206 protein-coding genes and 26 pseudogenes (1 of these 232 only partly in view) are annotated in these 225,126 nt (G+C 69.1%); 101 read left to right on the top strand and 131 right to left on the bottom strand.

The window, feature by feature from the left end; all coding sequences use genetic code 11:
• The 5 genes from ACWD3E_RS08125 to ACWD3E_RS08105 all read right to left on the bottom strand — a co-directional run.
• Positions 1 to 2,635, bottom strand: the 5' portion of a protein-coding gene (locus ACWD3E_RS08125; RefSeq protein ID WP_451386706.1) for a glycosyl hydrolase. It extends 38 nt beyond the left edge of the window; only the first 2,635 of its 2,673 coding nucleotides appear in the window; the start codon lies at positions 2,633 to 2,635; the stop codon falls past the left edge of the window.
• Positions 2,636 to 2,748: 113 nt separating this feature from the next.
• The gene (locus tag ACWD3E_RS08120; RefSeq protein ID WP_451386705.1) at positions 2,749 to 4,029 is read right to left on the bottom strand and encodes a sialidase family protein; all 1,281 of its coding nucleotides are present in this window, start codon (positions 4,027 to 4,029) and stop codon (positions 2,749 to 2,751) included.
• 78 nt (positions 4,030 to 4,107) lie between these two features.
• The gene (locus tag ACWD3E_RS08115) at positions 4,108 to 4,875 is read right to left on the bottom strand and encodes a sulfite exporter TauE/SafE family protein (RefSeq protein ID WP_451386704.1); all 768 of its coding nucleotides are present in this window, start codon (positions 4,873 to 4,875) and stop codon (positions 4,108 to 4,110) included.
• 122 nt (positions 4,876 to 4,997) lie between these two features.
• A complete protein-coding gene (locus ACWD3E_RS08110) occupies positions 4,998 to 6,227 on the bottom strand; it encodes an FAD-dependent monooxygenase (RefSeq protein WP_451386703.1) in 1,230 nt (409 codons plus the stop codon).
• A gap of 140 nt (positions 6,228 to 6,367) precedes the next feature.
• Positions 6,368 to 6,889: a hypothetical protein gene (locus ACWD3E_RS08105; RefSeq protein WP_451386702.1), complete on the bottom strand. Its 522-nt coding sequence runs from the start codon at positions 6,887 to 6,889 to the stop codon at positions 6,368 to 6,370.
• A 271-nt stretch (positions 6,890 to 7,160) separates the two neighbouring features.
• Here ACWD3E_RS08105 and ACWD3E_RS08100 point away from each other — a divergent pair, with 271 nt between their 5' ends.
• Entirely contained in the window at positions 7,161 to 7,856 is a 696-nt protein-coding gene (locus ACWD3E_RS08100) for a TetR/AcrR family transcriptional regulator (protein WP_451386701.1), read from the top strand.
• A gap of 112 nt (positions 7,857 to 7,968) precedes the next feature.
• Here the strand turns inward: ACWD3E_RS08100 and ACWD3E_RS08095 are convergent, their stop codons facing one another.
• Positions 7,969 to 8,676, bottom strand: coding sequence for an SDR family oxidoreductase (locus ACWD3E_RS08095; protein ID WP_451386700.1), 708 nt, complete (start codon positions 8,674 to 8,676; stop codon positions 7,969 to 7,971).
• Between the two features lie 132 nt (positions 8,677 to 8,808).
• Between ACWD3E_RS08095 and ACWD3E_RS08090 the strand changes: the two genes are divergently transcribed.
• The 7 genes from ACWD3E_RS08090 (at position 8,809) to hypE (ending at position 15,594) form a co-directional block, all read left to right on the top strand.
• The gene (locus ACWD3E_RS08090) at positions 8,809 to 9,231 is read left to right on the top strand and encodes a LysR substrate-binding domain-containing protein (protein WP_451387115.1); all 423 of its coding nucleotides are present in this window, start codon (positions 8,809 to 8,811) and stop codon (positions 9,229 to 9,231) included.
• 181 nt (positions 9,232 to 9,412) lie between these two features.
• Positions 9,413 to 9,820, top strand: a complete 408-nt coding sequence (locus ACWD3E_RS08085) for a hydrogenase maturation nickel metallochaperone HypA/HybF (protein ID WP_451386699.1) — start codon at positions 9,413 to 9,415, stop codon at positions 9,818 to 9,820.
• 2 nt (positions 9,821 to 9,822) lie between these two features.
• Positions 9,823 to 10,518: a hydrogenase nickel incorporation protein HypB gene (gene hypB / locus ACWD3E_RS08080; protein ID WP_451353809.1), complete on the top strand. Its 696-nt coding sequence runs from the start codon at positions 9,823 to 9,825 to the stop codon at positions 10,516 to 10,518.
• Positions 10,515 to 12,986, top strand: coding sequence for a carbamoyltransferase HypF (hypF, locus tag ACWD3E_RS08075; RefSeq protein ID WP_451386698.1), 2,472 nt, complete (start codon positions 10,515 to 10,517; stop codon positions 12,984 to 12,986). The genes hypB and hypF overlap by 4 nt, the downstream gene beginning before the upstream one ends.
• Positions 12,987 to 12,996: 10 nt before the next feature.
• Entirely contained in the window at positions 12,997 to 13,317 is a 321-nt protein-coding gene (locus tag ACWD3E_RS08070) for a HypC/HybG/HupF family hydrogenase formation chaperone (protein WP_451386697.1), read from the top strand.
• The gene (hypD, locus tag ACWD3E_RS08065) at positions 13,314 to 14,498 is read left to right on the top strand and encodes a hydrogenase formation protein HypD (protein WP_451386696.1); all 1,185 of its coding nucleotides are present in this window, start codon (positions 13,314 to 13,316) and stop codon (positions 14,496 to 14,498) included. Before ACWD3E_RS08070 ends, hypD begins: the two co-directional genes overlap by 4 nt.
• Positions 14,491 to 15,594: a hydrogenase expression/formation protein HypE gene (hypE, locus tag ACWD3E_RS08060; protein WP_451386695.1), complete on the top strand. Its 1,104-nt coding sequence runs from the start codon at positions 14,491 to 14,493 to the stop codon at positions 15,592 to 15,594. Before hypD ends, hypE begins: the two co-directional genes overlap by 8 nt.
• A gap of 2 nt (positions 15,595 to 15,596) precedes the next feature.
• On the opposite strand, the gene ACWD3E_RS08055 is transcribed toward hypE, so the two are convergent.
• The 5 genes and pseudogenes from ACWD3E_RS08055 to ACWD3E_RS08035 form a co-directional block, all read right to left on the bottom strand.
• Positions 15,597 to 15,827 carry a hypothetical protein gene (locus tag ACWD3E_RS08055; RefSeq protein ID WP_451386694.1) on the bottom strand — a complete coding sequence of 77 codons (231 nt, stop codon included), beginning with the start codon at positions 15,825 to 15,827 and terminating at the stop codon, positions 15,597 to 15,599.
• Positions 15,811 to 16,062, bottom strand: a complete 252-nt coding sequence (locus ACWD3E_RS08050) for a DUF6400 family protein (RefSeq protein WP_451386693.1) — start codon at positions 16,060 to 16,062, stop codon at positions 15,811 to 15,813. The genes ACWD3E_RS08055 and ACWD3E_RS08050 overlap by 17 nt, the downstream gene beginning before the upstream one ends.
• Before the next feature lie 239 nt (positions 16,063 to 16,301).
• Positions 16,302 to 16,760, bottom strand: a complete 459-nt coding sequence (locus ACWD3E_RS08045) for an RrF2 family transcriptional regulator (protein ID WP_451386692.1) — start codon at positions 16,758 to 16,760, stop codon at positions 16,302 to 16,304.
• Between the two features lie 38 nt (positions 16,761 to 16,798).
• A pseudogene (locus ACWD3E_RS08040) lies at positions 16,799 to 17,947 on the bottom strand (acyl-CoA dehydrogenase family protein); the annotation flags it as partial.
• Positions 17,948 to 18,049: 102 nt separating this feature from the next.
• A complete protein-coding gene (locus ACWD3E_RS08035; protein ID WP_451386691.1) occupies positions 18,050 to 18,835 on the bottom strand; it encodes an alpha/beta fold hydrolase in 786 nt (261 codons plus the stop codon).
• A gap of 130 nt (positions 18,836 to 18,965) precedes the next feature.
• Between ACWD3E_RS08035 and ACWD3E_RS08030 the strand changes: the two genes are divergently transcribed.
• From ACWD3E_RS08030 to ACWD3E_RS08015, 4 genes are read left to right on the top strand one after another with little or no spacing between them, the layout of a single operon-like run.
• Positions 18,966 to 19,427, top strand: coding sequence for a MarR family winged helix-turn-helix transcriptional regulator (locus ACWD3E_RS08030; protein WP_451386690.1), 462 nt, complete (start codon positions 18,966 to 18,968; stop codon positions 19,425 to 19,427).
• 32 nt (positions 19,428 to 19,459) lie between these two features.
• Positions 19,460 to 19,624: a hypothetical protein gene (locus tag ACWD3E_RS08025; RefSeq protein ID WP_451386689.1), complete on the top strand. Its 165-nt coding sequence runs from the start codon at positions 19,460 to 19,462 to the stop codon at positions 19,622 to 19,624.
• Positions 19,591 to 20,367, top strand: coding sequence for a multicopper oxidase family protein (locus tag ACWD3E_RS08020; protein WP_451386688.1), 777 nt, complete (start codon positions 19,591 to 19,593; stop codon positions 20,365 to 20,367). The genes ACWD3E_RS08025 and ACWD3E_RS08020 overlap by 34 nt, the downstream gene beginning before the upstream one ends.
• Before the next feature lie 53 nt (positions 20,368 to 20,420).
• Positions 20,421 to 20,627, top strand: a complete 207-nt coding sequence (locus tag ACWD3E_RS08015) for a hypothetical protein (protein ID WP_451386687.1) — start codon at positions 20,421 to 20,423, stop codon at positions 20,625 to 20,627.
• Between the two features lie 25 nt (positions 20,628 to 20,652).
• Here the strand turns inward: ACWD3E_RS08015 and ACWD3E_RS08010 are convergent, their stop codons facing one another.
• Together ACWD3E_RS08010 and ACWD3E_RS08005 are read right to left on the bottom strand one after the other, a co-directional pair.
• Positions 20,653 to 22,143 carry a sensor histidine kinase gene (locus ACWD3E_RS08010; protein ID WP_451386686.1) on the bottom strand — a complete coding sequence of 497 codons (1,491 nt, stop codon included), beginning with the start codon at positions 22,141 to 22,143 and terminating at the stop codon, positions 20,653 to 20,655.
• A complete protein-coding gene (locus ACWD3E_RS08005) occupies positions 22,140 to 22,901 on the bottom strand; it encodes a response regulator transcription factor (protein WP_451386685.1) in 762 nt (253 codons plus the stop codon). Before ACWD3E_RS08005 ends, ACWD3E_RS08010 begins: the two co-directional genes overlap by 4 nt.
• Positions 22,902 to 23,317: 416 nt before the next feature.
• Between ACWD3E_RS08005 and ACWD3E_RS08000 the strand changes: the two genes are divergently transcribed.
• From ACWD3E_RS08000 to ACWD3E_RS07985, 4 genes are read left to right on the top strand one after another with little or no spacing between them, the layout of a single operon-like run.
• Positions 23,318 to 24,907, top strand: coding sequence for an IucA/IucC family protein (locus tag ACWD3E_RS08000; protein WP_451386684.1), 1,590 nt, complete (start codon positions 23,318 to 23,320; stop codon positions 24,905 to 24,907).
• A 47-nt stretch (positions 24,908 to 24,954) separates the two neighbouring features.
• The gene (locus ACWD3E_RS07995) at positions 24,955 to 26,667 is read left to right on the top strand and encodes an IucA/IucC family protein (RefSeq protein ID WP_451386683.1); all 1,713 of its coding nucleotides are present in this window, start codon (positions 24,955 to 24,957) and stop codon (positions 26,665 to 26,667) included.
• Positions 26,664 to 27,875, top strand: a complete 1,212-nt coding sequence (locus ACWD3E_RS07990; protein ID WP_451386682.1) for a type III PLP-dependent enzyme — start codon at positions 26,664 to 26,666, stop codon at positions 27,873 to 27,875. The genes ACWD3E_RS07995 and ACWD3E_RS07990 overlap by 4 nt, the downstream gene beginning before the upstream one ends.
• Positions 27,872 to 29,203: an MFS transporter gene (locus tag ACWD3E_RS07985; RefSeq protein WP_451386681.1), complete on the top strand. Its 1,332-nt coding sequence runs from the start codon at positions 27,872 to 27,874 to the stop codon at positions 29,201 to 29,203. Before ACWD3E_RS07990 ends, ACWD3E_RS07985 begins: the two co-directional genes overlap by 4 nt.
• A 174-nt stretch (positions 29,204 to 29,377) precedes the next feature.
• On the opposite strand, the gene ACWD3E_RS07980 is transcribed toward ACWD3E_RS07985, so the two are convergent.
• The 3 genes from ACWD3E_RS07980 to ACWD3E_RS07970 form a co-directional block, all read right to left on the bottom strand.
• Positions 29,378 to 30,895, bottom strand: a complete 1,518-nt coding sequence (locus tag ACWD3E_RS07980; protein ID WP_451386680.1) for a hypothetical protein — start codon at positions 30,893 to 30,895, stop codon at positions 29,378 to 29,380.
• A 92-nt stretch (positions 30,896 to 30,987) separates the two neighbouring features.
• Positions 30,988 to 31,800 carry an SDR family NAD(P)-dependent oxidoreductase gene (locus tag ACWD3E_RS07975; RefSeq protein ID WP_451386679.1) on the bottom strand — a complete coding sequence of 271 codons (813 nt, stop codon included), beginning with the start codon at positions 31,798 to 31,800 and terminating at the stop codon, positions 30,988 to 30,990.
• A 211-nt stretch (positions 31,801 to 32,011) separates the two neighbouring features.
• Positions 32,012 to 33,244: a GNAT family N-acetyltransferase gene (locus ACWD3E_RS07970; RefSeq protein WP_451386678.1), complete on the bottom strand. Its 1,233-nt coding sequence runs from the start codon at positions 33,242 to 33,244 to the stop codon at positions 32,012 to 32,014.
• A 362-nt stretch (positions 33,245 to 33,606) separates the two neighbouring features.
• On the opposite strand from ACWD3E_RS07970, the gene ACWD3E_RS07965 reads away from it, so the two are divergent.
• Both ACWD3E_RS07965 and ACWD3E_RS07960 read left to right on the top strand, forming a co-directional pair.
• Positions 33,607 to 34,320, top strand: coding sequence for a FadR/GntR family transcriptional regulator (locus ACWD3E_RS07965; protein ID WP_451386677.1), 714 nt, complete (start codon positions 33,607 to 33,609; stop codon positions 34,318 to 34,320).
• Between the two features lies 1 nt (position 34,321).
• Positions 34,322 to 35,158: a sterol desaturase family protein gene (locus ACWD3E_RS07960; protein WP_451386676.1), complete on the top strand. Its 837-nt coding sequence runs from the start codon at positions 34,322 to 34,324 to the stop codon at positions 35,156 to 35,158.
• Between the two features lie 202 nt (positions 35,159 to 35,360).
• On the opposite strand, the gene ACWD3E_RS07955 is transcribed toward ACWD3E_RS07960, so the two are convergent.
• A complete protein-coding gene (locus tag ACWD3E_RS07955) occupies positions 35,361 to 36,347 on the bottom strand; it encodes a L,D-transpeptidase (RefSeq protein WP_451386675.1) in 987 nt (328 codons plus the stop codon).
• A 156-nt stretch (positions 36,348 to 36,503) separates the two neighbouring features.
• Here ACWD3E_RS07955 and ACWD3E_RS07950 point away from each other — a divergent pair.
• Positions 36,504 to 36,967, top strand: a pseudogene (locus tag ACWD3E_RS07950) (hypothetical protein); the annotation flags it as partial.
• Between the two features lie 64 nt (positions 36,968 to 37,031).
• Here ACWD3E_RS07950 and ACWD3E_RS07945 read toward each other — a convergent pair.
• Positions 37,032 to 39,098 carry a HelD family protein gene (locus ACWD3E_RS07945; RefSeq protein ID WP_451387114.1) on the bottom strand — a complete coding sequence of 689 codons (2,067 nt, stop codon included), beginning with the start codon at positions 39,096 to 39,098 and terminating at the stop codon, positions 37,032 to 37,034.
• A 701-nt stretch (positions 39,099 to 39,799) separates the two neighbouring features.
• Positions 39,800 to 40,663 carry an LLM class flavin-dependent oxidoreductase gene (locus ACWD3E_RS07940; protein WP_451386674.1) on the bottom strand — a complete coding sequence of 288 codons (864 nt, stop codon included), beginning with the start codon at positions 40,661 to 40,663 and terminating at the stop codon, positions 39,800 to 39,802.
• A gap of 243 nt (positions 40,664 to 40,906) precedes the next feature.
• Here ACWD3E_RS07940 and ACWD3E_RS07935 point away from each other — a divergent pair, with 243 nt between their 5' ends.
• On the top strand, positions 40,907 to 41,236 hold the full coding sequence (locus tag ACWD3E_RS07935) for a hypothetical protein (RefSeq protein WP_451386673.1): 330 nt from the start codon (positions 40,907 to 40,909) through the stop codon (positions 41,234 to 41,236).
• 12 nt (positions 41,237 to 41,248) lie between these two features.
• Here ACWD3E_RS07935 and ACWD3E_RS07930 read toward each other — a convergent pair whose 3' ends face one another.
• The 4 genes from ACWD3E_RS07930 to ACWD3E_RS07915 form a co-directional block, all read right to left on the bottom strand.
• Positions 41,249 to 42,187 carry a helix-turn-helix transcriptional regulator gene (locus ACWD3E_RS07930; RefSeq protein WP_451386672.1) on the bottom strand — a complete coding sequence of 313 codons (939 nt, stop codon included), beginning with the start codon at positions 42,185 to 42,187 and terminating at the stop codon, positions 41,249 to 41,251.
• A gap of 661 nt (positions 42,188 to 42,848) precedes the next feature.
• Positions 42,849 to 43,418, bottom strand: coding sequence for a carbonic anhydrase (locus ACWD3E_RS07925; RefSeq protein WP_451386671.1), 570 nt, complete (start codon positions 43,416 to 43,418; stop codon positions 42,849 to 42,851).
• A gap of 723 nt (positions 43,419 to 44,141) precedes the next feature.
• Positions 44,142 to 44,969 (bottom strand): maleylpyruvate isomerase family mycothiol-dependent enzyme, encoded by an 828-nt coding sequence (locus ACWD3E_RS07920; protein ID WP_451386670.1) that lies wholly within the window; start codon positions 44,967 to 44,969, stop codon positions 44,142 to 44,144.
• A 302-nt stretch (positions 44,970 to 45,271) separates the two neighbouring features.
• Positions 45,272 to 46,183, bottom strand: a complete 912-nt coding sequence (locus ACWD3E_RS07915; RefSeq protein ID WP_451386669.1) for a LysR family transcriptional regulator — start codon at positions 46,181 to 46,183, stop codon at positions 45,272 to 45,274.
• Positions 46,184 to 46,325: 142 nt separating this feature from the next.
• On the opposite strand from ACWD3E_RS07915, the gene ACWD3E_RS07910 reads away from it, so the two are divergent.
• Positions 46,326 to 47,378 carry a YncE family protein gene (locus tag ACWD3E_RS07910; RefSeq protein WP_451386668.1) on the top strand — a complete coding sequence of 351 codons (1,053 nt, stop codon included), beginning with the start codon at positions 46,326 to 46,328 and terminating at the stop codon, positions 47,376 to 47,378.
• A 279-nt stretch (positions 47,379 to 47,657) separates the two neighbouring features.
• Here the strand turns inward: ACWD3E_RS07910 and ACWD3E_RS07905 are convergent, their stop codons facing one another.
• The 5 genes from ACWD3E_RS07905 to ACWD3E_RS07885 all read right to left on the bottom strand — a co-directional run bounded on the left by ACWD3E_RS07905 (position 47,658) and on the right by ACWD3E_RS07885 (position 50,338).
• Entirely contained in the window at positions 47,658 to 47,888 is a 231-nt protein-coding gene (locus ACWD3E_RS07905; protein WP_451386667.1) for a VOC family protein, read from the bottom strand.
• 252 nt (positions 47,889 to 48,140) lie between these two features.
• The gene (locus tag ACWD3E_RS07900) at positions 48,141 to 48,953 is read right to left on the bottom strand and encodes an SDR family NAD(P)-dependent oxidoreductase (RefSeq protein ID WP_451386666.1); all 813 of its coding nucleotides are present in this window, start codon (positions 48,951 to 48,953) and stop codon (positions 48,141 to 48,143) included.
• 103 nt (positions 48,954 to 49,056) lie between these two features.
• A complete protein-coding gene (locus ACWD3E_RS07895) occupies positions 49,057 to 49,374 on the bottom strand; it encodes a hypothetical protein (RefSeq protein WP_451386665.1) in 318 nt (105 codons plus the stop codon).
• A gap of 185 nt (positions 49,375 to 49,559) precedes the next feature.
• Positions 49,560 to 49,892 carry an ArsR/SmtB family transcription factor gene (locus ACWD3E_RS07890; RefSeq protein ID WP_451386664.1) on the bottom strand — a complete coding sequence of 111 codons (333 nt, stop codon included), beginning with the start codon at positions 49,890 to 49,892 and terminating at the stop codon, positions 49,560 to 49,562.
• Positions 49,889 to 50,338, bottom strand: a complete 450-nt coding sequence (locus ACWD3E_RS07885) for an SRPBCC domain-containing protein (RefSeq protein ID WP_451386663.1) — start codon at positions 50,336 to 50,338, stop codon at positions 49,889 to 49,891. Before ACWD3E_RS07885 ends, ACWD3E_RS07890 begins: the two co-directional genes overlap by 4 nt.
• A gap of 558 nt (positions 50,339 to 50,896) precedes the next feature.
• On the opposite strand from ACWD3E_RS07885, the gene ACWD3E_RS07880 reads away from it, so the two are divergent.
• Positions 50,897 to 51,412 (top strand): transglycosylase SLT domain-containing protein, encoded by a 516-nt coding sequence (locus ACWD3E_RS07880; RefSeq protein WP_451386662.1) that lies wholly within the window; start codon positions 50,897 to 50,899, stop codon positions 51,410 to 51,412.
• A 105-nt stretch (positions 51,413 to 51,517) separates the two neighbouring features.
• Here the strand turns inward: ACWD3E_RS07880 and ACWD3E_RS07875 are convergent, their stop codons facing one another.
• The 3 genes from ACWD3E_RS07875 to ACWD3E_RS07865 form a co-directional block, all read right to left on the bottom strand.
• Positions 51,518 to 51,775, bottom strand: a complete 258-nt coding sequence (locus ACWD3E_RS07875; protein WP_451386661.1) for a hypothetical protein — start codon at positions 51,773 to 51,775, stop codon at positions 51,518 to 51,520.
• Positions 51,776 to 52,074: 299 nt separating this feature from the next.
• Positions 52,075 to 52,725 (bottom strand): NAD(P)-dependent oxidoreductase, encoded by a 651-nt coding sequence (locus ACWD3E_RS07870; protein ID WP_451386660.1) that lies wholly within the window; start codon positions 52,723 to 52,725, stop codon positions 52,075 to 52,077.
• Between the two features lie 652 nt (positions 52,726 to 53,377).
• Positions 53,378 to 54,133 (bottom strand): metallophosphoesterase, encoded by a 756-nt coding sequence (locus ACWD3E_RS07865; protein ID WP_451386659.1) that lies wholly within the window; start codon positions 54,131 to 54,133, stop codon positions 53,378 to 53,380.
• A gap of 85 nt (positions 54,134 to 54,218) precedes the next feature.
• Between ACWD3E_RS07865 and pdxR the strand changes: the two genes are divergently transcribed.
• On the top strand, positions 54,219 to 55,628 hold the full coding sequence (pdxR, locus tag ACWD3E_RS07860) for a MocR-like pyridoxine biosynthesis transcription factor PdxR (RefSeq protein WP_451386658.1): 1,410 nt from the start codon (positions 54,219 to 54,221) through the stop codon (positions 55,626 to 55,628).
• A gap of 78 nt (positions 55,629 to 55,706) precedes the next feature.
• Here the strand turns inward: pdxR and ACWD3E_RS07855 are convergent, their stop codons facing one another.
• On the bottom strand, positions 55,707 to 56,411 hold the full coding sequence (locus ACWD3E_RS07855; RefSeq protein ID WP_451386657.1) for a hypothetical protein: 705 nt from the start codon (positions 56,409 to 56,411) through the stop codon (positions 55,707 to 55,709).
• Positions 56,412 to 57,153: 742 nt separating this feature from the next.
• The gene (locus ACWD3E_RS07850; protein ID WP_451386656.1) at positions 57,154 to 57,396 is read right to left on the bottom strand and encodes a hypothetical protein; all 243 of its coding nucleotides are present in this window, start codon (positions 57,394 to 57,396) and stop codon (positions 57,154 to 57,156) included.
• A 1,052-nt stretch (positions 57,397 to 58,448) separates the two neighbouring features.
• Here ACWD3E_RS07850 and ACWD3E_RS07845 point away from each other — a divergent pair.
• Complete coding sequence (locus ACWD3E_RS07845; RefSeq protein WP_451387135.1) at positions 58,449 to 58,820, top strand: DoxX family protein; 372 nt, start codon at positions 58,449 to 58,451, stop codon at positions 58,818 to 58,820.
• A 28-nt stretch (positions 58,821 to 58,848) separates the two neighbouring features.
• Here ACWD3E_RS07845 and ACWD3E_RS07840 read toward each other — a convergent pair.
• The 8 genes and pseudogenes from ACWD3E_RS07840 to ACWD3E_RS07805 form a co-directional block, all read right to left on the bottom strand.
• Positions 58,849 to 58,956, bottom strand: a pseudogene (locus ACWD3E_RS07840) (DEAD/DEAH box helicase family protein); the annotation flags it as partial.
• Between the two features lie 199 nt (positions 58,957 to 59,155).
• Positions 59,156 to 61,327, bottom strand: coding sequence for an FG-GAP repeat domain-containing protein (locus ACWD3E_RS07835; protein ID WP_451386655.1), 2,172 nt, complete (start codon positions 61,325 to 61,327; stop codon positions 59,156 to 59,158).
• Positions 61,328 to 61,868: 541 nt separating this feature from the next.
• On the bottom strand, positions 61,869 to 62,807 hold the full coding sequence (gene tatC, locus ACWD3E_RS07830; RefSeq protein ID WP_451386654.1) for a twin-arginine translocase subunit TatC: 939 nt from the start codon (positions 62,805 to 62,807) through the stop codon (positions 61,869 to 61,871).
• Between the two features lie 190 nt (positions 62,808 to 62,997).
• The gene (tatA, locus tag ACWD3E_RS07825) at positions 62,998 to 63,297 is read right to left on the bottom strand and encodes a Sec-independent protein translocase subunit TatA (protein WP_451386653.1); all 300 of its coding nucleotides are present in this window, start codon (positions 63,295 to 63,297) and stop codon (positions 62,998 to 63,000) included.
• A gap of 930 nt (positions 63,298 to 64,227) precedes the next feature.
• The gene (locus ACWD3E_RS07820; RefSeq protein WP_451386652.1) at positions 64,228 to 64,644 is read right to left on the bottom strand and encodes a hypothetical protein; all 417 of its coding nucleotides are present in this window, start codon (positions 64,642 to 64,644) and stop codon (positions 64,228 to 64,230) included.
• Between the two features lie 284 nt (positions 64,645 to 64,928).
• Positions 64,929 to 65,357 carry an ATP-binding protein gene (locus ACWD3E_RS07815; protein ID WP_451386651.1) on the bottom strand — a complete coding sequence of 143 codons (429 nt, stop codon included), beginning with the start codon at positions 65,355 to 65,357 and terminating at the stop codon, positions 64,929 to 64,931.
• 717 nt (positions 65,358 to 66,074) lie between these two features.
• Entirely contained in the window at positions 66,075 to 66,863 is a 789-nt protein-coding gene (locus ACWD3E_RS07810; RefSeq protein WP_451386650.1) for an anti-sigma factor family protein, read from the bottom strand.
• Positions 66,864 to 66,888: 25 nt separating this feature from the next.
• Complete coding sequence (locus tag ACWD3E_RS07805) at positions 66,889 to 67,491, bottom strand: sigma-70 family RNA polymerase sigma factor (protein ID WP_451386649.1); 603 nt, start codon at positions 67,489 to 67,491, stop codon at positions 66,889 to 66,891.
• Positions 67,492 to 68,281: 790 nt separating this feature from the next.
• Between ACWD3E_RS07805 and ACWD3E_RS07800 the strand changes: the two genes are divergently transcribed.
• The 4 genes from ACWD3E_RS07800 to ACWD3E_RS07785 all read left to right on the top strand — a co-directional run bounded on the left by ACWD3E_RS07800 (position 68,282) and on the right by ACWD3E_RS07785 (position 71,067).
• Complete coding sequence (locus ACWD3E_RS07800) at positions 68,282 to 68,833, top strand: cupredoxin domain-containing protein (RefSeq protein ID WP_451386648.1); 552 nt, start codon at positions 68,282 to 68,284, stop codon at positions 68,831 to 68,833.
• Positions 68,833 to 69,837: a metallophosphoesterase family protein gene (locus ACWD3E_RS07795; protein ID WP_451386647.1), complete on the top strand. Its 1,005-nt coding sequence runs from the start codon at positions 68,833 to 68,835 to the stop codon at positions 69,835 to 69,837. The genes ACWD3E_RS07800 and ACWD3E_RS07795 overlap by 1 nt, the downstream gene beginning before the upstream one ends.
• Before the next feature lie 35 nt (positions 69,838 to 69,872).
• Positions 69,873 to 70,283, top strand: a complete 411-nt coding sequence (locus ACWD3E_RS07790; protein ID WP_451386646.1) for a hypothetical protein — start codon at positions 69,873 to 69,875, stop codon at positions 70,281 to 70,283.
• A gap of 187 nt (positions 70,284 to 70,470) precedes the next feature.
• Positions 70,471 to 71,067: a Type-2Aa cytolytic delta-endotoxin gene (locus ACWD3E_RS07785; protein WP_451387113.1), complete on the top strand. Its 597-nt coding sequence runs from the start codon at positions 70,471 to 70,473 to the stop codon at positions 71,065 to 71,067.
• A gap of 216 nt (positions 71,068 to 71,283) precedes the next feature.
• Here ACWD3E_RS07785 and ACWD3E_RS07780 read toward each other — a convergent pair whose 3' ends face one another.
• On the bottom strand, positions 71,284 to 71,949 hold the full coding sequence (locus ACWD3E_RS07780) for a nitroreductase (protein ID WP_451386645.1): 666 nt from the start codon (positions 71,947 to 71,949) through the stop codon (positions 71,284 to 71,286).
• A 324-nt stretch (positions 71,950 to 72,273) separates the two neighbouring features.
• Here ACWD3E_RS07780 and ACWD3E_RS07775 point away from each other — a divergent pair, with 324 nt between their 5' ends.
• Complete coding sequence (locus ACWD3E_RS07775) at positions 72,274 to 72,753, top strand: MarR family winged helix-turn-helix transcriptional regulator (RefSeq protein WP_451386644.1); 480 nt, start codon at positions 72,274 to 72,276, stop codon at positions 72,751 to 72,753.
• The gene (locus ACWD3E_RS07770) at positions 72,750 to 73,184 is read left to right on the top strand and encodes a hypothetical protein (RefSeq protein WP_451386643.1); all 435 of its coding nucleotides are present in this window, start codon (positions 72,750 to 72,752) and stop codon (positions 73,182 to 73,184) included. Before ACWD3E_RS07775 ends, ACWD3E_RS07770 begins: the two co-directional genes overlap by 4 nt.
• 19 nt (positions 73,185 to 73,203) lie before the next feature.
• On the opposite strand, the gene ACWD3E_RS07765 is transcribed toward ACWD3E_RS07770, so the two are convergent.
• Both ACWD3E_RS07765 and ACWD3E_RS07760 read right to left on the bottom strand, forming a co-directional pair.
• A complete protein-coding gene (locus tag ACWD3E_RS07765; protein WP_451386642.1) occupies positions 73,204 to 73,737 on the bottom strand; it encodes a hypothetical protein in 534 nt (177 codons plus the stop codon).
• A 2,068-nt stretch (positions 73,738 to 75,805) separates the two neighbouring features.
• Positions 75,806 to 76,450, bottom strand: a complete 645-nt coding sequence (locus ACWD3E_RS07760) for a dihydrofolate reductase family protein (RefSeq protein WP_451386641.1) — start codon at positions 76,448 to 76,450, stop codon at positions 75,806 to 75,808.
• Positions 76,451 to 76,971: 521 nt separating this feature from the next.
• Here ACWD3E_RS07760 and ACWD3E_RS07755 point away from each other — a divergent pair.
• The gene (locus tag ACWD3E_RS07755; protein ID WP_451386640.1) at positions 76,972 to 77,643 is read left to right on the top strand and encodes a transposase; all 672 of its coding nucleotides are present in this window, start codon (positions 76,972 to 76,974) and stop codon (positions 77,641 to 77,643) included.
• Positions 77,644 to 77,747: 104 nt separating this feature from the next.
• On the opposite strand, the gene ACWD3E_RS07750 is transcribed toward ACWD3E_RS07755, so the two are convergent.
• From ACWD3E_RS07750 to ACWD3E_RS07740, 3 genes and pseudogenes are all read right to left on the bottom strand, one after another.
• A complete protein-coding gene (locus tag ACWD3E_RS07750) occupies positions 77,748 to 79,151 on the bottom strand; it encodes a M1 family metallopeptidase (protein ID WP_451386639.1) in 1,404 nt (467 codons plus the stop codon).
• Between the two features lie 143 nt (positions 79,152 to 79,294).
• Complete coding sequence (locus ACWD3E_RS07745) at positions 79,295 to 79,702, bottom strand: DUF7919 family protein (protein ID WP_451386638.1); 408 nt, start codon at positions 79,700 to 79,702, stop codon at positions 79,295 to 79,297.
• 353 nt (positions 79,703 to 80,055) lie between these two features.
• A pseudogene (locus ACWD3E_RS07740) lies at positions 80,056 to 80,256 on the bottom strand (IS701 family transposase); the annotation flags it as partial.
• Between the two features lie 94 nt (positions 80,257 to 80,350).
• Here ACWD3E_RS07740 and ACWD3E_RS07735 point away from each other — a divergent pair.
• The 5 genes and pseudogenes from ACWD3E_RS07735 to ACWD3E_RS07715 all read left to right on the top strand — a co-directional run bounded on the left by ACWD3E_RS07735 (position 80,351) and on the right by ACWD3E_RS07715 (position 85,097).
• Positions 80,351 to 80,953 carry a hypothetical protein gene (locus tag ACWD3E_RS07735; RefSeq protein WP_451386637.1) on the top strand — a complete coding sequence of 201 codons (603 nt, stop codon included), beginning with the start codon at positions 80,351 to 80,353 and terminating at the stop codon, positions 80,951 to 80,953.
• Between the two features lie 360 nt (positions 80,954 to 81,313).
• Positions 81,314 to 81,883, top strand: a complete 570-nt coding sequence (locus ACWD3E_RS07730) for a transposase (RefSeq protein ID WP_451386636.1) — start codon at positions 81,314 to 81,316, stop codon at positions 81,881 to 81,883.
• Positions 81,884 to 81,941: 58 nt separating this feature from the next.
• Positions 81,942 to 82,984 (top strand): annotated as a pseudogene (locus tag ACWD3E_RS07725) (IS701 family transposase).
• Positions 82,985 to 83,114: 130 nt separating this feature from the next.
• Positions 83,115 to 83,576, top strand: a complete 462-nt coding sequence (locus tag ACWD3E_RS07720; RefSeq protein ID WP_451386635.1) for a pyridoxamine 5'-phosphate oxidase family protein — start codon at positions 83,115 to 83,117, stop codon at positions 83,574 to 83,576.
• Positions 83,577 to 84,149: 573 nt separating this feature from the next.
• The gene (locus tag ACWD3E_RS07715; protein WP_451386634.1) at positions 84,150 to 85,097 is read left to right on the top strand and encodes a phosphotransferase family protein; all 948 of its coding nucleotides are present in this window, start codon (positions 84,150 to 84,152) and stop codon (positions 85,095 to 85,097) included.
• Between the two features lie 788 nt (positions 85,098 to 85,885).
• On the opposite strand, the gene ACWD3E_RS07710 is transcribed toward ACWD3E_RS07715, so the two are convergent.
• Positions 85,886 to 86,719: a PIG-L family deacetylase gene (locus ACWD3E_RS07710; protein WP_451386633.1), complete on the bottom strand. Its 834-nt coding sequence runs from the start codon at positions 86,717 to 86,719 to the stop codon at positions 85,886 to 85,888.
• Between the two features lie 933 nt (positions 86,720 to 87,652).
• On the opposite strand from ACWD3E_RS07710, the pseudogene ACWD3E_RS07705 reads away from it, so the two are divergent.
• The 3 genes and pseudogenes from ACWD3E_RS07705 to ACWD3E_RS07695 form a co-directional block, all read left to right on the top strand.
• Positions 87,653 to 88,091: pseudogene (locus tag ACWD3E_RS07705) on the top strand (SMI1/KNR4 family protein); the annotation flags it as partial.
• A 228-nt stretch (positions 88,092 to 88,319) separates the two neighbouring features.
• A complete protein-coding gene (locus ACWD3E_RS07700; RefSeq protein ID WP_451386632.1) occupies positions 88,320 to 88,883 on the top strand; it encodes a dihydrofolate reductase family protein in 564 nt (187 codons plus the stop codon).
• Between the two features lie 234 nt (positions 88,884 to 89,117).
• On the top strand, positions 89,118 to 89,603 hold the full coding sequence (locus tag ACWD3E_RS07695; RefSeq protein WP_451386631.1) for a hypothetical protein: 486 nt from the start codon (positions 89,118 to 89,120) through the stop codon (positions 89,601 to 89,603).
• Between the two features lie 563 nt (positions 89,604 to 90,166).
• Here ACWD3E_RS07695 and ACWD3E_RS07690 read toward each other — a convergent pair.
• The 4 genes from ACWD3E_RS07690 to ACWD3E_RS07675 are packed head-to-tail and all read right to left on the bottom strand — an operon-like array spanning position 90,167 to position 93,513.
• Positions 90,167 to 91,009 (bottom strand): ABC transporter permease, encoded by an 843-nt coding sequence (locus tag ACWD3E_RS07690; RefSeq protein ID WP_451386630.1) that lies wholly within the window; start codon positions 91,007 to 91,009, stop codon positions 90,167 to 90,169.
• Positions 91,010 to 91,627: an ABC transporter ATP-binding protein gene (locus ACWD3E_RS07685; RefSeq protein WP_451386629.1), complete on the bottom strand. Its 618-nt coding sequence runs from the start codon at positions 91,625 to 91,627 to the stop codon at positions 91,010 to 91,012.
• Positions 91,612 to 92,601 (bottom strand): polyprenyl synthetase family protein, encoded by a 990-nt coding sequence (locus ACWD3E_RS07680; RefSeq protein WP_451386628.1) that lies wholly within the window; start codon positions 92,599 to 92,601, stop codon positions 91,612 to 91,614. Before ACWD3E_RS07680 ends, ACWD3E_RS07685 begins: the two co-directional genes overlap by 16 nt.
• An 18-nt stretch (positions 92,602 to 92,619) precedes the next feature.
• Positions 92,620 to 93,513, bottom strand: a complete 894-nt coding sequence (locus tag ACWD3E_RS07675) for a phytoene/squalene synthase family protein (RefSeq protein ID WP_451386627.1) — start codon at positions 93,511 to 93,513, stop codon at positions 92,620 to 92,622.
• A gap of 371 nt (positions 93,514 to 93,884) precedes the next feature.
• On the opposite strand from ACWD3E_RS07675, the pseudogene ACWD3E_RS07670 reads away from it, so the two are divergent.
• The 4 genes and pseudogenes from ACWD3E_RS07670 to ACWD3E_RS07655 all read left to right on the top strand — a co-directional run.
• Positions 93,885 to 94,097, top strand: a pseudogene (locus ACWD3E_RS07670) (MFS transporter); the annotation flags it as partial.
• 17 nt (positions 94,098 to 94,114) lie between these two features.
• Positions 94,115 to 94,759, top strand: a complete 645-nt coding sequence (locus ACWD3E_RS07665; protein WP_451386626.1) for an isochorismatase family protein — start codon at positions 94,115 to 94,117, stop codon at positions 94,757 to 94,759.
• A 58-nt stretch (positions 94,760 to 94,817) separates the two neighbouring features.
• Positions 94,818 to 96,257, top strand: a complete 1,440-nt coding sequence (locus ACWD3E_RS07660; protein ID WP_451386625.1) for a hypothetical protein — start codon at positions 94,818 to 94,820, stop codon at positions 96,255 to 96,257.
• Positions 96,254 to 97,405, top strand: coding sequence for an ARPP-2 domain-containing protein (locus tag ACWD3E_RS07655; protein ID WP_451386624.1), 1,152 nt, complete (start codon positions 96,254 to 96,256; stop codon positions 97,403 to 97,405). Before ACWD3E_RS07660 ends, ACWD3E_RS07655 begins: the two co-directional genes overlap by 4 nt.
• 728 nt (positions 97,406 to 98,133) lie before the next feature.
• On the opposite strand, the gene gndA is transcribed toward ACWD3E_RS07655, so the two are convergent.
• The 8 genes from gndA to ACWD3E_RS07615 all read right to left on the bottom strand — a co-directional run bounded on the left by gndA (position 98,134) and on the right by ACWD3E_RS07615 (position 108,769).
• Positions 98,134 to 99,585 carry an NADP-dependent phosphogluconate dehydrogenase gene (gene gndA, locus ACWD3E_RS07650; protein WP_451386623.1) on the bottom strand — a complete coding sequence of 484 codons (1,452 nt, stop codon included), beginning with the start codon at positions 99,583 to 99,585 and terminating at the stop codon, positions 98,134 to 98,136.
• On the bottom strand, positions 99,582 to 100,583 hold the full coding sequence (locus tag ACWD3E_RS07645) for a glycosyltransferase family 25 protein (RefSeq protein ID WP_451387112.1): 1,002 nt from the start codon (positions 100,581 to 100,583) through the stop codon (positions 99,582 to 99,584). The genes gndA and ACWD3E_RS07645 overlap by 4 nt, the downstream gene beginning before the upstream one ends.
• A 334-nt stretch (positions 100,584 to 100,917) precedes the next feature.
• Positions 100,918 to 101,373: a hypothetical protein gene (locus ACWD3E_RS07640; protein ID WP_451386622.1), complete on the bottom strand. Its 456-nt coding sequence runs from the start codon at positions 101,371 to 101,373 to the stop codon at positions 100,918 to 100,920.
• Positions 101,374 to 102,695: 1,322 nt separating this feature from the next.
• Positions 102,696 to 105,182: an FtsX-like permease family protein gene (locus ACWD3E_RS07635; RefSeq protein WP_451386621.1), complete on the bottom strand. Its 2,487-nt coding sequence runs from the start codon at positions 105,180 to 105,182 to the stop codon at positions 102,696 to 102,698.
• Positions 105,179 to 105,994 carry an ABC transporter ATP-binding protein gene (locus ACWD3E_RS07630; RefSeq protein ID WP_451386620.1) on the bottom strand — a complete coding sequence of 272 codons (816 nt, stop codon included), beginning with the start codon at positions 105,992 to 105,994 and terminating at the stop codon, positions 105,179 to 105,181. Before ACWD3E_RS07630 ends, ACWD3E_RS07635 begins: the two co-directional genes overlap by 4 nt.
• A gap of 321 nt (positions 105,995 to 106,315) precedes the next feature.
• Positions 106,316 to 106,519, bottom strand: a complete 204-nt coding sequence (locus tag ACWD3E_RS07625; RefSeq protein WP_451386619.1) for a hypothetical protein — start codon at positions 106,517 to 106,519, stop codon at positions 106,316 to 106,318.
• A gap of 2 nt (positions 106,520 to 106,521) precedes the next feature.
• On the bottom strand, positions 106,522 to 108,372 hold the full coding sequence (dnaK, locus tag ACWD3E_RS07620) for a molecular chaperone DnaK (protein WP_451386618.1): 1,851 nt from the start codon (positions 108,370 to 108,372) through the stop codon (positions 106,522 to 106,524).
• 46 nt (positions 108,373 to 108,418) lie between these two features.
• Entirely contained in the window at positions 108,419 to 108,769 is a 351-nt protein-coding gene (locus ACWD3E_RS07615; protein WP_451386617.1) for a J domain-containing protein, read from the bottom strand.
• A gap of 108 nt (positions 108,770 to 108,877) precedes the next feature.
• Here ACWD3E_RS07615 and ACWD3E_RS07610 point away from each other — a divergent pair.
• The 3 genes and pseudogenes from ACWD3E_RS07610 to ACWD3E_RS07600 all read left to right on the top strand — a co-directional run.
• A pseudogene (locus ACWD3E_RS07610) lies at positions 108,878 to 108,970 on the top strand (NUDIX domain-containing protein); the annotation flags it as partial.
• A gap of 244 nt (positions 108,971 to 109,214) precedes the next feature.
• Positions 109,215 to 112,928, top strand: a complete 3,714-nt coding sequence (locus tag ACWD3E_RS07605) for a HAMP domain-containing protein (protein ID WP_451387111.1) — start codon at positions 109,215 to 109,217, stop codon at positions 112,926 to 112,928.
• A 63-nt stretch (positions 112,929 to 112,991) separates the two neighbouring features.
• A complete protein-coding gene (locus ACWD3E_RS07600) occupies positions 112,992 to 115,397 on the top strand; it encodes a SpoIIE family protein phosphatase (protein ID WP_451386616.1) in 2,406 nt (801 codons plus the stop codon).
• 334 nt (positions 115,398 to 115,731) lie between these two features.
• Here the strand turns inward: ACWD3E_RS07600 and ACWD3E_RS07595 are convergent, their stop codons facing one another.
• From ACWD3E_RS07595 to ACWD3E_RS07585, 3 genes and pseudogenes are all read right to left on the bottom strand, one after another.
• Positions 115,732 to 116,688: an LLM class F420-dependent oxidoreductase gene (locus ACWD3E_RS07595; protein WP_451386615.1), complete on the bottom strand. Its 957-nt coding sequence runs from the start codon at positions 116,686 to 116,688 to the stop codon at positions 115,732 to 115,734.
• Between the two features lie 270 nt (positions 116,689 to 116,958).
• Positions 116,959 to 117,096 carry a gas vesicle protein GvpK gene (gene gvpK, locus ACWD3E_RS07590; RefSeq protein WP_451386614.1) on the bottom strand — a complete coding sequence of 46 codons (138 nt, stop codon included), beginning with the start codon at positions 117,094 to 117,096 and terminating at the stop codon, positions 116,959 to 116,961.
• A gap of 119 nt (positions 117,097 to 117,215) precedes the next feature.
• Positions 117,216 to 117,576, bottom strand: a pseudogene (locus ACWD3E_RS07585) (HAD family hydrolase).
• A 711-nt stretch (positions 117,577 to 118,287) separates the two neighbouring features.
• Here ACWD3E_RS07585 and ACWD3E_RS07580 point away from each other — a divergent pair.
• Complete coding sequence (locus tag ACWD3E_RS07580) at positions 118,288 to 118,764, top strand: SRPBCC family protein (protein WP_451386613.1); 477 nt, start codon at positions 118,288 to 118,290, stop codon at positions 118,762 to 118,764.
• Positions 118,765 to 119,094: 330 nt separating this feature from the next.
• On the opposite strand, the pseudogene ACWD3E_RS07575 reads toward ACWD3E_RS07580, so the two are convergent.
• A pseudogene (locus ACWD3E_RS07575) lies at positions 119,095 to 119,299 on the bottom strand (glutamate-cysteine ligase family protein); the annotation flags it as partial.
• 321 nt (positions 119,300 to 119,620) lie between these two features.
• Between ACWD3E_RS07575 and ACWD3E_RS07570 the strand changes: the two are divergent.
• Both ACWD3E_RS07570 and ACWD3E_RS07565 read left to right on the top strand, forming a co-directional pair.
• On the top strand, positions 119,621 to 120,178 hold the full coding sequence (locus ACWD3E_RS07570; protein ID WP_451386612.1) for a hemerythrin domain-containing protein: 558 nt from the start codon (positions 119,621 to 119,623) through the stop codon (positions 120,176 to 120,178).
• Positions 120,179 to 120,396: 218 nt separating this feature from the next.
• Positions 120,397 to 120,654, top strand: coding sequence for a hypothetical protein (locus tag ACWD3E_RS07565; RefSeq protein WP_451386611.1), 258 nt, complete (start codon positions 120,397 to 120,399; stop codon positions 120,652 to 120,654).
• 136 nt (positions 120,655 to 120,790) lie between these two features.
• Here the strand turns inward: ACWD3E_RS07565 and ACWD3E_RS07560 are convergent, their stop codons facing one another.
• The 3 genes and pseudogenes from ACWD3E_RS07560 to ACWD3E_RS07550 form a co-directional block, all read right to left on the bottom strand.
• Positions 120,791 to 120,958 (bottom strand): hypothetical protein, encoded by a 168-nt coding sequence (locus ACWD3E_RS07560; protein WP_451386610.1) that lies wholly within the window; start codon positions 120,956 to 120,958, stop codon positions 120,791 to 120,793.
• A 347-nt stretch (positions 120,959 to 121,305) separates the two neighbouring features.
• Positions 121,306 to 121,479: pseudogene (locus ACWD3E_RS07555) on the bottom strand (IS5/IS1182 family transposase); the annotation flags it as partial.
• 204 nt (positions 121,480 to 121,683) lie between these two features.
• The gene (locus ACWD3E_RS07550; RefSeq protein WP_451387110.1) at positions 121,684 to 121,968 is read right to left on the bottom strand and encodes a plasmid stabilization protein; all 285 of its coding nucleotides are present in this window, start codon (positions 121,966 to 121,968) and stop codon (positions 121,684 to 121,686) included.
• Positions 121,969 to 122,647: 679 nt separating this feature from the next.
• Here ACWD3E_RS07550 and ACWD3E_RS07545 point away from each other — a divergent pair.
• The 11 genes from ACWD3E_RS07545 (at position 122,648) to ACWD3E_RS07495 (ending at position 129,373) form a co-directional block, all read left to right on the top strand.
• The gene (locus ACWD3E_RS07545) at positions 122,648 to 122,995 is read left to right on the top strand and encodes a gas vesicle protein GvpO (RefSeq protein WP_451387109.1); all 348 of its coding nucleotides are present in this window, start codon (positions 122,648 to 122,650) and stop codon (positions 122,993 to 122,995) included.
• Positions 122,996 to 123,035: 40 nt separating this feature from the next.
• Positions 123,036 to 123,482: a gas vesicle structural protein GvpA gene (locus ACWD3E_RS07540; RefSeq protein WP_451387108.1), complete on the top strand. Its 447-nt coding sequence runs from the start codon at positions 123,036 to 123,038 to the stop codon at positions 123,480 to 123,482.
• Positions 123,479 to 124,204: a GvpL/GvpF family gas vesicle protein gene (locus ACWD3E_RS07535; protein WP_451386609.1), complete on the top strand. Its 726-nt coding sequence runs from the start codon at positions 123,479 to 123,481 to the stop codon at positions 124,202 to 124,204. The genes ACWD3E_RS07540 and ACWD3E_RS07535 overlap by 4 nt, the downstream gene beginning before the upstream one ends.
• 52 nt (positions 124,205 to 124,256) lie before the next feature.
• Positions 124,257 to 124,523, top strand: coding sequence for a gas vesicle protein GvpG (locus tag ACWD3E_RS07530; protein ID WP_451386608.1), 267 nt, complete (start codon positions 124,257 to 124,259; stop codon positions 124,521 to 124,523).
• A gap of 3 nt (positions 124,524 to 124,526) precedes the next feature.
• Entirely contained in the window at positions 124,527 to 125,051 is a 525-nt protein-coding gene (locus tag ACWD3E_RS07525; RefSeq protein WP_451386607.1) for an ABC transporter substrate-binding protein, read from the top strand.
• A 16-nt stretch (positions 125,052 to 125,067) separates the two neighbouring features.
• The gene (locus ACWD3E_RS07520) at positions 125,068 to 126,153 is read left to right on the top strand and encodes an SRPBCC family protein (protein WP_451386606.1); all 1,086 of its coding nucleotides are present in this window, start codon (positions 125,068 to 125,070) and stop codon (positions 126,151 to 126,153) included.
• Between the two features lie 68 nt (positions 126,154 to 126,221).
• Positions 126,222 to 126,680, top strand: coding sequence for a gas vesicle protein (locus ACWD3E_RS07515; protein ID WP_451386605.1), 459 nt, complete (start codon positions 126,222 to 126,224; stop codon positions 126,678 to 126,680).
• Positions 126,681 to 126,685: 5 nt separating this feature from the next.
• On the top strand, positions 126,686 to 127,507 hold the full coding sequence (locus ACWD3E_RS07510) for a GvpL/GvpF family gas vesicle protein (protein WP_451386604.1): 822 nt from the start codon (positions 126,686 to 126,688) through the stop codon (positions 127,505 to 127,507).
• Complete coding sequence (locus ACWD3E_RS07505; protein ID WP_451386603.1) at positions 127,504 to 127,743, top strand: gas vesicle protein; 240 nt, start codon at positions 127,504 to 127,506, stop codon at positions 127,741 to 127,743. The genes ACWD3E_RS07510 and ACWD3E_RS07505 overlap by 4 nt, the downstream gene beginning before the upstream one ends.
• Positions 127,740 to 128,144 carry a gas vesicle protein K gene (locus ACWD3E_RS07500; protein WP_451386602.1) on the top strand — a complete coding sequence of 135 codons (405 nt, stop codon included), beginning with the start codon at positions 127,740 to 127,742 and terminating at the stop codon, positions 128,142 to 128,144. Before ACWD3E_RS07505 ends, ACWD3E_RS07500 begins: the two co-directional genes overlap by 4 nt.
• Positions 128,145 to 128,281: 137 nt before the next feature.
• Positions 128,282 to 129,373, top strand: a complete 1,092-nt coding sequence (locus ACWD3E_RS07495; RefSeq protein WP_451386601.1) for a glutamate--cysteine ligase 2 — start codon at positions 128,282 to 128,284, stop codon at positions 129,371 to 129,373.
• Positions 129,374 to 129,464: 91 nt separating this feature from the next.
• On the opposite strand, the gene ACWD3E_RS07490 is transcribed toward ACWD3E_RS07495, so the two are convergent.
• The 3 genes from ACWD3E_RS07490 to ACWD3E_RS07480 are packed head-to-tail and all read right to left on the bottom strand — an operon-like array spanning position 129,465 to position 131,895.
• Positions 129,465 to 130,952, bottom strand: coding sequence for a carboxylesterase/lipase family protein (locus tag ACWD3E_RS07490; protein WP_451386600.1), 1,488 nt, complete (start codon positions 130,950 to 130,952; stop codon positions 129,465 to 129,467).
• A complete protein-coding gene (locus ACWD3E_RS07485; RefSeq protein ID WP_451386599.1) occupies positions 130,939 to 131,205 on the bottom strand; it encodes a hypothetical protein in 267 nt (88 codons plus the stop codon). The genes ACWD3E_RS07490 and ACWD3E_RS07485 overlap by 14 nt, the downstream gene beginning before the upstream one ends.
• A gap of 54 nt (positions 131,206 to 131,259) precedes the next feature.
• Positions 131,260 to 131,895 (bottom strand): DUF2867 domain-containing protein, encoded by a 636-nt coding sequence (locus ACWD3E_RS07480; protein ID WP_451386598.1) that lies wholly within the window; start codon positions 131,893 to 131,895, stop codon positions 131,260 to 131,262.
• A 229-nt stretch (positions 131,896 to 132,124) separates the two neighbouring features.
• On the opposite strand from ACWD3E_RS07480, the gene ACWD3E_RS07475 reads away from it, so the two are divergent.
• Together ACWD3E_RS07475 and ACWD3E_RS07470 are read left to right on the top strand one after the other, a co-directional pair.
• Positions 132,125 to 132,760 (top strand): TetR/AcrR family transcriptional regulator, encoded by a 636-nt coding sequence (locus tag ACWD3E_RS07475; RefSeq protein WP_451386597.1) that lies wholly within the window; start codon positions 132,125 to 132,127, stop codon positions 132,758 to 132,760.
• A gap of 964 nt (positions 132,761 to 133,724) precedes the next feature.
• Positions 133,725 to 134,004 (top strand): annotated as a pseudogene (locus ACWD3E_RS07470) (4-hydroxy-2-oxovalerate aldolase); the annotation flags it as partial.
• Between the two features lie 72 nt (positions 134,005 to 134,076).
• On the opposite strand, the gene ACWD3E_RS07465 reads toward ACWD3E_RS07470, so the two are convergent.
• The 6 genes from ACWD3E_RS07465 to ACWD3E_RS07440 all read right to left on the bottom strand — a co-directional run bounded on the left by ACWD3E_RS07465 (position 134,077) and on the right by ACWD3E_RS07440 (position 140,938).
• The gene (locus ACWD3E_RS07465) at positions 134,077 to 134,781 is read right to left on the bottom strand and encodes a hypothetical protein (RefSeq protein WP_451386596.1); all 705 of its coding nucleotides are present in this window, start codon (positions 134,779 to 134,781) and stop codon (positions 134,077 to 134,079) included.
• Between the two features lie 72 nt (positions 134,782 to 134,853).
• A complete protein-coding gene (locus ACWD3E_RS07460; protein ID WP_451386595.1) occupies positions 134,854 to 135,201 on the bottom strand; it encodes a DoxX family protein in 348 nt (115 codons plus the stop codon).
• Positions 135,198 to 137,231, bottom strand: a complete 2,034-nt coding sequence (locus ACWD3E_RS07455) for an acetoacetate--CoA ligase (protein ID WP_451386594.1) — start codon at positions 137,229 to 137,231, stop codon at positions 135,198 to 135,200. Before ACWD3E_RS07455 ends, ACWD3E_RS07460 begins: the two co-directional genes overlap by 4 nt.
• A gap of 16 nt (positions 137,232 to 137,247) precedes the next feature.
• Positions 137,248 to 138,861: a bifunctional 3-(3-hydroxy-phenyl)propionate/3-hydroxycinnamic acid hydroxylase MhpA gene (mhpA, locus tag ACWD3E_RS07450; protein ID WP_451386593.1), complete on the bottom strand. Its 1,614-nt coding sequence runs from the start codon at positions 138,859 to 138,861 to the stop codon at positions 137,248 to 137,250.
• Positions 138,858 to 139,796, bottom strand: a complete 939-nt coding sequence (locus ACWD3E_RS07445) for a fumarylacetoacetate hydrolase family protein (RefSeq protein WP_451386592.1) — start codon at positions 139,794 to 139,796, stop codon at positions 138,858 to 138,860. The genes mhpA and ACWD3E_RS07445 overlap by 4 nt, the downstream gene beginning before the upstream one ends.
• Positions 139,793 to 140,938 carry a VOC family protein gene (locus tag ACWD3E_RS07440; protein WP_451386591.1) on the bottom strand — a complete coding sequence of 382 codons (1,146 nt, stop codon included), beginning with the start codon at positions 140,936 to 140,938 and terminating at the stop codon, positions 139,793 to 139,795. Before ACWD3E_RS07440 ends, ACWD3E_RS07445 begins: the two co-directional genes overlap by 4 nt.
• A gap of 138 nt (positions 140,939 to 141,076) precedes the next feature.
• Between ACWD3E_RS07440 and ACWD3E_RS07435 the strand changes: the two genes are divergently transcribed.
• A complete protein-coding gene (locus ACWD3E_RS07435; RefSeq protein WP_451386590.1) occupies positions 141,077 to 141,715 on the top strand; it encodes a TetR/AcrR family transcriptional regulator in 639 nt (212 codons plus the stop codon).
• On the opposite strand, the gene ACWD3E_RS07430 is transcribed toward ACWD3E_RS07435, so the two are convergent.
• The 3 genes from ACWD3E_RS07430 to ACWD3E_RS07420 form a co-directional block, all read right to left on the bottom strand.
• Positions 141,681 to 142,331: a TetR/AcrR family transcriptional regulator gene (locus ACWD3E_RS07430; protein ID WP_451386589.1), complete on the bottom strand. Its 651-nt coding sequence runs from the start codon at positions 142,329 to 142,331 to the stop codon at positions 141,681 to 141,683. The two genes, ACWD3E_RS07435 and ACWD3E_RS07430, sit on opposite strands and share 35 nt — an antisense overlap.
• Before the next feature lie 108 nt (positions 142,332 to 142,439).
• Positions 142,440 to 143,486, bottom strand: coding sequence for a zinc-binding dehydrogenase (locus ACWD3E_RS07425; protein ID WP_451386588.1), 1,047 nt, complete (start codon positions 143,484 to 143,486; stop codon positions 142,440 to 142,442).
• Positions 143,487 to 143,646: 160 nt separating this feature from the next.
• On the bottom strand, positions 143,647 to 146,868 hold the full coding sequence (locus tag ACWD3E_RS07420) for a bifunctional cytochrome P450/NADPH--P450 reductase (protein ID WP_451386587.1): 3,222 nt from the start codon (positions 146,866 to 146,868) through the stop codon (positions 143,647 to 143,649).
• 244 nt (positions 146,869 to 147,112) lie between these two features.
• Between ACWD3E_RS07420 and ACWD3E_RS07415 the strand changes: the two genes are divergently transcribed.
• Entirely contained in the window at positions 147,113 to 147,760 is a 648-nt protein-coding gene (locus ACWD3E_RS07415; RefSeq protein ID WP_451386586.1) for a TetR/AcrR family transcriptional regulator, read from the top strand.
• 96 nt (positions 147,761 to 147,856) lie between these two features.
• Here ACWD3E_RS07415 and ACWD3E_RS07410 read toward each other — a convergent pair whose 3' ends face one another.
• From ACWD3E_RS07410 to ACWD3E_RS07390, 5 genes are all read right to left on the bottom strand, one after another.
• Complete coding sequence (locus ACWD3E_RS07410; RefSeq protein ID WP_451386585.1) at positions 147,857 to 148,267, bottom strand: hypothetical protein; 411 nt, start codon at positions 148,265 to 148,267, stop codon at positions 147,857 to 147,859.
• A 669-nt stretch (positions 148,268 to 148,936) separates the two neighbouring features.
• Complete coding sequence (locus ACWD3E_RS07405) at positions 148,937 to 149,134, bottom strand: SsgA family sporulation/cell division regulator (RefSeq protein WP_451387107.1); 198 nt, start codon at positions 149,132 to 149,134, stop codon at positions 148,937 to 148,939.
• A 430-nt stretch (positions 149,135 to 149,564) separates the two neighbouring features.
• Positions 149,565 to 149,894 (bottom strand): NIPSNAP family protein, encoded by a 330-nt coding sequence (locus ACWD3E_RS07400; protein WP_451386584.1) that lies wholly within the window; start codon positions 149,892 to 149,894, stop codon positions 149,565 to 149,567.
• 38 nt (positions 149,895 to 149,932) lie between these two features.
• Positions 149,933 to 150,262, bottom strand: coding sequence for an SsgA family sporulation/cell division regulator (locus ACWD3E_RS07395; protein WP_451386583.1), 330 nt, complete (start codon positions 150,260 to 150,262; stop codon positions 149,933 to 149,935).
• 365 nt (positions 150,263 to 150,627) lie between these two features.
• On the bottom strand, positions 150,628 to 151,023 hold the full coding sequence (locus tag ACWD3E_RS07390; RefSeq protein WP_451386582.1) for a hypothetical protein: 396 nt from the start codon (positions 151,021 to 151,023) through the stop codon (positions 150,628 to 150,630).
• A gap of 738 nt (positions 151,024 to 151,761) precedes the next feature.
• Here ACWD3E_RS07390 and ACWD3E_RS07385 point away from each other — a divergent pair.
• Positions 151,762 to 151,890 carry a hypothetical protein gene (locus ACWD3E_RS07385; RefSeq protein ID WP_451386581.1) on the top strand — a complete coding sequence of 43 codons (129 nt, stop codon included), beginning with the start codon at positions 151,762 to 151,764 and terminating at the stop codon, positions 151,888 to 151,890.
• A gap of 360 nt (positions 151,891 to 152,250) precedes the next feature.
• Here the strand turns inward: ACWD3E_RS07385 and ACWD3E_RS07380 are convergent, their stop codons facing one another.
• Positions 152,251 to 154,764: a flippase-like domain-containing protein gene (locus ACWD3E_RS07380; RefSeq protein WP_451386580.1), complete on the bottom strand. Its 2,514-nt coding sequence runs from the start codon at positions 154,762 to 154,764 to the stop codon at positions 152,251 to 152,253.
• A gap of 764 nt (positions 154,765 to 155,528) precedes the next feature.
• On the opposite strand from ACWD3E_RS07380, the gene ACWD3E_RS07375 reads away from it, so the two are divergent.
• The 7 genes and pseudogenes from ACWD3E_RS07375 to ACWD3E_RS07345 form a co-directional block, all read left to right on the top strand.
• Entirely contained in the window at positions 155,529 to 155,747 is a 219-nt protein-coding gene (locus ACWD3E_RS07375) for a ferredoxin (RefSeq protein ID WP_451387106.1), read from the top strand.
• Positions 155,744 to 157,147: an NAD(P)/FAD-dependent oxidoreductase gene (locus ACWD3E_RS07370; RefSeq protein WP_451386579.1), complete on the top strand. Its 1,404-nt coding sequence runs from the start codon at positions 155,744 to 155,746 to the stop codon at positions 157,145 to 157,147. The genes ACWD3E_RS07375 and ACWD3E_RS07370 overlap by 4 nt, the downstream gene beginning before the upstream one ends.
• Positions 157,148 to 157,208: 61 nt before the next feature.
• The gene (locus tag ACWD3E_RS07365) at positions 157,209 to 158,483 is read left to right on the top strand and encodes a cytochrome P450 (protein ID WP_451386578.1); all 1,275 of its coding nucleotides are present in this window, start codon (positions 157,209 to 157,211) and stop codon (positions 158,481 to 158,483) included.
• Between the two features lie 25 nt (positions 158,484 to 158,508).
• Positions 158,509 to 159,633, top strand: a complete 1,125-nt coding sequence (locus ACWD3E_RS07360; protein ID WP_451386577.1) for an NAD(P)-dependent alcohol dehydrogenase — start codon at positions 158,509 to 158,511, stop codon at positions 159,631 to 159,633.
• A 66-nt stretch (positions 159,634 to 159,699) separates the two neighbouring features.
• The gene (locus ACWD3E_RS07355) at positions 159,700 to 160,380 is read left to right on the top strand and encodes an HdeD family acid-resistance protein (protein ID WP_451386576.1); all 681 of its coding nucleotides are present in this window, start codon (positions 159,700 to 159,702) and stop codon (positions 160,378 to 160,380) included.
• A 612-nt stretch (positions 160,381 to 160,992) separates the two neighbouring features.
• Positions 160,993 to 161,160, top strand: a pseudogene (locus ACWD3E_RS07350) (helix-turn-helix domain-containing protein); the annotation flags it as partial.
• A gap of 57 nt (positions 161,161 to 161,217) precedes the next feature.
• Positions 161,218 to 161,430, top strand: a pseudogene (locus tag ACWD3E_RS07345) (IS110 family transposase); the annotation flags it as partial.
• A 392-nt stretch (positions 161,431 to 161,822) separates the two neighbouring features.
• On the opposite strand, the gene ACWD3E_RS07340 reads toward ACWD3E_RS07345, so the two are convergent.
• The 4 genes from ACWD3E_RS07340 to ACWD3E_RS07325 form a co-directional block, all read right to left on the bottom strand.
• Entirely contained in the window at positions 161,823 to 162,845 is a 1,023-nt protein-coding gene (locus tag ACWD3E_RS07340) for a LacI family DNA-binding transcriptional regulator (RefSeq protein ID WP_451386575.1), read from the bottom strand.
• A 75-nt stretch (positions 162,846 to 162,920) separates the two neighbouring features.
• Positions 162,921 to 163,754, bottom strand: a complete 834-nt coding sequence (locus ACWD3E_RS07335) for an ATP-binding cassette domain-containing protein (protein ID WP_451386574.1) — start codon at positions 163,752 to 163,754, stop codon at positions 162,921 to 162,923.
• Positions 163,751 to 164,764 carry an ABC transporter permease gene (locus ACWD3E_RS07330; protein WP_451386573.1) on the bottom strand — a complete coding sequence of 338 codons (1,014 nt, stop codon included), beginning with the start codon at positions 164,762 to 164,764 and terminating at the stop codon, positions 163,751 to 163,753. The genes ACWD3E_RS07335 and ACWD3E_RS07330 overlap by 4 nt, the downstream gene beginning before the upstream one ends.
• Before the next feature lie 65 nt (positions 164,765 to 164,829).
• A complete protein-coding gene (locus tag ACWD3E_RS07325; protein ID WP_451386572.1) occupies positions 164,830 to 165,852 on the bottom strand; it encodes a substrate-binding domain-containing protein in 1,023 nt (340 codons plus the stop codon).
• Between the two features lie 243 nt (positions 165,853 to 166,095).
• Between ACWD3E_RS07325 and ACWD3E_RS07320 the strand changes: the two genes are divergently transcribed.
• From ACWD3E_RS07320 to ACWD3E_RS07305, 4 genes are all read left to right on the top strand, one after another.
• Positions 166,096 to 167,058, top strand: coding sequence for a carbohydrate kinase family protein (locus tag ACWD3E_RS07320; RefSeq protein ID WP_451386571.1), 963 nt, complete (start codon positions 166,096 to 166,098; stop codon positions 167,056 to 167,058).
• Between the two features lie 221 nt (positions 167,059 to 167,279).
• Positions 167,280 to 169,841: a GH32 C-terminal domain-containing protein gene (locus tag ACWD3E_RS07315; protein ID WP_451386570.1), complete on the top strand. Its 2,562-nt coding sequence runs from the start codon at positions 167,280 to 167,282 to the stop codon at positions 169,839 to 169,841.
• A gap of 47 nt (positions 169,842 to 169,888) precedes the next feature.
• Complete coding sequence (locus ACWD3E_RS07310; RefSeq protein ID WP_451386569.1) at positions 169,889 to 170,191, top strand: putative quinol monooxygenase; 303 nt, start codon at positions 169,889 to 169,891, stop codon at positions 170,189 to 170,191.
• 134 nt (positions 170,192 to 170,325) lie between these two features.
• A complete protein-coding gene (locus ACWD3E_RS07305; RefSeq protein ID WP_451386568.1) occupies positions 170,326 to 171,213 on the top strand; it encodes an IS110 family transposase in 888 nt (295 codons plus the stop codon).
• Positions 171,214 to 171,646: 433 nt separating this feature from the next.
• Here the strand turns inward: ACWD3E_RS07305 and ACWD3E_RS07300 are convergent, their stop codons facing one another.
• Positions 171,647 to 172,798, bottom strand: a complete 1,152-nt coding sequence (locus tag ACWD3E_RS07300; protein WP_451386567.1) for a serine hydrolase domain-containing protein — start codon at positions 172,796 to 172,798, stop codon at positions 171,647 to 171,649.
• A gap of 188 nt (positions 172,799 to 172,986) precedes the next feature.
• Between ACWD3E_RS07300 and ACWD3E_RS07295 the strand changes: the two genes are divergently transcribed.
• Positions 172,987 to 174,141 carry a histidine kinase gene (locus ACWD3E_RS07295; RefSeq protein ID WP_451386566.1) on the top strand — a complete coding sequence of 385 codons (1,155 nt, stop codon included), beginning with the start codon at positions 172,987 to 172,989 and terminating at the stop codon, positions 174,139 to 174,141.
• The gene (locus ACWD3E_RS07290) at positions 174,129 to 174,773 is read left to right on the top strand and encodes a LuxR C-terminal-related transcriptional regulator (protein ID WP_451386565.1); all 645 of its coding nucleotides are present in this window, start codon (positions 174,129 to 174,131) and stop codon (positions 174,771 to 174,773) included. The genes ACWD3E_RS07295 and ACWD3E_RS07290 overlap by 13 nt, the downstream gene beginning before the upstream one ends.
• Before the next feature lie 1,107 nt (positions 174,774 to 175,880).
• On the opposite strand, the gene ACWD3E_RS07285 is transcribed toward ACWD3E_RS07290, so the two are convergent.
• Positions 175,881 to 177,041 (bottom strand): glutathione-independent formaldehyde dehydrogenase, encoded by a 1,161-nt coding sequence (locus tag ACWD3E_RS07285; RefSeq protein WP_451386564.1) that lies wholly within the window; start codon positions 177,039 to 177,041, stop codon positions 175,881 to 175,883.
• 180 nt (positions 177,042 to 177,221) lie between these two features.
• Here ACWD3E_RS07285 and ACWD3E_RS07280 point away from each other — a divergent pair, with 180 nt between their 5' ends.
• The 7 genes and pseudogenes from ACWD3E_RS07280 to ACWD3E_RS07250 all read left to right on the top strand — a co-directional run bounded on the left by ACWD3E_RS07280 (position 177,222) and on the right by ACWD3E_RS07250 (position 183,784).
• The gene (locus ACWD3E_RS07280) at positions 177,222 to 178,757 is read left to right on the top strand and encodes an FAD-dependent oxidoreductase (RefSeq protein WP_451386563.1); all 1,536 of its coding nucleotides are present in this window, start codon (positions 177,222 to 177,224) and stop codon (positions 178,755 to 178,757) included.
• 5 nt (positions 178,758 to 178,762) lie between these two features.
• The gene (locus tag ACWD3E_RS07275; RefSeq protein ID WP_451386562.1) at positions 178,763 to 179,431 is read left to right on the top strand and encodes an HAD family hydrolase; all 669 of its coding nucleotides are present in this window, start codon (positions 178,763 to 178,765) and stop codon (positions 179,429 to 179,431) included.
• A 217-nt stretch (positions 179,432 to 179,648) separates the two neighbouring features.
• A complete protein-coding gene (locus ACWD3E_RS07270; RefSeq protein WP_451386561.1) occupies positions 179,649 to 180,014 on the top strand; it encodes a hypothetical protein in 366 nt (121 codons plus the stop codon).
• 803 nt (positions 180,015 to 180,817) lie between these two features.
• Positions 180,818 to 181,899, top strand: a pseudogene (locus ACWD3E_RS07265) (molybdopterin-dependent oxidoreductase); the annotation flags it as partial.
• Between the two features lie 25 nt (positions 181,900 to 181,924).
• Positions 181,925 to 182,250 (top strand): annotated as a pseudogene (locus ACWD3E_RS07260) (plasmid stabilization protein).
• Positions 182,251 to 182,484: 234 nt separating this feature from the next.
• A complete protein-coding gene (locus ACWD3E_RS07255; protein WP_451386560.1) occupies positions 182,485 to 183,042 on the top strand; it encodes a hemerythrin domain-containing protein in 558 nt (185 codons plus the stop codon).
• 229 nt (positions 183,043 to 183,271) lie between these two features.
• Positions 183,272 to 183,784, top strand: coding sequence for a hypothetical protein (locus ACWD3E_RS07250; RefSeq protein WP_451386559.1), 513 nt, complete (start codon positions 183,272 to 183,274; stop codon positions 183,782 to 183,784).
• Between the two features lie 102 nt (positions 183,785 to 183,886).
• On the opposite strand, the gene ACWD3E_RS07245 is transcribed toward ACWD3E_RS07250, so the two are convergent.
• The 4 genes from ACWD3E_RS07245 to ACWD3E_RS07230 all read right to left on the bottom strand — a co-directional run bounded on the left by ACWD3E_RS07245 (position 183,887) and on the right by ACWD3E_RS07230 (position 187,444).
• On the bottom strand, positions 183,887 to 184,105 hold the full coding sequence (locus ACWD3E_RS07245; protein ID WP_451386558.1) for a DUF5133 domain-containing protein: 219 nt from the start codon (positions 184,103 to 184,105) through the stop codon (positions 183,887 to 183,889).
• Positions 184,106 to 184,945: 840 nt separating this feature from the next.
• Positions 184,946 to 185,629, bottom strand: a complete 684-nt coding sequence (locus ACWD3E_RS07240; RefSeq protein ID WP_451386557.1) for a DUF6766 family protein — start codon at positions 185,627 to 185,629, stop codon at positions 184,946 to 184,948.
• A gap of 87 nt (positions 185,630 to 185,716) precedes the next feature.
• Positions 185,717 to 186,097 carry a hypothetical protein gene (locus ACWD3E_RS07235; RefSeq protein WP_451386556.1) on the bottom strand — a complete coding sequence of 127 codons (381 nt, stop codon included), beginning with the start codon at positions 186,095 to 186,097 and terminating at the stop codon, positions 185,717 to 185,719.
• Positions 186,098 to 186,475: 378 nt separating this feature from the next.
• On the bottom strand, positions 186,476 to 187,444 hold the full coding sequence (locus ACWD3E_RS07230; protein WP_451386555.1) for an NADP-dependent oxidoreductase: 969 nt from the start codon (positions 187,442 to 187,444) through the stop codon (positions 186,476 to 186,478).
• A 129-nt stretch (positions 187,445 to 187,573) separates the two neighbouring features.
• On the opposite strand from ACWD3E_RS07230, the gene ACWD3E_RS07225 reads away from it, so the two are divergent.
• Positions 187,574 to 188,554 (top strand): GlxA family transcriptional regulator, encoded by a 981-nt coding sequence (locus ACWD3E_RS07225; RefSeq protein ID WP_451386554.1) that lies wholly within the window; start codon positions 187,574 to 187,576, stop codon positions 188,552 to 188,554.
• 155 nt (positions 188,555 to 188,709) lie between these two features.
• Here ACWD3E_RS07225 and ACWD3E_RS07220 read toward each other — a convergent pair whose 3' ends face one another.
• The 13 genes and pseudogenes from ACWD3E_RS07220 to ACWD3E_RS07160 form a co-directional block, all read right to left on the bottom strand.
• Complete coding sequence (locus tag ACWD3E_RS07220; protein WP_451386553.1) at positions 188,710 to 189,759, bottom strand: flavin monoamine oxidase family protein; 1,050 nt, start codon at positions 189,757 to 189,759, stop codon at positions 188,710 to 188,712.
• Positions 189,760 to 189,981: 222 nt separating this feature from the next.
• The gene (locus ACWD3E_RS07215; RefSeq protein ID WP_451387105.1) at positions 189,982 to 190,248 is read right to left on the bottom strand and encodes a hypothetical protein; all 267 of its coding nucleotides are present in this window, start codon (positions 190,246 to 190,248) and stop codon (positions 189,982 to 189,984) included.
• 210 nt (positions 190,249 to 190,458) lie between these two features.
• Positions 190,459 to 190,716 (bottom strand): annotated as a pseudogene (locus ACWD3E_RS07210) (alcohol dehydrogenase catalytic domain-containing protein); the annotation flags it as partial.
• 138 nt (positions 190,717 to 190,854) lie between these two features.
• Positions 190,855 to 191,184 (bottom strand): SDR family NAD(P)-dependent oxidoreductase, encoded by a 330-nt coding sequence (locus tag ACWD3E_RS07205; protein WP_451387104.1) that lies wholly within the window; start codon positions 191,182 to 191,184, stop codon positions 190,855 to 190,857.
• Between the two features lie 89 nt (positions 191,185 to 191,273).
• Positions 191,274 to 193,763, bottom strand: coding sequence for an FtsX-like permease family protein (locus ACWD3E_RS07200; RefSeq protein WP_451386552.1), 2,490 nt, complete (start codon positions 193,761 to 193,763; stop codon positions 191,274 to 191,276).
• Complete coding sequence (locus tag ACWD3E_RS07195) at positions 193,757 to 194,479, bottom strand: ABC transporter ATP-binding protein (RefSeq protein ID WP_451386551.1); 723 nt, start codon at positions 194,477 to 194,479, stop codon at positions 193,757 to 193,759. The genes ACWD3E_RS07200 and ACWD3E_RS07195 overlap by 7 nt, the downstream gene beginning before the upstream one ends.
• A 315-nt stretch (positions 194,480 to 194,794) precedes the next feature.
• Positions 194,795 to 195,151, bottom strand: coding sequence for a hypothetical protein (locus ACWD3E_RS07190; RefSeq protein WP_451386550.1), 357 nt, complete (start codon positions 195,149 to 195,151; stop codon positions 194,795 to 194,797).
• Positions 195,152 to 195,176: 25 nt separating this feature from the next.
• Entirely contained in the window at positions 195,177 to 196,148 is a 972-nt protein-coding gene (locus ACWD3E_RS07185; protein ID WP_451386549.1) for a carbohydrate kinase family protein, read from the bottom strand.
• Positions 196,145 to 197,134 (bottom strand): zinc-dependent alcohol dehydrogenase family protein, encoded by a 990-nt coding sequence (locus ACWD3E_RS07180; protein WP_451386548.1) that lies wholly within the window; start codon positions 197,132 to 197,134, stop codon positions 196,145 to 196,147. The genes ACWD3E_RS07185 and ACWD3E_RS07180 overlap by 4 nt, the downstream gene beginning before the upstream one ends.
• Before the next feature lie 54 nt (positions 197,135 to 197,188).
• Positions 197,189 to 198,016: a carbohydrate ABC transporter permease gene (locus ACWD3E_RS07175; RefSeq protein WP_451386547.1), complete on the bottom strand. Its 828-nt coding sequence runs from the start codon at positions 198,014 to 198,016 to the stop codon at positions 197,189 to 197,191.
• On the bottom strand, positions 198,013 to 198,969 hold the full coding sequence (locus ACWD3E_RS07170; protein WP_451386546.1) for a carbohydrate ABC transporter permease: 957 nt from the start codon (positions 198,967 to 198,969) through the stop codon (positions 198,013 to 198,015). Before ACWD3E_RS07170 ends, ACWD3E_RS07175 begins: the two co-directional genes overlap by 4 nt.
• A gap of 1 nt (position 198,970) precedes the next feature.
• A complete protein-coding gene (locus ACWD3E_RS07165; protein WP_451386545.1) occupies positions 198,971 to 200,323 on the bottom strand; it encodes an ABC transporter substrate-binding protein in 1,353 nt (450 codons plus the stop codon).
• Between the two features lie 142 nt (positions 200,324 to 200,465).
• Complete coding sequence (locus ACWD3E_RS07160; RefSeq protein ID WP_451386544.1) at positions 200,466 to 201,227, bottom strand: DeoR/GlpR family DNA-binding transcription regulator; 762 nt, start codon at positions 201,225 to 201,227, stop codon at positions 200,466 to 200,468.
• A 538-nt stretch (positions 201,228 to 201,765) separates the two neighbouring features.
• Between ACWD3E_RS07160 and ACWD3E_RS07155 the strand changes: the two genes are divergently transcribed.
• Positions 201,766 to 202,038 (top strand): hypothetical protein, encoded by a 273-nt coding sequence (locus ACWD3E_RS07155; protein WP_451386543.1) that lies wholly within the window; start codon positions 201,766 to 201,768, stop codon positions 202,036 to 202,038.
• A gap of 21 nt (positions 202,039 to 202,059) precedes the next feature.
• Here the strand turns inward: ACWD3E_RS07155 and ACWD3E_RS07150 are convergent.
• Positions 202,060 to 202,263, bottom strand: a pseudogene (locus tag ACWD3E_RS07150) (IS5/IS1182 family transposase); the annotation flags it as partial.
• Between the two features lie 286 nt (positions 202,264 to 202,549).
• Here ACWD3E_RS07150 and ACWD3E_RS07145 point away from each other — a divergent pair.
• On the top strand, positions 202,550 to 203,281 hold the full coding sequence (locus ACWD3E_RS07145) for a transposase family protein (RefSeq protein WP_451386542.1): 732 nt from the start codon (positions 202,550 to 202,552) through the stop codon (positions 203,279 to 203,281).
• Here the strand turns inward: ACWD3E_RS07145 and ACWD3E_RS07140 are convergent.
• Positions 203,260 to 203,628, bottom strand: coding sequence for a VOC family protein (locus ACWD3E_RS07140; protein WP_451386541.1), 369 nt, complete (start codon positions 203,626 to 203,628; stop codon positions 203,260 to 203,262). The two genes, ACWD3E_RS07145 and ACWD3E_RS07140, sit on opposite strands and share 22 nt — an antisense overlap.
• Positions 203,629 to 203,967: 339 nt before the next feature.
• The gene (locus ACWD3E_RS07135; protein ID WP_451386540.1) at positions 203,968 to 204,897 is read right to left on the bottom strand and encodes an ADP-ribosylglycohydrolase family protein; all 930 of its coding nucleotides are present in this window, start codon (positions 204,895 to 204,897) and stop codon (positions 203,968 to 203,970) included.
• A 454-nt stretch (positions 204,898 to 205,351) separates the two neighbouring features.
• Here ACWD3E_RS07135 and ACWD3E_RS07130 point away from each other — a divergent pair.
• Together ACWD3E_RS07130 and ACWD3E_RS07125 are read left to right on the top strand one after the other, a co-directional pair.
• Positions 205,352 to 205,495: pseudogene (locus ACWD3E_RS07130) on the top strand (ATP-binding protein); the annotation flags it as partial.
• Positions 205,496 to 205,548: 53 nt separating this feature from the next.
• A pseudogene (locus ACWD3E_RS07125) lies at positions 205,549 to 205,749 on the top strand (transposase); the annotation flags it as partial.
• Between the two features lie 81 nt (positions 205,750 to 205,830).
• Here ACWD3E_RS07125 and ACWD3E_RS07120 read toward each other — a convergent pair.
• A complete protein-coding gene (locus ACWD3E_RS07120; RefSeq protein ID WP_451386539.1) occupies positions 205,831 to 206,571 on the bottom strand; it encodes a class I SAM-dependent methyltransferase in 741 nt (246 codons plus the stop codon).
• A gap of 95 nt (positions 206,572 to 206,666) precedes the next feature.
• Between ACWD3E_RS07120 and ACWD3E_RS07115 the strand changes: the two are divergent.
• A pseudogene (locus ACWD3E_RS07115) lies at positions 206,667 to 207,314 on the top strand (helix-turn-helix domain-containing protein); the annotation flags it as partial.
• A 1,005-nt stretch (positions 207,315 to 208,319) separates the two neighbouring features.
• On the opposite strand, the gene ACWD3E_RS07110 reads toward ACWD3E_RS07115, so the two are convergent.
• Complete coding sequence (locus ACWD3E_RS07110) at positions 208,320 to 208,901, bottom strand: chloramphenicol phosphotransferase CPT family protein (protein WP_451386538.1); 582 nt, start codon at positions 208,899 to 208,901, stop codon at positions 208,320 to 208,322.
• Between the two features lie 234 nt (positions 208,902 to 209,135).
• On the opposite strand from ACWD3E_RS07110, the pseudogene ACWD3E_RS07105 reads away from it, so the two are divergent.
• The 3 genes and pseudogenes from ACWD3E_RS07105 to ACWD3E_RS07095 all read left to right on the top strand — a co-directional run.
• Positions 209,136 to 209,297, top strand: a pseudogene (locus ACWD3E_RS07105) (IS701 family transposase); the annotation flags it as partial.
• A 214-nt stretch (positions 209,298 to 209,511) separates the two neighbouring features.
• Positions 209,512 to 209,835: pseudogene (locus tag ACWD3E_RS07100) on the top strand (LysE family translocator); the annotation flags it as partial.
• A gap of 61 nt (positions 209,836 to 209,896) precedes the next feature.
• Positions 209,897 to 210,148 carry a LysE family transporter gene (locus tag ACWD3E_RS07095; protein WP_451386537.1) on the top strand — a complete coding sequence of 84 codons (252 nt, stop codon included), beginning with the start codon at positions 209,897 to 209,899 and terminating at the stop codon, positions 210,146 to 210,148.
• On the opposite strand, the gene ACWD3E_RS07090 is transcribed toward ACWD3E_RS07095, so the two are convergent.
• The 7 genes and pseudogenes from ACWD3E_RS07090 to ACWD3E_RS07060 all read right to left on the bottom strand — a co-directional run bounded on the left by ACWD3E_RS07090 (position 210,108) and on the right by ACWD3E_RS07060 (position 214,157).
• Entirely contained in the window at positions 210,108 to 210,410 is a 303-nt protein-coding gene (locus ACWD3E_RS07090) for a hypothetical protein (protein WP_451386536.1), read from the bottom strand. The genes ACWD3E_RS07095 and ACWD3E_RS07090 overlap by 41 nt on opposite strands.
• Before the next feature lie 300 nt (positions 210,411 to 210,710).
• Positions 210,711 to 211,499, bottom strand: coding sequence for an SDR family oxidoreductase (locus ACWD3E_RS07085; protein ID WP_451386535.1), 789 nt, complete (start codon positions 211,497 to 211,499; stop codon positions 210,711 to 210,713).
• Positions 211,500 to 211,585: 86 nt separating this feature from the next.
• Positions 211,586 to 212,161, bottom strand: a complete 576-nt coding sequence (locus ACWD3E_RS07080; RefSeq protein ID WP_451386534.1) for a TetR/AcrR family transcriptional regulator — start codon at positions 212,159 to 212,161, stop codon at positions 211,586 to 211,588.
• 64 nt (positions 212,162 to 212,225) lie between these two features.
• The gene (locus ACWD3E_RS07075) at positions 212,226 to 212,552 is read right to left on the bottom strand and encodes a hypothetical protein (RefSeq protein ID WP_451386533.1); all 327 of its coding nucleotides are present in this window, start codon (positions 212,550 to 212,552) and stop codon (positions 212,226 to 212,228) included.
• The gene (locus tag ACWD3E_RS07070; protein ID WP_451386532.1) at positions 212,549 to 212,869 is read right to left on the bottom strand and encodes a VOC family protein; all 321 of its coding nucleotides are present in this window, start codon (positions 212,867 to 212,869) and stop codon (positions 212,549 to 212,551) included. The genes ACWD3E_RS07075 and ACWD3E_RS07070 overlap by 4 nt, the downstream gene beginning before the upstream one ends.
• Positions 212,870 to 213,017: 148 nt before the next feature.
• Positions 213,018 to 213,683: pseudogene (locus ACWD3E_RS07065) on the bottom strand (transposase family protein).
• Between the two features lie 246 nt (positions 213,684 to 213,929).
• Positions 213,930 to 214,157 (bottom strand): LuxR C-terminal-related transcriptional regulator, encoded by a 228-nt coding sequence (locus ACWD3E_RS07060; RefSeq protein ID WP_451386531.1) that lies wholly within the window; start codon positions 214,155 to 214,157, stop codon positions 213,930 to 213,932.
• A 216-nt stretch (positions 214,158 to 214,373) separates the two neighbouring features.
• On the opposite strand from ACWD3E_RS07060, the gene aac(6') reads away from it, so the two are divergent.
• Entirely contained in the window at positions 214,374 to 214,847 is a 474-nt protein-coding gene (gene aac(6') / locus ACWD3E_RS07055) for an aminoglycoside 6'-N-acetyltransferase (RefSeq protein WP_451387103.1), read from the top strand.
• A gap of 277 nt (positions 214,848 to 215,124) precedes the next feature.
• On the opposite strand, the gene ACWD3E_RS07050 is transcribed toward aac(6'), so the two are convergent.
• Positions 215,125 to 215,535 carry a helicase-related protein gene (locus tag ACWD3E_RS07050; RefSeq protein WP_451386530.1) on the bottom strand — a complete coding sequence of 137 codons (411 nt, stop codon included), beginning with the start codon at positions 215,533 to 215,535 and terminating at the stop codon, positions 215,125 to 215,127.
• Positions 215,536 to 215,912: 377 nt separating this feature from the next.
• On the opposite strand from ACWD3E_RS07050, the gene ACWD3E_RS07045 reads away from it, so the two are divergent.
• From ACWD3E_RS07045 to ACWD3E_RS07035, 3 genes are all read left to right on the top strand, one after another.
• Positions 215,913 to 216,455: a DUF4232 domain-containing protein gene (locus ACWD3E_RS07045; protein WP_451386529.1), complete on the top strand. Its 543-nt coding sequence runs from the start codon at positions 215,913 to 215,915 to the stop codon at positions 216,453 to 216,455.
• A 55-nt stretch (positions 216,456 to 216,510) separates the two neighbouring features.
• On the top strand, positions 216,511 to 216,711 hold the full coding sequence (locus ACWD3E_RS07040; protein WP_451386528.1) for a hypothetical protein: 201 nt from the start codon (positions 216,511 to 216,513) through the stop codon (positions 216,709 to 216,711).
• Between the two features lie 475 nt (positions 216,712 to 217,186).
• On the top strand, positions 217,187 to 217,537 hold the full coding sequence (locus ACWD3E_RS07035; protein WP_451386527.1) for a hypothetical protein: 351 nt from the start codon (positions 217,187 to 217,189) through the stop codon (positions 217,535 to 217,537).
• Between the two features lie 483 nt (positions 217,538 to 218,020).
• Here ACWD3E_RS07035 and ACWD3E_RS07030 read toward each other — a convergent pair whose 3' ends face one another.
• The 6 genes and pseudogenes from ACWD3E_RS07030 to ACWD3E_RS07005 all read right to left on the bottom strand — a co-directional run bounded on the left by ACWD3E_RS07030 (position 218,021) and on the right by ACWD3E_RS07005 (position 220,215).
• Positions 218,021 to 218,653 (bottom strand): M15 family metallopeptidase, encoded by a 633-nt coding sequence (locus ACWD3E_RS07030; protein WP_451386526.1) that lies wholly within the window; start codon positions 218,651 to 218,653, stop codon positions 218,021 to 218,023.
• Positions 218,654 to 218,726: 73 nt separating this feature from the next.
• Positions 218,727 to 219,065 (bottom strand): transposase, encoded by a 339-nt coding sequence (locus ACWD3E_RS07025; RefSeq protein WP_451386525.1) that lies wholly within the window; start codon positions 219,063 to 219,065, stop codon positions 218,727 to 218,729.
• A complete protein-coding gene (locus tag ACWD3E_RS07020; RefSeq protein WP_451386524.1) occupies positions 219,062 to 219,313 on the bottom strand; it encodes a hypothetical protein in 252 nt (83 codons plus the stop codon). The genes ACWD3E_RS07025 and ACWD3E_RS07020 overlap by 4 nt, the downstream gene beginning before the upstream one ends.
• Positions 219,314 to 219,375: 62 nt before the next feature.
• Positions 219,376 to 219,420, bottom strand: a pseudogene (locus tag ACWD3E_RS07015) (hypothetical protein); the annotation flags it as partial.
• Positions 219,408 to 219,560 carry a hypothetical protein gene (locus tag ACWD3E_RS07010; RefSeq protein ID WP_451386523.1) on the bottom strand — a complete coding sequence of 51 codons (153 nt, stop codon included), beginning with the start codon at positions 219,558 to 219,560 and terminating at the stop codon, positions 219,408 to 219,410. The pseudogene ACWD3E_RS07015 and the gene ACWD3E_RS07010, both read right to left, overlap by 13 nt.
• 325 nt (positions 219,561 to 219,885) lie before the next feature.
• Positions 219,886 to 220,215, bottom strand: a complete 330-nt coding sequence (locus ACWD3E_RS07005) for an HflX-like GTP-binding protein (protein WP_451386522.1) — start codon at positions 220,213 to 220,215, stop codon at positions 219,886 to 219,888.
• Between the two features lie 683 nt (positions 220,216 to 220,898).
• On the opposite strand from ACWD3E_RS07005, the gene ACWD3E_RS07000 reads away from it, so the two are divergent.
• Together ACWD3E_RS07000 and ACWD3E_RS06995 are read left to right on the top strand one after the other, a co-directional pair.
• Complete coding sequence (locus ACWD3E_RS07000; protein ID WP_451386521.1) at positions 220,899 to 221,552, top strand: LysE family translocator; 654 nt, start codon at positions 220,899 to 220,901, stop codon at positions 221,550 to 221,552.
• Between the two features lie 363 nt (positions 221,553 to 221,915).
• Positions 221,916 to 222,105, top strand: a pseudogene (locus ACWD3E_RS06995) (transposase); the annotation flags it as partial.
• A gap of 465 nt (positions 222,106 to 222,570) precedes the next feature.
• On the opposite strand, the gene ACWD3E_RS06990 reads toward ACWD3E_RS06995, so the two are convergent.
• The 4 genes from ACWD3E_RS06990 to ACWD3E_RS06975 form a co-directional block, all read right to left on the bottom strand.
• Positions 222,571 to 222,870, bottom strand: coding sequence for a hypothetical protein (locus tag ACWD3E_RS06990; RefSeq protein ID WP_451386520.1), 300 nt, complete (start codon positions 222,868 to 222,870; stop codon positions 222,571 to 222,573).
• A 28-nt stretch (positions 222,871 to 222,898) separates the two neighbouring features.
• On the bottom strand, positions 222,899 to 223,324 hold the full coding sequence (locus tag ACWD3E_RS06985) for a hypothetical protein (protein ID WP_451386519.1): 426 nt from the start codon (positions 223,322 to 223,324) through the stop codon (positions 222,899 to 222,901).
• Positions 223,321 to 223,602 carry a zeta toxin family protein gene (locus ACWD3E_RS06980; RefSeq protein ID WP_451386518.1) on the bottom strand — a complete coding sequence of 94 codons (282 nt, stop codon included), beginning with the start codon at positions 223,600 to 223,602 and terminating at the stop codon, positions 223,321 to 223,323. The genes ACWD3E_RS06985 and ACWD3E_RS06980 overlap by 4 nt, the downstream gene beginning before the upstream one ends.
• A gap of 153 nt (positions 223,603 to 223,755) precedes the next feature.
• Positions 223,756 to 224,229 (bottom strand): hypothetical protein, encoded by a 474-nt coding sequence (locus ACWD3E_RS06975; protein WP_451386517.1) that lies wholly within the window; start codon positions 224,227 to 224,229, stop codon positions 223,756 to 223,758.
• A 303-nt stretch (positions 224,230 to 224,532) separates the two neighbouring features.
• Here ACWD3E_RS06975 and ACWD3E_RS06970 point away from each other — a divergent pair, with 303 nt between their 5' ends.
• Entirely contained in the window at positions 224,533 to 225,045 is a 513-nt protein-coding gene (locus ACWD3E_RS06970; protein WP_451386516.1) for a hypothetical protein, read from the top strand.
• Positions 225,046 to 225,126: the final 81 nt, after the last annotated feature.

The raw sequence follows: 225,126 nt of genomic DNA, 5'->3' as shown, positions 1-225,126 counted from the left end.
ACCGGATGCCGCGTCCGTGGGTGGCGGCGTACAGCTTGCCGTCCGGGCCGAGGCGTAGCTGCATGACGGCCGTGGTGGGCAGGTTGTGGCCCAGGACCAGCCACTTGGTGGCGCCGGCGGGCCGGTAGAAGGTGGCCAGGTCGGTGCCGAGGGCGAGGCCGCCGTTCGGGAGGAGCTTGACCGTGTCGGCGGGGACGTCGGGCAGGTTGGCGGAGATGTCCGTCCAGCTCGTGCCGCCGTCCTTGGACTCGAAGACGTGGCCGATGCCCGCGCCCGGTCCCTCGGTCCACCTGCGGGAGAAGCCGTTGACCGCGACGTACACGTGCTGGGCGTCGGCCGGGTCGATCTCGAAGCCGGAGATGTAGCGGTTCGGGATGGTGCCGTCGACCGGGAGGTTCAGCTGGTGCCAGCCGGTGCCGTCGGCGTTGCCGACCGCGATGCCCCGGGTGAAGCCCTGGTTGTTGCAGGGGCCGCACCAGCCGACGTACACCGTGCCGCCGGAGGACGCCACGGCCGTGGCCACGTGGCCCTCGCCGAGGTCGTAGGCGTTCGTCCACTCCTTGCCGGAGCGGATCGCGTAGCCCTTGGTCTGCACCCACACGTGACGCCCGCCGGCCACCCAGGTGTTGGTGTCCTTGGCGTCGGCGGTGATCGGGGCGATGAAGCGGGCACCCGCGCCGCCGAGGTCCTTGTCCGGAGGGGCGACCTCGTACTCGGTGGCCTTGGACGGGTCGGTCGACCAGGAACCGTCGTTCACGCCGCAGTTCTGCGTCACCCACATGTCCAGGTACACGTACTCGGCGGCGATGTTGCAGCCGTTGGCGGGGTCGGTGAGGGTGTCGCCGCCGTCGCCGCCGAAGTTGGAGCCCATGACCTTGTCGTGGCCGCGCAGGATGGACTGGCCGTTGTCCTGGAGGCCGCCGGTCACCGAGACGCCGCCGTAGGTGAGGTCCTTTCCGACGCCCACGGAGTAGTACTGCAAGGCGTCGATGGTGCCGTCGTTGAGGGACTGCCAGTCCTTGGCGTGGCCGCCGGAGTCGACAGCGCCGTTGAGCGGGCGGCGGTAGATGCCGCCGTCGTTGCCGACGTACGCCCAGCTCTTGCCCCGGTAGCTGCCGATCGCGACCGCGTGCTGGTCGGAGTGCGTCGTGGGCGAGCAGTCGCCGGTCTGCTTCGAGGGGTCGATGCTCCAGCAGGGGAAGGGGAAGTTCCAGTACGGGCCCGGGGCCGTCCAGGTCGAGCCGCCGTTCTTGGTCTCGAAGACCTCTTCCAGGCCGAGGTAGACGTGGTCGGCATCGGCCGGGTCGACCTGGAGGAACTGGTTGTACCAGGACTGGATGCCGGGCATGTAGCCCTCGCTCTGGAGGGCGGATCCGGACGCCTTCAGCTTGGTGTAGTCGGCGATCTGCGTCCACGGGCCGAACGGCGAGCCGTTCTTCGACACGTACACGCCCTTGAGCCCGCTGTCCGGGTTGGCAGCCATCTGCGCCGGCGACTGGTCGATGGCGTACAGACGCGAGCCGTCGGCCGCGGCGGCGAAGGTCATGTTACCGACGTCGGCGCTGCTGGTGGGCAGGTCGCCGAGGTCGGCGGCCGGCTTCCAGCTGCCGTCGTCCTGCTTGGCGTACAGCCCGTTGTAGGTGTCGCCGCCGCGCCAGCCGACCGCGAGGAGGACCTTGTCCGGGTCCTTGGGGTCGACGGCGATGTCGTTGGCGATGTTCTTGTACGGCGCGCTCGGGTCGTCCGCCTTCGAACCGCCCGGCAGGTAGTCGGGGTTGGGGGCGAACTCGTGCTTCCACGGCCCGGAGAGGGTGGTGGTGGAGTGCGACCAGACGCCGGTGCTGGTCGCGGCCCAGACCCTGGTGCCGGCGAACCGCAGGGCGTGGATGACGGTGGACTCCAGTTCGGCGCCGCCCACGCGGTCGCCGGGCTGGAACTGGCCGTGGCGCGGGTCCTTCAGGACGTACACGCCCGTGCCGACGAAGGACGTCGCGCCGGTGTTGGACTCACCCGTGGCGTACCAGAGCCGCTTCTCACTGTCGAGGCTGAGGGTGCCGGTCGAGAGGGAGGGCAGTTTGTCGGCGATCGGCTTCCAGTGTCCGCCGCCGGTCGTGGAACGGAAGACGCCGCCGTTGGCACCGCCCGCGTACACATAGCCCTGGTCGTCGGCGGCGATGCCGGTGATGCGGCCGGTGACGTCGCCCGAGCCGCCGCTGGAGTTGGAGTTCAGATCGCGGTAGCGGGGGTCGTCCGAGTTGTACACCTTCTTGGTGACATGGTCCCAGCTGCCGCGCGTGTGCCGCATGGACTGCAACTGCTGCCAGGCCGCCCCGTAGGCGCCGGGCGCCACCACGCCGGGGGCGGTCCGCGCCTCGGTGAACTGGGCCGTGGCCTCGGCGGAGTTCTCTGCCTCGTCGGCACCGTCGTCATCGCCCTCGGACGCGAAGGCGGACATTCCGTGGCCCGCGTGCACCGCCTTGACGTGCTGGCGGCCCATCGCGGCCTGGTGGCGCGCCTGCCAGGGGCGGAGCCTTGTGTCATGCGACGCCGCGAACGACTGGGTGCTCACCAGTCCGAACGCGGCGGCCACGACGGTGCAGGCTATGAACCGTCGCTGGTGTCTTGGGGGCAACATGCCCTCTCCTCCCTGCGCCGGACGTATGGGGGTGTCCCGGCGCAGAGAGGATCTTGGCGTGGCCACAACAGTCACACAAAGGACTCACGGGAAAAAATGGGTGGGTGTTTACCTCAGGATCCGGCGCGGTCGAACTGCCTGCTTTCGACGAACAACGGCCGTAGGGCGAGGCGGCCGTCGGTGACGAGGCCCTGGTGGTCGCCGAGGAAGTGGCCCCTGGCGTAAGGGGCCTGGAGCCAGCCGAAGACACGGGAGATGCGGCGCTCGGTGGCGTGGTTCTCCGCGCCGCGGGGGAACCTGAGCAGCCAGGCGGCGGTGGGCAGGGTGGTGGTGTTCCCGGGGGTCAGGTAGCGCAGGTCGTAGTAGGTGATCGCGACCGTGCCGCGGGCGTCCACGCTGATGGAGGGCGTGAAGGCAGGCGCGGAGGCAACTGTGTTGACCCGTGTCGGAGCGGACCAGGTACGGCCACCGTCGGTGGAGTGCGTCAGCTCCACGGAGTTGTATGCGCCACGGTTGAAGTCCGAGCCTTCGTAGGCGACATACAGCTCGCCGGTGTGCGGATCGATGGCGACGTTCGGCAGGTCGCCGCCCGCACGCAGGGCCTTGGCCGGGTCGTCGGGGGCGTTGGGGTCGACCTCGTTGACGGCCGTGTCCTTCGCGACGGTGGCGGGCTTGCTCCAGGTGCGGCCCTGGTCGGTCGACTTGACCAACGCGAAGTGCAGGTCGGTGGGCGTGAAGGTGCCGGTCGTGTAGTCGATGTCGTACGTCTGCCAGTCGAAGACGTCGTAGAGGGTGTCGGTGCGCGGGTCGGCGACGCCGGGGTGGACGGGATCGGCGGTGACGGAGTTTTTGTCGTTGCTGAACTCGGCCTGCGTGTCGTCGATCAGGGGGACCGTGTGCCTCCAGGTGCGCCCGCCGTCGTACGACGTCGAGGCGGCCACGGCGTTGCGTGCGCCGGTGGCGTCGAACGCCAGCCCGCTGGCCTGGACCGTGCCGTCCCGGCCGGTGCTCACCCAGCCGTCCGACGCACGCTGGTAGTCGAGCCCGCCTGGCGCGCAGTGTGAGAACGGCAGCGGGGTCTCGGTGAAGTGCCGCCCGTCGTGGGTGTAGGTGGCGGTCAGCCCACGGGCGCCGGCGGACCAGCGGTCCTGCTGGAAGATGCCGACCGCTTTGCGTGAGTCGTGCGGAGAGACGGTGACGTACGGCTCGTCCTCCGCCGAAAGGTAGTTGGTGCCGGTCCCGTCACCGTTGATGTCGCAGTCGGCGTAAGGGCCACCCGGTGAGACCAGGTGGACTGGCTGGCTGTCGCCCGAGGCTGCGGAACTGCCCGCGGTGGCGACGAGCAGTAACGCTGCCGCGGTGGCTATGAAAGACGCCCTTGTACGTGTGCGCACGGCGATTCCCCCAACTCCGCTGATGACGGTTCGTCTTGGGCTGTGCTGGCGCAGGTGCGGTTTCGTGACACCCGGCCATCACAATCCCTGCAGGCCCTTGACCAGCACGGAAAGGCCGCCGGTCAGTGCCAGGACGAGGATGAGCCGCCGAACCCACTGCTCCGGCATCCTCGGCGCGAGCGCCCTGCCGATGAGGGCGCCCGCCACCATGGCGACCGTGGCCACCGTCCACGCGGTCCCGCTCAGCTTCGGCACCCCGTTGGCGGCGACCGAGAACACGTTCACCACGATCCCGTAAAATTGCGCGTTCGGTACAAATTCCCGTACCGGCCAGCCCGCATTCACCGCATACAGGGAATACGGTGGCCCGCCCACGCCGGCCGCGGAATTCATGAAGCCGCCCACGGCGCCCGCGGTCACTGCCCCCCTCGTTCCCCTCAGAGCGCGTATGCGCACGCCTCCCATCACGAAAACCACCGCTGCGGTCACGAGAACGCCCACGCCTGCCAGCAGTACGGGTTCGGGTAGTCGGGCGGCCACCCATGAACCCGCGGGCACGGTACACGCGGAAGCGATGACCAGGGGAAACATTGCGCCGAGTCGCACTCGCCTCCAGCCCGCGGTGAGTCCCACCACGCTGATGACGCCGGCCGCGCAATTCGCCAGCACCACCCCCTGGGCGGGCCCGAGCACCAGAACGAGCGCGGGCACCGCGATGAGTGCGAACCCCATTCCCGTAAGCCACTGCACGGATGCGCCCAATACAACGATGCCACCCAGCAGCAGCTCGGCCGTCACAGCGCTCGCCACAGACGCCCCCCGAATATCCGGCATGATCTTCGCCATCCTCTGGTCAGGACGTGCGAGAGATCAATGGCCCGTCAGGTGATCGCGGACGTTGTCCCCGACCAGCACGATCGGCGCGAGGTGTCAGGCCGCTGCGCGCCCGGCTGGGCAGCACGTGGTGATCACCGTGGTCCGGTGGTCTGACGTGACTGGTTGTATTTCCCTTCGCCTCGTCGGCGGGCGAGGTACCAGCGTCGGCCGGTGGCGAAGGCGCGCCGTGCCGTGCGTACGGCAGCGATTTGGGTGGCAAGGTGAAGCTGGTAGTGCCAGGGGTTCTGGCCACCGTGGCGTACCGACATGGCGTGTGCGAACGCGACAGCATCGCGGTCGATGTACTGGTCCAGGTGCTCGAACCACGCCATGCTCGTACGCGCGGCCGCCTGCACCGTGTGGAGTTCCGCGCGGCGATGGCGGTCGTACTCCCGCAGCGCGTCCTCCACGTGAAGGTATTCGCTCAGGCTGTGTGCGAGGACGATCGCGTCGATGATCGCCAGTCTGGTGCCCGACCCCAACGTGAAGTGGGTGGTGTGTGCAGCATCGCCGACGAGCACCGTCGTCCCGTGGTACCAGGTCTTGTTGGTCACGTGCGAGAAGCGCTGCCAATGCGCTGGTGCACCCCGTGATCGGCTGAGCAGGCGGTGGCCGTCGAGTGGGCGTTTGAAGATGTCCTCCAGCAGCCGCACTCCCTGGTCGGGGGCGAGCACGTCGAGTCCCAGACCGTGCCAGGTTTGCGGTGAGCATTCAACGATGCAGGTGCTGATTCCCGCGACCGAGGGATAGGCGTGAAACCAGATCCATCCGGCCGAGGTCCGCTCGAAGCTGAACACGAAACTGCGGAACGCCTGGTCCGTGCCGAGCCAGATGTAGGGATTGAGACCGACATCGATGCGTGTTCCGAATGCTTCGTCGTGTTCCCGAATCCGGCTGTGCGCACCGTCGGCGGCAACGAGGAGGTCCGCCTCGGGAAGTGTGGAGAGGGCCGCAACGTGGTGGCCGTACTGGATGTCGACGCCGAGCTGTGATGCACGCCGAGCCAGGACGTCGAGCAGTGCCGATCGGCTCATGCTGTATCCGTAACCCCCGAAGTACGCCGTCTGCTCGCCGTACGAGCCGTGCACACGCACCTCCTGGTCCTGCCACAGCACAGACCTGGCGGCGACCTCCCGCGCGCTTTCCGGATCGTTGCGATAGAGGACGTCCAGCAGGTCGTCCCAGTACACGACACCCCAGCCGTAGGTGGCCGCGGGCGGGTCACGGTCGAACACGGTGATCTCGTGTCCGGCATCGCGCAACTTGGCCGAGATCGCGAAATACAACCCTGCGGGCCCCGCACCGACGCACACGATCCTCACCGCTACACACCACCCCGGCTACGGGTCGGATGGGAGGCCTGCTGTTCCAGACGGGTCCGGATGCCCGAGATGTTCGGGCATCCGGGTGCAGTGCTCACAGAACTGCTGCATGTTGATCGAGGACTTACTGCGCTGGAGCGTCAGTATCCATGCCCACCGCCGCCGCCACCGCCGCCGCCGTAGCCGCCGCCACCGCCGCCGTAGCCGCCGCCACCGCCGTGGTCACCACCACCGCCGTAGCCGCCGTGGTCACCACCGCCGTAGCCGCTGTGGTCACCGCCGCCGTAGCCGCCGTGGTCACCGCCGCCGTAGCCGCCGTGGTCACCGCCGTAGCCGCCGCCCCAGCCGTCACTGGAGTGGCCACCGTCTCCCCAACCCCAGCCGTCATTGGAGTGGTCGTGGTCTCCCCAGCCCCAGCCCCAGCCGTCATCCGAGTGGCAGCGGTGTCCCCAGCCCCAGCCGTCATCCGAGTGGCAGCGGTGTCCCCAACCCCAGCCGTCATCCCAACAACAGCTGTTGTCGTGAGAGGAAACAGAGGCGACGTGGGACGACGAGGGGGAAGCGGCAGCGCTGGCAGCGCCGGCTCCGGCCGCGATGGCAAGGATGGGTGCCGTGCAAACCACAGCGGCTATGCGCCGCATCCTGGTCGTAGTCGCGCGCATGACATATGCCCCTTCCGGGGGTCGAAACAGGGATCTCGGGCGCTCACACAAAAACGCCCGGGCGCGCCAGATCCTGCGCGCGGGTCTGGCGTGCGGTGATCCACCCGCGGAAGCGCCGAACAACGTCGTAGCGGTTTCCTGGCGGGCTTGCGAGATCTTACTATTGAGTACAGATGGGCGATACAGTACGAAACGCCCCGTTTCGTCAAGATAGGCTCACTTCTCGGGCAAAGTCAACGGGTGTACCAGTGGCTCACAAGGGAGGCATGCGGTGGTTACTCCCAGGCCGCAGAACGGCCGTCAGAACCCTTTGGCTCCTGAGTGCGCCCAGCCCGACCCCATCGCGCCTGATTCCCGGCGGCGCCGCCGGGAATCCCACGAAGCGGTGCTCCGAGGCACTAAGGACCTACTCGGCGAGGTCGGATATCAGCGGCTTTCCTTCGAAGGCATCGCACGGCGGGCCGGAGTCAGCAAGGCCACCATCTATCGGTGGTGGCCGAACAAGGCCGCGCTGGTGATCGAGGCCCTCAGTGGGGAAGTCCCCCTACCTCCGATCCGCGAGACGGGCGACCTGGAAGCAGACCTGCGCACCGCCGTCCGGCTCACCATCGAGCTCGTCTCCGCCATGCCCACGTGCCTGATCCTCCCGGCTCTTCTCGCCGATGTGATCGAGGATCCCACCGGTACCGGAGCCTTCGCCGAGCTCATCGAACCCCGCCGTGCGTCGGTCGTGAAACTGCTGGAGCGAGCCCGTCTCGAAGGTCGGTTGCCGCCGGACACCGATACATCACTGATGGTCGACGTCTACTCCGGAACCGTCGTCTACCTGGCCGCGGTGAACCGCGAAGCGCCGGGCGAGGCGGTGGTGGACCAGATCGTCAGCCTCCTCCTGCACGGTCACCTCCCAGTGTCGAAGGGACTTGCGCTCAGAGGTCCTGGCAATGGCGCTGAACATGCCGGTAGGTGATCAGTCGGGTGGCGAGGCCGGGGAATCGGGGATCTTGTCGAGGGACGTCCAATGTCCGACATCTTGCTGGGGGTCCGGAGGACGCTGGACGCCAACCCCGGCAAACACGGTGTTACGGGTGCCGGGCGGATGCTGTTGTGCTGCGAGGGAGCCCCAAGGCCGCCTTGGCCTGTCGGGTGCGTTCGTCGGCGAGTACTTCCGTCCGGCCCGCTTCGACGGCGTCGAAAGCCTGTTGGGCGATGGCTTCCGGTGTGTTTTTGGGGCTGGCGACATGGGCGGCCATGTCCGTGTCGATGTAGCCGCAGTGGACGCCGACGACGAGGACGCCGGTGTCGTGGAGTTCGTCGCGGATCCCGTTGGTCAGGGCCCAGGCCGCGGCCTTGGAGGCACTGTAGGAGCCCATCGCCGGGTTGGTGAACCAGCTCGCGATGGACAGCACGTTGACGATGGCGCCGGGCGCGTTGCCGATGAGCAGCGGTGCGAAGGCGCGGCACATGGCGAGCGTGCCGAAGTAGTTGACTTCCATCTCGGTGCGGGCGGCATCCAGGTCGGTTGCGGCCAGCAGGGGGCTGTCGGTCAGGACCCCGGCGTTGTTGACCAGCACGGTCACATCCGCGCACGTCTCGGCCGCTGCGGCCACCTGGGTGGGATCGGTGACGTCGAGGCGGACCGGAGTCACGCCGGCCTCCACGACCGACCGCGGGTCCCGGGCCCCGCCATAGACGCGCCGGGCGCCGCGTCGCAGAAGCATCCGGGCCATCGTCTGCCCGAGCCCGCGGTTGGCGCCGGTCACGAGCGCCGTTGCCCCATGGATCTGCATGCCGTCACCCTTCGCTGCGCGGCCGAATTCAGCGGCTTCCCGATCACCTAGTGGACCACTTGAGATGGACGGCGGTCTCCTGGAACCCCAGACCGTGATAGAAGTCGGCCGCCCTGCGGGTCGGCACGGACCCTGGCCTTCGGCATCCTGCGCATGTCCGTGGACACCTCGGGCCTGAAGCTGCGCACGGTCAACGACGAGCCGCTCGGTGTCGTACTGTCCGGCCGTCACCCCCTCGCCGGCCGACCGGAACTGACCTGGCCCGAACTGCGCGGCCGGCGATTGCTGTGGTTTCCGTCGGAACGCGCCCCCGGCTACGTGGCCTCTGTGCTCACGCGCCTGCGCGAGCACGGCTGGACCCCTGACACGGTTGCCGACGATCAGGGCAGCCATACGCTGTTCCGCCATCGGCTCATCGGTGAGGATGATCTGGTCGCGCTCCGGCCCCGGAGCAGCTCGGCCGGAGATCCGGACCTCGTCTGGCGCCCTGTCGGTCCGGAACCGCCTCATGAACGGCTGGTGCTGGCCGCGACTGCCGGCACCCCCTGGGGCTGACACCCGCGGCCCTGGACCCTCAGCTTCCCGAATTGAGAGTTCCAGAGGTGCACGGGTACCGGTGCTCTCGCGGCTGCACCGAACGGACGACACCGTCGTGCCCCTCCGGCGTGCCGGTCCGCCGCCCGCTCCCGGACCGTCCTGTAATGGCGCCGATCCCCTGGCTCGAGGACGGAGACCGATGCACGAGATGTCCGTCGCGCTCGCCGTGGTCGAGCAGGTCGAGGCGGCGGCACGTTCCCGCCGGGCCACCGGCGTCAGCAGCATTCGCCTGGACGTCGGCGAACTGGCCGGCGTCGTCCCCGACTCGCTCGCCTTCTGCTTCGAACTGGCCTCAGCGGGCACTGTCGTCGCGGGCGCCGAGCTGATCACCCACACCGTGCCCGGCACGGCCCGCTGCGAGCCGTGCTCCCAGAACTGGGCGGTCGGCATGCCGCCCCGACTGCTCTGCCCCGGCTGCGGCACTGCCGCCGTCGAGCTCGTCTCCGGTCGCGAACTGCACATCCGCGAGGTCCGTTGGGCGGCCGGACCCACCGACCCTGCCGAGACCGGCGACCGTATCCGCCAACCTGCCTACGAGGAGAGCTGAACATGTGCCGAGCAGTCGACCTCCAGCGGGCGGTCCTCGCCAAGAACGACGCCGCGGCCCGGATCCTGCGCTCCGAACTCACCGACCGCGGCACCACGGTCGTCAACCTGCTTTCCAGCCCCGGGAGCGGCAAGACCGCCCTCCTGGAGCGCGAGCTGCGCCTCGCGCGCGAACAGGGTGTCAGCACGGCAGCGATCACTGCCGACCTGGCCACCGAGAACGACGCCGAACGCCTGGCCCGCGCCGGCGTCCCGGTCAAGCAGGTGCTGACCGACGGCCTGTGCCATCTGGAAGCCGACATGGTCGCCCGGCACCTGCACGACTGGCTGCCCGAGCCCACCCGGCTGCTGTTCGTCGAGAACGTCGGCAACCTCGTCTGCCCCGCCGGCTACGACCTCGGCGAGTCCCTGCGCGTCGTACTCGCCTCGGTCACCGAAGGGGAGGACAAGCCGCTGAAGTACCCCACGGCGTTCGGCCTCGCCCACCTGGTGATCGTCACCAAGGCCGACCTGGCCGAACCCGCCGAGTTCGACGAGACGGCCTTCCGCCGGAACGTGGAGCAGGTCAACCCCGGCGTCGAGGTCGCTCTCAGCTCCGTGCGTGACGACCGGGGCGCCGGACTGCTCCTCCAGCGGGCCCTGGCCGTTGCCCAGGGCTCCCGCGTCCACGCCCCGGTGATGGCCCGGGCCGGCGCATGACCGCAGCCCCACCAGGCCCCTCCGCACCGGCTGCGCCACAGGAGCGGGCGCAATCCGCGGCATCGCAGCGTCCGGCCGCCGCGGCCGCCCCGCGGCGCAGCCGGGTCCTCGTGCGGGGTGTCGTCCAAGGAGTCGGGTTCCGGCCCTACCTCTACGCCCTGGCAACCGGGCTGCGCCTGTCCGGACATGTCACCAACACGGCGGACGGAGTCGTCGCGGAGGTCGAGGGTGCCGCCGGGGACGTCGCGGACTTCTGCGCTCGCATCGCCCCCGAGGCACCGCCCCTGGCTCGCGTGGAGTCCGTCGAGACCCTGGACGTCGCCGCCACCGGAGGCAGCGGCTTCACCATCGTGCCCTCCCAGGAGGGCGGCGCCGTGCACACGCTCGTCCCGCCCGACACGGCCACCTGCGACGACTGCCTCGCCGAACTCGCCGATCCCGCCGACCGGCGACACCTGCACCCCTTCATCACCTGCACCCACTGCGGACCCCGCTTCACCATCGTCACCGGCCTGCCCTACGACCGCGTCCACACGACCATGGCCGGCTTCCCCCTCTGCCCGGAGTGCGCACGGGAGTACGAGGACCCGGCGGACCGGCGCTTCCACGCCCAGCCGGTCGCCTGCCACCGCTGCGGCCCCCGACTGCGCCTGATCACGGCCCTCGACGGTCCCGCACGCCCACCGGCACCCGGCACGGACACCGATCCGCTCGCCGAGGCGCGACGGATGCTCGCGGACGGCGCGATCCTCGCCGTGAAGGGCCTCGGCGGCTACCACCTGGCCTGCGATGCGACCGACCCCGCGGCCGTGGCCGAACTGCGCCGCCGCAAGGCACGCGGCGACAAACCCTTCGCGCTGATGGCCGCCGAACTCGCCGACATCGAACCGCTGGTGCACCTCGGCCCCCTCGAGCGCGAGCTTCTCACCGGCCCCGTCCGCCCCGTGGTCCTGCTGCGCCGCCGCGAGGACGCCGTGCCGCACCCGGGCGCCGCCCCGGCACCCGCCGTCGCCCCGGGCAGCCCCGACCTCGGCTTCATGCTGCCCTACACCCCGGTGCACCACCTGCTCCTGGGCCTCGGCGCACCGGAGGGCGAGGGACCGCGACTGCTCGTCATGACCAGCGGCAACCTCTCGGGCGAACCCATCGTCACCGACGATACGGAGGCACTGCGCCGGCTCGCCGGCCTGGCCGACGCATGGCTGCTGCACGACCGGCCCATCCACGTCCCCTGCGACGACTCCGTCGTCCGCGTCTGCGACGGGGAGCAGCTGACCCTGCGCCGCTCTCGCGGATACGCCCCCCTGCCGGTGACCCTTCCGGTCGACGTAGCCCCCGCTCTCGCCGTGGGCGGCGACCTCAAGAACACCTTCTGCCTCGGCGAGGGCCGCAAAGCCTGGCTGTCCGCCCACATCGGCGACATGGACGACCTCGCCACCCAGCTCGCTCTGGCCTCCGCCGAGCAGCAGCTGGAATCCGTCACGGGAGTGCGGCCCGCCCTGCTCGCCACCGACCGCCACCCCGCCTACCGCTCCGCGAACTGGGCCAGGCGCCACGCGGGCGGGCGGCCCGTCGTCCCCGTCCAGCACCACCACGCGCACATCGCCGCCGCCATGGCCGAGAACGGTCTCGACGGCACTCGTCCGGTGCTCGGCGTCGCCTTCGACGGCACCGGCTACGGCCTCGACGGCGCCGTCTGGGGCGGGGAGTTCCTTCTCGCCGACTACGGCGGCTTCTCCCGGTTCGCCCACCTCGCCTACGTACCGCTGCCCGGCGGCGACGCGGCCGTACGACGCCCTTACCGCATGGCCCTCGCCCACCTCGCTGCCGCCGGAATGCCGGCCGACCCCGCACTGCCCTGCACCGGCGTCTGCCCGCCCGACGAACTCCGGCTCCTGCAACAGCAGCTGGAGCGAGGTGTGAACTGCGTGCCGACCTCCAGCATGGGCCGCCTGTTCGACGCGGTCTCCTCCCTCGCGGGCATCCGGCACCACGCCGGATACGAGGCGCAGGCCGCGATCGAGCTGGAAGCCGCCGCCCTGCGCGCACCGGACACCGAGCACGACCCCCGCTACGGCTTCCGGCTCGACGCGCGCCGACCCGGCGACCCGCTCACCGCCGACCCCGCGCCCCTGCTGGCCGCGGTAGTCGACGACGTACGCGGCGGCACCCCCGCCGCCGTCGTCGCGGCGCGCTTCCACCGAGCCGTGGCATGCCTGGTGCGCGAGGTCTGCGCGGTTGCGCGGGACGAACTCGGCGTGGAGACAGTGGCGTTGACCGGGGGAGTGTTCGTCAATGGTGTGTTGTCGACAGCCTGCGCGCGGGGGCTGCGCCGGGACGGGTTCACCGTGCTGCGCCATTGCCTGATCCCGCCCAACGACGGCGGGCTGGCCCTCGGACAGCTCGTCGTGGCGGCCCGTGCCACCGCCGTGGAAGCGCCCGGCGAGGCGCCAGGACAGCGACAGTGAGGAGACCCGTATGTGTCTGGCGGTACCCGGGCGGGTGCTGGACGTGGAGGACCGGGACGGAACCCGGATGGCCACCGTCGACTTCGGCGGTGTGGTCAAGGAGGTGTGCCTGGAGTACCTGCCGGACCTGAAGGTCGGCGAGTACGCCATCGTGCACGTGGGGTTCGCCCTTCAGCGGCTCGACGAGGAGTCGGCCAAGAGGACGCTGGAGCTGTTCGAAACCCTCGGCCTGCTCCAGGAAGAGTTCGGCGACCCGTGGGACACGGCCGCCGAGGCGGCGGAGAGCGAGGGGCAGGCGCAGGACAGCGTCGCCGGAGAGGTGCGGCCGTGAAGTACATCGACGAGTTCCAGAACCCCGAGCTGGCGCGGCGGCTGCTCGACGAGATCCGTGCGACGGTGACCCGGCCCTGGGCGCTGATGGAGGTCTGCGGCGGACAGACCCATAGCATCATCCGTCATGGGATCGACCAACTCCTCCCTGCCGAAATCGAGTTGATCCACGGTCCGGGCTGTCCGGTCTGTGTCACGCCGCTGGAGATCATCGACAAGGCCCTGGAGATCGCCTCCCGCCCCGGAGTGATCTTCTGCTCGTTCGGGGACATGCTCCGCGTACCCGGCACGGGCCGCGACCTCTTCCAGGTGCGCGGGCAGGGCGGCGACGTCAGGGTGGTCTACTCTCCGCTCGACGCGCTGCGGATCGCCGAGCAGAACCCGGACCGTGAGGTGGTGTTCTTCGGCATCGGCTTCGAGACCACGGCCCCGCCCAATGCGATGACGGTCCATCAGGCACGCAAGCGGGGCATCCGGAACTTCAGCCTGCTCGTCTCCCACGTACGCGTCCCCCCGGCGATCGAGGCGATCATGCGGTCCCCGGACTGCCGCGTCCAGGGCTTCCTCGCAGCCGGCCATGTCTGCAGCGTGATGGGCACGGCGGAGTACCCGGAGCTCGCGCGAAGACACCAAGTGCCGATCGTCGTCACCGGCTTCGAGCCGCTGGACATCCTCGAGGGCGTACGCCTGACCGTGCTCCAGCTGGAACGGGGCGAGCACACGGTCGAAAACGCCTATCCGCGAGCCGTGCCGGCCGAGGGAAATCCGGCCGCGCAGGCGATGCTGAGCGACGTCTTCGAGGTCACCGACCGGGCGTGGCGGGGCATCGGCGTGATCCCGGACAGCGGCTGGCGACTGTCCGACCGATACCGTGACCACGACGCCGAGCACCGTTTCTCCGTCGAGGGCATCGACACCCGGGAACCCGCCGAGTGCCGCAGCGGCGAGGTCCTCCAGGGCCTGCTGAAACCGAACCAGTGCGAGGCATTCGGCACCACGTGCACACCCCGGTCCCCGCTCGGCGCCACGATGGTGTCCAGCGAAGGCGCCTGCGCCGCCTACTACCTCTACCGGCGGCTCGATTCGGGAACCCCGGGACAGCGGCTCCCTGCCGTGAACAGCGCCTCCCTCGGCACCCCGTCCTCGACCGCCGCTTCCCGGGAGGGCAGCCCCGTTGCCTGACACCGCAACCCCCACCAGCACCGTCAGCGCTTCCGCCTCGGAACGAGCGCCCGACATGCTCGCCTGGACCTGCCCGGCACCGCTGCGGGACCAGTCCCGGATCGTGATGGGCCACGGCGGCGGCGGAGCCCTGTCCGCCGAGCTGATCGAGCACCTCTTCGCGCCGGCCTTCGGCGGACCGGCCCTCTCGCACACCACGGACGCGGCCGAACTCCGGATCGGCGGCGCCCGCCTGGCGTTCTCCACGGACAGCTTCGTGGTGCGCCCGCTGTTCTTCCCGGGCGGGAGCATCGGCGACCTCGCCGTCAACGGCACCGTGAACGACCTCGCCATGAGCGGAGCCAGGGCGAGCCACCTCTCCTGCGGCTTCATCCTGGAGGAGGGCGTGGAGACCGACACCGTCGCCCGCGTCGCGAACGCCCTCGGTGCGGCGGCGCGCACGGCGGGCGTAGAGGTCGTCACCGGGGACACCAAGGTCGTGGAGGCCGGTCACGGGGACGGCATCTACGTCAACACATCCGGAATCGGACTGATCCCCGAGGGAGTCGATCTGCGTCCGCAGCGGGTGGTGCCCGGTGACGTGGTGATCGTCAGCGGTCCCATCGGTGTGCACGGTGTGGCGATCATGAGCGTGCGCGAGGGTCTCGAGTTCGGTGTCGAGATCGAGAGCGACTGCGCGCCGCTCGGCGGCCTCGTCGAGGCGATGCTCGCCGTGACACCGGACGTGCATGTGATGCGCGACCCCACACGCGGGGGCCTGGCCGCCTCGCTCAACGAGATCGCGGCAGCATCGGGCACCGGCGTGGTCCTCAACGAACGGTCGGTGCCGGTTCCCGACGCGGTGGCCAACGCGTGCGCGGTACTCGGACTCGACCCCATGTACGTGGCGAACGAGGGCAAGCTCGTGGCCTTCGTCCCGCGCGACCGGGCGGACGCCGTGCTGGCCGCGATGCGCGCGCACCCCATGGGTGCCGGCGCGGCGGTGATCGGCGAGGCGGTCGAGGCGCACCCGGGCATGGTGGTCGCCCGTACCGGTCTCGGCGGCACCCGCGTCGTGGACATGCCGCTCGGTGAGCAGCTGCCGCGGATCTGCTGAGGTCAGCCCCGGGGGCCGCGCCGCTCTCGCGCGGTGTCGAGGGTCCACGTGTGGGTGCAGTTCGGGCACTGCAGGTGGACCCGGGGCCCCTTGTTCGCGATCAGATAGCGCCAGTGCGTCCGACAGTTGCGGCCGTCCAGACAGGTCTCGCAGTCGCGGGCGTCGTCGCACCCCGGGCAGGCGACCCAGGCGCGCCGGGCCGGGTCGGCGTGGGGGTCAATCGGAAGACGCACGGCCCGGCTCCTGACCGGGCAGTACGCCCGCCGCCACCAGCATGCTGTGAATCCGCTGCTGCTCGGCGTCGAGGCCGGAGTAGAGCAGAGCGTACGCGGCCTCCTCGGAGCGCAGGACCTCCACGGGGTCCCAGTCGGACCCGAGCGCGGCCACGACCTCGGCCCGGCGCCGGGCCTCCTCGGCGGTGAGGTCGATCGTGAAGGTGAGGTGGTCGGGATCGGGGTCCTGGATCATGGGGGCACTTTCGGACGAAATCGAACTGATTCCGCCACGTGTACCAGAGCGGGCACTGAAGGGGGAAGGGTGCGGAAGCCGAGTGGACATCACTGCCCCGTCGACCTGACGCAGGGCACAATCCTCGCAAATACGGCACCCCGATGCGCGTATAAGGTGCATTCCGCCATATTCCAGCTCGGACGCCGAGGCCGGACACGGGCCCCTGTGTGGCCAAGCTCATGCCCCTGGGGAACATGTCAGGGATTTGTCCAGGCTCCCGGAGTATCGGTCAGCGCGGACACATCGGCGGGTAGCTGGGCCGACGCGACATCGGCGAGCGAGACGCGCTCGAGGATCTCGCGCACGTTGCACCGCAACGCGATCCACAGGGGGAGCAGCGACTCGGCGGGACCGGTGTAGGACAGGTCCGGCGGGCGGACCCCGCGCACCGAGACCAGTGGTCCGTCCACGATGCGGATGACATCTGCGACGCTGATCGACTCCGCGGACCTGGCCAGCCGGTAGCCGCCGTTGCCGCCGCGCTGGCTGAGCACGAGACCGCCACGGCGCATGTCGTTCAGGATGCCTTCGAGATACTTGTGCGGGATGTCCTGGGCCTCGGCGATGGCCTCGGCCTTCAGGGGACCGCCGTCTGGTGACGCGGCGAGCTGCAGCGCGGCACGTACCGCGTAGTCCGCCCTGGCTGAGATCCGCATGCGCACATTATCCCGTACGGCTCCGAAGGTGTGCCGGGTCAAGCGGGCAAGGTGAACGGCGGGTGGGCGCCGTTGAGGAAGTAGTCCCCGACGTCGCGGAGTTGGTGGGCGACCGGCTCGTACAACGTGTGAGTCCGGGCATTGCGCCAGAAGCGGTCGAAGCCCAGCCGTGCGGAGGTGGAGCGGGCGCCGATGGTGTCCAGAGCGCGGTTGGTGGACTCCTGCACGGCCCTGGAGGCGGCGGCTTCGGCCATGGCTGCGAGGGCGGAGATGTCCGCGCACTCGTCGTAGGTGAGGTCCTCGCCGCGTACCAGCCCGCCGCGCACGGCTTCCAGGGCTTGATCGGCGAGTGCGGACGCCGAGCGGGTGAGGACGGTGATTTCTCCATAGGCGGCCGGCAGTTGCGGGTCTTGGGGAGTGCCCACCGGCCAGGCGCGGCGCCAGGGTGCGTGACCTGTCCTGCTGTACTCACGGGCCTCGGCGAGCACTCCCTCGGCTATGCCGAGCAGCAACTGGACGGAGACGAGACGTCCGACCGGAGACGCCAGGGCGGCCAGGGGGGACAGGCTGTCGTCGTCCGCTGCCAGGGAGCCGAGCACGTCGTCGGCGGCGACCGGTACGGCGTCGAAATCCACGCTTCCGCCGGCCGCGAGCCGCCGGCCGAACGCGTCGGCGCCGCCGTCGATCCGCACGCCGTGACGGGCGGGATCCACAACTACGGCGAGGGGTTCACCGGTGTCGGCCCGCACGGCCCGCACAGCAAGGCGGTCGGCGATCAGGACCCCGGTGGCGTAGCTCTGCCGGCCGTCGAGGAACTGGCCACCAGCTGTCCTGGCCAGCGTCAGAGGAGGTTCCTGACGGGCGAAACCACCACCGCAGCACCACTGTTCCTCCGCGGACTGCCGCTCGACCCGCGCGGCGAGAGCCGGCTTGGCGAAGAACCGGGCGCTCCACGAGGTGAAGTAATGACAGCCGAGCAGTTGACCGATCGCACCGTCCGCCGCGGCGATCTCCCGGACCATGGCGTAGGCCGTGGGCCAGTCCGCGCCGCCTCCCCCGGACTCGGCCGGTGTCAGGAGCGTCAGCAGTCCCGCCTCGCGCAGCAGGGACACTTCGTCGAGCGGGACCTTGCCTGCCTGCTCCCTGGCCACCGCGTCCGCGGCCAGGGCGTCCGCCACCTCGCGGCTTCCCTAGTAATTCGATAGGAAAAGTAGGGAAGTTGCTCAGTGCCCATGCGAGGTAGAGCCACAACTCTGGCCCGTCGGCGCTGGACGCGCACAAGGCGGTGACTAGTAGGTGATGAACTCCCGGACCAGTTTTACGAAGTCGTCCGGCTTTTCGAAGAACGCGACGTGACCGGCGTCGATTTCGGCATACGCGCTGCCCGGTATCGCCGCGTGCAGGGCCCGGCTGTGCTCCACGGGCACGGTGGCGTCCTGGGAGCATCCCACCACCAGTGTCGGCGCCTGGATTCGCGGCAGCAGGTGGCGGATGTCCACGCGTAGATCCAGGTCGACATGGCGCAGGGTGCCGGGTGTGGGCGGCATGTTGGGCACGAGCTTCTCGACCTCTTCGCGGCCGATGGCGTTGAGGAAGCCGCGGCTGAAGCCGGTCATGGTGACGCTGCGGCCGAAGCTTTCGGCGTCCACCTGGCCGAGCCGCTGCCACAGGGTGAAGAGGTTCCTCATGTATTCGTCGGCGTCGGTGTGCGCCCAGCCGGCGACCGTGATCAGGCGCCGTACGAGATCGGGCCGGGTGGCTGCGACTGCGGCGACGACAGGTGCGCCCATGGAGAAGCCCAGCAGGTCGACCGGGCCCGTCCCGGCATCCTCGATGACGGCGATGACCTGTTCGGCCAGGCCGTCGATGGTCAGCGGCGCGCCGTCGTCGGTGGTCTGCTCGGTGCCGGACAGGTCGGGTGTGATGACGGTGTGTCGATCGGCGAAGCCGGGCGCGATCTGGCCCCACGTCAGCTCGGCGCCCGCGGAGCCGGTGCCGTGCACCAGGACGAGGGCCGGTCCGGTGCCTGTCACGTCGTAGTGCACCTGAGCGTTTCCTGCGGCGACTGTGGCCATGGTCATCTCTCCCCTGTGGATCGACGCGCCCATTTAGTTGCGGCGCGGAATTTCCGTGGCGCAACTATGCATGGTCGTTATTCCTCATGTCAACTATCCGCAGTGCAAGTACTGCTGCTAGGCTCCAGTCATGCCCGCACCGGATCTCTTCGACGACGCCCGCTTCACTGCGATGGGGCTGCTCCTGGAAGCCCACGACGGGCTGCTCGCCCGGCTGGCGCCCACCCTCGGCGGCCTGTCGGCCCTGGACTTCGATGTCCTGGTACGGCTGAGCCGTTCGCCCGGCCGGCGGCTGCGGCTCAGCGACCTGGCCGCCCAGACCTCCCTCTCGACCAGTGGCGTCACCCGCGTCGTCGACCGCCTGCAGCGCCGCGGCGAGGTCCGGCGCGAGGCCCGCCTCGACGACCGCCGCAGCACCTACGCGGTCCTGACCGACGAGGGCGCAGACCTCTTGGAGCGGATCCTTCCCGGCCATCTCGACGCGATCGAGCACTGGTTCACCGGCCGGCTGACCGCAGAGCAACTCGACGCGCTGAACACCGCGCTGCGCATCGTCCGCGACGCCGTCCATCCGGACGCCGCCGCCCACTGAGCCGACAGGTCCACGACCAGGAGGAGGACGCCTTGCCGCTGCCCGGGGGAGAGCGGGACATCCCGCTGCTGATCTGCGACCGCTCCTTCGGGGAGGACGGCTCCTTCCGGTATCCCGGCCACTCGCCGACCTGCACCGGTACCCCGGAGTCGAGGACGCCTGCATGGACGGCGTGCTCGGCGACGTCCAGCTGGTGAACGGCGCCCCGTGGCCCGTGGCCGAGGTCTCCGCGACCCGGCACCGGCTGCGGCTGCTCAACGCCTCCAACGCCCGCCGCTACCGCCTGGTGCTGGAAAAGGAGCACGGTGGCACGCTGCCCTTCGTGCAGATCGGGGGCGACGGCGGTCTGCTGGCGGCTCCCCAGCCGCTGGCTGGCATCCCCATGGCGCCGGGGGAACGCTTCGACGTGGTCGTGGACTTCACCGGATGCCCGGTCGGCAGTTACGTCACCCTGGTCAACACCCTGGCGGACGGCCACATGCACCAGGTCATGCGCTTCCGTGTCGCCCGTAAGGAAAAGGATCACAGTCACGTCCCCGCCCGCCTCTCCCGGTACGCCACCCTGCACCCGGCGTCGGCCGTCGGCACCCGGCATTTCGATTTCCGCCGCTGCGACGAGGCGTGGACCATCAACGGGCGCCCGTTAAGCACCTCGGAAGTGCTGGCCCGGCCGCGCCTGGGCACCGTCGAACGCTGGCGTTTCACCAGCGACTTCCACCACCCCGTGCATCTGCACCTGGCCCACTTCCAGGTCCTGTCGCGCGGCGGCCGGGCGCCCGAGCCCACCGACGCGGGCTGGAAGGACACGGTCGACGCCCGCCCCTACGAGGTCGTGGACGTACTGGTCCGCTTCCTTGGCTACCGCGGCCGGTACATGCTGCACTGCCACAACCTGGAGCACGAGGACATGGCGATGATGGCCAACTTCCAGGTGGTGTGAGGTGTGATCGCGCCCCCAGCGCCGCAGCCAGAGCAGTGCATGCCGCACGCGCCTTGGGTTCCGCGAGGTCGCTCGAGGCGGGCCGCGAACCTGTCTGTGGATCCTGGCCGGCCGACGACGCCATCGCCGTAGCCCTGGTGCTGCGCACCGTCATCCGGCAGTCCGGCACCGACGCCCGCGCCCGGCACTGGCCGGGCGCCCCCGACGGCCTGAACGCCGTGGGCCGCCTCGCGGGAGCGCCCGCTGCCCCTCAGCCGTAGGCGTGTGGCCCTCGCCGCGCGGGACTCAGCCGCCGCGGCCCGCACGAGCCGTCGAACGCGGTCCCACAGCCCGGGCTGCGAAGTGAGCGTCCGCCGCGGTACCCAGGCGTTCCCGGAGATTGCGCCCCTCTGCGCACCGGAGGCGGACGACGGCGTCGAGCCCACCGCCGGAGGCTGCCTCCAGGGTGACCTCACCACCGCTGGCGCGAGTGAGTCGCTGGACCATCGGCAGGCCGAGACCCGTGCCGTCGTGGTCGGCATCGGCGGCCCGCCAGAACCGGTCGAAGGCTCTCTGCCGTTCGGCCGCGGTCATGCCGGGCCCTTGGTCGATCACATGCAGCTCGGCCATGGGCGGTGTGTGGTCGCCTTCCCCCGGGGCTGTGACGACGGCCAGAGTGATGCCGGTTCCCGGCGGGGACACGCGCAGCGCGTTGGAGAGCAGATTGTCGATGATCTGCTCCAGTGCTCCTGGGACCGCCCACACGCGAACAGCTGCGGCTCCGGAGACGATGATGTCGACGTGTTGTTCGTCGGCGAAGGCCGTCCAGATGGCCGCGCGATCGGCGACGACGGCGTCGAGATCGGCCGCCTCCGGCCTGATCGCGGAGTTCTCCAGCCTGGCGAGCGCGAGCAGTCCCTGCACCATGCGGCTGAGCCGCTCCAGTTCGGCGAGTGCTTTGTCGAGACTGTCCTGGGCGCAGGGGGCCAGGTGCGGCTCGAAGTTCTCCAGGCGAAGGCGTAGTGAGGTCAGCGGAGTCTTGAGCTGGTGCGACACCTCGGAGGCGAACGCCTGCTGAGCTTGGAGCAAGTGCTGCAGCCGGGTCGCGGTCCTCGTGAACGACGCAGCCAGGCGGCGCAGTTCGGGAGGCCCGTGATCGGTGGCCGGCGGATCGGTGATCCCGCCTTCGGCGAGTTGGGCGGTGGCGCGTTCCAGGGCCCGGACGGGGCGAGTGATCGAGCGGGCGAGCGCGAAGCCGATCAGGGTGACGGCGGCGAGCACCCCCAGCCCGACGACGGCGAGAGCCAGCCAGATGGCGTGGACCTTTTCCTTGAACGGCTCGAGCAGGTACACCGTCCGCACCACACAGGGGACGGTGGCGCCGGAGCCACCCGGAACGGTGACGAAGAGGACTTCGCCGCCCGCAATGAGGTCGCTCCGGGTACCGACGGCCGGGTGGTCGCGCAGTGCAGCGGAGATGTCCGGCTCGCCAGACAGATCCTTGCCGACCGGAGCAAGGGCAGCGGTGTCGGTGAGGACCACGCCCTTACGGCCGACGACGAGCACACGGCTGCCGGTTCGCCGCCCGTACGCGCGAGCCAGTTCGGGCAGGTCGGAAGCCAGTCCGTGCTCCATCTTGTCTTCGCAGACCTCGGCGAGCGTCATCGCCCCCTGCTGAGCGGCGTGGGAGAAGCGGGACAGCTCGCTGCGGGCGTAGAAAATCCCGAACGGCACTTCGAGCGCGAGCAGGACGAGCAGTATGAGGCTCAGATAGCTGAGCAGAAGCCGACGCGTCACCGGGGCCCTCCGCCGCGCGCCGACCCTGACGCGGACGCGGCATCGACGTGTGCCGGAGGGACGAGGCGAAAGCCGATTCCGCGGATGTTCTCGATCCAGGAGGAGTCGCCGAGTTTGCGGCGCAGCGCGGCGATGTGGACGTCCAGGGTCTTGGTGGGGCCGAAGTAGTTCGGTTCCCATGCCGTGTCGAGAATCTGCCGGCGGGAGCAGACGGCTCCGGGGTCTTCGGCGAGGCAGACGAGCAGGTCGAACTCTTTGGGCGCGAGAGCGATCGGTGACTGGTTCAGCCGTACCTGACGGGTGCGGCGGTCGATGGTCAGCGGGCCGATCCGCTGCACGTCGGGCGTCCCACGCTGTGCCAGGCCCTCCGAGGGACCCGGCTCCTCTCGGTGCGTGGCCGGCACCGCGGGCCGGGCGCGGCGGGTGACCGCACGGATCCGGGCGACCAGCTCCCGTACGCCGAACGGCTTCGAGACATAGTCGTCCGCGCCCAGCTCCAGACCGAGAACCCGGTCCACCTCGTCATCTCTGGCAGTGATCATGATGATCGGCACCGAAGAGCGGGACCGGAGTGCACGGCAGACGTCGATGCCGTCCATGTCGGGCAGCCCGAGGTCCAACAACACCATCGCCGCCTCCGGCGCGGCGAGGCCGTCGGCCCCTCTTCTGGCGTGTTCCACGGTGAACCCGAAACGGCGCAGCCCCTCCATCAACGGTCCGGCGACCCGGTCGTCGTCCTCGATCAGCAAGACACGCATGCCGAAAGGCTCACAGACTTCGGCCGGAGCGGGTGGAGCAAACGCCGGAACCTCCCCCGAGCCGGTGATCTCTTCGCCACTCGTACGACGTAACCGCTGGACGCGACGTGATGACAACATCCAGCACGTCGCCAGCGTGGAGTAAGGAGAGAGCCAAGACCTCGAACACCGGGTGGTTCCAGAGGCTCTCTGCGACGTTCAGTCATCCGAATCGCAGTCGAAAACTGATCCAGGGTCATATCGCATCGACCGGAGTGCTTGCGGCGGAATCAACTGAAGGGCAGGAAGCGGATCGCATTGTGTGAGGACTTTCGGGATGACTTTTGTATTCGCTCTGGTAATTCGCTTGATCGCCGTTCCGTAGCGTCTGATGCGCATGGCCCGACTGTCATTCCTTTCCAGTCAGGATGGTGACGATGACGATGTCCCAGACGCCCGTCGATGAGCTGCGCCGCACGCGCCCGGACCTGGTGGAGCCCTTCACGGCTGCGCTCCCGGGAGCAGGTGCAACCGTGCTGGGCCGGCTGTGGGGCGCATTCGTACGAGAACCTCTGCCCGGCCTCACCGGGCACCGCCGGGAGTCCGACATCCTGGTGGTCGGGCTGCAACGGGGCGGCTCACTCTCGGCGGCAGAGCCATGCGCGCGGCCGTTCGCCGAGGTGCCCGACGACTTCGCCGTATCCGGGCCCGAGGGGCCGGTCAGGGGGCCGGCCCAGCTGCTGGCGCAACTGGGCCTGCGTACCCCCGCGGCGCAGCGACTGGCGGTCGAGCTGGGCAACAGTGTGGTCAACCTGGCCCTGGCCAGGGCCGCGAACGCAGGCCGGGCGGCCTCCCTGAACGACTCGGCGGATGCCGAACAGGCAGTGGTCGACGGTCACCCGCAGCATCCCTGCTGCCGGACACGCACCGGCATGTCGATCGCCGACGTCCTCGCCTACGCTCCGGAGCACCATCCGATCGTCCAGCTGGCGCTGCTCCGCGTCCCTGCCGATCGCTGGCAGGGGGCCGGCGTCTGGCCGCGGCAGCTGCGTGACGGCGACACGATCCTGGTCCCGCTGCACCCCTGGCAGCGGGACCATGCGCTCGCGCACCATCCCGACCTGGTCGTCGTGGAGGAGACGATCCCGGCCCGGCCGTTGCTGTCCTTGCGTACCCTGGCACCGCTGGGCGTCCTGCCGGGTTGCCACATCAAGACGGCGCTGGACGTTCAGGTCACGAATTACCGGCGCACCATTTCCCCGGCCGAGGTCGCCGACGGGCCCCCTCTGTCCGACCTGGTCTCGGCCGTCATCGACAAGGCAGGGTTCGGCGGCAGCCTTCGTATCCTGCGTGAGCTGGGCGGCGGGGCGGTGTGTGTGGACGGGCAGCCTTCCGCGAGCCTGTCGGCCATGATCCGGGAGTCGACCGAGTGCTACCTCGACGCCGGGGAGATCGCGGTTCCGCTCACTGCCGTCCATGCGACAGGAGCCACCGTGGCCTCGGGAGATCCGGTGCGCTGGCTGGCGGACTTCGCAGCGCTCGTCCTGCCGCCCGCACTGACGCTGCTGTCGATGGGGGTCGCCCTGGAGGCGCACGGCCAGAACACCCTGGTGGTGCTGCGAAACGGGCGGCCCGTGCGGGTGCTGTACCGGGATCTGGACGGGGTGCGGGTCAGCCCACGCCGCCTGGGCCGGTGCGGTTTCACGCTGCCGCCGCTGCTCGGCACCCGCGCGGGAGACGACGTGGGCGCACTGCACACCAAGCTGTTCGGCGGTCTGATCAGCGGAGTCTTCAGCGAGCTCGTCGACGTCCTCACGCGGGCGCAGGCGGCTGATCCCCGAGAGCTGTGGGGTGCGGTGGCCGAAGTCGGCCGCCGGGTGTGCGCCGGCCTGTCGGGCCAGGAGGACGCGGCAGCGTTCTTCGGCGACACGATGCCGCTGAAGGCGACCATCGCCATGCGCCTCTCCGAGAGCCCGGACAAAGCGCAGTGGACGTCCGTCCCCAACCCCCTGACGCTGTTCCGTTGAACGCCGTGCCGTCGCGTATGTCCGTCACGTCCCACTGGAGAGACCGTATGACCACCAACGCTGCCCCCAACACCGGCACCGCCACCACAGCCGTCCTCGCATCGGCCGCCGGACCGGTGCACACAGCCGACACCGTCACCGCCCACACGCTGCTCAACTGCCTGATCCGCGAGGTGTCCGCCCCCGAGCATCAGGTCACTGCTGACGGCGAGCACCTCCTGCTGCGTCTGCCCCGCCGGGGCATCCTGCTGCGTTCCCGGCTGCGCCGCGTCTCGCTGGTCGGAGCGCACCGCTTCCAGGGCCCGGTGCAGCGGCTCGACAACGACGCCTGGGTGACCCTTGGTTGGAGCGAGCTGGCCGGTCACATCCAGGACGAACTGGAACTGCGCACGGGTATCGCCAACGAAGAGTTCCTGAGCCAGGTGGCAGACAGCCGAGAGACGATCCGCACCACGCTGGAAGAACGGGCGGGCACCACGCCGCACGCGGACCCGTACGTGGCGTCTGAGCAGTCCCTGGTGTTCGGCCATCGCTTCCACCCCACTCCGAAGGCCCGCACCGGCGATCCGGTGGACTGGCTGGCGTACGGCCCGGAGACCGGCGCACGCTTTCGCCTGCGCTACCTCGCCGTGCGCCGCCCTCTCGTGCGCGAGGAGGGCGAGCTGCACGAGATGGATGTGCTGTACCCGACGGCAGACCCGGAATTCGCGATACTGCCGGTGCACCCCTGGCAGTACCGGCTGCTGCAGGGCCACGACCGGCTCCGCGAGGCACTGGCTTCCGGCGATGTCGTCGACACCGGAGTGAGCGGGCCGGAGCTGGTGCCGACCGCATCGGTGCGAACCCTCTACCACCCCGACAGTGACACCTTCCTGAAGTTCAGCCTGAACGTTCGTCTCACCAACTGCGTGCGCAGGCACGCCAGTTACGAACTCACTGGCGCCGTCACCCTCAACCGGCTGCTCCAGCCGGTCTTCGCCGAGCTCGCCGGCCGCTTCCCGGGATGCGCGCTCCTGGCCGAGCCCGGCTATCGCACACTCGACACCACCGGCGACACCGCCCTCCTGGAGGGCCTCGGTGTCATCGTCCGCTCCGGCCTGCGCCACCACCTGCGTCCCGGGGTGACCCCCCTGCTCGCCGCCGCGGTGGCGGACGAGTACCCCACGAGTACAGCCCACGTCTCTCACCTGCTCGCCCGCGGCGACGGGGACCTGCTTGCCTGGTGGGACACGTACCTGCGGCTCCTGCTGCCACCGGTGCTGGCCGCCTACTTCGAGCACGGCGTCGTGCTGGAGCCTCACCTGCAGAACGTCGTTGTCGGTGTGAACGCCGACGGCACCCCGGCGCAGATGTTCTTCCGCGACCTGGAGGGCACCAAGCTCCTGCCCGGGCATCACCAGCGCACCCTCGGAGAGCTGCCCGAGAACGTCCGGGGCCCCCTCACCTACGATCCCGAACGCGGCTGGAACCGGGTCGCGTACTGCCTCCTGGTCAATCACATCGCCGAACTGCTCGGCGCCCTCGCCGACATCGAGCCGACGCTGGAACCCGCCCTCTGGGGCCTGGTCCGGGACCGCCTCGACGCCTACGCCCGCACCGCCGCCGAACCGCCACGCCTGCGCGCCCTGCTGTCCGGCGTACCGCTGCCCGCGAAGGCCAACCTCCTCCTGCGCTGGTCCCGCGAGGCCGACCGGCACGCCACCTACGTCCCCCTGCCCAGCCCGCTCGGCGCGGACTTCCCCCGCGAGGTGATCCGGTGAGTTCCGCAGTGCTCGACCATGTCGGCCGGATGACCGACGACGAGCTGCCCGCCTACGTCTACGACCTGCCGGGCCTGCGCGAGCACGTGCACGCGATCCGGTCCGCACTGCCGGAAGGTGTCGAGCTGCTGTACGCGGCCAAGGCCAACGCCGATCCCCGGATTCTGCGGACGCTGGCCGGGCACGTCGACGGGTTCGAGGTGGCCTCCGGCGGCGAACTGAGCCACGTCCGCGCGCTCGCTCCCGATGTGCCGATCGCCTTCGGAGGCCCCGGCAAGACGCAGACGGAGCTGGACCAGGCACTGGAAGCCGGAGTGGACCGCCTGCACATCGAGAGCGCACACGAACTACGCCTCCTCACCGCCCTGCTGGGCGACCGGGCCGTCGACGCCCTGCTGCGCGTCAACCTGCCGGTCGACCTCGGCCAGGTCGCGCTCGCCATGGGCGGGCACCCCAGCCCCTTCGGTATGGATCCCGCGCAGCTGGAGCACTGTCTGGAGACGATCGCCTCCGCCCCGGGCATCCGACTGCGCGGCCTCCACTTCCACCTGGCCAGCGGACTGCAGTCCCCAGCCCAACTGGCCCTTGTCGAAAGGATCTTGACCTGGGCCGAGGACTGGGCTCAGCAACGCGGCATCGACCTGGCCGAGGTCAACGTCGGAGGCGGGATGGGCGTCGACTACAGCCATCCGCAAAGGAAGTTCAACTGGCCCGCCTTCGGTGCCGGTCTGCGCCCGATCCTGGCCCGCCACCCTCACCTCACGCTGCGGATCGAACCCGGCCGCTCGGTCACCGCGTACTGCGGCTGGTACGTCACACAGGTCCTGGACATCAAGTTCAGCCGAGGGCAGGCGTTCGCCGTCCTGCGCGGAGGTACCCACCACCTCCGCACCCCGGCAGCAAAACAGCACGACCAGCCCTTCGAGGTGATCCCGGACGACATCTGGCTCCGGCCCTGGGAGCGCCCAGAGGCCCGTGACGAGCCGGTGACGCTGGTCGGACAGCTGTGCACGCCCAAGGACGTCCTGGCACGCCGCGTCATGGTCGAACGGCTGCGCGTCGGCGACCGGGTCGCCTTCGCCATGGCGGGCGCCTACGCCTGGAACATCTCCCACCACGCGTTCCTCATGCACCCCCACCCGACCTTCCGCCACCTCGACGACGCGGAGGCGTCCGTCCCGGGCACGTACGCCCATCAGCTGTCATGAGTGCGGGCTCCCGCATGCCGATGACGGCCGTACTCACTGTCGGGAACTTCCGCCGCTACCTGCTCGGACAGCTGACCTCCAACATCGGCACGTGGATGCAGCGTGCCGCCCAGGACCTGCTCGTCCTCCACATCACCGGCAACAGTGGCGGTGCGGTCGGCGTGGTGACCGCGCTGCAGTTCCTGCCCCAGACCCTGTTCGGTCTGACCGGAGGCGTCCTGGCCGACCGGTACCCCAAGCGGCGGCTTCTGCTCCTGACTCAGACAGTCATGGGGTTGCAGTCACTCCTGCTCGGACTGCTGACCGTCACCGGGGCAGTGAACCTGCTGTCGGTCTACGCGCTGGCCTTCGCCCTGGGCACCGCCACCGCCGTGGACAGTCCCGCCCGTAACGCGTACATCTCCGAACTGGTCGCCCGCGAGCGCGTGGCCACCGCGGTCAGCCTGAACTCCGCCCAGTTCAACGTGGCCCGCACCCTCGGCCCCGCCCTCGCCGGCCTGACCGTCGCCGCCTTCGGCATGGGCCTCGTATTCCTCGTGAACGCCGCCTCGTACCTGGCCGTCCTCTACGGCCTGATCACCATTCGCACAGACGAGTCGAATGAGTCGGATGAGTCGGACGAGTCAGGCAACCACGGACAGTGCCGACCCGACCGTACCCGACTGCGCGACGCGTTCCGCGACATCACCTCCACCCCGGAACTGCTCCTGCCGATCACCCTCATCGCCTTCGTCGGCACCTTCGGCCTCAACTTCCAGGTCACCATCTCGCTCGTCGCCGTCACGGTCTTCCACACAGGCGCCGCCGCCTTCGGCTACCTCTCCGCCGCTTACGCTGCGGGCAGCCTCATCGGCGCGATCCGCAACGCGAGTTGTGGGAAGCTGCCCACCGCACGACGTCTGGTCACCACCTCGGTGGTCTTCGGGGGACTGGAGGCTGCGCTGGGCCTGATGCCGGGCTACGGCACGTTCATGGCTCTGCTGATCCCTACCGGCTTCGCCGCAGCGGTCGTGACCTGCACCGCCAACGCGCTGACCCAGCTTCATGCCGGCCCACACGTGCGAGGCCGTGTCATGTCCGTCTACTTCCTCGTCCTCCTCGGCGGCACTCCCATCGGCGCCCCGCTGGTCGGCCTGGTGTCGGACGCCCTCGGCGCCCGATCCAGCCTGGTCCTTGCCGGGCTCGTCTCGGCGTCCTCCGCGCTCGCTGTCTCCGCCTTCATGACAGGGCGAATCCGACGGCTCTCCCGGATCACGAGAGCCGCCTCGGTTACCGCGTCACCCCTCATGTCAGCCCAACCGGCAGGGGACCGGTCGACCGACCTCTGACGCCCTCGTCACCGACGTCTGCAGCCACCGCGTATCCACTTCGTTCACCACCACAGCGCGACCGCAACGGCTCCCGCTGCACGACGTCCTGAGCCGGTGCGGTGTCCTGCCTGTCCAGTCGCCGACCGTACCCATCATGTCGTTGGCACCCGAGGTTTCACTGCGCGAGGGCGCTCACTGCCGGCGCAACAGATCCGACATCACGGCAGGCGGCAGGGACGGGTTGGCTGCCGCTGCTTCCACCACCTGCCAGTCCGCGTCGGCGAGCAGTTCCACGATCACCGGTGGCGGGAGTGCCGGGTGGCCGGCGGCTACGGGTCTCGCCTGTTTGTCCGCCAGGCAGACGAGCAGCGCCGAGGCCGTCGCCCCGTGATGCCGGGCAACCTCACGGAACACCCTCCGCACCGTTGGCTCGTGCCGGACCAGGTCCTCCAGCAGCGCCGGGGGCGCGTCCGGGTTGGTCGCCACCTTGGCCAGGATATGGACACCGTGTCGGCCGACCATGGCGCGCAACTGCGCTTCGGCGAGGTCCGGGTGTGGAGCGACAGCCTTGACCACTTTCGCGTCCGGGTCGTCGGCCAGCCGGTCGCGAATCTCGGGCGGCAGATCACGTCGTTGGGCCACGAGCATTCGGGCAGCCGGGTCCGGTGACTTGGCCAGCTCTTCGACCTCGGCGGGAGAGCAGGCGGCGATACGGGGCAGAAGCGTGGCGCCGATCCTGGTGGTTCGGGCCAGATGGGTGAGCACGTCGAGTGGCACGCGGGGATGGTGTGCAAGGCTGCGGCGCACCTCGGGGTCACGGTCGCCGGCCAGCGCACGGATCAGGGCATCGTCGATCGCAGGATTTTCGGCGAGGTCGGCGCGGACACCGGGAGTGGTGTCCGCGGCGAGCCGCGCGCACGCCTGCGCGGGCAGGTCCTGGCGGGCGGCGAGCGCCCAGCGCAACAGCATCGACGGATGGTCCGCGAAACCGACGACGGCTTCGATGGGGGTGGCGGGGTTACGGAGCGCCGCCCTGCGCATGTCATGGACGGTGGACTCGTGGGAGCCGTCGCAGGAGGCGCCCGGCGGCAGATCGCAGCCGAGCCGTGGGCACTGCCGATCGTGAACGAAGGGGGGCTCCTCGCGGTCACAGACCAGACAGCATCGCGCCGGAGGCAACCCCTTGCCGGTCACCAACGCTGCCAGTGCGGCTGGGGGTGTCGCCTCGTTGCCCGCCACCGCGCGGCGGACCTCGGCGTGCGGATGCCCTGCGAGCCTCGCGGCCACGTCCGGCGTGGTCCACAGTGCGAGCTCGGCGACGACATGTACGTCCGCGTCCGCCGCGAGCGTGTCCACCACGTCGGACGGGAGGCTGGGGCAGGCTGCCAGCTTCTCCCGGCGCTCACGAACCGGGTCCGCCGCGAGGAGGCGCGCCCACTCCGGGCGGCCGACACCTTGGTCGAGCAGGGCGAGGGCGGCATCCGGCCAGACAGAGGGATCGATGTCAGCGGCGGTCAGCCGACCCTCGTACGCCAGCCGCACCGCGCTCTCATCGACGCGCTCGGCCAGTGTGACCGCCTGTGCACGACCGAGATCCGCGCGACAGGCGAGGTGCGCGGCGATGTCGTCGTCCGCGATGGATATCAGCCGGTCGACGAGCTCGGACGGCAGAGCTGGATTGGCGGCAAGCCCGCACAGGATGTGTTCCACAGAGGCATTCTGCCTGGAGCGTGAATGATGAGTTCGATGCCGCCGTACAGCGCCGCTCTGGCGGCGGCCCGCTCCCGATGCCGCGGGCGGCCCTATCCGATCAGGCTGTGCGTCAGCTTCATCAGGCGTTCACGCGCCTCGGTGTCGTACGCCTGCTCATGGGCGCGCGTATCCGTGAACTGGTCGAAGTAGCGCCCCGTGGTGGTGGCGAGTTCCGGGTCGAGGAGTAGGCGTACCGTCGGCCGGACGCCCTCGTCCGTGCTGGTGACGGGGGTGAGGCCGTACGCGCGGACGCCGCTCGTGTCCATCAGGTGGGCCGGGTGAAGGGTGTTCACCGTGACCCCGCTGCCTTGCAGTTCGGCAGCCAGCTCGAAGGTTGCCATGATCATGGCCAGCTTGCTTCTGCAGTAGGCGCGCAGGCCCTCGTAGTCCCGCTCCAGCATGACGTTGTCGAAGTCGATGGCCTCCTGGCCGATCGAGGCGACGTTGATCACTCGGGCGGGAGACGAGGAGATGAGCAGGGGCAGCAGATCGCGGGCGAGGGCGTAGGGGGCGAGGTGGTTCACCGCGAAGCGGAGCTCGTGGCCCTGGCGGCTCAGTTCGCGTTTGAGCGGTTCGGCGCCGCCGCCCGCCACCGCGTTGTTGATCAGGCCGTCCAGGCGCGGCTCCGTCGTACGAATCCGGTCGGCCATCGCGTGCACCTGGTCCAGGTCGGACAGGTCGGCGAGGTACGTACGGATGGTGGCGTCCGGGGCGGCGGCCCGTGCTTCGGTGGCCACGGCCTCCAGTCGATCGCGGTCCCGGCCGTGCAGCAGGACGGTGCCGCCGCGCGAGGCCAGGTCGAGTGCGAGAGCGCGGCCCATGCCCTGGGTGGTGCCGGTGATCAAAGTGGTGCGCTGGTTCATGACAGCCACTCTGGCAGTGCCCGGAGCAGGGGTGGGAGAGTGTGCCGAGCCTGGTGTTGTCACCACCAGGCTCGATCAGCGGGCGGGCGGAACGCTTCCTCGATGGCCCAGCGCATCCCAGCGACGCGTACCAAGTGCTCGACCGTGTGCCGGAGTGCTGGTGCCGCACGCCGGCCCAGGTGGACGGACCAGCTCCTGGATGAGCGCGCGGTCAGAACCAGTGCAGGCAGTGCGGCGGGCGCTCGGCGCGGAAGAGGGCGTCGGCGAGGGTGGCCGCGCCCGGGCGGTGGGCCCGGATGTGTCCGGCACGCACGAGCGTGCTCGGGGCGGTGCCGCCGAGGTAGACCGAGCCGAGGTCGCTCACGTCCAGGGACAGGTCGGGCTGCCGGTCCGTCGGGACGCACTCGGCCTTGCCGTCCCGGACGGTCAGCAGGTAGCGGCCGTGCTCGCCGAGGAACGGGTCGTCGACGTCGAGGACGAGTTCGCCGTCCGTGAACCAGCCGCGCGTGGTCAGCGCACGCGGGACGTCCAGCAGTCGCACCCAGAGCCAGTCGGTGTGGTTGCTCAACTGGCCGGCGTTGAAGTCGGCAAGCTGCCAGCGCAGCGGGTGCTCGGGCGGGAAGTGCTTGAACACGACCTGGGTGACCAGGTCGTGTCCGAGTACGAACCGGGCCAGGGCCGTGTAGACGGCGTCGTCGGCGGCGATGGTCTCGTCCACCGTCAGGGTGTCGGGTTCGCTGAGCGAGTAGCTGGCGTACCCGTCCGGGACGCCGTCGGCGTCCCGGTGGACGGCGACGTAGCGCTGCGCCGGAGAGACCGGGGGCTGCCCCGCACCCAGGGCCCACCAGCGGTGCGGCCGGGACAGTGCGCCGGGCTGTGCGCGGCGGTACCGGTCGTAGACCTCTTCCAGGATCTCGCCGCAGTCGGAGCGCCGCAGCAGCTCGACCGAGCCGGTGTCCGAGCCGGCCGCCGGGGCGTCGGCCGTTCCGCGCGCTCGGGGGAGGGTGAGGGCGGCTCGGTGGCGCGGCACCGTCAGCCGCTGCGTGTAGGTCGCCGGTCCGTAGCCGAACCTGCCGTAGATCAGGGCCTCGGAGGCCAGCAGTACGGAGAGGAACTCCCCTCGGGCCCGAAGCTCCGTGAGCTGATGCCGCATCATCGCACTGAGCACGCCCTGGCGTCGGTGTGAGGGCAGGACGCCGACGCCGGTCACCCCGGCGGCCGGGGCGAGGATTTCACCGGGCAGGGTGAGCTCGAAGGAGTACGCACCGGCGGTGCCGACGGGCCGCCCGTCCGCCGTCGTGGCGAGCAGGTTGCGGTCCATTTCGAGCGCCGACCACCAGACCCCGCGGCCCTCGGTCGGGGTTTCCGGGAAGCGCGCGAACGCGGCATGGAGTGTGTCGACGAAGACGTCGAGGTCCTTGTCGGTCGTAGAACGGATCTCCATTGCTACTGCTTCCTCCCCGGGATACTGGCACCACGACTCGCGGTGTCCCGCCACGATGCAGCGTTGACCCGTGGCCGGGTCAAGCGAATTACGGCCGGGCCCGGACAAACGCTCCTTGGCCCAGGCGCGCGTCGCCGCTGCGTCCGGGACGCGCCCGGCAAGCGCGCATACGGCTGTCGCAGGGAGAAGCGTGGCGCTCAGGCTCTCCTACAAGGGCGTGCTGCGTGTCATCTGTTTCAGACATCCGGCCGACTGCCGACCTGCAGTCCTCACTCTCCGCCTCGACACCTCAAGCCAGGGTTCAAAAGGTTTACTGGTCCAACCAGTTGACCAGTGGGCCCGGCTCGTCCACCCTGAGCGCCATGACTCAGGGACTCATCCGGCGCGAGGCTGTCTCCGACCAGCTCTTCGCCCTGCTGCGGGACAGGATCCTCGGCGGGGAACTGCCCCCGGGTTCCGCCCTCAGTGCCGAACGGGACCTGGCGGCCGAGTTCGGTGTGAACCGGCATGCCGTCCGTGAGGCCGTCAAACGGCTACAACAGGCACGGCTGGTCGAGGTCAGCCACGGCGGCCGTACGCTCGTCCTGGACTGGCGGCGCACCGCCGGCCTCGAGCTCGCCGTGGGGATCGCGGCGGCTGACGGCGGGCTCTCGGTGGAGGACCTGGCCCGGGACGCCCTGGAGATGCGGGCGTGCATCGGTGCCGACGCGGCGAGGCTGTGCGCGATCCGGTGCTCGGTTCACACCGCTGAGGAGATCGTCAGGGCCGCGGGCCGGTATGCGCGCACCGGGCCCGATCTGACCGACCTGGGCGATGCGGATGTCGCCTGGTGGCGGCTGATCGTGGAGGGCTCCGGGAACGTCGCCTATCTGCTGGCCTTCAACAGCGTGGTGGGCGGCACACTGCCGGTCGTCGACGTGCCGGCCGACCTGCGGACCGCGGAACTCCTCGACGTCGAAGCCCATCTGCGGCTGGCAGCGCACATCGCGGCACGTGAGGCCGAGGCGGCCGAGCGGCTGGCGCGCGAGCTGCTGTCCCGCAGCGTTCCCGCGGCACCTCGGAAGGCGGTGCGCTGAGATGATCCCGGCCGTGGTCTACGCGATACCGGCGTTCGTGCTCCTGGTCGTCGTGGAGGCGCTTTCGTACCGCTTCCTGCCGGACGACGATGAGCGCGGGTACGAGTTGCGCGACACTGTGACCAGCATGTCCATGGGCGCCGGCAGCCAGGTCATCGCGGTGCCGTGGAAGGTGGTGACGGTCGTGCTGTATGCAGCGCTCTTCACCGTCGCTCCCTGGCGCCTGTCGCCGTCCTCGGTGTCGACGTGGGTGTTGCTGTTCTTCGGCGACGACCTGGCGTACTACGTCTTCCACCGTGCCCACCACCGGGTGCGGGTGCTGTGGGCGAGCCATGTGGTCCACCACTCCAGCGTGCGTTTCAACCTCTCGACCGCCCTGCGTCAGAGCTGGACGCCCATGACGGGCCTGCCCTTCTGGATGCCTCTGGCGCTGCTGGGCATTCCGCCGTGGATGATCCTGCTCCAGCAGGCGGTCAGCCTCGTCTACCAGTTCTTCTTGCACACCGAGCGGGTGGACAAGCTGTGGCGGCCGGTGGAGTGGGTCTTCAACACGCCCTCCCACCACCGCGTCCACCACGGCTCGAACAACGTCTACCTGGACCGAAATTACGGCGGCATCCTCATCATCTGGGACCGGCTCTTCCGGACGTTCGAACTGGAGGGCACGCGCGTGGTGTACGGCCTGACGAAGAACATCGACACCCACAATCCGCTGCGGGTGGCCTTCCACGAGTACATGGCCGCCTGGCGAGACGTTCGCGCCGCGCGACACTGGCGCGACCGTGCCGCGTATCTGTTCGGTCCGCCCGGCTGGGCGCCCAGGGCCAAGCAGGGGTGACGGCTGCCGCTGTCGTCGCCTGCGCCGCGTCTCCCGCTCTCGATGTCGCGGGTGTCACGGTGGCCGGCCCCGGTCGTGCCCGGACCAGCTCGGTGGGGTGTGCCGGAGGGCCGGCCGTTTCAGACCGGCCCGCAGGGCGAGTACGACGGTGGCCTCGCGGTCGACATCATCGAGAGCTGACCGGCGCCGCCACCGCCGCGCATCACAGCGTCGCGGTCGTCCCCTCCCCGGACGCACTGCCCGCGACCCACTGGTCCCATCCGAGGTTGAAGGCGGCGTAGCCGTTGTCGGCCGGGGCCTTGGCACGGGACGAGCCGGTGATGGTGACGGGGTCGCCCTGCTTGACCTGGCCGTAGAACCACTTGGCGTCCGCCATGGACAGGTGGACGCAGCCGTGCGAGCCGCGGGCGCTGCCGCTGCCCGGATTGGGGTCGCCGGTCGAGTAGTGCACGTACGTGCCGGACTGGGTCAGGTGGACGTCCCAGGGCAGCGTCAGGTCGTAGTAGTTGGGGCTGCCCTTGTCGCAGCTGATGCCGACGCTGCAGGAGGTCATGTGAACCTTCTCCTGCTTGTCGATGACGGCCATCGTGCCGTTCCACGTCGGATACTGAGCGCTGCCCGCATTGATCGACAGGGTGCGCAGCAGCTTGTTGTTCCGCGTCACCTTCATGGTGTGGCCGGTCACCGAGACGTCCGCACGCACGTCGTCGCCGATGGTGAAGGTGTGGGTGTAGCTGCGGACGCCGTAGCGTCCGTTGCCGTTGCTGACGCCGTTCATGTCAGCGTCGATCTTCACCTTGGTGCCGGAGGGCCAGTACGTCTTCGGCCGCCAGTCGGCGCGCTTGTCGCCGAACCAGTGCCAGGCGCCGACCACCGGCTGCGAGGCGCTCACCTTCATGTGCTTCTCGACCGTGGCCCGTGCCTTCGCGGCCACCGGGTTCGTGAAGACCACCGAGATCGGCATGGCCACGCCGACCGTGGTGCCGGTCTGCGGGGTGATCGTCTCCAGCAGCATCGGCGGGCCCGCGGGCTTCGTCGGTGACGGGGAGGCGCTCACACCAGGCTTGCCCGACGCCTTTGCGTCGTTCCCGCCCGCCTTGTCACTGCCGCCTCCGCCGCAGGCACTCGCACCCACCAGCATCGCACCCGTGACGAGTGCGATCCGTATGCTGCCCTTGCGCCGTCCCACGACCGGCCCCCATTCTCTCGCTCTTCGGCCCTGCGGGGCCCGACTTCCTGTGAGACAGCCAGGGGTGGGCCGCAGTTGCATGCGTTGCGTAAAACATGTGTCAAAACTCCGTGTGCACCGCCGGGTTGAAGACGACGAAGGGCGCGGCATCGCCGCTGCTCGCTCTGGCAGGCCGTGTGGCTCGCCCCGAACGCCGTGCGCCGTCTCCCCGTCGACGACGCCGACGCCGCACCGCTCTCCTGGGGGAGCTGATGACGGAGGGGAAGGGCACGCCCCCGTTCGAGCCGATCACCACGTGGGGATCGCGGCTGGGGCTGAACCACTGGTGGTCATCGAGCCCGCAGTGGGAGGCGGCAGCCGGCCGGGCGCTCGCCCACCTGCTGGCGGCTCCCGAAGGCCGGCCGGTGACCGCCCCGGACGGCCTGATCGAAGAGGTGTTCCAACGCGCCCTCGACGCCCTGCTGCCCACAGGTCTGTCGGCGCGGCGCGCCGTCCTGGCCGGACCGGGGTTGCCCGCCCCCGACGCGGACACCGACATCCTCCTCGTGCCGACCTGTCCGCAGACGGGGGAGACCTGGACCCCGGTCGGCCCGGCCGCCTCGGCATACCCGGTGCCGCTGAAGGATTCTGTGGTCCGCGCACGCTGAGTGACCGCTACCCGGGCCCTGTCCGCCCGCGTAGTCCTCAACTCGTGATCTTCACGGTAGGCGGGACGGTGATCGTGCACAGTCGCTTGGTGGCCCGGGTCAGGGCGACGTACAGGTCGCGCTCGCCCCCAGGGCGGGCGGCGGTGATCCCGTCCGGGTCGACCACGACGGCGGCGTCGAACTCCAAGCCACGCGCCTGTGAGGCCGGTACCAGTCGGGCATGCTGCTCGATCCCCGCAGCCGTGAGCTGCTCCATCCTGCCATCGGCGCAGATCACCCCGACCAACTCGCCCGGGTACGCGGCGCCCTGCTCCCGCAGCTCCCGCACGAGGGCGGTGACGAGCGACTCCGGGGCCGCGGCGAGGGTTCGAGGCACCTCACCGCGCCGGATCGATCGGATCGCCGGCCGGCCCGGGGCGATCCGGGCGAGCAAGTCCCCTGTGGCGGCGAGGATCTCCTGCGTGGTCCGGTAGCTGACGGTCAGGGTTCGCAGGTCGAAGCGCCGGCCGAGGTCCGGGCCGAGTGCCTCCTTCCAGTCCCGGGCCATCGTCGCCGGGCCTGCCTGGGCGAAATCTCCGACCAGCGTCATCGACCTGCCCGGGCAACGGCGCACGATCATCCGCCACTGCATGACGGTGAGCTCTTGTGCCTCGTCGACGACGACGTGCCCGAAGGCGTGCTCAGGCGGGCCGTCAACCAGGCTCGCCGCCTCGTCGAGTAGCGGCACATCGGCGTCCGTCCAGGGCGCACCGGGCGTTCGCCACAGCAGGGCCCGCTGGTCGTCGGTGAACTGCGGCAGGTACGCGGCGAGCGCGTCGGCATCCGTCAGCAGGGCGCGGACCACGTCGCCGGGCGTGAGCCGCGGCCACAGGTCCTCGACGGCCTGATCGAGCAAGGCATCGTCCAGGAGGTCGGCGCGCACGGCCTCGGCGTCGAACTCGTCGGCACCTGTGGCAGGCGCGTCGTCAACACCGAGGCGGCGCAGGTCCGCTGCCGCAACCCGGTCCAGATCGAGGCCGGTCAGTTGCGCGACCTGAGCGTCGATATGTTCAAGCGCCTCGGCGCCACTGCGGGCAAGCTCACGGACGATGGCGTCGACCAGCAGCTCCTTGAACAGCCGACGCGCCCGGTTGTGCACGAGACCACTGGTCTGTGCCGACTCCCGCGCTTGTGCGACATCCCTGTCCTGCAGACGAATCCACTCCTGCCCGACCCGGACGTCGAAGTCGCCGCCCGGGGCCTGCCGTGAGCGGACCACAGCTGCCAGCCCGTCGGTCAGTGCGGCACTGCCCTTCAGGCGCGCCACCTCGAAGGGGTCCGCGGCGCCCGGTACGACGCCGGCCAGTTCCTCGCACGTCGCCAAGACGACGTCGTTCTCCCCGAGCGAGGGCAGGACCTGGCAGATGTAGTCGAGGAACCGCGCGTTCGGCCCCAGTACGAGCACGCCGCGCTCTGATGCCTTCGGGAACGCGTACAGCACGTACGCGGCGCGGTGCAGCGCCACAACAGTCTTTCCGGTGCCCGGACCACCCTGCACCACTGTTACCCCGCGGTGCGGCGACCGGACGATCGCGTCCTGCTCGGCCTGGAGCGTGGCAACCGCCGCACCCATCCGCCCCGTGCGCCTTTCCTGGAGCGCCGCCGTCAACGGGCCGTCGCCGACCACGTCCTGTCCGGTGGGTGCGGAGCCGTCAAGCAGCTCATCGCTCACCCCCACCACCGTGCGGCCCGCCAGGCGCAGATGGCGGCGCCGCCGCAGCCCCATGGGATGAACCGGCGTCGCCTCGTAGAAAGGCCGCGCGGCCTCGGCCCGCCAATCCACCAGCAATGGCAGCTCGTCCGAGTCCCTGTGCAGCCCCAGCCGCCCGATGCGCAAGACGGTCCGGTCCGCCAGGTCGATCCGGCCGAAGACCAACCCCTCCTCGGCCCCCTCCAGTCGACGAACCTCCCCGGCCAGCCGCCCGGCCGCCACCTCCCGTTCGTACGCCTCGCCCGCACCACCGGGCGGCGACGCGAGCACGCGCGCCAGCTGCGCCCGCGCCCCGGCCAGCCGTTCGTCCAACAGCTCGCCGATGGCGGACACCTGAACCCGCTCAAGCTCCATCTCGCGCGCGGCACCATCGTTGATCTGCGACAAGAAAAGGCACTCCCTCTTCAACCCGTCACTATTTCGAGGCGCCACTATGCAGACGGATTCCGGAAAAGTAAATCTTGACCAAACCAGGTGGAATGTGACCTCTGATGCGGCACCACGTCCGGCTTCGTCTCGCACGTCTCGGGGCGGTGGTCCCCAGAGCGGTTCAGTGTTTTCCGCGGAAGCTGCCGAGAGCGAGTGGAGTCGGCGGGGAGCCGGTCAGGACTCTGTGTGTGACGGGTGCGCGGTTGGCGCAGCCGCCCCGCGATGCTTGATGTTGACGGCCGATGCCTTGGCCAGTGCCACGCAGTTCAAGGAACGCAGCGGACCGATCAGGCGGGATGCAAACAGATACATGTGTCGCGCCATCGATCCGCATCGTCGGTGATCTTCGCAACGGCCTTGGACCAGTCCGTCTGTCTGTGAACGGCTGATTGCGCAGTGGCAGGGGTTTCGGCCAGCAGGGTGGTCGGCCGTGCGGCCAGCGGGCGTTCAGGTAAAGCGGCGGTGGGCTGCCTGGCCGCCGTGCTGCGCCTTGTTGTCAAGCTCGGGCGAATGCTGGGCCGCCTGTCCAGGCGGCCCAGGCCATCCTCCGGCTGAACTTCGCGGGCGCCACGGTCACGATTGCTAGAGGGATGCCGACCGCGTCCGGCGCACTCTCGATCGGCCCATCAGAGCACAGGCGGCCCCGCTTCGATGCGGCGCAGTACTGGGGACAGGCGGTCCAGGTCGGGGCCGGTCTGGACCTGCCGTTCGTCCCACCAGGTGGCGCCGGCGTCGTGCAGCGGACCGATCACGTCCCTGGCCTTCGCCGCGTCCAAGGACGTGGCACCGCCGAGCACGAACTCGAAGGGGCGCTCGGCCTCTGCCGCACGGTGCTTGCGTACGTAGCCGATCAGTTCCCGTACCTCCGCCACATCCGGCACATGTCCATGCCGGGCCGTCTCGAAGAGCGGCACCGCGCCGTCCCACCGTGCTGCCCGCCGCATGGGCGGGCGACGCGGCCAGAATCCGCCGATCCACACCGGCGGACCGGGCCGCTGCACGGTGGCGGGCAGCAGTGTCACGTCCCGGACCTCGTAGTGCCGGCCGTGGTGGTTCACCGGCTCGCCGGACCAGAAGCGCTTCAGCACGTCCAGCCCCTCGTCCAGCCGCTCGGCGAGGAGGCGTGGCTCGACGGCGTCGCCGAAGCTGCTGTATTCGTCCTCGATCGGACCGCCCAGGCCGGCGGCGAAGATCACCCGACCGCCGCTGAGGTGGTCCAGGGTGGCCACTTGGCGGGCGAGCTGCTGCGGGCGGTAACGGGGGACCGGCGTCAGCAGGGTGCCCAGCCGGATCCGTGAGGTCGCGAGCGCGGCTGCGGTCAGCAGCATCCAGGGGTCCCCGAAGGGACGCCCTTGGTGCTGGCGGTGCAGTACGTGGTCCCAGACGAAGAGTCCGTCCCAGCCGGCCTGTTCTGCGGCAGCCGCCACGGTCGCGACGTTACGGGGGTCGGCGAAGTCACCGAAGTTGGGGATGTTGACGGAGAAGCGCATCCCAGCAGGATGCGGGGCCGGCCGTGAAGGGGCAATCGGATTCGGATCCAGACCGGTGTCGAGATTCCCGCCACAGCGGTCAGCCCGGCCACCGGCCGTGCCTGGTAGTTCGTCCTGGCCGAACGTGCGAAGCAACTCGTCGGGTCGCTGGCCACGTTCCTGCATTCGCTGTGGGGCGAGCGGTGTCGGTTCCCCATGCCATGCTGAGCCAGAGTGCGTGCCACACAGGAAGAGAGATGTTCGTTGGGGGCCCAGTACTACCGCGCAGACAGCGAGAACGGCGACCACATCGACGACCCCTCCGAGGACGCCCTGTTCATGCTGATCGACGACCTCGACGACACGGACAACACCTTCGTCCTCATCCAGCCCGACGCGGACGACCCAGCCTGGTTCGCCTCAGTCGCCGTCCTGGACGAAGGAGGCTACGAGATCGTCCGTCGCGACACCACCTGCCGCGAGCACGAGGTCATCACCCAAACCGACATCGGACACATCGCCAACGACCTGACCATCTGGATGGCCGCCCGAAAGTTCCCCGGAGGGGCGAAGAAGCAGGCCTGCACGTTCTAAAACACGGCCTGGCTAGGACTCCACCGCCGCCGCGAAGCGCGCCGCCACCGCCGCCACTGCCGCCCGGAGCTCCGGTCCGCCCTCGACGCGGAACCCGAACGGCAGCCTCGCCAGCCACTCCTGCGCGTACATCGCCGGACTGCTCGTACTGCCGACCAGTACGCACTCGTCGCCCGATGCCTCCAGTCGTCCCATGGGGGGCCTGACCCACCGCGCCACCTCGGAGAGGGGGGCGTCGAACACCACGCGGGTGACGCACTCCCAGCCCGTGCCCAGGTTCTCCTCCAGCGCCGCGACCGGGTCGAGGTCGTCGGGTGCGTCGAACGCGCGGGTCGTCCGATGGACCGCGCCGATCCGGTCGACCCGGTACGTGCGGATCGCGTCCGTGCGATGCGAGCGGCACAAGAGGTACCAGCGCCCGTGGCGGACGACCACCGCCCAGGGGTCCACCTCGCCCTCCGACTCCTTCCCCGACTCGCTCCGATACGCCACCTGCACGCTCCGTCGGGCCGCGGTCGCCGCGACCAGTGCGCTGGTGATGGCCGGATCAGGCCGAACCGAGGACGGGTCGGGTGCAGCCGACGCATGGTCGCGCAGCGTCGCCGCCTGCCGGCCGACCTTCTCCGGAAGCGCTCGGATGACCTTGCTCAGCGCACTTCCCACGAGCTCGTCGGCGTCGTCGAGCGCCGCCATGACCAGCCCCAGAGCCTCCGGTTCCGTGAAGACCACTGGCGGCAGCCTCGTCCCGCGTCCCAGCCTGTACCCGCCGTACGGGCCTCGGGTCGACTCGACGGGGATGCCCGCCTCCCGGAGGATCCCGATGTACCGGCGCGCGGCCCGCTCCGTGACACCCAGCGATGCGGCGAGCTCGTCCGCCGTCGCGCCGGGGCGGGTCTGGAGGATTTCCATGGTGCGCAGAGCCCGTGCGGTGGGGCTGAGATCGGTCGGCACACCAGCAGATTAGGTGGTCACTTCCTATACCAGAAGCAGATTGTCCGGAACCTGTCCTAGCGTGATGCGCGATCCGCGCACCGACGGGAGGAAACGGGAGAGAGGGAGCCTCCTTGTCCGACGATGTCGTACCCACCAGCCAGCGGTCTTCGGCGGCAAGCTCAAGCATGTGCGCAAGGCCCGGGAGCTCGGCCTGGACGTGATTCACGCCCAGTTCCCGGACGAGTCGACCGCGGCCACTGGCCCTACGTCGATCAAGCGCTGCTGCTCGACTACGGCGACGTCGCTGGACAAGTGGCGGATGCGCCGGCATCTGACCGCAAAGGGCGTGAGCCCGGTAGCCTCCGCGGTCGGCCGTTCCACGCAGGACGTTCGCGAGTTCGCTGAGGCGCACGCGCTCCCGATCATCGTCAAGCCTGTCGAGACCCTGACCTTCGACGGCCGGCATGTGGTCGTCGCGGTGACCGACAAGGAGTGCTGCGGCTCCGGTGACCAGCTCCATCTCCCAGGCCTGCCTGGGAAGTCTGGCTCCGCCGCAGATGGCCGGGCGCTACCAGGGATTGCACGGCGTCGCGTACACGACCGGCACGGGCGCCGGCCCGCTCATCGGCGGCGCCGTGTACGCGATCGGCCCATGGGCGCTGTGGGCCCTCTGGTCGGTTCAGGAAGGCGCGCCGGTAAGGACTTCCACCTTGCCGGTGTCGAGCGAGTAGTAGGCGCCGACCACGGCAAGAGCGCCCTTTCTCACGAGGGGGGCGAGGTCCTGGTTGGACCGCAGATCCGTGGCGGTCAACTTGACCTGGGCACGGGCCATGGTCTCGACCGGGTCGGCGCCGCCTTCCCGGGCTGCCTGATCGTATGCCGGCTGCAGAGCCTTGACGATCGCCTGCAGGTTGCCGGGCAGGGGTTTGCCGTCACGAAGGGACTTGTACGCCGCTTCGACGGCGCCGCAACGCTGATGCCCGAGGACCACGATGAGCGGGGTGCCACTGGTCATGGGCCCGTACTCGACGGAACCAATGACCACCGGGTCGGCCGCCTCCCCGCCCGTGCGCATCACGTAAAGATCACCCAGCCCGGTGTCGAAGAGGAGTTCAGGCGGCACTCGGGAGTCGATGCATGCGAGGATCGCCCCAAAAGGCACTTGCTCCTGGGCCACGAGCTGACGCCGGCTCGGATCCCGGTCGGGGTGTTGAAGGTCTCCGCTCACCCAGCGCTTGTTGCCCTCCATCAGTCTCGCGAATGCTGCGGAGGGTGTGGTCGGGCGCGGGCTCGGCGAAGCGCTGGCCGCTGCCGGGGAGGCTCTCATCGATGAGCACCCTGAGAGCGCGGCGGTGGCGCTCGCAAGTCCGCCTGCGAGCAGCGCTCTACGATCCAGACGTCCTGCTCTGTGCATCGGTCGTTCCCCTCGATACCGCTCGGACACGTCCCTGCGTCTTGACCAGGGCAATTGTTCACCGTGGTGCGGGTGGCACGGAGCAGGCGCAAGCGGGGGGGCGTTACGTTGCCACAGACGGCCCACAGGCCGTCTCGGGTGGTGGCGTGAGTTGTGTGGGCCGAGACCCCGCCCCGCCCGAGTGGAGCGGTTGCGGCGGCCCGTGCGCTCGGCATCGACGGCGGGCTGGTCGCTCAGCAGGACGGCGCACGGCGCCCGCCCCCTGTGCCCCCAGGAGGGCTGGCCGACAGTGAAGATGGGACGGCGAGTCCGCTCCGGGCGGCGTCACGTGCGACGGCGCATGACGTTCGTCGGACTCGCACTCGTCATCCCCGGCTATCGCGGCGACCTGGCCGGCCCGGTTGGAGTCGTACGCGGCCGACAGGCGACAGGCGACGGGCGACGGGCGACGGGCGACGGGCGACGGGCGACAGACGACGGGCGACAGACGACGGGCGACGGGCGACAGGCGGCGAGGCGCCGCAGGCCCGCGTCGAGGGCCGCCGCCCGGGCGACGGTTCAGGGTGCGGTGAACAGGGTCGGGAAGCGGGGGGCCAGCCATGGGCGAGGGCCCCAGGCGAGGACCTGTCCCTGGGCGATGGCGCGCCAGGGGTTGAGCCGGCCCAGCGCGATGAGCAGGAAGGCGACGGGATCGAGCAGGATGGTGCAGTCCGCGCGCTGCGGTGGTGCCCCCGGGGTCACCTGCACGGCGCCGTCGGTGAGGGACACGCCGAACGCCTCGCCCCCGCGCAGCCGGATCCGGTAACGGGCCGTGAGTCCGGCCGTGGCTGCGGGGTCCGCGACACGCGGCATGACCGAGAGCATGAACGGCATGCACAAGCCCGCCCGTGCCCGGTCGACCATGTGCGGGCGCTTCAGGGCGCGAGCCAGATCGTATCCGTGGCCGAGCATGTGCGTGAGCAGGTACGACGCGAGAACGGACCGGTTCATCACGCCCAGGGGAGTGGCTGGTGCCGGGCCGTCGACCGCAGGGCGCGACAGAGCGTCCAGGAACGCCTCGGCCTGCTCCGTGATCATCTTCGCGAGAGGCTCCGCCCGGCGCTCCCCGAAGACGCTCAGGGACTCCGCGTTGGCCCCGGCGAGGCTCTGGGGCGTTCCGTCGCCGTAGGGGCGCTCCCGTCCGGCTGCCAGGTCGGCCATCAGTTCGTTGGCTATGGCCAGGTGGGCGGCGGCCTCGCCGACGGTCCACTCCGACCCCGGTACGGGAAGCGCCGTGTCGCTCGCGCTCCGCACCAGCGTGGCGATCTCCTCGGCGGTGTCCCGGATCGCCTGTCCCAGCCCGTCGGGCAACGGCCACGAGCCGTCCTGCCGTACCGTCGTGTGCACGTTGCTCGCTCCACTCCCCACCCGCCCGGCACGCCCTACGTGCCCGCGGCGCTGGTACCCAACCAGACTCGGGGGCGCGCGGCAAGTCCCCCCGCGCCCGCCGCTTCGGTCCTGGTGCTGGGCGGCTGCCCGTTCAGTTGCGGGCCATGTCGACCACCGGAGGCAGGCCGGCGTGTAGCCGGGACCGATCCGTGTCCCGCCCTCGAAGCTGCAGGCGAAACCGGCTGGTTCACCGCGGTACGCCGGGTACGGGCTCGGCGAGGTGCCGTCGATCTCCTGCCGCCTGATCCGCCGGACGGACCCTAGCGGCTGTCGTCCCCCGTCCCCGACGGGGCCAGGACGGCAGCCGCCAACCGCTCACGGAACCAGCGGTGCCCCGGGTCGGTCGAGTTGCGGGGGTGCCAGGCCATCCCGAGGTCGAGGGGTGCCAGGTCCAGGGGGATGGGAAAGGTCCGCAGTCCCATGGCGGAGATGGTGTCGGGGAGCCAGTCGGCCAGGCTGAGCGCGACGAGGTCGGTGTCCCGGGCGAGCATCATCGCGCTCGTGTGGCTGGGTACCACGACCGCGATCCGGCGCCGCAGCCCGAGTTCCGCGAGCGCGCTGTCGATGGGCCCGAGGCGCTTGCCGAGCCGGGAGATGCCGATGTGGTCGGCCGCGGCGAACCGGCGGGCGTCGATCCGCCCGTCGAAGAGGGGATGACCGCTGCGGGCGATGCCGACCAGCGTCATCCGGGTGAGCTGCCGGGTACGGATCTCCGGGTCCAGGTGTCCCAGGACGCCCAGTTCGACGTCCACCCAGCCCTGCCGCAACCCGGGGCCGCCCTCCACCGCCTCCGGTAGGAAGACCACGTCCACCTGCGGGGCCTCCGCGTGAATCCGGTCGGTCAGGGTCCCGGCCAGCCCCACCAGGAGCAGATCGGTGGCCTGCACCGTGAAGGTGCGCTGGAGGTGCGCGGCATCGAAACCGGGGCCGGGACGCAGGACGTTGTCGCAGCTGCGCAGCAACGCGCCCACCTCCTCCCGGAGTTCCACGGCGCGCGGGGTCGGGACCAGCCCCTGGCCGGCCCGGACCAGTAGCGGGTCACCGACGGCACGGCGGAGCCGGGCCAGGGTACGGCTGACCGCCGCGGGCGAGGTGCCGAGACGCTCCGCGGCGCGGGTCACGCTGTTCTCCTGGAGCAGGGCGTCCAGGACCCGCAGCAGGTTGAGATCCATCGATGCCTCCTGAACTGCATTTTTACGCCTGGATCAATGATTTGGTGTCAATCTTTGCATTGTCGCGGCATCCGCCGACGCGGAGAGTGGAGATGGCCACGCAGACGCGTGGCATTCCCTTCGCCCCGTTCAAGGAGCCGCTGTGCAGCAGTCCCCCCGTGCCGGTCGAGAAGGCGATGTGCTGGCCGTGGTCAGCCAGAGCGGTCCGACGGTCTCCTTCTTCGACGCCGCCTCGGACCGGCACCTCGGTACGACGCAAGTCCTGGCCGAGCCGCACGAGTTGTGCTTCGATCCGGTGCAGCGACTGCTGTGGTGCACCACGACGTACGACTCGGGCTACTACCACGCGAACAGCGGCCAGCGCACCGAACTGACCGTCATCGACCCTGACACCCGCCGCATTGTCGAGGTCGTCGACCTCGCTCCGGAACACGGACCGCACGGGCTGGCGCTGGACCCGGTGCGCCGTCGTCTCTACGTCAGCGTGGAGAGCACGGAGGACCGGCCCGGCGGTGTCGTGGTGATCGACACGGAGACCCGCCGGCCCCTGGGCAGGATCGACACGGACGCGCCCGGCCCGCACTGGTTCGCCATCGATCCGGCGGGAAGGACGGGTTACGCCACCAACAAGGAGGCGCCGTTCGTCTCGGTCGTCGACCTCGAACGGGGCACCATCACCGCGAAGGTCGAGGTGCCGGGCAGTGAGGGACTCGCCGTCTCCACCGACGGCACGCACGCCTTCGTCGCCGCGCCCTACGGTTCCTTCTCCGGCACCGCCGAGGAGCGGCCGGCCACCGGCATCCGGGTCATCGACGCCCGGACGGCGTCCGTCGTGGACACCCTGCCCACGGCGAACGTCGTCCTGCCGGTGCACCTGACGTCGACGGGGAAGCTGCTCGCGGGCGAAGTGCGCATGGCCCCCGACCCGGTGTCCCGACTCGGACGCCACGCGCCGGGCCGCCTCACGGTGTTCTCCGCCGACACCCGCAAGCAGGTGGGCGAAGTCGAGGTGGGACTCTTCCCGCTGACCATCACCTCGTCCCCCGACGGTCGGCTCGCCTACGTGGCCTGCGTCGTCTCGTCCACCGTCGACATCGTCGACCTGGAGACGCTGGAGAGCCTGGCCCGGCTGGACATCACCAAGCTCGGCGAACCCGGCGCGCACGGCCTGGCGTACATCCCACGCCCGGCCTGAACCGTCGTCCGTCACCATCCCGAGGAACCGAGGGGTCACGTAAGCCGGGATGGACGCTGGTCGAGCATGCCGAGCGCCGCGTCCGGCCGGCAGTGCGGACGTACAGTGCCTGCTGCCGCAGCGCGTGCCGGGTCGCCGGTCGGCAGCGCCCGCTCTGGGCCGCCGTGTGGTCGTCGCCATTGGCCGAGCGGGTGCTGATGGTCGCGGTGTACTGCCGCACGAGGGTCGCGGAGGGCCGAGAGGCTGCGGGTGTGTGCTCCGGCCCTCCGCGACAACCGGTTAGTGCACGGACTGCACAAACTGAATGATCTGCAGGTAGTTGCCGTCCGGGTCTTTGAATGTGGCGAACCTTCCGGCCGGTCGGTCGGTGGCGCGCGCGACCCATTCCACGCCCGCGGCGTCCAGCTGTGTTTCGAACGCGGCGAAGTCGTCGACGTGGAAGTTGAGGATCGATCGGCCAGGTTCGGGGTTGACGTCACTGACGTCGTCACGCTGATCGATGACCAGCATGAACCCCCCGAGAACGATCGGGCCATCTCCGGTGTGGTCGGGTGCGAGTACCTTGAGGTACCACTCGCGCAACTCCGTCGCTCGTGTACTCCCGAGCAGTATGCTCCCAGCGGGCATCGTAGGCATTCCGATCAAACTCCGATTCTTATAGTGCGGCGTCGACTGGGTGCCGACATCGGTAGAGCAAGTCACCAGAGATTTCCTCCGGCAACATGGTGGTAAGTCGTGGTGCTGACACCTCAAAACCGAAACTCAGTCGACAAGTGCACCGCCGGACAGATTGGCGATTGCTCCCGTCATCGCTCCGGCTCGATCTGAAGCCAGGAACGCGGCCGTCTCTGCTATTTCAGAGAGCGTAGGGAGCCTCTTCAGAAGCGTCCCCTGCGCCATCGCCCCGCCTTCGAGCAATTCCTGGACCGACTGCCCGGCCGCTGCCGCGGTTTGCTTGAAGAGATCCCCGGTGTAGGAACCCGCAGCCGGCGCATCGACGACAGCGTGTGGACGGATGCCGACGACCCGGATGTTGCTGGGTGCCAACTCCGCGGCCAGAACCCGCGAGAAGGCCTCCTTGCCGGCCGCGCTCACGCTGTGCCCCAAGATGCCGCCTACAGCCAGTTTGGAACCCGGCTCGGACAGAGTCAGGATGACGCCAGGACGCTCGCGACCCATGTGCCGTGCCACGGCCTTGCTTGTGATGAACAGAGTCCGCAGAAAGCCGTCAATCGGCCGCATGAACTCCTCCAGCGAGAGGTCCGCCAGAAAAGTCCCCTGGTCGTGCATGACACTCACGGCGTTGAGGGCGATGTCGATGCTGCCGGCCGTCGCCGCGATCGCATCGGCGTGCTTTTCGACCGCCTGTTGATCGAGAACGTCAACCTGCGCGCTCTCGACTGTTCCGCCCGTGGCGGCGATATCACGCGCCACGGCGTCGAGCTTCGCCTGCGTCCGCCCGGCGATGAAGACTCTCGCGCCTTCCCGGGCGAATACCCGTGCGATGGCGCCGCCGATGGCACCCCCGCCTCCATAGATCACAGCGTTCTTGTCACCAAGCAGCAATCCACTCATACGTGTCCTCCAAAGGCGATTGATTCTTCCGGATGATTACGCAGGCTCGGTGGTCACACCGTCGCCGCTGCGGGCTCTGTGGCGTCCGCAATTACCGGAGGCTTCAGGAAGGTGGTGGCCCCGGGCGGCCGGGATGGAGATCACCGCAATGATCAGGCCGGTGATCACCGCAGATGAGTCGGTGAAGGTGCTCCTCGCGGTACTGCATCGAGGGCACCATGCCCATGGCGCCGTAGGCCAGGAGGAACAAGCTGGCCAGCGCGCTGCAGATGCCTGTGACGTTCTCCAGGAACGGCACGACGTCCGTGCGTGCCGAGTACACCGCCGCGAACGACACGAGGTTCACGACCAGTGCGGTGAGCACCCGCGGTACGAACGCATACTCGGCCTGGCTGCCCGCGCCGCCACCGGTGCTGGGCACGCACGGATCAGCATCAGCGTGGCAACCAGTGCAACCACGCTGAGCACGGCGACCGCTGTGAACGAGCCGCGCCGGTCCATACCTGGCCCACCACCGTGCCCAGTGGTACGCCCGAAGGCGGTCGACACGAGGAGACCGGAGACCGCCACGGAGATCGTCAGGGCTCTCTTCCGGCAACCTGTCGGTCAGTCGTGGTGCTGACGCTGGATTTGTTCTGCGATGCGCTTGATGCGGTTCAGGCGTGCATCCCAGGCCTTGCCGACCTCGTTCAGCTGCCGGACGGCGCGCGACAGCTGCGCCTCATCGACTTCGTAGCGCCGCTCGCGACCTATCGGCGTCGCATGCACGAGGCCGGCGCGATCGAGGACGCCCAGGTGCTTGGTGACCGCCTGGCGCGAAATCGGGAGTCGATCACTCAGGCTGGTCGGCGTACCGACACCTTCCGCGAGCAGCAGGTCGAGCAGACGGCGCCTGATCGGGTCGCCGATCGCCGACCAGAGTTCGTCGTCGACGATCATCGTGCCACCACGCAAGGGGCGTAGCTCTGCAGTCTGGGCAGGAACATGTCCCAGCCGCGCTCGTGATCGTGAAAGGCCTCTTCGAGCACCGCGGCTTCCCACCCCTTCTCCCGCCAGCCGCTCTCAGTCAGGCGCAGAATCGTGCCGTCCCCGGAGGGCTCAAGCTCGAAGGTGACCAGGAGAGAGTTGTCTGCATCGGGCAGCTGACCATCGGGAGCGATCCATCGGAACGTGAACCTGTGGGGCGGGGCTACGTCGACCACCCTGATCGGGGCAACTTCAGCGCGGTCGCCCCACACCAGCTCGCCGACTTCGCCCGGCACAGGCTCAAGCGACGCGTCATCGGACCACCACATCTTGATGTGCTCGGGGCGACTCACCACATCGAACACGATCTCCGGGGCGGCGTCGATGCGAATCTCGCGCTCCAGCTTTCCGAACTCCACTCCAGGCCTCCAATGAGCAACCATCCGTTGCGCATTACTCTGCCACGAGCACGAGAGGCACGCAACCTCTTGTTGCATAACAAGGGCGAGGTGCATCGCGGGCGCTGGGATGCGCAACCGGAGTGCGACGCGGACCGCCTCAAAAATGCGCGTCCCGCGAATGCTGCCGCGGGCATGTCGATGCGCGGGGCGGTCGAGGTTGGGGAGGTGTCCCATTGGCATCGTCGGCTGGCCTGGAGTGGGCCCCCGACCCCCTGTGGGCGTGACGCTGGCCATGCGAGCGAGGTCACATCCTAACGAGGGCCGTAGAGCCGGATGTGCCTGAAATGCACCTGAGTCCTCAAATCGACCCATTTCGGACTTTTCTCCGTAGATGGGTAGTAGGTCACATCGTTGCGTCCCGTCTCGGCCGCCGCTAATCATGGCTGTCGTCGCTGCGAGCCGGAAGACCGGACCGAGCGAATCCCCCAAGGGTCTGCCCGCGTCTGCGGGTGGCCGACGCCGCCGCGAACGACAGCGGCGGCACCGACGATGTCCCCTACGGAGAGTTGCTTTCGCATGGCCATGATCAACCGCACCCGCATCGCCCGCCTCGGCCTGACCGGTATCGCGACCACGGGCGCCGCAGCCGCCGCCCTCACCCTGATGCCGAGCAGCGCGCAGGCTGCCGAAGCGACGCAGGCGCATGCCTCCGCGGTCACGGCCTCCGGCAACGACAGCCGTACCACCGCCGCCGCGTCCAAGAGCGGCACTGCCAACAACCTCGACGGCTGGATCAAGCAGTCCCTGCAGATCATGAAGGCCAAGGGCATCCCCGGCAGCTACGAAGGCCTCAAGCGAAACATCATGCGCGAGTCCGGCGGCAACCCCAGCGCCCAGAACAACTGGGACGTCAACGCCAAGCAGGGCACCCCCTCCAAGGGCCTGCTCCAGGTCATCGACCCCACCTTCAACTCCTACCACGTCGCCGGCACCGCCCACAGCGTCACCGACCCGGTCGCCAACATCACCGCTGCCGCCAACTACGCCGCCCACCGCTACGGCTCCATCGACAACGTCAACTCCGCCTACTGACCAGAATCTTCAGGGCAGGGGTCAAGCGCGGTGGCTTCGCCGGTGGACCGCAGTCGCACCGACCGGCCCAGCGTGTGTCCTAAGTGCTCCGGCGTGGCCCCGAGGTCAGGGAGCGGCCTGCTCTTGAGCGATCCGTGAGCGCGGCTGGGATTGACGGCTGCCGCATCCGCAGGCCGTTGCGGCCCGTACGTCGCTGATCGTCGGCGACAACCCGCCCTGCGCGAACTCGACGGCGTCCTGTTCACCGACGACATCCGCTGCCCGGTGCACGTCGCCGACCTGGCCGCCGCCCTTCTGGAACGGGCGTCGTACGACGCGGCCGGCATTCACCGCCTCGCAGGCGCTGACGCGGTGATCCGTCACGACATTGCGCCGTGCTCTGCAGTTCTGCATAGCACGGCGAACGCGGAGGGTCTGCCGGGGGCGCGGCTTGCGTCCGGGCCCCGCCGACCTCGGAGGTCGCACCGGCTCCCGAGGGCGCGCTGGACTCCGTAGGCGCCTCGGACTTCGCTGCTCGGCCGGCTTTCCGGGCCACGTCGGCACCGCCCGCTTGAACCCGGCATCAGCCGTTCTCGCCTGGCACCGACGAAGCCAGGGAGCGTGGCCAGAGCATCACGGACTTGACCGTGTTGGCTCACGGGCCGCCCGCGTTGAGTGAGAGGTCAGTAGCCGACAGTGAAGCGCTCGCCGATGTGCTGCTGCAATTCGACCTCATCGAGCAGGGCAACTGCGTAGTCCTCGGTGGAGATGCGGCTGTTGCCGTCGGCGTCGACGACCAGGTCGTCCAGGGCGATGCGATAGGTGCCTGTGCGCTCGCCCGGCTCGATCGTCGCGGCGGGGCTGAGGCACGTCCACCGCACGTCGCTGACCGTGCGGTAGAAGTCCAGGGCGTCCCCGTGGGCGTGCATGATCTGGAGCAGGAACTCCGGCAGGCCCTCGGCGTCCCAGACCAGCTTGCCGTCCGCCTTGCGCAGGGAACCGGCGCCGCCGACCGCGATGAGCCGGGGTGCTGCGCTCCCCAGTGTGCTCAGCCCGGCGACCAGGGACTCGGCGCTGGGCCGGATGGTGGCGAGGTGACCCGGCCCGCCGCCTCCGCCGACCGCACTGACTACGACGTCCCGCCCCTTGGCTACGGAGGCGACGAATTCAGGGTCCAGGACGTCGCCGGTGACCACGTCCAGGTTGGGGTCAGTCAGGGTGATCTTCGCAGGGTCGCGTACGACAGCTGTGACCTGGTGACCGCGACGAAGCGCCTCGGTCAGAATGCGGGTTCCGATAGTGCCGGTGGCGCCGAACAGGGCAATCTTGGACAAGTGATTCTCCAGTCCCGATTGATCATCTCAGGATTCGGAGCCTAGCGGGATAGCCCATCGCGAACTCGGCATGGCGGCTTTTTGGTCATGTCGGGGCAAATCAAGTACTGATCGCCGCACCGCACAAAGCCGCAGGAGCTGGCCGGCGGGGCGCCCTGGTCGAGCGAGGGGGTGCGGCGTCAGTTGTCGAGTCAACCTGTGTGGCCGGGGCTCGTTCGTCTTCTGGCCTCGACGCTTGCGGCCGGGCCACCACCTTGGCCAGCCACGAAGCCGTACACGCTGCGAGCCGCTCGCCCGGGCAGTGCGGCGGCCACCCGGGCCGAGCGATCGTCCGGTAGGGCAATGCAGTCGGCGGGGTTTCGGTAGGAGTACCAGCCGGTGCACCCGCCCGGACGCTGAAGAGCCTTCTGTTTCCGGCCGACGAGTTGGCCGATGACGCTGCTGGACGTCACTGCTAACGGTCGCCGGCTATGTCAGCCCGCTGCGGATACTTGAGCATCGAACACGGTCGTCACACGCCCCGGCCCGATGGCGTACACATGTCTGCTCCTTGCGTTCGAGCAGGGGAGCCAACCCGGTCATGGCAGTTGCATCCCCCTGGCGATCAAGCATCGGATGATCAATGGGGTTCTCCGGGGCTGGTGCGGCGCGTTCACACGGGGACGTGACGGAAGTGCGTGGTCAACTGCCCCGTCTCGTCGAGCACGTGGAAGGCGAGTGCAGGTGGATGGTCCAGGTGGACATGGTCCTGGGGGTGCGCGCGGTGTTCCCAGGGAAGACGGAGAGCGGAGATGACTCCAGGGGCCATCAGCAGTGGACGTCCGGCGAAGACGGTCGCCGCGGCTGTGTGGGCATGGCCGCAGAGGAACGCTGCGATATTGCGGTGACGGTCAGCGAGGGCCACGAGCCGCTCCGCGCCGAACTGGCGGATGCCGTCGACGAACGGGACGTGCAACAGCGTCGGCGGGTGGTGGAAGCCGATCAGCACGGGCGTCCCGTCGGAGGTCCGGGCCAACACGTCCTCGAGCCACGCCAGGGTTTCGTCCGAGAGGAAACCCTCGTCCTTGCCCGGCACTGATGAGTCGCACATCGCGATGACCACGTCCGCGCTCCGATGCACCTGGTTGACCGGAGTTGTCGAATTCGCCTGCGCCAGGAGGTGAGTGCGGAAGGAATCACGTCTGTCGTGGTTACCGGGGCAGAGCATCACCGGGTGCCGCGAGGAGAAGAGCCGACGGGCCTCCTCGTACTCGGCCGGCAGACCGTGATCGGTGATGTCTCCGGTCACCAGGACCGCGTCCAGGTCGTAGGGCAGGTCCTCCAGGTAGCACATGAGAGCCCGGGTGCGCTCGATGCTGCGCGGCTCACTGTCGATGTGAGTGTCGCTGAGATGGGCTATCACGATCATCGAGGTACGTCCTGTCGTCGTCGGACTGTTGATCACTCGGGCTTGAGGCTATGGAGACACTGGCCCATGAGTAAGATCCAGTTCCGTGCAGAAATCCTGGTCCGGTTCGCGCGTCGCCCTGCACCTCAGTCTCGACGCCTCGAAAGGTCGCCGTTCGGCTCTGGAGTCGGCGCTGCGCGACGCGATCCGCCAGGGGCGCCTAGCCGCCGGGACGCTCCTGCCCTCCACCAGGGGACTGGCTACCGAACTCGGACTGTCCCGTGGCACGGTGACCGCTGCCTACGACCAACTGGTCGAAGAGGGCTACCTGACCACCCGGCCCGGGTCGGGCACCACCGTGGCGGACATACCGCCGGAGACCGTGACCTCCCCACCAGCCACATCGACACCGGCGGGTCCTCGCCATGACCTGCGACCAGGGCTTCCCGATGTCAGCGCCTTCCCCGCCCGAGCCTGGCTTGCGGCGACACGCCGGGTGGTTGCAGACGCGCGTTCGGTGGTGCTCGGCGCCGGAGACCCGCAAGGCCGGATCGAACTGCGTGCCGCAGTCGCCGACTACCTGGGCCGCACCCGCGGTGTGGTCACGAGCCCCGACCGCATCGTCATCACCTCCGGTTACTACCAGGGTCTGAGCCTGCTCAGCCGCGTTCTGGCCGGGAGCGGCGCCAGGACGGTAGCCGTCGAGGATCCGAGTCACAACACCTTCCGCGCCGTTGTCCAACGCGCCGGACTCGCCACCCTGCCCATGCCCGTCGACGCCCACGGCGCCTGCGTGGACGCGCTGACGCACGAGGTCGACGCCGTGCTCCTCACGCCCTCGCATCAGTACCCGACCGGTGTCCCTCTCCATCCCAGCCGACGTCAGGCCGTCGGCACCTGGGCACGCACCACCGGCGGGCTGGTCATCGAGGACGACTACGACGGCGAGTACCGCTACGATCGCCAACCCGTCGGCGCCCTCCAGGGCATCGCTCCCGACCGGACCGTCTACTGTGGCACCGTCTCCAAGGCCCTCGGCCCGGCTCTGCGCCTGGCCTGGATGGCCCTACCGCCCCAGCTGGTGAAACCGCTGGTTGAAGCCAAGCAGCAAGCCGATCTCTACACGGAGAGCCTCTCCCAGCTCGTCCTCGCGGATCTGGTTACCACTCACGCGTACGACCGCCACGTTCGTGCCACCCGCCTGCGCTACCGTCGACGACGCGAACTGCTCCTGGCCCGCGTGTCCGGTGTCACGGGACTGACCGCCCACGGCGTCCCCGCCGGTCTGCACACCCTCTTGACCCTCCCCGCCGACTGGCCGCCCGAAGACGAGATCCTCTCGCGCTGCGCCCGGCAGGGACTTGCCCTGCGTGGCCTGTCCGAACTCCACATCGATCCCCACGGACGCCCGGCAGGTCTGCTCATCGGCTTCGCAGCCCCGCCCGAACACGCCTACCGGCCCGCTCTTGACGCACTGTTCGGGACGCTCCTGAAGCTGGTCACCAGCCCGAAGTGACGAACGCGTCAACTGCGCTCACCACTTCCGGCGTCATGGACGTGATTCCGGTACCTTGAGGCCCGAGGCGAGCATGGCTCAGTAGCCCTGGGCGATCACCTTCTCCCGCATCAGCGTTTCCAGCTCCGTGTTCGACAGCGGGTGCAGCGTGTTCAGGAGGTGGCGCAGGCCGGGTTCGCCAAGGGACTGGCTGGTGACCTCAACCTCCACGTCGTGGTGGCGGCGGGTGAGGGTGATGTCGCGGGTGCCGCCGGGGAGTCGGCCGATCATGCGCAGCTCGCCGTGCACGTCCACCGTGCAGGTAGCGCCCTTGTCCACGGGCTCTGGGCAGCGTGGTGTCTGCGTGAGCGGCGAACGCACCACGAGGCCCACGTACCCCAACTCGTGTCCCTCCCGGACGGGGTGGTATTCGACGCTGAAGTAGGCGGGCCCGACCACGGCACGGGATACCCGCATTCCAGGCGGCGCAGCGCCCAGATACAACAGTTCCGGATGCTCCCGGTAGCGCGCGATCTCCGCCGCGTGCCGACGCTGCTGCGCCTGCGCCGGGCCGATGAAGCCCCCGTAGACGACGCCGGCCGCCAGCGCGGCCACCGCCCCCAGCCGTACCCACCGGCTCGGCACGAAGAACGCCGCGGCGACGGCGTACGGCACCCCCGTCAGCGCGACCCGTGTGCTGGAGCTCCCCAGGTCGACGTCCCCGCCGTAAGCGGCCAGGCCCGCCAGGACGCCGAGCGTGCCGAGGACGAAGACCAGGGCCGCCCCTGTCCCACGTCCTGACACCGGAGGGTGAACCGTACGACCTGGTCGCCCTGGTGCTCGAAGTACTGGCCGAGGGCGGGATGCGCGTCACCTTCACGTGACATCAGCGTCCGCCGCGCCGGAGCAGCCACTCCGGCCCGTGCCCACCCTCACCGCCGCATCGGACTTGAAACGCGACCCGGCCGGCCTTGCCAACCACGGCTGAGCTGCCTGGGCAACTGCAGGTCCCGGGTGGTAGCCGAGGTACCGGGCAGCGGAGGCGCGGGGCTGTCCAGTGCTCGGCCAGGACGGCGGGGATGCCGCGGAGGTCGAGAAGGCCCTGACTGCTCCCGGGAGACTGGTCACCTACTGTTCGATGCGGGGACGGATGGTGCGGATGCCGGGGGTCGGCAGGCGGTCACCCGCCTGATCACCAGAGCACTGTCCAGCGCGGATCAGGATTGTCGTGCAGGAATCGGCACGCCGTGTTGTTGGTAGCGGAGGCCGGCGAGGGCGTCGGCGACCTGGTGAGCGGTATCGGGCCGATCGAGGGGAGCCTTCCCCAACAGTGCCGAGGAGGGCGACGGCGGCCCCTGGAGCGACGGGCATGACTGGATACCCCGGTGAGCCGCCCCGCACATCAGCCGCTGGTGCGGCCTTGGAAGCTGCGCCCGGCGGTCGTGTTCGAGGGCACCGACGCTATCCGGCGGCAGGCGGCCCATCACTGGGAGCAGACGCGGCCAAGGGAGACGGGAGACCTGAAGTCGTCCCGGCTGTCGATGCGCTACTCGACGGCCGGGTCCTCTTGGGAAAGCCTCATGGCCTTCTTCACGGCCTGCTCCACCTCGTGTCGGCTGGATTCGGTCGCTGCGGCGTGCGCGGTGATGGCCGCCTGTACAGCCTCGGACGCCTGGCGCCAGCGGCGCCACTGAGCCTCGTACTCGTCTCCGGTGAGGCCCGCGAGTTTCGCGCGTTCTACCTCGGCGGATCGCTCCAGCTTGATCAACTCATCGGGGATCTCTGACACGGGCACGGATCCTAAGCGGTGAGCGACGACTTGCTGCGCTGACGCGGCCACGGGGAGGCCCACCTGGGTGCGCCAGTGAGCCGAACACCGGCGCGCCAATACCCTGCTCAGCTGCGGTTGGAGCCGGTTGCGGCCCGGGTGATTGCAGTGGGGAGGGCCTGGTCGACGTCTCCGCGCTGAGAGCGGTGTCGTCCCAGGGTGACACTTGTTGCACGGCGAGGCCGCCCAGGTCTGCCAGCTGCACGGCTTGGTCCAGAACTGGCGGAACAACTGGGAGGCGCACCGTCCGCTGCCGTCGGTTGCCGGGATCCCCGCTCTCGCCCAGAGCCGGTTCGGCAAGCAGGGCAACTTCGAGCTCGTCACTCCCATGGCCGACGGCGGCCTGGCCCACATCTGGCAACGACGACTCTGCCTTCCCTGGGAGCGGGCCCAACCGATGCGGGGACACCCTGGGCAGCGTCGACGCCGTGACGATGATCCAGAGCAACTTCGGCAGCCCGGGGAATCTGGATGTCGTCGCCCGAGTCGGTGGCTGGCTCGACTTCTTCTGGCGCGACTCGGGGCCGACCTTCACTGTCGTGATGCGGGCGGATGAACCGCACGCCTTCAGGCTGATGCAGCCGTGTCTGAGAGCGGCTCCGTGTCGTTAGCGAGCTGGTCGGCGCTTCGCTGAAGTGGCCGGACATGTGGAGGAAGAGCAATGCGTATATGTCGGGCCCGCGGTGGGTGGCGGTGGCACTGGCTGGTTGCACGGGACTGAGTCCCTCCTCCGTGGCCGTGACGGCGTACTTTCTGCTGGAAGCCAGGGGCAACTCCGGATCGAGCGGTGTCGGGCGCCCTGCGACTGCCCACAGCTCGGGGAACAGTGCGATGTAGGGCGAGTTGGCCGCACAGGCGTGGGCGAGTTGGGGCGGAACGATCAGCCCCGGCGGCGGGAGACGCGGAACGGGCAGGACTCGGCGAACATCGTTGCCTCGGTGCCGGCGGCGAAGACGAAGCGGCAAATCGTTTTGTTCAAGCTCCCAGGCGCTAGTTGATCGGAACAACACGCCATGCACGCTGTCGCTGCCTTCGCCTTGGCGGTTTTCCTGGCCGTCACAGGGGTCATGCACTTTCTGGCTCCCGGCTACTTCCGCGCGCTGGTGCCCGCATGGATCCCCGGAGAGCGGCTCCTTGTGGCCGTCTCTGGGGCGGCGGAGGTCGTCGTGGGTGCGCTGGTGCTGGCTCCGTACACCAGGCCGGTCGGGGGCTGGGCCGCCGCCTTCCTGATCACCTGTTACCAGGTGTCCCACATGGACGCGCTGCGACGTGCGCGGCCGGACCGGCCCCGGCTGCTGGAGCGGCCGATCGGCGCCCTGGCTCGGCTGGTGGTGAATGTCCTGTACATCGCCTGGGCTGTCGCCGTGGCCAGATCCGTGGCCTGACGCAGCACCGAGGGGCGGTTTCCGTCTCGGCCAGCAGGTCCGGTGAGGGCACGAGCACCGGCACACGGTCCCCTTGAAGCACGTCCGCGCTGCGCACGGCGACGAGGGTCTTCCCGGAGCCGGTCGCCATGACCACTTGTGTCCGGAGTCCGCGCTCGGGCACGGTTGTTCGGCCCGGCCGCCGTGGATGTGGCGGCCGGGCCGGCGTACGTGGGTCGGGCCCGGCCGGTCGTCCTGCCCTTCCGGGTCGAGTTGGTCCGGGTGGACCCGCCGGAACCGGACGCGGAGCCGGCCCCCGATCCCTGTGGTCCCGTGTGGCCGGCGCGTTCGCGTCGTCAGGAGATGCGGATGTCCGTCCAGTTCGTGGTCTTGCCGGCCTGTGACCGGCTGCCGAGGCCGCCCTGGCCGTTGCCCGGGTTCAGCCAGGCCCGGCCGTCCCTGTCGAGCGAGATCACATCGGCCCGGCCGTCCCCGGACAGGTCGAGCCCGCCGACCACGTCCTTGTAGGAGGTGCCCCAGTCCTTGAAGACCAGCGACCGGGGCTTGAAGGTGCCGGCGCCGGTCCCGCTGAATCGCCAGAGCTCGTTCGACGCGTCGAGGGCCAGCAGGTCGTTCTTGCCGTCGCCGTCGAGGTCGCCGGCAGCGATCAGCTTCTTGTAGCCGCCGAAGCCGGACCCGGCGAGCGTGCGGGCCTTGAAGCCGCCCGCACCGTTGTTCGCGTACAGGTACAGCTTCCCGGTCGAGGCGGACCGGGTGAGCAGGTCGGCCTGGCCGTCGCCCGTCACGTCGCCGGGCGAGAGGACCGCGTCGTACCCGCTCCAGTCCGAGGAGACCTTGACGTGGAACGACTGCTGGTCGGGCAGCCCTCCGCACATCGTCGGGTAGATGTGGGCCTCGCCCTTCGGGTAGCGGACGAACACGTCGTTGCAGCCGTCGCCGTCGAGGTCGCCGAACGGCAGAACCAGCGTGCCCGTCGGCCAGCTGCTCGCGCGCTGCCCCGCGGACAGCTTCGTCGCGTCACCCGCGTACACCTTCAGACCGGCGCTGTCCCGGCCGAACAGGTCGGCCTTGCCATCGTCCGTGTAGTCACGCCACTTGGGCAGCGTGCGGCTGGTGGTGGTGGCCTCGTAGACGCCGTCCAGGACGATGCTGTTCGTCTCGGTCAGCCTGTACTCGTCCCACAGCACGACGGGCCGGCCGAGCGCGTCGGCGGCCACCTCGGGCGCGCCGGTGGACTGGGCGCTCGTCGCGCTCAGCCGCCGCGCGGCGGACCAGGTGCCGCCCTTGAAGACGGAGGCCATCGCGTATTCCTGGCCCGAGTAGCCCTCCCGCCACGTCACCGTGACCGTGCCGCCCGAGGTAGCGGTCGCGGCGACCGCGCGCACCTTCTTGTGCGTGGAGAAGGGCTGCGTGTACGGCTGCCAGACACCGGTGGCCGCCGAGCGCACCGCGTACCAGGGGCCGGTCGAGTAGCCGGGCCCGCCGGCCACGAAGAGGTCGCCGTTGGGCAGGTGGACGGGCGCCGTCATCCCGTACGTGCTGCCGTAGTTGGCGGCAGACTGCGGGGTGCTCCACTGCGTGGAGCCGGCGGGCCGGTGCGTGTACATGAGGTGCGCGAGGTCGTCGTAGAACACGTCGAAGCCGCCCTGCGGATCGGCGAACACCTTCGGGCGGGCCAGGTCCACGCCCGGAACCGGGAAGCCCTGGACCGCGGACCAGGCGGTCGCGCCGGGGGCCTTCTCCAGGGCGACTACGGCCTTGCTCGCCTGCCACTGCCACACCAGCAGGGCGGTGCCGTCCTTGGCGACCGCCAGCTCCATGCCGGAGATGTCCCGGCTGCCGGACGGCGGCTGCTCGTTGAGGTCGGTCGGAGCGGTCCACGCGGCCTGCGGGCCGGCCTTCTCGGCGGCCTTCACGACGCCGTAGACCTGCCACACGGCGACCAGCCGGCCGTCGGGGGCCGCCGCCAGATGGTAGTAGGCCTTCTCGGGGACCTCTGCGACGTACTCGGGCTCGGAGAAGGCGGTCGCGCCTGGCGCGAGGGTGGCCACCTTCAGCCAGTAGTTGTCGTGGTCGTCGGCGCGCTTGGCCGCCCAGACCAGGCGCACCGAGCCGTCGCCGAGCGAGACCAGCTCGGTGTTGAACCCGCCGGCGTCCGGCCAGGACTGCGGGGCGAGCCAGCGGGTGCTGCCGGCGGGCCGGATCCGGGTGAAACGGGAGAGCCCGTCGCCGGTGAGGGAGACGACAGCGCCATTCCCGGCCGACACCAGGGCGTTCAGCCCACCCGAGGCGGAGGCGGGGTCGGGGTTCGGGGCGTGCAGGGTGCGGGTGCCCCACGGGCCCGGCGCACGGGTCCCGACGGCGGCCGGGGCAGTGTCGGCGCCCGTGGCGGTGGTGCCGGTAGCCGCTGCCGTGGCGGTGGTGTGGGCGGCGGCCGGGGCCGCGGCCGCCAGGGCGAGGACGGGAGTGAGCGCGATGCCGAGCACCGCGCGGGACTGCGCAGTCATGGGAATGCCCCCCGGGCAGGGCGTATCCGGTGGCACGGATTCGCCGAACTGTTCGAATGAGTCAGGCGCAGCGTATATCAACCAAGATCGCCCCGCGGGGGAGGTAGACCACGACGTGCTCCGCCAGCAGGTCTGCGAGAGCTCGTGGACACGCTGATCTGCTCCACGAAGGCTTCATGAGGGATGCCGTGCTCCTTCGCGACGCGGCCGACGAAGCCGTCCGGGTCGGTCCATACCCCGGTGCCCACCGGTCCAGCAGCGCACGGGGCACCTCTTCGTGCACTCCACGGTGAACGAGCACACCAACGCCAGGCCGTGGGACAGCGGGCCGCCACGAGCGCGGCGTCGGCGGTCGTCAGGGCGGCGTGGGGATCGGCGACGCAGAGGTTGTAGGCCCAGGCGAGGTAGTTGAGGTGGACCGCCTCCTCCTCGCCCTGCTGCTGCCCGAGCTCCGCATCGGAGCGGACGACTTCTGAGACCCGCTGCGGGGCGTGACGGGCCCGAACGGTCCATCATGAATGCTTCCTCAGGTCACGTCGTCCTACACGTCGGCGCGGTCGTCGTCAGCGTCCGGGTGCGCGGGCAGGGCCCGGCTGGCGGACACCGGTTCCACTTCGCCGATGTCCTGCGACGTGAGGTCGAGGTCGGAGGCCTCGTCGTCGCCGGGTTCCTCTGCCTCTCTGCGGGCCTTGCGCCGGTCATTGAGAAGCGAAAAGACAACGGCGGCGAAATAGAGCACCCAGATCGGCGCGGCCAGCGCCAGCATGGTCAGCGGGTCCGTGCTCGGCGTCGCCACGGCCGAAAAGGCCGTGATCCCCAGCATCATGCCGCGCCACCAGCGGAGCATCCGCCGGCCGGGCAGCACCCCGGTGAGGTTCAGCATGACCAGCAGCAGCGGCATCTCGAAGGAGAGACCGAAGACGACCACCATGCGGGTGACGAGGTCGAGCAGCCCGTCGAGCGGCAGCAGGTTGTCCACCCCGTGCGGGGTGAAGTCGATCAACACCTTCGCGGTCGTGGGCAGCACCTTGTAGGCGAAGAAGGCGCCGCCGAAGAACAGCGGGACGCCCGCGCCGACGAACGCGTAGGCGTATTTCCGCTCGTGCTTGTGCAGGCCGGGGGCAACGAACGCCCACAGTTGGTACAGCCATATCGGCGAGGCCAGCACGACGCCGGCCATCAGGGACACCTTCAGCGCCAGGGTGAAGGGCGCGAGCAGACCGTTGATCGTGATCCGCGCGCAGGTGGTGTGCGCGGTCTGCTTGGCCAGATCGGCGAAGGACGTCGGGCATCCGACCGAGTCCAGTACCGGCCTGGTGAAGAAGTTAATGATGTCCTTGTAGGAGAAGGCCGTGGCGATCGTGACGACCAGGATGGCCAAGGCGGCCTTGGCGAGCCGCTTGCGGAGCTCACGAAGGTGCTCTGCGAGCGGCATCCGCCCCTCGGGATCATTCTCCTTGTTGCGGACCGACTGGGGCACGACACGTCCTCATCTCGTGCGGGGGACCGGAGACCACCGGTCCTGCGTCAGTACTTGATCGTCTAGGCAGTTGGTCCAGGTCGACACCACTTACCGCGAGCTGACCTGCCCTGCCCAGCCCGAGGGGGAGCGCCTTACGAAGGTCCTCGGACCGTCCACTGTTGCCCGCCGCGCAGAACCGCGCTCAGTCTCAGTGGTTGGTCGTGCTGTCCCTGGGCACGGTGCGGGCGGCGGCGGTGTCTCCGGGAGCGCCCGAGATCGTCCGCGGTCCCGGTCCCGGTCTAGGTCCCGTTGCAGGCTCAGGCTCAGGTTCGGGGTGGGGTTCGTGTGAGGCGCCGTCGTCCTTCATGGCCCTGGTCTCGCTCTTGAGGATCCGCATGGACTTGCCCAGCGCCCGGGCCGTGTCGGGTAGTTTCTTCGAGCCGGAGATCAAGACCACCACCGCGACCACGATCAGCAGGTGCCAGGGCTCCAGCGCATTGCGGAACATCGTCACACCACCTCTCCGAACGCATGCTTGCTACCGTTGCCGACACTGTCGAAGAGGCCGCTGCCCAGCACCCGCCGGGCCTCTGCGACGGCTTTCATGCCCCCATCGCTCTCCGGGCGGGCGCACAGACTCGGTCGCTGCCCAAGGAATCGTCCTGCCCACGACCGGGCCTTGCGGAAAGTTGAGTTGACGCGAAGGAAGGTGCACACCTTTGGCCGCGGACGAGGGCTCGCTGCCGTCGGCGGGCGCGTCCAGCACGGTTGCCCGTCCGCCGATACGGCGAAGAGTTCCCCTTCCGCGTCCCGCCCGCACTCGGCCGGGACATCACGCTGCTGGACGCGGTCGATGTCCACGACCCGGCAGGGCTCTCCACCGACAGATGCCTGGCACTCGGCGTCGCAGAAGGGGATCCGCAGGACGTGGCCGGGCAGCCCGGCATCCGTGCCCGCGCCCGCGGTCTCGTGCGCGGGCGCCTGGGAGGCGGTTTCCCGGTGCACTTGGCACGGCGGTTTCACCGATGTCCGCCGCCCGCGGCATCGGGAGATTCCCACGGCGTCGTCCAGCCCGGCCTCACAAGTGACTGCGTCGGGTTCGCCGCATGTGAGCTGCAGAGCCACCTGCGCCGGCTGCCCGGTCCGCGGAATGTGCGGGGGCGCTTGGGCCGGATGGACGCGCAACTGCTGCCCCTGGGAGCAACCACGTTCGGGCACCTGGAGCAGCCGATGGGTTCTCGCGTTCGGCCACGGTGCATTCATCGGCCTTCCCCCGCGTGACCGCTTCTGCCGCCGGCCGGCGCGATGTTCACGCATGGCTGTCGGGCGTGGAAGGCGAGGCAAGTGGAACTGGCCGGCTGCTGCGAGGGCGTGCCGAGTGTCGACGTCCTTGCGGGTCATGTGTCCTTCTTCCTGGCGGGTCGGGATCGGGGTCGATTCAGATTCCGGGGCGCCCGGCGGCCGTCCAGGCGGCGTACTCCTGACGGACGTAGAGGCGACGGCTGGGGGCGAGCGTGATCGCGTCGGGGTGGTGCGGGCCGACCACCAGGTCGGGATGGTGGCGGTCGTGCAGGACGAGTTGTGCGGCGGTTTCTGCGGCGGCTGCGACCGGGCCGGGGCCGGGGTCCGCGAGGGCCATCCGGTCCATGAGGGCGGCCCGGCGTAGCAGCCAGGCGCGGTCGGCGGCCGACGCATTGACCGGGGGGCCGGTGACGGGCCTGGCCTGGCGGCCGTCGCGTTCGGCCCCGATAGCGAGCACTTGGTGCATCTCGCGGCGCAGGTCTGGCGCATTCGCGTACGCCTCGTGCGGGGGCGGGGCGCCGATGCCCTCGCCGCTGCTCGAGGTGACGTCCACGCTCACACCTTCGCCGGTACGCAGGGTCGGCGCCGCAGCGTTGACACAGCATCGTGTCGTGGCCGGGGTCGCTGTGATCAAGGGCCGATGGATATGCCGCGGACCGCATGGGCAACTGGGCCGGACCGGGCAGCCGTCGATGGGGCACGGCTTGTGGGTCGCGAAGGCCCACTCGGCGGGGTCGTCGAGTGACCCGGCGCCGCAGCCGCCCCCGGTGACCCGTCGCTGTGCTGCGGTGCCGGCCCCGGCAGGGGGTCGCAGCTCGTGCGGAACGTCCGGGCCGGTCATGGCGAGCACCTCAGGCAGGCCCGGACTTCGCGGCCGCTGCGTGTCTGGTGGACCTCGGTCGACTGGGCGAGGTACTGGACGATGCCGGTGCCGCGGCCGTGTTCGTCGGGGGCGATGTCGGGGCGATGGCGTTCCACGGTCGTGCCGGAGTCAGTGACCACAATGTGCAGAGTGCCGTGGTCGAGGACGAGCAGCAGGGTCATGCGCTCGCGGCCGTACTGGGCGGCGTTGGCGGCGAGTTCGTCGACGATGAGAACGGCGGAGTCCCGCTCGCTTGCGGGCACACTCCAGGTCTCCAGCAGATCGGCCGCGAAGTGACGAGCGGCGGAGACGTGCGCCTCCTGCGCGGGCAGAGTGAGCAGCGCCTGGTGGTGGCAGGGCTGACCGAGCAGTGAACTCGGGCTGGGGAAATCGGTCACGGACATGGTCTTTTCGCTCTTTTGTGGATGTGTGGAGACCGGAACGGGAGAGACCGCCAACCCCTTCGGGGCGGTCGTTGGGCCGGATCCTGCATGAGCGCGCTCATTCAGTTCCACGGGCGACACATGCTGAACGGTTCGAGTTATTCGCCCCTTTTGTTCGACTTCTTCCGGGTCGTGTCAATGCCAGCGACCCGGCTGGGCGCACTCATCTCGGCTCGGTCGCGGCGGACAGGGAGTGAACGCCCCGTCGGCGCACTCACGCATCAAGTCAGTCGAGGACTGGGCCGGTTCGCTGGATCCGGGGTGAGGGCGACCGGGGCCCGGAGGTCGTCGGCGCGCCGCGAGAAGGACCAGGGCACCTGCTTCGGCCTCCTCCCGGCGGAGGTTGAGGTGCATGCCGCCGGCCCCCGCACAGCCGTACCCATTCATGTACGCGGCCGACACCCGAGGGGGCCCGCGCTGGACGGCCTCAGCGCGCTCCTCCAGCCTGGTCGGGCAGGGTTTCCTTTGGCGTGACCACCGTTCCCACCAGCGACGGTGCAGCGCGTAGCAGGCGCCCTCGCGGGGCGCCGGACCACCCGGGACGCCTTCGCCACCGAAGGGTCGGGCCGTGGCGACGTCTTCTTGGTCTCTTGTGCCGCGGTGCGCTCTCACCTGAGAGCTGCGGGCGCGTCACTGGGCGGCGAGGCTGCCCAGTGACGCGCCCGTTCCGGTCTCGCCTCACGCCCGGATGGTGACCAGCTTCTGACCGTTGTCTGCGCGGATCTCAAAGTGCTCGATGGCTTCCGGGGACATGGCGACCGCGCCTGGGATCGTGGTGCCGGGAGGGTACTGGCCTGCCCGCCAGGTGGCGACGTCCGTCCTGGCGCCGCCGGGCCCGACCGCCTGGAGCCGGCAGGTGATTCCGGCGGGCGCGCCCCTGGCGGAGACCCGCAGCACACTGCCCCAGGCAGAGGGGTAGACCTTCACCGAGGCGGAGACGCCGGTGGTGGGGTCGCTTCCGGAGAAGGTGCGCCGGGCAACCGGCGCGGTCGGCCCGGGCGGCGTTGCCTGACTGCCCACGGTTCCGATGGTCGCGAGCCATGTGCCGCCGACCGCCGCCGCGATGAACACCAGGGAGGCGGCGGCGCCGGCCAGTTGCAGACGCCAGGTCCTTCGGCGCCGGGCCGCGGCCTGCTGCAGCAACCTCTCCAGCACACCCGCCTGTGGTGCCTGCGGTGCTACAGGCACCGCGGGCCGTGCGGGCGAGGAGCCTTGCGCGCTCTCGGCTGCCCGTGCCACCAGCCGGTCGGCCGGGTCCCCGTGGGCTGTCGGCACCGTCTGGCCTGAGGCTTCGGCTTCGGTCACCGTTGCCAGCAGCGCAGACAGTCCCGCCAGCTGGGCGTGTTCGGCCCGGCATTCGGCGCATTCCGTGAGGTGGACGCGCACCTGTTCCATTTCCGCCGAGGGCAGTGTGCCCAGGACGTACCCTCCCAGCGCCTGCCTGAGGGCGTCGTGCTCCGCACTCATGGTCGCCACCTCCTGCACGCCGCGGTCATGGCTCGATTCCCCGTTCCTGCAGCGCCAGCCGCAGGGCGTGCAGGGCGTAGTACGTCCGTGACTTCACGGTGCCCAGCGGGATGCCCAGCACCTGTGCGGCCTCCACCATGGTCCGGCCCTTGTAGTAGGTCTCCAGCAGCACCGCGCGGTGGTCCGGGGACAGCGTCCGGACGGCGTCGGCCACCGCCCAGCTCTGCAGTGCCTGCTCGATCTCGTCCTCGCCCGGTGTCTGCTCGGAGGCTCGTTCCAGCACGTCGCCGCCGACCTCGGTCGGCCTGGCCTGCCGGGCCCGGTGGGCGTCGATGACCAGATGTCGGGCGACCGTACACAGCCATGCCCGGGCCGGGCCGCGTGCGGGGTCGAACGCAGCGGGATGCTGCCACGCTCTGAGCAGCGTCTCCTGCACCACATCCTCCGCCCATTGCCGATCTCCTGAGGTCAGTCGCAGCGCATAGTGGAACAGGGGCCCCGCGTGCTCCGCATACAGGGTGCGCAGCAGTTCCTCATCCGCGGTCGAAAGGGGCCCTTTACCAGAGACACGGTGCGCGGAGCGATCCGGATCGGTCCTTAGGTCACGTTTTCGGGGACTCCAGGGCATAAGTCGATCATCGCGCACATGTACTACTTTGTCCTCTAACGCATGGCGTGGTGCAGGTGACACTCTGTGTTCGCGCGGGCGGCACTCCGTGCCAGGCCTCACGGCACCACCAGGACCATGCGAGCCCGGCGCGCGGGGGAGGCGGGGCGATCTGGGGCGATGCCGCGAACCCCCTTAAAGGCGATGTCATGAACTCCAATAAAAAGTGCATATAGGTCGAACCGTGGGCCCCTGTCGTCCGTGGAGCCAGACGAGAGCGAACTTACGCGCAATTCCTCATCAACCCCCACGCGACAAAGGACGGTTCAGAGGTGACCGAGATACACCATGCGACGCACGTGCTCCTGGCGCCGGCCACGCTCGCCGCGCCCCCGCGCATCGAAGTCGGCGCCACCGCGCGGCCCCGGCCCGTGCCCAGCGCACACCACGGCGACGGCTCCCTGCAGTGCTCGACGTGCACAGCGATCGGGGGCTGCGCAACGACCGGGGCGGACCTCCACCCGGCCCAGCGCGTGTACCACCCGTACGGGCACCGGCGGCCTGCGATGAGTCACTCGTGGCTCCCCGCACAGGGAACTACCGCATGCGGCCTGCACCTTCGCGGCGTGCAACGGCGGATGCGCAGCGCGGCGCACGTCGAGGCGAGCGGCCGGCGCGAGGCAGCACCCATGCTCGATCGCTGGGTCCGTGCACGCGCCCATGAACACGGCATCCGCCACATATCCCTGCGGTTGCGTGCGCCCAGCCGGCGCAGTCCCCGTTTCCGCCTGACCAGTGAGGAACGGACACCATGTACCTGAACTTTCGCACGCCAGGCCGTCGATCACGCACTGCGGCCGGGCTGGCCGTCGCCGCCATCGCCACTGCCGGCGCGCTGGGGCTCCTCAGCTCACGCGGCCAGCCCTCGCATTCCTCGTCCATGAGAGCCGGCGCCATCACGCCCGGTCCGGGTCAGCGCCAGACGGCAGGCATGCCCGGAGCCACGGGGCCGGGAAACACGACGGGCTCCGTTCCCGGCGCCTCGCCGATGCCCGACATGAGCATGCCCATGAGTCCCTCGAGCACTGGCGCGCCGACCGCGCCGGTGACCGGGAACGCCGTGGCGATCAAGAACTTCGCATTCTCCCCGGCCACGTTGAAGGTCAAAGTGGGCACGACGGTGACCTGGACCAATCAGGACACCGACGCCCACACCGTCACCAGCGCCGGATCGGGCGGTCCGTTGCATTCCGCCGCCCTGGCCACCCATGCCACCTACAGCTACACGTTCACCAAGCCTGGCACCTACGCCTACCTCTGCACCATCCATCCGTTCATGACCGGCACCGTGGAGGTGACCTGATGACCGACTACTACGACAGTCACCACGGAACTCCGGCCGACGGCGCCGGTCAGCCCGATACCGAATACGGTATGAGTCGGCGTCAACTCCTCCGGCATGCAGGGTGGTTCGGTGGCGCGGTGGTGCTGACCGTGGCCGGTGGAGAGGTGATCAGCCACATCGCCGACTCCCGGGACACCAACGCCGGGGCCGCCGCCGCCGGCGCCGCCGCAGCGGGAAGCGGCGCGCTGCGGTTCGTGCAGGTCTCCGACAGCCATATCGGGTTCCAGGGGCCGGCGAACACGGATGTGACCGGGTCATTCACCGAAGCGATCAACCAGGTCAACTCGCTCGGATTCAGACCGGACTTCGTCATGCACAGCGGAGACCTGACCCACCTGTCCACGGCCGGGCAGTTCGACCAGGTCAAGCAGATGATGGCCGGAATGAAGACAGACCGCATCTTCACCGTGCCGGGCGAGCACGACTCCATCGGCGATGCGGGCCGCGCCTACCGGCGGGCCTTCGGCATGGGCACGCTCGGCGATGGCTGGTACAGCTTCGAGACCCACGGCGTGCACTTCATCGCCCTGGTCAACACCCTGAGCCTGGAGAAACTCGGCCACCTCGGCAACGGCCAGATCGACTTCGTTCGCAAGGACATCTCCGGACTGTCGTCGGACACCCCCATCGTGGTCTTCAGCCACATCCCGCTGTTCGCCATGTACCCGAAGTGGGGCTGGAGCACCGACGACGCCCTCAAGGTCATCGCCCTCCTGCGCCGCTTCTCGTCCGTCACCTGTCTCAACGGGCACGTCCACCAGCTGTTCACCAAGACAGATGGCAACATCACCTTTCACTCCGCCACCACCACCGCCTACCCCCTGCCCAAACCGGGCCGTGCCCCCGCCCCCACCCCGCAGGTCGTCCCTGCCCGGCAGCTCAAAGACGCACTCGGCATCCGCAGCGTCGGCTACCGCCGAGGCGACCGCGAACTGGCCATCAAGGACCAGAGGCTGGCATGAACACCCAAAGATTCCTCGCCCCCACCTTGCGGTCGGTGACCGCTGCAACCCTCGCCGCCGGCGGATACATCCACGCCGAGCTCTACATCGACGAGTACCGCTTCATCCACATCGTCGGCCCCCTGTTCCTGCTCCAGGCCAGCGCTTCCTTCGCCCTCGCTCTCCTGCTGCTGATCGGGACACCACCCGCGCTGCTGAGGGCCGCCGTGGCAGGCGTCGCGCTCGGTGTCCTCGGCGGCTTCACCGCTTCGCGCACCGTGGGCGTGTTCGGATTCACCGAGCACGGTCTGCAGCCCGCGCCACAAGCCTTCCTCAGCCTCCTCGCCGAAACCGGCACGCTGCTGCTCCTCGCCATCTGGCAGCTGACCCTGACCAGGCAACGCCGTGCTGCCCGACCGCCTGTAAGGACACCCAACTGGGCCACCGCCCGCCCACCATCCAACTGAAGTACGACCACGAAGCCGCCCCGGATGTCTGCGTCCTGGCTCGTGGTGCGGCGGGCCGGAGAAGGTCGACGGCCACCGAAATGTTGCTGTTCCCGTCGCTGTCACGCGTGGCGCCTGCCGCACCGGCGCCCCGCGGGGAGCGGTGGCGCACCGCTACGGCATACTGACGCCTCACCAGTGCAACAAAATGTTGAAGGAGGGGACGTTGACAGCCTGCTTCAGGACAGTCACCGAGGTGGGAGAGGCTCATCTTGCCCAAGCGGAGACCCTGGGACGTGCCTTCCAGGACGCGATCGCGCCGGCCACCGTCAACTACGACTTCGGTCACATTCGCGATGCCGCCGCCATGCTTCCCGACAGCGACATCGTCAAGATGGTCCGTGGTTGGGGGCTCCAGGAGGAGGCGCCGATCCTGGTGATGGCGCTCTCCCTCAAGGAGGCGGTCCGCCAGGCACTCCCGCCCGAGGCGGCTCAGGCGTCGTTCTGGGACACCGTCGAGCGCGGCCTCATGGATGCCTTCACCGGTCTCGCGGAGCAGGAGGGCGAACCGGGACTGGCTTACTACGAGGAGGGGCCGGACCACACCAGCTACTACCGCGATCTGTTCTTCGCCCTCCAGGACGAGGAAGCCGGCGCGTACCTGTACGCCGTCGCCTTCTGCGCCGACGTCACGGTCGGCTTTGGCAAGTCCCGTGTGGGGACCCTGGGCCTCACCGACACCGCACCGTTCGCGGTCCGGCTCAACGCGATCGTCGTGCGCCAGAAGCTCGCGAACGTGGCCTGATCCTCCGGGCATCGCCCGCCGCTTCCTCCCCACGACCAGTCAAGGCCCGCCGTCCCGGGCCGCGAAACTGTGCACTGCTGCGCGAGATAACGAGGGCGGCGCCCCTCCGAACCGCATCGGGGTGGACCTTGGTCCGCGGTTCGGCGGTGATCCGACTGCCGAAGGCGTCCTGAGATGCCGCTAGGGTCCGTCCTGTGGATCTTGACCGCCTGGCGGTCATACTCCGATGAAGTTCACTATTTCGGTCAGGTCCGCCCTCGCGGTACGCAGTCGTGGCACGCCTTCCTTCTCGAACCCCACCGCGACACCGCAGAACAGTACGAGCCCGTCATCGGCTCCGACCGTCTGGCTGACAGTCTTGCGATACATCGTCCACATCACCTGGGGGCAGCTGTGCAACCCTTCCGCCCTCAGCAACAGCATGACCGTCTGCAAGTACATCCCTGCGTCCCCCCACTGTCCGGGCCCCATCGTCCGGTCGAGGTAGCAGAACAGTACGACTGGCGCCCCGAACGCCTGCGAGTTCGAGGCGGCGATCTTCTTGGGCCTGTCGAGGTCGTCACGGTCGATTCCCAGCGCTTCGTACCGCTGGGCGGCTGCGGCGGAGAACCGGTCCAGATACGGCGAGGTCAGTTCTGCCGGGTACATCGGATACTCCCGCTCATCACCCAGGTCTCCCGCCAGTGCCCTGGCCGTCGCGCGCCTCTTCAGTTCGGCCAAGGGCTCGCCGGCCACGACGTACACATGCCACGGCTGGAGGTTCCCGCTCGACGGAGCCCGCGTCGCTGCCGCCAACACTCGTTCGAGTATCTCCTTGGGCACTGGCTCACCGCTGAACGCCCGCACAGCCCGGCGACTGTCCACGGCCTCGTATACATCCACGTCTTCGCGCCCCCTCACTCAACGACAACCACCCCTCCACCGTGCGGTGGTCGCAACGCCGCCATGGTTGACCGGATCTACCTGCGCCACTCCACCGACAAGCAGACCGACGGCAAACGCGGTGTGGTGGGGGTCTCGGGAGCGGTCGTCATGACGTGATCGTAGGCGCCCATCACGTGCAACCCGCCGTCCTTCGACGGCACTTGGCGTGCGGTGGCAGGCAGGCGACGCGATCGTCCGCGAATCCCCCGACAAGATCCCCGTACGGAAACGGTCGGTGGCGCGGTAGCCCTCCCCGCACCTGAGCGGCAGCGTGACGATGCCATGGGACTTGCGAGCCACTACTACGGTTTCGTAATATCCGAAAGCGTGAAGTCCGAATCCGTGCCATCTGGGCGGTCGGTGCTGCTGACCTTGCAGCGCGCGACCCACGCCACCTTGCATCTCATCGCTACCGAACTCGCCGACCTCGACCTGACCGCCTCCGAGATCAACGCCCTGGCCAACCTCGCCGACGGCCAGGGCCGTACCGTGTCCCAGCTGGGTGCTGCCGTCGGTACCCGCCCCACGACGCTGACCAGCGTGCTGGACCGGTTGGAGCGACGTGGTCACATCACCCGCAGCACGCGCGCGAGTGACCGTCGCTCGGTGCTCATCGAACTCACCGAGTCGGGGCGGGCGGCGGCGGTCCTGATCACACAGACACTGGCCGATATCGAGAACCGTGCGCTGGACGGGCTGCCCGCCGAGGCGGTCACCGGTTTTCGCGCGGTTATGGATGCGTTGATCAAGGAGGGGTCGTGATCGGAAGCGACCACGGTGCTGATGAGGAGTCCTCACTGTTCACGGAGCTGATGGGGGAGGTGATGGCCACCGCCGAGCGGTTCGGACACCGCGAGCACATCCGCCTGACCTGGCTGGCCGTCCGGCGCTGCGGAACCGCCGCGGCGGTCGGCCTGGTCAGCGACGGCATCCAGCGCACCGCCCGTTACGCAGGCGCCCCGCAGAAGTACAACGCCACCGTCAGCCGGGCCTGGGTCGAGCTGGTGGGCCACCACATCGGCCAATCGGACGCCGCGGACTTCGACGGCTTCGCCTGCCGACACCCCGCCCTGCTCGACAAGAAGCTGCTGACCCGCTTCTACCGGTCCTCGACATTGGCCGGCACCTCGGCCAGGACCGGCTGGGTCGAGCCCGACCTCGCGCCCTTCCCCTGGCAACACGCCGGTGAGTGAGAACTGAACTGCACATCGATCAGCAACGGCCCTCCCCGCCTCGACCGGCAGCCACGCGGGGATGGCTGCGAAGGTCCCAGCCGTCGAACGACTGCTGGTGGCCGACGAGTTGGCCTGCCCGGGCTGCGGTGGAGTGCTGCCCCGCTGGGGCTGGGGCCGACCGCGTCGCCTCCGGGGCTCGGGCGGGGTGGCGGAGATGACGGTCCTGCGGGGCGATGCATGTGTTGTTGCCGGTGTCGTCGCTGGCCAGGAGGGCTGACCTGGCGGCACTGGTGGGTGCGGGGCTGGAGTTGGCGGCGGCCGGGCGGGGGTTCCGGCGGATCGCCGAGCGGCTGGACCGGCCGGTGACGACGGTGTGGGGCTGACTGCGGTGCCGGTCGTGCCGGGCGTCCTGGGTCGCCGGGGTGTTCACCTCGTGGCTGGTCGCGCTGGCGGACGATCCGGCCTGCGTGCTGCCGGTTCCCGCGCGGGCGGCGGTTGCGGACGCGGTGTCGGCGGCGACCGGGTCCACGTTCGCCGCGCGGACGCGCCTCGGGATGGTCGCGGTGCCCACCTGGCTGCTGGTGTCCGTGGCCTGCCACGGGCGCCTGCTGGAGCCCGGCCGGCCGCGCCTCCCTGACCGTGGAGCCGATCAACACGAGTCGGCCCTGACGGAGATCGTCGCGACGGGCCACCGTGGCGGCTGGAGTGTCCGAAAACCGTTCCGGGGGGTTGCCTCGATGCCGTTGGTCGATGAGGAGGAGCGACGGCGGGCCGAGCGGGCACACCAGGTCGCGTTGCCGGAGGAGGTGCTGGACCTGGCGGCCGCGTTGAAGCGGGAGAATCCGCCGCGGTCGGCCGTGCGGGTGGTGCGGATCCTGCAGCAGCACCTGGGCTGGGATCCGTCCTACCGGACGGTCCACCGGCATCTCCAGGGCGGAGACCGAACAGAGGCGGCGGCGCAATGCCATCCGTGCTTGCTGCGAGGCCACCGCCTCAGAAACTGTCCCTGCTCACGGCCTGCGACACTGCCGCTACCGGGGCATCGCCAAGACCCCACGTCCAACACGTGCTGACCGCTGCCGGAGCCAACATCATCCGGCTCAGCGACTGCTTCCGGCCCGGCACCACACCAGACCGTCCGCCAAGGCAAACCTGCCAATTCCAGCGGCTCTGCCGTGAGCTGCCCGGCTAGAGATCACCAACAGCATCAGTTCCGTGAAGCCCCGGTTCGCCCAGCCCTGACCACAGCAGATGCCCGGTCTGGATGACCGATGCGCCTATCCGAGTGCCTTCCGGACATCCCGCGAGCGAGTTACGCGCGGTGGGGGGTATGTCGTTTCGGGCGAGGTGACCTCGGGATCCGTGAGGAGATCAGCTATGTACGCAGTAGTTCGGCGGTATGAAGGGGTGACTGATCCTGCCGAGGCGGGACGCCAAGTGGACGAAGGATTCGTGCCTCTCCTCCGCCAGGTCCCCGGATTCGTGGCCTACTACTGGGTTGACGCCGGGGCCGGAGTGATGGTCTCTACCAGCGTCTTTGAAGACCAAGCCGGGGCCGACGAGTCGGTCAAGAGGGCGGCGGACTTCGTACGGGACCACCTTGCGTCACTGCTCCCCAACCCTCCTCAGGTCACGGCCGGCCAGGTTGTGGCGAACTCGCCATGAAGGACTTGCCCCACGACGCCGCCCGGCCGGACCCCGCCGTTCTGGGGTGCGGCCGCAGCGAGGAGTGCCGTCAGTGACCGGCTCCGTCGTCGAGCTGGCCATCGGGCTGCGCCAGGCGCTGACGGAGTTCTTCGGCTCCCTGGGCGACCACGACACCGAGGACCAGAGTCGTCAGGCGCGCCACGGCGCTGGGGCTCGTGGACCTGTCGTCGCCGGGCCTCCTCGGACGGCTGACCGCGCCCGGCACCGACCAAGCCGGGCAGCTCTTCCCTCTCCTGGTCGCGATCCTGTCCCGGGCAGTTGGGCAGGCCGCGCGGAGTGGCACCTGAGCATCGCCGATGTCCTCATGGTGGACGGCACCCGGGTCGACGTACTCGCGCCCACACTGCCGCAGAAGTTCGTGCTCGAGCTCCGGCTGAGGGCGGCGGGTATCGCCCCCGGCGTCGAGGTGCGCGGCGGAGTCCTCCTCACCGTCACCGTTCCCGCCGAAGCCGCCAGGGCGAAGCTGGTGTTTGCGGTGCGCGGGCTGAGCCTGGTGCCCCCGAGCGACCCGCTGCTGGTCGTACTGCTGCCCGCAGGCCCGGCTTACGCCCCCGCTCGGGGCGGGCCGCGTGCGACGAAGCGAGTACTCGCATGTGCCGGGACCGCCGGGAGCCGGACCCCGCATTACCTGCCGCGCTCGGTACGGGCGTCACGCCGCACCGAGCGCCGCCCGCCAGACCGGCCTTCGCCCGGGCGTTCTCGGCCCGTAGCCAGGACAGCTCCTCGGCCGGACTTTGGCCGGCCCCGGCGACGCGTTGCTCGGACGTGTGCTGGGCGGTGTCCTTGCGGACCCACGTACGCAGTGTCTCCCCGGTATCCCGAGCTCCGCGGCCACCGCCGCAAGGAACGCGCCCGCATCCGAAGTGAGAAGGGCATCCACTGGGGCGGACGCCCTCTCGCAGTCGCAGCCTGAACTCGAGTGGGCCCTTGCGTCACCTTCGCCAGAACAGGTGGTGCGTCACGCCGCTCGGGCTGGGCACGACCTCCAGGTGGAACCGGTCGAGCAGCTCATCGGGGGACTCCCAGAGTCGTAGTCCGGACCCGACCTTCACCGGCGAGACCGCCACATGCATGGTGTCGACAAGGTCAGCATCAAGGAACTGCCGGATGGTGGTGACCCCGCCGCCGAGTCGGACGTCCTTGCCCTGCGCCGCTTCCCGCGCCCGTTCGAGGACCGTGGCCGGGTCGCCGTCGACGAAGTGGAACGTGGTGTCGGAAAGCGTGAACGAAGGACGCTCGTGGTGGGTCATGACGAACACCGGGGTACGGAACGGAGGCTCCTCCCCCCACCAGCCGCGCCACTCATCGTCCTGCCAGGGGCCGCGCTGGGGCCCGAACTTGTTGCGGCCCATGATCTCGGCACCGATGTTGCGTGCGAAGTCCCGCGTGAAGTAGTCGTCCAGGCCCCGGCTCCCGCCGGGATCTGTGCGCATGGGCCAGCTCGCCGTGGCTCCGGCCCAGGCGAACAGCCTCTCGGGATGGTCGTGGCCGAACGGTCGCTCGAGACTCTGGTGCTCACCGGCACCGATGCCGTCACTCGAGACGTTGAAGTTCATCACTCTCAGCAGTTGATCCACGTGTTTCCTCGTCAGGTCCTGTCGCGTCATCGTGTGGCGAGGCGCCGCACATCATGACGTCGAACGGGACGTGGCCGGATCGACAGCTGGTCCGCAACTTTTTTCCAAGGCGCGTCAGGAAGCGGCTCGGTCGACGGTTCGGACTGCTGTCTGGCTGTGTCTGCGCTCAAGGTGCCAAGTGCCGGGGCCAGTCGCGCAAGGCGGCCTCTTGTAGACCGGGGCGGCTCGTTCGAGAGTGGTGGTCTGCAGGTTCCTGGCCCGGAATCCCCTTGAACGGGAACGCCGTTTGCGTGACGGGGAGCGGGTGACGTAAGAGCCTGCTCCTACAGGGTCTTGAATCGGGCCCGGCAGCAGCACATCGAGCGGCCAGTTCCGCAAGACTCCTCCGGCGCCGCGGCCCCGACCTCGGCCGCTGAGTGTGTGTGCCTCTTCAGTGCGCCGGGATGTCCTGGTGGTGTCCGCCGCGGGCGGGGCGAGCTGGTACTGGTAGCTGGGTTCTTAGCGGGCTGTGCGCTTCACAATTGGGACGCCACAGCCGATGCGTCGGCAGGCGGACGACGACCGGCGCCCCCCAGCGCCAGTACTCGGGCACCGCCGACCGTACCGAAGACTGCCGGATCGGCGTCTTCGCCGCCTACGCCACCATCCGCGGCCGGGCCCCGGTGGAGCGCGAGCTGTATCTGCCCAAGTCCTGGACAAACGACCGCCGGCGCTGCCGCGCCGCGAAGATCCCCGATGAGCGGACCTTCGCCACGAAGGGAGAACTGGCCACAGTGACGGTGCTGCGCGCACTCGCCTCGCCGTTGCCGATCGCCTGGGTGACCGCCGATTCCGCCTATGGCCAGGAACGGCGCTTTCGCCGCCTGCTGGAAGAGACCGCCATCGGCTACGTCCTGGCCGTCCCGAAGCCCCAGCAGGTGCCGCGCTTCGGCCGCATGCCCGCGTGTCTACCACTGGGCAGCCGTCCAGATCCCCGCGATCGAGGACTTGGACGGCGACAGACTCACACATCAACGCTGGGCGCTGGCCCGAGGCGGTCGGCGATCGAGGAATGCTTCCAGGCCGCGAAGAACGAATGTGGCCTGGACCAATACGAAGTCCGCCGACCCCTGGCAACTTGCCCCAGCCCCCAGCCCCCAGCCCCCAGCCCGTCGCCCCCAACTGCCACTACCGACGACGTGTCCACTCGTTGAAGGGGCGGTCCGGCAAGACCGCCCCTGGCGCACCATCGAACCACTGCTGGGGTACTAGTTCATGACACTCTCCTCGGCCAGCGAGAAGGCATCGACGCAGGTGTTTACCGGATGCGGTGGGTCTTCCAGAAGGAGGTCAGGTCCTTGTCGGTCATGGACTGGGCGGCTTTCTTGAAGTCGGCGGTGGTGGAGACGCCGTACCAGTGGTCGCTGGCGTAGCGCTTGAGGAGGCGTGCCATGGTGGCGGTGCCGAGGGTGCGTTCCAGGTCTGCCAGGGCGCAGGGGCCAGCGGTGTAGATGAGGTGGTATGCGCCGGGGTGCTTCGCCCAGTAGGCCATGGAACTGGTGAGCGCGGCGTTCTGGTCGGGCCAGTCGTCCGGGCCCCAGCAGTGGCGGGTGTCCCAGCCGTAGAAGCGGGCGTTGGCGTACTGGGCGAAGCTCTCGTCCAGCCAGGGCGCACGGTATTGGTCGTTGCCGACGATGCCGTACCACCACTGGTGGGCCACTTCGTGGACGACGGCGCTGCCCTCCTCGGTGGTCCCGAGTAGGACCAGGCCGGGGTATTCCATGCCGCCGCCGAACTTCGGGGCCATCACCAGGTCGAGCTCGCCGTAGGGGTAGCGGCCGTACTCCGTGCTGAACCGGTCGACGGCGGCGGCGCCGTCGCGGCGGGTGAGTCGTACGCCTGGGGCGGGCGTGTCGGGTGCCCAGTACGATCTGACCCGCACGCCGCCGGGCGTGGTCTGGGCCGCGGTGCGGAACGGGCCTGCCGCCCACGCGAAGTCCCGTACCCGGTGCGCGACGCTGTGCGTAAGGGTACGCCCCGGCGTGCCGGGGCTGGTGCGGGTGCGGCCGGTCGCCGGGACCTTGAGGGCCGTCGGATGGTCGAGCGTTACCTGGAAGTCGCCGACCAGGGTGTAGAAGCTCTCACCGGTCGACACGTACGGATCGAGGTGCCATCCCGTCGCGTCGTGCACGGCGAGCACGGGCAGCGCGTTGCCGAGGAAGCGGAACGCGCCCTCGCGTCCGAAGCGGTTGTTGCGCCCGGGCACGGTGAGGGACACGTCGAAGGAGACGGCCGTGCGCCGGCCGTGCTCGAGAGGTGCGGGCAGGGTGATGCGCAGCGCGGTGCAGTCCACACTGAGCCGGCCCGCCGTGCCGCCCCGCACCCGGGACACGGTGACGGGGGAGGGGCTGCCGGGAGTTCCGCAGGCGTCCACGCCGTTGCCCCACAGCCGCAGATACACCTCGTGCAGCGGCCGGTTGGAGGCGTTGCGGAACGACACGCGCTCCCGGCCCTTCCAGTGGGTGCCGTCGGCATCGGCGCGCAGGGTCACGTCGTAGCGCAGGTGATCGGGTGTTGCGGCCTGGTCGCTCTTTGCTGCGGCCGTGGGTGCGGGGACGGCGTCGGCGACGCCGACGCCGACGCCGGACCCGACGAGTAGCGCGAGCAGGGCAGCGAGCAGACGGCGGGGGGTTGGTGGTGGCCACGCGGGCAGAGACGGCATGGCAGCCGATCGTGTCACAGTGCTTCCGGCATACGCACCCGTGTGCGGGAAGTGAGCGGGCCGGTTCCGCTATCTCCTAGCTAGGCCGGGCCTCGTTCGAACTCCTCCGGACCTGCATCCTCACCCAGCCATGAGTCCCGGTGTCAGGAAAAGGCATTGGGCGCCAGCACAGCATCTACGAAGTCGGTCGGCGGCAAGTAGCTGTGGGCTTCGACATAGTGAGCAACCAGTTCGGGAGCAGCGTAGGCGACGTCGTTCCCCATGACGCGTATCTCTGAACTGCCCCGCGGGCAGTCGCCACGCGGTCCGAACAGTCCCGAGGCACACCAAGGGCAGAAGTGATAGCCGCGAGTCTGCTCGGCCCGATGCGTCTGAGTCATACGCTGCAGCACGTCTACCAACCCCGGAGGCGGCTCCCCTTTTGAGTAGTTCTCGCTGCGGCTAAGCCAGCCCACGTTCAGTAGCGGGACACCTCGCCAGCGGCCTGATGCTTCTGGGGCCCAATTGTCCCTGTCGTATGTGTACGGAGTCAGGTCTGCGTAGTAGGTCATGGTGATTGTCTATCAACCAGAGTCGCTCGGATCCCACACGCCGTAACCGATCAGGCCACAACGCTCGAGAGCATCACGGAACTGCGGACAGAGCCTTCAAGGTTCAGGCAAGATTTTCGTGACGGGTGACGGGCAGTAATCCGGATCACGCGAGGATGACTCCTGCCCAGGGTGCCCTGCCTACGCGCATCGCGCCGATGAAGCACCCGGCTCCGTCTGCATTCCCGTCGTCACCGGCACCGCCCAGGCGGTAACTCCCAGCCGAGATGGCCGCCCACGCGGCCGACGGCCCACTCCGCCGATGCCCGGCAGAGCGTCGAACGGCCGCGCGGATTTTGAACAGCGGCAGCTGGACGCAGGTCGTCACGGATGGCGTCGGCGTCCCACTTGGCACGGCTCAGCGGGTGTTGCACGGCGTCGGGGGTCGCCTCGTCAGCCCATTCGGCGATGGTCCAGCAGTACTTCCGAGGCAGGTCCGCGAGCAGTCCCAGCACCAGGTGCCGTATGCGGCGGCGGGGTTCGACCCGGGCGAACCTGCCTGCGATGCGGTCCATCAGGCCCTCGAACGCTTGCTGTCAGCGGGCAGCGTCTACCCTGTGACCTGCGTCCACCTCGTGATCGTTTGTCTTCACACACCGATGATCGACGATGGCCGCACCTGCCAGCACCAGCAGGGTGGAACGGCTCGTTGAAGGAGACGCAGTGCTGGGATTGCTGGGCTTCTACGACGAACTCGAAAACCGCTCCGGCCAGCCGAACGGATCGATACGCGATGCGGTCCGGCCCGTCGGCGAGCCGGACGAGGCGGACCTGGTGGCCTACCTGGACGCCGGCCACGTCCTGATCGACGTCATGGAAGCCGGACACGACGTCATCACCGGCAGCGCCCACCGGCACTCTCCGGGCTGCTCGTCACTGGTGACCGACGGAACCTGGTTGTGGCGCCAGGACTTCCCGCACTACCTGGAAACACACCACGTTGCGCTTCCCGAGGCATTCATCGCACACGTCCGCGACCTGAACTACCAGATGCCCACCATCACCGTCGCGCAGTTCGCTCCGCACTACGACGAGACCATGCCTCTGGTCGGCTGGACCTCGGCTACCCCGTGGCGATCGACTGCGACCGTGCTCGTAGCTGAACCACGAGCAGTGACCAGCAAAGCCGACTTCGACGCGGCAATGCTTGCCCAGGACCGGAACCGGCCGCACGGCAACTGGCGCAGGCCACGCAAGCCACGGAAAGCGTGAACATCACCAGCACAAGAGCGATCTACAGCTGGAGTACAGGTGCCGCGAGGATTCGGCCACCCCGAAGGCCCCGGAGGTTCCCACGTCTCATGCCCTTGTTCCCCCAAGAGAGGTGCTGCCGGGCCCTATTACCCGACAGTGGTCAACTCAAGGGGTACATGAGTCTGGGGTGGTGCCATGTGGCGAGTCCCCAAGCGACCAGTGGCATCGTCGGTGATTCGGGCCCTGGCCAACAGGGCTCCGTCGTGGTCGACCAGGGCTACATCGTGGTGGTCGCTGGCCCAGCATCCGATTAGCCGTTCGTGACCCCAGCAGCCCACGGGGCCCTCGGTCTGCTCAGGAGCTCTGGGCCGAGGCTTGATGAGTGGTGATCTCCGTAGGCGGCTCGGACTACGAAAGTCCACGATCCGGTCGTCAGATCAGATGCGGTGGGTGGTGCCGGACGGAGCCGGGACGACTCAGTCTCGGGGGACCCGTAAAAGGAACCGCCGGGCGTCATCGCCACCGAACCGGACGACCCATGGCCTCGGACGCTCGCGCGGCGGCCTGACCAGCAAGCTCCACCTGGTCGCCGAGCAAGGACAGGAACCCATGTCGATCGTGGTCACGGCCGGGCAGCGCGGAGACTCCACACAGTTCGAGCTGGTCTTGAAGAAGGTCCGCGTGCCCCGCATCGGACCGGGCCGGTCGCGTACCCGGCGCGATCGCGTACGTGCTGATAGCGCATACGCCTTCCGCAAGAACCGCTCCTACCTGTCTCGACGCGGGATCCGCTGCACCATTCCGGACAAGGCTGATCAAGCCCGCAACCGCAAGAAACTCGGCATGAGAGGCGGCAGGCCGCCGAAGTTCGACCCACAGGACTACAAGGCTCGGCACGAGGTCGAGTGCCACATCAACCGCCGTGAGTTGTGTGGACTTACGAAGTGACGGTGGCCGCAGGTCACAGCTAGATCCCGCCCGTTGGCGGGAGGCGTTCGAGGCGGCCATGGACCGGATCGCGGGCCGGTTCGCGCGGGTCGAACCCCGCTTCTGGGCCAAGCGCTTGGTGCTCGGCCTGCTGTCGGACCTGCCGTGCAAGAACTGCTGGACGGTCGCCCCGTCCGCGACGACGTGCGCGAATACGTCGTCGAGCACCTCCACGAGGAGGCCGCGGTGCTGGTCGTCGACGAGACCGGCGACGTGAAGAAGAGGACCCGCACCGTCGGGGCCCAGCGCCAATACACCGGCACCGCCAGGCGGATCGAGAACTCCTGGGTCGCGGTCTACCTCGTCTACGCCGGCGAGCGCGGGCACGCGGCGGTGGACCGAGAGCTGTACGTCCCGCGCTCTTGGACCTGCGATCCGGACCGCTGCCGGGCCGCGGGGCTCAGCGAGGACACCGTTCGGCTGGATCACGGGTGACGAGGTCGATGGCGGCAACCCGAAACTGCGATCCCCACTCGAAAAACGCGGCATCTGCTACGTCCTCGCGGTGGCCTGCTCAGCCGAACTGACCACCGGCGCAGACACGTTCCTCGCTGATGCGCTGGCGAAGAAGGTGCCGGAGCGGGCCTGGCAGAAGCTCTCGGCCGGACGCGGCGCGAAGGGACAGCGGTTCTACGGCTGGGCCGTCATCGACCTCGCCGAGGCGGCACCGGGCCACCACCAACTCCTGATCCGTCGCAACCGCACCACCAGTCAACTCGCGTCGCAGGTTCCAGATGGCGGGTGGAGGAAACCTTCCAAAGTGAGAAGGGGCTGGCCGGACTGGATGAGCACCAGGTCCGCCGCTACCCCTCCTGGGCCCGCCGGGTCACCCTCGCGATGCTGGCCCATTTCTTCCTCGCCGTCGTCCGCGCCGACGAACACGCACACCGCCCCACGCCGGACGACCTGATCCCGCTGACCTGCAACGAGATCCAGCGCCTATTCATCAGTGTTGTTGTTCGGCGCGTTCACGGCCCGGCCCACCGGCTCGGCTGGTCCGCGTGGCGACGCAGCCACCAGGCGCGATCACGCGCCGGCCGTTACCGGAGACAAGTGTGCTGAGCACTTCAGCTGGCTATTCTGAGCACGGAAGTTGGTCGCCCCGAGCCAAAAGCTGAGGGGTTCATCGGTCGCTGGGAGTAGGTCCTGCGCCTCAGGTGCGCTTCGCGCCTACTGGCTAGGGTCGGTCCTCATGGAGACCACAGGAATCGTTCGTCGCCAGACGGCGGAGCGTAGGCGCGACACTCTGGAACGGCTCGTCACCGAGCGGGATGTATGGGTGTCGACAGCACATCCTGATCACGGGCCGCACCAGGTGCCGCTGTGGTTCATGTGGGATGGGCGAGCAGTGTGGATGTGCACCAGTGCCACTTCCGCGACTGCGCGGAACGTGCGCGAGGAGCCCCGCGTGCGCCTGGCGCTGCCGGACACCTTCGACGTGGTGCTTCTCCAGGGTGAGGCGGAATGCTTCCCGGACCAGGAGGTGCCCGGAGGCGCCGCGGAGGCGTTCGCCGACAAGTTCGGGTGGGATCCGCGCGTGGAAGAGGGTTCCTTTCTGTATGTAAGCGTCGTCCCGAGGACTGTGCGCGCTTGGCGGGGCGAGCCGGAACTACGCGGGAGAGTCATCATGCGCGACGGGATGTGGCTGGAATAACGGCCGTCCCTCGCCGATGCGCCTCTCTCGGATCACGATCTACAGCTCGAGTACTAAAGGCACCGCGCCGTGGCCACGAGGTGTGACAAGCTCGCCGTCCGCTACGACCGTCCTCGTAGCGGCCATCAACGAGTTGGTGTAACCACCATATTCGACCCGCGCACCAGCGGATCCGCCTATAGAACGGGCCGTCAGGTGCGAAGTTGCGAGAGCACACCGTATCGTCCTGCCCCCTGAGGTACGCGAGCATCCATTCGCTGAACGTCATGGCATCTTCCTCGTAAGTGCCTTCATCATGCTCGACCACACCCACCCGCCATTCCTCACCCTCTTTGGCGGGTATTCGGAAGAACACTGTCTCGCCCGACGCACTGCTGCCCCAGGGGAGCAGTTGCCCAGGGGCGGACCCCACCGGGCAGAGGGGTTCAAGATCTTCGGGGACGTCGGCCCAGGCCAGGTCGGGGCACCTGCACCTCCAGGGCCGGCTCCGGCGACGAGACGGCCCGGGCCTGCCCGCGGACAGCGCGTGATAATCGATTGCTTTGGTGGCTCCTCGGTGCATACGGTCCACGCATGTCGCAGCCGGATCAGTTGCCTCCCGGGACCGTGTGGGCCGAAGGGCTGCTGCGAGAGGTGTTCCCCGACGCCGAGGTGATCGAAGCGGTGCCGCGTACGGGCGGCCAGTTGAGCGCGGTGTACGAGATGCGCTGTGCTGATCCTGGCCACTGCGCGATCTTCAAGGTGTATGCGCCCGAGTGGGCATGGAAGCAGGCAAAGGAAGTTCGCGTCTATCGGATGCTCGCGAGCCTTGGATCCCTGCCGGTACCGAGTGTGCTGCACCACACGCCGGGCGGAGGGCCTGGAGGCCGGGCCGTCACGATCCTGAGCCTGCTCGAGGGGCGCCCGTTGTCTGAGGCGTCGAAGGATCTGGACTCGGCACGAATTCCGTCGTTCTACCGGCAGATGGGCGCCGCCTTGGCCACGATGCACCAGATCGGCCAGGAGGCCTACGGGTATGTGACCGACCGCATCCTCGATCCGTGCTTCGATAACGGAAGCTACATGCGGCGCCAGTTCGCCAAGAAGCTCACGGAGTTCAAGGTTCTGGGTGGCGACGGCCGGCTGCACGACGCGGTCGCGCGGCGGGTCGAGCGCGACGGGGCGCTGTTCGACAACTGCGAGACCGCGGTGCTCTGCCACAATGACCTGCATGAGGGCAACGTGCTCGTCGCACGGCGTCCGGACGGCTGGGAGGTGACCGGCGTGATTGACGTCGAGAACGCGATCGCCGCCGATCCGCTGATCGACCTGGCCAAGACCGACTACTACTCCCTCGGCCGCGGCGAGCCGGAACGCAGCGCGCTGTTCGAAGGCTACGGGCCGCTTCCCACCGACGCCGTCGAGCGGCTCGAACTCTACCGGCTCTACCACGCGGTCGAGTTGTGGGACTGGTTCCGTTCGATAGGCACGGTCGGGCCCTTGGGTGCTATCGCCGATGACATCGCCCAGCTGGCTGGTTAGGCAGCCCGTGCATCGGGGCGGCGTCATTCGATCGGTCCGGTTTGATCACGTGGTGCCGAAGGTGGCTAGTGGGCGGCGGAGGTCGCGGGCGTGATGGCGGAGTCCGGCGGCGATCACCGCTGCTCGCCACGCTCGCCCACAGCGGCATGATGGGCCGCGATGGGCCCACAATGCGCGTGGTGGTCCGCCAGGCCGTCCGCAAGGTTCGTCCCGTCCCGTCCCGTCCCGCCTCCGCCGCCCGCCGATCCGCCGGCTCGCCGCGCTGCGCCGCCTGAGGCCTGCACGCACGCGATCGGCGAGCTGATGCTCGAAGTCGCGCTGGCCTGCCTACCTGTTCGACACCGACGACGCGGACCTCTTGGCGCCGCTGTCCGAGGACCTCGAGCACGGCCTCGCCGCCCGCCGCTATGCAATGTTCAGCGACCGTCGCGCCGTGCCCGGCACCCTTCTGCGACCGCTGCTGCCTGCCGCTGCTATGGGCACACAGCCCGTCTCCCACGTGCGCGGGGTGCGCTGTGAACTGTAAGGCGAGGGCCGCCGGCGGCGACCTGGTGTTGCTCTCGGTCGTACTGCCCGCGGTGGTGTACAGCGGGTTGCGCTCGTGGGCCTGGTGGTGATCGTCCGCCGGCGCGCCATCGGCATGACCGTCACCGTCACCGAGGCCGCGCTCGAGGATGCCCGGCTGCAGCAGCACCTCGACCGCGACCGCGAGGACCTGGCCGACGACGAACGTGGCTCCCCCGAAGTCGCAGAGTGGGAGCGTCTCAGTCCTCGGGTAGGCGGCCGGATCAGCGCAGTCCCGCGAAGAGGTCGTTCTCGGGCACGGCCGCGCCGGTGGTGTCCTGGACACGTACGAAGGTCTCCACGCCCATCAACTCGGTGAACCTCTCCTTGCCCATCTTGAGGAAGAAGATGTTCTCGCCCTGGCTGGCGTGCGCGGCCAGCGCATCGAACTTCTGGCCGCCGAACGCGGTGGTGTCCACCCAGGTGGTGATCTCCTCATCGGGGAGTCCGATCTCGGCCATCGCGGCGGCCTCAGCGGGATCCGGCTCCTGCCAGTCGCCAGCGAACTCGCGCATGGTCTCCCCGAATCGCTGCATCATCGAGCGGGGTGCCGTCGTCCAGTACACCTTCGGTGTCAGCGCGGTCATCGCCAGCGCCGCCATCGTGATGCGGTTGGCCTGGATATGGTCGGGATGGCCGTAGAAGCCGTTCTCGTCGTAGGTCACGACCACATCGGGTTGGTAGCGCCGCAAGAGTTCCGCGAGTCGGGCAGCGCCCTCCTCCACGGGGGTCTGCCAGAAGGATCCGGGGGCGTCGTTGGTCGGCCAGCCCATCATCCCGGAGTCGGCATAGTCCAGCATCTCCAGATTACTGACCTTCAGGACGTCACAGCTTGCCTCGAGTTCTTGACGCCGCATCAAGGCGACGGCCGCCGGATCGTGTCCGGGATCGCCCGGCTTGACACCCCCTGGTCCGTCGCCGCAACCGCCGTCTGTGCACGTCACGAGGACCGTGCGGATGCCCTCCGCCGCGTATCGCGCGAGGACACCTCCCGTTCCAGTGGCCTCATCGTCGGGGTGGGCGTGCACCGCCATGAGCGTCAAGGGCCAGTCATTCATGAAACAGTCCTCCTGTATGAAAAGGCCTCGGTCCGGGTCCGCGGCGGGCGTACTGCGGACCAGGGGGCCCGGATCGCGTCGGGACGGACGACCTTTTGGTCTCCCTGTCCCCGCCCGCGCGGCGCCGGTCCCTCGGCCAGTGCAACAGTGCGAGCCGCACGGGCTGTTCCCGCCGCGCACGGGAACACCCCTGCGCCTTGGCGCTCGTTCCGGTGCACTTCGCTTCCGGACTTGGCCGTGAGCCTTCACGGCATCGGCGCGTACTTGCCCAAGAGGGCAGACGGCCTGTCGCCTGGCGACCATGCCCGGCCTGGCCTCGTTCGCTCGCACCGTTGTCGGGCTTCGCCCGCGTCGCGGTGAATCCGGTATCCGGAACAGCCTTGTCGGCGGACCGATGGTGTCCGTGGCGCAGCTGTATGCCGCCGACGTGCCCGAGATCGCCTTCCCCGAGGGCACTGACCTGGTGCAGATCGTGTGGTGCCCCGAGCCGCACGTCTTGCCGAAGCGGTCGTTCCAGGGCAAGGACTGCCGGGTGTTCTGGGGGCGCGCCTATGAGATCAGGTACGGGCCGGAGGCGCAGCCCGGCCCCTGGGCTAGCCGTGGATCGCCCTGCCCCTGCACATCCGAGTGGCGCTGCGCGAATTCGACGAGCGCTTCACTTGGCCAGCTGAGCGCTGTCTGTCGAGGAAGTCAGTCAGGCGGTCGGCGCAGGTGTCGAGCAGCTGTGACTGAGCCGGCTACGCGCTTCAGTTGGCCGGCGTGCGTGAAATCCCCCTGGGGGACCTTGGGCGTTGGGCTCTTCCCGCGTCAGCAGTGGGCCCCGCAACGCGAGTGTCGGCAGTGGCACGTACGGTCTGCCCATGACTGATCAGTGGTGAGCAGGAGTACGCCAGCGGGGCGAGGCGAGGCTCAGATAGGCGTGCGGTTGCCGGTCGCGTGCAAGGCCGCTGGCGTTGGGAAGGCGACGGCGCGGACCTGGCCGACCTGTCGCGACTTGCCGAGCCCTTTCCCGACCAGGGTCCGGACCCGAAGCTGCTCGACGAAGTCCTTGCTCAACGCCCCGAGGAAGAGGACTTCGACGACATCGAGGACTTCGACGACGCCATCGAGACGCGGGACGAGCGGTGGGAGGCTGTCATGTACGCCCCGGAGCGTACTGCTGGCGTGATCGTGATCTCCCACCTGGGCTGCGCCCTGAGACAGTGGTTGATCATCGGCGGCAGTCACCGCGGCATTGATCTGGTCCGACTGCCGGGTGGACGACGTCGACCTCGCCCCGCTCCTGGCCGACGACGGTACGCCGGTGAGGTTCGCCTGCTGGTGCATGGACTGGCTGGAAAATGCCGAGCGCACAGCTCTGTCGGCACCGTAGGTCCACCACCCTGTGCTGTTTGAGCGTTGTAGTGGGCCAAACGGGCCAAGCCGGGCGCTCAACCACAGTCCTTGTGGCTGAGCGCGCTGGGCCGTGTCTCGCAAGATCGCTGCCCTTCGTGATGATCTTCGCGGGGGCGGGGAGATCTGAGGGGATCCCGAGAGCCGCGATGAGTCCCGCGGCGCTGGCGGTCGTAGTGTCGAAACCTGTTCCCGAGGAGGGCTTCTGATGCGCAGCGTGACCTATTCCATGGGCGTCTCCCTTGACGGCTATATCGTCGGGCCGGACGGTGACTTCGGCTGGACGGCGCCCGACGAGGAGGTCTTTCGCTTCGTCACTGACGAGATCCGAGAGGTCGGCGTCCACCTGTTGGGACGACGGCTGTACGAGACGATGCTGTACTGGGAGACCGCCGACCAGGATCCATCGCTCGACGACTCCATGCTCGAGTGGGCCGCGCTCTGGAAGCCGCTCCCAAAGGTGGTCTTCTCCACCACGCTGTCGGCGGTGCAGGGCAATGCCCGCCTGGCCTCCGGCGGCCTGGCGGAGGAGATCGAGCGGTTGCGAGCCGAGCCGGGGGAGGGCGACATCGCGATCGGCGGCGCGACTCTCGCCGCCGAGGCAGCCGCGTTGGGTCTGATCGACGAGTACCGGGCCAGGGTCTACCCGGTGCTGGTTGGCGGTGGCATTCCGTTCTTTCCCCAGCGCGAGCGCCGGGTGGACCTCGAACTCGTCGAGACCCGCACCTTCAGCTCAAGAGTCGTCTACCTCCGCTACTGCGTGGCGCGCTAGACGAGGCGATCTTGTGCGCGATGTCGCTGATTTCGTCGCCCGTGGTGACATCGTGCTCGCGGCTATGGGTGACATGTAGATGGCGTCTTCGGACGGGTGGACCGCGGGGAGGGCCATCGACCGCTGACGCTGTTCCTCGACGTTTGCTACGGGGGAAGTCGCAGTGACGTCCTGGCACACGCACGCGGACGGACGTCGCTGCTCGCAAGGCGTGGGTTCAAAGACGTCGAGCGCATGGTCCACGACCTGGCCGCGACGGGCGACGGAGGGTTGCCGCAGAAGATCATCACCAGCCTCGTCCCCTCGCACGCCGACCTCTCGCAGCTCCCCTTCTTCCCCAATCCCTTGTATGGCGAGACCCGCACCCGACAAGGTCTGCCGACCGGATTGCCGCCCGAGATGGCGGCTTTGGCCAACTGGGCCTGGGGTCCTGAGCACTTCATGCGGCGAGCGGGCGGAGCCGAGCCCGTCGACCACGACTGGGAGGAAGGCTGTCTCTGTGGCCGCAAAAACGAACTGCACGAGCTCTCCTCCTGGTTGAACGACGAGACGGCAGGGCCGGGCCTGCGTACGGTCACGGGCAAGCCGGGGGGCGGGCAAGTAGGCCCTGCTGGGCGTGCTGGTCTGTGCCGCGCACCCGACGCTGCGCAGGCCCATCCGGGCCCTGTGGCGTGGTCTCGGCGGCTCGGGGTGATCCGGCCCCGTTGTCAACGAATGTGATGGACCACCTCACCAGGCTGCTGCCCAACGACTGCCGCCCGGTCACCGTCATCAACGACACCCTCGACGAGGCGGGCAGTGAACCGATAAGTCATAGCGCGGTTCTCAGCATGTTCGTACCGCTTGGCAGGCCGGGGTCCGAACCTGAGGGTCGTGTGGGGTCATAGCTCGTCGACACCCGCGGGCCTTCGCAGGGTCGCATAGGCCAGTTAGTCGTTGCCCGCTCGTTCGGCGTAGCGCATAGCGGTCTTGGGATTGATGCCGAGCGCGTCGGCGAGGACGGACGGTGGGCCTGACCGGCCATTGCATCCAGGCTCGGGAGCGCGTGGCCATGGTGCCGCTCTCGCGGAGGATCGTCGCGACGGAGTAGACGCGCACCGTTCGGCCGGGCATCCGGCCGGGGAACGCCAAGGGACGGTCTGGATTCGCAGCTGTGCTGAGGCCCGGGCGTGTGGCGAGGCGGAAGCGGATCACAACGGCGGCCGGCACTGGGATGTCCGTCCAGCCCTCTGCTTGTCTCATGGCTTGGCCGGAGCATTCCGTCTCGCGGCCGTGGCATTTCCTCAGCAGATACGGTCATCGCGTCCATGATCGTCAGATCCGCCGTGGAATAGACACTGACGAGGATGCTCGGCCGACCTGTCGGGCTTGTCGTTGAGGTGGACGCTTCGGTCGCGGGTGTTGTGGTGGAACACGATCAGCCCCAGGCCGGTGAGGGAGGTGAACCAGGTGAGTTGGAGTATGAGATGGGTGGTCGGGGTGGTGGAGGAGAAGCCGCCGGCTGTTGCCGCCTGCATCGCTCCGTAGATGGGCAGTGCGGACACGAAGTGGTCGTTCGCCGCGTGGTTCGCGATCGGGTTTTGGAGTCCGACGTCTGTGATGCTGATCATGAGGATGAGGAACATGCCTTCGAGTTCGCCGCGGACCAAAGTGGCGAGGAGTACACCGAGCGCGCCGTAGGTCACTGCTGCGAGGAAGATGCTCAGGGCCAGTACGGGCGGCCGTTGCTGGTGCCAGAAGAGGGTCATGGCGGTGGTGGCGTAGCCGGAGATGATCGCGGAGATCGTGATGAGCACGCAGATCTTGGCGGTCACCAGGTAGGTCCGGGGGTATCCGGCGAGCGCGAGCCTGCGGTCGAATGCGCTGGTCCTGAAGGTGACGGAGAACATCATGAAGCCCACGATCTGGGTGACCGCGTTGAGTGCGCCGGAGATCTGGCTGAGCTGGTTGCCGTGCGCCCACAGCGTTTCGCCCGAGGCGCGGAGCACGTATGGGACTCGTTGTGCGGGGATGATCAGGAAGCTGACGGTGAGCCAGGTGGGCAGGTACAGGGCGACGAGCCACAGGGCGAGACGGTTGCGGGCGTGTTCGGTCAGCGCCATGCGGGTCGCTGTCACGAAGTACATCTAGTTGCCTCGGGGTGTGTGGGTGCCCGGTCGGAGTACCCCGGATTCGAGTAGGTGCAGCGTGTCCAGGCGGTCCGCGTCGTGGGCGAGATGGGAGATCACCAGCACCGAACGTCCCCGGCCACGCAGCTCCTGTGCCAGGTCCCAGAAGCGGAGGTAGGTGTCCCAGTCGAAGCCCTGGTAGGGCTCGTCCAGCAGTAGCAGGCCAGGGTCGTGCATCAGCGCGATGGTGAGGTTGAGCTTCTGCTGGGTGCCGCCGCTGAGCGTGCTGACGCGTTCGTCGCGGTACTGGACGAAGTTCAGCGTGTCGAGAAGTTGCTCGGCCAGGCACAGGTCGGGAAGTTTGTAGGCGACCTGGAAGTACCGCAGGTGCTGGTCCACGGTGAACGCGTCGTTCAGTACGGCCTGTTGCGGGCAGTAGCCCAGACTGCCCGTGTGCGTGGCCGTGCCGCCAGTCGGTGTCAGTTCCCCGGACAGGATGCGCAGCAAGGTGGTCTTGCCTGCGCCGTTCTCGCCGACGACACCCGCCAGCACGCCTTCGGGCACGTCGAACGTGACGCCGCGCAGCACCTGCCGTTTGCCATAGGCGTGCCGCAGGTCCTTCACGTGCAAGGACATACGGCTCCCTGGCGGGTGACGGACGCGGCGAGCTCCGCGAGCCGGCCGGGATGCGGGATGCCGGTGAGCGCCGCCCGCGCGGTGTCGAGGTACTCCTGCGCCCGCTGCGCCGCCAGTGCCACGGCGCCGGTGCGGGTGATGACGTCGAGGACCTCTCGATGCGCGGTTGCGGGGTCGACGTCGTCGCGGAAGGCTCCCGTCAGCCGGTGGCGGCCGGCCTCGTCTGCTGTCTCGTAGGCGAGCAGCACCGGCAGGGTCGGGTGCCGGTTGGCGACGTCGCTCAGCGCGGGCTTGCCGGTCTGCTGTTCCTGCGCGGTGTACGGCAGCAGGTCGTCGCGGATCTGGAACGCCATGCCGAGCAGTTCCCCGTACCGGCCAAGGGATGCGGCCTGCTGCGGCGTTGCTCCACCGAGGAGTGCTCCTGCCTGGCAGGCGGCGCTGATCAGCGCCGCCGTCTTGCCGCGGATCACCTCCAGCGCCGTGGGCACACCGCAGGTCAGGTCCTCGCGGATCTCGGTTTCCCGCAGCATGGCGCGGCACATGTGCCGCATCCCGTCGACCACCAGGTGTACGGCATCGAGGACGCGATCGGCGGGGCCGGTGCTGAGCATCGCGGCGTGGCCTGCCATCGACAGCCCGTCGCCCGCGAGCAGGGCCTCGGAGATGCCGTAGTTCTCAGCTGACGAGGCGCGGCCGCGCCGGATGGGGTCCTGGTCGACGATGTCGTCGTGGATCAGGCTGGCGACGTGCAGGCACTCGATGCCGGCCGCGAAGGGCAGAACCACGTCGGTGTCACCGCCGACGGCGCGCGCTGACTCCACGCACAGGATCGGCCGCAACAGCTTGCCCGGCGGGAACAACGCATCGCGGCAGACCAGTTCCATCAGGCTCTCGCCGGTGCCGATCCACCGGAGCAGCTCGGCCTCGATGCGCGGCACCAGAACGTTGTGGGGCCCGGAAGCGGCAACTGACATGAGCGGGTTTCTCCGTGTTCAGCAGGGGATCGTGGAGCGCCACACCGGCAGCCACACGTCCAACCGGTCGGCGAGCGGCACTCGCGAGGGGCGATCCAGCACGGCGGGTCCGTCCGCCAGTACCTGGCGCAACACGAGCTCGCAGTGGTCCTGTTGCGCCTCGATCCCCGGCGAGTCGGTGTAGTGCTGCAGGTGGGCGGTCAGCATTGGCATCCGGCTGGTGATCCGGTCCACCTCGAACGCGATGAGCTCGGCCATGCCGGACGTCCACTGCCTGGCCTTGACGTCCTGGGCGCGCACACCGAACCGGTCGAGATCGGCGAGCGGTAGGTACATTCGGCCGTCGTCGAGATCATCGGCGAGGTCGGAGAGCTGATCCATCCACTGGAGGAGTTCACCGAACTCGTGCAGCTCCTCATCCAACTCGCGGGCGACCTCCGCTCCCTCCAGCAGCGTCATCATGCCAACCATCGCTCCACCGGTGGACTTCCTCGCCCACTGCCGCAGTTCCTCGTAGGTGGCGAACTCGGCGAAGTCGATATCCCGCCGCATGGCGTCGAACATGTTCGCCCACAATGTGGTGGAGATACCGGTGACGCGCATGGTGTGTGCCACGGCGTGATGAACCGGGTCAGCGGCATGACCGGCGGAGATCGCAGCGAACGTGGCGTCGACGTACGCGTCGAAGGTGCGCCGCCGTTGGCCGACAGGGCCGGTGTCGGCATGCTGGTCGGCTTCGAACGCCAACGCGGTCATTGCCGCGAGATGCGGTCGCGCCGCCGCGGGTAGGGATCTGTAACCCCACCACCGGACGTTGCCGCCGTCCCTGTCGGCAGCGTGTCGGACGCACCACGTGTAGCACTGCCGCAGTACGGGATCCTGGATCCCCGCCTCGTCCAGCCACCGCCGCACCAACATCCATGGCCCCCTCACCCCAGCGAGACAACACAAGGTCATCGATCGCGCACCATACGTATGACAGAACGCTCAGGCCTGGTTCGGGTTTCGCAGGCCATCGGCAGGCTCGGTGCGTACGGCACTGAACTGTGGCCGCCCCTGTACCAGCGAAACGTCCGCCGCGGAGCGGCTGAACGCAACAGTGCGAGCGAAGCGCCTGACCACTCTCGGCCTTCGACGAGTTCACCATCGTGTCGACGGATGTTGACCGTTGCAGCGAAACCGTCCAAGGCATACCCCCGACCCGAATAATGGCTCGCATAACCACGATGCCCACCTTCGGAATAGAGATGGGCGAGTGCCGATACCAACACCCGAAAGGATGAATGTGCCCGACCGGGCTGAGTAGCAGGCGGTCGTCGGCCGGGCTCGAGTCTCTTCCCACCCCCGGACTCTTCTCCCGTACGTATCGGGCTGCCACGGCGAGTTTCGCTGCGGTGATGTTCCTGACCGGGTTCGCGGCGCTGGCGGTGATGCCGTTGCTACCAGTGGCCGCTCGGGACCTCAACGGAGTCAGTCTTTACCCGCTGGTGGCAGGGGCCCGTCGCTACGGCCAATGCTGAAGCGGGTAAGGGAACTTAGGGGCTCGGGGGTACCACCGTGCGCACAGCCATGCCGGTTTACGACCGGTGGCCGCTGGCAGAGGGCCATCGCTACGGTAGGCCGATGCCACCGACGCCGCACCGCGCCGCGCTCCTCGTCATCGACATGCAGGACGACACGATGCCCATCATGCACTGGCCCTGACCGAACCGTCGCAACCATCGCGGGTCTCAGCTTTCGGGCGTGTGCCTCGAAGGTTCCCGTCATCACAGTTCGACAGCGAGGGTGCGGCGATGCTCTGCCCGAACTGGCGCCGCGGAACGGAGAGCCGGTGGTGACGAAGACCTCTGCGGACGCCTTCTTGGACACCGACTTCGATGAGACGCTGATCCGCCTCGGCGTGACCGAGGTCCTGGTCACCGGCTTTGCCACGGAGAACTGCCATGAAACAGTCCGCGCTCGTGCACGTCAACACCCTGCTCTTTCAGCAGATTCTCGCAGAGCCCGCGTGGGCAGAGAGGCTGTCGGCGTCGGGGGATCGCCCCATGCCCGCGGGGTGAGGGAAGTCAGTGGAGGGCTTGTGGCCTGCTCTGTTACGGTCGTGTGGCCGGCCGCGGGACTCCGGTGCGACTTCCGGAACCTGCCTCTGAAGCAATGATTCGCAGCTCGTGCCCCCATTCCCCGGCCGGCATCCACACCTATGGGGAAAGAATCGGATGGATTCGTACGGGGACCTCATCGCAGCCGACGATGTGCTGCTCTTCGTCAACGCAGCGATCACCTCCACTGGCCAGCGTGAATTTCATAGCGACGCGGGCGAGCAGCGGCTGTCCTTGGACTTCCTCCATGCATACATGCTGGGGAACTACCGCGACCTGTACGCCAGGACGCTTGCGCTCGACATCAACGACTACAACGCAGTCCTCATCATCCGAGGGCTGCTGGAGACCACCGGTGAGGCCACTGCCGACCAGCGTCGCAGCGAGGGCCGGCTGATTGCGTGCCGTCTGGCGACGCTGCCGCCACAACGCGTGTACGGACTGTTCGATGCCCTGCGCCGGGCCAGGGTGAACAACCGTCGCAGCCGCGCGATCGTACGTGACTGGCTGTCCGCCCGCCAGGACCTGGCGTTCGATGCCGTGAAGTACCGCAGCAGCCTCAAGCGAGCCCTTCGCCACGCACACCTGGCCCCCGCCCACGAAGAGCTGGGGACGTTCATGTTCGCGCCGCTGGCCCGCCCGCACTATGCGACACCCCTCTTGGAGACGTGGCGCCGCGCGCACTACGAGCAGGCCGCCCTATACGAGCTGCCCTATACGGTTGCCGAGGGCTTCGCCGCCAAATACGGCATCCCCAGGGATGTCTTCCTGAAGCGCATAGCTCCACGGATGACCCGCCTGGAGACCTTGCGGCTGCAGGAGTCCGCGCACAAGCGCGGGACCACAGGGGTACAAGCGGACCTGGCGGGGATGCCGCTGACCCGATTGGCGACCTATGTGCTTTCGCTGCCGGTCGAGGACCGTCTGCGCCGACGTGCCGAGCTGACCCACGCCCTGGAATCGGCCGCCGACCGGGCGGCCGGCTCCCACCGGGGGAACTGGGGCAAGGTCACCGCAGTCCTGGACGACAGCTTTTCCGCCTTCGGATCGGTTCACAAGCGTCGTCGACCGCTGGCCGTGGCACTGGCCTGCCACTATCTGCTCGCGGCCCTTGCCAGTGACTACACCGGGCTGTGGACGTCTGGGCGGACTGACGCCCTGCTGACCTATCCGTACGGGCCGACGCCGGTTGGCCGGCGGATCCTCGACGCGCTGGAGACCGCCCCGTCCAGGCTGGTGATCGTTTCCGACGGATGGGACAACGCGCCTCCCGGCCTGGCCGCCGAGGTGCTGCGCATCTGGCGGACCCGGCTCGACCCCGAGCGTCGCACCAGCATCGTGCATCTCAACCCCGTCTACGACGCGGCCGATTTCGACGTGCGTCGGCTGTCCGCGACGATGCCCACCGCGGGTATCCGTGATGCCGAGGACCTTCCCGCACTGGTGGAGCTCGCCCAGTTCGCCGAAGGCCGGACCGGCCTGGCCGAATTGATCACTTACCTGGACACCCGCGCGGCCCGAATGATGAGCGGACACCACCAGGAGCGCGCGCGATGACCACACTGGACCTGACCGGCCTGACCACCCTCCCCTCCCAGGTCTGGGGTGCCGTCCGGCTGGTGCCGCTCGTGCGTGACGAACCTGTCGACGATCTCCGTCTGCGCTCGCAGCTCTACGGTGATGTGACCGGGCTGGTCGAGGTCGGCCCACGCCATGCCTATATCTCCTACATCCCGCACGGATTCGTCGCCACGTGGACTGATGACGGCACGCCGGCAGCCGCCTACGGCACCCAGCTTTCCGCCGACGGCAACTCGGCTCCCGCCGCCACGATGGGCCTGCGCTTCCACCGCAGAATGGCCCGCCGCCAAGCCAAAGACCGGCTGCGGTTCCTCCCCATGCACCTGGCACTGGAAGGCTACCTGGCACTGCACTTCGGCGGCCCCTCCCTCGCCTGGGAGCAGTGGTCGCAGCGTGCAATCCGCCAAGGACTGTCTCCTCGCGTCGAGGAAGCCTATGTGGGTGCCGAAGTACGCGGACTCGCCGACGCACTGCGCATCTTCGAGATCCACCCCGACCAATGCGGCGTGATGGTCTACGTCGCCGACGCGCTCGCTGCCGCGTTCGCGGTCCCGCATCCCGACGACTACCGCGCACTCCACCCAACGCTCCTGCAGGACCTGTACGGCGAACTGGTCCACCACTACGCCACACTGATGCCGCCGGCGCCGGACTTCCAGGCCCGCATACCCGACTCGCAGATCCACTCCCTGGCCCACCTGCGCACGGCAGCTGCCGAACAGGAACACACCTGGACGCATTTTCACGACACGACCATGGCAACCGGCCTGCTGGAACACGCGTACACCTGGCAGTCGGTCCACCGGATGGGACGCTTCACGCTCTCCCGCTTCCTGCCGCCGTTCCGTCCCAAGCAGGAGAACCACATCGGTGAGGCCATCACCGACGACAGGGGCAGGATCGCCTACCTCAAGACGTTTCGTCTGTCGGAGAACCAGGTCCGTCGCGGTCACCTTCTCAGCAGGCTCGCCGCCAACGACTGGCACCTGGCGGACACCGCGGTCGATCTTGGCATTGAGGAGGCTCAGCTGGGACTGCGACTGGAGTCTGCCGGCTTCGGTTACCTGCTCCGCCAGGACATCTTGGACGGATACCGCAAACAAGGACGAAACCTGACGGGATGAGCGCGGCACGATGGGCTGTTCTGCCGCAGTAAATTACGGATCTACCGCGACAGAGCCGGAGGGGTGGGCGAGGGCGGCGATCGATGTCAGTTTCCGGAGTCGCCCGCACGGATCGTATCGCGCGAGGGCTTCTCTCGGCTCAGCCCGTTGATGGTCCGTCATCGGCCCGAGGACACATACGGGGACCATCCCGTCCTGGCCGACGATGAGGGTCTCTCCCGGGTACGACGGAGACCATCCTGCCGGACGGTGTCTTTTGGCCGAGCGCCCGGTGTCCTTGGTGTACTCGACATGCAGCCCGTCCGCTGCCGCTGCCAGGCCCGGCGGGGCAGTCTGGCCAGCAGGCGGTGACGGGGAAGCGGCCCGCCGGCGTCACGTGGTGGCCGGCGGGCACGGCGAACGCGTAGTCGTAGCCCAGCTCGCGGATCGTGGGCCCCTCGCAGCATCGCGGCGGACAAGTCATGGCGGACAGGACGGAGAAGCCGGTCGTCGGACCGACGGAAGACGCGCTGTTGGACAAGGTCGTCGAGCGGCTGATCGACCGCGCCGATCTTCGAGGGGCAGGCCGGTGCCTGTTATGAAGCCGTCGAGGGCGACGACGGCGAGGCTTGCTGACCAGCTGGTCCCTCGCAGCCCGCGGTACTCGCTCGATGGAGCGGGCAATGACGTGACGGCCGCGCGCGACGGCAGACGTCCTCCACACCTACAACCAGGCCAGGTGAATACCGTCAGTGCCGGTTGGCAGGGTGTTCGCTTCGGTCCTGTGCCCATCGTGTCCGGAACGTGCCCTCGCGGTCCGTGCGCTGGTACCCGTGGGCGCCGACGTAGTCGCGTTGGGCTTGGATCAGGGCAGCGGGGGACCGGCTTGTGCGAAGTGCGTCGTAATAGGACAGCGCTGCCGCGAGAGCGGGCATGGGCAGACCGTACCGCGCCGCTGTGGCCACGACCGTGCGCCAGTCGTGCTGGGCCTCGTCCAGCTCCCGGCTGAACCTTGCGTCATGGAGCAATCCGGGCACTCCTGGGTCATTGGTGTATGCCGCGCTGACCCGGTCGAGGAACGGCGCGCGCAGGATCGAGCCCGCCCTCCACACGGCGGCCACCGCGGCAGGGTCAACGCCCCAGCCGTGAGCGGTGGATGCGGCACGGATGAGGTGGAATCCCTGTGCGTAGAGGACGGCCTTCGATGCGTAGAGCGCTTGCTCGATGCGGGGAATGAACGTGGCTGCCTCGGGCGCGGAAAGCGGCGGCTCCGGCTTGCGGTTGGGCGGTGTGCGCAGGTCGTGGTGGCAGGAGAGCGTACGGGCGAAGACAGCCTCGGCGATTACCGGTACCGGCACGCCGAGTTCGAGCGCGGCCTGCACCGCCCACCGGCCCGTGCCTTTCTGCTCTGCGCGGCCGACGACGACGTCGATGAAGGACCGACCCGTCGCCGCGTCAGTGTGAGCCAGGATCTCGGCGGTGATCTCCATGAGGTGAGCGGCCAGCCGGCCCCTGTTCCACTCCCGGAGTGTGGCTGCGATCCCGGCGGGCGTCTGGCTCGCGACGCTGAGGAGCAGGCCGTAGGCTTCAGCGATCAGTTGCATGTCGGCGTACTCGAGGCCGTTGTGTACGGTCTTCACGAAGTGCCCGGCGCCGCATCCGCGCAGGCGTCCGACGGTGGGCATGCCGTCGGGGGTCTTTGCCGCAAGGTCGTACAGCAGGGAGCCGAGCGTGCTGTACGCGTCGTCGGAGCCGTCTGCTGTGATACTCAGGCCGTGCAGCGCGTCCTCGGTACCCCCGCACAGGCCGGCGCCGATGAGGTGGACTCCGCGATCTCGGAGCGTGGCTTCGCGTCGGCGCGTGTCCTCGAAGTGGGCATTGCCGCCGTCAAGGATCAGATCCCCCGGGGCGAGCAGCGAGGCCACTTCACCGATGACCGCGTCTGTGGGGCTGCCGGCGTCGACGATGATGAGGACGCGACGAGGCGGCTTCAGCGCGTCGACGAGTTTTCGGGGGGTATCGGCGATGAGGAAGTTGCCTTCACTGCCGCACTCGCGCACCAGGCAACGGGCTTTGTCAGTCGTCCTGTTGTGGATGACTACCGTGTAGCCCCGGCGAGCGAGTTGACGGGCCAGGTTGCGACCCATGGCGCCCAGCCCCACGACGCCGACCCCTTCAGTCGACCCGGGCGATCGGTTCACTTGGTGGGCCTGACCGGGAACTGATCGCGCAGATCAGGGTCCTCCAGGGCGAGATGCAGCTCTTGCGCGGCGACGGCCGGGACGGTCCGGTAGACATCGACGGTGAGTTCGCGCGCGTAGTACTGGTCGATGGCGATTTCTTTCGTGATCCACTCCATCATGCCTACCTCGCTTCTGGGGAGCTCGGTCAGTAGGCGCTCATAGATCCGTCGGTTGTAGGCGATGGCATGGGTGCCGAGGAGGCCGCGGGCCTCGGCGAGGTGGGTGCAGCCTTTGGCGAAAACGGCCGGTCGACGCACTTTTTGGTATCCGCCGAGGTAAACCGCGTTCCATGTCCGCCCGGCGAGTTCCCGCAGACTGCGGCGTAGGACCCACTCGGCGCCCTGCAGAAACACGGCGTCGTCCTCGAAGACCAGCACACTCTCCCATCCTTCCTCGTGGGCCGTTTGAATGGCCTTCCGGTGGGAGAGTGCGCAACCAATGTGGTAGTTGCCGGGGACCGCGACCGCGGGGATTCGGCGGACCTTTCCGTCCACGCCGAGAGCGGCGAAACGTTGACCCATGCGCTCCCAACGGGCCGGATCACTGTCCAGATTGATGCACACGATGCCGTCGAACACCGACAGCAGAGAGGCAGGGGATGACGTGCGAGGAGCGGACACCTGCCAAGCACCTTCACTGTCGGTGGCACCGCCGACTGTAGTAGCCAGCCGGACTGTGACCTGCTCTTCACGCAAACCAGGGTCGGCGAAGGTCGCGACCAGGTCGTATTCCCCATGAAGCTCGGGCAGGCTCACGTTCAGGAAGTTTTCCCCCGGAACAGATACTCCCTTCGCCACATAGGCGACGTCTTCTCCGTCTCGGCGCAGAAACACATACAGATCGCCAGGTACCGTTTCCGCAAGCTGCGTCCACGCCAGAAACACCTTGCCTCCGGGCGTCACCGGGCTCCCGGAGACAGGAGCCGAGATCTCGATGACGCGCTCTCGCCTGTTCATCACGCGCAACGCTCCCCGAGAAATGCCGTGTCAAGACCTCGACGGCAGGGCGAAGCTGGAAAATATGCCCTTGCCGTCCAATCCTTCAGGTGTGCTACCACGTCACCAGCTCCTCTCTGCTTCCACCGGGGGGCTTACCGCGTCTGTGAACCAGAGAGGCCATCCACGAGCACATCACCGAAACAGCGGACGACGGAACCAGCGGAGCCCCTCGGCCGGTTGGCACCATGAGTGAGATCGCCACGGGCCGGCGACCAGGGGGCTTCACCGTGTCACCCCATATCCTGCCTCACCAGCTCTTTCACCCACCGAAGCGCGGGTGAAGGAGCTTTATTCAAGGCATAGTGATGACGAATACGACTGCGCCTGCCGCGCTGGAGATACTTCCTCCGGTCAGGCATGCGGTGACATTCGAGGCGAGTGCCACGGCCAGGGTGTTGACGGTTGCGCCCTCGTAGTGACCAGCGGTGATGGTCCACCCTGAGTGGCAGATCGGGTGGCCTTCTACGCGTTCACCGGTCAAAGAGACGAGGCGCATCGAGCTTGTGGAGCCATCTGACCAAGTAAGGGTCCCTGTGGCTTGAGGATTGGTGATGGGGCTTGTGCAGCTTTCGGTACTGGAGCCCGAAAGGTGAGCGGACACCAACAGGACGATCGGCAGGATAGCCGAAGGGAGTCCAGGCACGAATAAGACATCGCTGGTGATGTGGTATTCCTGGGTGCTCGTGGTCATGGGTGGGCTATACGTATCGACGTACTGCCCCAGACCGGCAAGGACGTGCGTGGCCACGCTGACCCTCCTTTCTTTCAATCGTCGACCATCCCGACGACAGGGGCAGCGCTAACCATCTCTCTCAACTCCAGGAAAGGACCACCAAAGCAACGGATGCAATGACGGACGGTATTGCGCGACAGGGCAGACCAACAAGGAAACCACCCTGACGCGCGACATCTTTAACCGCAGCGCGAGTAACGGGAATCTGCCGCTGCATCCACTTGTTGGAAGTGGTCGCGGGACTTCTATTCGAGCTTCCGGGCATGTAAGGGCAATTGTCAATAGCCGCCCAGCGGAACGTGGTGCACTCGCCCATAACAACCGTGCACCGGCGCTCAATGCGCCCGAAGAGCGCCAGAGAAAGGCCACCCGGGCGCCCCGCTCACTCCAGCCGTAGATCGTGATCTTGCTGGTGGGGGCGGCGGGTACGGCACTTGGCGCTGGGCTGCTGTCGGACCTGCCGCGCAAGAACTGCTGAAACATCGCCGAGTGGGCCGGGGAGGCCAGTCCGGACGGCACGCGGCAGTCTGGGCGACGAGGATGCGGCGCACGCACACCGTCGGTGTCCAGCGCCAGTACCCGTTGATGCCGCGGCCTCGGACAGCGGTGAGCATCACTGCGACGCCATCGCGGTGGAATGCCTCTCTGCGGGAGTGCTCGTCGGCGGCGGTAAAACGGACTCGCCATCCCGCACGGTGCAGCATCGGCTCGTACGGGGCCGGGCGCTCCTTCGGAGCCTTCGCTTCTAGCACAGGCGTCGGACCAGCGCTGGCCATTTTGCGCTGAGGGTCCCGACGCTGCACTTCGACGATGGCTGCCGCGGCGGGCCGTGCGTTCCTCCGGGTTGAGGACGGCGCGCCACCCGCGGTGCGTCGGACACCCGCGCTGAAACGTGACCGCCGCACGCGCCCGCTATCCGTACGGCGAGGGCCGTCGCCGAACAGGTGTACTCCGAACTGGTCGCCTCCGCCGGACCCGCCGCCGCCCCACACGAGACGTACCTGGCTATCTCCCAGGCGGGCCGGGTGCCGTCCCGCTTATGTGTTACGGCCTGGCGGCACTGGGATACCCGCAGGTCCAGGACGAACGGTAGTTCCGTGAACTGGCGGGTCAGGAACTCCTGTTCAGTAAGTTCGGTTGTGGGCGGTGGGACCATGGCCTCGGCGTTTGGCCAGGATGCGGGCGAACGGGGTCGAGGCCGGTGGCCGTCGGATCCGTCGCCGACGATCATCTCGGGATGCAGGCCCAGCTTGGGCAGGCTGTCACGGGCCAACGCGGACACGGCCTCGTCCACCTCGATGGTTGTTGCAGTCCGCCGCGGTGTACCAGGCCGTCCCTCAGCGCCGCAGCGCCGCCCTCGCCGGCAGGGTTACTGCCAGCATCGCCAGTCCCACCGCGCCCCCGGCGAAAGCCGCGTACACGAGTGGGGGCACGTACGGGGCCTCGCCGGTCAGGCCGCGCATCATCGGGATCAGGGTGGCCGCGGCGATGGCTGTGCCCAGGACGATGCCGGCCACCGCCACCAGCAGGCCTTCCCAGCGCAGCATGTCCATCACCTGGCGCCTGGTGGCGCCGACGAGGCGGAGCATGCCGAGCTCGCGGCGGCGGTCGAGGACGGTCATCACAAGGGTGTTGACGGCGGCGACGGCGGCGAAGCCGCCCAGGACTGCGGCCATCGTGTAGTTGGCCCACGCGTTGAGCTCGTGGTCGGTGGTCTGCTCGACCGCGTAGCCGGACGCGTCGGTGACCTTGCCCAGCGGGGCGAGGGCCTTCGCGTCTCCGCCACGTACCAGCAGCGTGCTGTCGAAGCCCGAGGTGACGTGTGCGGCCAGGGACGCACGGTCCATGGTCACGGTCGCGAGGCCGAGCCCGCGGCCGTACACGGCGACGACCTCGGGGCTGGTCCTGGTGCCGTCCGGCAGGTACATCGGCAGCTTGTCTCCGACCTTGACCTTCGCCGACGTGGCGAGTGTCTTGTCGACGGCGATACGGCCCTTGCCGACACGGTCCAGGCTGCCGCTGCGTACGTCGAGGTCCTGCACCTTCGCGAGCTGTGCGCCGGAGCCGGAGATGCCCTGGGTTGCCGAGTTCTGCAGCCACCGGTCGCCGCCCGATCCGACGGGCACGAGCACCTGCGTGTCGAGCAGGCCCACGGCCGCGTCGACGCCGGGCGCGCGGGCGGCCCGTTCGACGGCCTCGGTGGGCAGCCCGGCGGGGTGGGTGATGACGTGGTCCGCGGTGACGCCGGCGTGCAGCTGCTTCGCGGCGACGTGGCTTTCGCTCGTGTGCATGAAGGCGAGCGTCGAGGCGAAGGCCATGGCCAGCACGATCGGGGTGATCGCGGAGGCCAGCCGACGGGCGTTCGTACGGGAGTTGGCGGCGGCGAGCGAGGCCGCGGCGCCGCGGCCTCGCAGCGCAAGCCCGAACAGCGCCGCGCACAGCCGCGCCGCCAGCGGGCCGAGCAGGGCGACGGCGAGCATGAACAGCATGACGACGCCGAGGGCGGCGTTGGCCGCGTCATCCCCGGCCGAACGGGCGGCGACGACGGTGAGGAACCCGCCGCCGACAACGGCGCCCAGGCCCAGCACGGTACGGATCACGCCCGGTCGCAGGCGCTCCACCGACGCCTCGGTGAGCGCCTGCCCCGGCCTGGTCTTCGCGGGTCGGCGCCCTGCCGCCCAGCCGGCGGCGAGCGCGGTCAGCAGCCCCATGCCGACTGCGACGACGAGCGGGATCCACGAGACGTGCAGGCTCACGGGCTCCGGGATGGCCCGGCGGTCCTTCAACTGCCCGAACCACCAGTGCGCGAGCCCGATCCCGGGCAGGCAGCCGACCAGCCCGGCGAGCGGCGCGACGAGCAGCGCCTCGGCGGCGACCGCGCGGCGGATCTGCCGCGGAGTGGCGCCGATGGCGCGCAGCAGCGCGAACTCCCGGGCGCGCTGGGCGACGGACAGCGCGACCGTGCCGGACGCCGTGAAGACGGCGAGCAAGGCGGCGATCCCGCCGAAGGAGCCGCCGAGCCCGGTGAGCGTTTCCTTGGCGTACCCGAGCCCGTGGTCCTCGACGGCGCCGCGGCCGTTGCCGGTGTGCACCTCGGCGCCGGAGCCGGCGAGCGCCCTCTTCACTCCGGCGGCCAGGGCGTCGGTATCCGCCCCGTCCCTCGCCAGTACGGCGATGGCGTCGGCCTTGCCGGGATGCCCGGCGAGTGCGGGGGACTGGGCGTCGGCGAACCAGCCTGTGGCGCCCTTGGCCACGTCGCCGGATCCGGCCTTCGCCAGCCCGGAGACGCGGAAGTCGGCGCGCCCGGTAGCTGTTTCGAGCGCGACGGTGTCGCCGACGCCGGCCTTCGCGGCCCGTGCGGCGGCGGCGTCGAGCACGACCTCGCCGGTACGGGGCGCGGCCCCGGAGGTGAGCGCGGCGCCGGTGAAGGCGTGCGATCCCCAGCCGTGGCCCGTCAGCGCGCCGTCGCCCTGGCGCACCGGGAACGTGAAGTCCGGCACCGCCGCCTTTGCACCGGGCGCGCGGGCCGCCTTGTCGGCCAGCGCAGCGTCCACACGTGCTGTGTCCGGCAGCGGGTCCGCCGACTCGGAACGGCTGTCGCCGCTCCCCGTGACGAGGCGGGCGTACTGGTCGGCCGCCGCGACGACCGGCGTCTTCGCGTACCGCTGCGCCGGCACCGACGCGCGGGCGCCCGTCTCCAGGAGGATGCCGCAGGCGGAGACGATCAGCGCCGCCATCATCAGCGCGACGAAGGTGCCTGCGAACGACGCGGGTTTGAAGCGAACGGCCGCGCGGGCGAGGCCGTTGGGGGCGAAGCTCCTCACGCCGCGGCCCCTGCCATCGCGCCCGTACGGGAGGTGAGGGCGGCCAGGCGTGCCGCGATCTGCTCCGTCGAGCCGCGGTCGAGGCCGCCGGCGAAGACGCCGTCCGCGAGGAACAGCACGCGGTCGGCCCAGGAGGCCGCGGCCGGGTCGTGGGTGACCATGACGACGGTGGCGCCGAGGGTGTCCACCGCGTGCCGGAGCAGGCCGAGGACCTCGGCGGCGGTGCCGGTGTCGAGGGCGCCGGTGGGCTCGTCGGCGAAGACCACGTCCGGGCTGGTGACCAGGGCGCGGGCGACGGCCACGCGCTGCTGCTGGCCGCCGGAGAGCTCGCCGGGCCGGCGCTTCGCCTTGTCGGCGAGGCCGACCTGCGCGAGCATCGCCTCCGCCCGGCGGCGGTCCTGGCGCTGCCCGGCGAGGCGCATCGGGAGCAGCACGTTCTGCTCCACGGTGAGGGAGGGCAGCAGGTTGAAGGCCTGGAAGACGAAGCCGAGGCGGCTGCGGCGCAGCTCGGTGAGCTGGTTCTCGCGCATGCCGGTGATCTCCGTACCGCCGAGGCGCACGGAGCCGGCCGACGGCCGGTCCAGGCCGGCGGCGCACTGGAGGAAGGTGGACTTGCCGGACCCGGACGGGCCCATGACGGCGGTGAACGTGCCGCGCGGCAGGGCGAGATCGATGCCCGCGAGGGCGTGCACGGCGCCGGCGCCGCGGCCGTACTCCCGCCGGACTCCACGCAGCTCGACGGCGAGACCGGGGGTGCCCTGGGCCTCCAGCCGGTCGTCCGTCTTCTGCCGCTTACCGCCGCGCAGCCTCATGGTCCATCCTCTCGCGATCTTTCCCAGCCGATCACTCGAAGCTACGGATCACGGTCATGGAAGGACATGGTGGCTGCTGCCGGATCCGGGGTGGGGTTATCCCGAGGGTGCCGATCATGGCGGCTCACCCTGAGGAAGGTGTTTCGCCCGTCAACGGCGGTCCGTGTGCCTCATTCCAGCCCGTCCGCGCCACTCAAACTTCCCTGACACGGACTCGCGTAGCGTGGTCGGCGAACAGCGCCTCCAACGCAGCACATCGCCGCTAGTACGGCTGGCCGGTCAGGGCGACACCCGCGTGAAGCATCCAGGCTGAGTTGTGTCTCAAGAGGCAGTCCGTACGACTGACGGCAGGAGGACGCGCAGGACGTTGGCCGCGGCGATCTGACGTACGGCCATGCGGTCCCGTCGCACCCGCTTGCGGTAGTTGTCGTACTCGGCCTTCACCCGCTGCAGGTCCTCCGTGCGTTCTCGAAGCAGACGCTGCAGCTCGGTGGGGTCCGTGTTCTGCAACCGGCCGTTGTCCATCGTCAGCCCGCCTCCCCCTTCTCGTCGTCGACGATCTCGGCGTCCACCACCTCGTCGTCCGATCCCGAAGGGCCCGGAGTCTGCGCGCCCGTGGGCTGCTCGGTGCGCGACTGCTCGTACAGTGCCGTGCCGATCTTCTGCGCCGCCTGTGCCGCCCGGTCCATGGCCTGGCGGACGGCCGCGGTGTCCTCGCCCTTGAGTTTCTCCTTCAGGTCGGCCAGTGCCGCCTCGGTCTCGGTCTTGGCCTCGGCCGGGATCTTGTCGGGGTTGTCCTTGATGAGCTTCTCCGTCGAGTAGACGAGTTGTTCGGCCTGGTTGCGGGTCTCCGCCATCTCCCGGCGCCTGCGGTCCTCCTCCGCGTGCTGCTCCGCCTCCCGCACCATGCGGTCGATGTCGTCCTTCGGGAGCGCCGAGCCGCCGGTGACGGTCATCTTCTGCTCCTTGCCGGTGCCCAGGTCCTTCGCGGAGACGTGCATGATGCCGTTGGCGTCGATGTCGAAGGCCACCTCGATCTGCGGCACACCGCGCGGCGCGGGCGGAAGACCGGCGAGTTCGAACATGCCGAGCTTCTTGTTGTAGGCGGCGATGTCGCGCTCGCCCTGGTAGACCTGGATCTGCACGGAGGGCTGGTTGTCCTCGGCCGTGGTGAAGATCTCCGAACGCTTGGTCGGGATGGTCGTGTTGCGCTCGATCAGCTTGGTCATGATGCCGCCCTTGGTCTCGATACCCAGGGACAGCGGGGTGACGTCCAGCAGCAGGACGTCCTTGACCTCGCCCTTGAGCACACCTGCCTGCAGCGACGCGCCCACCGCCACGACCTCGTCCGGGTTGACGCCCTTGTGCGGGTCCTTGCCGGTCAGCTCCCTGACCAGGTCGGTCACCGCCGGCATCCGCGTCGAACCGCCCACGAGGATCACGTGGTTGATGTCGGATACCTTGATCCCGGCATCCTTGATCGCGTTGTGGAACGGTCCCTTGCACCGCTCCAGCAGGTCGGACGTCAGCTGCTGGAACTGGGCGCGCGTGAGCTTCTCGTCCAGGTGGAGCGGGCCCTCGGCAGAGGCGGTGATGTAGGGCAGGTTGACGTTGGTCTCCGAGGAGCTGGACAGCTCGATCTTCGCCTTCTCCGCCGCCTCGCGCAGCCGCTGCACGGCCATCTTGTCCTTGGACAGGTCGACGCCGTAGCCGTTCTTGAACTGCTTGACCAGGTGATCCACGATCCGCTGGTCCCAGTCGTCACCTCCCAGGTGCGTGTCACCGTTGGTGGCCTTCACCTCGATGACGCCCTCGCCCATCTCCAGCAGCGACACGTCGAAGGTGCCGCCGCCCAGGTCGAAGACGAGCACCGTCTGGTCGTTCTCCTTGTCCAGCCCGTAGGCCAGTGCCGCCGCCGTCGGCTCGTTGATGATCCGCAGGACGTTCAGGCCCGCGATCTCACCGGCCTCTTTCGTCGCCTGCCGCTGCGAGTCGTCGAAGTAGGCCGGTACGGTGACGACGGCGTCGGTGACGTCCTCCGCGAGATACGCCTCGGCGTCCCGCTTCAGCTTCTGCAGCACCCGCGCGGAGATCTCCTGCGCGGTGTACCGCTTGCCGTCGATGTCATCGTGATCCGGGAACCGCCACGCATGGTCCCCCATGTGCCGCTTGACCGAGCGGGCGGTGCGCTCCACGTTGGTCACCGCCTGCCGCTTGGCGACCTCGCCGACCAGCACCTCACCGTTCTTGGCGAACGCCACGACCGACGGCGTGGTCCGTGCTCCCTCCGTGTTGGTGATAACGGTGGGCTCGCCGCCCTCCAGGACCGAGACCACCGAGTTCGTCGTACCGAGGTCAATACCGACCGGACGCGCCATCTGGAATCTCCCTCCTCGTGCATGCCCTGCTTGCCAGGGCCCTCGTTCACCTGTGGGGCTCCCATCGGACAGGTCCCGCACGCAGTGGCGGTTCGGGGGCTGTGGTGCCGAGTACGACGATGAACCTGAGGGGCGGCCGGTGCGGTGCCGGAGCCTGAGGGGACTCGACCGGGCTGCGGTACGTCCGCTCGTACGTCTGGTCATAGGCCGCCCGCCGAATGGGATCGCGCAGCGTCTCGTACGCTGAGCGCAGCTGCTCGAACCGTTCCGCCGTGAGGGCATCCACCCGGGTGTCGGGGCGCAGCTCCCGCACCTGACGCCGGAAGGCGGAGATGATCACCTCGACCGTGGCCGAGGGCTCCACCCCCAGCAACGCATACAGGTCCGGCGTCTCCATCCAGGCCACCTCCTCGACCGCTGTCAGCTGCGATTTCGGACCAACCTGCCTATAAGCCTGGATAAAACTTGAGTGCCCTCTTGTCAAGTTCAGTGAGGCGAGACGCCGGAGGCGGCGGCCCTTCGAGAGGTTCGCGAGGAGACGGGCCTGAAGGACTTCAAAGTCAGCGACGTGCGCCTTGTCGGCCGGTCCAAGCCGTGACGCCATGTGCCGCAGCGTCCGTTCACGCATTGCTCACGCAAGGGCCTGCGCTGTCCGCCATTCCTCGTCGGCGGCACACTGGAGACGACGGGGCGACCGCCAGGCAGCCTCCGGGTCGCGCCCAGTGCCGCAACCTCCAGGTAGCCTTCCGGCCGGCCAGTGGCGGATCAGTACGGCGGGAGCGGAGATGGCTGAGGCTTCCGGAGCGGCCACGCGGGGCGAACCTACGAGTGTGGCCTGCCAGATGGACGAAACCGGGTTGCGCCGCCTGCTCGCCGGTCTCACTGCGGTGCGGGACGGTGATTTCCGCACCCGGATCCCCGAAGACGGCGGCGGGCTGCTCGGCGAGATCGCCACCGTCTTCAACGGCATGCTTGACCAGCTGTCACGATTCACCTCCGAGGTGACCCGGGTGGCCCGCGAGGTCGGCAGCGAGGGCCGCCTCGGCGGACAGGCCCGGGTGCCGGACGTGTCGGGGTCGTGGAAGGACCTCACCGACTCGGTGAACGCCATGGCGGGGAACCTCACCACTCAGGTGCGGAACATCGCGCAGGTGGCCACCGCCGTTGCCTGCGGCGACCTCTCCCAGAAGATCACCGTGGACGCCCGAGGGGAGATCCTGGAGCTCAAGGAGACCATCAACACGATGGTCGACCAGCTTTCGGCGTTCGCCGACGAGGTGACCCGGGTGGCCCGCGAGGTGGGCACCGAGGGCAACCTCGGCGGCCAGGCCACCGTCCGCGGGGTCTCCGGCACCTGGAAGGACCTCACCGACAACGTCAATGTCATGGCGTCCAATCTCACCGGCCAGGTGCGGAACATCGCGCAGGTGGCCACCGCCGTTGCCCGGGGCGACCTCTCCCAGCGGATCGTCGTCGAGGCCGAGGGGGAGGTCGCCGCCCTGGCCGAGGTCATCAACACCATGGTCGACACCCTGTCCGCGTTCGCCGACGAGGTGACCCGGGTGGCGTCCGAGGTGGGCACCGACGGCATCCTCGGCGGCCAGGCCCGGGTGCCGCATGTGGCAGGCACCTGGAAGGACCTCACGGACAGCGTCAACTCCATGGCGAACAACCTGACCGGCCAGGTCCGCAACATCGCCCAGGTCACCACCGCCGTCGCGGGCGGCGACCTCACCCGCAAGATAGACGTGGACGCCCGCGGGGAGATCCTGGAACTCAAGACCACCATCAACACCATGGTCGACCAGTTGTCCTCCTTCGCCGCGGAGGTGACCCGGGTGGCCCGCGAGGTCGGCAGCGAGGGCCGCCTCGGCGGTCAGGCCGAAGTGGAGGGCGTCTCCGGCACCTGGAAGCGGCTCACCGAGAACGTCAACGAGCTGGCCGGCAACCTCACCCGGCAGGTCCGCGCCATCGCCGAGGTCACCAGTGCGGTGGCCGAGGGCGACCTCACCCGCTCCATCACCGTGGACGCCTCAGGAGAGGTCGCCGAGCTCAAGGACAACATCAACGCCATGGTGCAGTCGCTGCGCCAGACCACCCGGGCCAACCAGGAGCAGGACTGGCTCAAGACCAATCTGGCCCGGATCTCCGGCCTGATACAGGGCCGCCGCGATCTCGCCGACGTCGCCAGGCTGATCATGGACGAGCTGGTGCCGCTGGTCTCCGCCCAGTACGGCGCCTTCTTCCTCGCCGAGGACACCCCCGAAGGCGTGCAGCTGTGCCTCATCGACTCCTACGGACGCCCCGAGGGCTTTCGCCGCCCCACGCGGTTCCGGCTCGGCGAGTCGCTGGTGGGCCAGGCCGCCCGCAGCCGACGCACCATTGCGGTGGACGACGTCCCAGCCGATTACGTCACCGTCTCCTGCGGGCTGGGCGCTGCGGCCCCCGCCAGCCTGGTGGTGCTGCCCGTCATGGCGGAGGAGCAGGTGCTCGGCGTCATCGAGCTGGCCTCCACCGGCCGCTTCACCCCAGTGCACCGGGACTTCCTGGATCAGCTGATGGAGACCATCGGCGTCAACGTCAACACCATCATCGCCAGCGCCCGCACCGACGAGCTCCTGGGCGAGTCCCAGCGCCTCGCGGGCGAGCTTCAGGCCCGTTCGGAGGAACTTCAGGTCCGCCAGGAGGAACTGCAGCACTCCAACGCCGAGCTGGAGGAGAAGGCCGCGCTGCTGGCCAGGCAGAACCGCGACATCGAGACGAAGAACCTGGAGATCGAGCAGGGGCGGCAGGAGCTCGAGGCCCGGGCCCGGGAGCTCGCCCGTGCCTCCAAGTACAAGTCGGAGTTCCTGGCCAACATGAGCCACGAGCTGCGGACCCCGCTCAACAGCCTGCTCATCCTCGCCCAGCTGCTGGCCCAGAACCCCAGCCGCAACCTCACCCCGAAGCAGGTGGAGTACGCGGAAGTCATCCACTCCGCCGGCTCCGATCTGCTCCAGCTGATCAACGACATTCTCGACCTGTCCAAGGTCGAGGCGGGGAAGATGGACATCAGTCCCGAGCGCTTCCGGCTGCGTCAGCTGTTGGACTACCTGGAGGGCGCCTTCCGCCCCCTGACCTTTCAGAAAGGGCTGGAGTTCCAGGTCGTCACGGCACCCGGAGTCCCCTCCGAACTGGTCACCGACGAGTCCCGGCTGCGACAGGTGCTCCGCAACCTGCTCTCCAACGCGGTGAAGTTCACCGAGGCAGGCCGTGTCACGCTGCGGATCGAACCCGTCGACACGGCCGCCGCCGACCTGCCCGGCTCCGTCCGCCGCAGCGGCCCCGCCCTGGCCTTCCAGGTCAGCGACACCGGCATCGGCATCCCGGACCAGAACCTGGAGAGCATCTTCGGTGCCTTCCAGCAGGCCGATGGCACCACCAGCCGCAAGTACGGAGGAACCGGCCTGGGCCTTTCCATCTGCCGCGAGATCGCCTACCTGCTCGGCGGCTCCATCCACGCCCGGAGCACCCAGGGCGAGGGCAGCTGCTTCACCCTCTATCTGCCGACCGTGCACCCCGCCGTCCAGGAGGCCGCGGCCCCGCCGACAGCCGCCGCGCCCCCTGCGGCAGCCGCTCCCGGCGCCGAGCCCCGCGGCCGCCGTGGCACAACACCCGGCGGCCTGGGACGCCCCGGCGAAGCCGGCCTCGCAGCGGACGCCCACGGCGCTTCACCCGCAGGGCGCCGCGTGCTGGTCGTCGAGACCGGGCCACGAGGGCTGCTGTCCCTGCTGACCGAGAGCGCCGTTGCTGGTCTGCCCGGGGTCCCCTCGCCCGTCCGGGTGGACACTGCCGCCGATCCCGGGGAGGCAGCAGCCGCACTGGCCGGCCGGACCCACCACTGCGCAGTGGTGGACTGCGGCCTGCCCGGCGAGGGTGCGGGCGAACTGCTGCATCTCCTCGGCGCCGACCCGGCCCTGCGCCACGTCCCCGTCCTGGTCCACTGCAGCCACCCGGCGTCCTCGGTCGAGGAGGAGCATCGCCTCAGGGCCCGGGCCGGCGCCCAACCGCTCGAAGTGCTCACCAGTCTGGACGAACTGCGCGAACGCATCGTGCTGCATCTGACCGCCGAGCGCCCCGGCGAGGCCGTGCCCTTGGTCCACGTCCCGGAAACGAGGCCGCCCGCACCTCAGGAGGCCGACCCGCTGGCCGACCGCACCGTACTGATCGTCGACGACGATGCCCGCAACGTATTCGCCCTCACCGGCATCCTGGAGCTGCACGGCATGCGCGTCCTGCATGCCGAGAACGGCCGTGAAGGCGTGGAGGCACTGGCCGACGAGGACGTCGACTTGGTCCTGATGGACGTAATGATGCCGGAGATGGACGGCTACGCCGCCACCGCGGCGATCCGCGCCATGCCCAGGAGCCGCCGTGTGCCGATCATCGCGGTCACCGCCAAGGCCATGTCCGGTGATCGGGAGAAGTGCCTGGCCGCCGGGGCCGACGACTACGTGCCCAAACCTGTCGACGCGCAGCAGCTGGTCCACTGCATGCGCCGCTGGCTCGACCTGTGATGTGCTTGGGGTGGGTACCGGGCGAGCTGTCGCCCGCCTGGTCCCCGGGCCGAGGAGCACCCCATGGTGGAGCAGCAGCGCGAGCCCGCGCGGCAGCGGCCCCCTTCCGAACCGGGCATGGGTCCCGCACCGCACGGTGAGGACGGAGTGGCCGGGCTGGCTGCCGCCGTCGACCGGCTGAGGACCGAGATCCGCGCCCTGCGTGAGGACCGCGAGGCCCGGGTTCTGGTGGAACTCGCAGAGGGCATCCTGGTGGAACGGCTCAACTGCGCTCCGGCCGAAGCCGCGCGGCAGCTGCACAGGCTCGCCTCCGACGCCCGGATGACCCTGCCCGAGCTGGCCGCCGACATCGTCGACCAGGCCGCCTCGGACGCCACCGCCCGCGCGGTCGCGGAAGCCCGTGCCGCGCGGGCCACACCTGACACCGGCCGGACGGCAGAGGGAGCCGAGGGTCCGCAGGACGCAGGGGCCGCCCTGCGGCTGCGTACGGCGGAGGCCGGCGCCATCCTGGCCGGTGACGACACGCAGGCGCTCGCCCGGGCCCTCCTCGACCGGGCCTTGAAGCCATTGGGCGCCACCGCCGCCGCCGTGTGGTCGGCCGCCCCCGACGGCTCCCTCATGCTGGCGGGAGAGGCAGGCTTCGGCCCCGCCGAGGCTGCCCGCTGGCGCTATGTCCCGCCCGGGCTCGGCATCCCGGCCCAACAGGCCATCGCCGAGGACCGAACGCTGTGGATCAGGGAGTCCGGCGACGTGCTGCCGCCCACCATCGGCGGCGGCAGCGGCACACGGGCCGTCGTGCCTGCCCAAGACGGCGGGCAGCTGGTGGGCGTCCTGGAGGTCCACTGGCCCGGCCCCCAGCCCGCGCTCGCCCTCCAGCGGCAGCTGGACGCCCTGGCCCAGCTGTGCGCCCTGGCACTCTCCGACCACGACGTGGAGCCGGGCAGCCCGCCCGGCGGAGCCGCCGCCTGGTTCGTCGGACTGGTCGACGGTCTGCTGGACTCCGCCGCCCTGCTACGGCCGCTGCGGGACCGTGACGGCCGGATCACCGACTTCATGATCGAGCACACCAACGAGCGCTTCACCGACCCGGCCAGCCGTCCCCGCGGCTCGCTGACCGGGCTGCCGCTGCTGGAGGCGTATCCGCTGTTCGCTGCGGAGGGCGGGCTGTTCGAGCAGATCAAGCGGGTGCACAGCACAGGGGCTCCGTATCGCAGCCAGAGCATGGTGCTCAGTTTCCCGGGCAGCCCGGCGCCACCGGCCGTGGTCGCTGTCGTGGGGCTGGCCCGCTTTGACGATGTGGTGCTGCTCAGCTGGCGGTTCCCGGAGGGCGACGCCCGGCTGGCCGAGCTGCTGGAGCACGCCCAGCGGATCAGCCAGATCGGCGCCTTCGAGGAGAACCTGACCACCGGTGAGATCACCTGGACCGAACAACTGTCCACCCTGTACGGGCTGACGCCCGGCGCGGCCCCGGTGCCGCTGCACCAGCTCTCCGCACATGCGCACCCCGACGACACCGGCGCCGTGGGGCGCTTCCTGCACGCCGTGCTGCACCAGCGGGAGGAGAGCGCGATCACCTTCCGGCTTCGGCGCGCCGACGGGGTGGTCCGCCACCTGCGGGTGGTCGCCGAACCCCTCTGCGACGCCTCGGGGCTTCTGGTCGCAGTACGCGGCGCGTACCAGGACATCTCCCCCCACCGCTGGACCGAGGTCGCGCTGGCCGCCACCCGGGACCGGCTGGCGGGTGCCGAGCAGCAGGCCGCGGAGCGTCACCGCCTGGCCCGGCAGCTGCAGCGGGCGATCATGCCCCCGACGGCACACCCGGTGTACAGGACGGGACTGCGGGTCGCCGTGCGCTACCGCCCGGCGGAGGAGGACCAGCGGGTCGGCGGAGACTGGTACGACGCCGTCGAACTGCCTGATGGCCGGGTACTGCTCACGGTCGGCGACATCGCCGGCCACGGCATCGGTGCCGCGACAGGCATGGTCGTCCTGCGCAACGCTCTGCGCGGCCTGGCCATCACCGGTGCCGGGCCGGGCCGACTGCTCTCCTGGCTGAACAGCGTCGCCTGCTGCCTCACCGAGCAGGTCACCGCGACAGTCGTCTGCGGCCTGTTCGATCCCGCCGCCCGCACCCTGCGCTGGGCCAATGCAGGACACATGCCGCCCATCCTCGTCAGCGGAGGGAAGGCCGAAGCCCTCATGCCGCCGGACGGCGTGCTGCTGGGCGCTGTCGATGCCGCCTCGTACGAGGAGACCCGGCACGAGCTGCAGCGGCAGGACATCCTGCTGATGTACACCGACGGCCTGATCGAGCGCCGCGACAGCAGCATGGAGCAAGCCCTCGAACAGCTCCTCGCCGCCGCCAGCCGCCCGGTGGACGACCTCGAGGGCTATGTGGACCATCTGCTGGCCTGTGACATCGCCGACACCGACGACGACACCTGCCTGCTCGCCGTTCAGCCGACCTGATCGCCGTGCCGTGAACGGAACGACGGCCGGGCCGGGCGCCCGGCGGTGCCACATCCGCGCTGGGACGAGTCGACGCAGCTGGGCCATCCGGCCGTCCAGGGCCTTTAGTTGGGTGGGGAAGTGCTCCAGCAGAAGTTGTCGTTCGCGTAGACGACCGGCACGTCCGCATCCCGGGCCCGGCCGATCAGGTCCGCGACGACCGGCACTATGCGGCCGGCAGAGGGGACGAGCAGCTCGTCGTCCTCGTGGCGTACGTGCTGATCATGTCGATCACGACGAGCGCGCTGCTGTCGGTCTCCGCGGGTTCGGGCACGGTGTTCACCACCTTGTGCGGTCAGCTCCGGAGCCGGGGCAGGACCTTGGTGCGGTAGAAGTCGAAGAAGCCGTGCTGGTCCTTGCCGATCTGGTTGACGTACACGCCGTCGAAGCCCGCGTCGACGAACGCGGACAGCGCCTCGACGTGAGCGTCCGGGTCGGCGCCGCACCGCACGGCCGTCGCCACCCGCTCCTCGGTGACAAGCTCGGACGCCTGCTCGAAGTGTCGCGGAGTCGGCAGGACCTGCGGGAGCTCGCCGGGCAGCTGCTCGTTTGCCCACAGGCGGTGCGCGGTGCGGACCGCCTCCCGTTCGTCGGTGCCCCAGCACACCTTCAGCCCGCCGCACACTGGCTTGCTCCCGCCCCCACCACGCCGGAAGCGCTCCACCACGGCCTCGTCGGGCGCCATGGTGATCAGCCCGTCACCGATGCGGGCGGCGACCTCGGCGGCCTGCGGGCCGAAGGCCGACACATCGATCGGCACCGGCTCGTCCGGAAGTGTGTACAGGCGGGCGTTCTCCAAGGTGTAGTGCTTGCCGTGGTGACTTGTCTCCTCACCGGTGAACAGCCGTCGGATGATCTGCAGGGCCTCCTCCAGCATCTCCAGCCGTACCGGCGCCTCCGGCCAGACCGTGCCGAGGATGTGCTCGTTGAGCGCCTCGCCAGTGCCCACGCCCAGCCTGAAACGCCCGCCCAGCTGGACCGCGCTGGTCGCGGCCGCTTGGGCGATCACCGCGGGGTGGGTGCGCAGCAGCGGACAGGTGACCGCCGTCTCCACGGGCAGCGACACCGCCTGCGACAGAGCCCCGATGACTGACCACACGAACGGGCTCTGGCCCTGCTGGTCGTTCCACGGGTGATAGTGGTCCGAGATCCACAGCGACTCGAAACCGGCCTGCTCGGCCATGCGCGCCTGCTCGACGAGCTCCGCCGGGCTGTGCTCCTCACACGACAGGAAATATCCGAAGCCGGCCATCGTGCCTCCTGTCTCGAAACATGTCGGCGGTCCTGGACGCGCCGGGTACCCGGCGGGCCGGCAGGCCTAACCGGGTGCGTGCGCGCGTTCGCGGAGGGAGCCCTCCTCGTCGAGCGTTCAACGTCAGCACAGCTGGGCGCGGCCAGATCGCCGCAGCCGCTCCCGGTGACTTGTGCTGTCAGGGACGAGCGGCCCGAGGCCGAGGTTGAGGTCGTCCGGGGCGTGGTCGATGGAGTTCGCGCAGTTCGGTCATCCGATTGCCGGGCAGCATCACGATGAGTCCATGGGCTCCTCCTGCGCCTCGCACCAGTCGCCCTTTTCAAAGCGGACCAGCGCCTGCCGCTTCATGGGCTGCCGCAGCAGTTCGACGACGGTGAGTACGAGGTGACTGGATCTGCGCCGTGCCATCTCCGGTGACCAACCCACCGCCTCCGGTTGCAGGCGACGGCACGCGCGGAGCCGCTGAGAACGGCCGGCCAAGCCAGGTGGGCGACGCGATGCCCAGGCTGGTCGCGCGCACACCGCCCTCAGGTCCAGCTCCTATATGCCAACACTGCTTCGGCGCCCGCCTTTTCCAGGTCCGCGCGGGGAGTGCCTCCGCACAGGAGAGCCTCGCACAGCACGCCCGCGCGGCTGCCCGCCAGCATGTCGCTGACAGAACGACCTTCCAGCCGTCGGAGGCCAGGCGCCGCAGCAGGCGTTCCGCGCCGGGTAGCGCGACCAGCCGCTCGAAGTACTGGGCGTAGAGCGCCCTGTGCGCCGTGCTTCAGTTCCCCACAGATGGGCTACGAGGTCGTCGGAACCGAGTCCGATCGCCCGGTGGATGGCATGCGTCGGCACCACGTGTCCGGCTCGGCGGAACGCCTCCCACCAGGTCACCACATGCAGCGTCCATGTCGAACACGGCTGGGCGGGTGGTGCCGGTGTCCGGTGGGGCCTTGTGTGTGGACATGTCGAGACCCCTCTGGATCTCGCACATCTCCAGCGGGCCCTTACCCGCCCCCTCGCGAACCACCGATACGAGGCGGCGAGGCTCGTAAAGGCCGTCCCCCACGAGCGAGCGGCCATCCAGCAACTCGCAGAGCAGCCCACCCGCCATGGTGTTGCGGGGCCCGGTCCGCGTCGATGGCCGCGGCCACGACCATTTCGCGACGGGTGAGAGTGAGAGCCGGGTGAAGAGGAGTTCGGCACCGTGGCGGAACCTCGCCCGCCAGGCGACCCGGGACGTACGTGGATGGAACGGGGTTCGGACGTTCACCCGCACCGCGCCTACGATCGGGACGGGCGGCTCCGCTCCGGTGGCGAACTCGGCTGGCAGCCCCACCGCACACCGGCGGCGGTCGGCGGAGGTGGCCGTACCCGCATGTGCGCGTCGCGGTCAGCTTGGCTGTCGTGTCGCCGGTGACCTCGGCGACGTCGACGGAGTCGACGGAGAGGTGCCGGGCGGGTGGGGGAGCGAGGGCGCGGTCGGCCCTGGGCTCCAAAGCGTGTCACAAGACGGTGCCCCCAGCGGGCTTCCGGGGGACGGGCAGTTGTCTTCACCGCGCTCTTCCGGGGTACTCGGTGCCACGCAGACGACGGGCTGACAAGGAGGAATCTATGAGCACCGTCAAGGAAACTGTCGACGTGGAGGCCCCTCTCCGTATCGCCTACAACCAGTGGACCCAGTTCGAAGACTTCCCCAACTTCATGGAAGGCGTTGAGGAGGTCAGGCAGCTCGACGACCGGCATAACCACTGGACCACCAGTATCGGTGGGGTACGGCGCGAGTTCGACACTGAGATCATCGACCAGCTGCCGGACGACCGCATCACCTGGCGGTCGATCGCAGGGGAGACCCAGCAGCGCGGATCGGTGCGGTTCGAGCGGATCGACGACACGCACACACGCGTGGAACTCACGATGGAGGTCGAGCCCTCCGGCATCGCCGAAAGGGGTGCGGACGCGCTGGGCGTGATCGACCGGCGGGTGAAGGGCGACCTGCGCCGCTTCAAGGACTACCTCGAGACCCGTGGGGGCGAAAGCGGCGGCTGGCGCGGCCGCATCCGGCCCGGAGATCCCGGCTCGCCCATCTGACGGAAGGTCCGGGCATGCTCGGCATGCCACGCGCCCACGGTGGCAGAGGCCTGGTGTCGGTCCGGCACCGCCAACCCCCCGATGCAGCTGCGGCGAAGGACTGGCCGCGTGAGGGCGCCTGAGCCCGAAAGATCGGTGTCCTGACTGCCCGCCACGCTCCCGGGTCAGTTTGGACGGTCAGTGGCGGGCTCCCTTATCCGCGTGTGTCACTCATCCAGGGTGCGTCGTACGCATTCCGTGACCACATCGCGCAGGCTGCCCGTGCGCTCCATGAGCAGCCGCTGTCCGCAGGCGCCGTTGCCCCCGGCTGAGCAGCCGTGCGACCGTGACTGTCGGCCCAGCCGAGGGCCAGAGGCTGCACAGACGACTGCGGTAGGCGGCGTAGCCGGTCGACCACGGCCACGCTCTCCTCGTCGGACTGCACCGACACAGGCACATGGCAGCCGCACACCAGTTGTTCCCGGGCGGTGATCCCGTACCGCTCGTACATCCACCGGTAGCGCTCGTTCACGGTGATCGACGGGCTGACAGGCAGCCCTCGGCTACCCCACACCGATCGAGTTCGAACAGCGCCTGACCAATCACAGGAGCACAAGGGACCGGCGACGGTCGTGATCAATCTCAGCGCCAACCACGTTCCACCAGTCGAGGCCGTATTCGCCCAGGCATTCCGGCGCCCCCCCGGTGAGCAGGCCAGTCCGGGCCTGTGCCGGCGCGAATTCTCTTGGTGATCGGGTAGGCGCCCGACTGGGTGGAGCTTGGGCAGAACCGTGCATAGCCGACCCGGACAGGGAACCCGTATCTGCTGGGCGGGACGGACCCAGCCTTGACACGACCAGCGAGAGGCGGACAGGCGATGGGGCATGGCGGAAATGTGATCGAGGAGCTGATGGCCGACCATCGGGAGGTCGAGGAGATGTTCGGCCGGATGGAGGCGATGACCAGGGGGCAGGAACTGCGTGATCTCGTGGATGAGGTCACCATCGAGCTGGTCCGTCACTCGGTCGCCGAGGAGGAGTACCTGTACCCGGCGGTGCGCGAGCACGTCGAGGGTGGTGACCGGCTCGCGGACAAGGAGATCGCGGACCACGGCCGGGTCGAGAAGCTCCTCAAGCAGCTGGAGAAGACGGACGCCGGCGATCCTCAGATGATGCTGCTGTTGCAGCAGCTCATGGACGAGGTGACCGCCCATGTCCAGGACGAGGAGAACAACCTCTTCCCGATGCTGCGCCAGGCGTGTTCTTCCGAGGCGCTCGATGAGCTTGGGGACAAGGTCCGCCGGGCCAAGGCCATGGCGCCGACCCGTCCGCACCCCTCCGCTCCTCAGACCCCGCCCGCGAACAAGCTCCTCGCCCCGGGGGCCGGCCTGGTGGACCGGGCCCGCGACTTCGTCACCGGCCGCGGCAAATCCTGACCCGCGGACCACCCGCGGGCGAAACGCGCAGCTCCGGGCAGGACCGCACACGTTCGATCGGGCCCCCACTCGCCCGCACACGCATCCTCCACGAGCGGGGGCAGCGCGGCCCCGCGAAACAGCTCGCAGGACCGATCAGTCGGACACAGGCGAGCACGTTTCCAAGCTGTCGACGACCACTAAGTTGGTTCTGGCCGCGATGCGTGAATCCCCGAGGCTTGGCCGTACATGGCGGCTTCGCGCATCTACTCCAACAGCTGGTGTCCACGGCGGTGTTGGAGCAGGCCGTGGAATGCACGGGCGAGGTCGCAGGCCAGGGCGATGTCGGGGCATCCCACCCGCACGCTCAAGAGCTGGTCTTCAAAGCCGTCGGAGTCCTCCTCGTGCACGACGGCGAAGTCACGGGCGTGGACAGCGCGATGACGCCGGACAAGCTGCCCGAGGCACTGACGACAAACCGGCTCCCGCTGCACTAACGGCCAGCCAATGTCGGTAGTAAGACCGAGTGCGCCTCGGGCACAACCCGATCGTGTGCCCGGACGTTCGTCTGCCGCTGATGAATTCGTCGGCACGAGCCGCCGGTGAGAGCATCGGCAAAGACGCGGCCGGTGGTCAGGGACCTTCAGCGGAGCGGTTGGGCGGCTCGTTGTCGTCGTCGCGTTCGTGGCCCTCGTCCCGGACGTCGGGCGGGGTCGGCGCGGTGATGTTCCGCTGCTTTGCGGACCGTTCCCGCGTTTTGTCGTCGACCTGCGGTTTGTCCTTGTCGTCGGGCGTCTTCATGGCAGTCGTCCTTACGTTGTAGTTGATTCCGATCACTCGTAGGATCGGGAGTTCCGCGTGCCGGTGGCTTGAAAGGACCGAGTCCCTCGTGGATTGGTCCTCCCGGACCTACGGTGAGCGAGTCACTGGCTCAGTGGTTGCATACGGGCTGGTCGCACCGGTGCTCACCCGCGCACATTGACTGCCGCTCCGCAGACACGCGCACAGGTTTGCTGCGCGCCGAGGTGGCGTCGGGCCCGGTCTCCAGTCGAGTGACCTCAAGTGCGTGCGGCAAACGTCGTCGCCGCGACCGGCGCGGATCGCCGGGTTGGCGTGGGCAGGACTCGTGTGAGACTGCGCGCTGGCCAAAGAGCCTCCCAGCGTCCCCAGCAAGGGGTGCGAATCGCGCCAAGGGCTCCTCGATTCGCTTTGTCCGCCCAGCAGTTGACGCCGACCGCGGCGAGGGCGTCGACGATGCCGTGCTGGCGGGCCGCGAGGATGTCATGGACGGCGCCGGGCAGGGCTGGTGAGGCCCACAGCAGCGTCTCGTCCAGGATCACGAACCCGGCTGTGAGCTGGGTATATGTGTGTTCCACCCGCAGATGGGCGAGTGAGCAGAGCCTGACGGCCGGCGCGCCGCCGTGCGTGCCCGCCAGGCCCGTAATGCCGCGCCAAGGTGCCGCGTCGACGGTCAGGACGAGAGGGGCGTCACCAGGAGTGTCGGCGGCCAACCACGGCGTAACCGATCAGGCCCAGGTGAACGCCTCAGGACGCTGCGCCTCGGCGTAGAGCTGGTCGTACGTCGGGCCCTTGGACCCGCTGCGGGATCGCCCGCCACCGCGCTTGGACGACGACGCGTCCTGTACGGACGACTTGCCGGCCGTCCTCGACTCACCGGAGCGGGCGCGTTCCTTGTTCACCGTTCGCGCCGCGATTTTCTTCGCGCGCTTCGTGCTTTCGCCACGCTCTTCGGCGCTCTCCTTGATGTGGTTGTACTGACGTTCTCGCTTCGGGATCGAGCCGCTGGGTATGCCGCCTCCTTTTCGCGGAACTTTCTTGCTGCTTTTTCAAGCTGTTGTCGCGAGGGGTGATGGATCGTCAGGCCGTCGGGTTTGCCTGATCATGTCAGCGCATATCAACGCGTAGAACTCGCGGGCCACATAGCGTTTCAGGCAGCGCATCACCTCGCGCTTTCCGCGCCTCTCGGCGGTGCGTCGTTCCCGGTATGCGCGGGTGCGCTCGTCCTGGTGCATGCGGGTGACCACGATGCGGCGCAGCGCGGCGTTAGCCTGCCGGTCCCCGAGGACTTCTCTTGGTCGAAAACCCATCTACCAGGGGATTCATTCATCTGTCAGGCCAACTGCCCAGCTGGCGCGGGAGGTTGGAAAGGGCTCACTCATGCCGACTTCCGACAGATGAGGACACCGGCCACACATCCCGCTCTGTCGACTACTCACCGTCGAGCATTCGGCGAACTGCACCGCGGTCCCGATCCGGCTGGCCCAGATTTCCACACAGGCCCAGAATCCCACACAGCCCCAGAATTCCGCACAGTCAGGGCAGTGGCCGCCGACGATGGGATGGATACCGCGGAATATTTTCTTCCAGGATTTCTATGCATCCGGCGGACACGGGTACTCGGCACACTATCGGCCAGTGGCAGTGGCTGTGGCCGAGGCTGATGATGGAAACAGAGGAAGAGGGTGAACGATCACGAACGACCGTGAGCGGGAAAACGACCGTGAAGAGGCACATCCCTCGTCGCGGAAGGCGAAGGCGGCCCCGGAGCGGGCGTCGGCGACCCAGGCCATGCGGGGTGCAACCCAGCAGCTGGCCGAGCTGCTGGGGCGGGCTCCAGAATCCGTTTCCGCGCTGAAACCGACCGATGACGGTTGGGAGGCCGAGGTCGAGGTCGTGGAGCTGGAGCGCGTCCCCGACACGAGCAGCGTGATGGCCAGCTACAAGGTCGTTCTGGACCCCGCGGGGCAGCTAGTGGCGTATCAGCGAACACGCCGGTACACCCGCGCGCAGGTCGACAAAAGCAGACAGGGCCGCTGACGGCGGCCCACCGTCGCGTGAGGGGAAAGAGACCGTGAGTTTGGTGCCACAGGGTGAAGGTGGCGCTCTTGCCGCGCCGGCCGGTGGCGGCACAGGCACCCTATATGACGTGCTGGAACTCGTCCTCGACCGGGGTCTGGTCATCGACGTGTTCGCACGGGTGTCCCTCGTGGGCATCGAAATCCTGAAGGTCGACGCACGCATCGTCGTCGCCAGCGTGGACTCGTATCTGCGCTTCGCCGAAGCCTGCAACCGGCTGGATCTGGAGTCGGGCCGCAAGGCCCCCGCCCAGCTGACGGACATCGTCCAGAGCGTCGAGGAGGGAGGCGCGCGAGGGAAGGCCAAAGGGGCGCTGACCGGCGCCGTAGACGCCTTCGCCGAATCGCTCCACAAGGCGCGTGATGACGCCGAGCGCAGGCGTGAGAAGGAGCATGACCACGCCGAACGCGGCTCGAGCCGCCGTTCCTCGAAGGATCGAGAGGAGTGAGCGAGCCGATGTCCGTGTACGTGTACGCGATCACCAAGTCCGGGCATCCGCTGGACCTGGACGGTGCCAAGGGCGTAGGCGAAACACCCTCCGAGTTGCACTCTGTGTGCAGTGGTGAGCTGTGCGCTGTCGTCAGTGAGACCCCGGAGGACCTTTCGGTCACACGCCGGGACCTGGACGCGCATCTCGGGGTCCAGGAGCACCTGTGGGCCGCGGGCACCATCCTGCCGTTGAGTTTCGGGTCCGTCGCTCCGGACGAGGACGCCGTACGGGCCGTGCTGGAGCAGCGCAGCCAGGAGTTCCGCCAGCGCCTCGACGAGCTCAACGGGCGGGCGGAGTTCAACGTCAAGGGCATCCAGAGCGAGGAGGTGGTCCTACGCGCCGTCCTCGAGGAGAACGAACAGGCCCGCGCGTTGAACGAGGCGACCCGCGAGGGCGGCGGGACACAGGAGGACCGGCTGGCGCTCGGCCAGCTCGTGGCACAGGAGGTGCAGAGTCGGCAGGAGGCACTCGCCGCCGACGTCGTCGCCGCCCTGCGGCCGCTGGCTGTGGCCGAACGGCTCTCCGAGCCGTCCCAGCAGTACTTCGTGAACGTGTCCTTCCTGGTGGACGGCAAACAGTCGGAGGAGTTCACCCAGGCCACTCGGGAGTTGGCACAGCGCTACGGGGAGGACATCGAACTGCGGGTACGTGGACCGCTGCCGCCGTACAGCTTCAGCTGAGCCCGTTTCGACTGACCGGTGCGGACGACAGCACGAGTCACAAGGAGGCGGAATGGCAGGACTGGTCACCGAGATCCTGGCACTTCCGTTCGCTCCCCTACGGGGCATCGGCTGGGTGCTGGACAAGGTCGCTCGTACGGCTGAGGAGGAGTTCTACGACCCTGCTCCCGTACAGGAAGAACTCGTGAGGCTGGAGCGCGCGCGGGCAGAAGGCCGTATCGACGACGAGGAGTTCGCACGGAGCGAGGAGGAACTGCTGCACCACATGGAGGACATCAGGGCCTACCGGCTGCGGCGCGGCGGGCGAAGCGGGCTGTGAGCCGTGGGCATGGAGGAAGACGGAATCATGAACAACGCCAAGATCGGCGCGGCTGTCCTCGGCGGTTATGTGCTGGGCCGGACGAAGAAGGCAAAGCTCGCCCTGAGCCTGGGTGCGATGCTGGCCGGATCACGGATCAAGCCAGGCCAGGTCGCCAAGGTCCTCCAGGAGTCTCCCTTCCTCAGCAACGTCAGTAAGCAAGTGCGCAGCGAGCTGGCGGGCGCCGGCAAGGATGCCGCCACCGCTGTGCTCTCGGCGAAGGCCGACAGCCTGGCCGACGCCCTGCACGAGCGCACCGCGGGACTGCACGAAAGGGCGCACCCGGACGGCGAGCGGGACCAGGACGAAGGGAACGAAGAAGAGAACGAAGAAGAAGAGAACGCACAAGAGGCGCGCCAGGACGAGGAATCTCAAGGAAGCCAGGGGCGCGGGAGGAGTGCGCAGCACCGCGGGTCGGCTCAGAAGGACGAGCCGCGCAGGAAGAGGACGACGGTCGGCCGGAGCCGTTCGAAGAGCGACTCGGCATGATGGAGGAGGCCGGATGATGGCTGAGGGCAAGTCGGGAGGTGCCGGCACCCTGAGCAAGGTCCGCGAGCAGGCACGGCAGGACCCCGGCGCGAACCGGCTGAAGGAAGAGCTGGAAAGCTATGTCGAGGCACGCCTTCAGTTGATGCTCGAAGGCGTGGGCCACCGCCTGGGCGAAGGGGCGCGCAAGCTGGGTGAGGCCCACCTCGGCCCCGGCTTGCTGACCAGTGCCGTCGCCAAGGGCGGCAAGAAGCTCCTCGCAGGCTCACCGTTGGGTGAGGCGTTGACCGCGACGGCCTCCCACACGAAGGACACGCTGCTGGACAAGGCCAAGGATGTCACAGGGAAGCGGCACGAGAAGCACCCCGACGGCATCGGTAAGGGTCTTTGCATCATCGAGGACATCGACGTGGGCGTGCCCGTACGCGAGGCCTACAACCAGTGGACGCAGTTCACGGAGTTCGAGCGGTTCGCCAAGGGGGTCAAGCATGTGGAGCAAGAGGACGACATCACGACCCACTGGGAAGTGCGGATCGCCAGTGCTAGCCGCCGCTGGCGGGGCATCATCACGGAACAGGTGCCCGACGAGCGGATCGCCTGGACCACCGAAGGCGACAAGGCCACGACCAAGGGCGTCGTCACCTTCCACCCGCTCACGAACAACCTCACCAAGGTGCTACTGGTCCTGGAGTACTTCCCCAAGGGCGTGGTCGAGCGAGTCGGTGGCCTGATGCGGGCACAGGGGCGGCGCACCCGGCTCGATCTCAAGCTCTACCGCACCTTTGTCATGATGCGCGGCGAGGCCACCGGCGCCTGGCGCGGGGAGATCCAGGAGGGGGAGGTGGTCCGCAGTGCGGAGGAGGCCGAGGAGGAGGAAGCGAAGGAAGAAACCGGGGGCGAGGAGCCGGAGGTACGTGGCGAGGAGTACGAAGAGGAAGAGGAGCCGGAGGAGGGCGAGGACGAGTATGAGGAGGAAGAGGAGCCCGAGGCCGAGTACGAGGAAGACGAGGAGCCCGACGAGGAGGACGAGGAAGAGCGAGCGGCCGACGACCGCTACGACGAGGGTGAGGAAGAGGCCCCCAAGACGCGTCGGCGCCGCACTTAGATCCGGGAAACGAGGTCGAGTGTGCCGTGACCGAGTTCGAGCCCCCTGCCCCCAGGTCGTCGCGGGCCTTGTACCCGTATGGTCAAGAGAGCGGCGGCTCAAACCTGGCCGACATCCTCGAACGCGTCCTGGACAAGGGCATCGTGATTGTCGGTGACATCAAGATCAACCTGCTCGACATAGAGCTGCTCACCATCAAGCTCCGGCTGTTGGTGGCGTCCGTCGACAAGGCAAGGGAGATCGGCATCGACTGGTGGGAGCGCGATCCCGCCCTGTCGTCCCGCGCCGACGGCCGGCACAGCCTCCAAGAGCAGAACCAGCAGCTGCGCGCTGAGGTGGAGGAGCTGCGCAGTCAGCTCGCCGAGTCCCCGCGGGAGCTGGCCGGAAGCCAGTCCAGCGGCCCACGAGGCTCCCGCGACGCCGAGCGGGTCCGGCGAGAACCGCAGGAGTCGCACGCCGAACCACGCCGTAAGCCCCGCAGGGTTCGGAACGTCGAGGAGGCCCGGGGCAACGAAGACCGGAGCTGAGGCCGGTGGACGAGCAGCTGTGCTACGCGTACGCGGTGTTGGGATCGTCATCCGCCGCACTGGAGCGGACGGTTCTGGCGGACGTTCGGGGGGTGGCGGACGCGCCCGTCACCCTGGTTCATGCCGGCGCGGTGGCCGCCGGGGTCAGCGCGGTGCCTCGGGACCAGTTCTCGGAGGCGGCCCTGAAGGTGAACCTGGAGGACCTGCGGTGGCTGGAGGCGACGGCCCGGGCGCACCACCTGGTCATCGAAACCCTGACCGAGCACACCACGGTCCTGCCGCTGAGGCTGGCCACTGTGTATGTCGACGAGCACCGTGTGCGGGAGATGCTGAGGGAGCATGAGGTGGTTTTCACCGCGCTGCTCGACCGGTTCACCGACCATGTGGAGTGGGGCGTGAAGGTGTACGCCGAGGTGCCTGGACAGCCCCCGCCCGCGCCGTCGGCCGCCGGCGGTCCGGCGGATGAGACGAATCCCGGTCGCGCATACCTGCGCAGCCGACGGCATCAGCGGCAGGCTCGTGAGGACGTGTGGCGGCTCGCCGAGGAGGCCGTGCAGCGGACGGAGTACGAAGCCCGCGGCGTGGCGGTGCAGCACACCCGGCACCGGCCGCAGCAGGGGGGCCTGGCGCAGGTGCCGGGCGAGAACGTGGCCAATGACGCCTATCTGGTGCCCCGCCGTCTGGCGGAGGAGTTCCGCAGCCGGATGCTGCACGCTGCGGACGGTCTGCCGGGAATCCGTGTGGAGGTCACGGGCCCCTGGGCGCCGTATTCCTTCACCGCGCCGCTTGCGCCCGACGAGCAGCAGGAAGGAGCAAGGCAGCGGTGAGCGAGTACGGCGGGTACGACGATCGCCCGGTCGTTCAGCCGCAAGTCGCGCTGATCGATCTGCTGGACCGGCTGCTGAGCGGCGGTGTGGTCCTCACTGGCGATCTTGTACTGTCCATCTCGGACATCGACCTGGTGAGGATCTCGCTGCGTGCCGTGGTCGTCTCCATCCGTGAGCAGCTGGACGACCAGTGGGCGACGATGTATCCGCCGAGGAGCGGGGGGCGGTCACCGTGACAAGTCCGGGTGATGGCCCGCCCGTTGACCGGCAGCGGGAGGTGGCCGAGGCCGCGACCAGGGCGTTCTCGCTGCTGCCCGCTCGGCCTGACGAGGTCTCCGCGCCGAGGTCCAGCGGGGGACAGACCGCCGCACGGCGACTGCGCGCCGATCCGGACACGGTGGAACGGGACTTGGTCAAACTGGTCCTGACCATCGTCGAGTTGCTGCGCCAGCTGATGGAGCGACAGGCCCTGCACCGGGTCGACGAGGGTGGCCTCACCGAGGAGCAGGAAGAACGGCTCGGTCTGACCTTGATGCTGCTCCACGACCGGATGTCCGAACTGTGCGACCACTACGGCCTTACCCTGGCAGACCTCAACATCGACCTGGGACCACTGGGGACGCTGCTCCCCCCGTGAGGGGGCAGCCGGCAGTGCGGGCGCCGATTCCCGCAGGTGTCGCGGCGTCTCTCCCGGGGCCGGTCGGTGGGGTACGGAGGTGTGACGGGCCGTTGGTGCCAGACGACTCCGGGGCACGGACAGAAGGGCAGCATCAGGTGCGCACCGTAGGAGTGGAGGAGGAACTCCTTCTGGTCGACCCCGACAGCGGGGAGCCGAAGGCGCTGTCAGCCGCCCTCCTCGCCCGTGCCGCACTGGGCGATCCCGGCCAGCACGTCTTCGAGAAGGAGCTGTTCGGGCAGATGCTGGAGTTCGCCACGCACCCGCAGTCGAACATGGCGGCCCTCGGCGCCGAGATCGTGCGCTGCCGCAAGGAGGCCGCACGACACGCAGGCGAAATCGGGTGCTCGGTCGCGGCGCTCGCAACTTCCCCAGTGCCGGCCAGCCCGTCGATCAGCGTCAACGAGCGCTACCAGTGGCTGGCCGAGCGCTACGGGATCGCCACCCAGGAGCAGATGGTATGCGGCTGCCACGTACATGTGTCGGTGGAGTCCGACGAGGAGGGCGTGGCCGTGGTCGACCGGTTGCGTCCTTGGCTCCCGGTGCTCTGCGCGCTCAGCGCCAACTCGCCGTTCTGGCAGGGCCAGGACACCGGCTACGCCGCCTATCGCAGCCGCGTGTGGGCACGATGGCCGTCGGCGGGACCGACCGAGCTGTTCGGCTCCGCTGAGCAGTATCACCGGCGGGTGGCGGACATGATTGCCACCGGGGTCATCCTGGACGAGGCGATGGCGTACTTCGACGCGCGCCCGTCCGCGCGTTATCCGACGGTGGAGATCCGCGTGGCGGATGTGTGCCTGCGCGCGAACACCGCCGTCCTCGTCGCCGCACTGGCCCGGGCCCTGGTGGACACGGCGGCCCGCGGCTGGCGGTCGGGCAGGCCACCGCTCGACCACAGTGTCAGCTTGCTGCGGCTGGCCGCCTGGCAGGCCGCCCGGTGGGGCCTGGACCAGGATCTGCTCGACCCCGCGACCATGCGGCCCCGGCCCGCCAGGTACGTGGTGCGCTCGTTGCTGGAGCACGCCGGGGACGCACTGATCGACAGCGGTGACGCGGACCTCGCCGAAGAGACCGTTGCCGAGCTGATGAACCGGGGCAACGGCGCCCGCGAACAGCGGAGGGCCATGGAACGCACGGGCAGCCTGCGGGACCTAGTCGCCGAGTGCGTACGGCACACCCAGGGTGAGTGACCAGGTCAGGGGAGCAGAACGAAGGCGGTGTTGAGCTTCGGGGAGTCGAAGCGAGTGCGTCGGCGAACGTGCCCCGTGACCATCGCATGGCTCATTCCGCGGCGGGGATGCGGATTCCTTCCCAGACCAGCCGGCGTTCCCGCTGCGGGTCCACCTCGATGCGCGACGGATGGTCGATGATGCGAGTGTTCCGTTGCGCCACCGTGTATTGCGGCCAGGAGGCGAGCGGCCGGCCGGTACGGGTGAAGGCCAACCAGTTGTCCTGGATCTCGCCCTGCACGGCGCGAAATCCCTGCCGCCCGCCGACCAGCGTCAACAGCCGTGCCGGCACGCTGTCGACGCCACCGAACACCGGCAGCAGTTCGATCCCGTGAATGGCCCCCAACCCGGCAAGGCGCAACGCGCGCGGTGCGAAGTCGAAGCGGTAGCAGAACGTGGGGGCCCGGCCGCTGTGCCCTTCGAGCACCGCCTGCATCGGCCCCCACAGCACGAAGTCCGTGCTGACCTGGATCGCGGCCGCCCGCTTCGGATAGCCGGGGTAGGCGGCGACCACTCGCTCGTAGTCGGCGCCGCAGCGCTCCAGCGCGGCGCGCAGCACGGGCGCGGTGGTCGGCACAGTCGCGTCGAACTGGGACAGGGTGCATTCATCGCGATTGGTGCCGACGATCAGCGGCACCGCCTGAGCGCTGCTCGCGGTGATGGCGTCCAACGGGTCCAGTGGCAGAAAGCCGCCGTCGACCACCGGTGCGATCGGGTAGCTGCCGGGAAAGGCACGCACCACATCCCGCAGCGCCCGCTCGGCGGCCTGGCAGAGGTCCTTCGCAGCCGCCGTGGTCAATGCCCGCGCCGCGGCGTCCGGGGCGACGCCGAGGCGGCCGAGGAGCCGACGGGTGAACCTCCGGGCTTCCTCGACATCCACAGCCGCCCGGTCCGCGGCCGGGCTCTGCGCGATCGCGCGGTGGAACAGCCCGGCCGCGGTCGGCATCACCATCAGCGTCAGCACCGCGTCCGCGCCCGACGACTCGCCGAAGATGGTGACATTGTCCGGATCGCCACCGAAAGCGGCGATATTGCGACGTACCCACCGCAACGCCGCCACCTGGTCCCGCAAACCGAGATTCGACTCGAAGGGCCGATCGGCGGTGGAGAACTCGGTGAAGTCGAAATAGCCGAGCGCGCCAAGCCGGTAGTTGAGCGTCACCACCACCACATCGCCAAGCGCCGCCAGCGAGTCACCCGGATATCGAGCCGCGGTGTCGAAGACGTAACCACCACCGTGGATGAAGACCAGCACGGGCCGCGACCGCGCCGAAGGATCCGGGGGCGCGGTCACGTTCAGGGTCAGGCAGTCCTCGCCGGTCCGGCGCAAGCCCACCATCGGGTTGCGGCGCTGTACGGCCGCGTACCCGAACCGAGTGGCGTCGCGTACGCCCACCCACGGCTGCACCGGTTGCGGTGCCCGCAACCGCAACTCCCCGACGGGTGGGGCCGCGTAGGGAATCGACCGCCACTGTAATGCGCGCGGAGCCCGGCGACCGCGGACGACGCCGTCCGCGGTCTCGACATCAGTTGCGAGCATCGTGCCTCTCTTCTTCCGGGATACCGAGGGATCCCGCGTTCGTTGATGACGCGTTGACAAGTTCGGCCAATCCGGCCGGCCCCGCGCGCAGGTCATGCTGGAACTCATCGGCGAAGTCGGCCGTGACCTCCGCGGGGAACCGGCCGCGGCTGCGGCCGGCGAACACCCGCAGGTGGACGAGTCGTTCGTGTTCAACGTGCCCCTCGCGGGAAGTGGCAAGAGAAGTTGCCTGGGCGAGCTGTGCTTTGGGCATGGCGGATATGGAGTCGCGCGAGTTCACACGGTTGTCGTTCGGCCGTGGTCCGGGTTAATCCGGAACGGCGGTTTCTCCGCGCGCGGCGTCTGCGGCGTGCCGATTCGGGCGGCCGTAGTCGAGCCAGGCGCGTTCCCATCGGCGGGTCAGCGCCGGGTAGACGATGAGGTATCGGAACGGAAGGATGCCGGCCATGTAGAGCCGTCCGAACATTCCGTTGGGTTTGACCAGCGCCGCCATGCGCAGTTCGTATCCGTCGTCGTCGGTCTGCACCCAGCCCAGGTGCATGATGGTGTGGACGGTTTTGTTGCCCAGTTCGCGGGCCGCTTCATTGTCGAGCTGGTACACCTCGGAGAACGGATCGGTGCAGGGGACGGCGTCGTTCACGGACTGGGCGAGGTCGAGTGGGAGGCGGTCGCACAGCGAGGTGACCCGCCCACCCAGGCCCGCCCGGGGGGTGTCCCAGCCGAGCAGGGCACCGAGCTTCCAGCGCACCGCGAACAGGAACCGGACCGCGGCGGGATCCTTTCGGGTGTCGTAAGCCGTCTTCAGCGCTTTGACCATCACAGGGAAGTCGTCGGGCCCGGCATCGGCCGCGCGGAAGGACCACACGTCCTCGATCCGGAAGTCGTGGGTGAACTCGTGGATCCGCCACGGCTGTGCGGTGTGGTCGGCTTTCGGGATTCGCATCGGTCATTCCTTCCGAGCCGGTGTGCCCTGTCGGTTGGGCCGGGACCCGGCGATGACGTCGCAGGAGCTCCGCGCATCGATGGTCGCGGCGGAGTCCGGCGCCGTCGGCGTAGCCACGCCATCAACATCAACGCGGACGGCGCGCCAGGTTGCGACTGCACCTGAGGGCACGTAACAGCTAGTTATGGAACTGTTGGTTTCGATACTACTGGTTCCGTATAATGCCCCCATGTCTGCTCGAAAGCAAGCTCGCAACCAGGGGGGCCGCCCCCGAGACAGCCGCGTCGACGACGCCATCGCCTCCGCCGTTCGAGAACTGCTGACCGAGGTGGGATACACGCAGCTCACGATGGCCGAGGTGGCCACGCGAGCCGGCGTGGGCAAGGCGGCGATCTACCGGCGCCACGCCACCAAACAAGAGATGATCTTCGACGTTCTTCTGCCGGATCGGTTCCTGGCCGTGGCACCCGACTGCGGATCGCTCCGCGCCGACCTGGCCGCCGTGCTCGCCGAAATCGCGGACAGCATGGCCTCTCCGCCGCAGGGGACGGTCCCCGGGCTGCTGGCCGATATCCACGCTGACCCCGCACTACGTGACCGGTTCGACGAGAAATACCTGGGAGTCCAGCGCCAGACCCTCACGGAGATCCTGGACCGTGCTGCCGCACGCGGCGAGCTCACCGCCCGCCCCGACCCAGCCACCCTCAACGCCCTACTCGTCGGCCCCGTCTTCGCCTGGCTGTTCCTGCTGTCCGAATCCCCGGACCAACTCCCTGCCCTGTCCTCCGCACTGCTCGACGCGGCACTCGCCCTCACCAGCGCCGGACCTCCCGGCGCCGCAGACGCCTCGGCTGTGAGATCGTGACTCGTCCAGGTCCTCGAACATGAGCGATAGGGGCGACCGAAGCCCCTGATCTTTGCGGGAGCCTCGCTCACCCACGAGTGAACACGCACCGGCCGACAACGGCGCTCAGCCGGGCCGACTCAACCGCTCACGGGCCATCTGAAGAACCCCGTCTCAGCACCACAGCTCGGCGCCGTCCGCGTCGGCGGTCTCGGGTTCCTCGTGCTGTTGGTCATGCTCGTCGGTCCAGGTGCCGAACGGTCCGGGCAGGCCGGGCACCTCAGCGCGGAACTGGAGGACCCCGCCGTTGAGGCGGTGTGGGCCCAGGCTCGCCGGGCGCCGCCGTCGAGCTGGGCCGGGATGCGACTGGCGCGGAGATCCCGGAGGGCTTCCAGGTGAGCCATGCCGAGCCTCGGGGACGCCGCCACACACGATGCTGCAACCCGGACCACCTGGAGGCCGTCACGAAGGAGGAGGCTCTTCGACGCCGGGATTGGGAGAAGGCGCGCGCCCGGAGAACCCACTGTCGACACGGTCACGAGTACACGCCGGAGAATACCTACCTGGACCTGGGTACCACACGGCACATGTCGTAGAAACCGTCTTCGGGCGTCCACGTCAGTCCAGGGCGGGCGCGTAACAGCAGGTCAGGCATCGCGGTCCGGGGGAGTCGACGTAGTTGGTGACCGACGTGTGAGAGCGCCGGTGAGAGCTGCGTTCGCCGGCAAGCTCCTACAGGCGCGGCCGGCGGGGGCTTCCGGGCGGGTGTGCTGCAGCTCCGGCGTCGGCTCCGCTGCCCTCGGGTTCTCCTCCCTGCGCCCTCGCGTCGAGTGCTCGGCAAATCCGGCCGGGGCCCTTGGCGACCCACAGTCATAGCCTTCGCCCCTGCAAAGTCGAACGCTCCGGGAGGCGTCTGAGGCGATGCCTGCCCCCGCAGAGGGGCGCACGGGCTTCTCGTCCGCAGGCTGTTCATGGTCGCGGAAGCTGCGACCTGTTCCGCCTGATGGACGCTGCCGACCGACATCGTCCGTCCCCTGCAGGCCCGCGAGGTACGGGTGGACCGCGAGACGCTCGCCCTCGGGTACGCGGGCGTGTACTCCGGTTTCCTCCGGCACGCCGTTGCCGCGGCGCGCCGTCACGGCCTGGACACCCGGGCGATCTTTATCGAAGCCGGCCGGCGCAGGATGGTCGGCGGCCAGGCGGGCATGATCACGGACATTGCGCTCGACCTCGCGGCGGCCGGTTGCGTCGACTGTCACGAGTGATCGGCGCGGTGGCTGTGGCGACCCGGCGGGGCCGGTGCCACCGCTGTCCACGTCAGAGGACGGACGGCGATATCAGCGGCTCGTGTCGGCGTCACCTTCGTCATTCGGAGGGTCTCCCTGTCTCCTGCCGCCCGGAGGGGAGCCGTCCCCGTGCTCTTCCAGCAGCTCGAGGAGCGCGGCATCCGCTCTTTTCTGGTCTTCCTTCGTCAGCTCGACCGGTGCGTTGTTGTAAACGGTGTAGCGATCTGGATCGATGATGTTGGCGGCCCTCAAGCTGAACGTCAGCAGGGGCCGCCACCCCTTGCGGTGGCCGACCCGCACCTGTATCTGGGCCTTGTAGTCACGGGCCTCCGGGAGGAATCCGGAAAACGGTGCCTCGAACTCGAGGAAGAGCTGTTGCGCTTCTCTGCCGGGCACGACGAATCCGGCCGGCAGCTTCGCCTCCTCGTCCGGCTCCGGTTGGAGCCGGGACGGCGAGGACACCCACAGGAGGGGCAGATGAGAGGCGGGCTCATCAGGGAAGGTCAGGATGAGGTCCTGCACGACGATCGGCTTGGGACCGGTGTTGTGCAGGACGAGAGGCAGTCGTAGGCGTGCCGTGGAACCGTGGACGATCGCCGCGAAGGAATGAGGTTCCCACGCCTGCAGGCGTCCCTGTCGGGCGTTGAGCCACCAGAACGACGCGACGGTGAAGAGCAGTGCGCAGACTGATACCACACTGGCGCCGGTAAGCGATGAGGACGCGATCTGATCCGCCGCGACCATCAGCGGAACCACAGAGTCAGTCTGCCAGCCCCGCCGTGGGCTCGCTAACAGGACGAGTGGCCGCCGACAGCCCCCCGGAACGGCTCAGAGGCCGGCGAGGAGTACGAGATACCAGGCGACCAGGGCCGCGCATGTCACCGCGGGGAGGAGCTTGGTCAGCCCGTCGCCCTTGCGTACGTGCGTGGTCACGGCACCGGCGAGCAGCATCAGTAGTCCCATGCCGGCCAGGCCGCCGCACAGCGGTACGACCGGGCCGAGGGCCACGCCGATGGCGCCCGCCAGCTCCAGCCCGCCGATGACCCGGTAGGCCGCAGTGGTGAAGCCGGCGTGGGCGGCCAGCTCGGGCATCGGACCCAGGGCCAGAATCTTGGCCGCGCCCAGCAGGGCGAAGATCAACGCGATGAGACAGGTCAGCGAGGCGGAGAGGATCACGAGACGTCCTCGGGGGTGTGCGGACGACGGGCCTGGCGGCGTTCGGCTCCCAGGCCGGTGAAGTAGGCGATCAGGTCGGGGTTGTCGACCGCGGAGGGGTTGAGGACCTGCTCGGTGCGGGCGCCCTGAAGGAGGCGCTTGACCGGGACCTCGAGCTTCTTGCCGGTCTTCGTGTGCGGGATGGCCGGCACGGCGAGGATCTCGTCGGGGACATGGCGGGGTGAGGCGCCGGTGCGGATCGCGTCGCGGATCTTCTCGCGCAGGGACTCGTCCAGACCGACTCCGTCGGCGAGGACCACGAAGAGTGGCATCCAGTAGCCGCCGTCGGGTTCCTCCGCACCGATGACGAGGGCCTCGGTGATCTCGGGGAGACGTTCGACGATGTCGTGGATGTCGGCGCTGCCCAGGCGTACGCCGTTGCGGTTGAGCGTGGCGTCGGAGCGTCCGTGCACGATCACCGAGCCGTGGGAGGTGAGGGTGATCCAGTCACCGTGCCGCCACACGCCCGGATAGGCGGTGAAGTAGGCGTCGCGGTAGCGGCTGCCGTCAGGGTCGTTCCAGAAGTACAACGGCATCGACGGCATGGGGCGGGTGACGACCAGTTCGCCGACCTGGTCGACGACCGGCCGTCCCGCGCCGTCGTACGCCGCGAGCGCCACGCCGAGGTTGGGGGCCGACAGTTCACCCGCCCAGACCGGGGTGGTGGTGGCGCTGCCGGCGAAGGCGGAGACGACGTCGGTGCCGCCGCTGGTGGAGGCCAGCTGGATGCCTGCGCCGACGTGGTCGCGGACCCAGGGGTAGGCGGAGGCGGGCAGGGTAGAGCCGGTGCTGCCGATGGCGCGGATCGCCGACAGGTCGTGCACGGCGGGTTCGATGCCCAGTTTGGCCATGGCCAGCAGGTACTGAGGGCTGGTTCCGAAGACGGTGACCCTGTGGCGGGCCGCCAGCTCCCACAGGACGTCCGGGCGCGCCACCGGCGCCGGGCTGCCGTCGTAAGTGCAGGTGGTGGCGCCGGTCAGCAGGGTTGAGACGACCAGGTTCCACATCATCCAGTGGGTGGTGGTGTACCACAGCAGGCGGTCGCCGATGCCCAGGTCGCAGTGCAGGCCGAGGGTCTTGAGGTGCTCCAGCAGGACGCCTCCGTGGCCGTGCACGATGCCCTTGGGCAGGCCGGTGGTGCCGGAGGAGAAGACGATCCACAGCGGGTGGTCGAACGGCACCGGAGTGATCCCGAGGTACTCGGTGCGGCCGGCCGTGTCCTCCCAGGGAACCGTCAGTCCCGCGGCCCGGGTCTCGGACCACGCAAGGCCCAGGTGATCCACGAGAACCGTGGCCTTGAGCGTGGGAAGGGCGGCGGCCAGCTCGAGGGAGGCGGCGCGGCGGTCGTGCGTGGTGCCGTTGAAGAGGTAGCCGTCCGCCGTGATGAGCACCGTGGGTTCGAGCTGGGCGTAGCGGTCGGCGGCGGCCTTGGGCGCGTAGTCCTGGCCGCACACCGACCACACCGCGCCTAGGCTGGCCGTGGCGAGGAAGGCGATGACGGCGTGGGGGGTGTTGGGCAGGTAGCCGACCACCCGGTCGCCCTGTCCCACGCCCAGGTCGCGCAGGGTGGCTGCGACGGAGGCGACCTGGGCGCGGAGCTGCCGGCCCGTGATCTCGTAGGCGGCTCCGGTCTCGTCCAGTGCGGTGATCGCGGGTGCGTCCGGGTGCAGGTTGCGCAGTGCGTGGTGGGCGTAGTTGAGGGTGGCGCCGGGGAACCAGCGGGCGTCGGGCATGGTCTCCGCGGCCAGCACCCGCTCGTACGGTGTGGTCGCCTCGATGTCGAAGTACTCCCACACCGCCGCCCAGAACGCCTCCAGGTCGGTGACGGACCAGTGGTGCAGGGCCTGGTAGTCGGTGGGGTCCTGGATGCTGTCGGTGCCCTGGTGGCGGGCGGCCCAGCGGGCGAAGTCCGCAATGCGGCTGCCAGCGGCCGCTTGGGGGTCGGGCGGAAGGAAGGGCTCCGGACAAGGCGTGGAGTGCTGGGTGGTCATGGTGTGGTGTTCCTCGTCAGGGTGCGGGCGGGGCTTCGGCGGGGCGGCGGGCCGTGTGCAGCAGGGGAGCCCAGGCGGCGGCGTCGGTGAAGTCGCCGGTGCCGGTGGGGACGGTGTCCAGTACGACGCGGTCGGGGCGCAGCAGGGCGGCGTCGGCCCGGCCGTGTGCCAGCCAGGCGGCCAGGGTGCCGTCGTCGTCCAGGTCGTCGACATGGATCACGGATGCGCCCAGGGCCGTGGCCACGCCCGTCATGCGCGGGGTGGGCGGCACAGCGGTCAGTACGGCGAAGGAGTCCCCGAGGATGTCGTCGAGGTGCTCTCGCGTGCCGCCGTACAGCACCCAGGGTTGTGGGCAGAAGGTGCCGGCCAGTGAACGGCCGGTCAGCCGGGGGCGGCGCCGTACGAGCGGGCCGGCGGTCAGCGCGGGGCTGAGGTCGCGGCTCACCGCCGCGGTCACGCCGGGGATGCGGCATGCCGCGCCCACCACGGCCCGTCGGAGGGCCGCACCGCGGTCCTGTCCCCCGGTCATGGCCCAGCCGACGGCGACCGCTACACGGATCACGTGGCGGGCGTGCGGCTTGCGCTCCTGCTGGTAGGTGTCCAGCAGTCGGTCGTCCGCGCCCTGCTGAAGGACGCGGGCGAGTTTCCAGGTGAGGTTGCGGGCGTCGCGCAGGCCCGCGCACAGGCCCTGCCCGATGAAGGGCGGGGTGAGGTGGGCGGCGTCGCCCAGCAGGAAGACGCGTCCCCGGCGCCACCGGTCGGCGAGACGGGCCCGGAAGGTGTACTGCGCCTGCCGGATCACCTCGAAGTCGTCGCCCCCGTGGGCAGCGGACGGCAGGTCGACCCAGGGGGCGACCAGTTCGTGCAGCTGCTCCAGCCCTTCCGGGTTGTCCAAGGACTCGCCCTCGGCCAGCCGGAACTCCCAGCGGTAGCGGTCTTCGCCGACTCGCATGAAGGTGGCCGGCCGGGTGGGGCAGCAGATCTGCTCGGCGCCTTCCCAGGTGCGCACCGGGAGGCTGGTGCGCACGTCGATGACCCGCCAGCTCTCCTCGAAGTGCAGGTCCTCCCATACGGCGCCGACGGCGTCGCGGGTGAGGCTGCCGGCGCCGTCGCAGCCGAGGACGGCATCGGCCCACACATGCTCGTCCTCGTCGCTGCCGTCGCGGCGGAAGGCCACCCGCACCGGACCCGTGGCAGCGGGCGATCCGTCGCTGGCCTGGGTGACGGACATGACCTCCACCCCGCCCCACAGCTCGCACTCGGGGCGGCGGGCTAGGGCGTCGCGCAGAAGCCGTTCCAGCTCTGGCTGGTCGAACATGCTGGTCTGCGGGAAGCCGTGGTGTCCGTGCAGGGACCGCGGGAACTCGGCGATCACGCGGCGCCGGGCGTCCAGCAGCCGCAACCCGGGCGCCGGACGGGCGAGGGCGGCGAACTCCTCGTGGACACCGACGCTCTGCAGGATGCGGCGGACCTCGTCGTCCACGACGACGGCACGCGGCAGCGGGTAGACGTCCCGGTGACGTTCGAGGAGCAGGCTGCGCACCCCGTACCGGGCGAGCAGGAGCGCGGCCGTGACGCCCACGGGTCCGGCACCGATGATGACCACCGGCCTCCTGGCTGCGGCGCTCACCTCGCGTCCGCCACAGCGGTCCGCTGCTCGCCCAGGTCGATGCGCCCGTCGGGGGTGGCGATCGTGGCGGTGACGAGGTCACCGTTCTGTAGGTAGAGGGGGTTCTTGGCCTGGCCCTTGAAGAACGCCTTCCACTTCAGAGCGGGCGGCAGAAGGGCGGCGATCTTCTCGACCGGCTTGGGCGGGGCCTTCAGGGCGGTGCCGCCGGGCGTTCCGGTGAGCAGCAGGTCGCCCGGGTCGAGGGCCTGGAAACGGGCGAGCAAGGTGAGCGCCTGCGCCGGCCGCACGATCATGTCGGCGAGGGTGCGGTCCTGGCGCGGTACGCCGTTGACATTCAGCCGCAGCCGCAGGTTCGGCAGGTGGGCGAAGTCCTCGGGCTCCAGCAGGGCCAGGTACGGACCCGTCGGCGTGAAGGTCGGGTAGGACTTGCTCTCGTAGAACTGGGTCTTGGTCAGCTGGACGTCGCGGGCGCTGACGTCGTTGGTCAGGACGAGTCCGGCGACATACGAAGGCAGGTCCCGCTCGTCCACAACGGTGCCCACCGGCAGCGGCGCACCCATGACGAGGCCAAGTTCCACTTCGTAGTCGAGGAAGTTCACGTGCGCGGGGCGGACGATCGGCTCGTGCGGACCGCTGACCGAGCCGGACGCCTTGCGGAAGAAGGTGGGCGGTATGTCGCCCGTGAAGCCCGAGTCCTTGGCGTGGCTGCGGTAGTTGACCATCTGGGCGACCACCCGGCAGGGGGTGGTGACCGGGGGCAGGGCCACCAGGTCGGCGACGGGTGTGCCGCTGTCGTCGGAGGCGCCGGCGTCGCGGACCGCGTCCCGGTCGGCGATCAGCTCGGCGGTGGTGACCGCCTTGGTCTCGATGCGGACGGCGCGCTCGCCCCGGACGGCCCACCAGCCGTCGGGGGTGCGCAGAACGTTGGTGCTCATGAGCTCATCGCTTTCATCAGGCCCAGCAGGCGTGCGGGGTCGAGTTCGTTGTCGCCGCGCAGGGCCGTCATGACCTCGCGCAGCTTGGCCGGGGACGGGTTCGCGCCCAGGAAGTCGCGGGTGACCGGCGGCCCCCACTGCGCGAGACCGCTCGCCGACATAGGCGCCCACCCGGGTTCGAGGTCGCAGGAGAACAGGTCGCCGTCGGAGAAGTGCTCCAGCATGAAGCGGTCGGGGTCGCGCCAGTAGTCGAAGAGCTGGCTGCCTTGGATGTGCCGGCCGATACCCCAACTGCGCTTGTATCCGCGCTCGGCGAGGTACTCGCCGCCGGCCGCGATCGCGTCCAGGTCGGTCACCTGGTAGGCGGAGTGGACGTATCCGGTACCCGGCCCCAGGTGCAGGGCCAGTGTGTGGTGGTCGACCGCCAAGCTGCCCTGGTCACAGCGGATGAACGCCATGGTCGGCCCCCGCCCGCGCTGCCCATCCAGGAACAGGAAGTCGGACACGATCATCCCGAGGGTGTCCAGGTACCAGTCCAGGGTGCGAATGAACGACCTTGTCTCCAGCACCACATGGCCCAGGCGCTGGATGCGGGACGGCTCGCGGGGCGGGCGCTGGGTGGTATTCGTACGGCGGGGTGCGGTGCCGGTGTTGAGGATCAGCGGCGGCTGTTCGGGCAGCGCGGGCAGTGGCTCGGCGCAGTGCACCACCCGGACCGGGACTCCCGAGGGATCGAACAGGGCGACCGACCGACCGCCGCCGGGGACGTCGATGTCCCGGACGGTGTGTCCGACGGCGGCGGCGAGCCGGTCCACATCGGCCCGCTCGGCCGCGCGGAACGCCGGCCCGAGGAAGCGGGAGGCACGGCCGCGCCGGATGACCATGCAGGGAGAGCCCGCGAACGTGCCGCGCAGCCACAGCTCGTGATCGGTGCGGGCGGCGATCGCGAATCCGAAGTCACGGGCGAACACCTCGGCCCGGTCCAGGTCCGGCTTCTCGAACTCAAGCCAGGCCAGATCCGCCACTTTGATCACCGGATTCCGGGCTCGTCCGGGGTGTTCACCGCGTAGGGCGCCCTGCTCACTGTGGAGGTCTTGGTGGGGCGTCAGAGGACCGCCCTTGTTAACGGGGATGTGGGACATGGTGTCCTCCAAGCAACACTGCCGTAATGAGGAAATCATCAACTCTGCCGTTTCTCATCGTCAATAGGTGCAGCTCAAATAATTGAGGATCTCATCAGTAATGGCAGCTTCATCGTTGCGGCGGTTACACTGGGCCGTATGCCGACGTCAGCCCTGCCCAAGAACCGCTTCGAGCGACGCCGTGCCGAGACCCGCCAGGCGCTCGTCCGCGCGGCCCGGCAGATCCTCGCGGAAACCGGGGACACGAGCGCGAGCATCCAGGCCATCGCCGAGCGCGCCGACGTCGGCTTCGGGTCCTTCTACAACCACTTCGAGTCGAAGACGGAGCTGTTCGACGCGGCGGTGACGGACGCCCTGGAGGAGTTCGGGCAGGTCATCGACGCGCGCGTGGAAGGCATCGACGACCCGGCCGAGCTGGTCGCGGCCGGCTTCCGGCTCACCGCCCGGATGGCCGACTCCCACCCGGAACTCATGCGGATCCTGCGCGACCGCGGCCTGTCCCACATCCACTCCGACCGCGGCCTCGCCCCACGCGCCCTGCGCGACCTGGAGATCGGCATCGCCTCAGGCCGCTTCACCTGCGGCAACGCGACCACCGCCCTGTCCGCCCTGGGCGGCACCCTGCTCTCGCTGGTGGCTCTCCGGCTGGACCGCCCGGACCTCGACGGCGACGAGGCCGCCTCCGACCTGGCCGAGATGGTCCTGCGCATGCTCGGCCTCGCTGCGGACGACGCCCACGAGGTCACCCGGCGCCCGCTGCCCGGTCTCGCCCGATGACCTCCTGCACCTGAAGCGCGGCCCTTTGTGGTGCTACGCCGGCGGCGACGAGGAACGCGGTTGCCGCGGCCTCACCAGTGGGGTCCGCCCACGGGCATGCGGCGTTCTCCTCGGCGAGGGCCAGCATGAGTGCCTCCAGCGCTCGGGCGAGGACGGGTGCCGGAAGGTGGTCCGCGAAGACGCCTTCGCGCTGACCGCGCCGTAGGGTTGCGACGGCCTCAGCCCGGGCCGGTGCCAGGGTGGTGCGGATCTCGTCCTCTTCCAGATGGCGCCGTCCCAAGGTGATGAGCATGCGGTAGTGGTCGCCCACCGTCCATGCCGCCAGCACCATCCGTGTCATCGCCTCGATCGGGTCGGCATCCGCGGTGCGAGCTCTGGCGAATGCCTGCCGGAGTTCACGGCCTGCTTCCTGTGCCAGGTCGGCGATCAGCGCATGCCGGCTGGGGAAGTGCCCGTAGAGGGTGCGCCGGGCGACGCCGGCTGCCTGAGAGATGCTGTCGAGGCTCGCGTCCGGGTCCTCCCGCAGTTTCCGCCGGGCGGTCGCGAGGATGCGTCGGCGGTTGGAGTGAGCATCCCTGCGCTGCACAGTACGGCCCGGGGTGTCGGTCGTCTGCATGGTTCTTTCTCTCCACGATTGCCGGAAAGCTGTGGGCGCCGGTGCTCCCTCACGCACCGGCGCCCACTCACCCCTGCCCAGGGTGGCTTGTCGTCCTGCTGACGGGCGTCAGGGGACGAGGATGAGGCGGATCGGGTCGCCGATCTTGTTCTCCAGTCGGTGGACGGCGTCGGCGGCCTCGACGAGCGGGATGTGGTCGGTGATGGAGGGGGCCAGGTCGAGGCGGCCGGCCGCCGTCAGCTGCACCAGCTCGGAGACGGACTCGGGGAAGCCGCCGTAGTGGCCCCGCACCTGCTTCTGCAGGTAGTTGAAGGTCAGGCCCTCGGTGATGGTCAGTGGCCGGGGGGTGATGCCCACCAGGATCAGGGAGCCGCCCAGGCCGAGCACGGAGGCGGCCTGGTCGCGGACGGCGGGGACGCCGGCGCAGTCGAAGGCGAAGTCGAGGCCGCGTCCGCCGGTGGCTGCGCGGACCTGGTCGGCGAAGCCGGGGGCTGCCGGGTCGAGCGCGAGGTCCGCGCCGAAGGCCAGGGCGCGCTCGCGGGCGCTGGGCAGCGGGTCGACGGCGATGATCGGTGCGGCGCCGACCAGCCGGGCGAGGCGCACGTTGTGCGCGCCGACTCCGCCCACGCCCCAGACGCCGACGGACTGGGCGGGACGGACGCCCGCGGTGGCGACGACGGCGGCGTAGGGGGTGGAGACCGCGTCGGGGATGATCGCGGCCTGGTCGAAGGGGAGGCTGTCGGGGATGGGGATGAGGGTGTCCTCGCGGGCGATCACGTACTCGGCCCAGCCGCCGTCGTAGTCGATGCCGGCGGTGAGCATCTGGGTGCAGGGGCGGTGGCGCACGCATCCGGCGCACTTGCCGCAGGTCTTGCCGGCCTCCAGGGTGACGCGGGTGCCGACGGCCAGGCCGCGCTTGAGGTCGGGGCCGAGCGTGTGGATCACACCGGAGACCTCGTGGCCGACGGTGACCGTGTCGGAGGTGGCGAACAGCGGGACGAGGGAGCCGTCGAGCAGGTGGACGTCGGAGAGGCAGACGCCGGCGGCCTTGACCTCGATGAGGACCTCGCCCGGGCCCGGCACGGGGATCGGGACCTCTTCCACGGCGAACTTCTTGCTGTCCAGGTGGAAGCGTCCGGCGAGCATGGTGTCCATGGTGATCTGCTTTCTGTGAGCGGCACGGCCCGGTGGTTCGGGCCATGGGTGCCATGGGGTGTCTGAATGGCTGGTGGGGCCGGGAGGCGTGCGGGGGAGGCAGGACGTCCGCACGCCTCCCGGCGGCTCGGGGTCAGCGCGCCTTGACGGCGTGCGACGGTCAGGCGAAGACGTCCTGCTGGTAGCGCTCGTCCGCTTCGAGCTGGGTGAGCCACTGCTGGGCGGTCTCGTCGTCGCTGCCGGTCTTCTGGCGGTGGATGGCGGCGAGGGCCTCACGGACGGCGGGTGCCATACGGCGGCCGTCACCGCAGACGTGGATGTACGCGCCGTCCTCGATGGCCTGCCACACCGTGTCGGCGGCATGGGCGATGGCGTCCTGCACGAACCGGGCCGGGTGGCCGGTCACCGCCGAGAAGGCGGTGTGGATCTGCGCGATCCCGGCCTGCTCCCAGTCCTGCATCTCCTGCTTGTAGAAGTAGTCGTGCTCCGGGTGGCGGCAGCCGACGAACACCTGCGACACGCCCACCTGGGTGCCGTTCGCGTGCTGTGTCGCCCGCTCCTCCAGGAAGCCGCGCAGCGGCGCGATGCCGGTGCCGGGGCCGATCAGGATCAGCGGCGTGGCGGGGTCGGCGGGCGGGGCGAACGTCGGGGAGGGCACGCGGACGTACCCGTAGACGACGTCACCGGGCTCGAGGCCCGCGATGTACGAGGAGCAGGTACCGCGGTACTGGCCGTCGCCGGACAGGGCCGGGCCCTCCAGCAGGCCGACGGTCAGGCGCACATGGCGCGGGTTGGCCGACGGGGCAGAGGAGATGGAGTAGAAGCGCGGGCGGATCGGGCCCATCATCTCCAGGAACACCGCCAGCGGCAGCTCGACCGCCTCGAAGCGCTCCAGCAGGCCCAGCACCGAGATGCGCTTGCCGAGGATCTCCTTCTGGTAGCGCTCCTCGGCCTCCTCCGTTTCGGCGGTGTACGCCTGGAGCTGAGGCCGGGTCCACGGGCACTCGGTGTACTCGGCCAGCGTCTGGATCTGGGACCGGGTGGCCACGTCCTGCAGCTCCAGGAACTCGGTGAGCAGGATGCCGGCGGTGACCGGGGTGCCGACCGGCAGGTGGGTGCGGCCACCGGCCGGCTGGTCGAGCCGGAGCACCTGGTCGTACTCGACGCCGAGCCGCCTCAGCGCGCGCTCCACCAGGGCGAGTTCGTTCTTGGCGAAGACGGCCAGGTGGTTGCCGGTGTCGTAGGTGACGTCCTCGGGCAGCTCGAAGGTGATGGACTTCGCCGACGGACGCGGCGGCTCGATGCTGAAGTCCCACAGGCCGGTCGCGTCGGCCACGAGCTCCTCGTTGGCCACCACCGTGAGCGGGTACGCCTGCTCGGAGACGATGGCGGGGCGCACGTCGGACTCGGTGAGCAGCTGGACCTGATAGCGGGGGCCGCTCGCCTGGGAGGTGTCGGCGGCGTACTCCTCGGCCAGAGTGGCCCACAGGTTGTCCATCCATCGTGTGGCCATGCGGTCGAAGTCACCGGCGGCGTCCGCGATGCCGCGCTCGACGATGGGGGTGGCGCCGGCGGCCAGCAGACCTTCCTCGATCCGCTTGGGGAATGCCTGATAGGTGGCCACCCACTGGGTGTTGCCGGCGCCCAGCAGCGCGTACCGCACATTCGCCAGCGAGCCCTCGGGCAGCCCGGCGGCGAGCAGATCGTCGAAGCCCTGGGCGTTGTCGGGAGCCTTGCCGTTGTAGCTGGCGGCGACGACGACGAGCAGGCCCTCGGAGGGCAGGTTGTCACCCAGCTCGTCCAGGCTGATGAGGGTGGTGCCGAAGCCGGAGCGCTCGCCGCGGTCGGCGATGGTGCGCGCCAGGTCCTCGCACGAGCCGAGGCTGGAGCCGTAGGCGACGGTCAGGTTCACACCGACACCGCTGACCGCTGCCTGCGCCTGCGTGTCGCCGGTCTGCACGTCCGCGGCGCCGAAGACGGTGCGCTCGTGCTCCTGACGACGGCGGACGATCAGCTCGAAGTTGCCGGGCTTGCGCGTCAACGCCTCCCGCACGTCCATCTTGTAGTCGCTGGTGTCCGAGAGCTTGAACTTCTGCAGCACCAGCGCCAGGGCCAGGCGGGCCTCGGTGAGCGCGAACTGCCGGCCGATGCAGGCACGCACACCGTTGCCGAACGGCTTGTAGGCGTGCGGGTGCTGCTGGGCCCGGTTCTCCGGCAGCCACCGGTCGATGTCGAACTCCTCCGGACGCTCCCATGCCTTGGGATGGGTGTGCAGCGGGCCTTCGAGAATCATGACCTGCGTGCCCTTCTTGAGCTGGTAGTGGCCGCCGATCACGGTGTCCTCCAGCGGGGCCTTGCCGAACGCCGGGATCGGAGCCCACAGGCGCAGCGTCTCCTCCAGGATCCGCGGGATGACGTCCAGCTGCATGATCGTGTCGTAGTCCGGGACCGTGTCACCTGGCAGCAGGCGGTCCACCTCGGCGTACGCCTGGGCCAGGACGTGCGGGTTGCGCATCAGCGAGTACGTGGCGAACGACAGCAGACCACTGGTGGTCTCGTGACCGGCGATCAGGAACGTCAACACCTGGTCGCGGACGTTGTCGTCGGCCAGCAACTTGCCGGTCTCCGGGTCGGTGGCCTCCAGCATCAGACCCAGCAGGTCCTCCTCACCGGTGCCCTTCCCCTCGCGGCGCTCCTTGATCACGCTCTCGACCAAGTCCTGCATCAGCCGGATGTTGTCGCGGTACTTCCGGTCGTCCGCCTTGCGCAGCTTGGTCATCATCGGCAGCTCCTGCGAGCGCCGCAGCGACTCCACCAGCGCGCCCAGCAGCGCGTTGAGGAAGGGGTGCAGCTCCTCCTTGTCGAAGGACTTGAACCGGTAGCCGAACCCCGACAGGGCGATGGTGTCCAGCGTCAGGCGGGTGTAGTCGTCGGTGATGTTGACCGGCTGACCCTCCCGGCGTTCCCACTTGCCCGCCAGGTCCTGGGCGATCTCCAGCATCTGCCCGTAGTAACCCCTCATGGCTCGCTGGCTGAACGCCGGCAGCAGGACACGGTGTGCCATGCCCCATTCCTCTTCGTGCTGGTGGGCGGTGAACAGGCCCGCCCCCGCGAAGTCCCGGACGTGGTGCAGCGGCGTCTTGTCGATCTGCTTGAAGAACCGCGTCTCGTCGCAGACCTCGGCCACCAGGTCCGGGTCGTAGACGAAGACCTGCTCGATGCCAGCGATGTCCATGCTGTAGATGCCCTCGGGGAACTGCTTGGACAGCTCACCGAAGTACTCCACCGGATTGGTGTCGGGGATCTGCGGCGTGTTGCCGAGGAGAGAGATCCCACGCGGGGACCGGATGGGGCGAAGGTCGTTCGCGGAGTGCGTGGTCATGGCTTGCTCCTCTGCGTGGAGGGGGATGGGCAAGGGCGCGCGCTCAGGTCGATGCCGTGGCGCCGTACGGAAACATACGTCGTATGGAATTGGTACCGTACGGCGTATGGAAATGTGAAGCAAGCCCGGTTGCCCTGGTGAACGCTGTGATTCAGGTCATTTCCATACGACGTACGAAACTGATACCGTACGAGGTATGGAAAAGAAGGTGAGGCGTCCCCCGAGGGGAACCAGGAAGAGGGACGTGCCTCTGACCGAGGCCGGGATCTACGCCGCCGCCCTGCGGCTCATCGACGAGGACGGGGTCGAGGCGCTCACCATGCGCAAACTCGCCACCGAGCTCGACGCGAACCCGATGTCGCTGTACCACCACGTGCCGAACAAGGAAGCGGTGCTGCGTGGCGTGACGAGAATGGTCGGCGCCCAGTTCCGTACCGTGACGCTTGAGGACGCTCCCTGGCAGGAGCGCATCCGCCTGCTCGCAACGGACTTCCGGACCCTGGCGCATCGTCACCCCGAACTGATGGCCTACTCGTTCAGCCACCAGCCGGACTTCATCCAGCCCGACGATCCGTTCTGGACCGCGCTCACCGCGATCGTGGAGGCTGCCGGGGTTCCGCAGTCAGAGGTCTCGGAGACCGCGGCGCTGATGGTCGCCGTCGTCATCGGTGTCCTCGCCGCCGAACTCAACGGCTCGCTCCACCAGTGGTCGACCCTCAAGCCCCCCGGCTCTGGCGATGGTGAAGACGGGGACGCGGACCGTGACTCTGCGGACGTAGCCCCTGAAGGCCCTGACCAGGACCACATGTTCCGCCTCGTGATGGACACGCTGATCACGGGTCTGGAAGGCCGGCTCACCGGCGATCGTGACGGCCGGGACGCCGGCCTTTGAGCCACACCTGCTGAGGCGCTGCGCCCCAGGCACCGGCCCCTGAGCCGCGCCCGCAGTCGGGCGATCTCAGGCTGCGACATGCGGGAGCCACCCCCGTCACATCGGGGAACACCGCCCGGCGGGGTGGTTCCACAGCCTCTGTACGGCAGCCCTATGACGCCGACCCGTGAAATGACCCAGGTCGTCGGCTTGTTCCCGATCTCCCTCCCGAAGCAGGAGATCGCCGTCCTCGTCGGGCTGCATCACCCATCCGTTCACCGGAGCGACCCGCCGGAGCGTCGGAGGGCCGCTCACAGGGCTGTCGTTTCCGCGCAGCACGGAGTCGAGCAGGTCGACGGTGACGAGGTCGGCGAAATTTTCGGTGGCGAGGTCCGCCAGCTCTTGGGCGGTGCAGGCGATGTCCAGCGTGGTGCCGATGCGCATGCCCGCCTCGTTCACCATCGCAAGCCGCCACTGCAGCCGCTGGTCCCGTTCCCGCTGGTAGACCGCCACGCCCTGCTCCGACATGCGATCGACGTATCAGCTTGCGCGTCGCTGCGCTGATCAATTCGGCGGCGTCGGTCAGCCCGGGGCATCTCTTCGAGTAGCCGGTCGAGCATGACACCTTGCCCCAGCCGGAAGGACCGCAGTATCACGCTGACGGGCGTCCCGTGCCGAGCAAGTCGGCGCGCGCGGTCCGGGTCGGCGGCCGGCCTTTCGATCTGGTCCGGCTCGATGCCGTGTACCAGGCCGGCCAACGCCGCGCCGCGAGAACGTGTTCGGTGACGTTCTCTTCCGTCATGCGGGCGATGTCCGGGTCTTCCCAGACCTCGGGGACTTACGCCGCAGGCACCGCTCGACGTGCGAAGCGGACAAACGGCGGCCAGCCTTCCGCTACAGGGCGCACCACGACGACGTACTGAACGTCTTCAGGTGCGTCTCTGCGGCAGAGCCCGCCGATGAGCGGCGAGATACGGAGCGCGGGAAGGTGGGCGACGCGACGCAGGTAGCGGGTTGCCGCGTGGCGGATGGTCTCACCGGGGCGGGTCGGCCGCGGAGTCGCAGCGAACATCCTGACCGAGGCCGGCATCGACCCGGCCGCCCTCGACGCTAGACTGCGGGCATCCGCTCACCATGGCGGTGAACACCGAGGCGCAGACGTCCGTGTGCCTGCCTCAGGTCGCACCCTGACAGGACTCACTCTTCGGCGAGGAAGTGCGCCAGCAAGCGGTCGAAGTCGCTGTGGCCGAGCTCGGCCCCCCGGGGCACTACTGCCTCTGTTTCCTGCAGGAACGCCTTGAATTCCTGTGCTGGAGCCTTGAGCAAGGCCGTACCGGACGGCGGGTTGAGAAGGATGTACAAGTCGCGGCAGCCCTCCTCGCCGGTGGGCCATATGCGAACGTCTGATCACGGACAAGGACGTCGCATGCACGCCGACAAGCTTCACGGGCAGCCCCTGGATCACAGTTCTCAATGACTTCATTGGGTCTTACTCCCGACGGTGGCACTGAGGCCGCTCGCGTAGTACTGACGGGCGGAGGTGGGAGCGAAGGGCCAGTCGCTCTGGAAGACGGCGTGGCCGGGGGCGTGAAAGGTGCGAATCGGCCGCCGTTTACGGAGCTGACGGTGGGGTGTCCTTGGACCGGAACGGCACGCTGTCCGAGTCCGAGGAAACGCACATGACCACACAGCTGCCCTGCTTATGGTCGTATCGATGCCAGCAAGGGCCACCACTGGTGGGTCGCCATCGATGACGCCGGAACCACCGTCGCAGGGCCGCCGGATGCCGGCCCTTCTGGCCGCGTCACTCGTCGCAGGCCGACCGTCAGCGCAAGGGTGACTCCACGGTGGGCGTCAGCAGGGTCTCGTCGAGGCCGACGATCTGGCTGATGTCGAAACCCTCCATGTCCGCACGGAATTCAGGACTTGACAGGTACGCCTCCAGCCGCTCCTGCACGTCATCGGCGTCCCTGTAGGAAACGAGGGCGTACAGCCGGGGAGTGTCGTTTCCGGGCGCCACGGGCACTGTCCAGACGCCGTGTGTGGTGATCCGGTGCTTGGCCATACCGGGAATGTGCTTGGCCCAGATCTTCTCGTAGGTGGAGAGGGCATCGAGGTTGCGCAGGGTGTAGACACGAAGCTGGTGCTGAGACATGACAGGTTCCTTTTCTTCGGAGCTTGGATGGTCGGCGGTCAGCCTTGCGGGAGGAGGTGTGCCAGTTCGACGTCCCAGTCGACGTGTCCGGACTCAGTACCTCGTGGCACCAGAGCCTCCGTGTTCTGAAGGAAGGACATGAGGTCCATCACGGGAACCTCGAGCAAGGCGGTGCCGGCGGAGGATCCGAGGGCGATGTACATCAACTGGTCGCCCCGCCCCGCGGCCGACCAGATCCGGACGTCCGCGTAGCCTGCGGAACCCTTCAGGCCATCAGCCAGAAGATCCCGCCCCAGACACCCATTCGACCGGCTCGTCACATTCGACGAAGAGAGCGGCACGGACGACGTAGGGATCAGTGGGCTCATACCGCAGACGTACGCACAGGGGCACTGAGTAGTTGTGCGAGACGACCAGTTGTACGGCGACCCGCCGCTCTACGGCCTTGAAGGACTTCTTCATTGACTTTCCGCTTCTGGGCGTGGCTCGGCGGCGCCTCATGCCCGGCCTGTGGCGAACAGGCAGCGCGGGCGGAGGCGGTACAGCAGGCCGCGGGCGCCGGACGGCACCGGCGCATCGCACGATGAATGGCGGCGGGGAATTTACTCAGCCGGTGGTCGCGGACGCCGGCCCCCGACGGCCGGGCGTGTGTCTGCCGCCGGCAGGGATCGGACCGCGAGGAACGGCCGGGTCCCACGGCCTCGACCAGTCCCGTCTCACCGGTCGTCGCGGATCAGCTCGTAGTGGTCCCTGCCCCAGCCGTCGTGCCAGAGGCGGTTCCGGTCGTGGTGGTACGACCTGTCCGACTTCCAGACGTGTCCCTCGCCTCCCCGCGGTAGAAGTGGCCATCGCGGTAGAAGAGACCGTCGCAGTCGTGCCGGGGCGAGTCGGTGTGGCGGTGGTCCTGGTGCCAGCCGCGGATCGGGTCGCAGGAGTAGCCCTGCTTGAGCAGGTAGCCGACGCCGTGGTCCCAGCTGTAATCAGCGGCCACGCCCCCTTCGGTCGGGCGCTGGACGTGTGTGGATGCGAGGGGCGCGGCCGAAGTGGTGCCTCCCGCACCGAGGACGGCAACACCGGCGATCGCGACGGAGGAGACAGCGAGGGCGATTCGCTTCGTGAGCTGCTTCATGATCTTTTCCTTCCCGGTTGGCGTGATCTGCGCCAACGGCGGTTCTGTCCGGCGATGTGCGGCGCCTGACGTGGTCCGAGCGACCAGTTTCATACGCTGTATGGAACTACCCTTCCATTGTTACCATACGGCGTATGGAAATGCCGAAGTGGCGAAGGTAACCGAGGTGACTGGTACGCATGAGTGCCAACCGACACCGCTCTCCGGGTGCGAGCTGCCTCTCGCCAGCCTTCTCGGCGCGCCGGGCTTTCCCTTGCGTTGGTCGCGACGACGTGTGTTCACCCTGCGTACTCGCGAGGACGCGGTGGGCGCCCTCCGCGGCACCCTGTCCAGGCTTGCGGGCCTCATGCGACGCAACCACAGCGAGGACCTGCGCACCGCGGGGACGGTCACCGGCCTGTCCGGGAACGGACACTCCCCGGTGCGGAGTTGTTCGACAGCAACGGCATCGAGGCGACGTGTGCGTCGTGGCGCTGGGGCACGATCCGCAACGTCGAGTGGCTGGCGGACTCCGGGCTCGCGGCGGGCCCGCGGGGAGGTCGCCCACTTGGGGCACCCTGTACTTCACGCCCGGTATCGAGGCAGCACAGCGGCTCGTCGACGCCGCCGTACGTGACGCGCGAGCCAGCGAGAGCGTGACCGTCCGGGCGCGACCACACGGCCTGCAGGCGGAGATCGTCGCCGGCGCCAGGCGCTGAGCAGCATGCGAAAGCTGCGCTCGCCCTCGCGTGGTTCGACATGGACCGCGACCGCGACCGCGACCGAGACGGCGACCCGGCGTCGACGTTCTTCACGCCCGCGCACCTGTGCGGTCAGCACCGCGCCCTCGGGCAGCAGGTGCCGCACGGCCAGGCGGGACAGGGATAGGCCCAGATGTCCGGATTCCAGCGGGCGGGGGAGAAGAAGGCATGGGTGCGGTGGCGGGGGCAGGCCCGTGTTAGTCCGCACTGGAAGCATCCCTGTCACGGTGCACCGCTGGTATGCGTGGCCAGCCCTGTGTCCAGCGCGGCGAAGATGGGGAAGGTCAGCGTGGTGACGCTACCGTCCAGCAGGTTCCAGGGCATCGCGGGCCGACGCGGTCCGCAACTGCAATGGGATCCGGACTGCAGCCGCCGGCGTAGAGCACCGCCCACAGACCTGACGCGGGGAGCGGGGAGGGAGGAGATCGACGCCGCGGCACCCGGGGCGTGGGAAGACGGACCTGCGGCAACGGCAAGGGCAGCGGCGTCAGACGTAGCCCTTGCGCTGTACGGCGCGCAGGGCCAGGGCGCCCAGCGGGACGTTCAGCCAGAAGGTGAGCAGCCTGTAGACGAGCACGGCCGAGGTGGCTGCGCCGGCTGCGACGCCGAGCGCGGTGAGACCGGCGATGAGGCCGGCTTCGAGGGCGCCCAGTCCGCCGGGGACAGGAGCCGCGTTGGCGACGAGGCGTGCCGCCATGTAGACGGCGCCGGCCTGGGCGAAGGGAAGATCGCCGCCGAAGGCGCGCACACTCAGCGCGAGTCCGACGACCTGGATGAGGGGCAGGCCGAGCGCGCCGGTGACGAGGAGAGCCAGTTTGGCGGGGTCGGAGGCGACCCCGGTCACGGTCGACCCCGCCGCGCGCAGGAACGGCGACACCTTCTCGTGCAGGAAGTGCCGGCCGGCTGGGGTGACACCGAGCAGACCTGAGGCCGCGAGGGTCAGGGCGATGGCCGGCAGCACATACCGGCCTGCGGGCAAGCGCAGGTGCACTCCGGCGTGGTGCCGTCCGGCCCAGGCGAAGAACCAGGCGGCGAGCACGGCGTTGGAGACGGCGGCGGCGAGGCTCTGCAGACCGACAGAGGCCGTGGCGGCCCCGGTCACGATCCCCGTCTTCTGCAGGTAGCGCAGGTTGAGCGCCATGCCGCCGACGTTGTTCGGGGTGATCCGGTTCAGGAACGAACTGGCGAACTGCACCTCGTACGTGGGGCCGAATGGCAACCTGGCCGCAATGGTGCCCAATTGCAGGCAGGTCGAGAACGCCTGGGAGATGAAGGTAACGGGCAGCGCGGCGAGCACCCACCACCAGTCGGCGTTGCGCAACGCGGCCACCACCGCCGGGAAGCTGGCGAACTGCGGCAGCACCAGGTGGATGACGAGGAACGCGCCGACCAGGCCAAGGATGCTCCTCCAGGTGAAGCGCGCGAGGTGCGCGAGGGGAGCCGGCTCGGCACCGGTCGCCTCCACGACCTCGGCAGAGAGGTCATGCAGCAGGCTCGGGCGGCCGCCGGGGCGCACCGCGCGCCGCTTGTCACCCGCTCCCGCCGCCCGCGCGCGGGCCTGGTCGTACCGGGCGACCTCGCGCTGTGCGGGGCCGAGCAGGGCGAGCGGCTGCAGGTAGGGCAGGGCGGTCGCCAGCAGCCGCGGGCCGAGGCCGGCCAGCGCACACTGGGTGGCGCGATGCGCCCCGACGCGCGTCGCGGTGGTGGCCAACAGCTCGGCAATGTCGCTGCCCAGCGCGTCGGGCGGGGCGCCCAGCCGGGCGCGTGCGAACGCGGTGAGCCGGGAAGCACCGTCCGGCTCGACGAGGATGTGTTCCGGGCGCAGCGCCCGGTGCGCCAGTCGGTGCTTCTGGAGGCGGGCCACGGACGTCCATACCCCGGTGAGCATCTGGTCGGTCATCTCCTCGCCCGCGAACGCGGACAGCGGACGCCCAGCGTGCTCGACCGTCACCAGCAACGCGCCGCCCCTGGCCACCGGGTACGCGATCACCGGCTCGGCCGCTCGGGCGCGGGTACGGCCTGCGAACACGAGCATGAGGAGTTCGTGCTCGACCGCGGTGAGCGGAGTACGCGCTCCCGTGTCGGCGGGGTGGCGCAGGATCGCGAGCCGGGCCAGCCGGTGGAAGAGCTCGCGGTTGCGGTCCTCGGGGCCGAGCACCTGTACCGTGAGCCGCGCACCGATGGTGGTCTCGGCGCCGTAGTGGACGCCCTCCCCGGGGCGCCGATCCGGTGACGGCGTTTCCCACAGCGCGGCGAGCGGGATCCCGCACGCGACGAGTGCGTCGGCGACCGCCTGCGGGGCCGGCCGGTCCGCCGGGCCTCCGGCCAGCAGCAGCACGGCAGAGCCGGCCACACCTCCCACGGAGAGCGCGGCGACTGCCTCCAGCGGCACTATGTCGGCGGCCACGACGCTCAGCCCTGCGCACACGACGATCAGCGTCCACCACGTCCGCCGCAGACGCGTCTCCAGCCAGGGGCCCGCCGCGACGACCGCCGCCGCGCAGGCGGCCAGGTAGGCTGCCGACGGCCAGCCGGCATGCACCAGCGCGCCCCGCCCCACCAGCACCTGCAGCCACAGGTCCGGTCTGCTGCGCGTCATGGCCAGGTGGGTGACGGACCACGAAAGCAGCGCGCCCAGCGCCGCCGCAGGCACGACCCGCAGGATCGCGTCGCCCCGCCGCCGGGCGACCAGGACGCCGAAGGCCACCACCGGCGCCACGACAGCGACCACTTGCACCGCCCCGAGGACGCCATCGCGCAAGCCCGGTGGTAGCGCGGTCGCCGCGTCGAGCAGCCCCTGCTGCGTCCTGCGGGTGCGCGCGAACGCCACGACGGCCAGCAGCACCGCCACCAGCAGCACGGCACCGGACACAAGCAGCCGCGACAGATCGGCCGCCCGGCGCACGTTGCACGGCGGCGGGGCGTCGATCACCGGGGCCGCCGCGGCCGGAGCACCTCCCGCGGCAACGGAGAGCGGGATGATGCCAGGGCGTTCACTCACAACCGGTCGTCCAGGCGGATGCTGCCTTGGTCATGTCGGCTCCTCGTCGGCGGGCCGCGACCCGGGAAGCTCTGGCGGGCACCGCCGCTTCGTCCGGCACACTCATGCGGGCATACGGGTCCGCTCTTCCGCCATTCGAGCGCGTCCGGGACCGGTCCGCAAACTCACGCCACCCAGAGCGCGCGACCGGGTGTTGAGCGGCCTTGGTCGCTCCTCCTTGGCATCGTTCTCGCCATGCTTCCCTCCTCCGTGACAGCGGCCTCGCCGTCCTGGCCGGGCGGGCACGGCGTGGGGCAGGTGCGTCACGACCTCGTTCTGCCCGAGGGCTGACGGGTAAGGAATGGATTTCGCGGTGCGGATCAAGGCGGCGCGTGACCACTGGTTGGCCGAGCGGCAGCCGGGCCGGTTCAGACTCGCCCAGGGCCCGGTCAGGCAAGGCGGGGTGTCATGGGCAGGGCCATCGACCAGTAGACCGCCGCCTCGGCGCTGGTGTTGCGGCCTTCGAAGATCTTCCGCAGCAGCGGGTTTGCGATCGTCGGAGGGCGGGACGAGCATCATCTTAGGGCGGAACGGCCGGGGCAGACCTTGATGCCGATGCCACCGGATGTGTCCGAGACCTTCGGACCGTGACGGTCACCGGGAGTAAGCGTCACCGCGAAAGCAGCACCCTGGCGAAGAAGATCGAACATGCGGCTGCTCAGCCGGTTGCGTCGGGGGCGAGGGGTGAACTCCAGCTGGGCCGGCAGATCGGAAGGAGTCTGCCCATGCGGATCGTCGTGGACCTGAATCGCTGTCAGGGATACGCACAGTGCGTGTATCTGGCGCATGAGGTCTTCACGTTGAACGGTCAGGAAGCGCTCACCTATGAGCCGAACCCCGATGACGAGCGGCGTCTGCAGGTCGAGCGAGCCGCTGCGGCGTGCCCGGTGCAGGCGATCGTGATCGACCGCCTGGACGGCGCGGAGCGGGGCGAGACGTCATGACCTTGAGGGCAACGGTCGCAGAGCTGGTGCGCGAGTTCCGGGCCAACGGCCGGATCGTCATCGTGGGTGCCTCCCTGGCCGGCCTGCGGGCGGCGGAAACCCTGCGGGAAGAGGGCTTCACCGGTTCCCTGACCATCATCGGGGACGAGCCGTACGAGCCCCATGACCGTCCCCCGCTGTCCAAGCAGGTACTCAAGGGCTGGGTTCCGGCCGACCACACGAAGCTACCCCGCTTGCGAGAGGTGGATGCGGACTGGCGGCTCGGGGTGGCCGCCATCGGCCTGGACCGGGCCACCAAGCAGGTACGTCTGGCGAATGCGGAGCAGGTCCCGTACGACCGGTTGCTGATCGCCACGGGTACCCGCGCGCGACAGTGGCCGAACCCGGCCGAGGCCGCCCTGCACGGGGTCCACACGATTCGTTCGCGTGATGATGCAGAGCAGTTGCAAAAGGCGCTGGCCGAGCCGCCGTCGCGAGTGGTGGTCATCGGCGCCGGGTTCATCGGCTCGGAAGTGGCCTCCGTCTGCCGGGAACTCGACATCCCGGTGACCGTCGTCGAGCGGGGTTCGGCGCCGCTGGTCGGCGCGCTCGGCGGGGTGATCGGGGAGATCGCCGCTCAGATGCAGCGCGATCACGGCGTGGACCTGCGCTGCGGGCTGGGCGTGTCGTCATTGGAGGGCGACTCCGGCGGGCATGTGCGGCGTGCGCATCTGTCCGACGGAACCACCGTCGACGCCGACGTGGTGGTGGCCTCCCTGGGGTCGATCCGTAACGTGGAGTGGCTGGAGGGCTCAGGACTGGCAGCCGGTTTCTGGGGCGTCGGGTGCGACGCCGGTGGTCGGGCCTTCGACATCAACGGCGTGGTCACCGACAGCATCTACGTGGCTGGTGACGTGGCGCGTGCGCCGCATGTGCTGTACGAGTACCAGTTCCTGGCGATGGAGCACTGGGACAACGCCGTTTTCGGCGCCGAGGTCGCGGCGCACAACATGGTGAACCTCGAGCCCCACTATCGTCCGCATCTGCTGCTGCCCGGCTTCTGGTCCGGTCAGTTCGGCGTGAACATCAAGTCCGTCGGGGTGCCGCCCTTCGGTGACGAGATCGTCTTCACCCAAGGGTCCGTCGCGGAGCGCCGTTTCGCCGCCGCCTACGGTCACCGGGGCCGCATCGTCGCGGCCGTCACCTTCGATCACGGCAAGTGGCTGGAGTACTACGGGAAGCTGATCGAGCAATCCGGTCCGTTCCCGCCTCCGCCGCCGGGCTGGGACCAGCCGCCCGACATGAAGCCGGTGCCGGCCGAGTTCCCGGACCCACGGGTCCCGACGGCGGTCCCCGACGTCGTCCTGACCGGACACGCCCCGAGCGAGCGGACGGCCGAGTTCCGGCCGCGGCGTCACTGACGCGCTCGCCGGGCCAAGCCTGTAGGCGGACACCATCGACAGGAAGAAGGAGGGGAGCCTCGTGGTCGAGGAAACCCCCTGGCAGCAGGCCCTCCGCTACGCCAACCGCGCCAACCCGTACCCGTTCTACGAGGAACTCCGCAAGACACCGGTGGCGCGGCAGCCGGACGGCACCTATGTCGTGAGCACCTACCGGGAGATCGTCACGCTGCTGCACGACCCCCGGGTCAGCTCGGATCCACGGAAGTGTCCCGTCCCGGCTGCGGCCCCGGCCGAGGGAGCGGCGGAGGCGGAGGCCGAGCCGATCACGGAGGCGGTCATCTCTTTGGAGCCGAACATCATCACCCAGGATCCACCCGAGCACGATCGAGATCGTCGGATGATGATGCCGCATTTTGTCGGCCCTCCCCATTCCCCTCACCTGATCTCCGACCTTGAGCCCGAGATCCATCGCATCGTGGCCGGGCTCCTGGACGACATGCGGGGCAAGACCCGGATCGACGCCGTCGACGACTTCGCCTACCCCCTGCCGGTGACGGTGATCTGCAAGGTTCTGGGCGTGCCGCTGGAGGACGAGCGACGCTTCCACCACTGGATCGAAACGGCCCTGGATGCTTTGGACTTCGGCCCCGAGGCCGCCTCTGAGGAGATGCAGAGCCGGCTGGCCGGGGGTCGGCAGGCCGTGCAGGAGTTCGGGCAGTTCGCAGCGGATCTGCTCGACCGGTACGCTCGGCAGCCCGGCCCGGGCATGCTTTCGGCCATGGTGAACGAGGACGGCCCGGAGGAACGGATGTCCCAGGGCGTGCTCGCGAGCAACGCCCTGCTCCTGATCTTCGCGGGACACGAGACCACGGTCAACCTCATCGCCCACAGCGTGCTCACCCTGCTGCGGCACCCCGACGCGCTCGAGAAGCTGCGCCGCCGACCCGAGCTGATCGTGCCGGGGGTGGAGGAGCTGCTGCGCTTCGAGTCGTCGGTGCAGTTCTGGCACACCCGCTCCGCCGTGGAGGACATCGACATCGCCGGCACCACCATCCCGAAGGGGGCGCCGATCTTCCTGGCGTACGGCTCGGCGAACCGCGACCCGGAACGGTTCACCGACCCCGACGAACTCGACCTCGAACGCCGCGACAACCAGCATCTGGGATTCAGCCAGGGCATCCACTTCTGCTTCGGCGCTCCGCTCGCGCGCCTCGAGGTCCAGATCGCCGTCGGCGAGTTCGTCCGCCGGGTGCAGAACCCCCGGCTGGTCGAGGACCCGCCGCCGTACCGGCACAACCAGATTTTCCGCGGCCCGCGTCACGTCCTCGTCGACATCGACGGCATCCGCGACTGAACCGGCGTGTGCCTGAAGGATCGCTATGCGGGCTTTTCAACTCGTCGGTTGGCGGCAACCGCCCGAGCTGCGCGAGGTGCCGGTGCCCGAGCCCGGCCCAGGACAGGTCCTGGTCAAGGTCGCAGGTGCCGGTGCCTGCCACTCCGATCTGCACATCATGCAGGCACCCGCACCGCTACCCGGCTTCACGACCCCTCCCTTCACACTCGGCCATGAGAACGCGGGATGGGTGGAACGGCTGGGACCGGGCGTCACCGGGTTCGAGCCCGGAGACCCCGTGATCGTCTACGGCTCCTGGGGCTGCGGGATGTGCGCCGATTGCCGTCAGGGCCGGGAGAACTACTGCCAGAACCTTGGTGGTCAGGGCCCGGGCCCGGGCGGCGGTCACGACGGCGGCATGGCCGAGTACCTGCTGGTCCCGGCGGCGCGCTACCTTATTCCGCTCGGCACCCTCGACCCCCGCCAGGCCGCCCCCCTCAGCGACGCCGGACTGACCAGCTATCACGCTGTGCGGCGGTCGCTGCACCTGCTGGGGCCGGGCTCGACCGCGGTCGTGATCGGGGCCGGTGGTCTGGGCCAGATGACCATTCAGATCCTGCGCGCGCTCAGCGCGGCGACCACCGTCGTCGCTGTGGACACCGACGCCGGCAAGCTGGAGACCGCCCAGCGCTTGGGCGCCGACGAGGCTCTGCTCTCGGGCGACGAGGCGATCGCGCGCATCAAGGACATGACGGGGCAACAGGGCGCTCAGCTCGTGCTGGACATGGTCGGCATCGACCCGACGCTGCGGATGGCCGCTCAGGTGGCCAGGATGCTCGGCCACCTGACCATTGTCGGCCTCGGCGGCGGAGCCCTGCCCGTCGACTTCTCCAGCCCGCCGCACGAGTGCTCGGTCACCTCGCCCTACTGGGGTTCCCTCACCGAACTGATGGATGTGATCACGCTCGCCCAGCAGGAAAAGATCAAGGTGCTGGTCGAGTCCTTCCCCCTGCAACGCGCAGGCGAGGCTTACCAGCTCCTGCACGACGGCAGGATCCAAGGACGTGCCGTCATCACCCCCCCCACACGTGAATGCCGTCGTCAACCGAACGGGACACTCGGTATGCCTCAGGGGGCACGGACCCCCAACCCTTTCCACCGAGCATCATGAGGCTGATCGGGTGACGATGGACATGTACGGACGCGACCACGCTGCTCCCCGTAGGAGGCAGGCGCCATGACATCCCCTTCCGATTCCCCCGGCCCCGTTCCGCCACGCGGCACCACCGAACCACAAGAGGGGCGCCTGACCGAAGGCATCACCGTTCTGGCGAACATGGGCTGGCAGATCCTGCTCACCATGGGCCTCGCCACCATCGCCCTGGGCGTCATCGCCCTGGTCTGGCCGGGCGAGACGCTCCGCGTCGTCGGCGTGCTCTTCGGTGTCTACCTGCTGGCTACCGGTATCTTCCAACTCGCCGCCGCATTCGGCACACACGTCCCCCGGCATCTTCGCGTCCTGCACTTCATCACCGGTGCGGCCTCCGTCCTGTTGGGACTGATCTGCTTCCGGGGCCCCCTGGAGTCGGTCTTTCTGCTGGCCCTGTGGATCGGCTTCAGCTGGCTGCTTCGGGGCACCTTGGAGACGGTCGCGGCGGCTTCCGATCAGACCATGCCGGCGCGCGGCTGGCACGTGGCGTTCGGCATCATCGGCACCATGGCCGGGATCGTGATGATCGTCATGCCGTTCGCCTCCATAGCGACACTCACGCTGGTAGTGGGCGTCATGGCCATCGTCGTCGGTCTGACCGAAGTGGTCCGCGCCATCAGGACACGTGTCGAGATCGGTCATCTGGCTGCCGGCACGGCCCCCCAGCGGCGCCCCCTGTTCCACGCACGTCCGCACGTCCAGCACTGAGCGGCGGAGCCGGACCTACCGGGCGTCGGCGAGCGGCGGCATCCCGCCACCTCCGCGGGCCGTCGGCCGGCGAGCGGTCCTTCGCGGGCATCGTAGTGGGCGCGGTCGTGAGGGCGACGCCGGCGTCGTGCGGCGCGACCAACTGGGCGGGGCGATCTGGGGCATCGGCACATTCATCAGGGCCGCACTCACGTTCCGCCCGAGCCGGGGAAGCGGAGAAGCATCGTCGACCTGAGCGAACTCCTTGTTGCGCGTGGGCTGCCGGATCCCGTTAAGCCGTTATTCGGGGGCGTCGGAACGGTCGGCGTCCTCGGGGGTGTTGTCTGTCCGTGTCGGCAGCCCCAGTGGCCGGCCGCCGCGGTGAGCCCAGATGTCACCGAGGACGACCTGGATGATGCCGGTGACGGGAATCGCCAGCAGGGCACCTAGTGACCTGAGTCAGAGGTTCATCGTTGGTTTGGTGTGAATCGTCGTGGACCGAAGATCCCGCCGTTGTCGGTAACGGATGCCCAGCGTGCTGTGCTTGAGGGGTGGGTGCGTCGCCGGTCGACGGCTCAGGCTCTGGCCCTGCGGTCCCGGATCGTGCTGGAGTGCGCCCAGGGACACTCGATCATGGAGGTGTCACGGCGGCTGAAGGTCGCTCCGGACACGGTCCGCACCTGGCGAAGGCGCTTCCTCGACCGCGGTCTGGACGGCCTGTCCGACGAGCCCAGGCCAGGTGTCCCCAGGAAGATCACGGACGCTGATGTGGAGCGGGTCATCGTCAAGACGCTGGAGGAGAAGCCGGCGAACGCCACGCACTGGTCGACCCGGTCGATGGCGGCGGCGACCTACCGGCGCCTCAACCGGGGCGGCGACCGGCAAGCGAACGCGGCCCTGCACCGGATCGTGCAGACTCGCCTGCGCGTCGACCCGCGCACCCAGGAGTACTACGAACGCCGCAGCAAGGAGGGGAAGACCCGGCCCGAGATAGTCCGCAGCCTCAAGCGCTACGCGGCCCGGGAGGTCTTCCACCTGGTCAGACCTGTGCAGTCGCAACCCCCGTCATAGGGGCAGTGTGAGAGCGCCTGATACGACGAGGCCCCGTCGGGAAGCGTCCCGGCGGGGCGCTTCTGCGCGGAGCCGGCCACGACGGGATGCAGCCCGGCGGACGGCGCCGACTGCCCCGTCTACGGCCAGGTCGAGAGCAGGGCGGTGAGTTCCGCGCGGGAACAGCCCAACTCCTCGGCCCCAGGGACGAGGAATGCTTCGGCGCCCCCAGCACCTGGACGGTCGAGGCCGGTTGGCCGGGAATACTCTCGCTGCCACGCGAAGGGAGGCCGCATCCTCACTGGGCGCCTCCGTCCCGGCGGTGACGGTCCAAGCACTGGTGTGCGTCGGACTCCGCTCCGTTCGTGCCGGCGTCGACGTGGTCCAGGACTGCCTGCTTCAGGTCGCGCTTCCTACGCCACCGGGGCAGGGTGCTCCCCCGAGCCCCGGACGATCAGTCGCGTGGGCACGGTGAGGGTGCGGGCTCGGGAGCGGTCGCCGTCGAGGCGTGCCAGGGCGGTGGCCGCGGCCGTCCTGCCGATCTCCTCGGGGTCCTGGGCGACGACGGTCAGGGCCGGTTCGAGTGCCTCGGCGAGCGGTACGTCGTCGAAGGCGACGACGGCGACGTCCTTGCGGCCGGTGCGCGAGAGTTCGGTGACGATGCCCAGGGCGACGATGTTGTTGCCGGCGAACAGGGCGGTGGGGGGATTCGGCAGGCCGAGCAGTTGGGAGGTGGCGGTGGCGGCCCCGTACTGGTCGTGGGCGTTGGCGACCAGGGAGCGGTCGTGGGCAAGGCCCGCTTCCTGGAGGGCCGAGCGGTATCCGGCCAGGCGTTCGCGGCGGGTGTAGAGGTTGGTGGGGAGGTCGGCGACGAAGCCGATGCGCCGGTGCCCGTGGGAGATCAGGTGGGCGACGCCGTCGTGGGCCCCTGCACGGTTGGAACTGACGACGCTGTCCGTGGCCAGGCCCGCTCCCGGCCGGTCGAGGAAGACCACGGGCATCCCGGCAGCGCGGTGGGATCTGAGGTAGGCGTGGTCGGCACCCACCGACGGGGTGATCATCAGGATGCTGACGCGGCGGGCGAGAAACTTGTCCGTCAGGTTGCGTTCGCGGTCGGGGTCGTCGGCGGAGGAGCCCATGAGCAGGGTCAGTCCGCGGCCTCGGACGGTGTCCTCGATGCTGCGGGCCACGGCACCGAAGAAGGGGTTGCCGAGGTCCGGGACGACCAGTCCGATGGTGGTGTCCGGTCCGCCGACGCGGATGTTGCGTGCCATCAGGTTCGGCTGGAAGCCGAGCTTGGCCACGGCGGCGAGCACCTGTTCCCTGGTCTGCGCCGAGGCGGGTCCGTCCTCGTTGAGGACGCGGGAGACTGTCTTGGCGCTGACGCCCACTTCACGTGCGACGTCGGCCAGCGTGGGGCGGCGGTTCGCTGCCATGGAGCAAACGTCTCCTGTGCTCGGCGGTTCCGGCCTCGGCCTCGGCCGGAACCTGTGAGTGCTTCGGTCGTCGGATCAGGTGGCCTGGACTCCGGCGGCCTTCACGGCCTCGGAATCCGCTACGACAGTACCTCCGGCCTCATCCACGGTCAGCGCACCGGTCATGATCGCGACGACCTCCGCCATGGAGTGGTCGGAGGGTTTGATCAGAGCGACCCGCCTGCCCAGCCGGTGGACGTGGATCCGGTCGGCGATCTCGAAGACGTGAGGCATGTTGTGGCTGATCAGAACGACCGGCATGCCCTTGTCACGGACGCGGCGGATGAGGTCCAGGACCTGGCCGGACTCCCTCACGCCGAGGGCGGCGGTTGGTTCGTCCATGATGACGACGCTGCGCGCCCAGGCGACGGAACGGGCCACCGCCACTGCCTGCCGCTGGCCGCCGGAGAGGGTCTCGACCGGCTGTGTGAGCGAACGTAGCCCGATCTTCAGATCGGCCATCTGCTCGGCGGCCTCCTGGCGCATGCGCTTCTTGTCCAGCATGCGGAAGACGCTGCCGAGGACGCCCGGCCGGCGAAGCTCGCGGCCGAGGAACATGTTCGACGCGATGTCCATGGAAGCGGCCACGGCGAGGTCCTGGTAGACCGTCTCGATGCCGTGGGCGCGCGCGCTCTGCGGACCGGAGAACTGGATGGGTTCCCCGCCCAGGCGGATCTCGCCCGCGTCGGGGACGACAGCGCCGGTGAGGGCTTTGATGAGGCTGGTCTTGCCGGCTCCGTTGTCGCCGATGACGGCGAGCACCTCGCCGGGCAGCAGGTCGAAGTCGGCGCCGTCGATGGCGGTGACATGGCCGTAGCGCTTGACCAGACCGCGGGCCTGCAGGACGGGGGTGGGGGTGACGGCGCTCATGCGGCCTTCTTCCGGGAGATCTGGTCGACGGTCACCGCGAGGATCACCAGGACGCCGGTGATCAGGGTCTGGTAGATGGAGGCGACGCCCATCAGTTGCAGGCCGTTGCGGAACACGCCGACGATGAGGACGCCGATGAAGGTGCCGAGGACCGACCCGCGTCCGCCGAAGAGGCTGGTGCCACCGAGGACCACGGCGGTGATGCTGTCGAGGTTGTCGGTCTGCCCGGCCTGGGGGTCGCCGACTCCGGTGCGGGAGATGAGCAGCAGGGCGGCGATGCCGTAGAGCAGTCCGGCCACGGTGTAGACGCCGATGGTCAGCCGGGAGGTGCGGATGCCGTTCAGCCGGGCCGCCTCCTGGCTGTTGCCCAGGGCGTAGACGTGCCGGCCCCAACCGGTGTTGCCCAGCGCGTAGGTGAGGAGGAGGAAGAGGGCGATGGTGACCAGGGAGCCGTAGGTGATGTCGGTGTGGCCGAGCGGGAAGGTCTTGCCGAGGGCCGTCAGCGGGCCGGGCAGGCTGGTGACCGTCTGCTCCTCCGAGTAGATGTGGGTCAGCGCGAACGCCACGTTGAGCATGCCGAGGGTCACGATGAACGGCGGCAGCGGGATCTTCTGCACCAGGAGCCCGTTGAGCAGGCCGAAGCCGCCGCAGACGGCCAGGCCCAGAGCAATGGCGACCAGCGGCGGCACGGAGCCCTCGGCCGCCATCTTGGCGATCACGATGCTGCCGAACGCCATCACGGCCCCGCACGACAGGTCGATGCCCGCCGTGAGGATGATCAGCGTCTGGCCGATGGCCAGTGTGCCGACCACCATGACCTGCTGCACGATCAGCGAGAAGTTCCCGCCCGTGAGGAACTGGTCGGTCGAGACGGAGAAGAAGACACAGGCCAGAAGAAGGGCGAGCAGCGGGCCGGTGGTCGGTTGCGTGAGCAGTCTGCGGGCCGTGGTCGGTGCTTTGAGCTCGGCGTACGGCGTCGATGTGGAGGGTGGCGTGGACGTGGCGGTCATGCGAAGTCCTTGTCGGAAGACAGAGGTCCTTGTGGAAGGACGAGGGAAGCGGCGAGGCGGGCGGCTCAGCCCCAGCAGTTCTCCAGGCCGTAGGCGGTGTCCTTGGAGGCGACCCCCGGCTGCGTCTTGTCGGAGATCAGCGTGGCGCCGGTGTCGGTGTAACCGGACGCCTTCTTGCCGTCCTTGGCGTACGTCACGACGGCTTTGACGCCCTCGGCGGCCATCTTCAGCGGGTACTGCTGCGACGTCGCGGCGATCTTGCCGTCCTTGACCGCCTGGGTGCCGGTGCAGCCGCCGTCGACGGACACGATCAGGACGTCCTTCTCCCGACCCTTGGCCTTGAGTGCGGTGTACGCGCCGAGGGCCGCGGGTTCGTTGATGGTGTAGACGAGGTTGATGCCGGGCGCCTTCTGCAGGCAGTTCTCCATCGCGGTCTGGCCCTTGGCCTGGTCACCGCCCGTGTCCTGGGAGCAGACGACCGCCGGGTCCTTCTCGCCGACACCGAAGCCCTTGAGGAAGCCGTTGTGCCGCTGGACTCCGACGGAGACGCCCGGCGCGAGGTCGAGGGTGGCTATCTTGGCGGTCCTGCCCTTCATGGCGGCCTTGGCGTACTCGCCGATCATCTCGCCGGCCTTGAGGTTGTCGGTGGCGAAGAGGGCGTCGACCGCGCTCTGCGGGTCGGTCGGGGTGTCCAGGGCGATGACCAGGACGCCCTTGGCGCGGGCCTTCTGGATCGCGGGCACGATCGCCTTCGAGTCGCTGGGGGTGATCAGGATGCCTTTCACACCCGAGGCGACCATGTTCTCGATGGCGGTGACCTGACCGGCGTTGTCACCGTCGAACCTGCCCGCGGCGGTGACCAGTTGGGCACCGTTCTCCTTGGCGGCCTTCTCCGCGCCCTCCTTCATCTTCACGAAGAACGGGTTGGTGTCGGTCTTGGTGACCAGACCGACCTTGACGTTGCCCGAGCCGGCGGCGCCGGAGCCCGATCCGGAGCCGGATCCGCACGCCGTCATCGTGAGGGCCGCGATGCCCGTGCACGCGGCGGCTCTGATGAGGGAGAGGGGCAGACGAAGGGTGCGAGACATGACTGACTCCTGCGGAATTGCGGGCGGTCCGGTCGGCATCGAGGTATGCCGTCGGGTGTCAACGTTGACTTATGTCATCGTTGACACTGCTTGCCGAGGATGATGGACTCCGTCTCCGGCAACGTCAATGCCTTGCACCTGTCACAAATCGGCAACGCCCCAGTCGCTAACCGAGCCCAGCTGATCAGCGGTCTGTGTCAGGACGCCCCCGTTTGCCCACACGTTCGCAGAGAAGAGCCGCCCATGAGCCCGCGTCAGATCACCGTCCTGGGTGAATGCGTCGCCGACGCGTTCGTCGAACCCGCCGGCACGTCGACCGAACTCGCCCTGCGGGTGCTGCCCGGCGGCGGACCCGCCAATACGGCCGTGGCCCTCGCCCGGCTCGGCACCCCGGCCCGCTTCCTCGCGCGGCTGTCCGGCGATGTGTTCGGCCGGCTGTTCGGGGCTCATCTGAAGGCATCCGGGGTGGACCTGTCGTACGCCGTCCCGGCCGAGGAGCCCAGCACGCTCGCGGTCGCCGAGCTGGACGCGAAGGGGCAGGCCGCGTTCTCCTTCCACGCACAGGCCACCGCCGACTGGCAGTGGACCAACGAGGAACTGGCCAGGGTGGACCTGTCCGAGACCGCCTGCGTGCACACCGGTTCGCTGGCCCTGGTCCTGGAGCCCGGGGCGACGGTGGTGGAGGAGTTCCTGGCAGCGGCCTCCTCCCGGGCCACCATCAGCATCGATCCCAACGTCCGCCCCCTGCTGGTGCGTCCCGAGGTCTACCGCGCGAGACTCCGGCACTGGTGCGGCCTCGCCGACGTGCTGCGTCTGAGCGAGGACGACCTGGAACTCCTGCTGCCCGGTACCCCGCCCGAGCAGGCGTGCGACACCTGGCATGCCGCAGGAGCGCGGCTCGTCGTGATCACGCGCGGCGCCGACGGCGCCCTGGCCTCACTCGACGGTGAACGGGTGCAGGTGCCCGCCGTGGCGACGCGGGTCGTCGACACGGTCGGAGCGGGGGACTCCTTCACCGCCGGTCTGCTGCATCACCTCGGCGCTCGCGGACTCCTCGGCGGCCGGCTGACGGACCTCCGTCTCGACGAGGTCGCGGAAGCCGCCGCGTTCGCCATCCAGGTGGCGGCCCTGACCTGCTCGGTGGCCGGCCCCAACCCGCCGTGGCAAAGCAGGCTGGGGCAGCTCGCGACGTCGGGCGGCGCATGACGAGCGCGCGGGCCGTGCCGGGGCAATCACGTCCGAACGGTTGACGGGCCGGTCGGATTGAGCCCATCATCTGGCCACTCAATGTCATCGATGACATAAGTCATCGATGACACCCCTGGTCGGCGATGTGGACGACGGTCGGCCAGGGCGTCACTTCTCGGTCCGTCCGTGCCGGGGCTGCCCGCTTCGCCGCGCGGACGGCCGCATCACAGGAGACCTCGATGAGCTCTGGACGCGTATCCCGGCCTGCCCGCATGCGGCTGATCGCGGCGGTGGCCACTGTCTGCGCCCTGTCCGCCGTCCCGTTCGTCCCCCAGGCCGTCGCCGCCGACACCCCGCCGTACTCCGAGACCTACCGCCCCCAGTTCCACTTCTCCCCGCAGAAGAACTGGATGAACGACCCCAACGGCCTTGTGTACTACATGGGCGAGTACCACCTCTTCTACCAGTACAACCCCGGCGGCAACTCGTGGGGGAACATGTCCTGGGGGCACGCGGTGAGCACGGACCTCGTGCACTGGAAGGATCTGCCGCTCGCGTTGTCGTACGACGACAAGGAGATGGTGTTCTCCGGCAGTGCGGTCGTCGACTGGAACAACACCACCGGTTTCGGCACGAAGACGAACCCGCCCATGGTGGCGATCTACACCAGCGACTTCAAGGGCACGGGCAAGCAGGCGCAGTCACTGGCCTACAGCCTCGACCGCGGCCGAACCTGGACCAAGTACCAGGGCAATCCGGTGCTCGACATCGGGTCCAAGGAGTTCCGTGACCCCAAGGTCCAGTGGTACGCGCCGACCAAGAGCTGGCTGATGACGGTGTCGCTGCCCACCGAGCACAAGGTGAGGTTCTACTCGTCGAAGAACCTCAAGGACTGGAAGCTACTCAGCGAGTTCGGGCCGGCCGGTGCCACGGGCGGTCTGTGGGAGTGCCCCGACCTGTTCCCGCTGGCGGTCGACGGGGACGAGAACCATGTCAAGTGGGTCCTGGTCGTCAACATCAACCCCGGGGGCATCAGCGGTGGTTCGGGCACCCAGTACTTCATCGGTGACTTCGACGGCACGAAGTTCACGGTCGAGGACAAGGGCACGTACACCCCGCCCGCGGGCACGGTCGTACAGGACTTCGAAGGGACCGACTTCGGTGCGTGGACGACCACCGGGACCGCGTTCGGCCAGGGACCGGCAAACGGTGCGGTCGACGGGCAGGGAACCGTCGACGGTTTCGAGGGGCAGGGCCTCGCCAACAGCTTCCACGGCGGAGACTCCGCCACCGGCACCCTCACCTCACCCTCCTTCACGGTCGACAGCCCGTACCTGAACTTCAAGGTCGGCGGGGGACGGCATCCGCACGTGGACGGAACCGTCATGGAGCGGGGAACTCCCCCCGAGGGGACGGTCCTCGCCGACTTCGAAGGCGGCACCTACGGCGACTGGACGAAGACCGGGGACGCCTTCGGAACCGCACCGGCCACGGGCACCCTCCCCGCCCAGCAAGAGGTTTCCGGATGGCTGGGCGACGGCCTGGTCAACACCTATCTGAACGGCGACTCCAGCACCGGCACGCTCACGTCCCCCGAGTTCACCATCGACAAGGACTACATCGACTTCCTCATCGGCGGCGGCCACCACCCGGCCGGCGACGCCGATCCCACCGCCGTCGAACTCCTCGTCGACGGCAAGGTGGTGCGCAGCGCCACCGGGGACGAGGCCGAAGCCCTCAACTGGGACTCCTGGGACGTGCGCGACCTCGCCGGCAAGAAGGCGCAGATCAGGATCGTCGACGACAACACCGGCGGCTGGGGCCACATCAACGCCGACCACATCGTGCTGTCCGACACCCAGGCCTGGCCGGTGTCCCGGGAGGCGTCGGTCGATCTGCTGGTCGACGGCAAGGTGGTGCGCAGCGCGACCGGTTCCGACAGTGAGGGCCTGGACTGGGCCTCCTTCGACCTGCGCCCTTACGCGGGCAAGAAGGCACAGATCCAGATCGTCGACATGAACTCCGGCGGCTGGGGCCACATCCTGGCCGATCGGTTCACCGCCGCCGACACCCCCGCCAAGTCCGTGGTGGAGCGCGCCGACTGGGCCGACTACGGCAAGGACTACTACGCGGCGGTGTCCTGGCAGAACGCCCCCGGCGACAAGCGGTACATGATCGGCTGGATGAACGACTGGGAGTACGGGGGCTCCATCCCCACCTCGCCCTGGCGCAGTGCGCAGAGTGTTCCCCGGGAGATGGCCCTGCGTACCATCGACGGCGGGATCCGGCTGATCAGCAAGCCCGTGAACAGCCTGGCTTCTCTGCGGCGGGGGGACGCGGCGACCGCGACCGGCGTCACGGTCACGAGCACCTCACAGCCGCTGATCGGGCCGGAGGCCGAGGGCAAAGCACTCGACATCGAGGCGACCTTCTCCCTCAAGGACGCCGAACGGTTCGGTCTGAAGGTGCGCACCGGCGCTGGGGGAGAGGAGACCGCCATCGGGTATGACACCACGACGCGGGAGCTGTACCTGGACCGTACCCACTCCGGAGCCGTGGACTTCAGCAGCGCCTTCCCCGGTGTCCAGCGGGCACCGCTGCAGGCCGGCAACGGCAAGGTGAAGCTGCGGATCCTCGTCGACTGGTCATCCGTCGAGGTCTTCGGCGGGAGCGGCGAGACGGTGATCACCGACCAGATCTTCCCCGATCCCGCCAGCCAGGGAGTGCAGGTCTTCGCCGAGAACGGTTCGGTGAAGCTGGAACAGGCAAGCGTCCGGCACCTCGGCTCCTACCGCGACTGAGCGATCGGTCACAACGGCCACAGCCCACGACTCAAGGACACGACACAGTGAAGAAGACCCTGCTCGCCGAGTTCACCGCCCGCGAAGGAACCGAGGACGACGTCGCCCGCCTGCTGCGGGACTATGCCCGGAAGGTGCGCGAGGAGGACGGCAACCTCGTTTTCGACGTCTACACCAAGGCATCCAGCCCACGCGCCTACCGGATCTTCGAGGTGTACTGCGACGAGGAAGCCTTCCAGACCCACCTGAACGCGTCGTACGGGGGCCCGTTCAACACTGCACTGGCGCCGTTGATCGAGGAGGACGCCTCTGTGCTCACGTTCCTCGATCCACTCGATCCAATGGCCTGACACGGCCGGGCCCGCCTCGCGGCCCGGCCATCGCCGTACGGCACGTCGGACAGTCGGCCCGCAGGACGGACAGACACAAGAGGACTCGCGCCCTGCGCTGCGGCCTGACCGGTGCCCCGGCCCTGTCCCGCTGCGTGGACACGCACGGCGAAGTTCACGTTGCCGCCGTGGTCTCCCCGCTGGGGAAGGTCCTGGGCACCGAGTCCCTTTCGGTCACGGCGGCCGGCTACCGTCGGCTGCTTGTCTGGGCCCGCAAGCTGGGGGCGGTGCGCCGGGCCGGTGTGGAGGGCACCGGCACCTTCGGTGCGGGCCTGTCTCGCTACCTGCTGGCTCAGCGCGTCCAGGTGTACGAAGTGAACCGGCCTGACCGCACGGCCCGCCGTCTGCTTGGGAAGTCGGACCCGCTCGATGCGCAGGCTGCTGCACGGGCTGTGCTCAGTGGTCGCGCCCGGGCCCAGGCCAAAACCGGCGACGGTCCGGTGCACACCGCCCGGATGTTCAAACTCGCCAAAGACTCCGCGGTCAAGGCTCGCACCCAGTCGATCAACCAGCTAAAAGCTGTCCTGGGCATAGCCGACCCGGCCCTGCGGGAACGACTGTCCAGCCTGGGCAACCGCGAGTTGTTCCGCACCTGCGCACGCCTCAGCCTGCCCGACGGGGACGACGAGGACGCCGTGGCCCAGGCCACCCACATCACCCTGAGCCTGCTGGCCCAGCGCATCTTGCAGCTCACCGGACAGATCGATGAGCTGAACCGGCGCCTGACCCGGCTCGTCGAACGCCACGCCCCGCAACTGCTCGTACCGGTGGGCATCGGCCCGGACAGCGCCGTCACTCTCCTGATCACCATGGGAGACAACCCCGAGCGGCTGAACACCGAGGCGTCCTTCGCCGCTTTGTGCGGAGTCGGTCCCACCCAGGAGGGCAAGACCCGACGTGAGATCATCCGATGCCTCAAGCGATATGCCGCCCGAGGGGTCTTCGACTTGGTCAGAACGGCATCCAGCGTCCCCCCGTCATAGGGGCGTCTGTGAGAGCGCGCGTGAGACGCAGGAGCCCCACCGGAGTGCTCCGGTGGGGCTCCTGAGTGAGGTTGGCTACGCTGGCGCGCACGGTACGGTCGGCGCCCCGTGCGCTCCGCCCTTCCTGTGATGCTTTCGGAGTGCTCTTGATCCGCGATCGCACCCTTCCTCTATGGGAACCGCGCCGCTCACGGCGCGCCCTGGCCACACGAGAATCGCCCAGGCTGCGCGGGGAGTGCTCAGTGGTTGGCTCCGGGAATCCTTCGGGGGTTGACTCCGGAGCCGGTGTTGCATCCATCGACCAGCCAGGCGATGTAGTCAAGATGGCGCCGGATCCGCTGCGGGAGTGCAGATGCCGCCGTCGCCGCCCGGCCTTCCTGATTCCGGACCGTGCGCCGCGCAGATGTCCCGTACCCGCTCCATGCGGAGGACCTCAACGCCGCTGATGGTCGGCGCCCGGCGTCGTGCACAGGGCGTCGTCGACCAGCTTGCTCACGGCCTGTTCCACGCGCAGGACGTCGTCCGCGGAGTCGGCGAGGACACCCGACAATGAGACCGTGACGCTGCGCCGGCCGTCGGCGGTGACGCCGTCGGCGCTGATCCAGCCGGCGTCGCCGCCCTCGTGGCCCCAGTACACCCCGCCGCAGGACAGCGGGCGTGAGAAGAGCCCCAGCCCGTCACGGGCGCCCGGCATGAGCTGCTCGAACTCCTTGCTGACCGGGATGGTCTGTTTCATCTGCGTCAGCTGGGCCGGCGGCAGGAGCCGGCCGCCGAGCAGGGCGCGGAAGAATCGGTTGAGATCGGCGGTGGTGGAGACGAGCCCGGCCTCTCCATTGGTGCCCGAGCCGACCTGCTCGGTGACGTCCACCAGCGGCTCGCCGGCCTTGAACTTCTGATAGGTCTCGGCATGTGGCTGGGGCAGCTTGGGTGAAGTACCCGGCCAGAAGGTGTGATCGAGGCCGAGCGGCCGGACGATCCGTTCCCTTACCTCCTCATGCCAGGGGTGCCCGGTGACCCGTTTGATGATCATGCCGAGCAGGACGTAACCGGTGTTGCCGTAACTCCAGTGCTTGCCGGGCTGGAAGTCCGGGCGGTGGCGCATCGCCCGGGCGATGGTCTGCTCGGGTGTGTAGGTGTCGTATCGGTGCTGGCGGAAGTCCTCCGCCGAGGTGTAGTCCGGGTAGTCGTCGTGGATGCCGTTGGTGTGCTGGAGCAGTTGGCGGATGGTGATCGCGCGGCCGTCATTGCCGTTTCCTGACACCACGCCGGGCAACCATCGTTCGACCGAGTCGTCCAGGGAGAGCCTGCGGTCGCCGACGAGTTGCAGGATTACGGTGGCCACGAACGTCTTGGTGACGCTGGCTATCCGGAACTGGCCATTCCGAGGGACTGGCCGCCGGGCCGTCAACTCGGCGACGCCGCTGGTGGCGGTCAGGTTCCGGCCGCCCGAGGTGACCAGGTGGGCCTGCACTCCTGTCACGCCGAGTGCGGTGATCGCATCGGCGTCGCGCCGGAGCTGGTTTCGGTCGTCGTGCTGCCGGGCGGCCGTCGCGCCAGGCACACAGGCGGAAAGGGTTGCGGTCACGACGGCGGCCAGCACCAGGTTCTGTCGGATGGACCGGCCGCGCCGCCGCGGCGAAAGATTCGGTGAACTCATCATGGGCGTTGACGCTAGGTCTGGCCGAGGTGGGCAGTCGGTATCGCTCACTGGTGAGAAAAAGGGGTAGTGGGCTGTAGTGCCAGGCTCGGTCGCCATGGCTCAGACTTGTGCGAATGAACCATCATGGGGCCAGTCGGCTTTCGGCGATGTGGCGCGGTCTGGGTTATCTGCTGGGAAGCCTGTTCACCGCTGCGGTCGCCCTGTTCGCGCTGCCCGTACTCATCGTCCCGACGATGGCTCGCGCCTATGCGTCCTGGCATCGTCGCCGCGCCGACCGGCTGCTGCTTTCTCCGCGTTCCGGTCCCGTCCGTGTCGGTAGGTGGCGTGTTCTCGGGTGGCTGTGCACATGCATCGTGACCAGTCTGGCGTTCGGGCTCGTCGTGGTGCTGTGCGCAGGTAACGCGGTGGCCACGGCCATCACGGTGCCCTTGTGGTGGGCGTTGCCCGCCGGTACCCGCGCGGGCGGCTTCGCCGCCGGTGTTCCACTGTCCGGGTGGGGCACGGCGTTGACCTTGGGGACCGCACAAATCATCGTCTTCGCGGCCCTGACCTACTGGCTGGTTCCACTGCTGGCGCGCCTACACGCCCGGATCTGTGTTGCGTTGCTGTCCCCCTCGACCGCCGAGAGGTTGGCGCAGCGTGTGGAGACGCTGACCGAGACGCGGGCCGATGCCATGAACGCGCACGGCGCGGAACTCCGCCGGATCGAACGTGACCTGCACGACGGCACCCAGGCCCGGCTGGTGGCCATCGCGGTGCGGCTGGGCGTGGCCCGTGAGTTGCTGAGCGAGGACCCCCAGACGGTGGCCAGACTTTTGGAGGAAGCGCATGAGAGTACCGAGGAGGCCATGGGGGAGCTTCGTGCGGTGATCCGGACGATCTACCCGCCGATCCTCGCCGATCGCGGCCTCGCCGGGGCGCTGGCCGCCCTGGGGACCCGATCGGCGATCGACACCACCCTCGATATCAACGACCTCGGCACGATCCCCGCCGCGGTCGAAGCCGTGGCCTACTTCACGATCTCCGAGGCACTCACCAACGCTGCCAAGCACAGCCAGGCCACCCGGACCACCGTCCGCGTCGCACGCGACGGTGACCGGCTGTCGATCGAGGTCACCGACGACGGAGTCGGCGGCGCCGACGAGACGCTGGGTACCGGCATCGCCGGAATCCGCCACCGTGTCCTGGCGCTCGACGGCACCGTCCACATCCACAGCCCCAGCGGCGGCCCGACCACGATCACTGTGAGGTTGGCGTGCGGGTCGTGATCGCCGAGGACAACGTCCTGCTGTCCAATGGGCTTGAACTCTTGCTGACCGCCAAGGGCTTTCACGTCGCCGCGATCACCCAGGACGCCCCCGGCTTCGTCGCCGCCGTCACCGAACACCGACCGGACGTCACCATCGTCGACGTACGGTTGCCGCCAACCTTCCGCGACGAGGGCATCCACGCCGCCATCCACGCCCGCCGCCAACACCCCGGCCTGCCCGTGCTCGTCCTCTCCCAATACGTCGAGCAGCAGTACGCCGGCGAGCTGATCTCCGATGGACGCGGCGGCGTCGGCTACCTTCTCAAGGACCGGGTGAGCCGGGTGAGCGAGTTCATCGACGCGCTGCGGCGGGTCGCCGCCGGCGGTACCGTCATGGACCCCGAGGTGATCGGGCAGCTCCTCACCCGCCACGCCCACGACCCGATTGCCGCCCTCACGCGACGCGAACGCGAAGTTCTCGCCCTGATGGCCGAAGGAAAGGACAACGCCACGATCGCGGCCCGGCTCGTCATCACCGAGAACGCCGTCCACAAGCACATCGGCAACATCTTCGCCAAGCTCGGCCTCTCGCCGGCCGACAGCGGCCACCGCCGCGTCCTCGCAGTACTCACCTATCTCAGCCGCCATTAACTAAGCTTGTTGGGTGTGAGTCATCAGGGATAGCCGCCTTCCTCAGTCGCGGACGGTGCGGGAGGCGGCGTGCCGTTCCCGGGGATCTCCGCGATGCCGCAGCTCCGGGTACCCGCCCCTGAAAGGCGCAATGGCACCCTCTCTGGGGTCCATCACCAGGATTCGGTTCGGCCGGACCCCGCCCGTGGCGGGGAATCGGCCGTGGCATGTGGCATATGGACGGGCGAAACCGATCTGCTTCACCGTGGTGATCCGGGCGCCCATGTTGCGCTCCACGCGCTCGTAGCGGCGGCACGGTATCCACTGGCGCCGTGGTCGCTGACGTTCACGATGACCGGGAGCGGATCGAAGTCGTGGGCGAGGGCGGGCCCGCAGAAGTACCGCGCGTCGTTGACGTGGAACCCACCGATCGCCTCGATAGCCGCGCGGGTGCGGGCGGCCTCGGCGCAGCTGGTCCGAGACCTTGAAACACCCCTCCGTAGTTCTCGAAATCACTGGGTTTCCCGGCCTTTTGTGTGCTGAATGCGTTCTGCGCAGCACTTGGTCTGCCGCCTTCAAGGGAACGACTCGGCGGTGTTCCGGGACGGCCGCCTCCAGCGCGTCGGCACGGTCGCCGGCGCGAGCAGCAGCCCGCCGATCTGCCCGAGGAAGGAGACCACCGTGAAGTGCGCCCGGGGGACGGCGGCCCGCCGGCGAAGTCGACGACGCCGTAACAGACCGCTGAGGCCAGGGACAGGAGAGCACCCATCCATCCGTAGTGCCCGGGCAGGCGGACGGTCGATGGGTTTCACCATGACGAAGCGCCCGCATCGGACGCCCTCGCCCGCTATCACGAGGCCGACGAGCTGGGACTCTCCCCGTCGGACGGGGCCCGTCCGGCCCCTGCCACGGTGGACATCCTCACCGCGCGTCCCAACCGGCCCGGCCCCTCTTCGGGGCACAGGACCACCAGGCGCCGGTCCCGGCGGGCGCCGCCGCCTGACGGTGCGCGCTGATGCCGAGTGCCCGCGCCCGGCTGCGGGTCCGCCGACGCGGTGGGCGCCGACCGGGACGAGGGCGGGGGAATCCCCCTCAGGAGTCCCTGAGGAGCCGTCCGACCCGTCTGTCTCAGCCGTGGCGGTCGGGGTGCAGGACCACCTTGGTCCAGCCCTCGTCCCGGTTGTCGAAGTGCTCGTAAGCCGACGGCGCCTCGTCGAGGCTCAGCTCGTGCGAGACGACGAAGCTCGGCTCGGCCCTGCCTCCGGCGATCAGGTCGCGCAGGGCTCGGTTGTACCTCTTCACCGGGGCCTGGCCGGTGCCCATGCGCTGGCCCTTGAACCACATCAGGCCGTAGTCGAACGGAATCCTGCCCTGGGCCTCCTGCTCGCCCTGGGCCTCGGCGCCGCCCGGGTCCTCGGGCAGGAACACGCCGACCACGCCGAGGGAGCCGGTGAATCGGACGCTGTCGATCAGCCCGTTCAGGGTGAGGGCGGCGTCCTCCTGTCCGCTCGGGTCGTGGGCCTGGTAGCCGACGCACTCGCAGCCGTTGTCGGCGCCGAGCCCGAGCGTGGCCTCCTTCACGACCTGGGCCGGGTCCTCGCTGGTCGTGTCGATCGCGATGGCCCCGATCTCCTCGGCCTTGCGCAGCCGGTCCTGCTGGTGGTCGGCGACCCACACCCGGCCGGCGCCCCTGAGGATCGCCGAGTAGGCGGCCATGAGCCCGACCGGTCCGGCGCCGTAGACGATGGTCTGGTCGCCAGGCCCGACACCGGCCATCTCGGTGGCGTGATAGCCCGTGGGGAAGATGTCGGCGAGCATCACGTAGTCCTTCTGCCGTTCGACGGCGTCCTCGCCCAGACGCAGGGCGTTGAAGTCGCCGTACGGGACGCGCAGGTACTCGGCCTGGCCGCCCTGGTACGGCCCCATCTCGGCGAACCCGTAAGCGGCTCCGGCGAGCGCGGGTTCCGGCTGCATGGTCAGGCAGTAGTTGGTCAATCCCCGCTCACACTGCTTGCAGAAGCCGCAGGCGACGTTGAAGGGGAGGACGACATAGTCGCCGACCTTCACCTTGCTGACGGCGGAGCCGACCTCCACGACCTCGCCGAGGTTCTCGTGCCCCATGCTGCGGCCCGCCTCGAAGGACGTCCGCCCCTCGTACATGTGCAGGTCCGAGCCGCAGATGTTGGTGGTGGTGATCCTGACCAGGATGTCGCAAGGGTGCTCGATCTTCGCGTCCGGCACGTCCTTGACGGTCACGGTACGCGGTCCTTCGTAAACGGCGGCCTTCACGATCGCTCCTTTCACGCCGCCCCAATCCGCGGACCGGAAGGCAGCTGAGTGGGCTGTTGCCGGTCAGTGCCGGGTCCCCGCGCACGATTCCGGCGAAACGGAAGAAAGGGGTGGGAGGTGCCGGGCCGACCCCGAACACGCCGGTGCGTGTCACCTCGACAGGACGGGAACTCGGTGGCCATGAACACCGAGCAAGGACTTCGGGGGTCGTACTGGATGGAGACCGCCCCGGGCGGCGATCCCGCTCCCCCGCCGTCCGGGGAGCTCACCGTCGAGGTCGCGGTGATCGGTGGAGGTATCGCGGGGCTCAGCACCGCCTGGGAGCTGGCCCGGCGCGGCCACGAAGTGGCCGTACTGGAGGCGGACCGGATCGCCGCCGGAGTCACCGGCCACACGACGGCCAAACTGACCGCGCTGCACACCCTGATCTACGACCACCTGCGCCGCACCCGCGGCCGCGAGGGCGCGCGGCTGTACGCCGACTCGCAGTCCGCGGCGATCCGTCGTGCCGCCGAGATCGTCGACGACCTGGGTATCGAGTGTGAGTGGGAGGAGGCGGCGGCCTGCACCTACGCTGAAGGTGCCGGGCACGTCGCCCAGCTTCGGGCGGAAGCCGAGGCGGCGCGCGAGGCGGGCCTGCCGACGGAGTTCGTCACCGGGACGGACCTGCCCTACCCGGTGGCCGGGGCGGTACGGGTGACCGGCCAGGCACAGTTCCATCCGGTGAAGTACCTGCGCGCCCTCACCGAAGAACTGCGCCGGCGCGGCGGCGCTGTGTACGAAGGGACACGCGTCACCGGTCTCACCCAAGGCGAACCCTGCGTCCTGCGGACCGACGTCGGCGTCGTGGTGCGGGCGCGCGAGGTCGTGGTCGCCACGCACTACCCGGTCTTCGACCGTGCCCTGCTCTTCACTCGCCTCTCCCCGCGGCGTGAGCTTGTCGTCGCGGGCACCCTCGACGCGGACCAGGCGCCGCGCGACATGTACATCACGCCCGAACAGAACACCCGCTCCGTGCGCAGCGCCCCCTACACGGACGACGAACGACTGCTGCTCGTCACCGGAGAACACTTCACCCCCGGCGCCCCCGGCACCGCCGACGTCGAGGAACGCTTCGACCGGTTGACCGCCTGGGCCACCGACCGCTTTCCCGGCCTGACCCCCACCCACCGCTGGGCCACCCAGGACAACGACTCCACCGACTCCGTACCCCTCGTCGGACCGTTCCACCCCGGCAGTCACCACACCTACGTGGCCACCGGATTCGGCGGCTGGGGCCTGAGCGGCGGCATCATGGCCGGCCTGCTGATCGCCGACCTCGTCGAGGGCCGAGAGGTCGAATGGGCGGGCCTGTACGACCCACGCCGACTGGCCTCCGTCGTCCGCGAAGGCGCGTCCTTCCTCAAGCACCAGGCCCACGTGGCCAAGCACTTCGTCGGGGACCGGCTGCCGCCCGTCACCGCACCCGCCCCCGAGGACCTCGCCCCCGGAGACGGAGCGGTCCTGCGCGTGGGCGGGCACCAGTGCGCCGTCCACCGGGACGACAGCGGTCGGCTCCACGCCGTCTCGGCCCGCTGCACCCACCTTGGTTGCCTCGTCGCCTTCAACCACGCGGAGCAGGCATGGGAGTGTCCGTGCCACGGCTCCCGCTTCGCCTCCGACGGTCGCATCCTCCAGGGTCCCGCAGTGCGGCCGCTGGAGAAACGAGAGGTCTGAGTGGCATGGAACGGGCAGCCCTGTTCGACGTGGACGGTACCCTCGTCGACACCAATCATCTGCACGTGGTCACCTGGTGGGAGGCGTTCCGCCAGGCCGGGCACCGGGTGCCGACACACGCCATCCACCGTGCGGTCGGGCTCGGTTCCGAGGACCTCGTCGCCCATCTGCTCGGCGCGGGCGAAGAATCAGCCCTGGCCCCCGGCGAGGCGGAGGACCTGAGCACCGCGCACAAGATCCTCTACGCCCAGTACTTCGAGCGGCTGACCGCGCTGCCGGACGCGGGCCGTCTGCTGCGGCGGCTGGCCGACGACGCCTGGACGGTCGTCCTCGCCACCTCGGCGAGCGACGACGAACTCTCCGCGCTGCGGCGGGCGATCGACGCGGACGACGCCATCAAGGCGACAGCGAGCGCCGACGACGTCTCCGAGGGCAAACCGGCTCCCGAGCCCGTCGAACGGGCGCTGGAACTGGCCGGCGTACCGGCGGAGCGTGCCGTCTTCGTCGGCGACACGGTGTGGGACATGCGGGCGGGCACCCGTGCGGGCGTGCGGTGCGTGGCGCTGCTGTGTGGCGGCATTCCCCGCGCGGAGCTGGAGGAGGCCGGCGCCGACGCCGTGTTCGCCGACCCGGCCCAGCTGCTCACCGAGCTGGCGCGCAGTCCGTTCGCCTGACGCCGTTGTCCCGTCCACTGCGCAGGGGCACCCGTGTGGCGCCGCCGGTTCATTGCCGGCCCACCACGCCCCTTGCGTCGCGTTCGGAGTAGAACTACACCGGAAGCGGGGCGCCCGGGTTACGGCGGTGGACGTCTCCTGGAGGCGCTCGCCTCGGCCTGGTGCAACGCCCTGCTGAACGGGCAGGCGGTGCGGGTACGACACAGTGACGTCCGCCATGACAGGCCGTCACTTCGATCTCGTCATCGTCAATCCGCCGTATGTGCCCGCCCTCGGCCGCAGCCCTGTGCCCGGGCCGCGCCCCGCGCCAGGGACCGGCACGGACGGCCGCCTGCTCATCGACCGCATCTGCGCGGCGGCCCCGGTGGTCCTGCGCCCGGGGCGGCTGCTGATGGTGCGCTCGTACCTGAGCGGCGTCGAGAAGACGCTGGCCGGTCTCCGGGCGGCCGGACTGCGCACGGAGGTCGTCGACCGGGCCCGGTCGCCTGCACCAGGCTCTGCGTCGGATGGACGCAGGCCCGGCCGCCGTGTCCGGGAGGTCCTCCACCTGCTCAGGCCCACACAGTCATGCCCCCCGTCATAGGGGCAGTGTGAGAGCGCGGGTGAGAGGTCGAGCCCCACCGAAGCACCCGTGGGGGCTCGGCGTTTCACGGCTCCCTCTAACGGCGTTGCAATTTGATGACTCAGACGAGGCGCCGAAAGGGGTGGAGAGGTTCCGCGCCCTGGTGACCGCAGCCTCGGCCAAGCGCGTTGAGGGGGCCAATTCGCCGTTGGTGAGGAAGATTAGGGGTACGAGACGCCCTCAAGGTGGAGCCGGCGTCCACCAGGCTCATTCTCATGTGCCCCGTATACCCAGAGTGGCCGGCGTGATGCGGCTCGTGCGCAGCGCTGTCGGCCGCCCCGCCGGGCTTCCAGCAGCCGGGCGGCGGCCAGCCGGTCCTCCAGATGGCCGACCCAGTGGCCGCGGGCGGGAACGGGGGCCTTTTCATCCCGTCTCACCGGAATCGCACACAGGGACCCGGCACAGACCGGCAACAACCGGGACGAGGGCTGGACCACGGTGGTCCTGCACCCTGGCGGCCGGCACTGAGCCGACGACATCGGGTGGGTCGGACGACTGCTTCTGGGAACTCGTCGGCGTGACTGAACCACGAACGACGTGTCCGAGGATGTCGAACCCCCAGCAGTCCGAGCCGCGGCGCAGTCGAAGACCGCCGGTAGAGCCTCGACCCGTGACCGCACGTCTGCGTCCCCGCCAGGCGGGCAGCGCTCGCACAGCGGCGCGGGGGGACCGGCCAAGGCGAAGAAGCGCGACATTGACGGCCGTCCTCGATGACCAAGAAGCAAAGCGGCAGGACGCCCTCGGGCGCTGAAAGGATGAGGCCGGTGGAGTCCGAGGTGGACCGGATCGCGCGGCCCTGGGGCGAGCGCACCCCCTACGACCGTGGTGGAGACTGGCCGGTGCGGGTCGACTCGTATCTCGAACCCGGTGTCACGGCCGACGCGGTCGAGCGATGGGTTCTGACGGCTTCGCTGCTTCATTCCAACGGGGACGCGATGGATGTCGCGGTCGCCGACGGCCGGATCGTCGGGGTGCGCGGACGGCCCGGTGATCGGGTGAATCGTGGTCGACTCGGGCCGAAGGATCTGTTCGGCTGGCAGGCCAACCATGCCAGGGACCGGCTGACCACTCCGCTGGTCCGGGACGGCGGGCGTCTGGTTCCCTGCGGCTGGGACACCGCCATGGACCGGATCGCCGCCCGGACCCGGGAACTGCTGGATGAGAGCGGTCCCGGTTCGATCGGCTTCTACACCACCGGCCAGCTGTTGCTGGAGGACTACTACACGCTGTCGGTGATCACTCGCGCGGGGATCGGCACCAACCACCTCGACGGCAACACCCGCCTGTGCACCGCCACCGCGGCCGAGGCGCTCAAGGAGACCTTCGGCTGCGATGGCCAGCCCGCTTCCTACACGGACATCGACCACGCCGACGTCATTGCCCTGTTTCGGGCGCAACATGGCCGAGACAGTCCGTGCTGTGGATGCGTGTTCTGGACCGCCTGGAGGGCCCCGATCCGCCCCGTCTCGTGTGTGTCGACCCGCGCCCCACCCTGGTGACCCGCCGCGCGGCCGTCCATCTGGCGCCCCGCGCCGGCACCAACGTGGCCCTTCTCAACTCTCTGCTGCACGAGATCATCCGGACCGGCCGGATAGACCGCGACTTCGTCGAGGCGCACACCGTGGGCTTCGAGGAACTCGTCGAGCACGTCGCCGACACGACCCCGGCCTGGGCCGCCCGCATCTGCGACGTACCGGCCCGGAAGATCGGCGAGGCAGCGGAGATCCTCGGTGGTGCCGAGCGGCTGTTGTCCACCGTGCTCCAGGGCGTCTACCAGTCCCACCAGGCCACCGCCGCCGCCTGCCAGGTCAACAACCTCCAGCTGATCCGCGGCATGCTCGGCCGCCATGTGCAGGAAAGGCAGAGAAGCCATGCCGGCCGGATCGAGTTCCAAGCGAGAGCGGCAGTACGAACACATCAAGGAGAGCGCTCAGGACCGTGGCGAGTCGACCAAGCGGGCCAAGGAGATCGCCGCGCGGACGGTGAACAAGGAGCGGGCGAGGTCGGGCGAGTCGAAGTCCGCCAGCAAGTCCTCCACCGTGATCCGAAGTCGGCGTTCCAGCGTGGTGGGCAGCGTTCGCACAGCGGCTCGGAGGGGCCCACGAAGGACCAGCTGTACGAGGAGGCGAAGAAGCGCAACATCCACGGCCGCTCGCAGATGACCAAGCGGCAGCTGGAGAACGCGCTCGGCCGCTGATAGGGGGTGAGCCGGGCTTTGCCGGCCGAGCGAGGCACGTGGCGCTTTCCCGTAGCAGGGCGTCGTCGAGGACCTGCGGGAGAGCGTCGCGCTGCAGCCTCTGAGTGATGCCTCTGCGTCCGACTGGACGGACCACGCGCAAAGCCGCGCACACCGTCAGTCCTGGGCGGGAATCACTGTCTGCTGGGCGGGACGGACCCAGCCTTGACACGACCAGCGAGAGGCGGACAGGCGATGGGGCATGGCGGAAATGTGATCGAGGAGCTGATGGCCGACCATCGGGAGGTCGAGGAGATGTTCGGCCGGATGGAGGCGATGACCAGGGGGCAGGAACTGCGTGATCTCGTGGATGAGGTCACCATCGAGCTGGTCCGTCACTCGGTCGCCGAGGAGGAGTACCTGTACCCGGCGGTGCGCGAGCACGTCGAGGGTGGTGACCGGCTCGCGGACAAGGAGATCGCGGACCACGGCCGGGTCGAGAAGCTCCTCAAGCAGCTGGAGAAGACGGACGCCGGCGATCCTCAGATGATGCTGCTGTTGCAGCAGCTCATGGACGAGGTGACCGCCCATGTCCAGGACGAGGAGAACAACCTCTTCCCGATGCTGCGCCAGGCGTGTTCTTCCGAGGCGCTCGATGAGCTTGGGGACAAGGTCCGCCGGGCCAAGGCCATGGCGCCGACCCGTCCGCACCCCTCCGCTCCTCAGACCCCGCCCGCGAACAAGCTCCTCGCCCCGGGGGCCGGCCTGGTGGACCGGGCCCGCGACTTCGTCACCGGCCGCGGCAGGTCCTGAACCCCCGAGGGTAACGCGCGGCGAAACGAGCCAGCTCCGGGGCTGGACCGCTCATGTTTGGTCCAGCCCCGGCCCGCTACACGCGCACCCTGTGATGCAGACCATTCCGTCATCCAGATCGGTTGCCTACGCTGTAGGGCCACGAGCGGGGCAGAGCAGCTCCGCGAAAATCGCTCGCAGAACCGATCAGCCGGACACAGGCGAGCACGCTCCCAAGGGACCGACCGCCGTGCCCAACGATCTGACATCTGTCATAGCGGCCTCCGCTCGCTGGCTCCTGTCCGCCTACCCCGCGCCCGCGGGCGCGCTAAGCCGGGCGCTGGCCGAGGCCCAGGCACGGCAGGCCGCCGCACTCGCCGCCGCCCTGCGTTACCCCACCACCCTCGACGTACAGCTGCTTCACCTGCTCGCACCCAGTGGATCTCACCGCCTGGACTGGCTCGCCGGAGGCGATCCGCACCCAGACGACACCGCCTGGCGGACGTGGGTCGACGAGACCGTCGTCAGCTGGGCAGCCTGCCTCCTGGCCGATACCGCCCTGGCCACGCGTGCCCATCAAGCCCTCAAGGAAACCGAGCATCATGGCGAGGCTGGTTGCCTGCAGCGGCTGACCGACCCCGGCGACCGGGATTCCGAAGCCGCCGTCCTGCTCCGCCATCCTGACCTGCTCGAAACCGTCGCCGGCCTGCACCGGCCCCAGCTCATGGATCTGCTCAGTGTCGACGGCGCCGAACTGCCGTGATCCCTTCGACGTGGGAAGAAGCGGAATCTGAGGACCCTCTCAGCCGGAGCCGCCCGGCGTAGGTTTCCGAGCACCTCGGATTGGACCGTCAGTCCTTAACGCTCAGCCGCGGACGGGTTCCGCTCCACTCCTGGCCCCGGCCATCTGCTGACGCGCGACAGACAACGCCGCGTCCAGTTGGCGGGTGCCGGTGATGACACACAGGGTGTAGGTCGCGTCCTCAAGCCGACGAGCGTCCTCGGTGCTGGCGCCGACGGCCACGTGCCACCTGAGCGTTTCACATCGTTCGACCAGCTCCCGCAAGAGCGAAGGGTCCGCCATGATCATGGCCGCCTCGATTCCGATGCATTCCCTGGGAACCACGCCTCACCCATACGGTGGCAGCCGCAGACAGCAGCCGCATCCCCGCCATGCGGTGGCGGGCCTGCTGCGGCGGCACACGGCCGGTTCAGGGGCCATCCCACGGGCCGCCACCACCGCCGCGATGGCCACCAGCGTGCTGCCCGACCTCGCCCGATGACAGGCTGGGGCGACCGGGCAGCACATCAGCGGCGGCCCCGGCCAGGGCGCGGTGGTTGAGGGCCGCCCAAAGCCCCGCCGTCCCGTCGAAGCAGGGCCGTACGACCGCTCGCCCACGGCCACACTGGCTGAAGCCGGAGCCCTGAACGACGAAGGTGATGAAGCGGCGGGCGGGCCAGCCCCGACGTGACGTGCTGGTTCAGTCGGCAAGGCGGCTTCGCAGCAGCTCTTTGCCCGTTCCGGCGCCCTTGCGGCTGTCGGCCTGAGCCTTGCGGAAGAATCCTTGGTCGTCGATCGTGACGCGAGGCGGTGGGCCCTTGGACACAAGTGGTCGAGCCGGGCCTCCAGGATCCGCACGATCGCCCTGCGATCGACGTGCTCGCCAGCATCCAGAGAGCCAACCGCTGCTCCGGGCTCCCAATCGGCGAGCGGTGGCGAGCGGCGACCGGCAGCTCACCGTCTTGTCGTGTCACTGTCCTCACCCCCGCCACGGCACGGGAGGCAGAGTCCGAGTTCCCGGTCGCCCCGGATCAGCCCGGGCAGCACCCGCGCCCTGGTGTACCTGATCAGCGGTTTTGCTGGCGCCCTTCGCCTCACCCGACCTGGCCCATGGCTACTGACGTGGCCGGGTGGGCGGGGTCGTCAGCCTTCGACTCCGGTGGAGGTGTGTGCGGCACCCACGGGCTTGGACTCGGGGGATCCGCGTTGGCGCAGGTAGACCGAGAGGATGGCCATCGAGGCAACGGCCAGGAGTTCTGACTGCCAGTTCTGCAGGGTGCGGTTCCAGAAGTCGGCGGAGCCCAGGTACTGCGGCCAGGAGACGGGTGCTTGGAGCTGGCGCAGGTGTTGCTCGTTGTAGGCGGCCGTACCGGTGATGGACTGGGCCAGCCATGACCACGCGAAGATGGCGCACATGACGAGGCCCAGGGAGCGGGAGTACAGCGTTTGCCGCCATCCCCTGTCGGCTGCCCAGCGGGGTGAGGTCGGGCCGGCGTGGTCGCCGACCTTCTGTTCGCGGTCGCTTTCCACGCCGGCCTTGTCCAGTTTCTTGGACTCGGGCGAGCCGCGCTGGAGGAGCCAGACGGTGCCGAAGATGTAGAGGAAGAACTGGAGGTACTCCGACTGCCAGTTCTCGGTGACGTCCACGGCGAAGTCGGAGGTCGCGAGGTAGGGGAGGAAGCCGATCGGCTGCAGACCGTCGGTGACGAGCTGGTTGTTGAAGTCGGCGTGGCCGGAGACGGCTTGGCCGGCGAGGGTGAGCAGGAAGCCGATGCCGAAGGCCAGGGTCAGGCCGTTGTGCTTCACGAACCGGGTCAGGCGGCTCATCGGTGCATCAGCCCCACGGCGGTGAAATAGCTGAGACCGGCGCCGACTGTCAGCAGCAGAAGTGTGAAAAGGGTCCGCATCCTTCACTCACCCCCCTTTGATCTTGCACTGGTACGGCTGCTGCGGGCGCGGCATGCAGCCTGCCGCGGTGACCTTCCAGCCGGCGGGGAAGACCGACAGGAACAGGGTGTCGGTGCTGAGGACCACCTGTGCTTGCCGTCCGTACACCTGCACCTCGCGCACCGAGCCCCCGTAGGACAGCTGCTCTTCGAGTAGGGCCTGGGCACACGGGGCCTTGGCGGACTGCTCGAGTTCCTGCCGGGTTTCCGGGGCCAGAGCCGCGCAGGCGCGTGTCCCGTTGGCGCGCTGGATGTTCTCCTCGAAACGCAGGGCTGCTCGGGACGCGGCCGCTTCCCGTTCGCCGAGGGTGCTGCAGGCGGCCAGGCAGACAGCGCAGGCGACCGCCAACAGGCCCGTGCTCCTCCAGCGCAAAGGGAAGCCTCCACTTGTGACGTCAGGGCTGTCTGACCATGCTGATGCGCTGATGCGGTCGTGGGACGGCAGCCGCGCCGTGCGCCAGGAGGACGTAGAACCATCGGGCTACCGGATCGCAGTCACGGGCTCACTCGGCCGGGAGTGGGCCGGTGCCCGGCGCGGTAGCAGACCGCTCTGACGGTGGGCGCCCAGGTGGGCAGTTCAGCCAGGCGCTGTTCGTCCGGTTGCAGACGACTCGCCCGCCGCCGCACGTCGGTCTCACACATGCACGAGCACCGCCATGACTCCTGGCAACCTGGGCCGGTCAAGCCCGCCTTGGCGGGATCTGTCCGATGGAAGCAGCGGGGTGGGTCAGGGGGCGACGGCGAGGACGATCTTGCCGGTGGTGCGGCCGGTCTCACCCAATGTGTGGGCCCGCGCCGCTTCTTCGAGGGGGAAGATCTCGTCGACGACAACACGCAGGCGTCCGTCCTCGACCAGGGAAGCGATCTCGCGCAACCCCGCATGGCCGGGCTCGACAAGCATGAACACCGCCCGCACTCCGGCCGCTTCGGCCTCCTTGGCGGGGAAGGTGTCGTCCAGCGGCAGGATCGAGACCAGCGTGCCGCCCGGCCGCAGTGTTCGAAGGGACCGGGCCCAGTTGGGGCCGCCGAGGGAATCCAAGGCGACATCGACGTCGCGGAGGCTCTCGGCATAGTCCTGAGTGCGGTAGTCGATCAGCTCGTCGGCGCCGAGCGAGCGCAGCAGTTCGTGCTTGGAGGCGGTGGCCGTGCCGATGACGTACGCGCCGCGGGCCTTGGCGATCTGCACGGCCAGATGACCGACTCCTCCGGCGGCCGCGTGGATCAGGACGCGCTGGCCGGGCAGCACGTTCGCGGTGTCCACCAGGGCCTGCCAGGCGGTCAGCGAGGCCAGCGGCAGGGCGGCGGCCTGGATGTGGGTCAGGCCCTGGGGACGCGGGGCGAAGTGTCGGGCCGGGGCCGCGACATACTCGGCATAGGCACCGGCCGGATGCGGGAAGCGCGGCATCCCGAACACCTCGTCGCCGGCCTGGAACAGTGTCACCCCGTCGCCGACCGCCTCGACCACCCCAGCGACGTCGAAGCCGAGCGTGAACGGCGGCATGGCGCCGTTGGCGAACACCCCCCGCTCACGAGTCTTCCAGTCAGCCGGGTTCACGCCCGCCGCGTGCACTCGGACCAGGATCTCGCCCCGGGCTGGGACCGGCCGTTGCGTATCGACGATCTTGAGGACGTCCGGTGCCCCGGCGATGTTCTGGGAGATGGCGCGCATTGTCGTGGAAGTAGTGGCCTGGTCCATATGACGTGCTCTTTTCAGGCAGTGGGTTTCATGAGGCGTGTGCCGGTTCTCCCGGGCACGCCTTCAGACTCCCGCGGTCGACAGCCTCCCAGTAGTGGCCTGATGGTCGCGGAATGAAAGGATCAGGCCATGCACCACGTCGGCGTTCTGGCCCTGGATGGCGTCGTCCCCTTCGAGCTCGGCATCCCCGCGCGGATCTTCGGCGCCGCCCGCGACGCCACGGGCAACCGGCTCTACTCCGTGACCACATGCAGCTTGGACGGCCGCCCCGTCCGAACCGAAGCCGACTACCAGCTGACCGTCTCCCACGATGCCTCCCTGCTGGCCACCGTCGCCACCGTCGTCATCCCGCCCACTCACGCGCTGGGCCCCATCCGCGAGGAGGGCCGCCTGCCCGGCACTCTGCGCGAGGCCCTGGCTGCTATCCGGCCCGGGACCCGGCTCGTGGCGATCTGTACCGGCACGTATGTGCTGGCCGCTGCCGGACTGCTCGACGGCCGCCCCGCCACCACGCACTGGCGCGAGGCCGACCGCCTGCAGCGCATGTTCACCTCCGCGCGTATCGACCCCGGCGTCCTCTTCATCGACGACGGTGAAATCCTCACCTCCGCCGGGGTAGCCGCCGGTATCGACCTGTGCCTGCACATCGTCCGCCGCGACCACGGCAGCGACATCGCCAATGAGGTCGCCCGCTCCTGCGTCGTACCGCCCTGGCGCGACGGCGGCCAGGCCCAGTACATCCAGAGCCCCGTCCCTGACCCCTCTGCCCGCGGCACCGCCGCCACACAGGTCTGGGTCATGGAGCGTCTCGCTGAACCCATCACGCTGGCTGACATGGCCGCCCACGCCAACGTCAGTGTGCGTACCTTCACCCGCCGCTTTCGCGACGAGGTCGGCACCAGCCCCGGCCAGTGGCTCATCCGCCAGCGCGTCGACCTGGCCCGGCACCTGCTGGAGACCACTGATTGGCCCATCGACCTGATCGCCAACCGCGCCGGATTCGGCACCGGTGTCTCCCTGCGCCATCACCTTCATGGCGCCATCGGAGTCACACCGCAGGCATACCGCCGCACCTTCCGCCCCACACCCGCTGGCGGTTCAGCGCAGTAGCCGCGAGCAACTCGCCGAACGGCCTGCCTCGGGCACGTTTCCGGCGTAATGCAGTGGTGCCCTCTTTGGAGACCTGGTGGAGTGCGTGCAGGCTGCAGTCGATGCGGTGCATGCGGTCGCCCTTCTCAGGTGTGGGCGTGTGGGGTTTCAGCCGGTCAGGATCGCGTGCGTTGCTCGCCCGGCCGCGGCGAGGGCGCCTTCCACGTGTCCAGCGAAGTCCGGCGCCGTCTCGGTGAAGCCCAGTGCAGGCGTCCGTCCAGGGCGGGCTGCTGGTAGAGGTCATGGCCGAACAGCTGGTAGGTGGTCAGGCGGTGTACATCCTCGGGGGAGGTCCATTCCTTCTGGCCCCAGTCCTGAACGAGCAGCGAGGACGGTGCGCCGGCCTCTGGGCCGTACATGGCTGCGAGTTGCGCGCGGACCTTGTCCTCGAAGCCGGGAGGGCCGGCGAGCCGGGTCGGGGCGAAGCCGAACAGCACGGTGGGTGTGCCGTCGGGCCCGGAGATGTCGTGCACTTCCTGCAGCGGGCCGACGCGGCTCACGCCCGCGCCCGCGAGCCCCGCCTCGTGCCAGAAGGGGCGCGGGTAGCGGGCGAGGACCTTGACGACGGCACCCATCCACACGGGGGTGAAGCGGGCCAACTCGGCCAGATCCGTTGGGAGTTGGCCGTCGAAGTCGATCCGGGCGACGGCCAGCGCCGGGGGTACGGAGAGCACCACGTGGTCGGCGCGCAGGACCGAGTCCGCGGTGTGCACCTCAAGGCCCCGCCCGTCGGCGGCGCGGCGGATCGCGGTCGCCGGGGTGTTCAGGTGCAGCGCCCGGTCGGGGAGGCGGGCTGCCATGCCGTGGGTGAGGCAGGCCATGCCGTTCACGAAGCGGCGGGACGGACCTTCGACCAGGTTGCCCGAGTAGCGCTGAACTCCTTCGGCGGTCTGCAGCATCGTGTCGCCTTCGAGGCGGTGGGCGAAGGACTCGACGCCGAGCTCCTTCGAGAGCTGTGCGAACAGCCGCTCGTTGTCCCAGAACCAGCTTGCCCCCAGGTCCATCGAGCCGCCTTCGGCGGAGATGCTCAGCACGCGGCCGCCTACCCGGTCGCGGGCCTCGAGGACCACGGTCTCGTGTCCTGCGGCGGTCAGCGCTGTGGCGGCGGCGAGACCACTGATCCCGGCGCCGACCACGACGACGTCGCGGGTTTCCTGCCGAGACATCGTCCGTCCCTTTCTCTCTGTGTACGTCATGCGCAAAGACGCCGGTGGTGAGTACCGTTCGGAATCGGGCGCGTCCTTCGCGCACCGTGTCGACGGCCTGCTGCACCTTCTCCAGCGGGACGGTCTGCACCCAGGGGCGGACGCCGCTCGCGACGGCGAAGCGCATGGCCTGCTCGGTGTCGGCGGGACTGCCGGTCAGGTGGCCGGTGATGCTCTGGGCGTTCATGACGAGTTGGCCCAGCGGCAGCTGGAGCGGGGCGCCGTCGATGCCGATAAGGATGAGCCGGCCGTGCGCGGCGAGGCCGTCGACCAGCTCCGCCAGGGCTGCGCTGCTGGCAGCGGTGGAGAGGATGAGCCGGGCGCTGCCCATCCGCGCAGTGCCTCGCCTGGTGCCTGCTGCGTGGAGTCGATGTAGCGGTGCGCCCCCAGCTTGCGGGCGATGTCCCGCTTCGCCTCGCCCCGCGCGATCGCCACGGTCTCAAAGCCCATGGCCGCCGCGAACTGCACGGCCAGGTGCCCGAGCCCGCCGATACCCAGGACGGCGACCCGGTCGCCGGGCTCGGCGCCCGAGTGGCGCAGCGCGTTGAACGTCGTCACCCCCGCGCATTCGAAGGGCGCGGCCTCGGCGAAGGGCAGTGGCTCGGGGAGCCGTACGAGCGCTGTGGCCGGCACGGTGATCGTGGTGGACCAGCCGCCCGGGTAGGACAGGCCGGGGATCTGCCGCTGGGGGCAGCGGACGACGTCCCCGCAGCGGCAGGCCGTGCAGTGCCCGCAGCTGCCCCCGAACCAGCCGACGGCCACCCGCTCACCGACAGCTCAGCCCTCCACGCCCGCCCCCAACTCGGCGATCCGGCCCGCCACTTCATGTCCCGGCGTGATCGGGAATCCGCCGCCGGGACGGGCGGCACGGACAGTGCCGAGGTCCGCACCACAGATCCCGGCCGCCGCCACATCCACCCGTACCGCCCCCCTCCCGGGCTGTCGTGCGTCCACCGCGACGACCCGCACCGGCGCCTTGGCCTCGGCCACCTGCGCGGCCAGGTGGCTGTGAGCGGCGGCTCCTCCAGAAGGGGTGTACAAGCAGTACGCTCCAGGTCAGTTGCGGTCGGCCATGACGCCGCCGTCGACGTCCCAGATGGCCCCGGTGACCCAGTCGGCCTTGTCGGACAGCAGGAAGGCGACCGTGTCGGCGATGTCCTCCGGGGTGCCGGTGCGGCCCAGCGGATGGAAGCCGTTGAAGCCGTCGAGCGCCGAGTCCATCTCCGCCTTCGGGATGAACTCCTCGTAGATCGGCGTCCGCACGACCGCGGGGGCGACGGCGTTGACGCGGATGCCGTGCGCGGCGGGCTCGAGGGCCGGGTTCTTGGTCAGCGCGTGCAGGCAGCCCTTGGCCACGGAGTACGCCGACGACGGGGTCGCGGCGATCGCCTGGTGCGCCTACTCCAAAACCTGCCCCCAGGGCAGCCCTCCCTGGGACTCGGGACGTGAGGGCCGGAGTTGTTCCTTGCCGTGTGCTATTCGCGGATGCCCGCGGCCTCGATCGCCCGGCGGCGGGTCGCACGCCAGGCCGCGCCGGACGCGGTTGCGACGGCGACGAGGGCGCAGATCGCGACGGTCCCCCAGATCTGGGTCCACGGGATCACTGTCGGCGCTCCGGTCACGAGCTTGCTCAGCGAGGCGTGCTGGGTCACCGCGGCGAGCGCGGTTGCCACGGCGGCGAGCACGGCGCCCACGATCACTGCCACGGCCGACTCGGCCGCGCAGACCCTCACGATCTGCCCGCGCACGGTACCGGCGAGCCCGAGCAGGGCGAACTCCCGCCGCCGTCCGGCCATCGCCATGATCAGCGTGTTGGCGACCGCGATCAGCGCGTAGGCCAGCGCGGTCCCCAGGATCACCACCGCCGCGTTGTTCGTCTGTCGCGCGGCGTGCGAACGCTCCGCCCCGAGGTAGGCGTCGTACGTCATGATGTGCGCCCCCGAGCCGGCCAGTGCCCGGTTCACCGCGGCCGTCTGCGCGGTGTCGAGTTTCCTGCCGGTGCCGGTGCCGGTGCCGGTGCCGGTGCCGGTGCCGGTCGCGGAGTCGAGGTAGACCTGACTCGTCGTCAGTGCGCCGGTCAGCGCGGAGGATATATAGGTGTCGTCGCCGTGCAGGCCGCGGGCGACGACGGCCGCGATGACCGTCGGGACCCGGCGGCCGGTCGGCAGCAGGGCGACCACGTGGTCCCCCACCGAGAGGTCGTCGGACTCGGCCGCGTGCTGGTCGATGACCAGGAAGTTCTCGGGCAGCGAGGCGAGGGATCCGGAGAGCACGGGCGGCTTGACCGTGTCGCCCAGCGCCTTCGCGGGCACCGCGTTCGTCGTCAGCGAGTCGATCTGTTCACCTCTGGCGGTGCCGATCCGGACGTTCATCATGGCGACCGGGGTGACGCGGACGCCGGGCACGGCCTCCAGGCGGGCGAGTGTCGTGGCGCCGATCCCCAGGCTCCCGCCGGGCAGGGCCACGGCCGCCGCGTGGATCTCCTGCCGCTGCCGGGCGAGCACCGCGGCGTCACCGGATTTCTGCATGGTCAGCAGCGTGCCGACCAAGCCGACGGCCACCACGATCGGCGCCACGGTGGCGGCCGTGCGGCGCCGGGAGGTGAGGATGTTCTCGCGCACCAGCAGCGGGCCGGCCTTGGCGGAGCCGCGCAGCGGACCGATCAGCAGCCTGGTGACCGGACGCAACAGGATCGGGGACAGCAGAGTGACCGCGCCGACGTAGAGAACCGGCACCGCCTCGTACTTGCGTACGGTGGCCGCGAGGTACGGCGTGGTCCGGGAGATCCCGATCCCCACGATGACCGCCGCGGCCAGCATCCCGATCCCCAGCAGCCAGCGGACCGGCCCCATCCCGCGGCGCTCCACCGCGCTCTCGCGCAGTACCTCGACCGGCCGGATGAGGGACACGCGCAGCAGGGTCGCGGCCGAGCCGGCCAGTGCCGCGAACACGCCGATGACGAAGGAGATCAGCAACGGCACGACATGGAACGGGATGGTGAACCACGACGGGGCGACGTCGTGGTCGAGCATCCAGGAGCGCAGCGGTACGGTCCCGAGCGGCGCGAGCACGCATCCGGTGATCGCAGCGGCCAGGCCGATCAGCAGGGCCTCGCCGAGCACCATGCGCCGCACCTGCCCGGGCGCGGCGCCGACCAGCCGCAGCAGCGCCAGTTCGCGGCGGCGCTGCTCGGTGGCGAAGGCGAAGGTCGCGATGACGACGAAGACCGCGACGCACACGGCCAGTCCGGTCGTACTGCCCGCCATGGCCTGGGCGTTGGCCAGTTCCGCGGACCCGCCGGTGTCATCGGGATCGATCCGGGTCAGGTCGTCGCCGGTGAGGACCACGGCGCGGGCGCCCACGAGCGAGGACAGCCTGCTCTGGTCCTGGCTGGTCACGAGGGCGTTGACACCGGGGGACAGGCGCGCCGCCTCCGCGTCGCTGAAGAAGACCGCGTTCTCGAACCACAGTGCGCCGGTGAAGCCCACCACCTGGTAGCGGCGGACGCCGTCGCCCGTGGACACCTCGGTCTGCCGGCCGATCAGCGCCGTGGAGCCGCCGCTCACGACGATCTCGTCCGCCGCGCGCGGTGCGTGCCCGGCCACCAGGCGGTAGCCCGCGTAGGCGGCCGAGGACCAGGGGTGGCCAGTGGTGTCCGAGGAGCGGGTGGCGAGATGGACGGGGAAGCTGCGGTCGGGCGTGGCATGCCCCGCCGCGGTCACCTTCGCGATCACATCCGCCGGGAGGACGGCGGGCGCGTTCATCGGGTCTCCGTCGAAGCCCAGCGGCGCGACCACGGCCGAGGCGTCCTTGAACCGTTGCGGACCCGGGTGCGGCGTGCCGAAGGTGGCCGCGAGGGTCAGCGTCATCATGCCGATCATGGTCGTACCGAGCGCGAGAGCGACGAAGGCGCCCACGAACCCCATCAGACGGTGGCGCAGGGTGGCTGCGGCGATCTTCAGCACGGCTGCGTCCCGATCCCGCCGGGCTCCAGCGCGGCCATCCGCAGGGCAACGGACTCCGCCGTCGGCTCGGCCAGTTCACCTGACACCTGACCGTCGGCGAGGAAGACCACGCGCTGCGCGTACGAGGCGGCCACCGGGTCGTGCGTCACCATGACCACCGTCTGCCCGTGCTCCTCCACGACACCGCGCAGCAGCGCCAGGACATCGCGCGCACTGCGTGAGTCCAGCGCGCCGGTCGGCTCGTCCGCGAAGATCACCTTCGGCCGGGTCACCAGGGCACGTGCGATGGCGACCCGCTGCTGCTGGCCGCCGGAGAGTTCGGCGGGCCGGTGCCCGCCACGCTCACCGAGGCCGACCTCGGCAAGCCCCCGGTCGATCACGGCCGCGTCGATCTCGCGCCCGGACAGCCGCAGCGGCAGCTCCACGTTCTGCCGTGCGGTCAGCGCCGGGATGAGGTTGAAGGACTGGAAGATGAAGCCCATCTGGTCGCGGCGCAGCTCGGTCAGGGCGCGCTCGGAGAGCTTGTGCAGCAGTACGCCGTCGAGGAGGACCTGGCCCGAGTCGACCCGGTCGAGACCCGCCGCGCACTGCAGCAGCGTCGACTTGCCCGAGCCCGACGGGCCCATGATGGCGGTGAAGGTGCCGGTGAGGAAGGACAGACTGACCCTGGCCAGAGCAGTGATGCGATTGTCGCTACTGCCGTACGTCTTTTGCACGCCGGACAGACGGATGACCTCGCGATTGCTCGCCGCACCGAGGGAGGCCAGGCTCGAAGCCGGGACCTGCCCGGGAGAAGCTGACGTAGCTGAACTCTTGTTCCGGAACACTCTTTCGCCTTCCCCCGGGGGCTCGGTCCGGGGCGATCGGGCCCCACTGCACCGACGCTAGAGCCGTATGCGATTCAGGCACCTCCGGGCTGCCCCTGATATCGCCCCTGAGGAATCCCTGACCGGACAGGGCAGCGGCCATCGGCTCAGTGGCATGCACGCTTTGACGACACGGCCCAGTCCAGGATTCTTCTCCTCCGCCGGTCACCGCGACATCGCGATCCCGACCGCGGCGCCGAGGAACGCCGTCATGCAGGCCATGAGCATGAGGACGGGGATGGCGCGGTAGCGCGTGGTGAACACCCGGACAGCCCTGGGGTCCTCGGACAGGTAGACCACCGGGACCCGGCTGCCGACCGGCAGGTGGAGGCCGACCGGGCTCGGCCTCGGTCCTGTCCCTGACCTCGGTCCGTAGACGGTGCCGCAGGTGCGCAGTCCGTGGCGGCGCAGCCGCGCCGGCACGCGACGCTCGTGGACGGCGGCCCACAGACACACCGCCGCCTCCGCGCAGAGAGCAATACCCGCCGCCGCGCGGGTTCCCGGCATCACGTCACCTGCCATGAGTGGAAGGCCAGTTGGGACACCGTTACACCAGCTCCGCCGCCGTCGGCGGGTCGGCGCCGGGCCGCGTGCACGTCAATGCGGCGACGTGGGTGGCGAGTTGGAGCGCGTCCGCGACGGCGCCTGGCAGCCGTGCGCAGCCCGTCGCGCGGGACAGCGCGGCGCGGGCGTCCCTCGCCGCCTCGGGCCCGCCGCCCACCGCGCCCAGCAGCCCCGCCCGCAGTAGCCCGCTGAGCAGCCCCGCCATGAACGCGTCCCCCGCCCCGACGGTGTCCACCACGTCGACGGGGCGCCCGGGCACCTCCGCGCGGCCGTGCCGCCAGCACGCCAGCGCACCGTCGGGGCCGAGCGTGAGGACGACCAGCGCGGGGCCGTCCCCGGCCCAGTCGGCGGCCACGTCGCGCGGGTCACGGCCGGGGTGGAGCCACTCCAGGTCCTCGGCGCTGGCCTTCACCACGTCGCTCAGCGCCACCAGCCGCTCCACGCGCGGACGTTCCCGCTCCGGGGTGCCGAGCAGCGGGGGCCGCAGGTTCGGGTCGTACGAGACGGTCGCCGCCGTGCGCGCCCTGGTGACGGCGTCGAGGACGAGGTCGGCGCCGGGGGCCAGGGCCGCGGCCAGGGACCCGGTGTGGAGATGCGCCGGTGGGCCGGTGCCGTCGGACCGCAGCGCCCGGGGTCGCGGGCTCCAGGTGATGTCGAAGTCGTACGTCGGCAGGCCCCGCGCCCCGAGCCGGGCGACGGCACGCGAGGTGCGCGGGCCGCCGACCGACCCGGGGGTCAACTCGACCCCCGCGCGCCCGAGATGGTCCCGGATCCGTCTGCCCGCGGCGTCGTCGCCGATCCGGGTGGCGAGTCGCACCCGGTGGCCGAGGCGTGCGAGTCCCAGGGCGGTGTTGGCGGGGCCGCCGCCGGGGCGGTCCCGGCGGGCTCCGTCACCGGTGACCAGGACGTCGGTGAGGGCCTCGCCGACGACGAGCACGGCGTCCCGCCCCGTCACGGCGTGACCAGGATCTTGCGGCCCTTGCCGGTCTTGAACCGTTCGAGGGCGGCGGCGTACTCGGACAGCGGCAGGCGGTCGCTGACGAAGACCTCGGGGTCGAGCACGCCCGCCGCGAAGAGCTCGGCCGCGCGCTCGTAGCTGTGCAGCACGGCCATCGAGCCGGTGATGGTGATCTCCTGGTTGTAGATGCGGTACGGCTCGATGGTGGCCCGCGCCGCGTAGTCGGCCACGCCGAACTGGAGGTAGGTGCCGCCTCTGGCCACCCTGCCGATGGCGTCCTGGATGGCGCGTTCGTTGCCGGTGGCGTCGATGACGACGTCCCAGCCGCGCGGTCGCTCCACCTCGTCGGCCGACGCGACCGCGTTCGTGCAGCCCAACTCCCGTGCGGTCAGCAACCGTTCGGGGTTGATGTCGATCACGTCGACCGTCGCCGCCCCGGTGCGCTTGGCGAGCTCCAGCATCATCAGGCCCATCGTGCCGGAGCCGTAGATCAGCACGTGGCTGGCCATGGGGGCGCTGAGCACGTCGTAGCCGCGCACCGCGCACGACAGCGGTTCGATGAGGGCGGCGTCCTCGGTGCGGACGTGCTCGGGCAGCTTCACGCAGTTCGCGGCGGGCGCCACGACGTACTCGGCGGCGGCGCCCGAGGTGGTGACACCGATGGCCGCGTACCGCTCGCACAGGTTGTTCCGGCCGATGCGGCAGTAGTGGCACTCGTTGCAGTACAGGGACGGGTCGACGGCCACCCGGTCGTCGACGGACAGCTCGCGCACCTCGGAGCCGAGGGCCACGACCTCGCCTGCGAACTCGTGGCCCGGCACGACGGGCAGGCGGGGAGCGAACTCGCCCTGGAGGATGTGGAGATCGGTGCCGCACAGGCCGCACGCGGCGACCTGGACCACCACCTCCCGGGGGCCGGGCGCGGGGTCCTCGACGGTCTCGACGGACACGGCGCCGGGCGCACTGATGACGGCTGCTTTCACGTGATCACTCCGAGGTTCACTGGACTGTTTCGGGGCGACGGACCGCTACGGGGTTCACTTGACCGCCCCGAGGGACAGGCCCTGAACGAGCTTGTCCTGGGCGGCGAATCCGGCGACGAGCACCGGCAGGGACACACAGACGGCGGCCGCGCACACCTTCGCCAGGAACAGGCCCTGGCTGGTGACGAAGCCGGTGAGGAAGACGGGCGCGGTGCCGGCCACGACGCCGGTGAGGACCCGTGCGAACAGCAGCTCGTTCCAGCTGAAGATGAACGAGATGAGGGCGGTGGCCGCGATGCCGGGAGCCGCCACGGGCGCCACGATGCGCACCAGCACGGTCGGCAGGCCCGCCCCGTCGAGCGAGGCGGCCTCCAGGATCTCGACGGGGACCTCGGCGAGGAACGAGCGCATCATCCACACCGCGATCGGCAGGTTCATGGAGGTGTAGAGGATGACCAGGAGCCAGATGTTGTCGAGCATCCCCGTGTTCTTGGCGATCAGGTAGACGGGCAGCAGGCCCGCGACGGCGGGCAGCATCTTCGTCGAGAGGAAGAAGAACAGGACGTCGGTCCATTTGCGTACGGGCTTGATGGACAGCGCGTACGCGGCGGGGGTGGACAGGGCGAGGACGAGGAGCGTCGACATGGCACTCGCCGTGAGGGAGTTGATGAGGGGTGGCCAGGGGGAGAGCCCGGTGCTCGCGCCGAAGAACTCGCGGTAGCCCTGCAGCGTGAGCGGGGCGGCGACGCTCGGCGGGTTGGTCGCCGCGTCGGACTCGCCGTGCAGGGAGGTGAGCAGCATCCAGGCGAACGGCAGAAAGAAGAACAGGCCGCAGAACCAGGCCAAAAGGCCCCACACGCCCTGGCGTAGACGGACGTTCACCGCATCTCCTCCTTGAACAGGGACGAGACCGTGCGCAGCGCGAAGGTGGCGATGATCATCGTGCAGGCCACGACGAGGACGCCCTCGGCGGACGCCTGGCCGTAGTCGTGGGCCTGGTAGAAGGTCTCGTACACGGTGTACGGCAGATTGGCGGTGCCGAGGCCGCCGGAGGTCAGGGTGAAGACGGCGTCGAAGTTCTGCACGACGTAGATGGAGCCGAGCAGGGCGGCGAGTTCCAGGTAGCGGCGCAGGTGCGGGAAGGTGAGGTGGCGGAAGATCTGCCAGGGGCTCGCGCCGTCGACGCGTGCGGCCTCTACGACGTCCGGCGACCGGCTTTGAAGCCCGGCCAGCAGGATGAGCATCATGAACGGCGTCCACTGCCAGATCAGCGACACCTCCACGGCGGTCAGCGGCAGCGCGGACATCCAATCGGGCTGCGGTGCGCCGTCGCTGCCGAACAAGTGCCACAGCCAGGTCAGGGAGCCGTTGATGAACCCGTACGCGGCGTTGTAGAGGGCGTGCTTCCACAGCAGCGCCGAGGCCACGGGAACAACCAGGAACGGGGCGATGAGCAGGGTCCGCACGACACCGCGGCCCGGGAAGCGGCGGTCCAGGAGCAGCGCGAGACCGAGGCCCAGCAGGAGGCTGACCAGGACCACGACGGCCGTGAGGACGACGGTGGTCGCGAGCGCCGAGCGCAGGTCCGGGTCGGTGACGGCCGCCTTGTAGTTGGTGAGGCCGCCGAAGCCCCGGTGGCCCGGATCGAGCGCGTTCCAGCGCATGAAGGAGATCACCAGTGTGCCCACGAAGGGGAGTTGGGTGACGGCGATCAGGAAGACGAGGGCCGGGAGCAGGGGCGCGCGGCGGGCCCAGGCTCCGCGCGGGCGGCGCGCGGCACGGGCCTCCTGCAGCGTTACGCCGCGCGCCGTGCGGGCGAGGGGCGGGGCGGTCATGTCACTGCCCCCTGTGCTTGGCGGCGACCGCCTCGGCGCGCCGCTGGCCGTCCTTCAGGGCACTCGCGACGCTGGTCTTCCCGGCGATGGCGGCGCTGATGTCCTGGGAGACCTTGGTGCCGAGATCGGTGAACTCGGGGATGCCGACGAACTGGATGCCCGGGGCGGGCCTCGGCTGCACGCCGGGGTGCAGCGGGTCGGCGGAGGTCAGCGCGTCCTTGGTGGCCGCCGCGAACGCGCCCGCCGCAGCTGTGTACTTGGGGTTCGTGTATGTCGAGGTCCGCTTGCCCGCCGGTACCCTGGACCAGCCGAGCCGCGCGCCCACGAGGTTCTCGTACCCCTTGCCGGAGGCCCACGAGATGAACTTCCAGGCGTCGTCCTGGTGGCTGCTGGCCTTCTGCACTCCCCAGGCCCACGTGTACAGCCAGCCCGAGCTCTTGGTGCGCTCGACCGGGGCGGGTGCGTAGCCGATCTTGCCCGCGACGGGCGAGCCCTTGGCCTCCAGCGCTCCGGCGGCCGAGGTGGCGTCGTACCACATGGCGACCTTGCTCTGGGTCATGTCGTTGAGGCACTCGGTGAAGCCGGCCTGCGGGGCGCCCGCCTCGCCATGGGCGCGCACGAGGTTCACGTAGAAGGTGGTGGCCCGGGTGAACTCGGGGTTGTCGACCCGCGCCGTCCAGTCCTTGTCGAACCAGGTGCCGCCCATGGTGTTCACGACCGTGGTCAGCGGCGCCATGACTTCGCCCCAACCCGGCTGTCCGCGCAGGCAGATGCCCTTCATGCCGGGCCGCGCCCCGTCAGCCTTGGCGGCCAGGCCGGCGACCTGCCGCCAGGTGGGGTGGGCGGGCATGGTGAGGTGCCGGGCGGCGAGGACGTCCTTGCGGTACATGAGGAAGGACGACTCGCCGTAGAAGGGCTCGGCGTAGATCTGTCCGTCGGCGGTGAGGGACTGGCGTATCGCGGGCAGGACGTCGCCCTGGTCGAAGGCGGCGTCGGCGTTCGCCTTCCGGGTGAGCGGGGCGAGCCAGCCGTTCTTGGAGTAGATCGGCACCTCGTAGTTGCTGATGGTGGCCACGTCGTACTGGTTCGCCTGGCTCGCGAAGTCCTGGCTGATCTTGTCGCGGACATCGTTCTCGGGCAGCACGGTGAAGTTGACTTTGATGCCGGTGGACTTGGTGAAGTGCTCGGCGGTCAGCTTCTGGAGGTCCGTCATCTGCGGATTGTTGACCATGAGCACGTTGATGGAGTGGGATCCCGAGCCGCCTGCTCCGCCACCCGCGCCGGAGCAGGCGGCGAGCAGGGCGGTGCACAGTGCGGCCGCTCCCGCGGTCACGGTGCGCCTGGTTGTCATCATGGCGGATCAGCCCTTCCGGTTGTTGCGGCCATGTCAGTACGTGCGGGTGGGGGCTTCCGGCGCGGTCGGCGAGGCGGTCGGCGCTTCCGGGGCCAGGGGCTCTTGCGCGTCACGGCCCCTGGACGGGTGGCGCCGGGCCGCGTCAGACCCTGATGACCTGGGGACCGAGCAGCCCGTAGCGATGGGCCTCGGCGGCGGACAGGCCAGTGTCGGTGATGATCGTTTCGAAGTCGGAGACCTCGGCGAAGCGACAGAAGCTGCTGGCGCCGAACTTCCCGTGGTGCCCCATGAAGATGCGGCGGCGCGACACCTCCAGGGCCTTGGCCTTCACGTCGGCGACGGCCGGGTCGGGCGTGGTGAGCCCGTACTCCCTCGAGATCCCGTTCGACCCGAGGTAGGCGAGGTCGATGACGAAGCCCGAGAGCATGGCGCAGGCCCAGGAGCCCACGCTCGCCAGCGTGCGGGCGCGCACCCGGCCGCCGAGCAGCAGCACCGTCAGGTTGGCGGACTCCGCGACCGCCGCGGCCGTCGACAGGGACGCGGTCACCACCGTCAGCGGGCGGTCGGCCGGCAGCAGCGCGGCGAGCAGCTGCGGCGTGTAGCCCTCGTCCACGAACACGGTCTCCGCGCCGCCGAGCAGCTTCGCACCCTCTGCGGCGATCCGGCGCTTGTTCTCCACGTGCAAGGTGACCCGCTGGGCCAGGTTGGTCTCGAACCCCGCGCTCTCCACCGGGTAGGCGCCGCCGTGCGTGCGGCGTACGAGTCCGCGGCGCTCCAGCTCGCTCAGGTCACGCCTGATGGTCTCCGGTGCGACCCCGAAGTTCGCCGCGACGTCGGCGACTTCGACCCTTCCCTTCTGGCGCGCCAGGGTCAGCAGTCGGTGGTGCCGTTCTTCTGACCGCATACCAACTCCCAGGTTCCGCGCCTTGCCCGTTCGGGCACCGGACGCCCGAATGGGCCCGCCAGAGCGTTTATACCGCTGTGGCGTCGCCCGTCACCTGCCCGTTCCTTGCCGCACTTCGCCCGTCTGTGCCCGTTTCGCGGGCGCCCGGGAACCGGGAAGCCGTAGGCCGACGGTGAGCTCCCGCGCGGGGGCACCCGGGCGGTGCCCGTCGCCGCCGCACGGCGCGCCGAACCGGGCGGGCCGCGGGCGGTGTGAACCAGTTCCCGGGCCGCTCCGTAAGCCGGCGAGGAGACATCCGCCCCACTCGCACCCTGGAGAGGTCATGAACCAGCGGCAGACCGTCAGATGGTCCCTGATCGCCGTGCTCGCCGTCGCCCTCGCCGTCGTCGTCGTGAACATCGATGGCGGCAGCACCCCGACCGACGCGTGACGTGTTCTGTGTCGTGTTGGCGAGCCTGGCGTGCCTGTGGGGCGGTGTGCGGAGGCGCGGCTGCCAGCGCGGCTGCGTCGGTACGGCGTCCACGCCGAGGGGGTGGTGGTGGACCAGTATCTGGCGTCGGCGGACGATAATTTGACGCCCGTCATCGAGTTCACCAATCGGCAGGGCCGACCCGTCAGGTTCACGCCCGTGGCGACGGGGACGGGGCTGGGGCCGGACCTTGGAACCCATGTCCCGGTCGTCTATCTGCCCGAACACCCCGAGACTGCCAGGGTGTTCACCCGGAGGCACCTCCGGCCCATGTACATCAGCATGCTTGCCGGAAGCGGGACTTTCCTCGGCGTCGCGGTGTGGATCGTGCTCAAAAGCTGAGCTCGTTCTCCTTCCTCGTTGTCACGAACGGACCCACGGCCGGATCGCGGCGACGCTGACCGTGACGTGAAAGACGAACGCTCTCTTGTCGTACCGGGTCGCCACAGCTCGGAAGCCCTTGAGTGCGTTGATGGTCCGCTCAACTTCGTTCCTGCGGATATGGAGCGCCCGGTCAAAACCAGCAGGGCGACCGCCTCGGCTTCCGCGCCGCCGACGGTTGGCCTTCGCGACGGGCGTACGTCCTGCGACGGCGCGGTCGTTCCTGAGCCAGACGCCGATCTTGTGGCCCCTGTGGGTGGCGTCGGTGGGGGAGAGCAGGTGCCCGTTCTGGGCGGCCCAACCTCACGAGGCCGCCAGGCCCCCATGAGCACGCCGGGACACTGTGTCCCTGGTCTACCAGTGCCGCCTGCCGCTGTCCACGCACACCCTGCACTACCTCACTGACCTGCTGCGACGCCATCTCAAAGCGATACGGTCGAGGTGGCGGGCGCTGCCGTCCGGGAGGATCGCGGTGATTGTCTTGGTCGTGCTGCGGCACGATCAGCGCCTGGCCGACATGGCCGGCGGCAACGACATCTCCGCCACCACCATCCGGCGCCGGCACGACGAGCTGACTCACCTGCTGGCCGCGAAGACCCCTCGCTTGGACCGCGCCCTGAAGAAGATCGCCCGACGGGCCGGCGAGGTCGTCCTGATCGACGGCACCCCCATCCCCACCCAGCGCCGTACCGCCCGAACTACTCCGGCATCGCCACCACGGCCTGCACGTCCTCGCGCTGACCGACGAGCGAGGCCGTCTGGTGTGGATATCGGCCGCCCGGCCCGGCCGCACCCACGACACCACCGCCCCGCCCGCCACGACCTCATCCTGGCCCACCTGCGTGCTGCCGGCCTCGGCGCCCTGGCCGACCTGGGCTTCCTCGGCCGGGACGATGACGGGGACGATCCCGTGGTCGTCACCGGCTTCAAGGCCACCCGCGTCCGCAGGCTCGCATCCGCCGAGAAGGAGGCCAGCCGGGTCCTGGCCGCCGGACGCGTCCCCGTCGAACGCGGCTTTGCCCACCGGAAGAACTGGCGGATCCTCACCAAGCTCCGTACTGACCCCGCCCGCGCCACCCACCTGTTTGGCGCGTTGCTCGTCCTGACGAACATCGAGGCCACTACCGGAAATTGGTCTCTACCGCAGGTAGCCCACGATCAGCACATGCCCACGGAACAGCGTCACCGGGCCGGGATCGGCTGAGTGAGGTTCACCGGGTTGCCGTCGGGGTCCTGGATGTGGGCGACGCGCTGTCCCCACGGCATGTCGTTGGGGCCGCTGCGGACCGAGCCGCCCAGCGCGACCACCCGGCCGAGCGTCTCGTCGACGTCGTCGACTCCGATGCTGAGCAGGATCCGCGACGCCGCCCCAGTCCCCGGGTTCGCCTTGGCTACCAGCCCGAGGTCGGTGTCGCCGATGCGCAAGCCGAGGTAGAAGGCCGGGCCTTCCGCCGGTATCCGGAAGATCTCCTCAGCGCCGAACAAGTTCCTGTAGAAGCCGAGCAGAACGTCCAGGTCGGCAGTCACGATCACTGGCTGGATGGTGGACATGGCACTCCTGTCGAGAACGGTCGTGTCGCTGGGTAGACCGTTCGAGGACGGTGAACTCATCGGCAAAACCGCCCCGCGGGACGATCTACAACGCAGACTGCCGCCCACGACCAGCACCAGCACCCCGAATCGAGGTCACGCCACCCCGCGGACCAGCCACTTCAAGATGGCGGAGCTTCAATGTGGTGATCGAAGCGGACGGGGCGGTGTTGTGATCACGGATCTCTGCGCGACGAGCCGGGACTGGTTGGAGAGCTGCCCGGTGCGGCTGGCCCGGTGGCCGAGGTCGTCCGTGTAGGTGTCCGCGACGGTCAGGCGTTCATTCTGGGAGGACCCGGTTCAGCCTCCGAGCCGGTGTGCAAGGTGGAGCAGATCGGCCAGGTGCAGCACCCGTCCGTTGAAGCCTGGGAGGGAGACATGCAGCGGCTGGGTCCAGTGGGCGGGGATTGCATCCAGCCCGTAGTACGCCCCCGCGAGGCCTCCGGTCACCGCGGCGACGGTGTCCGTGTCACCGCCGAGGTCGATCGCCGCGCGTATCGCGTCCTCGAAGCTGGTGGTGGTGCGCAGGGCCCAGACGGCGGAGCCCAGGCAGGGCCAGACGGCACCGTTGAACTCGGTCGCCTGATCGGGGTGCCAGTCGGGCGCGAGGACTGTGGCGTAGCGGCCGCGGTGGTCGGGGTGGACGAGAGCCAGGATGTCCGGGAGCGCGGTGAGGGGGTCGGTGTCCTCGAACGTGACGCGGATGAGTTCGTGGAAGATCGCGGTGCCTTCCCAGGCTGCGCGGTCACCATGGGTGAGGGCAGCGATGCGGCGGGCCGCGTCCATGGTGGCTTCTTGGCCGGCGGCAGCGAAGTGGACCGCGGAGGTCGATGCCCGCATCAAGGAGCCGTTTCCAGCTGCTCGTTGGTTGACCTGGAAATGGATCGCGGCGGCAAGGTCCCAGGGCATGCCGTTGGTCAGGACGTCTTCGGTCTGCAAGCCGATGTCCTTCGGTTCTGATGCTGCCCACCGCTGGAAGCGGGTGAAGATGTCCGGCAGATCCAGTCCGTGCCGCTCCAGCAGCGACTCCGCGACCAGGACGGCCATCTGTGTGTCGTCAGTGGCCTCGCCGGGGTCCCAGCCACCGCCTCCGCACATCTCGCCACCGGCACCAGGCGCGGGAAATCGCGCGGAGAACGCTCCCTGGGGGCCGAACTCGAAGGGGCCGCCCAGGGCGTCACCCACCGCTGAGCCGACGACCGCGCCAGCGGCACGCTGAATCCGCTCCATTCGCGCAGGTTATCTGTGGTGCACCGACGGCCGCGCGACCCTATTTCCTTCTTCGGCTCCCCGAACATCGGCGGCGAACGCGTCTCGTCTACGGAGGTGCGCCGTCTGAGACACCTTGGGTCTGAGACACCCGTACAGGTCACATAACCCTGTCCAGCCCGGTGTCCGCCGGCCGCTGCGAGAGTTCCACCGTCCGGATCTCGGGGAACGCTGTCATGTCCATCCCCTGCCTGGAGCGCAGCAGCACTCGGCCGCCCGAGTTCACGGCGAGCTGAGCGCGGTAGCCGTCCTACTCCAGATTTCGCCGAGCGGAACACCGTAACGCGCCGCGGGCGGCGCAGGGGCCGCACCCCGGCTCCGGTGGTGTGCTGCTGGAGCGCTTTCTCATCCGCCCGGCGATGGCGGACGACGATCCCGGCGCGATGCGCGCGCTCCTGGAGCCGGTGGGCTTCCTGGCTGGACGAAGACGTTCACCGACCCTCGTCTCTGCGCGGCTGTCGTCGACCGCATCACCTTCAACGGCACCGTCATCGAGACCGGCACCGACTCCTACCGACTCGCCAGCACCCGAGCCCGAGCGGAAGCCGAGGCCAGCTAGGGCCTGTCCGGCGGATCTCGTGACTGTGTGGGGGTCGTGTCGTTGGCACGGTCATGGGACGGGGAGATCTCACGAATGAGGAGTGGGTCCGGCTGAAGCCGCACCTGCCGAAGTCAGGCCTGCGCGGCGGCCGGTGGGCCAGACATCGCAGGGTCATCAACGGGATCCTGTACCGGCAGCGCACGGGTGTGCCCTGGCGGGATCTGCCTGCGCGTATCGGTCCGTGGAAGACCGTGTATGAGCGGCACCAGCGCTGATCGGCGGATGGCACGTGGGACAGGACCTTCTAGGGCCAACCGGGGAGGGGATACCTTCACGTCTCGGTGCGGCGGTGCTTACGGTTTGTGGGTTACCCAGAGCATTTCTGCCGGCCAGCGGTATGCCCAGTCAGGCGGGTCGGTTTGGTTGTAGCCGTTGGCTGTTCCGGGTCCGGGCCGCGGCTCGATGAGGTCGTCGATGACGAGACCTGCGCCGCGCAGGACCCTGATCCAGTCGCCGTAGGTGAGCTGATAGCTGACCGCGCCCTGGCCTTCGGCGATGGTGTCCAGCCCGAAGTAGTCCTGGTGCAGCGTCGTGGTTACGCGGCTGGCGGCTTCGTCGTAGCAGGCTTCGAACCATGGGCTGGCGACGTTGAACACCAGGCGCCCACCGCGGCGCAGGATGCGTGCGGCCTGCGGGACGGCCAGGTGCGGGGGCGCCCAGCTAAGCCCGCCGTAGTCACAGAACACCAGGTCGAAGCTGTCGGCGGCGAACGGGAGGTGTTCGGCGGCGCCTTGCACCAGCGGGTAGCGGGCCGCTCCCATCGCGCGAGCTGCCGCGGCGAGCTGGGCTTCGGACAGGTCGAGCCCGACCACGGTGGCGCCCTCAGCGGCGAGCGCCCTGGACCACTGGCCGGCGCCGCAGCCGAGTTCGAGGACGCGCTTGCCGGTGACGTCGCCCAGGGCGTGCAGGTGCGCGTCGGGGATGGCGTACGTGCCCCACAGCCGGGGCATTGCGCCGATCTGCGGGTCGTGCTCGCGCTGGTAGGCGCTGCTGATCTGGTTCCAGAACCGCCGGTTGGCAGAAATGCTGTCCACGCGCCGACTCAAGCACTGTCTGCCGGGGGCGGTCAACACGATTGTGCTGCGACCGGGAAGGTTCACCGATTCACGGGTGTCCTGTCTGGCTGCCGATGCGATCGGGTGGGATCGATCGACCCGATCCAGCGTCAGGAGGCGTGGTGACAACACGGGTTCAAGTCCGCAGGATCGCCGGCTACGAGGGGCAGAAGCTGCAGCAGATCGTCCGGCGGGGCAACACGAACAGCGTGCGCTACCGGCGGGCGATGATCCTGCTGGCCTCTGCGGGCGGCAACACCGTCCCGGTCATCGCCCGTCTCGTGGCCGCCGACGAGGACACCGTCCGCGATGTTGTCCACCGCTTCAAACGAGGCCATCCCCGCCTACTCAGCGATGACGACGGAGCCTTCGTCATCCAGACGGCCACCACCCGCCCGGTCAAGCTCGGCCCGTCGTTCACCCGCTGGTCGATCCGCAAGCTCACCGCCTACCTGCGCAAAGTCCACGGACGCGTGATCCGCGTCGGCCGCGAGGCCCTGCGGATGCTACTCAAGCGGCATGGCATCACCTTCCAGCGCACCAAGACCTGGAAGGAGTCCGCCGACCCCGACTTCGACGCCAAGCTCGACCGAATCGAGCAGGCCATCGAGCACTTCCCCGACCGCGTCTTCGCCTTCGACGAGTTCGGCCCGCTGGGCATCCGCCCTACCGTCGGCTACTGCTGGGCCAAGCAGGGAAGACCGGACCGGATACCGGTTTCCAAAGGCTCCGGGCGGCGCGGATCCCTGGCTCACCTTGTTGTGGGCCACCGGCCGCGCCAGCCCCAATCGAGGCGAGAGCGCATCGGGCCACCCGTCCCAACCGGCGACCCGGCGAACCTATGCGATGCGGTCACGGCACCAGCTCCCGCCACGACAGTCGGCCACCTCACCTGAACTCACGGGGAGCTGGCCGACGGCCCATCAGGTCGCAGCGCGGACCACACCTCGTCGAGAGCCGGGGACCCAGGAGCACGAACGGGCTGACCCACCTCGGATGACCAATTAGGGCGGAAACATCCCATGAAGTCTGTGAAGTCGTTCCGGAGATACTGAGAATCGGACGGCTTCAGCCGTATCTGCCGACGGCTGCCTGCCCACCAGATCTCGAAATCCGCAACCGTGCCCTCCGCCGGCCAGTCATCGCTTTGTTCCGGAAGCAACAGGACGTCGACGAAGCCTCCGACGCTCAGGCCGATGTCCACGAAGATCCCGATCGCACCGGGCCGGGGAACCTTCACGACGGTGCCCTCGAAAACCTGCCCGAAGCGCAGCCCCCTCCGAATCCGAGCCCACTCGGCATCTGTCACCACGAACGCATCTTCGCACCCTCGTCCCGGTCATGAGCAGCTGCACTCGGTCGGCGGAGTCCCGTCACGGACGTCGATCGCCCCGCCCGTCTGGGCGACACAGCACTGCCGTTGCTTCTCGTGAACAATCCCCGACAGGCGGACGCTCAACTGCTGCTGAAACTCATCGACAAACGCTGTCGCTGAAAGTGGACGAAGCCACGGCACCCCGGCGGGAAGCGTGTAGGCGAACACCTCGAAGTCGCAGTCCGCAGAGTCGGCCGCCGAGGCGGCAGGCAGGCCGAGAGGAAGTATGGCCGCGGTGGCTAATACTCCAGCCGTAGATGTGTATCTCCATGGGCAGGCCCTCGCCCGTACTGCTCGGGCTTGGGCTCAGGCGGCGAAGACGAGGAGAACAGCACGCTGGGTAGGCGTGCCATCACGCTGTCGTCGGGGATTCCTGGCTGTCCGTCAGGTAGCGTCGGCGGAGGCGGGTGAAGGCGGTGGGGCTGGGGCGGTGCGGAAGGAACTCCTTGATCCGCTGCGCGCATTCGCGTGGGCTTGCGGTGCCGGAGTCGCACTCCAGGTCGTAGTCGCCGTGGCCGTGGACCAGTTCGTACTGGTGCGCCGCGAGGCCCGGCGGGCGGTCGCCCCGGGCCAGCTCGCGGCGGGCCAGTTCGTCCGGCGGGCAGCGGACACCGACGAACAGTACGTCTTCGGGCCGTAGCACCGTCAGGCAGTCGAGCAGCCGCCACGGCTCGCTCAGCACATGGTCGACCACGACGTCGTTTCCGACTTCGGCCATGGCCGCGATCGAGCGGTGAAAGCCCATCCTGGTCCGCCGCAGCGCGGCGTCGAGCTCTGCGGCCCCGAGTTCCCGCTTGGTGCGCATCGCGTTGAAGCCGTCGACCGCCAGGTGGAAGTAGACACCGTCGTCCAGGATGTCCAGGAGTTCCCGGGCGATGCTCGACTTCCCTGAGCTGGAGGTGCCGTTGAGGAAGATGATCCGACCAGATGCCATATCGGCATGATCACATGTCAGCCGGCGCCACGTTCAGGGGATCTCCAGCGGATCTCGGCCGGTCAGCAGGATTCGCAGCAGATCCGAAGCTGCAGTGATCGAGCTGGCGAAGGCTGGTGCAATGACGACCGCGGCGACCGGTGATCACCGGGAGGTGTGTGGACTGACGGTGAGGCGGTGGCCGCAGGTCACAGCGTCATGCCTGCCCGCTGGCAGGCGATGTTCGCGGGTCTGATGAGCCGGATAGAGGACCGCTTCGCATGGGTCGAGCCCCGGCTTCGGGCGCGGCAGTTGGTGCTCGGGCTCCTGGCGGACCTGTCGCGCAAGAACTGCTGGACAATCGCCGAACCCATTGGGGACACCAGCCCGGACGGACTGCAGCACCTGCTCGGCCGGGGAGTGGCGTTAACGCTCCGAATCCGTTCAGGCACGGATTTCGTGAAGGCGATCACGTGGCCCCCACGTCGCAACCGAGATGCCGGGCAATCGCGGGCGTTGGGATGCGGACCACTGCCGCGAGATGCCAAGTACGGTGGCGTGAGTGACGGTTGCCGTCTCGTAGTCCGAAACTGAGGTGTCGCTCCTGGGCGAAGCGACGACGATCAGGTTCATGGTCGACTGGAGTCTGTACACCGCTTTCCTCGTCGCGGCCTTGACGTTGTGCGTCGCACCCGGGCCGGACACGATGTTCATCGTGGCCATGGGAGGCCGTGGCGGGCCTAAGGCGGGGGCACTGGCGGCGCTGGGCGTCGCCTGCGGTGCCCTCGTCCACGTCTTCGCCGCGATGCTAGGCCTTTCCGCGTTGTTCCTCTCGTTCCCGACCCTGTACTACGCAGTGCGTTGGATCGGTGCCGCCTATCTGCTCTTCCTCGCTGTCAAGGCGCTTCGCGACCGCTCGCCCCTCGGTGATGACCCGCACAGAGCGGACTCGTCGGGTGTCAGCCGCTGGCGGGCCTTCGGCCATGGCATGCTCACGAACCTTTTGAAACCCGAAGGTGATCTTGTTCAATGTGGCGTTCCTGCCGCAGTTCGTCAGCCCTGCGCTGGGACATGTGCCGCTGCAGTTCCTCACCCTGGGTCTGACCATGGTGCTCATCGGGCTCGCCGTCGACATGACCGTCGGGCTGCTCGCGGGACACCTCGCCGCCCTTCTGCGACGCAGCAACCGCGTAGCGCGGGGCCTGAACATCTGCAGCGGCACCGTCTTCACCGGGCTTGCTGTCCGGTTGATCGCCGTGCCGAAGTAGCTGGGATTCTGCTGGCGGCGATCAAGAGGAGTCGCTTTCGGAGGAGGGGTGACTTCGCTCGGCCGAACATGCCGCGCTTGAAGGCTTTGAGGTCGTCGACGCGGCCCTCGACCGGGCCGGATGACCAGTCGGTGCTCATGCCGTAGACGACGGCGTCGAGGTCGGGGTTCACACCTGCGGCGAAGCCGGCCAGGCCGCTCTGCTGGTTCGCGCAGACGTCGGCGATCCAGTGTCGCAGCTCCTCTCCTTCGCGGTTGGTCATGATGGCCGCTAAGGTGCGGACGTGGCCGGCGGCTGCCGTGAGTTCGGGTGAGCGGGCGAGCAGTGCCCTGAGCTGCTACTGGCGGTCGCATCGGGGCGTGACCTGGTGCCCTCCGCTCGAGCGGAGGTGCCTTCGGCTGCAACGCCTCCACCTTCGCCGGCACCACCTCCAGGCCGAAGCAGGCGTCCAACTCCTGATATGTCAGCGGGCCTTGACCGAGCCGTCGGCGGTCGGGGTTCTTGACCTCGAAGTCGACAGAACCCGACCGACTACGCCGATCGGCCCCGCGTTCGTGACCTGTCAGGCGTTCTTGAGGGTGCCGCCGTCGATGACGTGGTCGGCGCCGTGGATGTTGGCGGCACGGTCGGACAGCAGGAAGGCGACCAGGTCCGCCACTTCCTCGGGTTCGGTGAGGCGTCCCGAGGCGATGCCGAACTGCCCGGGCAGAGCCGCGAGCAGGTCGCTGTGGCCCACCCCGGACACGGCGGCCACCTTGCCGCCGAGACGGTCCGGGTCGGTCCACTGCGGACTGGCCGTGGGGCCCGGGGAGACGGTGTTCACACGGACACCGCGCGGCGCCAACTCCTCGCTGAGTCGCTTCCCGAACTGGGTCAGCGCGGCCTTGGCTTCCGCGTAGCCGACCGGCGCGCCAGTGGGCATGCGGGCATTGATCGAGGAGATGTTCACGATCGCGCCCTTGCGTTCCAGGATGCTCGGCAACGCCGCCTTGGTGGTCCACACCGCGCTGAACAGGTTGAGGTCGAAGATCCCCTGCCACTGCTCGTCGTCGACGTCCAGAAATCCGTCGAGGGACAGATTTTCCGGGTCGCCCGCGCCGACGTTGTTGACGAGGAAGTCGATACCGCCGACCGTGGCGAGCGCCTGGTCGACGATCGACCGCGCCCCGTCGCGGGTGCTCAGGTCGACGGACACGGCCGCGGCGGCGATCTTCTCCAACTCGGGGGTGATGGTTCGGGCGGCACCCACCACCCGGACACCCTCCGCGGCCAGGGTCTGAGCGATCGCGAGGCCGATTCCGCGACTCGCGCCGGTGACTAGAGCGGTCTTTCCACTGATGCCGAGGTCCATGATCTCTCCTTCTTGGATGACAGATTCTTGAACTGAAGGTCTAAAATCAGGGCGCAAAAAAGCGCTGTCGCCCGAGGTGCCGTGTCTCAGAGGCCTGCCAGGGCCGTGTCGATGATCCGGTACAGGACTGGCCGGTCGAACGTCTTGGTCATGACCCGCAGCCCCGCGAGGGTGGTCTGGAGCAACAGGGCCTGCGCCCTGGCGTCGACGTCCCGGTCGACATCGCCGTCCCGCTGCCCTTGCTCGATGCGGGCGGCGAATAGCTCGATCATGCGCTCCTCGATGCGGTGCACCGCGCGGGTGGCTTCCTCGTCCTGCCCGCCGAGCTCCTCGACCGTGTTCTGGGCCAGGCATCCGCGACGGACCGGCCCGTCCAGGTCCATGTCCACGAGCAGCACGAAGTACGCGTGGATGCGCTCCTTGGCGGTGCCCGGTCGGGAGAGGAACTCCTCGGTCACCCTCGAGCCGACTCGGCCGTAGAGGTCCAACGCCTTGGCGAACAACTCACGCTTGGAACCGAAGGAGTGGTACAGGCTGCCCTTTCCCACTCCGGTCGCCTTGGCGAGGTCGGCAGGGGAGGTGGCGGAGTAGCCCTTGGTCCAGAACATCTCCATCGCCTGCGCGATGACCACGTCCGGTTCGAAACTCTTAGGTCTACCCATGTCGCCTACCGTAGTGAGTATTTGACCCCCGAGTCAAATACTCACTACGGGCTGACGCCGCGGGTCAGCGAGGTCGCTCTTCGGCCACCCGATGCGCACCCGCTGCCTGGTACGCGACTTCGAACGCCCACCAGCACTGGAGCGCCTCCACCTTCGCCACACCGGCACCACCGACTTCGGCTTCGCCGCGTCCAGCGGGCGGGTCGGGCCGCACCTGCTGCTCACCGCCATCCGGCAGGTCCTGGGATGCCTCGGGGGCGGCCACGTTGTCACTGCCCAGGGCCAGCATTTCGTCGACGCGTGAGCGGGCGATGACCCACTGAGCGTTTTCCAACCTCAATCTGATCAGGTCAGGCGCAGTGCAGCACACCGCACAGTTGGAGAAACTCACCGAGTGGGCGCCTCGGCGAGCGACAGGCTGTTCCCGTCGGGGTCCAGCACGGCGACGTGGCGCACGCCGTTGCTGTAGGTCTCGACCGGTTCGTGGTCGATTCCGTGTGCGGCGAGTCGGGCCAGGATGTCGTCGAGGTCGTTCACGCCGAGCGTGATCATGGCTCCGCCTACTCGCTCAGCGCGCATGTCCCGATCGTCAACGACAACCCATGCGTTCTCACCAAGCTGCCACAGGTATTCCTCGCCGATGATCTCGTCCGCTGGGCGCCCGAAGAACGCCTCGAACCACTCCAGTGCCTTGATCCGGTCACTCACGCACATGATGCTGTACAGGTCCACTTGGATCACTCCTCGCAGTCGTTTCGGAAGTTGGACCACTCCTGTGACCAAAACTCATCGGAGGAAGGTAGCCCGGTTCTCCACAAGGAAGTTGAAGGCAGGCGCCGTTGGAGTCGCCGCACCCTCACTGAACCTTTCCAACCTGCGCGGAGTGCAGGGTGAGGAGGGCCTGGACGAGGCTCGTGAAGCGGGTGGTCGAGCAGCGCAGTTACGCAGGAGCCGCCAGGACTTGAGGGTGGCGATGGCCTGTTCGACGGGGGCCCGGATCGTGGCGTGGGAACGATTGACCGCCTGCTGGCCTGTGACCAGGGTCTCCCACCAGCCCCAGTAGGGGACACGGCCCGTGCCGCCGACTCCGCGGTATCCCGTGGCGGCCCAGCAGGGGTCGGCGATGACCTGCACGTTCATCCGGTGTTTCTTGTGCTTGCCGGGATAGTAGGGCTGGTTGGCGGGCGATCCGGTCGATCGGCAGAAGGGTGCCCTCCAGTAGGACGTACGCCTTCGTCGAGGCTGCCCAGGCCGCCTCGGCCAGGGTCGGGGTGAGTGAGGCCAGGAGCTCGACGGCTTCGGTGATGCAGCGGTAGGCGGTGGTGGTGCCGATACCGAACCCGGCCGCGAGCTGGGCGTAGGGGTGGCCGTTGCGAAGGTGGGAGAGGGCGAGCAGGGCCTGCCGGCCCGCGCTCAGGCGCCGCCAGCGGGTGCCGAGCACGTGGCGATGCTCCCGCAGGCCAACGGTGAGGAAGCGCAAAGCAGAGCTGGACAGGTCCAGTCCGGACGGGTAAACGAGCACACGAGGCCTCGGTGGAGGCGTTTCTTCTTGGTCGAAAACCCATCTACCAGGGGCCTCACCACGCTGTCATCCCAACTACCGCGTCACTCAGTCAGGTTGGAAAAGACCGGCCTACCGACTGCGCTGAGGGGAACCACTGAAACGGAGAACCGACCCGCAACTCCGCGGCCGGCCAAGCCCTCGCCGAATGCGGGCAGGGACGACGATCGCTCATGTGGTTCGGTTGCCGTCCTGTTCGGCTTCGAGTCAACCCTGCCGTGCCGCCTGGAAGCCCAACTGCATGCGATTCCGCACCTTCGCGCCGTTCATCAGGTGCCGGACCCGGCGCTGCACCGTCCGAAGGGAGCTGTTCAGTCGGCCGGCGATCGCTTTGTCGGTGAGGCCGGTCAGCGACAGGCTGAGGATGTGTGCATCCAGATCATCGATGGCGGGCGCGTTCTGCAAGGCGCCTGCAGAGGTGACACGCTGCGTCACTTTCTCCCATTCGGACTCGAACAGTGCTATCAATGCGTCGAGCAGGCCGCTCGCGTGTACGAGCAGGGCGCTCGCCCTTGCGGTATGAGCCGAACCGAGGAGGCCGGCGCGAATCCGGCCGTCGCCGTGAGGACTGCCGCCGTGGTTACGACGTGGTCGGCTATTGAGTGCGTCGGGTTTCTGAGGCTGCCGCCACTTCCCAGGGATAATGGGGACATGGAGTTGCGCGGGGACGAGGTCGTACTGCGGTCAGTGGCAGGTGGCGAGGGTGAGATCCTCGACAGGATCGTCCGAGAGCCGGAAGTCGCGGCGTGGTGGTCGCCCCCGGAAGACTACGAGGGCATGCTCGCCGTCGTTTTCGAGGGTGAAGTCATCGGAGCGGTCCAGTTCGAGGAGGAGACGGACCCCGAGTTCCGCCATGCTGGCATCGATATCTTCCTGACGGCGCGGCAGCATGGGAAAGGGCTCGGGACGGACGCTGTGCGTACGCTGGCCCGGTGGCTGGTGCGGGAACGCGGCCATCACCGGCTGACCATCGATCCCGCCGCGGCCAACGCCGCCGCGATCCGCAGTTACGGCAAGGTCGGGTTCAAGCCCGTAGGGATCATGCGGGCGTACTGGCGTGATCACCGGACGGGGGCCTGGCAGGACGGGCTGCTGATGGACCTGCTCGCAGATGACCTGGTCTGACGTGGTTGGCGCAGCGCGCATCCGGCGTGACGGACGGGGGCCGCAGTGCCGGAGCAAGTCTGTCAGTGTCCGAGACGAGAGGGCGATACAGCGACTGAGGCCCCGAACCGCGCTGTTGCGCCGGCCGGGGCCTCATAACGGCAGCGAGCCAGGTGTCAACCCTTGAGTTTCTGCGAGTCTGCCAGTTCCGGCTCCTCCGCCACAGCCTGGTCCTCGTCCCCAGCGTCAGAATTTCAGCAGGGCCCGTGCTGGCAGGGACAGTCCACGGTCGCTTCGGTCACTTCCGGCTCCCTCGGCCTCCTGCGCGGCTCTGTACACCCGTGGAGCGGCTCTGGGCCTGGGGATGGGCGAGTGCCTCCACCACACGGGTATCGCGCGCCATGAGGGCCTCGAGCAGCTTCGACAGTCCGTCGTAGGCGCGGCTGGTGAGCACGTTGTCGGGTGTCTTGCCGGGCCCGAGCAGGACGGGCACCACGAGTGAGGCGGTCTTGCCGTCGCCGGGTTGGATGCGTAGGGCGCGGCCGACGGCTTGGACGAGGTCGGGCATGGAGCCGCGGACGTCGGCGAAGTAGACGCTGTCGCAGTTTTTGGTGTCGACGCCCTCGCCCAGGACGCGTACGGATCCGAGGAACGCCTTCTCCACGACCGTGCCGTCCGTCGTGATCCCGTCCGCGAACTCTGTGAGCACGAGCCGGCGGTGGTCGGCGCGGTGCTCTCCGCACAGCGAATCGGCCCAGATGGCGCGCGGGTACAGCCCGGGGTCGGTCGGGTGCAGCTGCGCGGCTACGTCCGTGCCTGCGCACCCAGGAGCTCGGCGGCCTGGAGGGTCGAAGACGACTCCCTCCTCGCCACCTGGCCTTCTCGCTGATCGAGCATGGCCGGCACGCCCGACAGCATCCTGTGCGACGCCCTGACTGCCCGGGTCCCTCCACGTCCTGGGAGCCTGGCTGGCGGGAAAAGGTTCTCCGGCACCCCGAACGTTCCCCAGACATTTCGCGTCTTCAGGTGCGTAGGCGCGCACTGACCTCGCGCACCGATTCGTATTCGAGGGGAACGCGAAACTTCATGAAGAGCAAACTGACCGCCGTGGCCCTTGCGGCCGTCGTCGTCGCCGGCACCGCCGCTACCGCTATCCCGGCCTCGGCCGCCCCCGCCAAGCCCCAGCCGGCCCGCTGCCACACCGCCGACCTGAAGGCCGGCTTCGCCATGGGGGATGACGCGAAGCCGGAGATGGAGCAGTCCGAGAAGCAGACCCAGGCGTACATCTGGTTCACCAACCAGAGCAAGCGCACCTGCACCCTGTCCGGCTTCGCCGGTGTCGACATGATCGGCGCTCAGAAGACCGACGGCACCTGGTCGCTGGTGCGCTCCTCCAAGAAGCCCGCAAAGATGATCCTGGAGCATGGGGACACGGTGGACTTCAGCATCAACCTGCTCCCGGTGGCCGGGTCCACGCCGCAGAAGGAGAAGTTCGTTCCGGCGAAGTTCCTGGTCACCCCGCCGAACGAGACGGAGCACTTCACCCTGAAGTGGCCGTTCGGCGGCCAGATCCTCAAGCAGGACGGCGCCACCCACCCGGCCACCTACCTCAACCCGGTCGGACTGTAACCAACTGGACATCCTCGTCTGTGCCTGAACCGTTTCCGGAGAAGGCAAGCGCGCCATGAGCGACACAGCGGTCCCCACTGACCGACTGGCCCGCCGCCTCCCGACCGGGAGGGGGCGGGCGCATCGGGCCTCGGACCTTGCCTTCTGGCCCGACGGCAAACTCCTCGCGGTGGTGCATGCCAGCGGCTGGGTCGGCCTGTGGGACAGCAACGTCCGCCACAGCCTCGCCCGCATGCCCAGCAGCACCGTGCGATGACCACGGGTGCCAGCCTGTTCCGCGCCGATGCCCTGCACTCACCCGGCGCTACGGCCGCAACGCTCAGGTCATCTGCCTGGCCTGCCGGGCGGCCGAGGACGCGAGGGCGATCGGTCCTGCTGGCTGACCGCCGCTGTCACCCAGCTGCTGGAACAGCACCTTCCCCGAACGCAGCAACGTCCCCGGGCGCCATGTCGTCGCGGAGGGCTGGTACCACGTAGGTATTCCTCGGCGGTGGTATGCGCCCTCGCGCTGGACTATTTGAGACGGCAACCGTCGAATTGCGTCCACTCGACGTCAAAGCCCAAAAGGGCCTGTAGAGCGCTGCGGTGTGTGGCACCTGCCCACACCTCGAACCCGCCGTCTTCCCCAGCGTCGGAGACATGCATAACGAGTCCCGGGGCGACTTAGAAGCGGGTGGGAGCCCCGGCCAGAAGGGCCGCAGAGGGACCGGCTGAAGCGGAACAGTGAGCTGGTGCACCTGGTTGACGGAGAGCCCGAGGGCGAGCGCGGTGTAGTCGGCGCTCATGGCGGCCTCGTAGAGGGAGAACTGGATGAGGAAGCCGCTGAGCGGCTCCTCTTCAGCGACCGGCACGTCATCGAACTCGCGGAACCAGACGGTCGGATCGCACACCGGATCGTCGAGGGTCCACAGAAGACCCCAGAAGAAGCTTCCCTGGTTTTCGACACCGAAGACAAGCAGCTCCCCGAGAGGGTCGGTGTGCAGCTCGTGCTCCGGCATGATGTGGTTCTGGCATCCGAGCACGCCCGGCCGTTCCTCCGCCAGCCGGTACAGCTGCTGCAGGCTGCCCGGGAGAGGCCGTGACGGTGCCGGCGCGGCTGATTGGCGCTGGGGCTGACCGGTGGCCGGATACCAACCGGTGACGAACTGCTCCAGCGCCGCGGCCCGGTCCTCGTTGACGTGCTGGAGCCACCGCAGGTCCGGCAGGTCTGGGGCCGGACGCAGCGGGCGGACCCGGTCCAGGACTGACCTGCTCAGGAGCGTGTCAGGCCGCAGCAGGCAGCTCGTCAGCACATGCTCGGCACAGCCAGGCGCCAGCTCCGATCCCGCCTGACCGACGCGGCCAGTGCGCCGGCGCCGGGCCGACCAGACGGACCTCGTCGGCGTTCCATACGCAACTCCGGTCCGACGCATCGCCCGTCCCCGTGGTGATCACATTCCCCGACGGGCCCATCACGACGGTCGCACCCCCGAAGGTGAAGCGTTCTCCGGCGGCCGAACCTCCCACGAGCGCGTCGATCTGCTTGGCCTGAACAGTTGGGTCAACGCAGCTACGGTTCGAGGTGGTCAGGCTGGTCCGTAGATGGCACTGCCAGCCTTGCTGATCAGCGCCCAGTAACGGTCGCCGTAAGACCAGTGCCACCACTCGGTGGGGTAGTTGACGAAGCCGGCGTCGTTCATGGCTCGGGCCAGGGTGTCACGATTGCGACGTGCTTGGTCTGATAGCCCTGAGGCGTCCAGCGGACAGTACTTCTCGTCTCCGGTGCGGTGGCCGTTCACAGCACCGCCCATGTCCAGCTCGACGTCATCGGCATCAACGAGCGTCAGATCGAGGGCCGCGCCGGCACAGTGGGGCGCCACCTCGACCGGGGAGACGAAGGCGCTGGCCTGGCGCCGCAGATCGACGGGGTCGGTGATGCCGGAGCGGCGTAGACGGTCCTCGTAGAGGGCAAATCGCCGCGCCTGCTCGGTGCTGCTGCGATGCCCTTCTATGACGAGGAACCTGACGCCGCCGGGAAGCATCTCCGATGCCCAGCGCAAACGCTCAAGCACGCCGATACGGACCCGGCCGTATGCCCCTGCCTCGTCTCGCTCCCGGGGGTCCAACTCAATCACCGGGACCGAGGCGATCTCTGCGAGAGGTTCTCCGCAGTCCTGCACCGGGATATTGAGCACCTTGGGATCACTCAGCAAGATCATGGATCCTGAGCCTAACGACCTTGGGGGCAATTGAGTTGAGGGCAGGCGGCCCTGGGGGGGGCTGATGGGTGATTCAGCAGGCCGTCGCGCGCGCGGGCGCCAGGGCGGTGCTGGCCCGTAGCCGGGTCGGTCGGTTTGCGGAGCGGTCGGACATGAGGCCGACGATCGCTGCATGGGTTTCGGCGTAGGTGTCGCGGCGTCCGGTGGAGCGTTGGAGCAGGCGCCACTTCTTCAGCTCGGAGTTGGTGTGTTCGATACAGATCCCGGCTGAGGGCTGCCGTCGTTTCGCCTCGCGCCAGGCCCGCTTCTCGCCGGCGCAGGTGTCGTCGGCGGGCTTCTTCGGCGGGGCGGAGACTTGATCGGGGAACTCGTTCGCAAGGCCCCGGTAGCCGTCGTCGACCTCGGCCGTCACGTCGGGGTGCTGACGGACTGCTCGGCGATGTCCTCGCTGCGCACACAGGTCTGGTCGTGCATCCGGCCCGGCCGGACGGTCCCGGACAGCAAGATGCGGCCCTGCCGGTCGCTGAAGCGGACTTGGACCTCAGTCCCGTCGATCCGCAGGTCGACGCCCTCGGCTCCGGCGTAGGCGGACAGATCCTCCAGGGTACGGATCCGCAGCCCGGGCCGGCCGGGAATGGCGAACACACGCTCAGCGAGCAATGCCCGTACTCCCGCACGGCGGTGGAGACGGTGGAGCGGTCCACCGAGTACAGCTCGGCCAACGCCGCGTGGGGCAGCTGATGGCGCAGGCAGATCAGGGTGAGCAACAGCCGGTCATGAAGGCCAGTTTCGGTTTGCGCCCGGCTCCGGCCGCCTGGCGGCGTTCGCCCTTGCGGCGCTCGGCGCGGTCGGACTCCCGGGATGCCTCCGGCCTGGAAAGCAGGTCTTCAGCCATGTCGATGCCCACGGGGGCTCGCGGGCCCATCAGCGTCAGTCCAGAACAGATGCCAGGGCTGACCCGGCGGCACAGCAGGTGGATCGAGCAGTTGCGCTCGACGCTGGCCGCAGTTGGTCTCGATCGACGCGTTACCTGATCCAGAGATGCCCGCCCCGTGGGTGGTCGGTTTCGATGAGGCCTCCTGTTGTCGGGCCTCCCGTTCCGTCCGCGCGGCTTCCTGCCGCTGCCGCATCGCCTCGTGCTTGTCCTGATCGGCGATCGACATCCGCGAGGTCCACCACCGCCCGCCGCAACTCCCGCTGCTCACCGTCCACCGCGCGCTTCGAGTGGGCACTCAGTCTGCAGCGAGGATGTCGGAAAGACTCACAGCAGGGCGGCCGAGTATTGCTGTCAGCGCGCGGCGTTGGCGCTCGGTCAAAGAGGCAACGAAGATCACTGCGTCAGCGTTGGCCTGCTCGCAGGCCGCAGCTACCTCACGGATCTTTCCGTACCTCAGCAGAGTCCGCGAGGAATAGGGCAGGCCCATCTTCTGGACTCCGCCGTCCGAGACGCCCCGTCGCTGCACGATCTGCCCGACGACGTGAGCGCCGCGTGCTACCAGTTCTTCGTCTGCCGACGCCATGAGCGTTGCGAAGTCCTTCTCCTTTGCGGAGAAGTAGCCCACCAGCACTACGTCAGCCCCCACGACGTTGAGCCGCGGAGCCTGGTGCCGGGCCGACTCCGGTGGCACACGGCGAGCCAGGCGTCGGTCGCGCCTTCGGGGCTGATGCATGCACCACAGGCTAGATGCTTGGTGAGCTGCAGCGACACGTGTTTTCTCGCTGACCGAGGTTGGCGATCAAGATCAGAGCCACTCGCTAATGACGGCGATGGTGACAGTGAGCCTTTTCCAACCTGAAGTTGCTGGTCAGCGGGCTGGTGTGGGGTTTGGGTGGAATGCTCGCGCTGGTCGGGGGTGTGATCGCCAGCAGGTGATTGTCCGTCGTGTGGCCGGTTCATCGGAATTGCATCGCTGACAGGCGACCGCCTCGTACGCTCCGCGCGGGAGGAAGAGCTGATGGCGGATGTGCTGGTGTGGGTGATGCATCGGCGAGTGGTGCTGGTGGACCGTGCCGAACGCCTGCGCAAGGAACTTGCCGGCATCGATGCCTTCCCGAGCGCCCAGCGCTGAGTGACAAGGACCTCCGCTGACCGGTTGTGCCAAGCCGGAGACAACCGAGGGAGCGCTTGAGGTGCGGCCGACTCCCAGGGGCGAAGTGCCGAGCGAGCAGCGGCATCAGTCCTGCTGATGCGCAGTGAAGCAGACCGAATTGGACGTGATCGCGGCCGCGGCTTCAGGATGGCCGCATGACCGTTTCCTCTGCAATCGCCTCCTTCGCCGTAGTGGCAGGCATGATGACCATCATGCCGGGACTGGACACCGCTCTGGTGCTACGCTCCGCCATCACCCTGGGCAGGCGCCGGGCCTTCGCGACGGCGCTGGGGATCCTCTGCGGCGTGCTCGTGTGGGGCGTGGCCGCCGCGGTCGGCGCCGCGGCGGTGCTCACGGCATCCCATCTGCTGTACGACGCGCTGCGCGTGGCCGGTGCCGGGTACCTGGCGTGGCTGGGGATCGGCATGCTTCGCCGGACGCTCAAGGAGCGCGGCCGATCCGTGTCGGGGGATACGGCGGACGGAGCGGGAGCCGCGACCGCGGAGGCGACATGGGGACGGTCCTGGGCGCGCGGGCTGGGCACCAGCCTGCTGAACCCGAAGAACGGCGTCTTCTACATGGCGATGCTGCCCCAGTTCATCCCCAGCGGCCCCCCGCATCTGCTGATGGGGGTCGTCCTGGCGACCGTGCATGACCTGGAGGGGCTGGTCTGGTTCAGCGCGCTGATATTCGGCACCCAGCTCGTCCGCCGGTGGCTGAACCGCGGCTCGGTGCAGCGGGTCATCGACGCGATCACCGGCTCGGTACTCGTCGGCTTCGGCATCAAGCTGGCACTCGGGGACAACTGACCACTGAGACCGACCGGCAGGAACGGCTGACAGCTGCCGAGTGGACCGACTTTGCCCAGGGCCGGGCGATCGCCAGCAGGAGATCGTTTGACGTGCGGGTAGTTCGGCCGAATCCAGGCGCCAGGCCGCCGACGGGTGTGCCGCACGATCCGAAGGGGCAGCACAGCAGGGCCGCGACCACCACGTGCGTCGGCAACGTGGTCAGCGCCCAGACTGCCCGCTGTTGCAGGCTCGGGTCAGTGACTGCGGTGGTCACATCCTGCTCTGCGGCGATCGTGGCTCCCTTGCGTAGTCGGTGGTCGATGGTGCCGGAGACTGCCGAGACGGGCAGCTGCAGTGGCAACGAGTCACCAACCCAGGCCGCTGATCGACTCCTCCCACGTCCGGGCCGCCCGCAGGGGCCCAAAAGCGGTCCCAGCCCGGTCGACCGCGCATGGCCGGGCAGCAAGCACCACGTCATCACCGACGCCCAGGGCATCCCGCTCGCGGTGTCGCTGACCGGCGGCAACAGCAACACGTCACTCAGCTGCTGCCTCTGCTCGACAAGATTCCTTGGATTGCCGTGAGCGTACGGGACTTCGAACAGAGTTTGGGAAGACGCCGTGCGAGGCCTCGCACGCACCTGAGGGTGACGCTACCGATACGGAGCGCGATAGACTAATCAACCAAATGCAGCACTCTGGGACATAGTGCTGGTTTCCAGGACGGCGGACTTATTTTCTGTCACGAAGCACGCCTGAAATGGTCGCAATGCGAGAGCTCGCGCGCGTCAGCCACAGAGAAGGCGCCGAAAGATGACCTGGTTCCGGCACTGGTTCGGCGTAGCACAACCGCAAACGCTTAACCGTGCGATCACAAGCGACCTGCCACGCTCAGCTCCCCGCCAGCGATGAGGGTGGCCGCCAAGGGGGCGGCCGGCCAGCGGAGCCGTGCGGCTCTTCCGCCCAGTACGCCCACGTTCTCTCGGTGCCCACGGTGCCGATCCTGTCACCGTGAGCAGCCGCAGGCGCGCCGGAGATCACGCTGTGTCGAAGTCCGACCGGGGCCGGACATCCACGACGAAGTCCGCATCCTTTAGGTCGCCCGCTTCGTCGTGCCAGAGGAAGACCCGTACGTGCATCGCGTGGTGGAGGCCGGCCCGCTCCCACTCGGTCATCAGGTCGGCGACGATGCGGCCGATGGCGTGCTTGGCACCCTCGGCCGTGTCGGGGGCGGGGATCGCACCGTGCCACTGTTCGGGGTCGCTGCCGTAGGGGCGCCAGCCCTCGGACCCATGCGGCTCGAACACCCGGTACGCCCAGTCCGTATTGGTGTTCATAACACCGATCGTGTCACTGCAGGGAGCGTCATGCGCGCATCGGATGCAGCCCCGCCGTCCAGGGTGACGACAGCACCGGCCGGTAGGGCTGATCCAGCTGCTTGAAGCACAGCCCCTCCCCTCTCGCCAGGGCAGCGGCGGTGGTCGACGGGCACAGCGTCAGCGGCGCCTCCAGGCCGTGGTCGGTGAAGATAGCCTGAAGCGCCGCCCCCGCCGCTCGTACGGCCAGCCGGTCAGGTCCGCGCCCGCAGGGAAGCAGGTCGAAGATCACGTAGTGCGCCGGCCACTGGAGTGCTGCCTGGGCCGTAGCGGCCCGGCGCCGGGCGAGACGCTGCTGCAGCCGCTCGAACGCCAGCTGGTCCCACTCCCTTACCACCAGCTCGCCGTCCAGCCCGGTATCCGCCGGCAGCTGCGCGAGAGCCGCCGTCCGGATCTCAGGGAACGACGCCGTCATGTCCGTCCCCTGCCTGGAGCGCAGCAGCACCCGGCCGCCGGGTGCACGGCGAGCTGAGCACGGTAGCCATCCTTCACCAGATTCTTGGCGAGGAGGGCGGTGTAGTGGGGGTGGACGCTCTTGTAGGTGTCGCGATCCGCCCGCACCGTCCCGCCTCGTTGCTGGAGCGCGGCGTGCACCAGGTCGACCACCAGCGTCTTGACGCTGCCTGGCTGCCCGGCGACGAACACCGCCACCGGACGCGCCGGACGGCGCGGCGAACTCACGTACTCCTCCACGCACCGACTTCCTCACCGCAGGCGATGACGTCGAGGACGATGGGGCGGCTCACGGATGCGGCTGGCGGCGTCCGTCTGTTTCTTTCGATGTACGGCGACTCGTGGCGGAATCCGGCGCCTGTTGGTGGCCGGGGGATTCCGCAGCGGCAGGGTTCAGGCCGTGTTGGTCACGACGGTGACCTGCCGGCCGACGGGGACGGACAGGACGGCGGTTCCCTCGTTGTCGACGACCAGGGTGAAACCGTCGATGACGGCCCGACGGGCAGTGCCGTCGTCCTTGATCTCAACGGTTCCGCTGGTGAGCACGGCGGTGTCGAGGTATTGGATCGGCCGGGCCATGCCGCGGACGCCCCAGGGCTTGCCGGGGTTGGGGGTGCCGATCAGGTGGGCCCACTGTGCCGAGGGGACGCCGGGGAAGGTGACGCGGTTCTCGTCGTCGCGGTGGGGCGGGGCGGTGACGTCAAATGCGCTGACGACGGTGTTCTCGAAGATGCCGAGCACGGCGTCGCCGTAGTCGGCGATGGCCCTGTCACTGATGTTGTACCACTCGCCCAAGGTGGCCTGTTCTGCGGTGAGCTGGCCGCTCAGGACCTGGGGCCAGGTGGTGGGGACGTGTACGAGGATCATGTGCCAAGCTCCCCTGTGCGATGAATAGCGATTCATCGCCTATGAATCGCGGAACAAATATGGCAGGCATCTCGACTGGGCGCCACTTGGTTGCGGAGACCGGCCAGATCCGCGGTCCGAAGCAGTGCCCGATGGGCCCCGGCGATGTCTCCTACTGCGCCGCCGGCACGCGAGAACACTGGGTCGGCGGTCCTGCGGACCCGAGGCCGCACCAGTGTGAGACGGAGTTCTTCAGATGGCCCGCGAGCGGTTGATGAGCGGCATATCGTGTTCAGGCACGACATCTGAATCACGGGGGCGGACATGACAACAGGTGCGCAAGAGGCGGAGATGCGCGTTGCGGTCTATCCCGATCCAGCGTCGCCTGCGGATCTGGTGCGGCGGATCGAGCACATCGCACTGGCTCAAGGTTTCGACTTGGGCGAGGTGCGGACTCGCTCAGGATGGGACGCCGGCGCCGAGGTGAGCACCGATCGGGGATCGGTCGTTGTTTTCCCTTGCGCGGAGGATTCCTTCTGCGTACGGATCCTCCGCCACCGTGGCTTCGCGTCCTCGGAGGGGTGGACGAACGACCTCGTCGCTGCGGTGGGGGTCGCGAATCTGTGGCACCGGGGCGGCAGTCTGCGGGAGCTGCATGACCGCTTTCCGTTCATGAGCTGGAGCGAGCTGGCGGAAGCGTTCGAGGATGGTGACCCTGCTCCCGCGAAGTGGCGTGAGCTGCTTTCCAGCGAGTGGCACCTGCGTGATCGACCGTTCCTTCAGGCGGCCCACGCACACCCTCAACTGCGGAGGTTCTGGCCTGAGCTTGACGTTTAACCTCGTAGGTCACCCGACCTACTGATCTGCGGTTCTTCCCGAGACAGCGGAGACGGCCGTTCTCCACGCTTCGAGATGTCG

The sequence above is a fragment of the Streptomyces sp. NPDC002676 genome, from assembly GCF_053592455.1.
The sequence above is the reverse complement of the archived record's forward strand: the minus strand, read 5'-3'. Positions and strand labels throughout refer to the sequence as shown.

Coding starts and splice junctions, on each gene's coding strand:
- ACWD3E_RS07370 (WP_451386579.1), top strand. CDS start 155,744: ATGACCTTGAGGGCAACGGTCGCAGAGCTGGTGCGCGAGTTCCGGGCC.
- ACWD3E_RS07220 (WP_451386553.1), bottom strand. CDS start 189,759: ATGTCTCGGCAGGAAACCCGCGACGTCGTCGTGGTCGGCGCCGGGATC.
- ACWD3E_RS07190 (WP_451386550.1), bottom strand. CDS start 195,151: ATGGCAGGTGACGTGATGCCGGGAACCCGCGCGGCGGCGGGTATTGCT.
- ACWD3E_RS07785 (WP_451387113.1), top strand. CDS start 70,471: ATGTTGAAGGAGGGGACGTTGACAGCCTGCTTCAGGACAGTCACCGAG.
- ACWD3E_RS07165 (WP_451386545.1), bottom strand. CDS start 200,323: ATGATGACAACCAGGCGCACCGTGACCGCGGGAGCGGCCGCACTGTGC.
- ACWD3E_RS07080 (WP_451386534.1), bottom strand. CDS start 212,161: ATGGGTAGACCTAAGAGTTTCGAACCGGACGTGGTCATCGCGCAGGCG.
- ACWD3E_RS08045 (WP_451386692.1), bottom strand. CDS start 16,760: ATGCGGATCTCAGCCAGGGCGGACTACGCGGTACGTGCCGCGCTGCAG.
- ACWD3E_RS07865 (WP_451386659.1), bottom strand. CDS start 54,133: ATGATCGTGATAGCCCATCTCAGCGACACTCACATCGACAGTGAGCCG.
- ACWD3E_RS07295 (WP_451386566.1), top strand. CDS start 172,987: ATGAACCATCATGGGGCCAGTCGGCTTTCGGCGATGTGGCGCGGTCTG.
- ACWD3E_RS07110 (WP_451386538.1), bottom strand. CDS start 208,901: ATGGCATCTGGTCGGATCATCTTCCTCAACGGCACCTCCAGCTCAGGG.
- ACWD3E_RS07410 (WP_451386585.1), bottom strand. CDS start 148,267: ATGTCGGAGCAGGGCGTGGCGGTCTACCAGCGGGAACGGGACCAGCGG.
- ACWD3E_RS07520 (WP_451386606.1), top strand. CDS start 125,068: ATGGCTGAGGGCAAGTCGGGAGGTGCCGGCACCCTGAGCAAGGTCCGC.
- ACWD3E_RS07480 (WP_451386598.1), bottom strand. CDS start 131,895: ATGCGAATCCCGAAAGCCGACCACACCGCACAGCCGTGGCGGATCCAC.
- hypB (WP_451353809.1), top strand. CDS start 9,823: ATGTGCCGAGCAGTCGACCTCCAGCGGGCGGTCCTCGCCAAGAACGAC.
- ACWD3E_RS07270 (WP_451386561.1), top strand. CDS start 179,649: ATGACAGGCCGTCACTTCGATCTCGTCATCGTCAATCCGCCGTATGTG.
- ACWD3E_RS07815 (WP_451386651.1), bottom strand. CDS start 65,357: ATGTCCGTGACCGATTTCCCCAGCCCGAGTTCACTGCTCGGTCAGCCC.
- ACWD3E_RS07275 (WP_451386562.1), top strand. CDS start 178,763: ATGGAACGGGCAGCCCTGTTCGACGTGGACGGTACCCTCGTCGACACC.
- ACWD3E_RS07890 (WP_451386664.1), bottom strand. CDS start 49,892: ATGATCGTCGACGACGAACTCTGGTCGGCGATCGGCGACCCGATCAGG.
- ACWD3E_RS07135 (WP_451386540.1), bottom strand. CDS start 204,897: ATGGAGCGGATTCAGCGTGCCGCTGGCGCGGTCGTCGGCTCAGCGGTG.
- ACWD3E_RS07960 (WP_451386676.1), top strand. CDS start 34,322: ATGATCCCGGCCGTGGTCTACGCGATACCGGCGTTCGTGCTCCTGGTC.
- ACWD3E_RS07395 (WP_451386583.1), bottom strand. CDS start 150,262: ATGAGCCCACTGATCCCTACGTCGTCCGTGCCGCTCTCTTCGTCGAAT.
- ACWD3E_RS07750 (WP_451386639.1), bottom strand. CDS start 79,151: ATGCCGTCTCTGCCCGCGTGGCCACCACCAACCCCCCGCCGTCTGCTC.
- ACWD3E_RS08095 (WP_451386700.1), bottom strand. CDS start 8,676: ATGCAGATCCATGGGGCAACGGCGCTCGTGACCGGCGCCAACCGCGGG.
- ACWD3E_RS07335 (WP_451386574.1), bottom strand. CDS start 163,754: ATGAGCGCCGTCACCCCCACCCCCGTCCTGCAGGCCCGCGGTCTGGTC.
- gvpK (WP_451386614.1), bottom strand. CDS start 117,096: ATGGCACGGCGCAGATCCAGTCACCTCGTACTCACCGTCGTCGAACTG.
- ACWD3E_RS07030 (WP_451386526.1), bottom strand. CDS start 218,653: ATGATCTTGCTGAGTGATCCCAAGGTGCTCAATATCCCGGTGCAGGAC.
- ACWD3E_RS07215 (WP_451387105.1), bottom strand. CDS start 190,248: ATGGGCTTTGAGACCGTGGCGATCGCGCGGGGCGAGGCGAAGCGGGAC.
- ACWD3E_RS07695 (WP_451386631.1), top strand. CDS start 89,118: ATGGTCCACGACCTGGCCGCGACGGGCGACGGAGGGTTGCCGCAGAAG.
- ACWD3E_RS08085 (WP_451386699.1), top strand. CDS start 9,413: ATGCACGAGATGTCCGTCGCGCTCGCCGTGGTCGAGCAGGTCGAGGCG.
- ACWD3E_RS08115 (WP_451386704.1), bottom strand. CDS start 4,875: ATGGCGAAGATCATGCCGGATATTCGGGGGGCGTCTGTGGCGAGCGCT.
- ACWD3E_RS08105 (WP_451386702.1), bottom strand. CDS start 6,889: ATGCGCGCGACTACGACCAGGATGCGGCGCATAGCCGCTGTGGTTTGC.
- ACWD3E_RS07775 (WP_451386644.1), top strand. CDS start 72,274: ATGGGACTTGCGAGCCACTACTACGGTTTCGTAATATCCGAAAGCGTG.
- ACWD3E_RS07735 (WP_451386637.1), top strand. CDS start 80,351: ATGGCCGCACCTGCCAGCACCAGCAGGGTGGAACGGCTCGTTGAAGGA.
- ACWD3E_RS07615 (WP_451386617.1), bottom strand. CDS start 108,769: ATGGAGACGCCGGACCTGTATGCGTTGCTGGGGGTGGAGCCCTCGGCC.
- ACWD3E_RS07560 (WP_451386610.1), bottom strand. CDS start 120,958: ATGAAGACGCCCGACGACAAGGACAAACCGCAGGTCGACGACAAAACG.
- ACWD3E_RS08030 (WP_451386690.1), top strand. CDS start 18,966: ATGCCCGCACCGGATCTCTTCGACGACGCCCGCTTCACTGCGATGGGG.
- ACWD3E_RS08035 (WP_451386691.1), bottom strand. CDS start 18,835: ATGGCCACAGTCGCCGCAGGAAACGCTCAGGTGCACTACGACGTGACA.
- ACWD3E_RS07160 (WP_451386544.1), bottom strand. CDS start 201,227: ATGCGGTCAGAAGAACGGCACCACCGACTGCTGACCCTGGCGCGCCAG.
- ACWD3E_RS07090 (WP_451386536.1), bottom strand. CDS start 210,410: ATGACCAACCGCGAAGGAGAGGAGCTGCGACACTGGATCGCCGACGTC.
- ACWD3E_RS07330 (WP_451386573.1), bottom strand. CDS start 164,764: ATGACCGCCACGTCCACGCCACCCTCCACATCGACGCCGTACGCCGAG.
- ACWD3E_RS07045 (WP_451386529.1), top strand. CDS start 215,913: ATGAAGAGCAAACTGACCGCCGTGGCCCTTGCGGCCGTCGTCGTCGCC.
- ACWD3E_RS07490 (WP_451386600.1), bottom strand. CDS start 130,952: ATGCTCGCAACTGATGTCGAGACCGCGGACGGCGTCGTCCGCGGTCGC.
- ACWD3E_RS07720 (WP_451386635.1), top strand. CDS start 83,115: ATGGAGACCACAGGAATCGTTCGTCGCCAGACGGCGGAGCGTAGGCGC.
- ACWD3E_RS07970 (WP_451386678.1), bottom strand. CDS start 33,244: ATGGAGATCCGTTCTACGACCGACAAGGACCTCGACGTCTTCGTCGAC.
- tatA (WP_451386653.1), bottom strand. CDS start 63,297: ATGTTCCGCAATGCGCTGGAGCCCTGGCACCTGCTGATCGTGGTCGCG.
- ACWD3E_RS07040 (WP_451386528.1), top strand. CDS start 216,511: ATGAGCGACACAGCGGTCCCCACTGACCGACTGGCCCGCCGCCTCCCG.
- ACWD3E_RS07835 (WP_451386655.1), bottom strand. CDS start 61,327: ATGACTGCGCAGTCCCGCGCGGTGCTCGGCATCGCGCTCACTCCCGTC.
- ACWD3E_RS07845 (WP_451387135.1), top strand. CDS start 58,449: ATGCACGCTGTCGCTGCCTTCGCCTTGGCGGTTTTCCTGGCCGTCACA.
- ACWD3E_RS08000 (WP_451386684.1), top strand. CDS start 23,318: ATGACGATGTCCCAGACGCCCGTCGATGAGCTGCGCCGCACGCGCCCG.
- ACWD3E_RS08070 (WP_451386697.1), top strand. CDS start 12,997: ATGTGTCTGGCGGTACCCGGGCGGGTGCTGGACGTGGAGGACCGGGAC.
- ACWD3E_RS07665 (WP_451386626.1), top strand. CDS start 94,115: ATGCTGAAGCGGGTAAGGGAACTTAGGGGCTCGGGGGTACCACCGTGC.
- ACWD3E_RS07280 (WP_451386563.1), top strand. CDS start 177,222: ATGAACACCGAGCAAGGACTTCGGGGGTCGTACTGGATGGAGACCGCC.
- ACWD3E_RS07385 (WP_451386581.1), top strand. CDS start 151,762: ATGGACCGCGACCGCGACCGCGACCGAGACGGCGACCCGGCGTCGACG.
- ACWD3E_RS06970 (WP_451386516.1), top strand. CDS start 224,533: ATGACAACAGGTGCGCAAGAGGCGGAGATGCGCGTTGCGGTCTATCCC.
- ACWD3E_RS07420 (WP_451386587.1), bottom strand. CDS start 146,868: ATGACCACGCACTCCGCGAACGACCTTCGCCCCATCCGGTCCCCGCGT.
- ACWD3E_RS07530 (WP_451386608.1), top strand. CDS start 124,257: ATGGCAGGACTGGTCACCGAGATCCTGGCACTTCCGTTCGCTCCCCTA.
- ACWD3E_RS07475 (WP_451386597.1), top strand. CDS start 132,125: ATGTCTGCTCGAAAGCAAGCTCGCAACCAGGGGGGCCGCCCCCGAGAC.
- ACWD3E_RS07700 (WP_451386632.1), top strand. CDS start 88,320: ATGCGCAGCGTGACCTATTCCATGGGCGTCTCCCTTGACGGCTATATC.
- ACWD3E_RS07900 (WP_451386666.1), bottom strand. CDS start 48,953: ATGAGTGGATTGCTGCTTGGTGACAAGAACGCTGTGATCTATGGAGGC.
- ACWD3E_RS06975 (WP_451386517.1), bottom strand. CDS start 224,229: ATGATCCTCGTACACGTCCCCACCACCTGGCCCCAGGTCCTGAGCGGC.
- ACWD3E_RS07685 (WP_451386629.1), bottom strand. CDS start 91,627: ATGTCCTTGCACGTGAAGGACCTGCGGCACGCCTATGGCAAACGGCAG.
- ACWD3E_RS07425 (WP_451386588.1), bottom strand. CDS start 143,486: ATGGACACCATGCTCGCCGGACGCTTCCACCTGGACAGCAAGAAGTTC.
- ACWD3E_RS07645 (WP_451387112.1), bottom strand. CDS start 100,583: ATGAACAGGCGAGAGCGCGTCATCGAGATCTCGGCTCCTGTCTCCGGG.
- ACWD3E_RS07225 (WP_451386554.1), top strand. CDS start 187,574: ATGCACCACGTCGGCGTTCTGGCCCTGGATGGCGTCGTCCCCTTCGAG.
- ACWD3E_RS07985 (WP_451386681.1), top strand. CDS start 27,872: ATGAGTGCGGGCTCCCGCATGCCGATGACGGCCGTACTCACTGTCGGG.
- ACWD3E_RS07355 (WP_451386576.1), top strand. CDS start 159,700: ATGACATCCCCTTCCGATTCCCCCGGCCCCGTTCCGCCACGCGGCACC.
- ACWD3E_RS07710 (WP_451386633.1), bottom strand. CDS start 86,719: ATGAATGACTGGCCCTTGACGCTCATGGCGGTGCACGCCCACCCCGAC.
- ACWD3E_RS07880 (WP_451386662.1), top strand. CDS start 50,897: ATGGCCATGATCAACCGCACCCGCATCGCCCGCCTCGGCCTGACCGGT.
- ACWD3E_RS07805 (WP_451386649.1), bottom strand. CDS start 67,491: ATGCCCTGGAGTCCCCGAAAACGTGACCTAAGGACCGATCCGGATCGC.
- ACWD3E_RS07995 (WP_451386683.1), top strand. CDS start 24,955: ATGACCACCAACGCTGCCCCCAACACCGGCACCGCCACCACAGCCGTC.
- ACWD3E_RS07915 (WP_451386669.1), bottom strand. CDS start 46,183: ATGGATCTCAACCTGCTGCGGGTCCTGGACGCCCTGCTCCAGGAGAAC.
- ACWD3E_RS07230 (WP_451386555.1), bottom strand. CDS start 187,444: ATGGACCAGGCCACTACTTCCACGACAATGCGCGCCATCTCCCAGAAC.
- hypF (WP_451386698.1), top strand. CDS start 10,515: ATGACCGCAGCCCCACCAGGCCCCTCCGCACCGGCTGCGCCACAGGAG.
- ACWD3E_RS07400 (WP_451386584.1), bottom strand. CDS start 149,894: ATGTCTCAGCACCAGCTTCGTGTCTACACCCTGCGCAACCTCGATGCC.
- ACWD3E_RS07605 (WP_451387111.1), top strand. CDS start 109,215: ATGGACGAAACCGGGTTGCGCCGCCTGCTCGCCGGTCTCACTGCGGTG.
- ACWD3E_RS07485 (WP_451386599.1), bottom strand. CDS start 131,205: ATGCCCAAAGCACAGCTCGCCCAGGCAACTTCTCTTGCCACTTCCCGC.
- ACWD3E_RS07255 (WP_451386560.1), top strand. CDS start 182,485: ATGGGGCATGGCGGAAATGTGATCGAGGAGCTGATGGCCGACCATCGG.
- ACWD3E_RS07570 (WP_451386612.1), top strand. CDS start 119,621: ATGGGGCATGGCGGAAATGTGATCGAGGAGCTGATGGCCGACCATCGG.
- ACWD3E_RS07000 (WP_451386521.1), top strand. CDS start 220,899: ATGACCGTTTCCTCTGCAATCGCCTCCTTCGCCGTAGTGGCAGGCATG.
- ACWD3E_RS06990 (WP_451386520.1), bottom strand. CDS start 222,870: ATGAACACCAATACGGACTGGGCGTACCGGGTGTTCGAGCCGCATGGG.
- ACWD3E_RS07730 (WP_451386636.1), top strand. CDS start 81,314: ATGAGTGGTGATCTCCGTAGGCGGCTCGGACTACGAAAGTCCACGATC.
- ACWD3E_RS07315 (WP_451386570.1), top strand. CDS start 167,280: ATGAGCTCTGGACGCGTATCCCGGCCTGCCCGCATGCGGCTGATCGCG.
- ACWD3E_RS07905 (WP_451386667.1), bottom strand. CDS start 47,888: ATGCTGGTCATCGATCAGCGTGACGACGTCAGTGACGTCAACCCCGAA.
- dnaK (WP_451386618.1), bottom strand. CDS start 108,372: ATGGCGCGTCCGGTCGGTATTGACCTCGGTACGACGAACTCGGTGGTC.
- ACWD3E_RS07390 (WP_451386582.1), bottom strand. CDS start 151,023: ATGAAGCAGCTCACGAAGCGAATCGCCCTCGCTGTCTCCTCCGTCGCG.
- ACWD3E_RS07445 (WP_451386592.1), bottom strand. CDS start 139,796: ATGAGCACCAACGTTCTGCGCACCCCCGACGGCTGGTGGGCCGTCCGG.
- ACWD3E_RS07795 (WP_451386647.1), top strand. CDS start 68,833: ATGACCGACTACTACGACAGTCACCACGGAACTCCGGCCGACGGCGCC.
- ACWD3E_RS07580 (WP_451386613.1), top strand. CDS start 118,288: ATGAGCACCGTCAAGGAAACTGTCGACGTGGAGGCCCCTCTCCGTATC.
- ACWD3E_RS07430 (WP_451386589.1), bottom strand. CDS start 142,331: ATGCAGACGACCGACACCCCGGGCCGTACTGTGCAGCGCAGGGATGCT.
- ACWD3E_RS07940 (WP_451386674.1), bottom strand. CDS start 40,663: ATGCGCTTCTCCGTCAACATCCCCAACTTCGGTGACTTCGCCGACCCC.
- ACWD3E_RS06985 (WP_451386519.1), bottom strand. CDS start 223,324: ATGACGGCGTCGTTCCCTGAGATCCGGACGGCGGCTCTCGCGCAGCTG.
- ACWD3E_RS07625 (WP_451386619.1), bottom strand. CDS start 106,519: ATGGACAACGGCCGGTTGCAGAACACGGACCCCACCGAGCTGCAGCGT.
- ACWD3E_RS07360 (WP_451386577.1), top strand. CDS start 158,509: ATGCGGGCTTTTCAACTCGTCGGTTGGCGGCAACCGCCCGAGCTGCGC.
- ACWD3E_RS07085 (WP_451386535.1), bottom strand. CDS start 211,499: ATGGACCTCGGCATCAGTGGAAAGACCGCTCTAGTCACCGGCGCGAGT.
- ACWD3E_RS07715 (WP_451386634.1), top strand. CDS start 84,150: ATGTCGCAGCCGGATCAGTTGCCTCCCGGGACCGTGTGGGCCGAAGGG.
- ACWD3E_RS07660 (WP_451386625.1), top strand. CDS start 94,818: ATGGATTCGTACGGGGACCTCATCGCAGCCGACGATGTGCTGCTCTTC.
- ACWD3E_RS07630 (WP_451386620.1), bottom strand. CDS start 105,994: ATGAGGCTGCGCGGCGGTAAGCGGCAGAAGACGGACGACCGGCTGGAG.
- ACWD3E_RS07680 (WP_451386628.1), bottom strand. CDS start 92,601: ATGTCAGTTGCCGCTTCCGGGCCCCACAACGTTCTGGTGCCGCGCATC.
- ACWD3E_RS07975 (WP_451386679.1), bottom strand. CDS start 31,800: ATGAACCAGCGCACCACTTTGATCACCGGCACCACCCAGGGCATGGGC.
- ACWD3E_RS07440 (WP_451386591.1), bottom strand. CDS start 140,938: ATGTCCCACATCCCCGTTAACAAGGGCGGTCCTCTGACGCCCCACCAA.
- ACWD3E_RS07340 (WP_451386575.1), bottom strand. CDS start 162,845: ATGGCAGCGAACCGCCGCCCCACGCTGGCCGACGTCGCACGTGAAGTG.
- ACWD3E_RS07810 (WP_451386650.1), bottom strand. CDS start 66,863: ATGAGTGCGGAGCACGACGCCCTCAGGCAGGCGCTGGGAGGGTACGTC.
- ACWD3E_RS07170 (WP_451386546.1), bottom strand. CDS start 198,969: ATGACCGCCCCGCCCCTCGCCCGCACGGCGCGCGGCGTAACGCTGCAG.
- ACWD3E_RS07140 (WP_451386541.1), bottom strand. CDS start 203,628: ATGTCCACCATCCAGCCAGTGATCGTGACTGCCGACCTGGACGTTCTG.
- ACWD3E_RS07455 (WP_451386594.1), bottom strand. CDS start 137,231: ATGACCACCCAGCACTCCACGCCTTGTCCGGAGCCCTTCCTTCCGCCC.
- ACWD3E_RS07925 (WP_451386671.1), bottom strand. CDS start 43,418: ATGGAGGGCAACAAGCGCTGGGTGAGCGGAGACCTTCAACACCCCGAC.
- ACWD3E_RS07245 (WP_451386558.1), bottom strand. CDS start 184,105: ATGGCGGACCCTTCGCTCTTGCGGGAGCTGGTCGAACGATGTGAAACG.
- ACWD3E_RS07965 (WP_451386677.1), top strand. CDS start 33,607: ATGACTCAGGGACTCATCCGGCGCGAGGCTGTCTCCGACCAGCTCTTC.
- ACWD3E_RS07945 (WP_451387114.1), bottom strand. CDS start 39,098: ATGGAGCTTGAGCGGGTTCAGGTGTCCGCCATCGGCGAGCTGTTGGAC.
- ACWD3E_RS07600 (WP_451386616.1), top strand. CDS start 112,992: ATGGTGGAGCAGCAGCGCGAGCCCGCGCGGCAGCGGCCCCCTTCCGAA.
- ACWD3E_RS07800 (WP_451386648.1), top strand. CDS start 68,282: ATGTACCTGAACTTTCGCACGCCAGGCCGTCGATCACGCACTGCGGCC.
- ACWD3E_RS07690 (WP_451386630.1), bottom strand. CDS start 91,009: ATGTACTTCGTGACAGCGACCCGCATGGCGCTGACCGAACACGCCCGC.
- ACWD3E_RS08020 (WP_451386688.1), top strand. CDS start 19,591: ATGGACGGCGTGCTCGGCGACGTCCAGCTGGTGAACGGCGCCCCGTGG.
- ACWD3E_RS08005 (WP_451386685.1), bottom strand. CDS start 22,901: ATGCGTGTCTTGCTGATCGAGGACGACGACCGGGTCGCCGGACCGTTG.
- ACWD3E_RS07745 (WP_451386638.1), bottom strand. CDS start 79,702: ATGACCTACTACGCAGACCTGACTCCGTACACATACGACAGGGACAAT.
- ACWD3E_RS07320 (WP_451386571.1), top strand. CDS start 166,096: ATGAGCCCGCGTCAGATCACCGTCCTGGGTGAATGCGTCGCCGACGCG.
- ACWD3E_RS07595 (WP_451386615.1), bottom strand. CDS start 116,688: ATGGCCGGCTTCGGATATTTCCTGTCGTGTGAGGAGCACAGCCCGGCG.
- ACWD3E_RS07375 (WP_451387106.1), top strand. CDS start 155,529: ATGCGGATCGTCGTGGACCTGAATCGCTGTCAGGGATACGCACAGTGC.
- ACWD3E_RS07240 (WP_451386557.1), bottom strand. CDS start 185,629: ATGAGCCGCCTGACCCGGTTCGTGAAGCACAACGGCCTGACCCTGGCC.
- ACWD3E_RS07655 (WP_451386624.1), top strand. CDS start 96,254: ATGACCACACTGGACCTGACCGGCCTGACCACCCTCCCCTCCCAGGTC.
- ACWD3E_RS07325 (WP_451386572.1), bottom strand. CDS start 165,852: ATGTCTCGCACCCTTCGTCTGCCCCTCTCCCTCATCAGAGCCGCCGCG.
- ACWD3E_RS07435 (WP_451386590.1), top strand. CDS start 141,077: ATGCCGACGTCAGCCCTGCCCAAGAACCGCTTCGAGCGACGCCGTGCC.
- ACWD3E_RS08050 (WP_451386693.1), bottom strand. CDS start 16,062: ATGATCCAGGACCCCGATCCCGACCACCTCACCTTCACGATCGACCTC.